At 38.2% G+C, this 230686-nt stretch carries 209 protein-coding genes and 1 riboswitch (1 of these 210 running past the window's edge); of the genes, 195 read left to right on the top strand and 14 right to left on the bottom strand.

What is annotated here, in order from left to right:
- Nucleotides 1-2546: the 3' portion of an isoleucine--tRNA ligase gene (gene ileS / locus ACIP9C_RS07845; protein WP_401009548.1), read on the top strand. 223 nt of this gene lie to the left of the window's left edge; 2546 of the gene's 2769 nt are visible here — the last part of the coding sequence; its start codon lies off the left edge, out of view; its stop codon occupies nucleotides 2544-2546.
- Nucleotides 2547-2725: 179 nt separating this feature from the next.
- On the opposite strand, the gene ACIP9C_RS07840 is transcribed toward ileS, so the two are convergent.
- Nucleotides 2726-3919 (bottom strand): AraC family transcriptional regulator, encoded by a 1194-nt coding sequence (locus ACIP9C_RS07840; RefSeq protein WP_401009547.1) that lies wholly within the window; start codon nucleotides 3917-3919, stop codon nucleotides 2726-2728.
- A gap of 230 nt (nucleotides 3920-4149) precedes the next feature.
- On the opposite strand from ACIP9C_RS07840, the gene ACIP9C_RS07835 reads away from it, so the two are divergent.
- The 25 genes from ACIP9C_RS07835 to ACIP9C_RS07715 all read left to right on the top strand — a co-directional run bounded on the left by ACIP9C_RS07835 (nucleotide 4150) and on the right by ACIP9C_RS07715 (nucleotide 35826).
- Nucleotides 4150-4479 carry a hypothetical protein gene (locus ACIP9C_RS07835; RefSeq protein ID WP_401009546.1) on the top strand — a complete coding sequence of 110 codons (330 nt, stop codon included), beginning with the start codon at nucleotides 4150-4152 and terminating at the stop codon, nucleotides 4477-4479.
- Nucleotides 4480-4501: 22 nt separating this feature from the next.
- Complete coding sequence (locus tag ACIP9C_RS07830; protein ID WP_401009545.1) at nucleotides 4502-6070, top strand: sodium/solute symporter; 1569 nt, start codon at nucleotides 4502-4504, stop codon at nucleotides 6068-6070.
- A gap of 737 nt (nucleotides 6071-6807) precedes the next feature.
- Nucleotides 6808-7287, top strand: coding sequence for a signal peptidase II (lspA, locus tag ACIP9C_RS07825; protein ID WP_340825968.1), 480 nt, complete (start codon nucleotides 6808-6810; stop codon nucleotides 7285-7287).
- Nucleotides 7284-8195, top strand: a complete 912-nt coding sequence (locus ACIP9C_RS07820) for an RluA family pseudouridine synthase (RefSeq protein WP_401009544.1) — start codon at nucleotides 7284-7286, stop codon at nucleotides 8193-8195. Before lspA ends, ACIP9C_RS07820 begins: the two co-directional genes overlap by 4 nt.
- 338 nt (nucleotides 8196-8533) lie before the next feature.
- Nucleotides 8534-9076 (top strand): bifunctional pyr operon transcriptional regulator/uracil phosphoribosyltransferase PyrR, encoded by a 543-nt coding sequence (gene pyrR, locus ACIP9C_RS07815; protein ID WP_340825966.1) that lies wholly within the window; start codon nucleotides 8534-8536, stop codon nucleotides 9074-9076.
- Between the two features lie 20 nt (nucleotides 9077-9096).
- A complete protein-coding gene (locus tag ACIP9C_RS07810) occupies nucleotides 9097-10407 on the top strand; it encodes a solute carrier family 23 protein (RefSeq protein ID WP_401009543.1) in 1311 nt (436 codons plus the stop codon).
- Between the two features lie 206 nt (nucleotides 10408-10613).
- Nucleotides 10614-11492, top strand: a complete 879-nt coding sequence (locus ACIP9C_RS07805; protein ID WP_401009542.1) for an aspartate carbamoyltransferase catalytic subunit — start codon at nucleotides 10614-10616, stop codon at nucleotides 11490-11492.
- Between the two features lies 1 nt (nucleotide 11493).
- Nucleotides 11494-12771 carry a dihydroorotase gene (locus tag ACIP9C_RS07800; RefSeq protein ID WP_401009541.1) on the top strand — a complete coding sequence of 426 codons (1278 nt, stop codon included), beginning with the start codon at nucleotides 11494-11496 and terminating at the stop codon, nucleotides 12769-12771.
- Nucleotides 12771-13871, top strand: a complete 1101-nt coding sequence (gene carA / locus ACIP9C_RS07795) for a glutamine-hydrolyzing carbamoyl-phosphate synthase small subunit (protein ID WP_401009540.1) — start codon at nucleotides 12771-12773, stop codon at nucleotides 13869-13871. Before ACIP9C_RS07800 ends, carA begins: the two co-directional genes overlap by 1 nt.
- Complete coding sequence (carB, locus tag ACIP9C_RS07790; RefSeq protein WP_401009539.1) at nucleotides 13864-17061, top strand: carbamoyl-phosphate synthase large subunit; 3198 nt, start codon at nucleotides 13864-13866, stop codon at nucleotides 17059-17061. The genes carA and carB overlap by 8 nt, the downstream gene beginning before the upstream one ends.
- Before the next feature lies 1 nt (nucleotide 17062).
- Nucleotides 17063-17836 (top strand): dihydroorotate dehydrogenase electron transfer subunit, encoded by a 774-nt coding sequence (locus ACIP9C_RS07785; RefSeq protein WP_401009538.1) that lies wholly within the window; start codon nucleotides 17063-17065, stop codon nucleotides 17834-17836.
- A complete protein-coding gene (locus ACIP9C_RS07780) occupies nucleotides 17833-18744 on the top strand; it encodes a dihydroorotate dehydrogenase (RefSeq protein ID WP_401009537.1) in 912 nt (303 codons plus the stop codon). Before ACIP9C_RS07785 ends, ACIP9C_RS07780 begins: the two co-directional genes overlap by 4 nt.
- The gene (pyrF, locus tag ACIP9C_RS07775) at nucleotides 18744-19454 is read left to right on the top strand and encodes an orotidine-5'-phosphate decarboxylase (protein ID WP_401009536.1); all 711 of its coding nucleotides are present in this window, start codon (nucleotides 18744-18746) and stop codon (nucleotides 19452-19454) included. Before ACIP9C_RS07780 ends, pyrF begins: the two co-directional genes overlap by 1 nt.
- A complete protein-coding gene (gene pyrE, locus ACIP9C_RS07770) occupies nucleotides 19451-20080 on the top strand; it encodes an orotate phosphoribosyltransferase (RefSeq protein ID WP_401009535.1) in 630 nt (209 codons plus the stop codon). Before pyrF ends, pyrE begins: the two co-directional genes overlap by 4 nt.
- 709 nt (nucleotides 20081-20789) lie before the next feature.
- Nucleotides 20790-21788, top strand: coding sequence for an ABC transporter ATP-binding protein (locus ACIP9C_RS07765; protein WP_401009534.1), 999 nt, complete (start codon nucleotides 20790-20792; stop codon nucleotides 21786-21788).
- A 9-nt stretch (nucleotides 21789-21797) separates the two neighbouring features.
- Nucleotides 21798-22787, top strand: a complete 990-nt coding sequence (locus ACIP9C_RS07760; RefSeq protein WP_401009533.1) for an ABC transporter ATP-binding protein — start codon at nucleotides 21798-21800, stop codon at nucleotides 22785-22787.
- A gap of 62 nt (nucleotides 22788-22849) precedes the next feature.
- The gene (opp4A, locus tag ACIP9C_RS07755) at nucleotides 22850-24580 is read left to right on the top strand and encodes an oligopeptide ABC transporter substrate-binding protein (RefSeq protein WP_401009532.1); all 1731 of its coding nucleotides are present in this window, start codon (nucleotides 22850-22852) and stop codon (nucleotides 24578-24580) included.
- Nucleotides 24581-24672: 92 nt separating this feature from the next.
- Nucleotides 24673-25638 (top strand): oligopeptide ABC transporter permease, encoded by a 966-nt coding sequence (gene opp4B, locus ACIP9C_RS07750; protein WP_401009531.1) that lies wholly within the window; start codon nucleotides 24673-24675, stop codon nucleotides 25636-25638.
- Nucleotides 25639-25651: 13 nt separating this feature from the next.
- Nucleotides 25652-26560 (top strand): oligopeptide ABC transporter permease, encoded by a 909-nt coding sequence (gene opp4C / locus ACIP9C_RS07745; RefSeq protein ID WP_401009530.1) that lies wholly within the window; start codon nucleotides 25652-25654, stop codon nucleotides 26558-26560.
- Between the two features lie 1707 nt (nucleotides 26561-28267).
- Nucleotides 28268-29293, top strand: a complete 1026-nt coding sequence (locus ACIP9C_RS07740; RefSeq protein ID WP_401009529.1) for an ABC transporter ATP-binding protein — start codon at nucleotides 28268-28270, stop codon at nucleotides 29291-29293.
- Nucleotides 29274-30221: an ATP-binding cassette domain-containing protein gene (locus ACIP9C_RS07735; RefSeq protein ID WP_401009528.1), complete on the top strand. Its 948-nt coding sequence runs from the start codon at nucleotides 29274-29276 to the stop codon at nucleotides 30219-30221. Before ACIP9C_RS07740 ends, ACIP9C_RS07735 begins: the two co-directional genes overlap by 20 nt.
- Before the next feature lies 1 nt (nucleotide 30222).
- Nucleotides 30223-31185 (top strand): oligopeptide ABC transporter permease, encoded by a 963-nt coding sequence (gene opp4B / locus ACIP9C_RS07730; RefSeq protein WP_401009527.1) that lies wholly within the window; start codon nucleotides 30223-30225, stop codon nucleotides 31183-31185.
- Nucleotides 31186-31221: 36 nt separating this feature from the next.
- A complete protein-coding gene (locus ACIP9C_RS07725) occupies nucleotides 31222-32124 on the top strand; it encodes an ABC transporter permease (protein WP_401009526.1) in 903 nt (300 codons plus the stop codon).
- 17 nt (nucleotides 32125-32141) lie between these two features.
- On the top strand, nucleotides 32142-33950 hold the full coding sequence (locus ACIP9C_RS07720) for an oligopeptide ABC transporter substrate-binding protein (RefSeq protein WP_401009525.1): 1809 nt from the start codon (nucleotides 32142-32144) through the stop codon (nucleotides 33948-33950).
- Nucleotides 33951-34020: 70 nt separating this feature from the next.
- Nucleotides 34021-35826 carry an oligopeptide ABC transporter substrate-binding protein gene (locus ACIP9C_RS07715; RefSeq protein ID WP_401009524.1) on the top strand — a complete coding sequence of 602 codons (1806 nt, stop codon included), beginning with the start codon at nucleotides 34021-34023 and terminating at the stop codon, nucleotides 35824-35826.
- A 114-nt stretch (nucleotides 35827-35940) separates the two neighbouring features.
- On the opposite strand, the gene ACIP9C_RS07710 is transcribed toward ACIP9C_RS07715, so the two are convergent.
- From ACIP9C_RS07710 to ACIP9C_RS07680, 7 genes are all read right to left on the bottom strand, one after another.
- The gene (locus ACIP9C_RS07710) at nucleotides 35941-36867 is read right to left on the bottom strand and encodes an ABC transporter ATP-binding protein (protein ID WP_401009523.1); all 927 of its coding nucleotides are present in this window, start codon (nucleotides 36865-36867) and stop codon (nucleotides 35941-35943) included.
- Entirely contained in the window at nucleotides 36860-37915 is a 1056-nt protein-coding gene (locus tag ACIP9C_RS07705) for an ABC transporter ATP-binding protein (RefSeq protein ID WP_401009522.1), read from the bottom strand. Before ACIP9C_RS07705 ends, ACIP9C_RS07710 begins: the two co-directional genes overlap by 8 nt.
- A 12-nt stretch (nucleotides 37916-37927) precedes the next feature.
- Nucleotides 37928-38848, bottom strand: coding sequence for an ABC transporter permease (locus tag ACIP9C_RS07700; RefSeq protein WP_401009521.1), 921 nt, complete (start codon nucleotides 38846-38848; stop codon nucleotides 37928-37930).
- Nucleotides 38848-39777 (bottom strand): ABC transporter permease, encoded by a 930-nt coding sequence (locus tag ACIP9C_RS07695; protein WP_401009520.1) that lies wholly within the window; start codon nucleotides 39775-39777, stop codon nucleotides 38848-38850. The genes ACIP9C_RS07700 and ACIP9C_RS07695 overlap by 1 nt, the downstream gene beginning before the upstream one ends.
- Before the next feature lie 129 nt (nucleotides 39778-39906).
- Nucleotides 39907-41568 (bottom strand): peptide ABC transporter substrate-binding protein, encoded by a 1662-nt coding sequence (locus ACIP9C_RS07690; RefSeq protein ID WP_401009519.1) that lies wholly within the window; start codon nucleotides 41566-41568, stop codon nucleotides 39907-39909.
- Nucleotides 41569-42409: 841 nt separating this feature from the next.
- Nucleotides 42410-44095 (bottom strand): methyl-accepting chemotaxis protein, encoded by a 1686-nt coding sequence (locus ACIP9C_RS07685; protein ID WP_401009518.1) that lies wholly within the window; start codon nucleotides 44093-44095, stop codon nucleotides 42410-42412.
- A gap of 250 nt (nucleotides 44096-44345) precedes the next feature.
- Nucleotides 44346-46040, bottom strand: coding sequence for an Rqc2 family fibronectin-binding protein (locus tag ACIP9C_RS07680; RefSeq protein WP_401009517.1), 1695 nt, complete (start codon nucleotides 46038-46040; stop codon nucleotides 44346-44348).
- 316 nt (nucleotides 46041-46356) lie between these two features.
- Between ACIP9C_RS07680 and ACIP9C_RS07675 the strand changes: the two genes are divergently transcribed.
- From ACIP9C_RS07675 to spoVM, 15 genes are all read left to right on the top strand, one after another.
- Nucleotides 46357-47232 carry a YicC/YloC family endoribonuclease gene (locus ACIP9C_RS07675; protein ID WP_401009516.1) on the top strand — a complete coding sequence of 292 codons (876 nt, stop codon included), beginning with the start codon at nucleotides 46357-46359 and terminating at the stop codon, nucleotides 47230-47232.
- A 43-nt stretch (nucleotides 47233-47275) separates the two neighbouring features.
- Complete coding sequence (gmk, locus tag ACIP9C_RS07670) at nucleotides 47276-47893, top strand: guanylate kinase (protein WP_173477812.1); 618 nt, start codon at nucleotides 47276-47278, stop codon at nucleotides 47891-47893.
- Between the two features lie 4 nt (nucleotides 47894-47897).
- Nucleotides 47898-48125, top strand: coding sequence for a DNA-directed RNA polymerase subunit omega (gene rpoZ / locus ACIP9C_RS07665; RefSeq protein ID WP_173477811.1), 228 nt, complete (start codon nucleotides 47898-47900; stop codon nucleotides 48123-48125).
- Nucleotides 48126-48255: 130 nt separating this feature from the next.
- Nucleotides 48256-49266, top strand: coding sequence for a bifunctional phosphopantothenoylcysteine decarboxylase/phosphopantothenate--cysteine ligase CoaBC (gene coaBC, locus ACIP9C_RS07660; protein WP_401009515.1), 1011 nt, complete (start codon nucleotides 48256-48258; stop codon nucleotides 49264-49266).
- Complete coding sequence (gene priA, locus ACIP9C_RS07655) at nucleotides 49263-51674, top strand: primosomal protein N' (RefSeq protein ID WP_401009514.1); 2412 nt, start codon at nucleotides 49263-49265, stop codon at nucleotides 51672-51674. The genes coaBC and priA overlap by 4 nt, the downstream gene beginning before the upstream one ends.
- Nucleotides 51675-51769: 95 nt before the next feature.
- Entirely contained in the window at nucleotides 51770-52264 is a 495-nt protein-coding gene (def, locus tag ACIP9C_RS07650; RefSeq protein WP_401009513.1) for a peptide deformylase, read from the top strand.
- Between the two features lies 1 nt (nucleotide 52265).
- Nucleotides 52266-53207, top strand: a complete 942-nt coding sequence (gene fmt, locus ACIP9C_RS07645) for a methionyl-tRNA formyltransferase (protein ID WP_401009512.1) — start codon at nucleotides 52266-52268, stop codon at nucleotides 53205-53207.
- On the top strand, nucleotides 53204-54565 hold the full coding sequence (gene rsmB / locus ACIP9C_RS07640) for a 16S rRNA (cytosine(967)-C(5))-methyltransferase RsmB (protein WP_401009511.1): 1362 nt from the start codon (nucleotides 53204-53206) through the stop codon (nucleotides 54563-54565). Before fmt ends, rsmB begins: the two co-directional genes overlap by 4 nt.
- Nucleotides 54565-55707 carry a dual-specificity RNA methyltransferase RlmN gene (rlmN, locus tag ACIP9C_RS07635; protein WP_401009510.1) on the top strand — a complete coding sequence of 381 codons (1143 nt, stop codon included), beginning with the start codon at nucleotides 54565-54567 and terminating at the stop codon, nucleotides 55705-55707. Before rsmB ends, rlmN begins: the two co-directional genes overlap by 1 nt.
- 6 nt (nucleotides 55708-55713) lie before the next feature.
- Nucleotides 55714-56463 carry a Stp1/IreP family PP2C-type Ser/Thr phosphatase gene (locus ACIP9C_RS07630; protein ID WP_401009509.1) on the top strand — a complete coding sequence of 250 codons (750 nt, stop codon included), beginning with the start codon at nucleotides 55714-55716 and terminating at the stop codon, nucleotides 56461-56463.
- Nucleotides 56464-56465: 2 nt separating this feature from the next.
- Nucleotides 56466-58442 (top strand): Stk1 family PASTA domain-containing Ser/Thr kinase, encoded by a 1977-nt coding sequence (gene pknB, locus ACIP9C_RS07625; protein WP_401009508.1) that lies wholly within the window; start codon nucleotides 56466-56468, stop codon nucleotides 58440-58442.
- A gap of 11 nt (nucleotides 58443-58453) precedes the next feature.
- On the top strand, nucleotides 58454-59338 hold the full coding sequence (rsgA, locus tag ACIP9C_RS07620; RefSeq protein ID WP_401009507.1) for a ribosome small subunit-dependent GTPase A: 885 nt from the start codon (nucleotides 58454-58456) through the stop codon (nucleotides 59336-59338).
- A gap of 2 nt (nucleotides 59339-59340) precedes the next feature.
- Nucleotides 59341-60009 (top strand): ribulose-phosphate 3-epimerase, encoded by a 669-nt coding sequence (rpe, locus tag ACIP9C_RS07615; protein WP_401009506.1) that lies wholly within the window; start codon nucleotides 59341-59343, stop codon nucleotides 60007-60009.
- A complete protein-coding gene (locus tag ACIP9C_RS07610; protein ID WP_401009505.1) occupies nucleotides 60006-60659 on the top strand; it encodes a thiamine diphosphokinase in 654 nt (217 codons plus the stop codon). Before rpe ends, ACIP9C_RS07610 begins: the two co-directional genes overlap by 4 nt.
- Before the next feature lie 18 nt (nucleotides 60660-60677).
- Nucleotides 60678-60782, top strand: a complete 105-nt coding sequence (gene spoVM / locus ACIP9C_RS07605; RefSeq protein WP_103977638.1) for a stage V sporulation protein SpoVM — start codon at nucleotides 60678-60680, stop codon at nucleotides 60780-60782.
- Nucleotides 60783-60901: 119 nt separating this feature from the next.
- Here spoVM and rpmB read toward each other — a convergent pair whose 3' ends face one another.
- Nucleotides 60902-61090 (bottom strand): 50S ribosomal protein L28, encoded by a 189-nt coding sequence (rpmB, locus tag ACIP9C_RS07600; RefSeq protein ID WP_340825892.1) that lies wholly within the window; start codon nucleotides 61088-61090, stop codon nucleotides 60902-60904.
- Between the two features lie 208 nt (nucleotides 61091-61298).
- The gene (locus ACIP9C_RS07595) at nucleotides 61299-62039 is read right to left on the bottom strand and encodes an IclR family transcriptional regulator (RefSeq protein WP_401009504.1); all 741 of its coding nucleotides are present in this window, start codon (nucleotides 62037-62039) and stop codon (nucleotides 61299-61301) included.
- A 204-nt stretch (nucleotides 62040-62243) separates the two neighbouring features.
- Here ACIP9C_RS07595 and ACIP9C_RS07590 point away from each other — a divergent pair, with 204 nt between their 5' ends.
- The 99 genes from ACIP9C_RS07590 to ACIP9C_RS07100 all read left to right on the top strand — a co-directional run bounded on the left by ACIP9C_RS07590 (nucleotide 62244) and on the right by ACIP9C_RS07100 (nucleotide 163774).
- Nucleotides 62244-63116: a dimethylarginine dimethylaminohydrolase family protein gene (locus ACIP9C_RS07590; protein WP_401009503.1), complete on the top strand. Its 873-nt coding sequence runs from the start codon at nucleotides 62244-62246 to the stop codon at nucleotides 63114-63116.
- Between the two features lie 18 nt (nucleotides 63117-63134).
- Entirely contained in the window at nucleotides 63135-63896 is a 762-nt protein-coding gene (locus ACIP9C_RS07585; RefSeq protein WP_401009502.1) for a dimethylarginine dimethylaminohydrolase family protein, read from the top strand.
- A gap of 158 nt (nucleotides 63897-64054) precedes the next feature.
- Nucleotides 64055-65431, top strand: a complete 1377-nt coding sequence (locus ACIP9C_RS07580) for an amino acid permease (protein ID WP_401009877.1) — start codon at nucleotides 64055-64057, stop codon at nucleotides 65429-65431.
- Between the two features lie 53 nt (nucleotides 65432-65484).
- On the top strand, nucleotides 65485-67089 hold the full coding sequence (locus ACIP9C_RS07575; protein ID WP_401009501.1) for a M20/M25/M40 family metallo-hydrolase: 1605 nt from the start codon (nucleotides 65485-65487) through the stop codon (nucleotides 67087-67089).
- Nucleotides 67090-67661: 572 nt separating this feature from the next.
- Complete coding sequence (locus ACIP9C_RS07570) at nucleotides 67662-68024, top strand: Asp23/Gls24 family envelope stress response protein (RefSeq protein WP_024362072.1); 363 nt, start codon at nucleotides 67662-67664, stop codon at nucleotides 68022-68024.
- A gap of 18 nt (nucleotides 68025-68042) precedes the next feature.
- On the top strand, nucleotides 68043-69692 hold the full coding sequence (locus ACIP9C_RS07565) for a DAK2 domain-containing protein (RefSeq protein WP_401009500.1): 1650 nt from the start codon (nucleotides 68043-68045) through the stop codon (nucleotides 69690-69692).
- Between the two features lie 350 nt (nucleotides 69693-70042).
- A complete protein-coding gene (sdaAB, locus tag ACIP9C_RS07560) occupies nucleotides 70043-70705 on the top strand; it encodes an L-serine ammonia-lyase, iron-sulfur-dependent subunit beta (protein WP_173477792.1) in 663 nt (220 codons plus the stop codon).
- An 11-nt stretch (nucleotides 70706-70716) separates the two neighbouring features.
- Nucleotides 70717-71637 carry an L-serine ammonia-lyase, iron-sulfur-dependent, subunit alpha gene (sdaAA, locus tag ACIP9C_RS07555; protein WP_401009499.1) on the top strand — a complete coding sequence of 307 codons (921 nt, stop codon included), beginning with the start codon at nucleotides 70717-70719 and terminating at the stop codon, nucleotides 71635-71637.
- Between the two features lie 378 nt (nucleotides 71638-72015).
- On the top strand, nucleotides 72016-74061 hold the full coding sequence (gene recG, locus ACIP9C_RS07550; RefSeq protein ID WP_401009498.1) for an ATP-dependent DNA helicase RecG: 2046 nt from the start codon (nucleotides 72016-72018) through the stop codon (nucleotides 74059-74061).
- 132 nt (nucleotides 74062-74193) lie between these two features.
- The gene (gene fapR / locus ACIP9C_RS07545; protein WP_340825879.1) at nucleotides 74194-74766 is read left to right on the top strand and encodes a transcription factor FapR; all 573 of its coding nucleotides are present in this window, start codon (nucleotides 74194-74196) and stop codon (nucleotides 74764-74766) included.
- A 2-nt stretch (nucleotides 74767-74768) separates the two neighbouring features.
- A complete protein-coding gene (gene plsX, locus ACIP9C_RS07540; protein WP_401009497.1) occupies nucleotides 74769-75761 on the top strand; it encodes a phosphate acyltransferase PlsX in 993 nt (330 codons plus the stop codon).
- 19 nt (nucleotides 75762-75780) lie between these two features.
- Nucleotides 75781-76734, top strand: a complete 954-nt coding sequence (gene fabD / locus ACIP9C_RS07535) for an ACP S-malonyltransferase (RefSeq protein ID WP_401009496.1) — start codon at nucleotides 75781-75783, stop codon at nucleotides 76732-76734.
- Nucleotides 76727-77473 (top strand): 3-oxoacyl-[acyl-carrier-protein] reductase, encoded by a 747-nt coding sequence (gene fabG, locus ACIP9C_RS07530; RefSeq protein WP_401009495.1) that lies wholly within the window; start codon nucleotides 76727-76729, stop codon nucleotides 77471-77473. Before fabD ends, fabG begins: the two co-directional genes overlap by 8 nt.
- A gap of 60 nt (nucleotides 77474-77533) precedes the next feature.
- Nucleotides 77534-77770, top strand: a complete 237-nt coding sequence (gene acpP / locus ACIP9C_RS07525; protein ID WP_024362063.1) for an acyl carrier protein — start codon at nucleotides 77534-77536, stop codon at nucleotides 77768-77770.
- Between the two features lie 298 nt (nucleotides 77771-78068).
- The gene (gene rnc, locus ACIP9C_RS07520) at nucleotides 78069-78833 is read left to right on the top strand and encodes a ribonuclease III (RefSeq protein ID WP_401009494.1); all 765 of its coding nucleotides are present in this window, start codon (nucleotides 78069-78071) and stop codon (nucleotides 78831-78833) included.
- A 3-nt stretch (nucleotides 78834-78836) separates the two neighbouring features.
- A complete protein-coding gene (gene smc / locus ACIP9C_RS07515) occupies nucleotides 78837-82418 on the top strand; it encodes a chromosome segregation protein SMC (RefSeq protein WP_401009493.1) in 3582 nt (1193 codons plus the stop codon).
- Nucleotides 82415-83674, top strand: a complete 1260-nt coding sequence (gene ftsY, locus ACIP9C_RS07510) for a signal recognition particle-docking protein FtsY (RefSeq protein ID WP_401009492.1) — start codon at nucleotides 82415-82417, stop codon at nucleotides 83672-83674. The genes smc and ftsY overlap by 4 nt, the downstream gene beginning before the upstream one ends.
- 201 nt (nucleotides 83675-83875) lie before the next feature.
- Nucleotides 83876-84211: a putative DNA-binding protein gene (locus ACIP9C_RS07505; protein WP_401009491.1), complete on the top strand. Its 336-nt coding sequence runs from the start codon at nucleotides 83876-83878 to the stop codon at nucleotides 84209-84211.
- A gap of 12 nt (nucleotides 84212-84223) precedes the next feature.
- Nucleotides 84224-85582 carry a signal recognition particle protein gene (ffh, locus tag ACIP9C_RS07500; protein ID WP_401009490.1) on the top strand — a complete coding sequence of 453 codons (1359 nt, stop codon included), beginning with the start codon at nucleotides 84224-84226 and terminating at the stop codon, nucleotides 85580-85582.
- A gap of 94 nt (nucleotides 85583-85676) precedes the next feature.
- Nucleotides 85677-85949 carry a 30S ribosomal protein S16 gene (rpsP, locus tag ACIP9C_RS07495; RefSeq protein ID WP_024362057.1) on the top strand — a complete coding sequence of 91 codons (273 nt, stop codon included), beginning with the start codon at nucleotides 85677-85679 and terminating at the stop codon, nucleotides 85947-85949.
- 15 nt (nucleotides 85950-85964) lie between these two features.
- Nucleotides 85965-86198, top strand: coding sequence for a KH domain-containing protein (locus ACIP9C_RS07490; RefSeq protein ID WP_004269410.1), 234 nt, complete (start codon nucleotides 85965-85967; stop codon nucleotides 86196-86198).
- A gap of 229 nt (nucleotides 86199-86427) precedes the next feature.
- Nucleotides 86428-86943, top strand: a complete 516-nt coding sequence (gene rimM, locus ACIP9C_RS07485; protein WP_401009489.1) for a ribosome maturation factor RimM — start codon at nucleotides 86428-86430, stop codon at nucleotides 86941-86943.
- Entirely contained in the window at nucleotides 86943-87671 is a 729-nt protein-coding gene (gene trmD, locus ACIP9C_RS07480) for a tRNA (guanosine(37)-N1)-methyltransferase TrmD (protein WP_401009875.1), read from the top strand. Before rimM ends, trmD begins: the two co-directional genes overlap by 1 nt.
- Nucleotides 87672-87797: 126 nt before the next feature.
- Nucleotides 87798-88142, top strand: a complete 345-nt coding sequence (gene rplS / locus ACIP9C_RS07475) for a 50S ribosomal protein L19 (protein WP_139860434.1) — start codon at nucleotides 87798-87800, stop codon at nucleotides 88140-88142.
- 112 nt (nucleotides 88143-88254) lie between these two features.
- A complete protein-coding gene (gene lepB, locus ACIP9C_RS07470) occupies nucleotides 88255-88821 on the top strand; it encodes a signal peptidase I (protein WP_173477780.1) in 567 nt (188 codons plus the stop codon).
- A 139-nt stretch (nucleotides 88822-88960) separates the two neighbouring features.
- Entirely contained in the window at nucleotides 88961-89836 is an 876-nt protein-coding gene (gene ylqF, locus ACIP9C_RS07465) for a ribosome biogenesis GTPase YlqF (RefSeq protein WP_401009488.1), read from the top strand.
- A gap of 114 nt (nucleotides 89837-89950) precedes the next feature.
- Nucleotides 89951-90706, top strand: coding sequence for a ribonuclease HII (locus ACIP9C_RS07460; protein ID WP_401009487.1), 756 nt, complete (start codon nucleotides 89951-89953; stop codon nucleotides 90704-90706).
- Nucleotides 90707-90721: 15 nt separating this feature from the next.
- Entirely contained in the window at nucleotides 90722-92617 is a 1896-nt protein-coding gene (locus ACIP9C_RS07455) for a hypothetical protein (RefSeq protein ID WP_401009486.1), read from the top strand.
- Nucleotides 92614-92922, top strand: coding sequence for an EscU/YscU/HrcU family type III secretion system export apparatus switch protein (locus ACIP9C_RS07450; RefSeq protein WP_340825865.1), 309 nt, complete (start codon nucleotides 92614-92616; stop codon nucleotides 92920-92922). The genes ACIP9C_RS07455 and ACIP9C_RS07450 overlap by 4 nt, the downstream gene beginning before the upstream one ends.
- Nucleotides 92923-93077: 155 nt before the next feature.
- The gene (sucC, locus tag ACIP9C_RS07445) at nucleotides 93078-94238 is read left to right on the top strand and encodes an ADP-forming succinate--CoA ligase subunit beta (protein ID WP_401009485.1); all 1161 of its coding nucleotides are present in this window, start codon (nucleotides 93078-93080) and stop codon (nucleotides 94236-94238) included.
- 17 nt (nucleotides 94239-94255) lie between these two features.
- Nucleotides 94256-95158: a succinate--CoA ligase subunit alpha gene (gene sucD, locus ACIP9C_RS07440; RefSeq protein WP_173477774.1), complete on the top strand. Its 903-nt coding sequence runs from the start codon at nucleotides 94256-94258 to the stop codon at nucleotides 95156-95158.
- Nucleotides 95159-95413: 255 nt separating this feature from the next.
- Nucleotides 95414-96310 carry a DNA-processing protein DprA gene (dprA, locus tag ACIP9C_RS07435; protein WP_401009484.1) on the top strand — a complete coding sequence of 299 codons (897 nt, stop codon included), beginning with the start codon at nucleotides 95414-95416 and terminating at the stop codon, nucleotides 96308-96310.
- A 91-nt stretch (nucleotides 96311-96401) separates the two neighbouring features.
- Nucleotides 96402-98480: a type I DNA topoisomerase gene (topA, locus tag ACIP9C_RS07430; protein WP_401009483.1), complete on the top strand. Its 2079-nt coding sequence runs from the start codon at nucleotides 96402-96404 to the stop codon at nucleotides 98478-98480.
- Between the two features lie 18 nt (nucleotides 98481-98498).
- Nucleotides 98499-99812 (top strand): FADH(2)-oxidizing methylenetetrahydrofolate--tRNA-(uracil(54)-C(5))-methyltransferase TrmFO, encoded by a 1314-nt coding sequence (trmFO, locus tag ACIP9C_RS07425; protein WP_337981913.1) that lies wholly within the window; start codon nucleotides 98499-98501, stop codon nucleotides 99810-99812.
- Between the two features lie 285 nt (nucleotides 99813-100097).
- On the top strand, nucleotides 100098-100997 hold the full coding sequence (gene xerC / locus ACIP9C_RS07420; protein WP_340825860.1) for a tyrosine recombinase XerC: 900 nt from the start codon (nucleotides 100098-100100) through the stop codon (nucleotides 100995-100997).
- 22 nt (nucleotides 100998-101019) lie between these two features.
- On the top strand, nucleotides 101020-101565 hold the full coding sequence (gene hslV, locus ACIP9C_RS07415) for an ATP-dependent protease subunit HslV (protein WP_024362042.1): 546 nt from the start codon (nucleotides 101020-101022) through the stop codon (nucleotides 101563-101565).
- Entirely contained in the window at nucleotides 101565-102965 is a 1401-nt protein-coding gene (gene hslU, locus ACIP9C_RS07410) for an ATP-dependent protease ATPase subunit HslU (protein WP_401009482.1), read from the top strand. The genes hslV and hslU overlap by 1 nt, the downstream gene beginning before the upstream one ends.
- 86 nt (nucleotides 102966-103051) lie before the next feature.
- Nucleotides 103052-103831, top strand: coding sequence for a GTP-sensing pleiotropic transcriptional regulator CodY (gene codY / locus ACIP9C_RS07405; protein WP_024362040.1), 780 nt, complete (start codon nucleotides 103052-103054; stop codon nucleotides 103829-103831).
- A 775-nt stretch (nucleotides 103832-104606) separates the two neighbouring features.
- Nucleotides 104607-104999, top strand: coding sequence for a flagellar basal body rod protein FlgB (gene flgB / locus ACIP9C_RS07400; protein ID WP_401009481.1), 393 nt, complete (start codon nucleotides 104607-104609; stop codon nucleotides 104997-104999).
- 3 nt (nucleotides 105000-105002) lie between these two features.
- Nucleotides 105003-105464, top strand: coding sequence for a flagellar basal body rod protein FlgC (gene flgC / locus ACIP9C_RS07395; protein WP_401009480.1), 462 nt, complete (start codon nucleotides 105003-105005; stop codon nucleotides 105462-105464).
- 24 nt (nucleotides 105465-105488) lie between these two features.
- Nucleotides 105489-105794: a flagellar hook-basal body complex protein FliE gene (gene fliE / locus ACIP9C_RS07390; protein ID WP_401009479.1), complete on the top strand. Its 306-nt coding sequence runs from the start codon at nucleotides 105489-105491 to the stop codon at nucleotides 105792-105794.
- Between the two features lie 144 nt (nucleotides 105795-105938).
- Nucleotides 105939-107531, top strand: a complete 1593-nt coding sequence (gene fliF, locus ACIP9C_RS07385) for a flagellar basal-body MS-ring/collar protein FliF (protein ID WP_401009478.1) — start codon at nucleotides 105939-105941, stop codon at nucleotides 107529-107531.
- A gap of 15 nt (nucleotides 107532-107546) precedes the next feature.
- Nucleotides 107547-108560 carry a flagellar motor switch protein FliG gene (fliG, locus tag ACIP9C_RS07380; protein ID WP_401009477.1) on the top strand — a complete coding sequence of 338 codons (1014 nt, stop codon included), beginning with the start codon at nucleotides 107547-107549 and terminating at the stop codon, nucleotides 108558-108560.
- Entirely contained in the window at nucleotides 108553-109338 is a 786-nt protein-coding gene (gene fliH / locus ACIP9C_RS07375) for a flagellar assembly protein FliH (protein WP_401009476.1), read from the top strand. Before fliG ends, fliH begins: the two co-directional genes overlap by 8 nt.
- 5 nt (nucleotides 109339-109343) lie before the next feature.
- A complete protein-coding gene (fliI, locus tag ACIP9C_RS07370; protein WP_340825853.1) occupies nucleotides 109344-110669 on the top strand; it encodes a flagellar protein export ATPase FliI in 1326 nt (441 codons plus the stop codon).
- 1 nt (nucleotide 110670) lies between these two features.
- The gene (gene fliJ, locus ACIP9C_RS07365) at nucleotides 110671-111120 is read left to right on the top strand and encodes a flagellar export protein FliJ (RefSeq protein ID WP_340825852.1); all 450 of its coding nucleotides are present in this window, start codon (nucleotides 110671-110673) and stop codon (nucleotides 111118-111120) included.
- 4 nt (nucleotides 111121-111124) lie between these two features.
- On the top strand, nucleotides 111125-111733 hold the full coding sequence (locus tag ACIP9C_RS07360) for a MotE family protein (RefSeq protein WP_483869669.1): 609 nt from the start codon (nucleotides 111125-111127) through the stop codon (nucleotides 111731-111733).
- A 28-nt stretch (nucleotides 111734-111761) separates the two neighbouring features.
- Nucleotides 111762-113054: a flagellar hook-length control protein FliK gene (locus ACIP9C_RS07355; protein WP_401009474.1), complete on the top strand. Its 1293-nt coding sequence runs from the start codon at nucleotides 111762-111764 to the stop codon at nucleotides 113052-113054.
- A gap of 2 nt (nucleotides 113055-113056) precedes the next feature.
- Nucleotides 113057-113722 (top strand): flagellar hook assembly protein FlgD, encoded by a 666-nt coding sequence (gene flgD, locus ACIP9C_RS07350; protein ID WP_401009473.1) that lies wholly within the window; start codon nucleotides 113057-113059, stop codon nucleotides 113720-113722.
- A gap of 15 nt (nucleotides 113723-113737) precedes the next feature.
- Nucleotides 113738-114109, top strand: a complete 372-nt coding sequence (locus ACIP9C_RS07345) for a TIGR02530 family flagellar biosynthesis protein (RefSeq protein ID WP_401009472.1) — start codon at nucleotides 113738-113740, stop codon at nucleotides 114107-114109.
- An 87-nt stretch (nucleotides 114110-114196) separates the two neighbouring features.
- Nucleotides 114197-115144 carry a flagellar basal body rod protein FlgG gene (gene flgG / locus ACIP9C_RS07340; protein ID WP_340825847.1) on the top strand — a complete coding sequence of 316 codons (948 nt, stop codon included), beginning with the start codon at nucleotides 114197-114199 and terminating at the stop codon, nucleotides 115142-115144.
- Between the two features lie 195 nt (nucleotides 115145-115339).
- Entirely contained in the window at nucleotides 115340-115561 is a 222-nt protein-coding gene (locus tag ACIP9C_RS07335) for a flagellar FlbD family protein (protein WP_173477756.1), read from the top strand.
- Nucleotides 115551-115979 (top strand): flagellar basal body-associated protein FliL, encoded by a 429-nt coding sequence (fliL, locus tag ACIP9C_RS07330; protein WP_401009471.1) that lies wholly within the window; start codon nucleotides 115551-115553, stop codon nucleotides 115977-115979. The genes ACIP9C_RS07335 and fliL overlap by 11 nt, the downstream gene beginning before the upstream one ends.
- A 33-nt stretch (nucleotides 115980-116012) precedes the next feature.
- The gene (fliM, locus tag ACIP9C_RS07325; protein ID WP_401009470.1) at nucleotides 116013-117008 is read left to right on the top strand and encodes a flagellar motor switch protein FliM; all 996 of its coding nucleotides are present in this window, start codon (nucleotides 116013-116015) and stop codon (nucleotides 117006-117008) included.
- Complete coding sequence (fliY, locus tag ACIP9C_RS07320; RefSeq protein WP_401009469.1) at nucleotides 117001-118233, top strand: flagellar motor switch phosphatase FliY; 1233 nt, start codon at nucleotides 117001-117003, stop codon at nucleotides 118231-118233. Before fliM ends, fliY begins: the two co-directional genes overlap by 8 nt.
- 21 nt (nucleotides 118234-118254) lie before the next feature.
- Nucleotides 118255-118617 carry a response regulator gene (locus ACIP9C_RS07315; RefSeq protein WP_004269288.1) on the top strand — a complete coding sequence of 121 codons (363 nt, stop codon included), beginning with the start codon at nucleotides 118255-118257 and terminating at the stop codon, nucleotides 118615-118617.
- Nucleotides 118618-118627: 10 nt separating this feature from the next.
- Entirely contained in the window at nucleotides 118628-119299 is a 672-nt protein-coding gene (locus ACIP9C_RS07310) for a flagellar biosynthetic protein FliO (protein WP_401009468.1), read from the top strand.
- Nucleotides 119296-119961 carry a flagellar type III secretion system pore protein FliP gene (gene fliP, locus ACIP9C_RS07305; protein WP_173477751.1) on the top strand — a complete coding sequence of 222 codons (666 nt, stop codon included), beginning with the start codon at nucleotides 119296-119298 and terminating at the stop codon, nucleotides 119959-119961. Before ACIP9C_RS07310 ends, fliP begins: the two co-directional genes overlap by 4 nt.
- Nucleotides 119962-119974: 13 nt before the next feature.
- Nucleotides 119975-120244, top strand: coding sequence for a flagellar biosynthesis protein FliQ (gene fliQ, locus ACIP9C_RS07300; RefSeq protein ID WP_173477750.1), 270 nt, complete (start codon nucleotides 119975-119977; stop codon nucleotides 120242-120244).
- Between the two features lie 4 nt (nucleotides 120245-120248).
- Nucleotides 120249-121025, top strand: coding sequence for a flagellar biosynthetic protein FliR (gene fliR, locus ACIP9C_RS07295; protein ID WP_401009467.1), 777 nt, complete (start codon nucleotides 120249-120251; stop codon nucleotides 121023-121025).
- 1 nt (nucleotide 121026) lies between these two features.
- Entirely contained in the window at nucleotides 121027-122115 is a 1089-nt protein-coding gene (flhB, locus tag ACIP9C_RS07290) for a flagellar biosynthesis protein FlhB (protein WP_401009466.1), read from the top strand.
- A gap of 24 nt (nucleotides 122116-122139) precedes the next feature.
- Entirely contained in the window at nucleotides 122140-124173 is a 2034-nt protein-coding gene (flhA, locus tag ACIP9C_RS07285) for a flagellar biosynthesis protein FlhA (RefSeq protein WP_401009465.1), read from the top strand.
- Entirely contained in the window at nucleotides 124170-125366 is a 1197-nt protein-coding gene (gene flhF, locus ACIP9C_RS07280; RefSeq protein WP_401009464.1) for a flagellar biosynthesis GTPase FlhF, read from the top strand. The genes flhA and flhF overlap by 4 nt, the downstream gene beginning before the upstream one ends.
- On the top strand, nucleotides 125363-126238 hold the full coding sequence (locus ACIP9C_RS07275; RefSeq protein ID WP_401009463.1) for a MinD/ParA family protein: 876 nt from the start codon (nucleotides 125363-125365) through the stop codon (nucleotides 126236-126238). The genes flhF and ACIP9C_RS07275 overlap by 4 nt, the downstream gene beginning before the upstream one ends.
- Nucleotides 126239-127393, top strand: coding sequence for a protein-glutamate methylesterase/protein-glutamine glutaminase (locus tag ACIP9C_RS07270; RefSeq protein ID WP_401009462.1), 1155 nt, complete (start codon nucleotides 126239-126241; stop codon nucleotides 127391-127393). It begins immediately after the preceding gene.
- 16 nt (nucleotides 127394-127409) lie between these two features.
- A complete protein-coding gene (locus ACIP9C_RS07265) occupies nucleotides 127410-129479 on the top strand; it encodes a chemotaxis protein CheW (RefSeq protein ID WP_401009461.1) in 2070 nt (689 codons plus the stop codon).
- Between the two features lie 27 nt (nucleotides 129480-129506).
- Complete coding sequence (locus tag ACIP9C_RS07260; protein WP_340825828.1) at nucleotides 129507-129953, top strand: chemotaxis protein CheW; 447 nt, start codon at nucleotides 129507-129509, stop codon at nucleotides 129951-129953.
- Between the two features lie 10 nt (nucleotides 129954-129963).
- A complete protein-coding gene (locus ACIP9C_RS07255; protein WP_401009460.1) occupies nucleotides 129964-130596 on the top strand; it encodes a chemotaxis protein CheC in 633 nt (210 codons plus the stop codon).
- A gap of 3 nt (nucleotides 130597-130599) precedes the next feature.
- Entirely contained in the window at nucleotides 130600-131106 is a 507-nt protein-coding gene (locus ACIP9C_RS07250) for a chemotaxis protein CheD (RefSeq protein WP_340825826.1), read from the top strand.
- Nucleotides 131106-131477: a hypothetical protein gene (locus ACIP9C_RS07245; protein ID WP_401009459.1), complete on the top strand. Its 372-nt coding sequence runs from the start codon at nucleotides 131106-131108 to the stop codon at nucleotides 131475-131477. The genes ACIP9C_RS07250 and ACIP9C_RS07245 overlap by 1 nt, the downstream gene beginning before the upstream one ends.
- Before the next feature lie 355 nt (nucleotides 131478-131832).
- The gene (locus tag ACIP9C_RS07240; RefSeq protein WP_401009458.1) at nucleotides 131833-132603 is read left to right on the top strand and encodes a FliA/WhiG family RNA polymerase sigma factor; all 771 of its coding nucleotides are present in this window, start codon (nucleotides 131833-131835) and stop codon (nucleotides 132601-132603) included.
- A 34-nt stretch (nucleotides 132604-132637) separates the two neighbouring features.
- Nucleotides 132638-132946, top strand: a complete 309-nt coding sequence (locus ACIP9C_RS07235) for an RNA polymerase subunit sigma (RefSeq protein ID WP_401009457.1) — start codon at nucleotides 132638-132640, stop codon at nucleotides 132944-132946.
- 9 nt (nucleotides 132947-132955) lie between these two features.
- Nucleotides 132956-133531 (top strand): hypothetical protein, encoded by a 576-nt coding sequence (locus ACIP9C_RS07230; protein ID WP_401009456.1) that lies wholly within the window; start codon nucleotides 132956-132958, stop codon nucleotides 133529-133531.
- Between the two features lie 157 nt (nucleotides 133532-133688).
- On the top strand, nucleotides 133689-134408 hold the full coding sequence (gene rpsB / locus ACIP9C_RS07225; protein ID WP_024362006.1) for a 30S ribosomal protein S2: 720 nt from the start codon (nucleotides 133689-133691) through the stop codon (nucleotides 134406-134408).
- 100 nt (nucleotides 134409-134508) lie between these two features.
- On the top strand, nucleotides 134509-135396 hold the full coding sequence (tsf, locus tag ACIP9C_RS07220) for a translation elongation factor Ts (RefSeq protein WP_401009455.1): 888 nt from the start codon (nucleotides 134509-134511) through the stop codon (nucleotides 135394-135396).
- Between the two features lie 237 nt (nucleotides 135397-135633).
- Nucleotides 135634-136359 carry a UMP kinase gene (gene pyrH, locus ACIP9C_RS07215; protein ID WP_340825818.1) on the top strand — a complete coding sequence of 242 codons (726 nt, stop codon included), beginning with the start codon at nucleotides 135634-135636 and terminating at the stop codon, nucleotides 136357-136359.
- Entirely contained in the window at nucleotides 136359-136916 is a 558-nt protein-coding gene (gene frr / locus ACIP9C_RS07210) for a ribosome recycling factor (protein ID WP_340825817.1), read from the top strand. Before pyrH ends, frr begins: the two co-directional genes overlap by 1 nt.
- 358 nt (nucleotides 136917-137274) lie before the next feature.
- Entirely contained in the window at nucleotides 137275-138069 is a 795-nt protein-coding gene (locus ACIP9C_RS07205; RefSeq protein ID WP_401009454.1) for an undecaprenyl pyrophosphate synthase, read from the top strand.
- Nucleotides 138066-138866 (top strand): phosphatidate cytidylyltransferase, encoded by an 801-nt coding sequence (locus ACIP9C_RS07200; protein ID WP_401009453.1) that lies wholly within the window; start codon nucleotides 138066-138068, stop codon nucleotides 138864-138866. The genes ACIP9C_RS07205 and ACIP9C_RS07200 overlap by 4 nt, the downstream gene beginning before the upstream one ends.
- Nucleotides 138867-139009: 143 nt before the next feature.
- Nucleotides 139010-140155, top strand: a complete 1146-nt coding sequence (gene dxr, locus ACIP9C_RS07195) for a 1-deoxy-D-xylulose-5-phosphate reductoisomerase (RefSeq protein WP_401009873.1) — start codon at nucleotides 139010-139012, stop codon at nucleotides 140153-140155.
- 48 nt (nucleotides 140156-140203) lie between these two features.
- Nucleotides 140204-141466: an RIP metalloprotease RseP gene (rseP, locus tag ACIP9C_RS07190; protein WP_401009452.1), complete on the top strand. Its 1263-nt coding sequence runs from the start codon at nucleotides 140204-140206 to the stop codon at nucleotides 141464-141466.
- A gap of 199 nt (nucleotides 141467-141665) precedes the next feature.
- Nucleotides 141666-143372: a proline--tRNA ligase gene (locus ACIP9C_RS07185; RefSeq protein ID WP_401009451.1), complete on the top strand. Its 1707-nt coding sequence runs from the start codon at nucleotides 141666-141668 to the stop codon at nucleotides 143370-143372.
- A gap of 274 nt (nucleotides 143373-143646) precedes the next feature.
- Nucleotides 143647-147978 carry a PolC-type DNA polymerase III gene (locus ACIP9C_RS07180; protein ID WP_401009450.1) on the top strand — a complete coding sequence of 1444 codons (4332 nt, stop codon included), beginning with the start codon at nucleotides 143647-143649 and terminating at the stop codon, nucleotides 147976-147978.
- Nucleotides 147979-148208: 230 nt separating this feature from the next.
- Nucleotides 148209-148685, top strand: a complete 477-nt coding sequence (gene rimP, locus ACIP9C_RS07175) for a ribosome maturation factor RimP (RefSeq protein WP_340825805.1) — start codon at nucleotides 148209-148211, stop codon at nucleotides 148683-148685.
- A 24-nt stretch (nucleotides 148686-148709) separates the two neighbouring features.
- Entirely contained in the window at nucleotides 148710-149843 is a 1134-nt protein-coding gene (nusA, locus tag ACIP9C_RS07170) for a transcription termination factor NusA (RefSeq protein WP_340825803.1), read from the top strand.
- 207 nt (nucleotides 149844-150050) lie between these two features.
- On the top strand, nucleotides 150051-150329 hold the full coding sequence (gene rnpM, locus ACIP9C_RS07165) for an RNase P modulator RnpM (protein WP_401009449.1): 279 nt from the start codon (nucleotides 150051-150053) through the stop codon (nucleotides 150327-150329).
- Nucleotides 150326-150634 (top strand): YlxQ family RNA-binding protein, encoded by a 309-nt coding sequence (locus tag ACIP9C_RS07160; RefSeq protein WP_401009448.1) that lies wholly within the window; start codon nucleotides 150326-150328, stop codon nucleotides 150632-150634. The genes rnpM and ACIP9C_RS07160 overlap by 4 nt, the downstream gene beginning before the upstream one ends.
- Before the next feature lie 14 nt (nucleotides 150635-150648).
- Entirely contained in the window at nucleotides 150649-152940 is a 2292-nt protein-coding gene (gene infB, locus ACIP9C_RS07155; protein ID WP_401009447.1) for a translation initiation factor IF-2, read from the top strand.
- A complete protein-coding gene (locus ACIP9C_RS07150; protein WP_401009446.1) occupies nucleotides 152940-153218 on the top strand; it encodes a DUF503 domain-containing protein in 279 nt (92 codons plus the stop codon). Before infB ends, ACIP9C_RS07150 begins: the two co-directional genes overlap by 1 nt.
- A gap of 113 nt (nucleotides 153219-153331) precedes the next feature.
- A complete protein-coding gene (rbfA, locus tag ACIP9C_RS07145) occupies nucleotides 153332-153673 on the top strand; it encodes a 30S ribosome-binding factor RbfA (RefSeq protein WP_024361990.1) in 342 nt (113 codons plus the stop codon).
- A 79-nt stretch (nucleotides 153674-153752) separates the two neighbouring features.
- Nucleotides 153753-154664 carry a tRNA pseudouridine(55) synthase TruB gene (truB, locus tag ACIP9C_RS07140; RefSeq protein WP_401009445.1) on the top strand — a complete coding sequence of 304 codons (912 nt, stop codon included), beginning with the start codon at nucleotides 153753-153755 and terminating at the stop codon, nucleotides 154662-154664.
- Nucleotides 154665-154677: 13 nt separating this feature from the next.
- Entirely contained in the window at nucleotides 154678-155628 is a 951-nt protein-coding gene (gene ribF / locus ACIP9C_RS07135; RefSeq protein WP_401009444.1) for a riboflavin biosynthesis protein RibF, read from the top strand.
- 268 nt (nucleotides 155629-155896) lie between these two features.
- Nucleotides 155897-156166, top strand: a complete 270-nt coding sequence (rpsO, locus tag ACIP9C_RS07130) for a 30S ribosomal protein S15 (RefSeq protein ID WP_008178982.1) — start codon at nucleotides 155897-155899, stop codon at nucleotides 156164-156166.
- 388 nt (nucleotides 156167-156554) lie between these two features.
- Complete coding sequence (pnp, locus tag ACIP9C_RS07125) at nucleotides 156555-158669, top strand: polyribonucleotide nucleotidyltransferase (RefSeq protein WP_173477719.1); 2115 nt, start codon at nucleotides 156555-156557, stop codon at nucleotides 158667-158669.
- A gap of 72 nt (nucleotides 158670-158741) precedes the next feature.
- On the top strand, nucleotides 158742-159965 hold the full coding sequence (locus tag ACIP9C_RS07120; protein ID WP_401009443.1) for a M16 family metallopeptidase: 1224 nt from the start codon (nucleotides 158742-158744) through the stop codon (nucleotides 159963-159965).
- A 519-nt stretch (nucleotides 159966-160484) separates the two neighbouring features.
- The gene (locus ACIP9C_RS07115; RefSeq protein WP_401009442.1) at nucleotides 160485-161477 is read left to right on the top strand and encodes an ABC transporter substrate-binding protein; all 993 of its coding nucleotides are present in this window, start codon (nucleotides 160485-160487) and stop codon (nucleotides 161475-161477) included.
- Nucleotides 161478-161492: 15 nt separating this feature from the next.
- Entirely contained in the window at nucleotides 161493-162485 is a 993-nt protein-coding gene (locus ACIP9C_RS07110; protein WP_401009441.1) for a FecCD family ABC transporter permease, read from the top strand.
- Nucleotides 162486-163268, top strand: coding sequence for an ABC transporter ATP-binding protein (locus ACIP9C_RS07105; protein ID WP_401009440.1), 783 nt, complete (start codon nucleotides 162486-162488; stop codon nucleotides 163266-163268).
- A gap of 11 nt (nucleotides 163269-163279) precedes the next feature.
- Complete coding sequence (locus ACIP9C_RS07100; RefSeq protein WP_401009439.1) at nucleotides 163280-163774, top strand: HugZ family pyridoxamine 5'-phosphate oxidase; 495 nt, start codon at nucleotides 163280-163282, stop codon at nucleotides 163772-163774.
- Nucleotides 163775-163957: 183 nt separating this feature from the next.
- Here ACIP9C_RS07100 and ACIP9C_RS07095 read toward each other — a convergent pair whose 3' ends face one another.
- From ACIP9C_RS07095 to ACIP9C_RS07080, 4 genes are read right to left on the bottom strand one after another with little or no spacing between them, the layout of a single operon-like run.
- A complete protein-coding gene (locus tag ACIP9C_RS07095) occupies nucleotides 163958-164572 on the bottom strand; it encodes an ABC-2 transporter permease (RefSeq protein WP_401009438.1) in 615 nt (204 codons plus the stop codon).
- Nucleotides 164573-164591: 19 nt separating this feature from the next.
- Nucleotides 164592-165218: an ABC-2 transporter permease gene (locus ACIP9C_RS07090; protein ID WP_401009437.1), complete on the bottom strand. Its 627-nt coding sequence runs from the start codon at nucleotides 165216-165218 to the stop codon at nucleotides 164592-164594.
- Entirely contained in the window at nucleotides 165215-166063 is an 849-nt protein-coding gene (locus tag ACIP9C_RS07085) for an ABC transporter ATP-binding protein (RefSeq protein WP_401009436.1), read from the bottom strand. The genes ACIP9C_RS07090 and ACIP9C_RS07085 overlap by 4 nt, the downstream gene beginning before the upstream one ends.
- Nucleotides 166064-166441, bottom strand: coding sequence for a GntR family transcriptional regulator (locus tag ACIP9C_RS07080; RefSeq protein WP_401009435.1), 378 nt, complete (start codon nucleotides 166439-166441; stop codon nucleotides 166064-166066). It lies immediately after the preceding gene.
- Nucleotides 166442-166592: 151 nt separating this feature from the next.
- Here ACIP9C_RS07080 and ACIP9C_RS07075 point away from each other — a divergent pair, with 151 nt between their 5' ends.
- The 55 genes from ACIP9C_RS07075 to cobT all read left to right on the top strand — a co-directional run bounded on the left by ACIP9C_RS07075 (nucleotide 166593) and on the right by cobT (nucleotide 230129).
- A complete protein-coding gene (locus tag ACIP9C_RS07075; RefSeq protein ID WP_173477709.1) occupies nucleotides 166593-166856 on the top strand; it encodes a YlmC/YmxH family sporulation protein in 264 nt (87 codons plus the stop codon).
- Nucleotides 166857-166865: 9 nt separating this feature from the next.
- On the top strand, nucleotides 166866-167645 hold the full coding sequence (locus tag ACIP9C_RS07070; RefSeq protein WP_401009434.1) for a dipicolinate synthase: 780 nt from the start codon (nucleotides 166866-166868) through the stop codon (nucleotides 167643-167645).
- Nucleotides 167639-168229: a dipicolinate synthase subunit B gene (locus ACIP9C_RS07065; RefSeq protein WP_401009433.1), complete on the top strand. Its 591-nt coding sequence runs from the start codon at nucleotides 167639-167641 to the stop codon at nucleotides 168227-168229. The genes ACIP9C_RS07070 and ACIP9C_RS07065 overlap by 7 nt, the downstream gene beginning before the upstream one ends.
- 82 nt (nucleotides 168230-168311) lie before the next feature.
- Nucleotides 168312-169349, top strand: coding sequence for an aspartate-semialdehyde dehydrogenase (locus ACIP9C_RS07060; RefSeq protein ID WP_401009432.1), 1038 nt, complete (start codon nucleotides 168312-168314; stop codon nucleotides 169347-169349).
- A gap of 13 nt (nucleotides 169350-169362) precedes the next feature.
- On the top strand, nucleotides 169363-170262 hold the full coding sequence (dapA, locus tag ACIP9C_RS07055) for a 4-hydroxy-tetrahydrodipicolinate synthase (RefSeq protein WP_401009431.1): 900 nt from the start codon (nucleotides 169363-169365) through the stop codon (nucleotides 170260-170262).
- Nucleotides 170263-170592: 330 nt separating this feature from the next.
- On the top strand, nucleotides 170593-172260 hold the full coding sequence (locus tag ACIP9C_RS07050) for a ribonuclease J (protein ID WP_401009430.1): 1668 nt from the start codon (nucleotides 170593-170595) through the stop codon (nucleotides 172258-172260).
- Nucleotides 172261-172571: 311 nt separating this feature from the next.
- Nucleotides 172572-174866 carry an FtsK/SpoIIIE family DNA translocase gene (locus tag ACIP9C_RS07045; RefSeq protein WP_401009429.1) on the top strand — a complete coding sequence of 765 codons (2295 nt, stop codon included), beginning with the start codon at nucleotides 172572-172574 and terminating at the stop codon, nucleotides 174864-174866.
- Nucleotides 174867-175064: 198 nt separating this feature from the next.
- On the top strand, nucleotides 175065-175793 hold the full coding sequence (locus ACIP9C_RS07040) for a GntR family transcriptional regulator (protein ID WP_139860220.1): 729 nt from the start codon (nucleotides 175065-175067) through the stop codon (nucleotides 175791-175793).
- A gap of 53 nt (nucleotides 175794-175846) precedes the next feature.
- Nucleotides 175847-176929: a BMP family lipoprotein gene (locus tag ACIP9C_RS07035; RefSeq protein ID WP_401009428.1), complete on the top strand. Its 1083-nt coding sequence runs from the start codon at nucleotides 175847-175849 to the stop codon at nucleotides 176927-176929.
- Between the two features lie 406 nt (nucleotides 176930-177335).
- Entirely contained in the window at nucleotides 177336-178883 is a 1548-nt protein-coding gene (locus ACIP9C_RS07030; protein ID WP_401009427.1) for an ABC transporter ATP-binding protein, read from the top strand.
- On the top strand, nucleotides 178883-179929 hold the full coding sequence (locus ACIP9C_RS07025; protein ID WP_340825769.1) for an ABC transporter permease: 1047 nt from the start codon (nucleotides 178883-178885) through the stop codon (nucleotides 179927-179929). Before ACIP9C_RS07030 ends, ACIP9C_RS07025 begins: the two co-directional genes overlap by 1 nt.
- A 1-nt stretch (nucleotide 179930) precedes the next feature.
- On the top strand, nucleotides 179931-180890 hold the full coding sequence (locus ACIP9C_RS07020; RefSeq protein WP_401009426.1) for an ABC transporter permease: 960 nt from the start codon (nucleotides 179931-179933) through the stop codon (nucleotides 180888-180890).
- A 233-nt stretch (nucleotides 180891-181123) separates the two neighbouring features.
- Entirely contained in the window at nucleotides 181124-182395 is a 1272-nt protein-coding gene (gene yfmF, locus ACIP9C_RS07015; RefSeq protein WP_401009425.1) for an EF-P 5-aminopentanol modification-associated protein YfmF, read from the top strand.
- A complete protein-coding gene (gene yfmH / locus ACIP9C_RS07010; RefSeq protein WP_401009424.1) occupies nucleotides 182392-183690 on the top strand; it encodes an EF-P 5-aminopentanol modification-associated protein YfmH in 1299 nt (432 codons plus the stop codon). The genes yfmF and yfmH overlap by 4 nt, the downstream gene beginning before the upstream one ends.
- Nucleotides 183690-184418: an elongation factor P 5-aminopentanone reductase gene (gene ymfI / locus ACIP9C_RS07005; protein ID WP_401009423.1), complete on the top strand. Its 729-nt coding sequence runs from the start codon at nucleotides 183690-183692 to the stop codon at nucleotides 184416-184418. The genes yfmH and ymfI overlap by 1 nt, the downstream gene beginning before the upstream one ends.
- Nucleotides 184419-184463: 45 nt before the next feature.
- Nucleotides 184464-184721, top strand: a complete 258-nt coding sequence (locus ACIP9C_RS07000) for a DUF3243 domain-containing protein (RefSeq protein ID WP_173477695.1) — start codon at nucleotides 184464-184466, stop codon at nucleotides 184719-184721.
- Between the two features lie 226 nt (nucleotides 184722-184947).
- The gene (locus tag ACIP9C_RS06995) at nucleotides 184948-185736 is read left to right on the top strand and encodes a DUF3388 domain-containing protein (protein WP_173477694.1); all 789 of its coding nucleotides are present in this window, start codon (nucleotides 184948-184950) and stop codon (nucleotides 185734-185736) included.
- A 16-nt stretch (nucleotides 185737-185752) separates the two neighbouring features.
- Nucleotides 185753-186664: a helix-turn-helix domain-containing protein gene (locus ACIP9C_RS06990; RefSeq protein WP_401009422.1), complete on the top strand. Its 912-nt coding sequence runs from the start codon at nucleotides 185753-185755 to the stop codon at nucleotides 186662-186664.
- 48 nt (nucleotides 186665-186712) lie between these two features.
- Nucleotides 186713-187291 carry a CDP-diacylglycerol--glycerol-3-phosphate 3-phosphatidyltransferase gene (gene pgsA / locus ACIP9C_RS06985; protein WP_173477692.1) on the top strand — a complete coding sequence of 193 codons (579 nt, stop codon included), beginning with the start codon at nucleotides 186713-186715 and terminating at the stop codon, nucleotides 187289-187291.
- A 17-nt stretch (nucleotides 187292-187308) separates the two neighbouring features.
- Nucleotides 187309-188568, top strand: a complete 1260-nt coding sequence (locus ACIP9C_RS06980) for a competence/damage-inducible protein A (protein WP_401009421.1) — start codon at nucleotides 187309-187311, stop codon at nucleotides 188566-188568.
- A gap of 251 nt (nucleotides 188569-188819) precedes the next feature.
- Nucleotides 188820-189884: a recombinase RecA gene (recA, locus tag ACIP9C_RS06975; protein ID WP_401009420.1), complete on the top strand. Its 1065-nt coding sequence runs from the start codon at nucleotides 188820-188822 to the stop codon at nucleotides 189882-189884.
- Nucleotides 189885-190631: 747 nt separating this feature from the next.
- The gene (gene rny, locus ACIP9C_RS06970) at nucleotides 190632-192191 is read left to right on the top strand and encodes a ribonuclease Y (RefSeq protein WP_173477689.1); all 1560 of its coding nucleotides are present in this window, start codon (nucleotides 190632-190634) and stop codon (nucleotides 192189-192191) included.
- A 407-nt stretch (nucleotides 192192-192598) separates the two neighbouring features.
- Nucleotides 192599-193294, top strand: coding sequence for a YveK family protein (locus tag ACIP9C_RS06965; RefSeq protein WP_401009419.1), 696 nt, complete (start codon nucleotides 192599-192601; stop codon nucleotides 193292-193294).
- Nucleotides 193295-193367: 73 nt separating this feature from the next.
- Nucleotides 193368-194030, top strand: coding sequence for a CpsD/CapB family tyrosine-protein kinase (locus ACIP9C_RS06960; RefSeq protein WP_401009871.1), 663 nt, complete (start codon nucleotides 193368-193370; stop codon nucleotides 194028-194030).
- A 40-nt stretch (nucleotides 194031-194070) separates the two neighbouring features.
- The gene (locus ACIP9C_RS06955; protein ID WP_401009869.1) at nucleotides 194071-194826 is read left to right on the top strand and encodes a tyrosine-protein phosphatase; all 756 of its coding nucleotides are present in this window, start codon (nucleotides 194071-194073) and stop codon (nucleotides 194824-194826) included.
- 94 nt (nucleotides 194827-194920) lie between these two features.
- The gene (locus ACIP9C_RS06950; protein ID WP_401009418.1) at nucleotides 194921-196039 is read left to right on the top strand and encodes a glycosyltransferase family 4 protein; all 1119 of its coding nucleotides are present in this window, start codon (nucleotides 194921-194923) and stop codon (nucleotides 196037-196039) included.
- 61 nt (nucleotides 196040-196100) lie between these two features.
- On the top strand, nucleotides 196101-197279 hold the full coding sequence (locus tag ACIP9C_RS06945; RefSeq protein ID WP_401009417.1) for a glycosyltransferase: 1179 nt from the start codon (nucleotides 196101-196103) through the stop codon (nucleotides 197277-197279).
- Nucleotides 197276-198622: a hypothetical protein gene (locus ACIP9C_RS06940; protein WP_401009416.1), complete on the top strand. Its 1347-nt coding sequence runs from the start codon at nucleotides 197276-197278 to the stop codon at nucleotides 198620-198622. Before ACIP9C_RS06945 ends, ACIP9C_RS06940 begins: the two co-directional genes overlap by 4 nt.
- Before the next feature lie 4 nt (nucleotides 198623-198626).
- Nucleotides 198627-199661 (top strand): glycosyltransferase family 2 protein, encoded by a 1035-nt coding sequence (locus ACIP9C_RS06935; protein ID WP_401009415.1) that lies wholly within the window; start codon nucleotides 198627-198629, stop codon nucleotides 199659-199661.
- On the top strand, nucleotides 199661-201172 hold the full coding sequence (locus tag ACIP9C_RS06930; protein ID WP_401009414.1) for a lipopolysaccharide biosynthesis protein: 1512 nt from the start codon (nucleotides 199661-199663) through the stop codon (nucleotides 201170-201172). The genes ACIP9C_RS06935 and ACIP9C_RS06930 overlap by 1 nt, the downstream gene beginning before the upstream one ends.
- 89 nt (nucleotides 201173-201261) lie before the next feature.
- A complete protein-coding gene (locus tag ACIP9C_RS06925) occupies nucleotides 201262-202383 on the top strand; it encodes an acyltransferase family protein (RefSeq protein WP_401009413.1) in 1122 nt (373 codons plus the stop codon).
- A gap of 159 nt (nucleotides 202384-202542) precedes the next feature.
- Complete coding sequence (locus ACIP9C_RS06920; protein WP_401009412.1) at nucleotides 202543-203340, top strand: TIGR00282 family metallophosphoesterase; 798 nt, start codon at nucleotides 202543-202545, stop codon at nucleotides 203338-203340.
- Nucleotides 203341-203618: 278 nt separating this feature from the next.
- Nucleotides 203619-203885, top strand: a complete 267-nt coding sequence (locus ACIP9C_RS06915) for a stage V sporulation protein S (RefSeq protein ID WP_010858535.1) — start codon at nucleotides 203619-203621, stop codon at nucleotides 203883-203885.
- A 932-nt stretch (nucleotides 203886-204817) separates the two neighbouring features.
- On the top strand, nucleotides 204818-206557 hold the full coding sequence (locus ACIP9C_RS06910) for a 2-oxoacid:acceptor oxidoreductase subunit alpha (protein ID WP_401009411.1): 1740 nt from the start codon (nucleotides 204818-204820) through the stop codon (nucleotides 206555-206557).
- Complete coding sequence (locus ACIP9C_RS06905) at nucleotides 206557-207423, top strand: 2-oxoacid:ferredoxin oxidoreductase subunit beta (RefSeq protein ID WP_401009410.1); 867 nt, start codon at nucleotides 206557-206559, stop codon at nucleotides 207421-207423. Before ACIP9C_RS06910 ends, ACIP9C_RS06905 begins: the two co-directional genes overlap by 1 nt.
- A 453-nt stretch (nucleotides 207424-207876) precedes the next feature.
- Nucleotides 207877-208251 (top strand): 2-oxoglutarate ferredoxin oxidoreductase subunit beta, encoded by a 375-nt coding sequence (locus ACIP9C_RS06900; protein ID WP_401009409.1) that lies wholly within the window; start codon nucleotides 207877-207879, stop codon nucleotides 208249-208251.
- Nucleotides 208252-208505: 254 nt separating this feature from the next.
- Nucleotides 208506-209594: an ABC transporter substrate-binding protein gene (locus ACIP9C_RS06895; RefSeq protein WP_401009408.1), complete on the top strand. Its 1089-nt coding sequence runs from the start codon at nucleotides 208506-208508 to the stop codon at nucleotides 209592-209594.
- Nucleotides 209584-210423, top strand: a complete 840-nt coding sequence (locus ACIP9C_RS06890) for an alkaline phosphatase family protein (protein WP_401009407.1) — start codon at nucleotides 209584-209586, stop codon at nucleotides 210421-210423. The genes ACIP9C_RS06895 and ACIP9C_RS06890 overlap by 11 nt, the downstream gene beginning before the upstream one ends.
- 55 nt (nucleotides 210424-210478) lie before the next feature.
- Entirely contained in the window at nucleotides 210479-211321 is an 843-nt protein-coding gene (locus tag ACIP9C_RS06885) for an ABC transporter permease (RefSeq protein WP_401009406.1), read from the top strand.
- The gene (locus ACIP9C_RS06880; protein WP_401009405.1) at nucleotides 211321-212106 is read left to right on the top strand and encodes an ABC transporter permease; all 786 of its coding nucleotides are present in this window, start codon (nucleotides 211321-211323) and stop codon (nucleotides 212104-212106) included. The genes ACIP9C_RS06885 and ACIP9C_RS06880 overlap by 1 nt, the downstream gene beginning before the upstream one ends.
- A complete protein-coding gene (locus ACIP9C_RS06875; RefSeq protein WP_401009404.1) occupies nucleotides 212103-213104 on the top strand; it encodes an ABC transporter ATP-binding protein in 1002 nt (333 codons plus the stop codon). Before ACIP9C_RS06880 ends, ACIP9C_RS06875 begins: the two co-directional genes overlap by 4 nt.
- Nucleotides 213101-213886, top strand: a complete 786-nt coding sequence (locus ACIP9C_RS06870) for a DeoR/GlpR family DNA-binding transcription regulator (protein ID WP_401009403.1) — start codon at nucleotides 213101-213103, stop codon at nucleotides 213884-213886. The genes ACIP9C_RS06875 and ACIP9C_RS06870 overlap by 4 nt, the downstream gene beginning before the upstream one ends.
- Nucleotides 213883-214896 (top strand): histidinol phosphate phosphatase domain-containing protein, encoded by a 1014-nt coding sequence (locus ACIP9C_RS06865; protein ID WP_401009402.1) that lies wholly within the window; start codon nucleotides 213883-213885, stop codon nucleotides 214894-214896. The genes ACIP9C_RS06870 and ACIP9C_RS06865 overlap by 4 nt, the downstream gene beginning before the upstream one ends.
- Nucleotides 214897-215300: 404 nt before the next feature.
- Nucleotides 215301-216845 carry a tRNA (N6-isopentenyl adenosine(37)-C2)-methylthiotransferase MiaB gene (gene miaB, locus ACIP9C_RS06860; RefSeq protein WP_401009401.1) on the top strand — a complete coding sequence of 515 codons (1545 nt, stop codon included), beginning with the start codon at nucleotides 215301-215303 and terminating at the stop codon, nucleotides 216843-216845.
- Nucleotides 216846-217283, top strand: a complete 438-nt coding sequence (locus ACIP9C_RS06855) for a YlbF/YmcA family competence regulator (RefSeq protein WP_401009400.1) — start codon at nucleotides 216846-216848, stop codon at nucleotides 217281-217283.
- A 147-nt stretch (nucleotides 217284-217430) separates the two neighbouring features.
- On the top strand, nucleotides 217431-218087 hold the full coding sequence (gene cotE, locus ACIP9C_RS06850; RefSeq protein ID WP_340825727.1) for an outer spore coat protein CotE: 657 nt from the start codon (nucleotides 217431-217433) through the stop codon (nucleotides 218085-218087).
- Between the two features lie 314 nt (nucleotides 218088-218401).
- Nucleotides 218402-220969: a DNA mismatch repair protein MutS gene (mutS, locus tag ACIP9C_RS06845; protein WP_401009399.1), complete on the top strand. Its 2568-nt coding sequence runs from the start codon at nucleotides 218402-218404 to the stop codon at nucleotides 220967-220969.
- 14 nt (nucleotides 220970-220983) lie between these two features.
- Nucleotides 220984-222876, top strand: coding sequence for a DNA mismatch repair endonuclease MutL (mutL, locus tag ACIP9C_RS06840; RefSeq protein ID WP_401009398.1), 1893 nt, complete (start codon nucleotides 220984-220986; stop codon nucleotides 222874-222876).
- An 87-nt stretch (nucleotides 222877-222963) separates the two neighbouring features.
- Nucleotides 222964-224457, top strand: coding sequence for a glycerol kinase GlpK (glpK, locus tag ACIP9C_RS06835; RefSeq protein ID WP_401009397.1), 1494 nt, complete (start codon nucleotides 222964-222966; stop codon nucleotides 224455-224457).
- A gap of 17 nt (nucleotides 224458-224474) precedes the next feature.
- Nucleotides 224475-226124 carry a glycerol-3-phosphate dehydrogenase/oxidase gene (locus tag ACIP9C_RS06830; protein ID WP_401009396.1) on the top strand — a complete coding sequence of 550 codons (1650 nt, stop codon included), beginning with the start codon at nucleotides 224475-224477 and terminating at the stop codon, nucleotides 226122-226124.
- Complete coding sequence (locus ACIP9C_RS06825) at nucleotides 226125-227045, top strand: alpha/beta fold hydrolase (RefSeq protein WP_401009395.1); 921 nt, start codon at nucleotides 226125-226127, stop codon at nucleotides 227043-227045.
- Nucleotides 227032-227925 (top strand): tRNA (adenosine(37)-N6)-dimethylallyltransferase MiaA, encoded by an 894-nt coding sequence (miaA, locus tag ACIP9C_RS06820; protein WP_401009394.1) that lies wholly within the window; start codon nucleotides 227032-227034, stop codon nucleotides 227923-227925. The genes ACIP9C_RS06825 and miaA overlap by 14 nt, the downstream gene beginning before the upstream one ends.
- Nucleotides 227926-228023: 98 nt before the next feature.
- On the top strand, nucleotides 228024-228254 hold the full coding sequence (gene hfq / locus ACIP9C_RS06815; RefSeq protein WP_228134406.1) for an RNA chaperone Hfq: 231 nt from the start codon (nucleotides 228024-228026) through the stop codon (nucleotides 228252-228254).
- A 94-nt stretch (nucleotides 228255-228348) separates the two neighbouring features.
- The gene (locus tag ACIP9C_RS06810; protein WP_340825719.1) at nucleotides 228349-228651 is read left to right on the top strand and encodes a rhodanese-like domain-containing protein; all 303 of its coding nucleotides are present in this window, start codon (nucleotides 228349-228351) and stop codon (nucleotides 228649-228651) included.
- 142 nt (nucleotides 228652-228793) lie between these two features.
- Nucleotides 228794-228969: riboswitch (cobalamin riboswitch) on the top strand.
- 104 nt (nucleotides 228970-229073) lie between these two features.
- The gene (gene cobT, locus ACIP9C_RS06805; RefSeq protein WP_401009393.1) at nucleotides 229074-230129 is read left to right on the top strand and encodes a nicotinate-nucleotide--dimethylbenzimidazole phosphoribosyltransferase; all 1056 of its coding nucleotides are present in this window, start codon (nucleotides 229074-229076) and stop codon (nucleotides 230127-230129) included.
- The last annotated feature ends 557 nt before the right edge of the window (nucleotides 230130-230686 follow it).

Genomic DNA, 230686 nt, shown 5'->3' with positions numbered 1-230686 from the left:
AAGATATGATCACACGTCATCGCTCAATGACAGGTTTCCATGTCAACTATATTCCTGGATGGGATACACATGGTTTACCAATCGAGCAAGCTTTAACGAACAAAGGTGTAAAACGTAAAGAAATGTCTATTGCTGACTTCCGCGAGCTGTGCGAAAAATATGCCTATGAACAAATCGACAATCAGCGTGAGCAATTCCGTCGTTTAGGTATTCGTGGTGATTGGGAAAACCCATATATTACGTTAAAACCAGAATTTGAAGCTCGACAAATTGAAGTGTTTGGTAAAATGGCTGAAAAAGGCTATATTTATAAAGGCTTAAAACCAGTATATTGGTCACCATCTTCAGAATCTGCATTAGCAGAGGCTGAAATTGAATATAAAGATGTAAAATCAGCTTCTATTTATGTTAGCTTTGCGATTAAAGATGCAAAAGGTGTTGTACCAGCTGATGCGAAATTTATTATTTGGACGACTACGCCTTGGACATTACCAGCGAACTTAGGGATTTCTCTAAATCCAGAATTCATCTATGTTGTTGTTGCAGTAGCGGATAAAAAGTTCATTATTGCGAAAGAATTGCTTGAAACAGTTGCAAAAGAGCTTGATTGGGAAACTTATGAAGTTATCCAAGAAGTAAAAGGGGAAGCTTTAGATCGCATCGTAGCACAACATCCATTCTACGACCGTGAATCACTTGTAATGGTCGGTGAGCACGTTACTGCTGAGGCTGGTACTGGTTGTGTTCATACTGCTCCAGGACACGGTGAAGATGACTATCAGATTGGTAAGTTATACGGTTTACCAATTCTAAGTCCAGTGGATAACAGTGGTTGTTATACTGACGAAGCACCAGGCTTTGAAGGTGTCTTTTACAATGATGCAAACAAAATGGTTACTGCCAAATTAGAAGAAGTTGGCGCATTAGAAAAACTGAACTTCTTTACGCACTCGTATCCACATGACTGGCGTACGAAAAAACCAGTGATTTATCGTGCTACACCACAATGGTTTGCGTCAATTGATGCTTTCCGTGATGAATTATTAGAAGCGGTTAAATCGACAGCATTTACACCTGCTTGGGGCGAAACACGTCTTTATAATATGATTCGTGATCGTGGAGACTGGGTTATTTCTCGTCAACGTGCATGGGGTGTACCAATTCCAATTTTCTATGCTGAAAACGGTGAGCCGATTATTACGCCAGAAACAATTGCACGTATTTCTACACTATTCCGTGAGCATGGATCAAATATTTGGTTCCAAATGACGGCTAAAGAATTATTACCAGAAGGCTTTACACATCCAGGTAGTCCAAATGGTGAATTTTCGAAAGAAAACGATATTATGGACGTATGGTTTGACTCAGGATCATCTCACCAAGGTGTGCTAGTTGAACGTGGTATTAAATATCCAGCTGATCTTTACTTAGAAGGGTCTGACCAACACCGTGGTTGGTTTAACTCGTCGTTAATTACGTCTGTGGCGATTAATGGCTATGCACCATATAAAGGTCTCTTAACACATGGCTTCGTTCTAGATGGCGATGGTCGCAAAATGAGTAAATCACTAGGGAACGTAATTATTCCACAAAAGGTAATGGATCAATACGGTGCTGATATTTTACGCCTATGGGTAGCTTCTGTAGATTATACTGCCGATGTTCGTATTTCAATGGATATGTTAAAGCAAGTATCTGAAGTTTACCGTAAAATCCGTAATACATTCCGTTTCTTACACGGCAATGTAGCTGATTTCAATCCATTGAAAGACCGTGTACCATATGCAGATTTACGTGAAATGGATCAATACATTTACATGCGTTTACAAGATGTATTGAAAACAGTACGTAGCGCTTATGATCGTTATGATTTTGCTGCTGTCTACCATGCGGTTAATAACTTTGTTGCTGTAGAACTATCTTCATTCTACTTAGACATCGCAAAAGATGTTGTTTATATTGAAGGTCATGACAATCACGATCGTCGTGCAATGCAAACAGTTATTTACGATACATTAATGACTTTAGTAAAAATCATGACACCTATTATTCCGCATACAACAGATGAAGTATGGTCTTATTTACACGCTCAAGGTGTTGTGGAAGAGGTATCAGTTCAATTAACAGACTTCCCATCAGTAGTTGAGCAAGCAAACTTCGATGAGCTACGTGAAAAATGGGAAACAATTATCGATGTACGTGATGATATTTTAAAAGCTTTAGAAGAAGCTCGAAATGCTAAAACAATCGGTAAATCTCTTGAAGCGAAAGTAACAGTTTATGCAAAACCAGAAGTATTAGCATTATTGAATGATGCAAACATTGATTTTGCTCAGCTTTCAATCGTTTCTGCTTTTGAGGTAGCACCAATTGAATCAGCTCCTGCTGAAGCGCTAGCATTAGAACATGTATCAATTGTTGTTGAAAAAGCAACAGGCGAGAAATGTGAGCGTTGTTGGTCAATTTCTGCAACAGTTGGAACAAATGAAGCGCAACCAACAGTATGTGCTCGTTGTGCAGAAGTTGTTGAAAAGTATTACGTATAAAATTTCATGAAATAAAAATGAGCAGTCGATGCTGAAATCGACTGCTCATTTTTTATATGAATGGATAGCTGTGAACATACCGATCTATAGTTAAGTACGATAGTGGAAAGTAACGTTGAATGGGACGTAAGCGAGGGTGTCTGTACGAAGTTGTTTTGAGAACCGGGCATTCAGTATATTTACTTAAACAATATTTCGATTGTATTGCGGTAGTCAGTTGGAGAAATTCCTACATATTTTTTAAATGTAAGACTGTAATAATTGGGTGTATTAAAGCCAGAACTTGCTGAGATTTTTTCAATGGTGTAGTCAAATTTCCGTAAATAGGGGAGTGTTTTAATTATGCGAGTATACGCTACATAATCAACAAAATTACGACCAGTCTCTTTTTTAAATAAGCGACTAAAGTGAGTAGGACTAAAATTAATTGATTTGGCGACATCACTAATAATTAGTTGCTCATCATAATGCTCCTCAATATATTGAATAGCCTTTTGTAGCTGTTCATGCTTCGTTAAGTCCTCGTAAAATCGTATATGAATATTATCTACAGGTGGCTTTCTACGTGCTTTTCTAGCCTGACTGTAGGATTCTTTAACTTGCATAGATTGCAAAAACACACCACCAATTCCTATAAAAAGGTGGATATTATAATCTCTTTTTAAAAGCTCGATAACAGTCAGTAAAGTAGTGACACCCTCTGTCCAATGTTTAAATGATGTATACGTATGAGGAATCCGCATCAGCAATAATAAGTAACGCTCGAAATTTAAAAAGGACAGCGGTGCTTTGTCCGAAAAATGCTGACGAAAGACATTGGTAATTACACTACTTGCATCGTACAGTATCGGTCGGTTTTGCTGAGCATCTACATAGCCTTGGATTAAAAAAACGATATTTGGAATACAGTCAGTTGATAAAAACGAAGAAGCTTGTACAATTTCCTGTTCGTTGCTAATTTCACCTCGTATTAGTCGTCTCAAAAAAGCTTCGCGAAATGGTGACGTATGATTGTGTGGGATTTGTTGTGATAGCTCAAGCATCGTAACGGTACTTGCTTGCTGATCTTTATAGGATGTATAAAGCTTTTTTACAATTCGTAAAAATTTTTGTTTTTGCAAAGGTTTAATAAGAAGTGCTAGTAAATTTAATTCAATGGCAATACCTACTGAATAGGTTAAGTGTACTGCAACAATAGGGACAATAATACTATTAGGATAATTTTTCTTTAATCGTTTGACCTTTACCCAATCAAATAAATGGTTAATTTCATAGACGAAAATTGCCACCTCTTGTGCACTCGGTTGTGTACATTCAGTAAATGTATATGGGAGGAATTCTTCTAGCCATCCTATCATTTGCTGTTTTTCCATTGAATTCTCAACGTACCAGACGACGCTTAAAATGCTAAACAGCCCCTTTCTAAAATCAAAAAATAAAAAGAAGATTGATAAAAGTATTTTAACTTAAAATAGCAATATTTTGTACTAATACAGCAAAATATTGTACCTATATTATTAGAAAAATAGAATAGAATAGTTGTAGTGAATAATAATTTGAAATTTCAGATAATTATTCACTTAGACAAAAGGGGGTTAGTAATATGGCGGGGAGTCATGATTATGAGTATGTGGAGGCTGGAACTGTGGATGTCAGAGATTTGCCACCGTTAGATCCGACGACACATAAAATTATGAAGGATGAGTTTACTACAGGCTTTAGCTTAACGGTATTTTATTTTATTTTAATTTTTAGTATCCCAGTAATGAATTGGTTTGCTCCTGAAATTGCATTTAAGAAAGTATGGGGAGGCATGACTGTAACGTGGTTTGTCACGACAGTTGTCATGATGGTGATGGCCTTTGTTATTGCATATGTCCATACGACTTTGTATGAAAAGCGCTTGAAAAAATATGAAATGTCAAATAAGTAGTTCACTAAAGGGGGTAGGTTGAATGATTGAGACGATTTTAGAACCAAAGATGTTGTTGACAATTGCACTAATGGGAACCATTGTGTACATTACGTATTTAACGAAAAAAAATACAACGGCATCTGATTTCTTCGTTGGGGGACGGAGCTTTGGATGGTTTACGAATGGATCAGCAATTGGAGGAGATTACTTAAGTGCAGCTACATTTTTAGGGATTGCTGGTTTAACATTTCAGCTAGGCTATGATGGTGCGTATTATGCATTTTGCTTCTCAATTGGCTTGACGCTACTAGCCATTTTTGTTGCAGGACCATTGAGACGTTTTGGGGCATTTACTGTGGCAGACTTTTTAGCCTATCGCTTTCATAGTAGACGAGCTCGTTTAGCTGCAGTAATTGTTGTTTTAGCGATTTCAGGCTTCTATGCGGCGCCGCAGCTGTTAGGAGCAGCACAAATATTAAGTATGTTTTTTGGTACATCCTATGAATTTGGTATTATCTTTACATGTGTAGTGATGATTTTCTACGTAGGAATAGGCGGAATGAAGGGGACGACAATCAACCAAGCATTAGAGCTTTGGATTCGTCTAGGTGCGTTCATTGTAATGCTGATTGCAGCAATGTATGGGGGCTTGCATTACGATAAAATTTTAGCAGCCATCAATTCCTTTAATGGTCCTATTACAGGAACATCACCTTATGCATTGGATGGTAGTGATATTAATTTTGATGGTGCGGCATGGACAGGGACAGGCTTTTATTTCCCAACGTTTTGGCAAACGATAAGTATGACAATCGGTTTAGCGCTAGGTACTATTGGATTACCGCATATTTTATTGCGTTTTTATACGAATCCAAGTGCTAAGGCTGCCCGTAAATCCGCTTTGATGGCCATTGGAATTGCCAGTACGTTCTTCTTGTTAGCGGTATTTTTAGGCGTTGTTGGCCGTGCTATTTTCATCTCAGGTAGTGCAAGTGAAGAAGTGATGAGAGATTTAGTACTCGGTGGCAATAACATGGTTATTCCAACGACTGCGCTTGCCTTGGGAGGCGATTGGCTTCTCGGTCTTGTTATTGCAGGGGCTTTCGCTGCAATCTTCTCTAATTTATCAGGACTATTCATTACTAGCTCAGGAGCATTAGCACATGATTTATATGCAAGCTTTATGAAAAAAGACATTACGCAAAAACAGCGAGTAGTTGCTGGAAAAGTAGCCATTGTTATTTTAGGTATTCTTTATGGCGGACTAGGTTTACTCGTTAAGGATGCATCTATCGGTCATTTAGTCGCTTTAGCATTTACGGTTGCTGCGAGTACGTTTACACCGATTTTTATATTAGGTATTTGGTGGAGAGGTATGACAGAAAAAGGGGCTATTGCTGGATTGGTGATAGGCCTTGTTGTGTCCATGTGGATGATTTTCTTACCAGGAACACTGCCAAGTTTCCTACAATTTAAAATCCCAGGTATTGTTACTGTACCAGTAGGTTTCCTTTCTGTAATTGTTGTGTCATTGTTAGATCGTAAAGTACCAGCTGATGTAAATGATTTTATGAAGCGCGTACACTCGAAAGAATCTGAAACTGCATAGGTTCTAATACTTTCACTCTATTACTTTTATTGTGAAGAAAGCATAGACGGTCAACCAACTCAAAGAAATTGGGGTTGGTCTACTGTCTATTTTATTTTTGGCCAATCATAGGCAAACGGTGATTTCGGTTACAGGCGCTCCCTTTCCGCAGGCAAGGCTTCAACTATTTTTTTCGGCAAAAGCCGAAAAAATGGATTTTCAGCTCGTGCTGTTCATGCAGGGTGTGACGCCTTCCACTCCAATCAACTAGTATAGACTACTCATATAATATTTCGCTCTAGCCCAATAAAATTATAAAGGTGAAGATATGATTGTCTCACTTTTCAATATATAGGTCTCGCAATGGTAGAATAATACAGCTTTAGAATTGAGTTAATAGAAGCCTTTGATTTTCGCAGAGAATGGCGACTTTAGCGGGATGAGCTTGAGCAGAAAGCCCCGTAGGAACGAAGTGACGAGGAGATGGAAGCCAAGCCCGTGGAACGTGTCACTCGTAGCGAAAGTCAAACGCAGTTTTTGTTTATTAATACTCAATAATTTAAATTCTCAGCTATACGGATTATTGTGCTTATTAGGGAACAGCATTTTTGCATGCAAAGTAGAATTGCGAAGAGGGCCGATTTCTACTTTTGGACTGCAGCCTTGTGTTTCCGTCATATTTTCATGTTATATTAGTTATTGCTATATAAGCTCTTATGGTAGAATAGGTTAGATGTTGAGTGAACGGAGGAATAGCTGTGTATAAATATTATGGATTGGCCGCTTTTGTGATTATTTTAGATCAATGGACAAAATGGCTAATTGTGAAAAATATGGAGTTTGGTGAGCGTATTTCCGTATGGGATCCATGGTTTGGCATTTTATCTCATCGTAATAGAGGTGCAGCATGGGGAATGCTTGAGGGGCAAATGTGGTTATTTTCTATTGTAACAATAGGGGTTATTTGTGCCATCATTTACTTTTATCACAAAGAAGCAAAGGGCAAGCCTCTTTTTCAAGTGGGTTTAATGCTTTTATTGGGCGGTGCCATTGGTAACTTTATTGACCGTTTATTTAGAGGAGAAGTAGTAGATTTTGTCGACGTATTAATCCCTATTATGAATTACGATTTCCCAATTTTTAATATTGCAGATGCAGCATTAACAATTGCCGTTGTCGTATTAATGATTGGTTTAATCGCCGAAGATAAAAAAGAAAAGAAACAGGTGAAACAATGACGCAAGTATCATATACAATCGAAGAACAACAGCAAGGAGAGCGCATTGACAAAGCGATTTCAAGTATACAGACAGAGTGGTCTCGTACACAAATTAGCAATTGGATTACTGAAGGAATTGTCAAAGTAAATGGTGAGACAGTAAAAGCGAAATATAAGGTAAAAGCAGGCGATGTTGTAGAAATCATCGTGCCAGAAGCAGAGCCATTAGATGTAATTGCTGAAAACCTAGCACTTGAAATTGTTTATGAGGACGCGGATGTGCTCGTTGTCAACAAACCAAAGGGGATGGTTGTCCATCCAGCACCTGGTCATATGGCAGGGACACTTGTAAATGGTTTAATGTATCACTGTAAAGATTTATCGGGCATTAATGGTATTTTACGTCCAGGTATTGTACACCGTATCGATAAAGATACATCAGGTTTACTTATGGTAGCGAAAAATGATGTTGCACACGAATCATTAGTCGATCAACTTGTTAATAAAACAGTAACGCGTAAATATACAGCTCTTGTTCATGGACATATCGCACATGATAAAGGGACAATTGACGCACCAATTGGTCGTGACCAAAAGGATCGTCAAAAACAAGCAGTTGTTGATAAAGGTAAACATGCGGTAACACACTTCCAAGTGATTGAACGCTTCGGTGAATACACACTAGTAGAGTGTCGTCTCGAAACGGGACGTACACACCAAATTCGCGTGCATATGAATTATATTGGATTCCCTCTTGTTGGTGATCCAAAATATGGACCGAGAAAGACAATTGATTTTGGTGGACAAGTATTACATGCAGGCGTTTTAGGATTCAATCATCCTACAACAGGCGAATATATGGAGTTTGAAGCACCACTTCCTGTTGATTATGTAGAATTATTAGATGAATTACGAAATAAGGATTGACGAATATTTAAAGAAGGTCTATACTAACGAAAGTGAATGAACGACTTTAACTTAATATTCACCTTTAATGGCAGTCCAGAGAGGCTGAGAAGGTACATGTGAACGTGTTGTGAAAATTTGTGCTGCAAATTTTTCCGACATGCTATTTAAACACGTACTCAACCCTCTCAGGCTATTCGCCTCGAGAGGTTTTTTTATGCCGTTGTAATGATGCTTTACGACTTAGGAAGCATCACGTAACAATTCGATTGTGCTACAGCTTTCCAGAGGTAATACTTTAATAAAAGTTGCGCATAATGGACAACACTGAAAATAGATTCAAGAGAGGAGGACAAAAGATGTCAAAAAATGAGCTATTAGATGGGCCATCGATGACAAGAGCATTAACACGTATTGCACATGAAATTATTGAACGTAATAAAGGTATTGATGAATGTATTTTAGTCGGTATAAAAACGCGCGGTGCCTTTCTAGCGAGACGCTTAGCGGAGCGTATCGAAAAAATAGAAGGAAAAGCCATTCGTACAGGGGAGCTAGACATTACTCTTTACCGAGATGATTTATCGACAAAGCATGAAAATGAGCAGGCACATGTCGAGCAAGTGGATATCAATTATGTTGTTGCCAATCAAAAAATTATTTTAGTCGATGATGTACTATATACAGGTCGTACAGTCCGTGCTGCATTAGATGCCATAATGGATTTAGGAAGACCAGCACAAATTCAACTGGCAGTGTTGATAGATCGAGGGCACCGAGAGCTACCAATTCGAGCTGACTACGTTGGAAAAAATGTACCGACATCTGGCACAGAGCGCATCGTTGTCAATTTAACTGAAGTCGATGGTGAAGATTGCGTCATTATTTATAAAGAAGACTAACTAAAAAGTGAGGAAACGTTATGTCAAAGGCAGTATTAGATATAAATGATAAACCGACCCCAGTCCAATTAGTGACATTAAGCTTTCAACACATGTTTGCCATGTTCGGGTCAACGATTTTAGTACCACAGCTAGTAGGCCTTAGTCCAGCAATCGCCCTTCTAACAAGCGGGATTGCCACATTGTTCTTCTTATTAATAACGAAGTTTCAAGTACCAGCATATTTAGGCTCATCGTTTGCCTTTATCGCACCAATTTTACTTGCCGCAGGCGGTTTAGATGACAATGGCTTAAGTGTCAACCCAGGTAACGCCATGATAGGGGCAATGGCCGTCGGTGTAACCTACGGCATTGTGTCACTCATCATTTGGAAGAGCGGCTATAAATGGATTATGAAGATCCTTCCGCCAATCGTAGTAGGCCCGGTTATTATGGTCATCGGCCTTGGCTTATCAGGAACAGCAGTAGGCATGGCGATGAATGTTGATGGAGAATATAACTTACTGCATTTCTCAGCAGCACTTGTCACACTATTTACGGCAATTATTTTTACAATCTTCTTTAAGGGGATTTTAAGTACGATGCCGATTTTAATCGGCCTAATCGTTGGCTATGTTTACTCGATTTTTATCGGTATCGTCAACTTCGAACCGATTAAAGAAGCAAAGATGTTTGCAGTACCACATTTCATCATTCCTGGTGTAGATTATGACTTTACAATTACATCTACGATTTTACTAGCGATGGTACCGATTGTTATTGTGACAATTTCAGAGCATATCGGTCACCAGCTCGTGCTTGGAAAAGTAGTGAATCGAGATTATATTAAAGAACCAGGCTTACATCGTTCATTACTAGGTGATGGCTTTGGGACATTAGTTAGTGCATTCATTGGTGGTCCACCAAAAACAACGTACGGTGAAAATATTGGTGTTCTTGCTATCACACGAGTTTACAGTGTGTATGTAATAGCAGGAGCAGCAGTAGTGGCGATTTTCCTGTCATTCTTCGGGAAAGCAATGGCAGTAATCGCAACAATTCCAACAGCTGTTCTTGGCGGAGTTTCCATTCTGCTGTTCGGTATTATCGCTTCAAGCGGTCTCCGTATGCTAGTAGATAATCATGTCGACTTTGGTAACAGCCGTAATCTAGTGATTGCCTCTGTTATTCTAGTAATAGGTATCGGCGGTGCGAAATTTATCGTCACAGAATCACTAAGTTTAGAAGGTATGGCGTTAGCAGCGATTATCGGAGTTGTGCTAAATGCGGTATTACCAGGTAAAAAAGAAGCCGATATACCAGTACCTTACAATCAAAATAATAATTCATAGTAGTACCTTTTAATGAATTGTCCAGAGAGGCAAAAAAAGGGAAGTTGTGGACAGGCAATAGGTAAGCATTCGGCTTACTATAGTTTGTCACGCCTCCTTATGCCTCGCTGATGACATCAGCGGGGCTTTTATATTATTTAGATACTTAAATAATGCAGAACGTCATACATAGACGTTCATGACACACAATCTAATGGAGGTACATGATGAAGAACTTATTATCAATGGAACATTTAACAACTGAAGAGATTAGCAGCATTTTACATCGTGCGCAGGCTTTTGAAAATGGCGAAACATCATCGTTATCTCGTGCTTACAACGTTGCAAACTTATTTTTTGAACCGAGTACTCGAACGAAAACAAGTTTTGAGATGGCAGAGCGGAAAGTTGGCTGCACTGTAATCCCGTTTGACGCAAGCTTTTCAAGTGTGACAAAGGGTGAAACAATGTACGATACGGTCAAAACATTAGAGATGATAGGCATAGATGCGGTCGTTATCCGAGCACAAGAAGATGAATATTATAACGAGCTACTAGAAGGCATTCATGTTGCAGTTATAAACGCAGGAGATGGCGCTGGTCAACATCCATCACAATCATTGCTGGATCTGTACACGATAAAAAAAGAGTTTGGTTCTTTTGAAGGGTTAAATATCACAATCGCTGGGGATATATCTCATAGTCGTGTTGCAAAATCAAATGCTTCGGCGTTACAACGACTAGGAGCAAATGTGCATTTTCTTTGCCCAGAAGAATGGGCAGGGGATTTTAAAGCACATCATTCCTGGGACGATTTAATTGAAATAAGCGATGTCATTATGTTACTTCGTGTACAACATGAACGTCATAAAGTAAATAAAAGCTTCTCAAAAGAAAGCTATCATGAAGAGTACGGATTGACAGTGGAACGTGAGAAGAAAATGAAGGAAAAAGCAATTATTATGCATCCAGCGCCAGTTAACCGTGATGTAGAAATTGCATCAGAGCTAGTCGAAAGCGAACGTTCTCGAATTTTTGAGCAAGTTCGCAATGGTGTGTATACGCGCATGGCAATTATTGAAACGATTTTACAAGGGAGAGAATAACATGACAAAAGTACTTCAAAATGTACAAATGTTAAATGAACAAGGTGAACTGCATACAGTGAATATCGCCATGGTAGATGGCAAAATTACTGCCATTGGACAAGAGGTCAATGTTGCTGGTGCAGAAATTATCGAAGGAAACGGTTTAGTTGTTGCTCCAGGCTTTGTAGATGTGCACACACATTTACGAGAGCCAGGTTTTGAACATAAAGAAACAATTGCCACAGGCTCTGCATCTGCAGCGAAAGGTGGTTTTACAACGATTTGTGCAATGCCGAATACGAAACCAGTGCCTGACACTGTAGAAAACATGCAACTAATTAACGGTCTTATTCAAGAAAGCGCAGTGATTCGTGTCTTGCCATATGGTTCATTAACGCAAGACATTTCAGGTGAAGTTCGTACGGATATCGCGGAATTAAAAGCACATGGCGCTGTAGCATTTTCAGACGATGGTGTAGGAATTCAATTAGCCTCCACGATGTATGAACAAATGCAGGATGCTGCAAAGCATAACATGGTTGTTGTAGCACACTGTGAAGATAATTCATTAATTTATGATGGTGTCATGCATGAAGGCAAGCGTAATAAAGAATTAGGACTACCGGGTATTCCATCTATTTGTGAATCTGTTCAAATTGCGCGCGATGTTCTTCTCGCAGAGGCTGCGGGCGCACGCTACCATGTGTGCCACGTATCAACAAAAGAATCGGTGCGTGCAGTACGTGACGCAAAAGCAGCAGGTATTCGCGTCACTGCAGAAGTTTGTCCACACCACTTATTACTTGAAGAGATGGATATTCCATCCGATGATGCTAACTGGAAAATGAACCCACCATTACGCGGTGCAGACGATAAAGATTCTCTACACGCAGCATTACTTGATGGCACAATCGACTGCATCGCAACAGATCATGCGCCACATACAATCGAAGAAAAATGTTGTGGTATGGTTGGCGCACCGTTCGGCATCGTCGGCTTTGAAACAGCATTCCCACTGATGTATACACAATTTGTTGAAACAGGGAAATGGACTTTAAAGCAATTGATTGATTGGATGACTGTGAAAGCAGCACAAATTTTCGACTTACCATATGGAACGCTACAAGTTGGTGCATCAGCTGACATGGTTTTAATTGATGTAAAGAAAGAACAAACAATTGATGCAGAAGGTTTTGTATCAAAAGGTCGCAATACACCTTTCAATGGTTGGATTGCAAAAGGTTGGCCAGTAGTAACAATTTTTGAAGGTAATATCGTATACCAGGAGGCAGAGTAATGAAAAAACGTTTACTTATTTTAGAAGATGGCACAGTATTTACAGGCACAGCGTTCGGTAGCGAGCGAGCTTCACAAGGCGAGGTCGTATTCACAACAGGGATGACAGGATATCAAGAAACGATTTCAGACCCTTCATTCTACGGACAAATCGTAACGTTAACATACCCACTTATCGGTAACTACGGTATTAACCGTGATGATTTCGAATCAATCACACCTGCAATTCGTGGATTTGTAGTTCGCGAACTAGCAAAAACACCGTCAAACTTCAGATGTGATTTAACAGTTGATGAATATTTAACATCAAAGGATATCCCAGGGATTGAAGGGATTGATACACGTAAATTAACACGCATTATTCGTAGCAAAGGATCTGTTAAAGCGATTTTAACAGCGGCTGACGAAGAAGTGAATGTAGAAGAAATCGTCGCAAAACTACAGGCTACACCAGCGATTACGCATCATGTTCGCGAAGTAACGCCAAAGGCTGCTTATCCATCACCAGGACGTGGCAAACGAGTAGTATTAATTGACTACGGTATGAAGCATGGTATTCTCCGTGAATTAAATAAACGTGATTGTGATGTACTAGTTGTACCTTACAACACACCAGCAGCAGAAATTTTAGCATGGCATCCTGATGGCATTATGCTGTCAAACGGTCCAGGGAATCCTGAAGACGTTGCAGAAGGTATCGAAACGGTACGCAATTTAATCGGAAAAGTGCCAATGTTCGGTATTTGCTTAGGCCACCAAATCTTCTCATTAGCGAGTGGCGCGAAGTCATTTAAATTACCATTCGGTCACCGCGGAGGTAACCACCCGGTTAAAGATTTACGCACAGGTCGTACAGACTTAACATCTCAAAATCATGGCTATGCAATCGATATTGAGTCTTTAAAAGATACAGATTTAGAATTAACACATGTCGCATTAAATGATGGTACTTGTGAAGGTGTACGTCATAAGAAATATCCGATTTTCACAGTACAATATCACCCAGAAGCATCACCGGGACCAGAGGATTCAAACCACTTATTTGATGAATTCATTGAAATGATGGAAGTAGAAGCAGGGAAGGGGAAACAACATGCCTAAACGTACAGATATAGAAACTATTTTAGTAATCGGGTCTGGCCCAATCGTCATCGGACAAGCAGCAGAATTTGACTATGCAGGAACACAAGCTTGTCTTTCATTAAAAGAAGAAGGCTACCGCGTTATTTTAATAAACTCAAACCCTGCAACAATTATGACAGATACTGAAATTGCAGACAAAGTTTACATTGAGCCAATCACACTAGAATTTGTATCACGCATTTTACGTAAAGAACGTCCAGATGCAATTCTACCAACACTAGGTGGTCAAACAGGTTTAAATATGGCAATCGAGTTAGACAACTCAGGTATTTTAAATGAACTAAATATCGAAATTCTTGGTACGAAACTAGATGCTATCCATAAAGCAGAAGACCGTGATTTATTCCGTAACTTAATGTACGAACTAGGTGCACCAGTACCGGAATCAGACATTATTCATAACTTAGATGAAGCGAAAAACTTTGTCGCAAAAATCGGTTATCCAGTAATCGTTCGTCCTGCATTCACACTTGGAGGTACAGGCGGCGGTATTTGCTATAACGACCAAGACCTAGAAGAAATCGTAACATCAGGTCTGAAATATTCGCCAGTTACACAATGTTTACTTGAAAAATCAATCGCTGGCTTGAAAGAGATTGAATATGAAGTAATGCGTGATGCAGCTGACAATGCGATCGTTGTTTGTAACATGGAAAATGTCGATCCAGTAGGTATTCATACAGGAGACTCAATCGTAGTAGCACCAACACAAACACTTTCTGACCGCGAAAACCAAATGTTACGTAATATCTCATTAGATATTATTCGCGCACTAAAAATTGAAGGTGGCTGTAACGTACAGTTAGCCCTTGATCCATATAGCTTCAACTACTATGTAATCGAAGTAAACCCACGTGTATCACGTTCATCTGCATTAGCATCAAAAGCAACGGGTTACCCAATCGCGAAGCTGGCAGCAAAAATTGCAGTAGGCTTAACGTTAGATGAAATTAAAAATCCAGTGACAGGTTCAACGTATGCTTGCTTCGAGCCAGCACTAGACTACATCGTAGCAAAAATTCCACGCTGGCCATTCGATAAATTCGAATCTGCAAAACGTAACCTAGGCACACAAATGAAGGCTACCGGGGAAGTAATGGCGCTTGGTCGTACGTTCGAGGAAGCAATGCTAAAAGCTGTACGTTCTCTTGAAACAGGTCAAGTTCATCTAGAGCTGAAACATGCTGAAGATAACTCTGATTCTTGGATTGAAAAGCGCATCCGTAAAGCAGGCGATGAACGCTTATTCTTCATCGGAGAAGCATTGCGCCGCGGTGTAACCATCGAACAAATTCATGAATGGTCTGCAATTGACTTATTCTTCTTAAATAAATTTAAAAACATTGTAGATATGGAGCAAACACTTGCTGACCATAAAAACGATAAAGAAGTATTACGTACTGCAAAACGTCTAGGCTTTGCGGATAAAAAAATTGCTGAGCTATGGGATACAACGCAAGAAGCAATCTATGCATACCGTAAAGAAAACGGCATTATCCCTGTCTATAAAATGGTGGACACATGTGCGGCAGAGTTCGAATCAGAAACACCTTATTTCTACGGCACTTATGAGGAAGAAAATGAATCAATCAAGTCTGAAAAACCATCTGTTATCGTATTAGGCTCAGGTCCAATCCGTATCGGTCAAGGAGTAGAGTTCGATTACGCTACAGTTCACTCAGTTTGGGCTATCCAAGAAGCAGGCTATGAAGCAATCATTATTAACTCAAACCCAGAAACAGTATCAACAGACTTCTCAATTTCAGATAAGTTATACTTCGAGCCATTAACGATCGAAGACGTAATGCACATTATCGATTTAGAACAACCAATTGGCGTAGTTGTCCAATTCGGTGGTCAAACAGCTATTAACCTAGCTGATAAATTAGCTGCAAATGGTGTGAAAATTTTAGGTACATCGTTAGAAGACATCGATCGTGCTGAAAACCGTGATAAATTTGAACAAGCTTTACATGCATTAGACATTCCACAGCCTCCAGGTGAAACTGCGGTATCAACAGAAGAAGCACTTGTGATTGGTAAACGTCTAGGTTTCCCAGTGTTAGTACGCCCTTCATATGTTCTTGGTGGACGAGCGATGGAAATTGTTTATAACGAGGAAGAATTACAACATTATATGGAGAACGCTGTTGAGGCTTCACCTGATCACCCAGTTTTAGTAGACCGTTACTTAACGGGTCAAGAAATTGAGGTAGATGCGATTTGTGACGGTGAAAATGTATTAATCCCAGGTATTATGGAACATATCGAACGTGCAGGGGTACACTCTGGTGACTCGATTTCTGTATACCCACCACAAAAATTAACACAAACGCAAAAAGATACTTTAGTCGATTACACGACTCGTCTAGCAAAAGGACTTGGCATCATCGGCTTAATGAATATCCAATATGTAATTTCGCAAGGTGAAGTGTATGTGATTGAGGTTAATCCTCGCTCATCTCGTACAGTACCGTTCTTAAGTAAAATTACGAACATTCCAATGGCAAACATTGCAACGAAAGCGATTCTTGGTAAATCAATCGTAGAGCAAGGCTATCCAACTGGCTTAGCGGCAGAGCAAAAAGGTGTGTTTGTTAAAGTACCAGTATTCTCATTCGCAAAATTACGCCGTGTGGACATCACATTAGGACCTGAAATGAAATCAACAGGGGAAGTAATGGGTAAGGATGCAACATTAGAAAAAGCCCTGTACAAAGGCTTAGTTGCAGCTGGTATGGAAATCCGTACAGAAGGCACAGTATTATTCACTGTATCTGATAAGGATAAAGAAGAAGCAATTGCACTTGCTAAACGTTTCTCAACAGTCGGCTATCGCATTGTAGCGACAGAAGGTACAGCACAAGCATTTGAGGCAGCTGGCGTTCGTACAGATGTAGTAGGGAAAATTGGTGCAAAAGGACAAACGTTACTAGACTTAATTCAAAATGGTGAAGCTCAGTTAGTAGTCAACACATTAACAAAAGGCAAGCAGCCAGCTCGTGATGGATTCCGAATTCGTCGTGAGTCTGTAGAAAATGGCGTACCTTGCTTAACGTCATTAGATACAGCAGAAGCAATGCTACGTGTAATTGAATCAATGACATTTACAGCAGAACAAATGCCGAAAGCGGAGGTAGTACATTAATATGATTCGTCAAGAGAAAATGACGGTCGTCTCTCAAAAGCAAATTGCGACAAACATTTTCGAATTGACACTACATGGTGAACTGGTTCAGGATATGACTCCTGGCCAGTTTGTCCATGTAAAGGTGTCAGATTCATTGGAGCCGCTTTTACGTCGACCTATTAGTATTGCAAACATAGATAAAGAAAATAGTGAATTTACAATGATTTATCGTGCGGAAGGTCGAGGAACGCAAGTGTTAGCGACAAATCGTGAAGGACAGTTAGTCAATGTCCTTGGCCCAATTGGTAATGGCTTCCCAGTCGATGCTGTAAAGACGGGTGGGACGGCATTGTTAGTTGGTGGCGGCATCGGTGTACCACCTTTACATGAACTATCAAAACAGCTTAATGCTCGTGGCGTGAAAACAATCCATGTATTAGGCTTCCAAACAGAAGATGTTTGCTTCTATGAGGAAGAGTTTAATGCACTTGGTGAAACACATTACGTAACTGTAGATGGATCGAAAGGAACGAAGGGCTTTGTAACAAACGTGTTAGAAACGCGTGCGCCGGAGTTTGATGTGTTCTATTCTTGTGGCCCTCTACCGATGCTAAAAGCGTTAGAAGGCTTCTACCCAGAAAAAGAAGGCTATTTATCGTTTGAAGAACGCATGGGCTGCGGCATTGGCGCTTGCTTTGCATGTGTGTGCAAGACAACCGATCAAATTGAAAAAGACTATGTCAAAGTATGCTCTGACGGTCCAGTATTTCCGAAAGGTACGGTGGCATTATGAGTCGTTTAAATATCCAAATACCTGGCTTAGATTTAAAAAATCCAATTATGCCAGCTTCAGGTTGCTTTGGCTTTGGTCGTGAATATGCTCAGCTGTACGATTTATCGAAGCTTGGCGCTATTATGATTAAAGCAACAACAGTGGAAACAAGACCTGGCAATCCAACACCACGTGTAGCGGAAACAGCAGCAGGGATGCTAAATGCCATTGGCTTACAAAATCCAGGTATTGAAAAAGTAATGAATGAAGAATTAAAGTTTTTAGAAGGCTATGATGTGCCAATTATCGCTAATGTAGCTGGTACTGAAACTGCAGATTACGTAGAAGTTGCACGTCGCATCTCTGCAGCACCAAATGTAAAAGCGCTAGAACTGAATATTTCTTGCCCGAACGTCAAATGTGGGGGCATTCAATTCGGTACAGACCCCGCAACAGCACGAGAGCTCGTTGCAGCAGTAAAAGCTGTTTCTGAAGTCCCTGTTTACGTGAAATTATCACCAAATGTAACGAATATCGTAGAAATCGCTCAAGCAGTTGAAGCTGGTGGAGCGGATGGAATTACGATGATTAACACATTAATTGGCATGCGTTTGCATGAACGTACAGGTAAACCAGTAATTGCAAATGGTACAGGGGGCTTATCTGGCCCTGCAGTAAAACCAGTTGCCATTCGTATGGTATATGAGGTATATAAAGCCGTCAATATTCCGATTATTGGAATGGGCGGAGTGAGCGAAGCGCAAGATGTCATTGACTTTATGTCAGCAGGTGCATCAGCAGTCGCAGTTGGGACAGCCAATTTTGTTGACCATTTCGTTTGTCCGAACATCATTGAGGAGTTACCAGCAAAGCTTGACGCATTAGGCGTAGAGCATATTACGGACATAATCGGAAGGAGCCATCGTTAATGAATACAAAACCAATACTAGCACTTGATTTCCCAGGTGAAGCGGAAGTTTTCAAGTTTTTAGCACATTTTCAAGAGCCTCTTTTCGTAAAAATTGGTATGGAGCTTTATATGCAGGAAGGTCCTGATATTGTACGTAAAGTGAAGGATTTAGGGCACGATATTTTCCTAGATTTAAAGCTACATGATATTCCAAATACTGTTGGTTCAGCGATGAAGGGCTTAGCAAAATTAGGAGTAGATTTAGTCAATGTACATGCTGCAGGTGGGCGTCCAATGATGGAAGCTGCACTCGAAGGACTAGAAGCGGGTACACCAGCAGGTCGAGAGCGTGCAGTATTGATTGCTGTGACACAACTAACATCTACTACGGAAACGCAAATGCAAGCGGAGCAAAAAATTGCGTTAACATTACAAGAATCTGTACTACATTATGCTAGCTTAACAAAACAAGCGGGCTTAAATGGTGTTGTCTGCTCAGTTCATGAAGCACAGGCAATCGCTGAAGTGTGCGGTGAGAACTTCTTACGTGTCACACCAGGTATCCGTTTAGCTGGTGGTGATGCACACGACCAAAAACGCATCGCTATGCCAGATGGTGCAAAACGTGATGGGTCTTCATTAATTGTAGTAGGGCGTGCCGTAACAGGTGCTCAAGATCCAGTAGTAGCATATAAAATCGTAAGTGAATTATGGGAGGCAACAAAATGACATTACAAAACGAAATCGCACACGCTATGCTTAAGGTTGGCGCAGTCGAATTAAACCCAACAGATCTTTTCACATGGGCATCGGGCATTCAATCACCGATTTACTGTGATACACGTTTAACTATTTCAGATCCAGTTATCCGTAAGCAATTGGCAAACGGCTTAGCAAAAATTATTAAAGAAAATTTTGAAGGTACAGAAATTGTAGCTGGTACTGCTACAGCAGGTATTCCACATGCTGCATGGGTAAGCGATATTTTAGACTTACCAATGGTGTACGTACGTTCAAAAGCAAAAGAGCATGGTCGTGGAAATCAAATTGAAGGAAAATACGCAGCGGGGCAAAAAGTCGTTGTAGTAGAAGATATTGTGTCAACAGGTGGTTCTTCGATTACAGCAGTAGAAGCTTTACGTGCAGCGGGGTGTGAGGTATTAGGTGTTGTTTGTGTCTACACATATAATTTACCACGTGCTGAGCAAGCATTCGAAGAAGCCGGCATTCAATATGTATCTTTAACTAACTTTGATTATCTAATTGAAGCAGCAAACGAATCAGGTGCTATTAAAGAAGAAGATATTCCATTTTTAAAAGACTGGCATGCAAAACTTAAAGCTGGAGCACTATAGGTTAAGAAAAATTAATAAAAAACGATCATGGTTAAATTAGCCAATGATCGTTTTTTTTTATGAAGATGTACGTTTAGAAAAATTTATAAAAAAATAGTTTTTTACTGTAGCAAAAAGTGCTTTTTGATGTTAATACTTTAAACCGAAAAATTATATAAATATAATTATTGAATATTTAAAATAAACAGAAATATCGAATTGTTCCTATAATCTTCAAGTTTACCAAATAAAAGAATGAATTAAGAGAGAAGAACATGAAATATAATGTAGATTATTAGTATATTTAAATAATAAATAAATGTTGGATAATAGAAAAAATAAGAATGTGAACAAATATATGTTTAAAAAGAATAGAAAAATTATATAATTTTTTGTAATAGTTGTATGGTTTTTTATGTATATAACATTATGAGAGTTGTAAAAAAACTCTTGATTAAATGCGTTATTTCTATATAAAATAGCAATATGAATAATTTTCAGATAATTCCATAAGTATATAGTTAGATGATTTTTTTATTTCTACTGTAAAAATTTTATTAATATGTTTTTAAATTGAACTATTTAAAAACTAATAAATATTTGAGTAGAAATGATATTGAAATAAGTTTAATCAATTTTGAATCCTTTTTTCTGAATATTGAATCAGAAAAGATTGTCATCGTAAGTTTTTACTACATATTTCTATTTAGAAAAAATACAAAAAGGTGTGATGATTGCAATGAATTTAATGCTTGAAGTGAAAAACCTTAAAACTGGTTTTGATATAGACGGAGATATATATCACGCGGTGGATAACGTTTCGTTTTCCGTTAAGCCCGGCCAAATTGTAGGTATTGTAGGGGAATCTGGTTGTGGAAAAAGTGTTATGTCACTGTCGATCATGCAGCTACTTCCTCAAGGGATTGGCAAAGTTACTGGCGGAGAAATAAAGTTCCAAGGCAAAAATATTGAGGGCTACAAAAGTGATGAGATGAATAAAATACGAGGAAAAGATATTAGTATGATCTTTCAAGAGCCTATGACATCTTTAAACCCTGTATTTACAATTGGCAATCAGATTGAAGAGATTTTATTAAACCATCTACCAATCTCGAAAACTGATGCAAGACAGCAGTCAATTGAATTATTAAAGAGTGTAGGCATACCAAGACCAGATAAAATTGTCGACGAATATCCACATCAACTATCAGGGGGGATGCGACAAAGGGTCATGATTGCGATTGCCATCGCTTGTCATCCAAAGCTTTTAATTGCTGATGAACCTACTACTGCACTAGATGTAACTGTACAAGCACAAATACTTGAATTGCTGAGAAAAATTCAGGCGGAAAATGATATGTCCATTATATTGATTACGCATGATTTAGGTGTAGTGGCAGAAATGTGTGATGAAGTCATCATTATGTATGCTGGGAAAATTGTAGAGCGCACGAATGTGGACAATCTATTCTATAATCCAAAGCATCCTTATACGAAGCAATTAATGGCATCCATTCCACGCATTGATATCGAAGTTAGTGAGCTAACTACAATTCAAGGCATTGTGCCATCTTTAAAAAATATGCCGACAGTCGGCTGTCGATTTGCAGATAGATGCCCGTCGGTGAAACCCGAGTGTAGTACGGTAACTCCTCAGCTTGTCCAAATCGGCGATGGCCATGAGGTTTCGTGCTTACTATATGAAGGTTCTATCCTAGAGAAGGTGTGAGGTAACAACATGACTGATACGACAATCAAACAACATAAAGAAACTTTGCTCGAAGTGAACAACTTAAAAACCTATTACCCTATTAAAGGCGGATTTCTTAAAAAAACAGTCGGACACGTTAAAGCTGTAGATAATATTTCATTTTCTATCAAAAATGGAGAAACATTGGGCTTAGTTGGTGAGTCAGGATGCGGAAAATCAACAACAGGCCGTACGATTATTAGATTGTTAGATTCTACAGAAGGACAAATCGTGTTTGATGGAAAGGATATTACAAAAATACAAGGCAAATCATTAAGAGAAATAAGAAAAGATATCCAGATGGTATTCCAAGATCCTTATGCATCATTAAATCCAATGCAGATGGTAGGCAGTATCGTAGCTGAGCCTATTATGAATTTTCATAATAAAACACTAAATTCTTTAAAAGAAGAAGTCATTGAATTATTAAGAAAAGTAGGGTTACCTAAGGATGCATATTATAAATATGCGCATGAATTTTCAGGTGGTCAACGTCAACGAATTGGTATTGCAAGAGCGCTAGCCCTTAAACCGAAGCTAATAATTGCCGATGAACCAGTTTCTGCCTTAGATGTTTCCGTGCAATCACAAGTTTTAAATCTACTAAAAGAATTGCAGGATGAGTTTGATTTAACCTTTTTATTTATTGCGCACGACTTAAGTGTTGTAAAACATATGAGTGACCGCATTGGCGTTATGTATTTAGGCAATATTGTTGAAATTGCAAACAAGGTAAGCATATATGATGAGCCATTGCATCCATATACACAAGCACTCATTTCAGCAATACCTGTGCCGGATCCTCGAAAAAAAAGCAATCGCATTGTTTTACAAGGCGATGTACCGAGCCCAGCTAATCCTCCGCAAGGATGCCCATTCCATCCAAGGTGCCCGAAGGCTATGATGGAATGTTCCTTAACTAAACCAGTATTAAAGGAGGTGAAGCCAGATCATAAAGTTGCTTGCCACTTATATTAAAAATGGCAAGAAAAAAAAGGAAAAAATGCTTTTCAAAATAAAAAATTAACGGGGGGAAAAAAATGAAAAAGACTAAAACATTATGGTCACTTTTACTAATGCTCGTCATGGCACTGTTCCTAGCAGCATGTAATAATGATTCATCGACAACGGACAAAGATGCAGAAAAGGATAAGGAAACACCAGTAGCTACAACAACAGATGCTAAAGCAGGTGGCGTTGCAACATTCGGTACAGACCAAGCGCCAGAGGGCGTATTTGACCCTGCCTTTGCAGGAAGTATTGTGGATGCATATATTCAAAACTTCTTAATGGATGGCGTTTATGATGTAAATGATGAGTTAGAATATATACCAAACCTTGCAAAATGGGATATTAGTGAAGATAAATTAACGTATACATTCAACTTTGAAAAAGGTGTGAAATGGCATAATGGTGAGGAATTAACAGGTGAAGACTGGGTATTTGCATTAGAAACTTTAGCAGATCCTGATTATGATGGTCCTCGTTTTAATTATGTTGAAGGTGTAAAAGGGGCAGAAGATAAAAAAGCAGGTAAAGCAGATAAAATTTCAGGTATTGAAGTTGTTGACCCTTACACAATTAAAGTTACATTTAAAGAAGTGAAAATTAATAATCTAGAAAGTATTTGGCAATACCCAATGCCGAAGAAACATTATGAAGGCATTGCAGTAAAAGATTTAAGTGAATCGAAGCAAGTGCGTGAAACGCCTGTAGGCAATGGACCGTTTAAGGTGAAAAAAGTTGTTGACGGCGAATATTCTGAATTAGAGCGTTTTGATGATTACTGGAAAGGGAAACCAGCGCTTGATGGTGTTATTGTAAAAGTAATTGACCCATCATTAGCTGCGGGTGCGTTCCAAAACGGAGAAATCGACATCATGGATATTAGACCACAATCTGTGAAAGAGCTTTCAGCATTAAGCAATGTACGTATCGAAGAAACGACTGGTGTAGGCTATTCTTATATCGGACTTCGTTTTGGTCATCGTGATAAAGCTACACTTAAAAATGTAGCAGATTTTGATAAATTCAATTCAAAAGAATTACGTCAGGCACTATTATATGCTCTTAACCGTCCAGCAATGATCGATGCTTTCTTAGAAGGAAAAGCTGAAGTTGCGAATACAGTTATTCCAGTTACTTTCTGGACTGCTGCAGATGCTTCAGATTTAAATGCATATGACTTTAATGTAGATAAAGCGAAAGAACTGTTAAAAACAGCAGGCTATGTTGATAAAGATGGCGATGGATTTGTTGAAGATCCACAAGGCCAACCATTTAAAATTTCATTTGGACACTATGCAGGACCAGCGGCATTTGAAGGTCGTTCACAAGCAATCATCCAATCTTGGAATGATATTGGTGTAAAAACTGAACTTGCAACAGGTAGTTTAGTAGAGTTTAACTTGTACAATGAGATGAAAGATAATGATGACGCTGCATTAGAGGCATTCTTCGGATCTTGGAGTATGGGTTCTGATCCAGATCCATCTGGCCTATGGGCAAATGATGCAGAATGGAACTACGGTCGTTATGTAGATGAAGATAACGACAAATTATTAAAAGAAGCGTTAAGCGAAGCTGCATTTGATAAAGACTACCGTAAAAAAGTTTATGTTGATTGGCAAAAATACTTCAACGAAGAATTACCAGCACTTCCTTTATGGGAAAACCTAGATCTATATGGTATTAACAACCGACTACAAGGTGTTCATATTAACGCTGTTGGTTTCCAAACAGACGTTTATAAATGGCATATTGTCGAGTAAGTTAATGCCTAAAAAAGGCTGAGAAACCTACTACTATCGGGCTCTTATAGGAGCCTGATAGTAGTAAATTATAATTGATAAGGGGACGTCACATGCTTCAATACACACTTCGAAGATTACTCGGCATGATTCCATTGTTACTCCTTATTTCGTTAGTTGTGTTCTTCTTAGCAAAAATGATGCCAGGAGATCCATTTGCGGGAGAAATTGATCCATCAAATACAAACCCACAATACATCGAGGAAATGAGAGAGAAGTTAGGCTATAATGATCCAATTATCGTGCAATATGGAAGATGGATGTCTAATTTTGTACAAGGGGATTTTGGCAAATCAACGGTTTATAAAAAACCTGCAGTAGAAGTAATTGCACAACGAATTCCGAATACATTATTTTTAGCAGTAACATCTTTAATTTTGACGTACATTTTTGCTTTTTTCATGGGCATGTATGCAGGGAGAAAACCATATACATTAGGCGATAATTTAATAGCTTCGTACAATTATTTGGCTTTAGCGATTCCATCATTTGTCGCTGGTATTGTAGCCATTTATGTGTTCTCTTTCCAACTAGGGTGGTTCCCATTCAATGGCTCAGTTGGCGTAGGGCTTCAAGAAGGAACGTTTGCTTACTACCTAAGTAGGGTTCATCATGTGTTATTGCCTTCACTTGTATTAGGATTAATGGGAACGGCTTCCTATACGCAATTTTTACGAAACGATATTATTGAAAACAGCAGAAAAGATTTCGTCCGTACAGCGAGAGCAAAAGGAACAAAGGAATCAAAAATTTACAACAAGCATATTTTAAGAAATTCGATTATTCCGATTATTACTTTTCTTGGTTTTGACATCGCTACATTAATTAGTGGTGCAGTAATAACAGAAACCATCTTTACTTATCCCGGAATAGGCGCGCTGTTCTTAGATTCCGTTGGTAGAAGAGATTATGCGGTCATGATGTCGATAACTATGTTACTTTCGTTCTTAACACTTTTTGGGAATTTAGTAGCCGATTTATTGTATGGTATAGTAGATCCGCGAATTAGACTAGATTAGGGAGGGGAAATATGTGGAGATTATAACAAAACAAGAAGCGTCTGCATCAAAAACACTGAATAAAAGCCCCTCTCCATGGGTGATAGCGAGAAGAAAGTTCGTTAAAAATAAATTAGCTATGATAAGCCTTATTTTTTTACTAATCGTTATTATTCTATCGTTTTTAGCGCCATATATTACGACAAAAGATATTGTGCGTGTAGACTTTATGAAAATTAGCCAACCACCTTCAAGTGAGAATTGGCTTGGAACTGATACAAATGGCCGTGATGTATTTACACGAATGCTTTATGCTGGTAAATCTTCTTTAACGGTTGGTATAGGATGTATGTTTTTCATTGTTTTAATTGGGACAACTATAGGATCAATTTCAGGTTATTTTGGTGGCAAGATCGATCAAATTTTAATGCGTTTCACTGACTTTGTACTAATGTTCCCATTATTAGTATTTGTTATCGTGCTAAATACGATTCTAGTTGGTAAAGTTTCGGGCTTATGGACGTTAATCATTGTCATTTCCGTATTAAGCTGGGGTAGTGTTGCCCGCGTTGTACGAAGTCGAATTCTTGCAGAAAAAGAAAATGAGTACATTTTAGCTGCACAGTCAATCGGCTGTAAATCATCGAAAATCATTATGAAACATTTATTACCGAACGTCGCTTCTACGATCATTGTACAAGCTACATTATTAATGGCGGTAACAATTGTAATAGAGTCGGCGTTAAGCTTCTTAAACTTCGGTGTGCCAGCAGATACGCCAAGTTGGGGAAACATGCTTGCAGAGGCTAGAAACTCAGATGTGCTAAGAGATAAAATATGGATATGGATTCCACCAGCAACAGCAATTACATTAGTAATTTTATCGATTAATTTTATCGGTGAAGGACTAAAAGATGCGATGAATCCAAAATCAAGAAGATAATGTTGCTAAATAAATGGCACCTATCAAAGTAAACTTTACTTTGATAGGTGCCATTTGCTATTGATGAGGAGCGAGCGTGGGGGGATTCCACCTAAGGGAGTGATTCCGCGGAGCAAGGGTGAGATTCCGCGGAGCAAGGGTGAGATTCCGCGGAGCAAGGAGATAATTCCGCGGAACGAGGAGATAATTCCGCGGAGCAAGGGTGAGATTCCGCGGAACAAGGAGAGAATTCCGCGAAGCGAGGGAGTAATTCCGCGGAGCGAGGAGATAATTCCGCGGATCAAGGGTATGATTCCACGGAGCAAGGGAGTGATTCCGCGGAGCAAGGGAGTGATTCCGCGGAGCAAGGGTATGATTCCGCGAAGCAAGGAGATAATTCCGCGGAGCAAGGGTTTAATTCCGCGGAGCAAGGGTGTAATTCCGCGAAGCGAGGGAGATAATTCCGCGAAGCAAAGGTGAGATTCCGCGGAGCAAGGGTGTAATTCCGCGGAGCAAAGGTGAGATTCCGCGAAGCGAGGGAGTAATTCCGCGGAGCAAGGGTATGATTCCGCGGAGCAAGGAGATAATTCCGCGAAGCAAGGGAGTAATTCCGCGGAGCAAGGGAGTAATTCCGCGGAGCGAGGGAGTAATTCCGCGGAGCGAGGGAGTGATTCCGCGGAGCGAGGGTGAGATTCCGCGGAACAAGGAGAGAATTCCGCGGAGCAAAGGTGAGATTCCGCGAAGCGAGGGAGTAATTCCGCGGAGCGAGGGAGTGATTCCGCGGAGCAAGGAGATAATTCCGCGGAGCAAGGGAGTGATTCCGCGGAGCAAGGGAGTAATTCCGCGGAGTGAGGGAGTGATTCCGCGGAGCAAGGGGTTGATTCCGCGGAGCAAGGGGTTGATTCCGCGGAGCGAGGGAGTGATTCCGCGGAGCAAGGGTGAGATTCCGCGAAGCAAGGGAGTAATTCCGCGGAACGAGGAGATAATTCCGCGGAGCAAGGGTATGATTCCACGGAGCGAGGAGATAATTCCGCGGAGCAAGGACCTAATCCTCCTCTTCCATCAATATGTAGAAAGGAATATCAAAATTGTACATGGATGCTGGATATGAAGCGTAGAAACTAACTATTTTTATGTAAAAGGTTGCTAAATTAAAATTCAATTATTGTGTGGAAAATAAAAAAAAATTATAAATTTATTGGAAAAAATAAAATTTTATTAATGTAATAAGGAATTAATAAAACAAAGCACTTAAAAACAAAATGCACTTGAATAAAAGCATTCGAATAAAATTTATTTATTAGCTTATTTTTTTAGTAATTATTGAAAAAATTGATTTGTAAAGTTGCATGCTCCACTAATTTATTATTCTAAAATATTTCATGACCATTTACTTATTTATTTTATTTATATAACAAATTATAAAAATCAATAGATGGAAAATGAGATTCATCTAGATAATTAGTAGGTGATATTACTTGTTTTTATGATAATAATTTGAAAAAAACGCTTGATTTTGCATATAAATACTAGATAGAATAGCATTATAATTAATTATCAGATAATTCTATCTATATAAAGACAGGTTGAATTACTGTGATTAACAAGATAAATGTGCTTGTCTATAGCAAAAATAATAGAATAGGGAGGTGTTAATTCAGGGTAATTATAATTTTAAAATAAAGATAAATGTATTTGTCAGAAAACTGAATGTTGGAGGGAGATTGTTTGTGTACAAATGACTTATTAACAATTAACAATTTAACAACGAGTTTTCGTATTAAAGACACATATTATGCAGCAATAGAAGATGTCTCGCTTTCACTAAGAAAAAATGAGATTTTAGCTATAGTTGGAGAGTCAGGCTGTGGGAAGAGTACGTTAGCCACAACAATTGTTGGCTTACATAATAATCGGAATACAAAAGTGACTGGAGAAATACTTTATAATCATCAAAATTTAGCAAAGTTAAGTGAAGAACAATTCAACCAATTAAGAGGCAATGATATTGGCTTTATATTTCAAGATCCTCTCTCAGCATTAAATCCGTTAATGCGCATTCATGAACAAATTGCCGAAGGCCTCATTTACCACACGACACTCACAAAACAGCAACGAGAAGAGCGTGTCTTAGAATTGCTTGAGCAAGTAGGGATTGCTCATCCTAAACGAGTTGCGAGACAATTCCCACATCAATTATCAGGTGGTATGCGCCAACGTGTCATGATTGCGATTGCGCTATCAAGCAAACCTGCCATCATTATTGCAGATGAACCAACAACAGCATTAGATGTAACAATTCAAGCACAGATTTTAGACCTTTTAAAGTCGCTTCAGGATGAGACACAAGCGGGCATTATTTTAATTACCCATGACTTAGGTGTTGTTGCAGAAATTGCAGACCGTGTAGCCGTTATGTATGCAGGACAAGTTATTGAAGAGGCTCCTGTTCAAGAACTGTTTAATAATGCCAAACATCCATATACACGTTCCTTATTAAATTCAATTCCGCAAACACATGAGGAAAACGAGCGGCTAGAGGTAATACGAGGTATGGTACCTTCGCTCATGAATTTGCCACGTGAAGGTTGTCGTTTTTCAGCACGGATACCGTGGATTGATGTATCAGCACATGAAAGTGACCCGCAATTACATGAAATAGCACCTGGGCATTTTGTTCGCTGCACCTGCTGGAAACACTTTTGCTTTGAAAGGGAACTAGGGGGTGGACAGTATGACATTTATGCTAATTAAAAATTTAAATGTCCATTATTCAATACGAGGTGGCTTTTTTAATACAGTAATTGATAAAGTGTACGCGGTTGATGGCGTTTCGATGGCGTTTGAAAAAGGAAAAACATATGGTTTAGTCGGTGAATCGGGTTCTGGTAAATCAACAACAGGTAAAGCAATCATTGGCCTCGAAAAGGTAACGTCTGGCCAAATCATTTATGAAGGGCACGATGTTACTAATAAACGACGTAAGCGTAATTCTGCGTATAACAGAGATATTCAAATGATTTTTCAAGACGCACACTCGAGTATGAACCCAAGAAAGCGAGTACTGGATATTCTAGCAGAGCCAATGCGCAATTTTTTGAAGCTCAGTGATCAGGAGGAACGCAAGCGTATTAAAGCGTTACTTGCCATTGTTGGTATGTCAGAGGACGTCTTGTTAAAGTATCCCCATGAATTTTCTGGAGGACAAAAGCAACGTCTTGGTATCGCGCGGGCAGTTGCTTGTAATCCAAAATTAATTATTGCGGATGAGCCTGTATCCTCACTTGATTTATCGGTTCAAGCACAAGTATTAAATTTTATGAAAGATATTCAGCAAGAATATGGGCTGAGTTACTTATTTATATCTCATGACCTCGGGGTCGTAAAACATATGTGTGATTACATTGCAATCATGTACAAGGGGCGCTTTGTTGAAACGGGTACCCGTCAGGATATATACAAAAATCCACAGCATATTTACACAAATCGCCTATTGTCAGCTATCCCACATATTGAGCCTGAAACGAGGATGGCGCGTAAAGCAGCTCGGCAAAAAGTCGAAGAGAAATATCGCAAAGATCATCATCACTATTATGATGAGAAAGGTAAAGTATACCCTTTAAAATCCATTTCAGAGACCCATAAAGTAGCGATGTCTGAAATTGAGCAAGGAGGGTTATAAAATGTGGAAAACTGTTATTAGACGCATTATTGTAATGATTCCCCAAATGTTTATATTGAGTTTAATTATTTTTATATTGGCAAAGCAAATGCCAGGTGACCCTTTTACAGGGTTAATTACACCAGAGACAGATCCTTCAAGGATTGAGGAGCTACGAATACAAGCAGGCTTCTATGATCCTTGGTATGTTCAATATTATCGCTGGATTACAAATGCCTTTCAAGGTGATTTTGGACAAAGCTATACATATAAAATTGCGGTGTCCACTCTTATTGGTGAGCGTGCACTCAATACATTTTGGCTTTCATTACTTAGTGTTATTCTTGTCTACTTGCTCGCCATACCATTGGGAATACTTGCAGGACGGAAGCAAGATACTTTTTTAGATAAATCGATTATCCTATACAGTTTTATTAGCTTCGCAATTCCCACTTTTGTATTATCTCTCGTTTTTTTATTCTTTTTTGGTTATCGCCTTATGTGGTTTCCAACAAGTGGCACCGTTGATGTTGGACTTGAACCAGGAACGTTGGCCTATTTTTGGAATAGATTTTATCACTTGCTATTACCTAGTATGACGGCAGCTATTTTAGGTACTACAGGGATTATCCAATATTTACGCTCGGAAATTATTGATGCTAAAACACAAGATTATGTAAAAACAGCTCGAAGTAAAGGTATTCCAATACGTAGAATATATGCGAGACATATTTTCCGCAATTCAGTACTTCCAATTGCAGCGTTTTTAGGGTTTTCAATAACAGGATTATTAGGTGGCTCGATTTTCATTGAAACGATTTACGGCTACCCTGGCATGGGTGAATTGTTTATTAGTTCGATTACGAGTCGCGACTATAGTGTCATTACTGCTCTTATCATGCTGTATGGGTTCTTAGCATTATTAGGTAGTCTGTTGTCGGACATTATTATGAGCATTGTTGATCCGCGTATCCGTATAGACTAACTACTAAACATAATGTTGAAGAAGAGGTGAATTGAGATGACACAACAAAACAATGAAACAGTAATGATGGAAAGCTCTCCACCGACGGGTATGCAAGTCGTTTTACGAGAGTTTAAGAAAGATAAAGTAGCGATGTTTTCCTTTATTGGGGTCACGATTATCATGTTATCTATTTTTATTGCAGCGTGGATGTTCGATCAAGAAGAAGTGCTGAAAATCAATCTCATTGAGCGCTATACAGAACCTGGGGTTAATAGCTACATACTTGGAGCGGATGAAGCAGGGCGTGATGTGCTCGGACAGCTAATTATTGGGGCAAAAAATTCGCTTCTGATTGCTATATGGGTGACGGTGATTGCCAATATTATTGGCATAGCTATGGGAATTATTATGGGATATTACAGCGGCATTGTAGATAATGTAATGATGCGAATAATTGATTTTATTATTACATTACCAACATTTATGATTTTTATTGTCCTTGTTTCTATCATCCCTGAATATGGCGTTCTTGAGCTCGTTATTATTATTAGTGCATTTCAATGGATAGGAATAGCACGGTTAATTCGAAGTAAAGCATTATCAGAAGGACGACGGGATTATGTGAGTGCATCCAAAACAATGGGGACAAGTGATATCGCGATTATGTTTAAAGAGGTATTACCGAATTTAAGTTCGATTTTAATTGTAGAGTTCACATTAAGTCTTGCGGGCAATATTGGGATTGAAACCGGGTTATCATTTTTAGGATTTGGGCTACCCCCTTCGACTCCAAGTTTAGGTACTTTAGTAAGCTATGCTAGAAATCCACTCGTCCTAGCTGACAAATGGTGGGTTTGGTTACCTGCATCATTATTAATTTTAATATTGATGCTCGGTATTAATTATATAGGACAAGCACTTCGTCGCGCCGCTGACGCTAAACAAAGATTAGGATAACAGAGGAGGCTATAACAATGAGGAAAAAGTGGTTGATGACTATCGTTACGTTGGCAATCTTATTGCTACTAGCTGCCTGCAATCGCAACGATAAAAAGCAAGCAATCGAAGGTGAAGGCAGTAACGATAAGCCAGCACAAACGGAAGATAACAAAGTAGATACAAGTATTCTCCCATCTGAAGTAACAAACGAAGGGGATACTATTCAAGGGGGCACATTACATGTAGGGCTTGTGACAGATTCGCCATTCAAAGGAGTTTTCTCCTGGGAGCTTTATGCAGATGTCTATGACGCAGAAATTATGGGCTACGCAACAAATAATTTATTTATAGTAGACGAAGATTTTTTAATAACTGATAAAGGCATCGCCAAGTTAGACGTCGATGCAGACAATAAAAAAGTAATTATTACGATTCAAGGGGATGTGAAGTGGTCGGATGGAATGCCATTAACCGCGGAGGATATAATCTATCCTTATGAAATAATCGCTCATCCCGATTATGAAGGTGTACGCTACGATGATGACTTCAAAAATATTGTAGGGGCAGAAGAATACCATGATGGCAAAGCAGAAACGATTGCTGGTATTAAAAAAATAGATGATAAAACAATTGAAATTACATTTAAGAAATTATCACCTGCAATTTATTCAGGTGGTGATGGTTTATGGAGCTATGCAGCAGCGAAACATCAACTTGCATCCATTGCCGTAAAAGATTTAATCTCATCTGATGCCGTTCGCAAAAATCCAATTACACTTGGGCCATTTAAATTTGACAATATAGTCAATGGTGAGTCCGTACAGTTTATAGCGAATGAACATTACTATAAAGGCAAACCAAAAATTGATAAAGTGGTTGTGCAAGTTGTACCAGCAACTTCCGTTGGGGAAGCATTGAAAACAGGGAAATTTGATATAACATCAGAATTCAGAGCCAATCAATATGATAGTATAAAAAATTTATCGAATATTTCGATAGTAGGGCGTCCTGAATTATCATACAGCTATCTCGGCTTTAAGTTAGGGAAATATGACAAAGAAAAAGGCGAAAATATTTATGATGAAAAGGCAAAAATGAATGATATTGATTTGCGTAAAGCGATTGCCTATGCAATGGATATTGAAACGGTAACAGATAAATTTTATCAAGGGTTACGTGTGCGTGCCAATTCCCTCATCCCACCAGCTTTTAAATCCTACTACGATGAAACGCTAGAGGGATATCACTACAATCCTGAAAAAGCAAAAGAAATACTAGATGCAGCAGGCTATAAAGATACAGATGGTGATGGTATTCGTGAAGATAAAAACGGCAATAAGTTTGCTATTCGTTTAGCGGCGATAGCGGGCTCTGATACGGATGAAGCGATCGTTGAGTACTATCGTCAAAATTGGAAAGATGTTGGTTTAGATGTGCAATTGACGACAGGGCGTCTTCTTGAATTCAACAACTTCTACGATAAAGTTGAAGCAGATGATCCAGAAATTGATATGTATATGGGGGCTTGGGGAACTGGAACAAACCCATCGCCAGCAGGGTTATATAGTAAAGGCGCAGCATTTAACTTCAGTCGCTATGTTTCGGAAGAGCTGACAAAACTATTAAACAATATTGATTCTGAGGAAGCGCTGGATGCAGAATATCGTGCACAGGCTTTCCGTGCATGGCAAGAATATATGCATGATAAGGCAACGATTATACCAATGTATTTCCGTACTGAAATTATTCCTGTCAATAAACGTATAAAAAATTACACTATTAAATATGGAAATGTAACAGAGCTACAAGATGTTGAATTTATAGCAGATACAGCAATTAAATAAGACCAATGTTTATGATGTAACTAATGAAAGAGAAGTGAGATTCACTGGGAGAAATAGGGAGGCGATATCGATGAGAAAAGCGTGGTCAATACTATCCGTAATGTTAGCGTTCCTGTTGCTATTAGTTGCCTGCAATCGCACCGAAAAGGAGCAGGCAAAAGAGTCTGAAGGCAGTAATGAAAAACCAGCACAAACAGAGGAGAACAAAATAGATACAAGTTTACTACCGACTGAAGTAATAAATGAGGGGGAAGCCATTCAAGGAGGAACATTACATGTTGGGCTTGTTGCAGATTCACCATTTAAAGGCATTTTTCTTGCTGAGCTTTATACCGATGCCACAGATAGTTCCATTATGGGCTATGCTTCAAATAGTCTTTTTGAGGTCGATGGCGACTTTTTAATAACAGATGAGGGAATCGCAAAATTAGATGTTGATACGAACAATAACAAAGTGACAATTACCATTCAAGAGGATGTGAAATGGTCGGATGGCACACCATTAACGGCAGAGGATTTAATCTATCCGTATGAAATTATTGGTCATCCCGATTATGAAGGTGTGCGTTATGATGATGACTTTAAAAACATTATAGGCGCAGAAGAATACCATGATGGCAAAGCAGATACGATATCAGGCATTAACAAGATTGACGATAAATCGATTGAAATTTCGTTAAAGAAAATATCACCTGCTACTTATTCGCTAGGGGATGGCTTATGGGGCTATGCAGCACCGAAGCATCAGCTCGAATCGATTGCTGTAAAAGATTTAATTTCTTCTGATGCTGTAAGAAAAAATCCAATTACACTCGGTCCATTTAAATATGACAATATCGTTAATGGCGAATCTGTGCAGTTGGTGGCTAATGAAAATTACTATAAAGGTAAACCAAAAGTTGATAAGGTAGTTATTCAAGTTGTTTCAACTTCTACTATTGCTGAGGCATTGAAAGCAGGACAATTTGACATCGCTTCATTCCCTGCTACTCAATATGATACTATAAAAAATTTATCGAATATTTCGATTTTGGGACGTCCTGACTTATCATACAGCTATCTAGGCTTTAAGTTAGGGAAATATGACCAAGAAAAAGGCGAGAATATTTATGATGAAAAGGCAAAAATGAATAATGTCCAGTTGCGGCAAGCAATTGCCTATGCGATGGATATTGAAACGGTATCAGATAGATTTTATCAAGGGTTACGTGTGCGTGCGAATTCCTTAATCCCACCCGCTTTTAAAACTTACTATGATGGAACGCTTGAGGGGTATCAATATGATCCTGACAAAGCGAAAGAATTACTGGATGAAGCAGGCTTTAAAGATGTAGATGGTGATGGTCTTCGTGAAGATAAAGATGGCAATAAGTTTACTATTCGTTTAGCAGCGATAGCAGGCTCTGATACGGCTGAAGCAATTGTTGAGTATTATCGTCAAAATTGGAAAGATGTTGGCTTAGATGTACAACTAACGACAGGTCGTTTAATCGAAGCTAATAGCTTCTACGATAAAGTACAAGCAGATGACCCAGAAATTGATATGTATCTTGCAGGTTGGGGTACAGGAACGAACCCATCACCAGCAGGATTATACAGTAAAGGAGCAGCATTTAACTTTAGTCGCTACGTATCGGATGATTTAACGAAGCTGTTAAATGATATTGATTCACAAGAGGCGTTAGATCCAACATATCGTGCACGGGCTTTCCGTAAATGGCAAGAATATATGGCAGACAAAGCAATGGTTGTCCCAACGTTATTCAGCACATCAACGATAGCAATTAATAAACGCATAAAAAGCTATAATATTGATCGGGAAACGGGTACAGAGATACAAGATCTAGAACTTATAGCTGATGCACCGATAAAATAAGTGTATAATGGTAAATATAGTATTTATTGCAATTTTAAGAAATAGAATAAACGGATAATAGAATCATCAAAAAAAGATCCATCCATTGCATAATTTCAATGGATGGATCATATATTATTTAGTGGCAACCCATGTTTTCACAAGGTCAGCAGTACCATAAACATAATGTTGTTCGCCAACTTCATGGTATGTTGCGCTTTCGTCAACTTCTGTATGTGTGTAAGGAATACGTTGACGACGCTTTTCTGACATTGGGTCTGGAAGCGGAATTGCTGATAATAATGATTTTGTATAAGGATGAACAGGATTATTATAAATATCATCGGCTTTACCAATTTCCATAATTTTACCACGGTACATAACAGCGATACGATCACTGATGTATTTAACCATTGAAAGGTCATGGGCAATGAAAAGGTATGTTAAGCCGCGTTCTTTTTGTAGTTGTTTTAATAAGTTAACAACTTGCGCTTGAATCGATACATCAAGTGCAGAGATTGGTTCATCGGCAATGATGAACTTTGGATCTAAGCTAAGGGCACGAGCGATACCGATACGTTGACGTTGACCACCTGAGAATTCATGTGCGTAACGATTGGCGTGCTCTTTGTTTAAACCTACCGCTTCAAGCAATTGGTTAATTTTTTCACGACGTTCTTTCTTATCCTTATATAAACCATGAATATCGAAAGCTTCTGCAATGATTTCCCCAGCTGTCATACGAGGGTTTAACGATGCATATGGATCTTGGAAAATCATTTGCATTTGACGATTAAAAGTCTTTAAATCACTTTTTGATTTTTTACCATGGACGTTTTGACCATCGAAAATAATTTCGCCACCTGTAATATCATATAGGCGAATGATTGAGCGACCAGTCGTCGATTTACCACAGCCTGATTCTCCAACAAGCCCAAGTGTTTCACCTTCATAAACATCAAAGCTAATACCATCAACAGCTTTAATAGGGTTGCTTGGTGAACCAAAGTGTTGCTTTAAGTTTTTAATTTCAAGAATTTTTTTTGCACCTGTTTTAGTCATTAAATTCTGCCTCCTTCGCTAAAAAGCCCTCAATACGTTTAGCAACCGCATCTGGAAGTGGAATTTTTGGCGCATCAGGATGTAACAACCAAGTTTTTGCAAAGTGAGTGTCGCTTACTTGGAACATTGGTGGCTCTTGCTCATAGTCAATCGCCATTGCAAATTCATTACGAGCAGCAAATGCATCTCCTTTTGGAGGGTTCGTAAGATCTGGTGGTGAACCAGGAATCGTGCGCAATAGCTCGTCCTCATTACTATCTAAATCAGGCATAGAACCAAGTAATCCCCATGTATAAGGATGTTTTGGATTATAGAATATATCATTTACTGTACCATACTCGACGATTTGACCAGCATACATAACGGCTACGCGGTCTGCCACGTTCGCTACAACGCCTAAGTCATGCGTAATGAAAATGATAGAAGTTTTAGAACTTTTTTGGATTTCTTTCATTAATTCTAAAATTTGCGCTTGGATTGTTACGTCCAATGCTGTTGTTGGCTCATCGGCAATTAACAGCTTAGGATCAGCAGCAAGTGCGATAGCGATAACAACACGTTGACGCATCCCGCCTGAAAATTCATGTGGATATTGATTGTAACGTTTTTCAGGGAATGGAATACCCACTTGCGTTAATAGTTCAATTGCACGTTTTTTAGCTACGTCTTTTGAAACTTTCTTATGTTGTAAAATTACTTCAGTTATTTGACGTCCGACCTTCATCGTTGGATTCAAACTTGTCATCGGATCTTGGAAGATCATAGCAATTTCATTTCCGCGAATTTTCGACATTTCTTTATCACTAAGTGGAATTAAATCACGGCCGTTAAATAAAATTTGTCCTGACTCATAAATACCAGGTGGCTGTGGAATTAATTTCATTAGGGCGTTACTCGTAACACTCTTACCAGAACCAGACTCACCAACGATCGCTAGTGTTTCACCTTCTTTTAAATCAAAGTTTACACCACGAACAGCATGGACAAGCCCTGCATATGTTTTAAAGTTAATTTTTAAATCTTTTACTTCTAAAATTGTTTTACTCATTTCGGCCACCTCCTATTTACGTAGTTTTGGATCTAGTGCATCACGTAAGCCATCACCAACAGCGTTAAATGCAAAGATTGTTAGCGAAATAAATACTGCTGGGAAAATCAAACGCCAAGGAGCATTTGCAATCGCTTTATTTCCGTCAGATGCCATTGTACCCCATGAAGCGTGCGGAGCAGGAACACCAAGTCCAAGGTAACTTAAGAAAGACTCTGTGAAAATAGCAGATGGAATTGTTAGTGTCATAGTAACTAAAATAGCACCAAGAGCATTTGGGATTAAATGTTTTAAGATTAAATGCATTGTGTTTGCACCTAACGTACGAGCAGCAAGTACATATTCTTGATTTTTAATAGATAATACTTCACCACGAACGATACGAGCCATGTTAATCCATCCTGTAATCGAAAGGGCAATAATCATAGGGAATAAACCTGGTTGTAAAACTACTAATAATACGATTACAACTAAAAGGTAAGGTACAGCTGTTAATACGTCGGCAATACGCATCATAATATTATCAACGCGGCCACCAGCTAAACCTGAAATACTTCCCCAAAGAACACCGATAATTAAGTCAATAATCGCTGCAGTAATCCCGATAAATAAGGAAATACGAGCACCTGCCCAAATACGAACGAAAATATCACGGCCTAAATCATCTGTCCCAAACCAGAAATCTGCAGATGGTGGGGAATTAAACACACCAAGTTGATCGCTATATTTATATTGTGAAAGCATTGGTGCAAAAATCGCCATCAGAATAATTATTATCAAAGTAATTAAACCAAAAATCGCCATTTTATTATGTGAGAAGCGAATAAATACTTCCTTCCAGAAGGAAACCGATTTATCAGCTAATTTATCAGTCGCTTCATGATTTCCACCGACAATTTTAAACATATCTTTGTTAATCGGTTGTTGCGTCATTACTTTTTCGCTCCCTTCAACTTAATTCGCGGATCAATAAAGCTATATAGAATATCGACAATTAATACCGCAAATAAAAGGATGATTGAATAGAACACTGTCGTTCCCATAATAACTGTGTAATCACGGTTTGTAATAGATTGTACAAAGTGTTTACCTAGACCAGGGATTGCGAATATATTTTCAACGATGAAACTACCTGTTACAACGCCAGCTGTTAATGGACCAAGGTAAGTGATAACTGGCATTAGGGCGTTACGTAAAGTGTGACGGAAAACGACTGTCCATTTCCCAATTCCTTTAGCACGTGCCATTTTTACATAATCACTGCTGTTTTGTTCAAGCATACTTGAACGAGTTAGTTTAGCAATATAGCCCATATGTGAGAGTGCGATAGCAAAGGCAGGTAAGATACTATAACCAAAGCCCTTCCATCCGCTAACAGGGAACCAGCCTAATTTATAGGCTAAGAAATACTGCATTAAGCCTGCCAAAATAAATGATGGTACTGAAATACCGAGCACCGCAAAGGACGTTGCCAAATAATCCGGCCACTTATTGTGATAAAGCGCTGAAACTACGCCTATTAATACACCGAATCCGACCGCCAATAGCATAGCTTCAATCCCAAGTGTTAACGAAACTGGGAAGCTCTCATTAATCATATCATTTGTAGAACGCGCTTTATACTTCATAGACTCACCGAAATTAAAAGAGGCCGTATCGATTAAATAATCTTTATATTGAATATACCAAGGGTTATTTAATCCATACGTTTCGTTTAACTTTTCCTCAATTTGAGGAGGGAAATTACGTTCACTTGCAAAAGGACTACCTGGAGCAAGACGCATTAAGAAAAACGTAGCCGTTACGATGACGAAAAGCGCGAGAAGTATATACATCAGCCTTTTCAAAATATATTTAATCACATAAAACTCCTCCTTCTATTTGTCAATTTTCTGACAAATAAATGCCTTCGTATTTTAAAAAGAGCTGACTCGCGCCGAAGTGGCCACGAGGCAGCTCTTCGCTGTAGAGCTTAAAAAATATTATTTAGATTATTTAGCGTCTAAATCAACGTTTTTAAGTTGGATGTTACCGATTCTGTCTGGTGCCATGTTTTTAACGTATTTTTGTTCTACTGAAAGGTTAGTGTAGTAGTAGATTGGAGCAACTGGGAATTCTGAAACTGCGATAGCTTCAGCTTCTTTTAATTGCTCTAGACGTTTAGCTGTATCTACTTCTGCAATTGATTGTTTTAACAATTCTTTGTATTTCGGATTTTCCCAACCAGTATCGTTGTTACCGTTTTTAGCAGTATCATACATTTCTAAGAATGTGTAAGGATCGTTGTAGTCTGCAATCCAGCCCATACGACCAACTTGATAGTCAAGAACGTTAAGTTTCTCTAAGTAAACTTGCCATTCAGAGTTATCAAGACTTACAGTAATACCAAGATTTTTTGCCCAGCCTTCTTGGATGAATTGAGCAATAGAAGCGTGTGCTTCACTTGTATTGAATGAAACATTTATTTTAATATCTTTTGGATCTTTAATACCAAGTTCTTTCATACCAGCTTCAAGTGCTGCTTTAGCACCTTCGATATCGTTATCTTTGTAGTAACCGCGGTCATCTTCAAAACCACTGATTGCAGATGGAACCATACCTAATGCAGGTTTTTGTTCACCTTTAGTAACGTTGTCAATTAAACCTTGACGGTCGATTGCTAATGTTAACGCTTTACGGATGTTAGCGTTTCCAGTGATTTCATCTGTTGTATTGAATTTGTACCAGTAGATCGCTGCATAGTCAGAAATTTTTAAAGTACCATCAGCTTTGAATCCATCAATAGCATCAAGTGCTACTGTTTGATATGGAGAACCTAGGTAATCGATTTCACCGTTTTTGAACATTGTTACAGCTGTTGCTTCGTTTTCAACCATACCGATGTTTACTGTGTTAAGAGCTACATTTGCAGCATCCCAGTAACCGTCGTTTTTCTTAAGAACGATAGAATCACTATGTTTCCAAGTGTCTAATGTGAATGGTCCGTTAGTTACGAAGTTTTCGCCTGCTTCAGCGTACCAATCATCTTTACCGTCAACAACTTTTTGGTTGATTGGAAGGTAAGTTTTGAATGCAGTTAACTCTAAGAAATAAGCAGTTGGGTTTGTTAAAGTAACAACTAAAGTTTTTTCATCTTCAGCTTTAACACCTACTTCATCAACTGTACCTTGTGCATTGTTGTATGCTTCAGCACCTTTGATTGGGTAGAATACAGAAGCGTATTCAGATAAGTTGTCTGGATTTAAAGCCCATTTCCAAGCATATTCGAAGTCGCCAGCTACTACTGGATCTCCGTTTGTCCATTTTGCATCACGTAAGTGGAACGTGTAAGTTAAACCATCTTCACTTACATCCCATTTCTCAGCCATAGCTGCTTGTGGTTGTCCATCAGCGTCTAAACGAGTTAGACCTTCAAATACGTTAATTAAGATTGCGCTAGATGTAGAATCTGTTGCAAGTTGTGGATGTAAAGATGGTGGTTCAGAAGGTATAACTAAGTTCAGCTCTTTTGAAGAAGCTGTTTCTGATGAACCAGAATCTTTTTTATCGTCTTTTGCTTTATCAGACGAATCTCCACCGAAGCCACATGCAGCAAGTACTAGTGAAAATACTGCAAGGACTGTTAGTAATAAAAACTTTTTGTTCTTATTCATGTGAATCCCCCTTATACAATTTTTAAGCCTTTTGTGAAGCTCCTATTTAATATACCAAAAAAGTCATTGTGCACAAAATAAAAAAGATTCAAATTTATATAGTATTATCTGACATTTACAAGAATAATAATTTTCTTCGGTCTATCACTTTAGTGTACAAAAGTGTTTAAATAATGAGAATTTGATTTAAAACAGCTAAAAATATCAAAAATAAAACAAAATCGAAAAAATGATTTACTATACCGAAAATTCCTATTTTTTTGATAATATTATGACGCAATAAAAAATGATTCAAAAGTCACGGATGTTATACCTTAAGAAATTTACATAGTTTTGTAGAAAATCATCGTAAAACTAAGTGAATATGATTTTTAATTAGGTAATTTCTTGTAATTTCTAATCTAAAAATATGAATAATACTATCTATAAATGATATATAAAAATTTTGTTTTGTATTTATCTAGTATTTAGCTTTAAGAGAGAAAAAAAGGGAAAAGGAGAGAAATTTGTATGAAATAGCATGCAGTTTAATAGATAGAATAGAACCTTTTAAGCACAAATTAGTAGTCTAATATTTTTTTAAAATAATACAATGGCGCTTCGGTAAGCTGTTGAATATATGAAAAAGCATAATTAATTAGCTTTCATCCCAAAATTCGAAGTTTGTTTTTCTCTTTTTCGGCATATATCTATATGGCGATATGTATTTTGTATAAAAATGATTTGTTATTAAAATTTTATCTGAAGTTCGTCAATTCATCCGATTTTTGATAAATAAGTTGCATAGAAAAACACTCTAGGCAAACGCGATGTGTCGTTTACCTAGAGTGTTTTTTGAGGTTTATAACTTAAATTGATGGATTTGATTTTGTAAATCTAAAGACTTTTCACTTAAATCTGTCGCTACTAAGTTTACTTGTTGGATTGTTGCGGCTTGTTCTTTCATTGCCTCGGCGATAATTTTCGTATTGTCAGCACTTGCTGAAGCCCCATAAGCAATTTCAGCAACAGATGCTGCTACTTGCTCAGCACTGGCGGATATTTCTTCAGAAGTTGCAGAAATATCTTCAATTTGATCTGACATTGTATTAATTGCTTTAACGATAGATTCAAAAGCCATGCCTGCATTTCCTATCATTTTAACACCGTCTGTTACAGAATGAAGGCCATCAAATACTGCCTTTTCTACATTTTTTGTATCTTGTTGTATGTCTTGCGTTAAAGCAACAATTTGATTGGCAGATTGTTTTGATTCTTCCGCTAGCTTGCGGACCTCATCTGCTACTACAGCGAAGCCTTTACCGTGTTCACCTGCACGTGCTGCTTCGATTGCGGCATTGAGTGCAAGTAAATTTGTTTGATCTGTAATTGTTGTTATAACTTCTGTAATATTGCTAATTTCTACTGATTGTTTACTAAGTTTTTGAACGAGCGTGTTAATCAGTTGAGTTGAATCATTGATGACGTTCATTTGTTGCTGTGCTTCTTCAATGATGCTGTTACCAGTGTTGGCTGTTTCAGATGTAGCAATAGCACTATGGTGAAGCTGTTGTGTTGCTTCGGCAATACGCTGTACGCCTGTTGCAGTTTCATCCATAGCAGCAGCACTTTCCTTTGCAGCGACTGTTGCGCCTACGGCTGCCGCAGCGGTGTCATTAATACGAGACGTTACCTCGTCTGTTGTAGCAGAAACTTCTTCGGTAGAGGCAGTTAACTCTTCGGCTGCGCCTGTTAAATGTTCGGAGTTTTCTTGTATATGTGTCATTAAACTACGGACGTTACTTTTCATCGTGTTAAAGGAAACTGCTAGCTGCCCAATTTCATCTTTAGATTGATTTGCAATATCTTGATGATATAATTCACCATTTGCAATATTGTTAGCAGCAGCTACAACTGATTTTAAAGGGCGAGTAATTTTACGTTGTACATAGAACATAAGGAATAAGCCGAGTGTTACACCAATAATAAGCGCTATAACAGAAATAATTTGAGAGTTTTTTACTGCCTGTTTAGATTCCTTCGTAATAATTTCTAGTTGATTCTTTTGATAGTCTACAATTTTATCAGAGACTTCTGATAACCCTATGTTAGCTTGTTGGGCTTCACCATTTACTTTTTGTAAAGCTTCTTCTATATTACCTTCATCATGTAAAGCTAAAACAGTATCAGCTGCTTTGTTAAAAGCATTGTTATATGTATTAAGCTCTTTAGTAAATTCAATCATTTCAGGTGAATCTGCTTTTTCTGTAATTTCGTCAACGTGTTCATCTAGCATTAATGAATATTTTTCAAAACTCTCCTTATTATATGGAGTATCTTCAATAAACATTGCGCGAATAAAAAGGCCTTGCATCGCTAATTCAATTTTAATATTATCCGATAGTTCTACTAAGGAGACGCGATTTTCTAATGCATCTTCGACTTTACTTTCAATTTTAGAAAATTGTATAAACAGAATAAGCAGAGAAATGAATAAGGTAAAGATTATCGAGAAAAAACCGAAGCTTAACTTTTTGCCAACAGACATAGTGAATACGCCCTTTCTGAAATGATAAAATTTTTATAGTTAAATTAAGACATCGTGGAGGCTAGAAGTCAATAACAGAAGGTAGAAACAGTTCAGAATATTCATTGTGGAAATCTTAAAATATTTTAATAGGGAACATAGACTGTAAAAATCACAAAAGTCATTGATTATTATCTATATATAGTCCACATTGCGGAGAATGCACTTTGTAAAAGAAAAATACGATGCAATTTGCATCGTATTCCTATCTTTAAGACTGCTTTTTTAACTGTAAAATGACAGTTTCATCTGGATCGATAAACAATGTTTTTTGTTCGAAATAGATAACAAATCCAGGTTTAGCACCATTTGGTTTTTTAACTTGTCGTATTTCTGTATAATCTACCGGAACAGAGGAAGAGTCACGCGCTTTTGAGAAATAAGCGGCAAGTGTTGCAGCTTCTCGCAATGTCGTATCATCTGGCTCATTAGTATGAATGACTACATGTGAACCCGGTATGTCCTTTGTATGTAGCCATACATCTGTACGCTTAGCAATTTTAAATGTTAGCATATCATTTTGTTTATTGTTTTTGCCTACAGAAATAGGTGTCCCTGTAGATGATATATAATGTTCTGGTTCAGGTTTTAGTTGTTTTTTCTTTTTCTTAGCGTGACGTAGTTTTAAATAGCCTTGTTCCGCTAATTCTTCACGTATTTCTTCTATATCACCTGGAGATGCCTGTTGAACCTGTTGAGCTAGCATCTCAAAATAAGTTATTTCTTCTTTTGTTTTTTCAAGTTGCTCCTGTACCATAATAAGGGCATTTTTAGCTTTTGTGTACTTTGTATAATAACTTTGCGCATTTTCAATGGGTGTTTTACGCTCGCTTACAGGAATCGTAATTTCTTCAGCGGACTCACTATAATAGTTAGTTACTGTTACTTCCTTCACACCTTTTTCGAAAGCGTATATATTGGCCATAAGCAGTTCCCCAAATAATTGGAATTGATCTAGCTTGGAAGCACGCTCATAGTCTTTCGTCAGCTTTTTTATTTTTAATGACAACTTATCGATTTCGTTTTGTAGCCAACGTTCTAAATCTCCAGCTTGTTGTTTCACACGATCTCGCTCTGCACGCGCAAAAAATACGCGGTCAAGCAGTTCATGTACATTTGGATAAACGGTTTTTTCTCCTTGTAAATGGGTTAAAGCGATAGGAGAGAAATAGGTTTTGTTATTGGCGAATACATACATCGGTTCTGTGCCGCCATTACGAAAGGCTGCCATAAAGTCTCTGAAACATTCTACTTTACTAGCCGCAGTTGTTAAGCGGAATAATAACTCCTCGGCATGTAATGGAGAAAAGCCGACAAATTGCGAAACAACTTCTTTTGCTGTTTTCGGCTCAGTGAAAAATGCAGTTAACTGCTCATCTGAGACCGATAGGGGTTGCCATTTATTTTGTGCAGGTGGTGCAATATAGGGCTGTCCTGGTAATATTGTACGGAAACTATTCATCGATGGTGATAAATGCTTTAAACTATCGATAATTTTATTTTGTTCCTTATCAATTAATAGCAGGTTACTATGGCGACCCATAATTTCTGCGTGTAATTCCCGTACAATCGGATCGCCAATTTCATTTTTACTATGGATTTCTACTATAATAATGCGATCCAGGTCGTGCTGTTTAATAGAAGAAATAAAACCACCTTCTAAATGTTTACGTAATAACATACAAAACATAGGAGGTTCCGCGGGATTTTCTATCGTTTGCTCAGTAAGATGTACACGTGCATAAGAAGGGTGGATAGAAAACAATAATTTGTGGTTGCCACCATTTGCACGGACTTGTAAAACAACTTCCTGAGCATTAGGTTGATGTATTTTCGTAATACGACCTGTTACTAATTGTTGCAGGTCTGTTGTCATTGAATAAGTAAATAAGCCATCGAATGCCATTTTAATTCCTCTTTCCAACGATATATTGCATCATTGTGTATTCGTATATAATAGTAATTTTTGCGCCTGATTTATCTGTGTATATGAACAGATAGGATGGAATTCTTCCTATTATAAATAGTGTTCAAACAGTCATCTCACGCATGAATGCATTTTTTGTATGTTTATCATAGCATTTTTTAGGTGAATATTAAAATATAGCTTCAGATGTGGTAGAATTAATTTTTGCACTAGCGAATTTTTTGTGGAGAGACGTCATAAATGACAGAGCTTATGTTATAATAATCCCAGTATGCAAAGAAAGGTGTGACGAACCTTGGTGCGTAGTATGACTGGTTTTGGCAGAGGTGTCACAACAACAAGAGACTTTCAGTTAACCGTAGAAATACGCTCGGTCAACCATCGTTTTTTAGAAATTCATGCAAAGTTCCCGAAAGAATGGCTTGAAGCAGAAATTTTTGCTAAGAAATTGATTTCACAAGCTTTATCACGTGGAAAAGTTGATGTGATGGTAGATGTGAAGGATTTAGAAAACGTCGAGCAATCTATTGAAATTAATTGGTCATTAATTGAAGCGTATCGTAAGGCAAAAGAGCAATTAGCAAGTAAAGTACCACTAGAAGAAAAATGGACAATGCAGGAGCTACTAGCGCTAGAGCAAGCATTAGTACAGAAAAAGCCGCAACTAACGCCAGAGGATTTATTGGGGGCAGTGGAGAATGCGGTGACAGAAGCTACTGGACAGTTGATCCAAATGCGTGAGCGTGAAGGGCAAGAATTGCAAGATGTTGTTGTACAATATAAGGAACAGTTAATGGATCAAGTGAATCAAATTCGCTCGTATTCATCACTTGCTGTTGAGAAATATCGTACGCGATTATTAGAACGAATTGCTGAAATAGCAGATGGAGCGCTCTTAGAAGATCGTTTGCTCGCAGAAGTAGCAATATTTGCTGAGCGAGTGGACATAACAGAAGAGTTAGATCGTTTAGATAGTCATTTTAACCAACTGGAAGAAACGTTACTAGAAACAGTTTCAATCGGACGTAAATTAGACTTTTTAATGCAGGAGATTCATCGCGAAATTAATACAATAGGTTCAAAAAATCAATCGACAGAAGCAGCCGTTGCAGTAGTTCAGGCAAAAACAATTTTAGAAAAGATGCGAGAGCAAGTTCAAAATATCGAATAACATGCTTGCATCTGTTATAAATTAAGGGAGATATAGAGAATAAATGATAAAAGAACGTGGATTATTAATTGTTCTGTCTGGCCCATCTGGTGTAGGAAAAGGGACAGTGCGAAAAGAATTATTTTCTCAACCGAATACGAATTATGAGTATTCCATCTCAATGACAACACGAAATCCTCGCGAAGGTGAAGTAGATGGTGTAGACTATTTTTTTAAGTCGCGTGAAGAGTTTGAAACGTTAATTGAACAAGGTGGCTTATTAGAACACGCTGAATTTGTAGGGAATTACTACGGCACTCCGATAACGTATGTAAATGAAACACTTGATGCTGGTCGTGATGTGTTTTTGGAGATTGAAGTACAAGGAGCAGCGCAAATTCGTAAAAAAGCACCGGATGCCTTATTTATTTTCTTAGCCCCTCCAAGTTTAACGGAATTAAAAGATCGTTTAGTTGGGCGTGGGACAGAGACAGCGGATGTTATTGCGAAGCGCATCGCAACTGCAAGTGAAGAGCTTGAAATGATGAGCTTATATGATTATGTAGTTGAAAATGATGAAGTGACAAATGCCTGTGATCGTATAAATGCGATTATTAAAGCCGAGCATTGTCGAAGAGAACGTGTTGAAAAAAGATATTTGTCAATGTTGAGAGGAGAATAAACCAATGTTATACCCATCAGTAGATGCCTTAAAAAAAGAGATCGATTCAAAATATTCTTTAGTAAGCTTAGCGTCAAAACGTGCTCGTCAAATGCAAGAAATTGAAGGTACTGAGCGCTTGCACAAATATGTTTCCTATAAATATGTAGGAAAAGCACTTGAAGAGGTAGCAGCAGGTGTACTTACAAAAGTATCTCAAGATGAGTCAGCTGTGTACGAAGACGAAATCTAACATTGATGTAACAAAGCTTTTGCCAAGTTAATGTTAAAATCTGCAGTGATTTTTTGATTATACAAGAATGCCGAGAGCTCCCGAGGAATTGTCCTTTGGGAGCTTATCGTTTGAAAGGACGACATTGTAGATGAACAAAAATATTTTACTTTGTGTATCAGGTGGTATTGCTGTTTATAAAGCTGTAGCATTAGTGAGTAAGCTATCTCAGGCAGGTGCCAACGTAAAGGTCATTATGACAGCATCGGCTCGACAGTTTGTCAATCCGTTAAGCTTTCAAGTCATGTCAAAAAATGATGTCTATTTCGATACATTTGATGAAAAGGATTCAAATGTGATTGCCCATATAGATTTAGCAGATTGGGCAGATTTAATATTAGTTGCACCAGCAACTGCAAATGTCATTGGTAAACTTGCAAACGGCATTGCTGATGATATGGTCACGACGACTTTACTTGCCACAACTGCTCCCGTCTGGATTGCGCCAGCAATGAATGTTCATATGTATGATCATCCAGCAGTAAAGCGCAACTTGGCACAGCTAGCGGCAGATGGCTATCAATTTATTGAACCGTCAGAAGGCTTTTTAGCGTGTGGCTATGTTGGCAAAGGTCGTTTAGAGGAACCAGAAAAAATTACAGCTCTTGTGCAAGATTATTTTTCATCAAAGGTTAAGCCATTAGCAGGTAAAAAGGTGCTTGTAACAGCGGGGTCATGGTATGTCCCTTTGGATGATCAACATGTAATTAGTTCAAAGGCGAATGGTCGTATTGGACAGGCGTTAGTGAACGAAGCACAAGCACTCGGAGCACATGCGATTTTAATTGGTGGAGAAGCTTCAAATGCCGATGATCTTATTGCGGAAGTTGAGCGCTTAAAAAAACAATATCCACAGGCCTTTTTGCTTCATGCGGCCCATATTCCAACTATTGAAAGAGCTCCTATCCTGTCTGTCGAAGGTACGACTGCAGTAACATTTGGACAAAAAGTTCAGGGTGAACCGATGTTACAAGTTTTATCTGACGGGTGGATTGATTTTAGTCATACAGCGAAAGTAAATGGTGAAGTATTGGATGTCTCGGATGCGACACAGTTTGCGAAAGCTTTATGGCAGTATGTATTACAAGGTGAGGCGCAATGAGTTTATATGCTGAGATTATAGTGGATGTTTCGACATACCATGTAGATCGCACATTTGACTATGCTGTTCCTACAGAATGGGTAGCTGTTATAGAAAAAGGTTGTCGTGTGAAAGTACCTTTTGGACCAAGAAATGTACTAGGATTTGTTGTAGGTTTAAAAAGTGACACAGATGTCCCTGAAAACAAAATAAAGCCAATTGCACAAATTTTAGATATAGAGCCCGTTTTCACAGAAGAAATGCTGTTGATGGCAAAGTGGTTAAAAAACGAAACGATTTGTTATGAAATTGATGCTTTGCAAGTAATGCTACCTTCAGCGCTTCGGGCAAAGTATGAAAAAATTGTTAAATTACAAGTAGAGCAAGATACATTACCAATAGAAGTTCAGCAAATTTTTGGAAAACGTCAAAAGGCAAACTTTAAGGAATTTGAACGTGTAGGCTTATTGCCGTTATTAAAACAACTGATTGCAGATAAAATTGTAAAGATAGAAAATGTTGTGAAGCAACAGGGTAATGTTAAAGAAGTACGTATGGTCAAAATAGCAGAAGACGAACAAGCGCTAAGAAATGCAATGTTAGAGGCATCGAGAGCTGCAAAGCAACGATCTTTAATTGAATGGATGTCTACGCACCTTGGAGAAATTTTTACGCCCCAGCAGATTTATGATGAAACAGATGTATCTGCTGCTGTATTACAAGCGGTCATTGATAAAGGAGCTGCGCGTTTTATACAAGAAGAAGTGTATCGAGATCCTTTTACAAACGAAGTTACGCGTACGCAATCTTTACAATTAACGGACGAGCAGGCAGTTGCATTAAATGCCATTGCACACTCACTTGATACACATTCCGCTTCAACCTTTTTATTGCAAGGTGTAACAGGTAGTGGTAAAACGGAAGTCTACTTACAGGCGATTCAAAAGGTTTTAAATGAGGGTAAGGAAGCGATTATGCTAGTGCCTGAAATTTCTTTAACACCACAAATGACAGAACGTTTCCGTAGTCGCTTTGGTGAAATGGTTGCGGTTATGCATAGTGGGTTATCTGTAGGTGAGAAGTATGATGAATGGCGGAAAATTCAACAGGGTAAAGTAAGGGTAGTAGTTGGTGCTCGTTCAGCAATTTTCGCACCTTTTACAAATTTAGGGCTCATTATTTTAGATGAGGAGCATGAATCTACTTACAAGCAGGAGGATTCCCCACGCTATCATGCGAGAGATGTGGCAATTTGGCGTAGCCAATATTACCAATGTCCTGTCATTTTAGGTAGCGCGACACCTGCCCTTGAGTCGTATGCACGTGCAAAAAAAGGTGTTTATACACTACTTACTTTAAAACAACGTGCACTGCACCAGGCGATGCCAACTGTATTTGTTGCAGATATGCGAGAGGAACTTCAAAAAGGAAACCGCTCTATGTTTTCTGAACTGCTTATTGAAGGGATACGTACTCGACTCGAACGGCAAGAACAGATGGTATTATTTTTAAACCGAAGAGGGTATTCGTCATTTGTGCTATGTCGTGATTGTGGTACTGTCGTACAATGTCCGAACTGTGATATTTCGTTAACCTATCACCGTACAACTGAAAAACTTAAGTGTCATTACTGCGGTTATGAAGAACATGTGCCACAAATTTGTCCACAATGTCAAAGTGAGCATATACGGTATTTTGGTACAGGGACGCAAAAAGTGGAAGAAGAAATTTATAAGCTATTCCCAGAGGCAAGGGTACTAAGAATGGATGTTGACACAACAAAGCACAAGGGGGCGCATGAAGAGATTTTGCAAGCATTTGGTGAGGGGCAAGCCGATATTTTACTCGGTACGCAAATGATTGCAAAGGGACTTGATTTTCCTAATATTACACTTGTTGGTGTGCTTAGTGCCGATACATCATTGCATTTACCAGATTACCGTGCAGCAGAGCGGACTTTCCAGTTGCTCACACAGGTAAGTGGTAGGGCAGGACGACATGATAAACCAGGTGAGGTCGTCATTCAAACTTATACTCCAGAGCATTATGCAATTGAATTAGCTAAAGTACAAGATTACGAGCCATTTTATGAACGCGAAATGTTTTTACGCCGTCGTTCAGGCTATCCACCTTACTATTTCGTAGCGCTTATACAAGTATCTCATGAAGATGTGATGATGGCAGCGGAGTATGCGGGGCGAGCTGCGGATTGGCTTCGAGGAAATTTATCAAAACAAGTGTCTATTATAGGCCCAACAGTTGCAAGTATTAGCCGTCTCCAAAATAGATATCGCTATCAATGTTTGATAAAATATAAAATTGAACCAAATCTGATACCTGTATTGCAACGATTGCTTGCAATGTATCGAGCAGAATGGATAAAACAGGGCATATTAATGACGGTAGATTTAGACCCGTCTACTATATAGAGATGCTATAAGATACAAGTTCAGTTTATTAGCTATTTGCCTGATATAAAAATAAAGGCGGAGAAGTCTTAAATATTAGAAATGAGGAACGAGAAATGGCGATTAAAAAAGTGATCGAACATCCAGCAAAAATTTTATCAACACCTTGTGCTGAAGTAACAGAAATTAATGAAGATATTATTACTTTACTAGATGATTTATATGACACGATGGTGGAATATGACGGTGTTGGTATTGCAGCACCACAAATAGATGTAGGTTTACGTGTGGCAATTGTCGAGCTTGGCGAGGAAAGAGATATTTTAGAAATGATTAATCCTACTGTTATTAAAACAGACGGTGCAGAAGTTGACATCGAAGGTTGCTTAAGTTTTCCTGGTCTTTATGGAGAAGTTGAACGTCCTGACTATGTAAAAATTGAAGCGTGTGACCGTGAAGGGCGTGTGTATGAGCTTGAGGCAGGAGGCTTTGAAGCGCGAGCAATTTTACATGAAATTGATCATTTAGATGGTATATTGTTTGATTCTAAAATTAAACGTATTCTTACAGAAGAAGAGCTAGAAGAATTGTACGCAGAAGAGGAGGAATAATATGACGTCGATTATTTTTATGGGAACACCTGATTTCTCAGCGCCAATTTTGCGTATGCTACACAAAGAGGGCTATGATATTAAAGCAGTTGTTACACAACCTGATCGACCTGTAGGACGTAAGCGAGTGCTAACACCGCCACCTGTAAAGGCAGCGGCATTGGAATTAGGCTTGCCTGTTATTCAACCTGAAAAACTACGTGGCTCTGAAGAATTACAGCAAATACTTGAACTACAGCCAGATATCGTCATTACAGCTGCATTTGGACAAATTTTACCGAAAGAATTGCTCGATGCGCCACCACTAGGCTGTATTAATGTGCATGCATCACTTTTACCGAAATACCGCGGAGGAGCTCCTATTCACCAAGCAATTATTGATGGTGAAAAAGAGACGGGTGTAACAATTATGTATATGGCTGAAAAATTAGATGCAGGCGATATCATATCTCAAAAGGCAATAGCTATCGAAGAAGATGACCATACAGGTGGCCTATTTGATAAACTAAGTGTTGTAGGCTGTGACCTATTAAAAGAAACACTTCCTTCTATTATAAACAGAACAAATAGCCGTACAGTACAAGATGAAACGCAAGTGACATTTGCGAGCAATATATCTCGTGAACAAGAACGAATTGATTGGACAAAGGATGCAACGACTTTATACAATCAAGTGCGAGGACTTCATCCTTGGCCAGTAGCTTATACAACTTTTGAAGAAGGAAATTTTAAAATTTGGTGGGCGCAGGTAGGACAAGCAAAACATAATGCTACACCTGGTACAGTCGTAGCAATTGAAAAGGACCATTTTGAGGTTGCGGCTGGAAATGGAACAGCACTTGCATTATATGACATTCAGCCAGCTGGTAAAAAACGTATGACGGCAGAGGATTATTTGCGAGGTACAGGTTCAAAATTACAGATCGGGGACCAGTTTAAATGAGTAAAAAAAGCGTAGTAATTTGGGATGGTAATGTACGGGATGCCGCACTTTCTATCCTATTAGCAGTAGATAAAAACCAAGCGTATAGTAATTTACTTTTACACGAAACGATTAAACGCCATAAAATTGAATCAAAGGATCGTGCACTGTTAACAGAAATTACGTATGGTACGCTTCAATATAAAATGACCCTCGACTATTATTTAGAGCCATTTGTTCGTGGTAAACTAGATCATTGGGTGCGCTGGCTATTGCGTTTGTCGCTATATCAAATGCATTATTTAACGCGAATTCCGCCTCACGCAGCAGTGAACGAAGCTGTAGAAATTGCAAAACGCCGTGGACACCAAGGAATTGCATCTACGGTCAATGGTATTTTACGTTCTATATTGCGTCAAGGTGTACCATCTATAGAGGATATAAAAAATCCTATAGAACGTCTTGCTATTGAAACAAGTCATCCACAATGGTTGGTAGAACGCTTTGTAAACAATTATGGCGTAGAAATAGCTACAGCAATGCTTCATGAAAATAACGTACCGCCCGTGCAAACGGTTCGTGTCAATACGACGGTGGCGACTACTGAACAAGCGATTGCAAGCTTACAAGCTGAGGGCTTAACTGCACAGCTAAGTGGTCTAATGCCGGAATGTCTACATGTGACAAATGGCCAACCCGCTCGTACAAAAGCATTTCAGGAAGGACTTATCACTATTCAGGATGAAAGCTCAATGATTCCTGCAAATGTTTTGAATCCTTCTCCAGGAATGCGCGTCTTAGATATGTGTGCAGCACCAGGTGGTAAAACGACACATTTGGCAGAAAAAATGGACAATCAAGGTTCTATTTTGGCAACGGATTTGCACCCACATAAATTAGATTTAATCGACCATAATACAGAACGTCTAGGACTTAATATTGTAGAAACAGCTCCAATTGATGGACGTAAGGCTCCAGATTTTTTACAACCAGAATCGTTCGACGCGGTGTTAGTCGATGCTCCATGTAGTGGTTTAGGTGTTATGCGCCGTAAGCCGGATATTAAATATACGAAGCGTGAAGAAGATTTAGAAAACCTTCAGAAAATCCAGTTGGCACTACTTGATGCAGCTACTAAAGTACTAAAAAACGAAGGCAAGCTTGTGTACAGTACTTGTACAGTCGATAAACAAGAAAACGAAGGCACTGTTGATGCCTTTTTAAGAGAGCATCCAGAAATGGAAGCTATACAACTAGAATCTTTACCAACAAAATTAGCGGAAAAGCAAGCAAATGGCATGCTTCAAGTCTTCCCACAAGACTTCGGCAGTGATGGTTTCTTCGTCGCAGCCTTTCGTAAAAAAGGAGAATCCAACTAATGGTGGAGCAAGAGCAATTTAATGAACGTATTAACGACTTAGTCGAGGAAGCTGAAGAAAAGCCAGTTCGACGTGCGAAAAAAGAAAAGCCGAATTTAAAAGAATCAATTTATTCATTACAACCACATCAATTAGAAGAATGGCTAAAAGAAAATGGGGAAAAACCATTCCGAGCTGCACAAATTTTTGACTGGTTATACAATAAGCGTGTTAAAACATTTGAAGAAATGTCTAACCTATCCAAAACATTACGAGACAAGTTAGAGGCAAGCTTTGCTTTAACAACATTGTCAACGATCATTAAACAGGAATCAAAAGATGGTACGATTAAATTTTTATTTCAGTTACAAGATGGATATTCTATTGAAACAGTTTTAATGCGCCATGAATACGGCAACTCAGTATGTGTAACTACGCAAGTAGGCTGTCGAATTGGTTGTACGTTTTGTGCATCAACTTTAGGTGGCTTGAAGCGCCATTTATTAGCAGGTGAAATCGTAGAACAAGTTGTAAAAGTACAGCAAGCTTTAGATGAGGTAAATGAACGTGTGTCACATATCGTTATTATGGGCATAGGTGAGCCTTTCGATAACTATGAGGCCATGATGAGCTTCTTAAAAGTCATTAATCATGAAAAAGGTTTAAATATTGGGGCACGTCACATTACTGTATCAACATCTGGTATTGTACCTAAAATTTACGAATTCGCTGATGAACAGCTTCAAATTAACTTTGCTGTATCATTGCACGCACCAAACCAGGAGGCACGTCAAAAACTTATGCCTATTGCACGTGCGTACAAATTGGATGAATTAATGGAAGCTGTTCGTTACTATACGAAAAAAACGGGCCGACGTGTAAGTTTTGAGTATGGTTTAATGTCAGGTGAAAATGATTCAGTTGAAGTTGCCGAAGAACTTTCTGCATTAATAAAAGGAATTAAATGCCATGTGAACTTAATTCCTGTAAACTACGTACCAGAACGTGATTATATCCGTACATCTCGTAGTAAAATTTTTGCTTTTGAAAAAACATTAAAGAAAAATGGTATAAACGTAACAATCCGCAGAGAGCAAGGGTCTGATATTGATGCGGCATGCGGACAATTACGTGCGAAAGAGAGATCTGAAGAAACGAGGTGACCAGTGATGGAATACACAGTCGAAAGTGATATTGGTTTAAAACGAGCAATTAATGAAGATCGAGCTGCATTTTTTAAACGACCAGATGGGCTTGCACTAGCACTTGTAGCGGATGGCATGGGTGGACATAATGCTGGCGATGTGGCGAGTGATATGGCAATGAAACAAATGGAGACCGTTTTTTTACAAGCAGAGACACATCATTTTGCAACTATGACATCAAAAAAAGAATGGTTACTACAATCAGTTAAGCAATTGAATAAAAATATATTCGACTATTCTTTATCACACGAAGACTGTAAAGGAATGGGTACAACGTTTATTGCCGTGTTAATTGAAGGGAATTATTGCTTCATTGCGCATGTTGGTGATAGTCGCGTGTATTATTTCTTTGATGATGGCGCACAACAAATAACAAGAGATCATTCTTACGTTAATGTTCTACTTGAAAATGGTGAAATTAGCGAAGAGGAAGCGTTGACGCATCCGAAGAAAAATTTCATTTTAAAAGCTGTTGGAACAGAGGAAACTATTGAGCCAGACTTTTATGAAGTAGAGCTAGCGCCAGACTCGTATTTACTAATTTGCTCTGACGGTTTAAGCAATAAACTGTCAGTGTATGAAATGGCATCTATCATTACCTATCCAGATTTAATTGAAGAAAAAGGACGAAAACTTGTGGAATTAGCCAATGCAAGCGGGGGAGAAGATAATATCTCCCTCGTGTTACTCACAAGGCAAGATGAGGAGGTGTAAGTATGCTTGTAGGAAAACGAATTAGTGACCGCTATAAAATTTTAGATCTCATTGGTGGCGGAGGCATGTCCAACGTATACTTGGCGCATGATATGATATTAAATAGGGATGTAGCGATAAAAATATTACGCTATGATTTTACCAATGAGGATGAATTACATCGACGTTTTCAACGTGAGGCACTTTCAGTTACAAGCCTTACACATCCGAATATTGTAAGTATTTATGATGTAGGTGATGATGGAGATCTGCATTATATAGTGATGGAATATGTTCAAGGAAAGACGTTAAAGCAGTACATACAGGAATTTGCACCAATTTCTCCTGCTAGAAGTGTGCATATTATGAAGCAGTTAACGTCAGCGATTGCCAATGCCCATGAAAATCATATTATTCACCGTGATATTAAGCCACAAAATATTTTAATGGATGCGGATGGTAATGTGAAAATTACGGATTTTGGAATAGCTATGACGCTAAGTGCGACATCATTTACCCAAACAAATTCTGTGCTAGGAACTGTGCATTATTTATCACCAGAACAAGCGCGTGGTGGAACAGCAACAAATAAATCAGATATTTATGCGCTTGGCATAGTGTTGTATGAATTACTAACAGGGGAATTGCCGTTTTCTGGTGAATCTGCTGTTTCCATTGCACTTAAGCATTTGCAATCAGAGACACCATCAGTTCGAGCATTTGATGGTACAATTCCGCAAAGTTTAGAAAATGTTGTGTTAAAGGCTACTGCTAAAGATGCCTCCCATCGTTATGCGACCGTAGAAGAAATGCAAGAGGATTTAGATACGGTGTTATCATCAACACGTATCAATGAACCAAAGTTTACGATTCCTATCGATAATGACGCTACAAGAGCCATTCCAATCATAAGGGAACAGCCAATACGCAAAGGTGAGGATTTAACCCAAACAAGGGCAATGGAAACTATCACCCAAGCGAAAATTGAAGCAAAGAATAAGAAACCTGTTGAAAAAGTGGCGCCTGTTAAACAAAAGAAAAAATGGCCAATATATGTGACGGGCCTATTAGTAGTCGTTATTGCTATGTTCCTATTCTTTTTATTTGCAACAGATTTATTTAGCCCGAAAAAAATTGAGGTGCCTAGTGTTGCTAATTTAACGGTGGAAGAAGCTACAAAAAAATTACAAGATGAAGGCTTTGTTGTAGCAGAACAAAAACAAGAGCGTAATTCTGAGGAAGTTGAAAAAGACAAAGTTATTGAAACAGACCCTGCAGAAGGTGCAAAGCGAGTAAAGGGAACTGAAGTAGAGTTAATTGTCAGCTTAGGTGTAGAAACGATTAAAATCGAAGACTACACGGGGCAGCAAATTAGTCAAGTTGAGTCTTTGTTAAAAGATAAACTGTTAATCCAAAAAAATTATGTGCATTCCAAACAGCCTGAAGGACAAATTATTGAACAAGATCCGGCAGAGGGTGCTGAGATTATCGCTAAAGATGCAACGATAACATTTACGATAAGCCAAGGCGTAAAAATGATTACGGTAGATAGTGTTGCAAATTACACGAAAGCTCAAATGGATGATTACGTAAATCGAGTAGGGTTGAAATGGCGTACTGTTCGAGAAGATTACAATGATACAGTCGCAGCGGGCAGTGTCATTTCACAAACGCCGAAACCGGGTACTAGTTTAATGGAAGGCGATACAATTGCAGTTGTTTTAAGTAAAGGACCGGCTGAGAAACCTGTGAAAACATTTATTAAAAATGTTTTAATTCCATATGAGCCGGCTGAAGAAGGCGCCGAACAAGTTATTCGTATCGAAATTCAAGATAAAACTCATACAATGGTAAAAACCTTTGATGAATTTACCATTACTAGTGACCGACAATACAAAATACAACTCGTCATCGTAGAAGGTGAAGAAGCGGCTTATAAAATAATCCGTGACTCGGAAATTATCGAGTCAGAAAGCTTTAATTATGATGACGTTAAATAAGGGGGAATTGGATGGCGCAAGGCCAAATTCGTAAAGCATTAAGTGGCTATTATTATGTTTATAATGGCGAAGAGCTCATACAATGTCGAGGACGTGGGGTATTTCGCAATCGCGGAGAATCCCCGCTAGTCGGTGACTTTGTTGAGTATACACTTGAAACAGAAGGCTCAGATGGTACAATTCAAAAAATACTTGATCGTCAAAATGAACTTGTACGTCCACCGATTGCTAATATCGATCAAGGCATTTTAGTGTTTTCTGTAAAAGAGCCAAACTTCAATACAATTTTACTGGATCGTTTCCTAGTCGTTTTAGAGTCATTTCATGTACATCCAATCATCTGCCTTACAAAGATGGATTTATTAAAAGACGATGAGCGTGAGGAATTACAGAGCTATATAGAAGATTATGAAAACATGGGATATACAGTGCTTCAAACCTATAAGGATGAAGAAGAATTAGTTGATCGACTTCAGCCAATTTTAAAGGGAAAAACTTCGGTGCTTGCTGGACAATCTGGTGTTGGGAAATCGACATTACTTAACACGTTAATCCCTGATTTAAATTTAAAAACAGGCATTATTTCGCAAAGCTTAGGACGTGGCAAACATACGACTCGTCATGTTGAGTTAATAGAAGTTTGTGACGGTTTATTAGCAGATACACCAGGATTTAGCTCATTTGATTTTGATGAAATTGAAAAAGAAGAGCTAGGTGCATGTTTTCCAGAAATAACACGAATTGCTGAGGATTGTAAATTCAGAGCTTGCTTGCATTTAAAGGAACCAAAATGCGCGGTTAAGGCAGCAGTTGAAACTGGAGAAATTCGTGAGTACCGCTACAAGCATTACGAACAATTTATGCAAGAAATTATGGATCGAAAGCCGAGGTATTAATCATGATACAAATAGCACCATCAATTTTAGCAGCAAACTTTGCAAAACTAGGAGAAGAAGTTAAAGACGTAGAACGAGCAGGTGCAAAGCTTATTCATATCGACGTGATGGACGGTCATTTTGTACCGAATATTTCATTTGGCTCCATTGTGTTGGATGCCATTCGTCCACTAACTGATTTACCGTTAGATGTTCATCTAATGATTGAAAACCCAGATCAATATATTGAACAATTTGCTAAAGCGGGAGCAGACTATATTACAGTACATGTAGAAGCTTGCCGCCATTTACATCGTACAATACAATTGATTCGTTCTTATGGAGTAAAGCCAGGTGTGGTTTTAAATCCACATACACCAATTGAATCTATTCAACACATTTTAGAGGATATTGATATGGTGTTATTTATGACAGTGAATCCTGGATTTGGTGGTCAAAAGTTCATTCATTCTGTTGTGCCAAAAATTGAAGCGTTATCAACAATTATTAAAGAGCGTAACCTAGACGTGGCGATTGAAATCGATGGTGGTATTAATGCGGAAACGATTGTTCCTTGTGCAAAAGCAGGAGCAACAATTTTTGTAGCAGGCTCAGCGATATACAGTAAAGAAGACCGCACAGCGGCACTGCAAGAGATTTTAGCTGCTGGTGAGGCTGCGATTAAAGGATGACCACTGTTGTCGTTTGTGCGGGCGGTCCGAAAGAGGAGCTTTGTTCCTTTGAGCCGTATATTAAGCGAAATGATGTCATATTTATCGGTGCGGACCGGGGATCGTTGTATTTAATTGAGCAAGGAATTAAACCACATGCCATTGTTGGCGATTTTGACTCATTATCACAAGAGGAATATCAATATGTTATGGAGCATGCAAATGATGCTCAGCGTTTCCGAGAAGAAAAGAATGAAACGGATACGGATTTAGCGTTATTAAAGGCATTAACCTATGACCCTAGCGATATTGTGTTAACAGGTGTTACAGGTGGTCGTTTAGATCACTATGAGGCAGCTGTTCGTTCGATATATCGTTTACAGATAGAATATCCCTTACTTGTGTTGAAAATTATTAATCATGCTAATATGTTGCAGTTTTTGGTGCCAGGCACTCACACAATTCAAGCGGATGATCGCTATCGCTATTTGTCTTTTTTTGCGCATGAGCAACCCATTCAAGGGGTTACATTAAGGCATGTTAAATACGAAACGACGAATGAAGAAATTTCATTAGGTTCAAGCCGATTTACAAGTAATGAAATAATAGGCACTTTAGGGTCTATATCCTTCACGCAAGGCATATGTTTAATGATAAGAAGCATAGATTAGCGTAAGGGGGAGAGAGTCCTGAAAGTATATACGTTCCAACTGCCGAAATTTGTTAGTAGCATTACGCGTACGTGTATCAACCTATTTAAAAAAGATAAGAAAGAAGCTAAAAAATCCGACTGATGCCAGTCGGATTTTTCCTTTTTCATAGCTATATAAAGGCGGTTGGTAGTTTGCCTTAAATAATGAAAGAAAAAAATCGATTTACGCTATATGCGAAATCGATTTTTTAGAAGCGGCTATTAAACGCGCTCGATTTTACCTGATTTTAAAGCACGAGTAGAAACCCATACACGTTTTGGTGTACCGTTAACTAGGATACGAACTTTTTGAAGGTTAGCGCCCCAAGTACGTTTACTAGCGTTCATAGCGTGGGAACGGTTGTTACCAGTACGAGCTTTACGTCCAGTGATTACACATTGTTTTGGCATGTTGTATTCCCTCCTTACAGTTGATGCTGAAAGATTATTATTTCAGTTCGGTATTTCACATACCATAATAATTTAACATACGAAGTCATTCAGTGCAACAGTTTTCACATAACCTTTCAAGAAAAAAACCTTTACAGACAAAAATCTGCTATGAAAAAAACACTGTACAATGGTCACTAGATTCATTGTACAGTGTATATTTAATAAATTACTTCCCACGGTAGCCAAGCTTCGTTGAAACACGTTTTCCTGTTTCTTTTAGGCTTTCTATTAGGAAGTTGATATGTTCGTCGCTAACGTTAAAGCTAACAAAGCCTATACTAACAGCACCTATAATTTCTCCGAACCCATTAAAAACAGCTACAGCGACTGAGGAAGTACCAGCCGTTCGTTCACCGTGGCTTATAGCATAGCCTTGTGACCGTATTTGATCTAATTGTTCTTCTAAATCAGCCATTTCTTCGATAGGGACTAGTTGATTTATAATTTCCTTAGCTTGTACAGTGGGTATTGAGGCTAACAATGCTTTATTGGCTGCTCCTATATGCATTGGGATGCGAATACCGAGTTGATCATAAATTCGAATCGGATTGGCTGCACTATCAATCCTTTCGATAATAATAGTATCTAACCCCGCTGGCTTGCTTAAATAAACACTTTCCTCAACTTCTCTTGCTAGGCGCTCTAATTCAGGTCTAATTTTGCTAATATAATCCATCGTATCATACACTTGTAAGCCTAATTCCATCCATATCGTTCCAAGGCGGTAGTGTTTCGTTTGCTCGTCTTGTTCAATCATTCCTTGTGCTATCATCGCTTTTAAAATTCTATGTAATGTACTTAGTGGTAAATCGCATTTGGTGGATAGCTCTGAAATAGACAAACTGCCTTCTGCTGCTTCTGAAGCTAACACTTTAGCAATTGTCATTGCTCGTTCTAATAACTGCATTTTGTCCCACCTCCTCTAATCATATTGTATTTTTATTCTCTGTTTACGTCTAGTTCATTCCGAATAAGTAAGCATTTTTGAAATTGTTTAATATTAAAATTTTTCTAAATATATTGACAGTATAACATAAAACGCATATATTTTTTATATAAACTTTCCTCTTAACGGAAACGTTTTCCACTACACGGAAAAGGGGTGAAAGGTATGCATTATTGTTCATCCATGTATGCACCTTTAAAACACGTAATTGTCAAACATCCAAAAGAAGCTTTTAAAAGCCAAGAGCATCTTACGGATGAATGGAAAACTTTCAACTATTTATCGGAACCTAACTATAATGAGGCTCTTACAGAATATGCTGAATTTATAGCAATTCTAGAGAAGTATGTTGAACAAATTGATTATTTACCAGCTTCAGATCATGTAGGGTTAGATTCCCTTTATGCACATGATCCTGTTAAATTCACGCCACATGGTGCGATCATTTTGAAATCTGGAAAGAATTTGAGACAACCTGAAGCAACTGTGTACAAAGAATTTTTACAAAGCAAAGGCATTTCTATCATAGGGGAATTGTCTGGCGATGCTGTTTCAGATGGTGGGGATATTGTTTGGCTTGATGACCGTACACTTGTTGTTGGCCGAGGATATCGCACGAATGATGAAGCCATTCGTCAAATTAAGGAAATTACGGCGGATGTTGTTGATGAATTTATCGTTGTACAGCTTCCTCATGATTTAGGTGAAGCGGAATGCTTACACCTAATGTCCTTTATTAGTATGGTGGACAAGGATTTGGCAGTAGTACATTCTCGTTTAATGCCCGTATTTTTCCGTCAGCTTCTTATTGAACGAGGGATTCAGTTAGTTGAAGTACCTAAAGATGAATATGACACGCTAGGCTGTAATGTCTTGGCACTTGCGCCGAGAGTATGCGTTATTCCTGAAGGTAACCCATCTACAAAACAGCAGTTATTGGATGCAGGGGCTACAGTTTATGAATATAAAGGTGAAGAAATCACAGTAAAAGGAACAGGTGGACCAACATGTCTAACTTGTCCAGTAATCAGAGGATAAAAAAGGAGACGAATAAAAATGTTTAAAAATGTCATTGTAAAAAATCCAGGTAACAGCTTTGTAAACGGTTTAACAACGAGTGATCTAGGAAAACCTATTTTAGAAAAGTTATTCGAGCAGCACGTACAGTATGTAGAAGCTTTAAAAAAATGTGGCGTAGAGGTTACACAACTAGCGGCAGATGAAGCTTTCCCTGATGCTACTTTTGTAGAAGATACAGCAGTACTAACTTCTGAGTTTGCTATTATATCAAACCCAGGAGCGGAAGCGCGTAATCGAGAAATTGAAGATATCGAACCAGCAGTTAAAAAATTCTATGACAAACTATATTACATCGAAGCGCCAGGTACACTTGATGGTGGTGATGTTTTACAAGCAGAAAAGAAATTTTATGTAGGTATTTCTGATCGTACAAACGAAGAAGGCGCTCGACAATTTAAAGAAATTGTTGAAAAAGAAGGCTATGAAGCTACGATTATTCCATTAAAAGAATTCTTCCATTTAAAGACGGGAATTGCTTACGTTGGACAAAATCGTATGGTCGTTGCTGGAGAGTTTATCGATCACCCTGCTTTTGCAACATATGAAAAAATTGTTATTCCACAAGAAGACGAGTATTCAGCGAACTGCATTCAAGTAAATGACTATGTCATTATTCCAGCTGGCTACCCTGACACAAATCGTAAATTAAATGACTTAGGCTATAAAACAATTGAACTTGAAATGTCTGAGTTTAGAAAACATGACGGCGGCTTAAGCTGCTTATCCCTTCGTTTTTAATTAAATGTATATATGCCCAATCAATTTGTAGGGGAAAAATTGATTGGGTGTTTTAGTCCTCTAAATAACTGAATATTTAATAATTTGACAACATATGGAAATGGGGAAACACTTTGAGCAAAGGGGAACAACAGCATAATAATGTATTGAAACGCTCTATGAAGAGTCGACATTTGTTGATGCTATCACTTGGTGGAGTGATTGGGACAGGGTTATTTTTAAATGTAGGTTATACAATCAATCAAGCAGGCCCTGGTGGAGCATTAATTGGCTATTTATTTGGAGGCTTTATTTTATATATGGTTATGAACTGCCTTGGAGAATTGGCAGTGTACATGCCAGTAACAGGCTCTTTCCAAACATATGCAACACGTTTTATAAGCCCATCAGCAGGTTTTTCTTTAGGGTGGATGTACTTTGTCGGATCTGCCGCCACCGCAGGAGTGGAGTTTACCGCAGCGGGAATATTAATGCAACATTGGTTCCCAAATGTACCTATTTGGATTTGGTGTGCGGTCTTCATGGTGCTTTTGTTTACATTAAATGCCTTAACAACGAAAGGTTTTGCAGAGGCAGAGTTCTGGTTTGCGAGCATTAAGGTAGTTGCCGTTATTGCCTTTATTATTATTGGTGCGGCAGCAATATTTGGCTGGATTCCTCTGGCAGATCGACCAGCACCGCATTTAACAAATTTAGCACCGACAGGATTATTCCCTGCGGGTATTACAATTATTTTTGTAACAATGATGAATGTTATATTCTCTTATCAAGGCTCCGAGCTAGTAGGTATTGCTGCCGGTGAAACAGAAAATCCAGAAAAAAACATTCCAAGGGCCATACGTACAATCCTTTTTAGAATTATTGTATTTTATATAGCTTCAATTATTGTATTGTCTGCGATTTTCCCATCATCTGAGCTAGGGCTTCTTGAAAGTCCTTTCGTAACATTGATGAAAATTGCTGGTGTACCTTATGCAGCTGGCATTATGAATTTTGTTATTTTGACAGCGATATTATCTGTAGGTAACTCATGTCTTTATGCTTCAACACGATTACTATGGTCGATGTCAAAAGAGGGAATGGCTCCAAAGTACTTTGGACGTTTAACAAAAAATAAAGTGCCGTTAAATGCGCTTATTTTCACTATGTTATTTTCACTTTTATCTTTGCTAACAAGTGTGATGGAAGCCGACGCTGTATTTGTATTGCTTATGTCCATTGCGGGAATTGCAGTGACAATTTCTTGGATGGGTATTGCAATGTCTCAATTAATGTTCCGTTACCGTTATGTTAAAGGGGGAGGCAATGTGGCAGATTTGAAATTTAAAACGCCACTATATCCTTTAATACCACTATTTTGTATTGTTTTTTGTATAGTCATTCTTGTATTTTTAGCATTCGATCCAACACAACGAATCGGCTTATTATACGGTATAGGGTTCTTTGTTGCTTGTATGCTATTTTATAAGCTGAAATTGAGTAAAGTAAGTACAGTTTCTTCAGATATTGATGAGACAGCGAAAATAAATTCATAATGAAATGCTCCTGATATAGGAAAAGCATTTATCGAATAAAGGAGATTTTAAATATGAGCAAATATTTATGGAATACATCGGAAAACCTTCGGGCATTATTATGTGAAATTGTAAGTTGGGAAAGCAGAACATTAACACCAGGTGAAAATGAATTTGCTTATAAATTAAGAGATACACTGCAAACGCTTACTTATTTTCAAGACAACCCTAACTATATAGAATTACATGATGCAGGACTAGGTCGCCATGCGGTAACAGCGTTATACAAGCATCCAACGGCAACGGAAACAGTAGTGCTGATTAGTCACTTTGATACCGTTCATACGGAGGAATATGGAGAGCTTGAGCCATTTGCTTGTCGCCCAGAAGAATTAACGAGCAAGCTGATGGAGCCAAAATATAAAAAAGATTTACCGGAAGCGGCAAGAATTGATTTAGAATCAGGCAATTATTTGTTTGGTCGTGGAACGATGGATATGAAAATGGGGCTTGCTTTGCATATGCAATTGATTGAGAAAGCTAGTATCGAACAATGGCCAATCAATCTTATTTTAACAGCGGTACCAGATGAAGAAGTGAACTCGGCTGGTATGCGTGCAGCAGTAGTTGAGTTAGTAAGACTTCGTGAACAATATGGTTTAACATATAAGTTATTTTTAAATAGTGAGCCATCGTTCTCGCAAGGACCTTCTGATATAAATGAATATATTTATTCAGGTACGATAGGAAAAATTATGCCTGCTGCTTTATTTTATGGGAAAGAGACACATGTAGGTGAACCTTTAAAAGGCATGACAGCAAACTATATTGCGTCTTATATGACGCAGCATATGGAGTGGAATCCGGTGTTCAGTGAAACGGATTTAGGCGAAAGTACACCATTGCCGGTATCCTTACAATTAAAAGATTTAAAAATGGAGTATTCGACACAAACACCATATCGTGCAGCTGCGCTCTACAATGTATTTTTGTTGAAGCGGACAGCGACAGAGGTAATGGAAATCTTTGAACAAGTCGCTTTGGAGGCAATGGCTGCTTGTAACACGCAATACAATAAAATTTGTGAGCGTGAAAAAGTACAAGGTGTTGGTGAAGTAAGAGTGCTTCGTTACGAAACAGTTTTAGAGCATGCTATTAATAAACTTGGCGCTGAAGAAGTGAAGCACATTAAAAAACAAGTTCTAGAAAATACATCGTGGGATGACCGTGAGAAATCGATTCGTATTGTAGATCAATTAATGATTCGTTGTCAGGAGCTAACACCAGCAACAGTGCTGTTGTATGCACCACCATATTATCCTGCAATCAATTCATCAGAGCATCCGTTAGTGAAGCAATCAATTGAATTAATGAAGAAAACAGCTAAAACGTTTGATATTGAAATTGAGCAAATTCACTATTTCAATGGCATTTGTGATTTAAGTTATGTCAATTATACAGATGACTCAAATGGCTGGACTGCATTCGAGCGAAACACGCCTGTTTATGGTGATACGTATAGTATTCCTTTTGAAGCGATGGCTGATTTGAAAGGACCAGTGCTAAATGTTGGACCTTTCGGCAAAGACGCACATCAAAAGACGGAACGGTTACATGTTGATAGCGCATTTAAAGAAATGCCTGTTATGATTGAAACACTTATTAAAAGCTTATATTAATAATTTTATAGAATAAGTATATTTTACAAATCGCTCACTTTACGCAGAACAAAGTGAAATATGTGGTGGGGTGCCAGGCACTCAAACAATTTTCATGCTAATCATGTATTTTATGACTGACCAAGTAAGAATCCATGTAGACTCCTGTGGGAAAGCACGTAATGTAAGATGCAACAAACCGCGCGTGGCGAGGGTTGCGGCTTACGTCGTGCCCGCGGAAAACGAAGTGGGTTTTTACGATGTAGGACACGGTAATATGCTAGGTACCTATCCGAAGTGCCAGGCACTTAAACAATTAATTCCTGAAGCTGATGTTTAAATACATCAGCTTTTTATGCGTGAAAGGAAGTTTGATTTATAAAAATAAAAATAGGTTTTGTTAGTATAACTTCAGGCAAAGCTATTACTAGTTCGATAAAGATTTGTTCGCAATAAATAGCGTAGATTGTGAAGATTGAAATGAAACGCTAAAAACGTTGACACAAGGCGCTTTCAAGGGAACTTAGGTTGCTTAATGTATACCCAAAGTGGTACAATATAATTTAGTCAAAAAGAGCCAAGGGGGCATTTCTATGTCAATTGAATTAAATAACGAATTCGGCCAAATTGATATTTCAACTGATGTACTTGCACAAATTGCTGGTGGCGCTGCTATAGAATGCTACGGTATTGTTGGCATGGCATCAAAACATCAGATTCGTGATGGTCTAACTGATATTTTACGTAAAGAGAACTTTGCAAAAGGTGTTGTAATTCGACAACAAGAAGAAGATTTACATATTGATATGTATATTATTGTTAGTTACGGGACTAAAATTTCGGAAGTTGCTTATCAAGTACAATCGAAAGTGAAATATACAGTAGATAAAACATTAGGTATGAGCGTAAAATCTGTCAATATCTTTGTGCAGGGCGTTCGTGTAGCGAATGAGTAAGAGGAGGAACAAAATCGAATGCGGTCTTTAGACGGATTAAAATTTGCTGAAATGGTACAAATGGGTGCCCATCACCTATATCAAAATGCAAATTATGTGGATTCTTTAAATGTATTTCCAGTACCAGATGGGGATACAGGGACAAACATGAACTTATCGATGACATCTGGTGCCAAAGAAACAGAATTACAAGCATCAGAACATATTGGGAAAACGGCGCAAGCTTTATCAAAAGGTTTACTAATGGGCGCTCGTGGGAATTCGGGTGTTATCTTATCACAACTTTTCCGTGGTTTTGGAAAATTTGTAGAAAAAGATACAACGATTGATGCAAAAGCTTTCGCGGGTGCATTCCAAGCAGGTGTAGATACTGCTTATAAAGCGGTGATGAAGCCAGTTGAAGGAACAATCTTAACGGTTGCGCGTGAAGCGGCGAAAAAAGGTGTTGAAGTTGCTGAAAGTGAAAACGATATCATCGCTGTGATGGAAGCATTCACTGAAGAAGCAAAGGCTTCGCTACAGCGTACACCTGAACTTTTACCTGTCTTAAAAGAAGTTGGCGTTGTGGATAGTGGCGGTCAAGGATTGCTATTTGTCTATGAAGGTTTTTTAGCTTCTTTAAAGGGTGAGCCTTTACCGAAAAAAAATGATGCAACATTAGACGATTTAATTAATGCAGAACATCACAGAGCACAAGATTTTATGAATACTGCGGATATTGAATTTGGTTATTGTACTGAAATTATGGTTCGTTTGGAAGAAGGAAAAGAGCCATTTAGCGAGGAGCAATTCCGCAATGAATTAAATCCATTAGGTGATTCTTTACTTGTTATCTCAGATGAAGAAATTGCCAAAGTGCATATTCATTCAGAGCAACCAGGCGCGGTTTTAGCGATGGGTCAAAAATACGGTAGCCTTATTAAAATAAAAGTTGATAATATGCGTGAGCAACATTCGGCTATTGTTGGTGAAGATCACAAAGCATCAACTCCAGCGAAAAAAGCTGAAAAGCACCCATATGCCATTGTAACGATTGCAATGGGAGAAGGTGTAGCTGGCTTATTACGCTCAATCGGTGCTTCTTATGTTATTGAAGGCGGACAAACGATGAATCCTTCAACTGAAGACATTGTTAAAGCTGTTCAGGAAATAGGCGCAGAAAAAGTACTCATTTTACCGAATAACAAAAATATAGTAATGGCAGCTGAGCAAGCTGTAGAGCTATTGGATATTGAAGCGGCAGTTGTAGCGACAAAAACTATTCCTCAAGGGATGGCTGCCATTCTTTCATTCAATCCAGAAGCGACGGTTAAGACGAACCAAGCAACGATGACAGAAGCATTTGCACATGTAAAAACAGGTCAAGTAACTTATGCGGTGCGTGATACGTCTATTGATGGCGTAGAAATTCATAAAGACGATTTTATGGCACTTGCTGAAGGAAAAATTGTGCTATCTACACCAGCATTAAAAGATGCTGCTGAGAAAGTAATTACAGATTTAGTAGATGCAAATACTGAAATCGTTACGGTTATTTATGGAGAAGATACTTCTGAAGAAAATGCCTCTGAATTAATCCAATTTATCGAAGAGAACTATCCAGATGTAGAAGTGGAGTTATTTAACGGTAAACAAGGATTATATCCATATATTATTTCGGTAGAATAATATAAGGTTACTGAGTAAACGAGTAGGCGAAGCAGTGCACAAGTTGTGTACTGCTTTTGTTTATGGTAAAAGGAATACAATATGTAGGGAATAACGTGAAATGAACAAAATAGATAGTTTTATGTATTTCTACAGAGGACATTAATTTTGAAAATACTGGGATATCAACTTGTTGGAAAGTGTGTATTTATAGAGTGGACAAAAAAGAAATAATATAAATACGTAATAAATTATAGTCGTGTTAATTTTCTGAAAGTTGATAAATGTAGTGCTTTACTTTTATAGTAACTATCAAGCATGATATAACTAAATGTAAAATTATTATACGAATAGAATAGAGGGGTGCTTGTATGAAGTTTACATCAGTTTTTGATATTATTGGACCTGTTATGATTGGTCCATCTTCTTCTCATACAGCAGGTGCAGCGCGTATAGGACGTGTAGCAAGAGATTTATTTGGCAGACAACCGAAATGGGTGAAAATTCATCTCTATGGATCATTTGCTGAAACGTATAGAGGGCATGGAACAGATGTAGCAATAATTGGTGGTTTATTAGATTTTGATACATTTGATGAACGGATTAAAACGGCTTTTGAACATGCTGAAAAGGCCGGATTAGAATACGAGTTTATTCCGGAAACTGCAAATACAGAGCATCCGAACACAGCTAGACTAGTGTTCGGTGATGATGAAGGAGAAATGTCTATTGTCGGCATTTCAATTGGTGGCGGAAAAATTGAAGTGAGCGAGGTCAATGGCTTCAAACTTCGTCTAACAGGTGGGATGCCAGCCATTCTTGTTGTTCACGATGATCGTGCTGGCTGTATTGCAAATGTTGCGAATTGCTTAGCGATGCACAATGTTAATATTGGGCATATGGAAGTTTCACGTATTGAACGTGGTTTAACGGCGCTAATGGTCATTGAAATTGATCAAAATATTGAGGAAAAAGTACTTCAACAAATTTCATTAATACCACATATTACGAAAGTGTCGAGAATTAATAACTAGGGGGTGTCTCTATGGAAGTGTTATTTCATAACGTACGTGAGCTTGTAGAACGTGCAGAACAGGAAGAAAAGCTAATTTCTGAGCTAATGATTGAGCAGGAAATGTTAATAAGCGGACGCACGCGAGAAGAAATTATGCAACAGATGGACCAAAACTTAACGGTGATGGAAGAAGCGGTAGAACGAGGCTTACAAGGAGTACAGTCTGTAACAGGCTTAACGGGTGGAGACGCCGTTCTACTTCAAAATTATATTGCACAAGGAAAATCGCTATCAGGCGATTTATTATTAGACGCTGTTAGTAAAGCAGTTGCGACGAACGAAGTGAACGCTGCAATGGGTACAATTTGTGCAACACCTACAGCGGGTTCAGCGGGAGTTGTGCCAGGTACTTTATTTGCTGTGAAAAATAAGCTAAATCCAACGCGTGAACAAATGCTTCGCTATTTATTTACTTCAGGTGCATTTGGCTTTGTTGTAGCAAATAATGCTTCCATTTCAGGTGCTGCTGGCGGCTGTCAGGCTGAAGTCGGTTCAGCTGCTGGTATGGCTGCGGCGGCAATCGTGGAGATGGCAGGTGGAACGCCACAGCAATGTTCAGAAGCATTCGCTATTACATTAAAGAATATGCTTGGACTTGTTTGTGATCCAGTAGCTGGATTAGTTGAGGTGCCTTGCGTTAAACGTAATGCAATGGGTGCAGCGAATTCTCTTGTTGCAGCAGATATGGCGCTAGCGGGTGTAACAAGTCGTATTCCGTGCGATGAAGTCATTGGTGCGATGTATCGTATCGGCCAGTCGATGAGCCCGAACTTGAAAGAAACAGCACGTGGTGGCTTAGCTGCGACGCCAACAGGAAAAGCAATCAGCAATGCTATTCTTAATAATGGTGATTTACAAAGTATACTAAAAGCAGGTATGGCAGTAGAGTAAAGCATGAATAAGTGGCTGGGTAAAAAAGGAAAGTGTTAGATTGACTACATTCAATCTAACACTTTTTTGCTATGCATTATAAAGAAGAAGTTAGATTATCTTTCTTTTGCAATAGATGAAATTTAGCAGAATTTTCAACACAATGAGTGTGCTTCGACATTTCATAGTTACTGTGACGACACGAAATAAAAGTTTTATGATAAAGTTGACAAGAGAAGTGCTGTATATAGGCAATATAAAATGCTAACAATCTATGAAAGAGAACAAGGATTTAAATAGAAGGGAGGTAGGCTCCTTTTATTAACAAAAGTTTAAATTTGTACACAGCGACAAATACAGTATTCGAATTGGCGTTATTTAAAGGGGCTGAAGTGAAAGGTGACTGAATTAACCAGTCCTGTCTCCGAATTAAAAGGAGTTGGGAAAGAAACCGCAGCACACTTAGAAACATTAGGGATTGAAACGATAAATGATTTTTTGTGGACATTTCCGCATCGACATGAGGATTTTCGCTTAAAGGACTTAGCACAAACACCTCATAATGAACGTGTTACTGTTGAATGTAAAGTAGAGCGTGAGCCGACTGTGTTGTTTTTAGGGCGCAATAAATCTCGCTTGCAGGTCACAGTGCTCGCTGGCCGTCATTTAGTAAAGGTAGTATTTTTCAATCAAAACTATTTAAAGCAAAAGCTTGTACCAGGTACTATTGTGACTATAACAGGGAAATGGGATAGAGGCAGACAAGTGATTAACGGTACAACAGTCACGTTTGGCCCGAAAATAGACCAAGTAGATTTTGAACCTGTTTATAGTCTCAAAGGTTTGATACCGCAAAAACGTTTTCGCAAATATATGCGGCAAGTGTTAGATGATTTTGGTGGAGAGCTACCAGATGCGATTCCACAACATTTGCAGGATGCCTACAAACTTGTCTCGATTCGTGATGGCCTTGAAGGCATTCATTTTCCACTAGATGCTGAACACGCTAAACAAGCAAGAAGGCGATTTGCTTATGAGGAATTATTAAACTTTCAGCTTCGTATTCAAGCGTTGCGAAAAATTCGTAAGGATAATGAACGTGGGACAATTATACAATTTGACTTGCAAAAGGTACGTGCATTTATCGCTTCTTTACCATACGAATTAACAGGAGCACAAAAGCGAGTAGTTAATGAAATTTGCAAGGATTTAAAAGAACCACATCGTATGAATCGTTTACTACAAGGGGATGTTGGTTCGGGAAAAACGGTAGTTGCCGCAATTTGTTTATATGCGGCTGTGACGGCCGGATTTCAAGGAGCGCTAATGGCACCAACGGAAATTTTAGCTGAGCAACATGCTGAAAACTTATTAGAATGGTTTGAGCCATTTGGTGTACGTGTAGCGTTATTATCGGGCTCAACGAAAACGAAGGAGCGACGTCTATTATTAGCTGCACTTGCGGATGGGGAAATAGATATTGTGATAGGAACGCATGCACTCATACAGCCAGATGTAATATTTAATAGACTAGGCTTTGTGATAACAGACGAACAGCATCGCTTTGGCGTAGAACAACGGAGAATTTTACGTGATAAAGGGGAAAATCCTGATGTGCTCTTTATGACTGCAACGCCTATTCCGCGAACACTTTCGATTACAGCCTTTGGCGAAATGGACGTTTCGTTGATTGATGAAATGCCAGCGGGGCGTAAAGAAATTGAAACACATTGGATGAAAAAAGAACAGCTTGGTTCAGTACTGTCCAAACTAGAGCTAGAGCTTCAAGCAGGTAGACAGGCATATGCTATTTGTCCGTTAATTGAAGAATCGGATAAATTGGATGTCCAAAATGCAGTGGAAATTTATGAGCAGCTCGCCTCGTATTTTCATGGGCGCTATAAAGTTGGCTTAATGCATGGCCGCCTACCAGCGGATGAAAAAGATGCTGTGATGCGTGATTTTAGTGAAGGTGACATACAAGTATTAGTATCTACGACAGTTGTTGAAGTCGGCGTAAATGTGCCGAATGCAACGTTTATGGTTGTATACGATGCAGAACGTTTTGGTTTAGCGCAGCTACATCAGCTTCGCGGTCGTGTAGGGCGGGGTGAACATCAATCCTACTGTGTATTAATCGCTGATCCAAAATCTGATGAAGGTAAAGAACGAATGCAATCTATGACTGAAACAAATGATGGTTTCCGACTTGCAGAAAAAGATTTGGAGCTACGTGGACCAGGTGATTTCTTTGGACGTAAGCAAAGTGGCTTGCCTGATTTTAAAGTTGCGGATTTAGTACATGACTATAGAACGCTTGAGACAGCGCGAAAAGACGCTACTGAAATGATTGAAACAGAGGCATTTTGGCATGATGAAACGTATCAATATTTACGTGAGATGCTTGAAAAGTCGGGTGTTCTTCAAGGTGATCGATTTGATTAGTAAAATTTAATGTTGTACTACAAGGAATGCGAGTGCTTGTTTTTGAAAACAAGTCTTGCATTCTTTTTTTATACTCTATATACTGATATTAGTACCAAGTGCTAATAACAACTCAAAAGGTGGCGAATGACGTTGAGACGAACGAAAAAAGAGCGACAGCGATTATTATCTGAAACGATTGCGGAAAATCCATTCGTCACAGATGAACAACTAGCATCGGAGTTTCAGGTAAGTGTTCAAACAATTCGTTTAGATCGTATGGAATTAGCAATTCCAGAATTGCGGGAACGAATTAAAGATGTGGCTTCGAAAACATATGAAAATGAAGTGAAATCCTTACCGATTGATGAAGTAATCGGTGAAATTATTGATATAGAACTAGATAATCGTGCATTATCTATATTTGATGTAAAAGAAGAGCATGTTTTTCAGCGCAATGGCATCGCGCGTGGACATCATTTATTTGCACAGGCAAACTCATTAGCTGTAGCGGTTATTGATGATGAGCTGGCCTTAACAGTGCACTCCAATATTACATTTGTGAAACCTGTAAGAGCCGGAAATCGTGTTATAACTAAGGCGGTCGTTGTTGGAAGAGATGATGAACGCCATCGTACGAAAGTAGAGATTATATCTACTGTGAACGGTGAAACTGTTTTTGTTGGTGAATTTGATATGTACCGCACGAAAGGTAAAGGTGAATAATAATGAAATTAGCACTTGATGGAATGGGTGGCGACAATGCACCGAAATCAGTAGTGGAAGGTGCATTATTAGCATTAGAACAAATTCCGAATTTGGAAATTCAATTATATGGACAGCAAGAAAAGCTCGACCCATTTTTAAAAATGCACGATCGCTTAACAGTTATCCACTGCGAAGAAGTGGTCGAAGGGACAGATGATCCTGCACGTGCTGTACGACGTAAAAAGGATTCATCAATGGCAAAAATGATGGATGCGGTTGAAGAAGGAACAGCTGATGCATGTCTTTCAGCCGGTAATACAGGCGCACTAATGGCAGGTGGTTTGTTTAAGGTAGGCCGTATAGAAGGAATTTCACGACCTGCTTTAGCAACGACATTGCCGACGCTTGATGGTAAAGGCTTTTTAATGCTCGATCTAGGGGCAAATGCTGACGCACGACCAGAGCATCTACTGCAATATGCGATTATGGGTGATATTTACGCTAAAAAAGTAGGCGGTCTACAAAAGCCACGTATTGGATTGTTAAATATCGGAACAGAAGATAAAAAAGGAAATGACTTAACAAAAGCAGCTTTTGAATTACTAAAAGAAGCGGACTTGAATTTTGTCGGCAATGTCGAGGCGCGTGATTTACTCGATGGCGTTGCTGATGTTGTTGTAACAGATGGATTTACAGGCAATATGGTGCTGAAGTCGATAGAGGGAACAGCGGGGGCATTGTTTACAATGTTAAAAGAGGCCTTTATGTCTTCTACAAAAACAAAAATTTCAGCAGTACTTATGAAAAGTAATTTACGTGACTTAAAAAATAAAATGGACTACACAGAGTATGGCGGTGCAGGTTTGTTTGGTTTACAAGCGCCTGTTATTAAAGCACATGGATCATCGAATGCAAAAGCAATCTTCAGTGCTATACGTCAGGCAAATACGATGGTAGAGCATACAGTTATTTCAACGATAACAGATACAGTACGTCACTTAGAAATTGACTAACAAAGGGGATTAATAAGAAATGACGAAAATCGCATTTATATTTCCAGGCCAAGGCTCTCAAGCGGTTGGTATGGGCCAAGAATTTGTAAGCAACTCGCAAGAAAGTAAAGCCTTTTACGAAAATGCGGACAAGACACTTGGGTTTGACTTGTCTAAATTAATGCTAGAGGGACCTGCTGAAGAGTTAACGCTAACATATCATGCACAGCCAGCGTTATTAACGACAGGCGTTATGGTCGCTGAGAAATTACGTGCTGCAGGCATTACACCGAATTATGCAGCTGGTCACTCACTTGGAGAATATGGTGCATTAGTTATCGCAGGCGTGTTATCGTTTGAAGATGCTGTCGCTATAGTGCATAAACGTGGTTTATTTATGAACGAAGCAGTGCCAGCAGGGCAAGGTGCAATGGCTGCTATTCTTGGAATGGAGCTTGATGCATTGCATGAAGTGACTGCAAAAGTAACCGCTGCTGGCGATGTAGTACAAGTGGCAAACGTTAACTGTCCAGGACAAATCGTTATTTCTGGAACAAAAGAAGGCGTTGAAAAAGCCTCTGTCGCTGCTAAAGAAGCAGGTGCTAAACGTGCCATTCCATTAGTAGTAAGTGGACCTTTCCATTCAGAATTAATGCGACCATCGTCTAATCAATTACAAGCAACATTAGCAGATATTACATTATCAGCACCGCAAATTCCGGTTATCGGCAACGTTAAAGCAAAAGAATTGCTAGATGTGCCAGCTATTCAACAGGAATTAGTAGAACAGGTTTATAGCGCTGTTCAATGGGAAGCATCAGTTCGAGAAATGATTGCGCAAGGCGTCGATGTTTTCATCGAGTGTGGACCTGGTAAAGTTTTAAGTGGCTTAGTAAAGAAAATAGATCGTTCAGTGGCAACGTATTGTGTTTATGATGAAGCTTCATTAGAAGCAGTATTAGAAGCGTCGAAGGAGTGGTCAATCAATGCGTAAATTAGAAGGTAAAGTTGCAGTTGTAACAGGCGCTTCACGAGGGATCGGACGTGCGATTGCGTTAAAGCTCGCAGATGAAGGTGCAAAGGTTATCGTAAACTATAGTGGCTCACAAGCAAAAGCAGAAGAAGTTGTTGCGACAATTCAAGCAAACGGTGGCGAAGCGCTTGCTGTACAGGCGAGTGTTTCAAAAACAGAGGAAGTAACTGCTTTGATGGAAGCAGCAGTCAAAACATTTGGTTCACTTGATATTTTAGTTAATAATGCAGGTATTACACGCGATAATTTATTAATGCGAATGAAGGAAGACGAATGGGACGATGTTCTTAATACAAACTTAAAAGGTGTATTCCTTTGTACAAAAGCTGTAACTCGTCAAATGATGAAGCAACGTGCAGGACGTATTATCAATATTTCTTCTATCGTTGGTGTAGCAGGCAATGCTGGGCAAGCTAACTATGTAGCGGCAAAAGCGGGCGTAATTGGCTTAACAAAAACAACTGCTAAGGAACTTGCATCACGAAATATTTTAGTTAATGCGATTGCACCAGGCTTTATTGAAACAGAAATGACTGAACAGCTTCCAGAAGATTTAAAACAAGGTATGCTTACGCAAATTCCACTTGCTAAACTAGGGCAGCCAGAGGATATTGCGAAAGCTGTTGTATTTTTAGCTTCGGATGATGCGAACTATATGACAGGCCAAACGCTACATATTGACGGCGGCATGGTGATGTAATATTATGCTATAGCATAAATATAAATTTTTTATATAATCATTTGAGGGGAGGTGAAAGTTTTGACTACAGTATTAGAACGCGTAACAAAAGTAATCGTGGACCGTTTAGGTGTTGAAGAAAGTGAAGTAACATTAGAAGCTTCTTTCCGTGATGATTTAGGTGCTGACTCATTAGACGTTGTTGAGCTTGTTATGGAGCTTGAAGACGAATTCGATATGGAAATTTCTGATGAAGATGCTGAAAAAATCTCAACAGTAGGTTCTGCTATTTCATACATCGAAGGTAAAATTAACTAATCGCCTCTGGCAGATGTTACAGATTTCGAACACAGCCTTTTGAGGTTGTATATTAAAAATCTGATTTCATTGTAATACTTACATCAAAGCATAATCGCAAAAGCATTTTATGCTTTGATGTATTTTAAAGGTACGAAATGGTTCGTTTTTCGAACGATTTGCGTGCCTTTTTTTATTTTTGTTAAAAAATTACGTTAAAACTTCCAAAACATTGTATTTCAGCCGAAATACTTTTGCATAAATGCCTTGAAAAAGGTACACTAAGACGGTAGAAACTATTAGGAAGGCAGATTGTTCAATGGCTATGAGAAGAAAAGGAACTATGCAGAAATCAGGCGTACTTCCTGAAAAGGTACGCAATCAATTCGAGCTGTTACAGCATGAATTAAATATCACATTTATTAATAAAAATTTATTGTATCAAGCATTCACGCATTCATCTTATGTGAATGAGCATCGCCGTAAATTGTTTACGGATAATGAGCGTCTCGAATTTTTAGGCGACGCAGTACTTGAACTATCTGTTTCTAAATACCTTTTTGAGAAATACCCGCATATGAGCGAGGGCGAATTAACAAAACTGCGCGCATCAATTGTTTGTGAGCCATCACTTGTTATTTTTGCAAATGAATTAGGCTTTGGTCGCTTTGTATTGCTTGGAAAAGGTGAGGAATTAACAGGAGGACGGGAACGCCCAGCGCTACTTGCAGATGTATTTGAATCATTTGTGGGTGCTCTTTATTTAGATCAGGATTTGCAAACGGTCGTGACGTTTTTAGAACGAATCGTGTTCCCAAAAGTAGAAGTCGGTGCTTTTTCGCATGTGATGGATTTTAAAAGCCAGTTACAAGAAATGGTACAGCAAACAAACAACGGTCTTCTTCATTATGAGATTATCGATGAAAAGGGCCCAGCGCATAACCGTACCTTTGTATCGAGCGTGCTATTAAATGGACAAGAGCTTGGAATCGGTAGAGGAAAATCGAAAAAAGAAGCTGAACAACAAGCAGCACAATGCGCTATGCGTATGATGCGTGAGCATTCTGCTAAAGAGGAGGCTTAATAGATGTTCCTAAAACGACTCGAAGTGATTGGCTTTAAATCTTTTGCGGAGCGCATTGGTATTGATTTTGTACCAGGAGTTACAGCTGTTGTTGGACCTAATGGCAGTGGAAAAAGTAATGTAACTGATGCTATTCGTTGGGTACTCGGGGAGCAATCGGCAAAGTCGTTGCGTGGGGCAAAAATGGAAGATGTTATTTTTGCTGGGAGTGACTCTCGAAAGCCACTAAACTTTGCAGAGGTAACATTAATTTTAGATAATACTGATGAGCAGCTTGCTTTTTCGTATACAGAGGTAAGCGTAACAAGACGCGTATACCGTTCAGGTGATAGTGAATATTTATTAAATAACCAGCAGTGTCGCCTGAAGGATATTACGGACTTGTTTATGGACTCAGGACTTGGGAAAGAGGCTTTTTCGATTATTTCACAAGGCCGTGTCGATGAAATTTTAAATAGCCGCCCTGACGACCGCCGCTCGATATTTGAAGAGGCGGCTGGTGTATTAAAATACAAGCTTCGAAAGAAAAAAGCTGAGCATAAACTAGTAGAAACAGATGAAAACTTATACCGTGTTTTAGATATTCTGCACGAGTTAGATAGCCGTTTGGAGCCTTTGCAAATACAAGCTTCTAGCGCAAGAGATTATGTGCAAATGTCCACGGAGCTTAAGGATTTTGATATTGCGATTCTTGTGCACGATTTAAAAAATTGTGCACAATCTTTGCATGCATTGAAAGAAGAGTATACGCAACTATCTGAAACAGAGCAAAAACATGCTATTAATATTCAAGCTTTAGAAACACAATCTACAGCAATTCGTAAACATTTAAAAGAGCTTGATGTGGAACTGGATGCTGCTCAATCGGAACTTGTTGATGCAACAATGGAAATGGAGCGTTGGGATGGTCGTAAAGCTTTAATGGCTGAAAAGCGTCAAAATGCAACGAACCAATTACAGCAGTTAAATGCATCTTTACAAGAAGCGAAAAATGAAGTAGAGGACTTAACCGCACAAGAGCTTGAGAAAAAACAGTTGTTTACTGAAAAGCAACAAGAAGTTTTAACTTTAAAGCAAATTATTAAGCAGTTAGAGCAATCATTAAATCGTTCTGTGACAGAGATCGAACAAGAAATTGAAGAGCATAAAAACCGTTATATCGATTCGTTAAATGAAGAAGCAACAGTAAAAAATGAATTGAAAAATATCGATCAACAACTATCGCAACAAAAAGCGATGGCTGCGCGAATGACCGACCAAACAGATGAAATTGGGCAAGAGCTTATTGAAGTTGTGACTGAGAAAGAATCGCTTGTTGGCACGCATACGGCAATAACGACTGAACTGCAACAAAAGCAAGAGCAATATGAAGCATTGCAAATTCAGTTTAAAAAAGTGAATAGTTCCTTTAACGATAAACAGGAAATGCTATACAAGGCCTATCAGCATCAGCAACAATTAAAAGCTAGAAAAGACACATTAGCAGAATTAGAAGCAGACTTCTCAGGCTTCTTCCACGGAGTTAAGGAAGTATTATTGGCCCGTGACAAAGGTGAATTATTTGGCATTGAAGGTGCTGTTGCAGAATTAATTCAGGTTAATGGTAAGTATTCACAAGCGATTGAAACAGCTTTAGGTGCTGCATCACAGCATATTGTGACGTCGAATGAACAGAATGCTCAACAGGCAATCAAGTGGTTAAAACAAAAAAGAGCAGGTCGAGCGACATTTTTACCGAAAACGGTCATGAAATCACGCAAAATTAATTTATCATCGATACAGCTTGCTACTGAGCATCCTGCATTCGTGCAAATGGCAGATGCACTTGTGACGTTCGATGAAGATAATCGCTCCATTGTAGAAAATTTGCTTGGCAATGTAATCGTGGCAGCGAATTTAGAAGGTGCTAGCCAAATTGCACGCTTATGTGGTTTCCGCTATCGTGTAGTAACGCTCGAAGGAGATATTGTCAATGCTGGGGGTTCTTTAACGGGTGGTGCTGCCAAACAACAGTCTTCACTATTTACGAGAAAAGCGGAGCTAGATGGTCTAATTGCAAAACTAGAAGCGCTAGAATCAACCATTTATAGTGCAGAACAATCTGTAGCAACAGAAAAGGAAACATTGTCTTCATTGCGTGACGCAGTGGAACAATTAAAACTAGAAGGCGATCAGCTACGTAAAGAAGAGATGCAACAGGCAAGTCGTATTCGGGAATTAGAAGTTGTTGAAAAAAGCTTGTCAGCACGAGTGTCATATGCTTCCAATGAAACGCAAGATGTGAAGACCCGTGAAGAAGCACTGCTTGCTCAAAAGGAAGCAGCAACGACGCGTTTAGCAGCTCTAGCAATAGAATTAGTAGCGATTAATGAAACGGTAGAGCAGCTAGGTAAAGTTAAATTACAAAGTGAAACGGAAAAGGATGTTCTTCGTGAGCAGACTGCTGAAAAACGTTCACAATTAGCGGTTATGCAGGAGCAAATGTCACAAGTACAAATTGCAACGGCAGAACTTGCTCTACAATTAAACAAAGCTCGACAAAAAGTCGACAATATTTCTCAGGAAATAATATGGCTTCAATCCGATGAATCGACAAAACTGTTAAGTGATGAGGAAGTAGAGGAGCAAGTTACTACTTGGAAAGCTAGAAGAGAAACGTTACAAGTTACAATTTCACAGAAAAAAGATAAAAAAGCAGCCCAACAACTAGAGCTAACAACGTTAGAAGAGCAGCTAAAGGAATTGCAACGTATACATAAAGGCTTCATTGAAGCAATACGTGCGAATGAATTAAAGCGAAGCCGCGTAGAATTTGAGATGAATAATTATAATAATCAGCTCGAAGAAAACTATCAACTAACGTTTGAAGAAGCAATGGAAGTATCCTTATCAATTGAAGATGAAGATCATATGCGACGTCGTGTCAAGCTATTGAAAAAGTCCATTGAAGAATTAGGTCCTGTGAATTTAAGTGCAATTGATGAATTTGAGCGTGTCCAAGAGCGTCATTCTTTTTTAACAGAGCAGCGTGAGGATTTACTTGCAGCGCAAGATACTTTACACGAAGCAATTAAAGAAATGGATGAAGAAATGACACTGCGCTTTAGTGAGACGTTTTTTGCCATTCGTGAGCAATTCAAACATGTATTCCGCGAATTATTTGGTGGGGGTCAAGCAGATTTAGTATTACTAGACCCAGACAATATGCTTGAAACAGGCATTGAAATTGTTGCACAACCACCTGGTAAAAAGCTGCAAAATTTAAGTTTGCTTTCTGGTGGAGAACGTGCACTTACTGCGATTGCTTTACTATTCTCCATTTTAAACATTAGACCTGTGCCGTTCTGTATTCTCGATGAAGTAGAAGCAGCATTAGATGAGGCAAATGTTGTTCGATACAGCGAATACTTGAAGAAGTTTAGTCGCAATACTCAATTTATTGTCATTACACATCGTAAAGGTACAATGGAGGGAGCTGACGTACTGTATGGTATTACGATGCAGGAATCAGGTGTATCAAAACTTGTATCAGTAAAATTAGAAGATGAACCCGTACTTGCGGAGCAAAGGAGCGAACAAGCATGAGTTTTTTTAAACGTTTAAAAGATAAGTTGATTGGAAATCCAACAGAAGAAGAAAAAGTAGAGACTACAGGTGACGAGCAGTCAGCCGATTTACAGCTTGAAGACACAGCGGAACCTGCCCTGCTTGAAACAACTAACGTAGAAGTAAAAGTAGAAGTAGAAGAAAAGGTAGAGGAATCACCAAGTGAGGACATTACTGTTATAGAGACTCCCGATATAGCGGAGGAAGAAAAACCGGAAGAAGTATTGGAAATGGCCGTTGTAGAGCAAGAGGTACCAGAAAAAAAACCTTCTGCTTGGTCCATTACACAAAAGTTTAAAGCTGGTCTTGAAAAAACACGAAATTCATTTACTTCAAAGGTCAATGATTTAGTTGCACGTTACCGCAAAGTAGACGAAGATTTCTTTGAAGAACTAGAAGATTTATTATTACAAGCAGACGTTGGCTTTGAAACAGTGATGGAGCTGATGGATAAACTACGCTACGAGGTTCAGCGTAAAAATATTAAAGATACTAACGGTATCCAAACAATTATTTCTGAAAAACTTGTAGAAATTTATGAGCAAGGTGAAGAAGATTTAATTGACCTAAACATGCAACCTAATGGTGAGCTAACTGTTATTTTATTTGTTGGCGTAAACGGTGTTGGGAAAACAACAACAATTGGCAAATTGGCACGTCGTTTAAAATCAGAAGGTAAAACGGTTGTATTAGCAGCTGGGGATACGTTCCGTGCAGGTGCGATTGATCAATTACAAGTTTGGGGAGACCGTGTAGGTTGTGAGGTTATTAAGCAGTCTGAAGGCTCGGATCCAGCAGCGGTCATGTATGATGCGATACGTGCCGCGAAAAACCGTAAAGCGGACGTATTGATTTGTGATACTGCGGGTCGCTTACAAAACAAAGTGAACTTAATGAATGAGCTTGAAAAAGTACATCGTGTTATTTCGCGGGAAATACCAAATGCACCTCATGAGGTATTGTTAGCACTAGATGCGACTACTGGTCAAAATGCGCTTGTGCAAGCTCAAACGTTTAAAGAAGTAACAAACGTAACGGGTATTGTCTTGACGAAACTTGATGGTACTGCAAAGGGTGGTATTGTGCTAGCCATTCGAAATAAATTGCACATTCCTGTAAAATTCGTTGGTCTTGGTGAAAAGATGGACGATTTACAGCCATTTGATGCAGAACGTTATGTATATGGCTTGTTTGCAGAAGGTTTAGATAAAGAGCTACAAAATAGCGAAGATTAACAATAGCGATTTTGTAGTGGATAGAATGAGTGCTCGACTGTGTAAAAAGGTGAAATGTGTTGTTTAAAAGAGAAATACTAGCTAATGATGGAAGATTACTTAAATCAGCTAATAGAAGGCTTTTAGACAAGGAGATTACCTTGACACAGACGGGCGCTTTTCGTTATGATACAAATGACAAACAACGGGGGGAGAAACTCGATGCTACTTGAAAAAACAACACGCATGAACTTTCTCTTCGACTTTTATCAAGCATTATTAACAGATAAGCAAAGAAGTTATATGGAACTCTATTATTTAGACGATAACTCACTTGGAGAAATCGCTGAATCGTATGGGATTTCACGTCAAGCTGTTTATGATAATATTCGTCGAACTGAAGCGATGCTTGAAGAATATGAAGAAAAACTATGTTTACTGGAAAAATTTCAACAACGCACGCAAATGCTTGCGCGACTTACAGCTGGGATTACGGAAAAAAGTATGGCGGTTGAGGAGCAGTTGGCGCTTATTGAGCAGTTGAAAGAATGGGATTAGGAGGCGAAAGCAGTGGCTTTTGAAGGATTAGCGGAACGACTCCAAGGAACGATCCAAAAGATTAAAGGTAAAGGAAAAGTATCGGAACAAGACGTAAAAGAAATGATGCGTGAAGTCCGATTTGCTTTAATCGAGGCGGATGTTAACTTAAAAGTAGTCAAAGAATTCGTTAAAAAGGTAAGTGAACGTGCTGTTGGTGTAGAGGTTATGCAAAGCTTAACACCAGGTCAACAAGTAATTAAAATCGTTCAAGACGAATTAACGGAGCTGATGGGCGGCGAACAAAGCCCGATTAAATTTAATACGAAGCCACCAACTGTCATAATGATGGTCGGTTTGCAAGGTGCGGGTAAAACAACAACTACTGGGAAATTAGCAAATGTTTTACGTAAAAAATATAATCGTAAACCATTATTAGTTGCTGCTGACGTTTATCGCCCTGCTGCGGTTCAGCAATTACAAACATTAGGAAAGCAGTTATCTTTACCTGTTTTTGCTTTAGGCACAGATGTATCACCGGTTGAAATCGCTCGCCAGGCAATTGAACTAGCAAAAGAAGAGCATCATGATGTAGTAATTATTGATACTGCGGGTCGCTTGCATATCGATGAGGATTTAATGCAAGAATTAAAGGATATTCGTGCGCTTAAAGAGCCGGATGAAGTATTCCTAGTAGTAGATGCTATGACAGGTCAGGACGCTGTAAACGTTGCGGAGAGCTTTAATGAGGCTGTCGGCATTACAGGTGTAGTATTGACTAAGCTTGATGGGGATACACGTGGTGGTGCGGCATTATCTATCCGTTCTGTGACACAGAAGCCGATTAAATTTGTCGGTATGGGTGAAAAAATGGACGCGCTTGAACCGTTCCATCCAGAGCGTATGGCATCTCGTATTTTAGGTATGGGTGACGTTTTATCACTAATTGAGAAGGCCCAGGCAAACGTCGATGAAGCAAAAGCGAAAGAACTTGAAGAAAAGTTCAAAACGCAAAGCTTTACACTCGATGATTTTGTTGAGCAATTACAACAAGTGAAGAAAATGGGCCCTCTCGATGAAATATTGAAAATGCTACCAGGCGCAGGCAAAATTAAAGGGTTAGATAATGTCAAAGTGGATGATAAGCAAATGGGCCGTGTTGAAGCCATTATTTACTCTATGACAAAGGCTGAAAAGACAAATCCTGAAATTATTAACGGCAACCGTAAAAAACGTATTGCAAAAGGTTCAGGTACGTCTATTCAAGAGGTAAATCGTTTGTTAAAACAATTTGACGAAATGAAAAAAATGATGAAACAAATGACAGGTATGGCTACAGGTAAAGGCAAGAAAAAGATGAAATTACCAGGCTTTGATTCATTGTTTAAATAATATTTTATAGGTGTTAAGAAAAAACACTTTACAAACAACATAAACATTGATAATATACTATCTTGTGTGAAACTTATTCGGAGGTGCTATTAAAATGGCAGTTAAAATTCGCTTAAAACGTATGGGAGCTAAAAAATCTCCTTTCTATCGTATCGTAGTTGCAGACGCTCGTTCACCACGTGACGGTCGTTCAATCGAAACAGTTGGTACTTACAACCCACTAACTCAACCAGCTACAGTAAACATTGATGAAGAGAAAGCTCTTAAATGGTTAGCTGACGGTGCAAAACCATCAGATACAGTACGTAACTTGTTCTCAGAACAAGGTATCATGGAAAAATTCCATAACCAAAAATTCAGTAAATAATCGGGGGAGACGTCTTTGAAGCAGCTGATTGAAGCAATCGTTTTACCGTTAGTCGATTATCCAGAAGAAGTTCGTATTGAGACGGACGAAAATGCAAATCGAATTGTTTATAAACTTTTTGTTCATCCAGAGGATCGAGGGAAAGTCATAGGCAAACAAGGGCGAGTGGCGAAAGCGATTCGTACAATTGTTTATTCAGCGGCAGGTAGTCACCATCAAAAAAAGACTTACGTCGATATATTGGATTGATAAAAAGATTTTCACGCTCGTTTACACGCGAGAAGGTAACAATGTAGCAACTATGCAACCTGTCGCCATTTTGCACTGAAGAATTCTAACAAGTATGCTAACATACGTTGCTAGAATTCGACGGGACAGTAAATGTGTAGCGTAAAATCTGGATAGAAGAGGGGGGAGCTTGCTGGTTCCTTCCTTTTTTTATATAGTACGGATATATAACGTTATAGAGGTGAAATGGATGGAATGGTTTAATGTAGGTCGTATTGTCAACACGCACGGTATCCGTGGTGAAGTACGTATATTATCGACTACAGATTTTGAAGAAGAGCGCTTTGCGGTGGGAAATAAGATTGCAGCGTTTAAAAAAGACGATAAAAAGCCAACGTGGGTAACAATTCAATCGGTACGCCGCCATAAAAACTTTATTTTATTAACATTTGAAGGCATGGATAATATCAACCTTGTCGAACCGTTCAAAGAAGGAATGCTGAAAATCACGAAAGATCAAATGACCGATGATTTATTACAAGAAAATGAATTTTTCTTCCATGAAATTATTGGCTGTACAGTTGTATCTGAAGAAGGCGAAACAATTGGTGAAGTGAAAGATATTCTGCAAACAGGTGCCAATGATGTATGGGTAGTGAAAGGTGCAAAAAAAGAACACTACATTCCATATATTGAAGACATCGTAAAAAATATTGATGTGGAAGAAAAGAAAATTGTCATTCATGTGATGGAAGGCTTGCTATGATGAATATTCACGTGTTAAGCCTGTTTCCTGATATGTTCTCAGGCGTGTTTGGCGCATCAATACTAAAAAAAGCGCAGGAAAAAGGTGCTGTAAAGCTAGAAGTTTCCGATATTCGTGCATTTTCAGGTAACAAGCATAAACAAGTAGATGATTATCCGTATGGTGGCGGTGCAGGGATGGTATTGAAGCCAGAACCGATGTTTAGCGCTGTAGAGGCAATTACAGCAGGTAGAAAGCCACGCATCATTTTAATGTGTCCACAAGGTGAACGATTCACCCAAAAAAAAGCTGAGGAGCTAGCGCAAGAAAGCGAATTAGTGTTTTTATGTGGCCACTATGAAGGCTATGATGAACGCATTCGTCAACACCTAGTAACCGATGAAATTTCAATTGGAGATTTTGTGTTAACAGGTGGAGAGTTAGGCGCAATGACGGTGATTGATAGTGTAGTACGGCTTTTACCTGGTGTTTTAGGACAAGAAGATTCTCATATTCAAGATTCCTTTTCAACGGGTCTGCTAGAACACCCACATTATACGCGACCTGCTGAATTTCGAGGCATGCAAGTACCAGAAGTATTATTATCAGGCAATCATGCGAAAATCGAGCAATGGCGCGAAGAACAATCGTTAAAAAGAACATTCGAGCGTCGCCCAGATCTACTCGAGCAATATCCATTAACAGACAAGCAAAAATTGTTTTTAGAAAAACTTAAAAAAGAACTATAAAGATACTTGCTTGCATGCAGTATATGTGATAACATCTATTCTGTGCTTCTATGTGAAGTGCTGAATTACGGTGTTCCGCTGTGGCATAGATTGCGTGCAAGAGCATCTGTCTAAGGAGAGAAAACAATGTCAAACATTATTACAGAAATTACCAAAGCTCAGCTTCGTACTGATCTACCTGCTTTCCGTCCTGGTGATACTGTTAAGGTACACGTGAAAGTAGTAGAGGGTACACGTGAACGTGTCCAAGTATACGAAGGTGTAGTTATCAAACGTCGTGGTGGCGGTATTAGCGAAACTTTCACAGTTCGTAAAATTTCTTACGGTGTTGGTGTTGAGCGTACATTCCCTGTACACACACCAAAAATCGCTAACTTAGAAGTTGTACGTCGTGGTAAAGTACGTCGTGCTAAACTTTACTACCTACGTAACCTACGTGGTAAAGCTGCTCGTATTAAAGAAATTCGATAATTATGACTTAAAAGTGAGGGGCTTGTATTGCAAGCTCCTTTTCTTTTTGCTTGTCATCTTAAATAATAATCATCTAAAATGAGGATGAGGATAGACAAGGGGGCAATTCATAATGGAAAAACAAGTGAAAGAAAAGAATGAATTATGGGAATGGACAAAGGCGCTTTTAATTGCATTTGCGATTGCAGCAGTTATTCGTTATTTTTTATTTACACCAATTGCAGTTGATGGTGAGTCCATGATGCCAACCCTTGAAGATGGCGACCGAATGATTGTTAATAAAATCGGTTATAAAATTGGCGAACCAAAGCGCTTTGATATTGTTGTGTTCCATGCACCAGAACAAAAAAACTACATTAAACGTGTAATTGGATTACCAGGTGAAACGTTAGAATATAAAGACGATCAGCTATACATTAACGGTGAACCGATAGACGAGCCTTATCTGGATGCCTACAAAGCTAAAATTACAGAGGGTACATTAACGGAAGATTTTACGTTAAATGACATTGATGTATCACTTAATGATGTAATTCCAGAGGGCTATGTTTTTGTCATGGGGGATAATCGTCGTTATAGTAAGGATAGCCGTCATATTGGAATTGTCGATCAAAAAGAAATCATAGGTAATACGAGCCTTATTTTCTGGCCGTATAGCGATATTAAAATTGTGAAGTAATGTTTGAAAGGGAGGCGAACCCTCCTTTTCTTAACGTCTAAGAGCATAAGTTTTCTTATTCGATTTTAAGGCATTTGCACTGCACGTTTATTACGTGTAAATTGGGCGAATGCGCTTTTCTTATTTAGGAGGTATAGAAATGACTATACAATGGTTTCCAGGGCATATGGCGAAGGCCCGCCGTGAAGTAACGGAAAAATTAAAGCTAGTAGATATTATTTTTGAATTAATTGATGCACGTTTGCCGCTTTCTTCTAGAAATCCAATGATTGATGAGGTTATTAATCAAAAGCCACGTCTTCTCATTTTAAATAAATCAGATATGGCAGATGAACATGAAACACGCAAATGGGTAGAGTACTTTGCACAGCATGGTCATAAAGCGGTGGCGATCAATTCTCTTGAAGGAAAAGGGTTGCAACTCGTTACAAAGGCAGCTCAGGAAATTTTAAAAGAAAAATTTGATCGAATGAAGTCTCGCGGAATGAAGCCAAGAGCAATTCGTGCAATGATAGTTGGTATTCCGAACGTTGGGAAATCAACACTTATTAATCGATTAGCAAAGAAAAATATTGCGAAAACAGGCAATATGCCAGGTGTGACGAAGGCTCAACAGTGGATCAAGGTCGGCAAGGAGCTTGAATTGCTTGATACACCAGGAATTTTATGGCCAAAGTTTGAAGATCAAGAAGTAGGCTATAAGCTGGCATTAACAGGCGCTATTAAAGATACCATTACAAATATGGAAGATTTAGCTGTTTACGGGTTGCGATTTTTATCGACGCATTATCCAACTCGCATGGAGGAACGGTATGGTTTCAAATTTATGCATGAGGATTTAGTAGAAACTTTTGACCATATTGGCAAGCTTCGTCGTGTTTTTGGCGCAGGCGGAGAAATCGATTATGATCAAGTAGCACAGCTTATCGTTCGAGATATTCGTGGGTTACTTTTAGGAAAGCTTACATTTGACTTTGTTGATGAACAGCTTGAAAAAGAAGCTACACAGCAATAATGTGCGAAAAAACTGCCATGCTCACGCAATAAAACGTGAGCATGGCAGTTTTTCTTTTAGGAATAGTAGTTGTTGCCGATAAATGATATAGAGTGAGAAAAAGGGAGTAAAATGATGAAAACGATTAAAGAAATTACAGCAGCATTAAAAGTGGCTGAGGATTGGCAAGAATGGATGACAGCAGTTGCAGTCGATGAACGTGCAGGTGTGCAGAAAGCATGGCTCAGTTGGAATAAACGCCAGGACAGAAAACAACAACTAATTGATGAACATCAAGCAAAAATTGACTTCGATCATCTCTATGGTGGAAAAGACGCATTAATTGCAGGGGTTGATGAAGCTGGACGTGGCCCGTTAGCTGGACCAGTTGTAACGGCGGCTGTTATTTTGCCAAAAAACTGTGAAGCTCTTGTTGGATTAAATGATTCGAAGCAATTAACAAAGGAAAAGCGTAACGCCTTTGCAACGTTGGTAAAAGAGCATGCTATAAGTTATTTTATTCATTTTCAATCAGAAAAAAATATTGATGAATTGAACATTTACGAAGCGACAAAGCAATCGATGAAAACAAGTGTGGAATCATTGTCTATTAAGCCTGATTTCGTATTAGTTGATGCAATGACACTACCAATAGCTATTCCTCAGGAATCTATTATTAAGGGAGATGCTAAAAGCTTAGCGATTGCAGCGGCTTCTATTTTAGCAAAAACTGCTAGGGATGATTATATGGAACAATTGGATAAAGATTTCCCTATGTATGGCTTTGCGCAGCATGCTGGCTACGGTACGAAACAACATTTAGAGGCACTTGAAACATTTGGACCTACAATACATCATCGAAAGTCATTTGAACCTATAAAATCCATGTAAGAAAGGAGTATTTAGATGACAGCTACATCGTTTAATCCGATACAAACACAACCAACTGCCCAAATGCAAGCCAATCAACCGCTTGCATTAAAGCAAGGACAAGTATTTCATGGCACGATTAAACAACTATATCCAGATCAAACGGCAGAAATTCAGGTTGGTAATCAAAAACTCATTGCTAAACTTGAAGTACCGCTTAAAGCAGGGGATGCACATTTCTTTCAAGTAACAGGTACAAGTCCGCAAACTGAGTTAAAGGTAGTTACAGGACCAATGGGACAAGGGGTTTCCTCGAGCCAGCAAATAAATCAGCTATTAGATTCGATGAATTTGCCAAAATCGACGGAAATGCAGCAGGTGTTAGCGCATTTTATAAAGGCACAGATACCGATTTCTAAGGAGCAGCTTCTCCAGGCGGAGATGTGGATGAAGGCATTACCCGAAGGTGTGACAAAAATGGATGCCTTGCAAGCCCTACAAAAAATGGTCGAACTGAAAATGCCGATGCTTCAAGATGTATTCCAAGCGCTTGTTAGTGGGCAAAAAACATCCGGTATGACGGCTATAATGGATACCTTTACACAGCTATTAGCAAAGGATACCGTACTGCAAGAAAATATGAAGCAAAATTTAATGCAACAAGTAACAGCAATTGCAAAGCCATTCGAAGCAGAAACGGGGGCATTAGTGCTCGCAAAATCTATTCAACTTTTAACGAATAATGCTACATCTGTGAGCGAGCGACTACAAGCTTTAAATTTGTTAAAGGAAGCAGGCATTTTGCCGCAACAGGCAACTTTACAAAATTGGACGTCTTTAAATGATGCAAAGTCTGTGCAACAAGGTCAACTTCAGCAGGCTGGCCAAGTAATCCAGACTATTTTAGCGGCAAAACCAGAAAATAAAGCTCAGCTTATTGACCAGCTAAAATCTTGGGCAGCAAGTCAAAGTTTATTGACGAATGAACAAAAGCTACAACTTAACCAAATGATTGATAGATTTAACCAATTACCAACTAATAAACAAACGTTAGAGATTTTTGCAAAGCAAATGCAGGAGCAACTAATCAAGGCTTTTGCACAAAATACACCTGATCGATTATTTACGCAAGATGCTAATGGGCTTTCTGTAAAAGAACATTTATTATCGTTGTTTAAGCAACAAACAACTTTGCCAGCACAAAATGAAGCGCTAATGCGAAATCTTATGAAGACGAGTATTGAAGCACCACAGCCAGGGATTCAGCGAATGCTGACAGAAGCTGATGCACATGTACGAAATTCAATGGATAGTAAGGCAATGGAACATGCGCTTAAAACGGTATTAAAAAGTCTAGGTATTAGCTATGAGGCCACCCTTAGTAGTAAATCAGCCGATTTACAAACGATTGCACACCAATTAAAGCCCCAGCTCCATACGTTGCTTCAAGAAGCGCAGATTACACCTCAGCTAAAGGAAGCGGCTGAAATGTTAATGACACGTATGAATGGCATGCAACTCGTGTCAGGAGAAAATGGTCATCAACACCAACTTGTGATGCAAGTACCACTCGAGTTTTTCGGTAAGAAAATGGACGCGACACTACAGTGGAATGGTCGTATGAAGGATGATGGAAAAATTGATGCTAACTATGCGCGGATATTATTTTATTTACAGATGGAATCAATGAAGGAAACCGTTATTGATATGCAAGTTCAAAATCGTGTCGTAACTGTCACTGTATTTAATGAGCAATCCAATATTATTCCACTGGCAGATTCACTAAAGGAAGCATTAAAAATAGGTCTAGCAAAAAAAAATTATCAGCTTTCGGGAGTCTTTATTAAACAATTTGAAAAAGCACAACTAGAAAAAACACCCCCTGTAGTACAACAGCAGGAGGAAAATAGTGGGGTGGATTTCCGTATATGAGTGAAGAAAAAAAGACGCGTAAAGAAGCAATTGCCCTTACTTATAAGCTAGGACAATTTGATAGCCCCTCTGTCGTCGCAAAAGGTAAAGGGAAGGTGGCAGAAAACATATTGGCACGTGCAAATGAGCATAATGTGCCTATTTATGAGGATCCGAACCTTGTCCAATTGCTTGGACAATTAGATTTAAATGAGTCAATTCCTGAAGAATTATATCAAGCTGTGGCAGAAGTATTTGCATTTATATATCATTTAGACCAAGAACATAGCAAAAATATAGAAAAAATAAAGTATTCTGATTTTTAGAATTCTCTGTTTTAGTACACAAAGTAGAAGAAAACGTCATAATTTTAGAGAATTTTTGAACGAAAGACAAAGTGTAGACTTTATCAGAATGTTTCGTTAGAATAGATTATGTTAGTAAAACAATTTTATGCAAATGTTTGATGGGAGGATGTATTATGAATATCCATGAATATCAAGGGAAAGAAATTCTGAGAAAATATGGTGTTGCAGTACCTAATGGAAAAGTTGCTTTTTCCCCTGATGAAGCAGTGAAGGTAGCGAAGGAACTTGGCTCAAATGTTACTGTAGTCAAGGCGCAAATTCATGCAGGTGGACGCGGTAAAGCTGGTGGTGTCAAAATCGCAAAAAACCTTGATGAGGTGCGTACGTACGCAAAAGAGTTATTAGGTAAAATTTTAGTAACTCATCAAACAGGTCCAGAAGGAAAAGAAGTAAAGCGCTTGTATATTGAAGAGGGCTCCGATATTCAAAAAGAGTATTATTTAAGTTTAGTATTAGACCGCGCTACATCTCGTGTAACTGTAATGGGATCAGAAGAAGGCGGCATGGATATTGAGGAAGTAGCAGAAACAAATCCTGAAAAAATCTTCAAAGAAGTTGTTGATCCAGTAATCGGACTTACAAGCTTCCAAGCACGTCGTATGGCGTTTAATATGAATATTCCAGCAAACCTAGTAGGTAAAGCTGTTAAATTAATGTTAGGTTTATATCAAGCATTTATCGACAAAGATGCTTCTATCGTAGAAATTAATCCACTTGTTGTTACTGGACAAGGGGACGTTGTAGCACTAGATGCTAAATTCAATTTTGATGCAAATGCATTGTATCGTCATAAAGATATTGTCGAATTACGCGATTTTGATGAAGAAGATCCAAAAGAAATCGAAGCGTCAAAATATGACCTTAGCTATATTTCTCTAGATGGCAACATTGGCTGTATGGTAAATGGTGCAGGTCTAGCGATGGCAACGATGGATACAATTAGTTACTACGGCGGCAGTCCCGCTAACTTCCTTGATGTTGGGGGCGGCGCAACAGCTGAAAAAGTAACAGAAGCATTCAAAATTATCCTTTCAGATCCACATGTAAAAGGTATTTTCGTTAATATTTTTGGTGGAATTATGAAATGTAACATTATCGCTGATGGTGTAGTAACTGCAGCCAAAGAAATCGGTTTATCTGTACCGTTAGTAGTACGCTTAGAAGGTACGAACGTAGAGCTTGGTAAAGAAATTTTAAATGCATCTGGTTTAAACATCGTAGCAGCAGATTCAATGGCTGACGGTGCACAAAAAATTGTGGAACTAGTGGGCTAAGGAAGGCAGGGAGAACAATGGCTGTATTTATTAATAAAGATACAAAGGTAATTGTACAAGGGATTACAGGCGAAACAGCGCTATTTCATACGAAGCAAATGCTTGATTATGGTACAAAAATCGTAGCAGGCGTAACACCTGGAAAGGGAGGTCTTGAAATTGAAGGCGTACCTGTATTCAATACTGTAGCTGAAGCAGTAGCAGCAACAGGTGCGACGACATCAGTTATTTATGTACCTGCACCTTTTGCAGCAGATGCAATATTAGAAGCTGTTGATGCTGAACTAGAATTAACAATTTGTATTACAGAGCATATTCCTGTCCTTGATATGGTAAAGGTTAAACGCTTTATGGAAGGCAAAAAAACACGCCTAGTTGGTCCGAACTGTCCAGGCGTTATTACAGCAGATGAATGTAAGATTGGTATTATGCCTGGCTATATTCATACAAAAGGACATGTTGGGGTTGTTTCTCGTTCTGGAACATTAACGTATGAAGCAGTTCACCAATTGACACAAGCTGGTATCGGTCAAACAACTGCTGTAGGTATCGGAGGAGACCCTGTAAATGGGACTAACTTTATCGACGCACTTGAAGCATTCAACAATGACCCTGACACATATGCAGTTGTAATGATTGGGGAAATTGGCGGTACTGCTGAAGAAGAAGCAGCAGAATGGATTAAAGCAAATATGACAAAACCAGTCGTTGGCTTTATCGGTGGACAAACTGCACCTCCAGGAAAACGTATGGGACACGCAGGTGCCATTATTTCTGGTGGTAAAGGAACAGCTGCTGAAAAAATTAAGGCTATGAACGAAGCGGGTATTGAAGTAGCTGAAACACCATCTGTTATCGGTGAAACACTAATTAAAGTAATTAAAGAAAAAGGGCTATACGAAAAATGTAAAACCCATTAAAATGGAAGATGTAGCACATTGCGGCTACATCTTTTCTCTTTTTCTCTGTCTAAATGGTAGTGTTTGTACTATTCCTTCCCTATAGGAATGTTCAACACTAGAAACTCGATGATAAAAGTCGAGTAGGTGAAGCGGCAAGACAGGGCGTACTCTCTAGTGTGCATATGAGTGTATACACACATCGTTTTCTACTTTTTTGTGATGAAATGAAAATTGCGGTCATTTAATTTCTTCTATTATAAAGGAGGTTTTTAAATGATTTTCTCAGTAGATACTCAGAGACTGCTAGCTATGCATTATGTATATCCATTACCACTCCAAAAACTTCAACAGTTATTGTCCCCGGTGGATGTATTAAGTTATTTTGAAGAAGCACACCCTAACGAGATTGCAAGCTCACTGCAAATAACGAGGCAAAAGGCTATGCGAATTTCTCAAAATTTCCAGCGCGTTATGAACTTGCCAGTTCAAGAGGTTTACGCACAAGCAAATATTTTCCCCATACCTTTTAATCACCCATATTTCCCGGCGCAATTATTTGAAATACCTAGTCCACCTACTGTATTGTATGTGAAAGGTCAGCGCGACCTGCTGGAAAGAGATAAACGGATAGCTATAATAGGCTCTAGAAAGGCTACAGCATATACTAGAGTTGCAATAGACTTAATCGTCCCACCGCTCATTGAACACGAATACACGGTCGTGAGTGGGCTTGCGCGAGGTGCAGATACAATGGCGCATGAGGCAACAATTAAGTTTGGAGGCAGCACAATCGCAGTGCTTGGACATGGTTTTAATTTTCTATACCCAAAAGAAAACCGAGCGCTCGCTTGTAAAATGGCTGAGAACCATTTACTTATTACAGAGTACCCACCTTATATTAAACCGGCAAAATGGCAATTTCCTATGCGTAACCGATTAATAAGTGGTTTGTCTCAAGCATTAGTTGTAACGGAAGCGGCACTAAAGAGCGGGACGTTAATTACTACAGAATGTGCATTAGAGCAAGGAAAAGATGTATTTGTTGTACCAGGACCGATTAATGCAGAGCAATCAAAAGGGACGAATAAATTACTATTAGAAGGAGCAATTCCCGTATGCGATGGTCACCAAATCGTTGAAACACTTTCGCTCTTTTCTAGCAAAAATTGAAAAAAAGTTGCATTATCTTAAAATCTGTTATACATTTTGCAACAGGTAACTTAAAAAATTAGCAATAGACCTCGCTAAGGGGGAGACATAGATGGCGGATTATTTAGTGATTGTAGAATCACCAGCAAAAGCAAAAACAATTGAACGTTATTTAGGAAAAAAATACAAAGTAAAAGCATCGGTCGGGCATGTGCGTGACTTACCACGTAGCCAGATGGGCGTTGATACTGAAAATAATTACGAACCTAAATATATTACAATTCGTGGTAAAGGGCCTGTTTTACAGGAACTTAAGTCTGCGGCTAAAAAAGTGAAGAAAGTCTATCTAGCGGCCGATCCAGACCGCGAGGGAGAAGCAATTGCTTGGCACCTTGCGACTGCATTAAATATTGATATTAACTCAGACTGTCGAGTTGTTTTCAATGAAATTACAAAGGATGCAATTTTAGATTCTTTTAAAAATCCTCGTGCCATAAATATGGACTTAGTGGATGCACAGCAAACACGTCGTATGCTTGATCGACTTGTAGGCTATAATATAAGCCCAATTCTTTGGAAAAAAGTTAAAAAGGGCTTATCAGCAGGGCGTGTGCAATCCGTAGCACTACGTATGATCATCGATCGTGAAAACGAAATAAAGAACTTCCAACCGGAAGAGTATTGGACGATTGAAGGCTCCTTTGAAAAAGGTAAAAAGACATTTGATGCACTGTACTATGGTAACGGCAAAGATAAAATAAAATTATCAAATGAAGAGCAAGTAAAGTCCATTTTAAAAAATGTTAAAGGTACAGCATTTGAAGTCGTAAATGTGACGAAAAAAGAACGTAAACGAAATGCCGCACCTGCTTTTACTACATCTTCTTTACAACAGGAAGCAGCGCGGAAGCTAAATTTCCGTGCGAAGAAAACGATGATGCTTGCACAGCAATTATATGAAGGTATTGATATTGGTAAAAAAGAAGGTACAGTCGGTTTAATCACGTATATGCGTACAGATTCAACACGTATATCTGAAACTGCAAAGACAGAAGCGGTTTCTTATATTGAGACGAAGTACGGAAAAGAATATATCTCGACAGAAACGAAGCAGGTTAAAAAGGCATCGAATGCACAAGATGCCCATGAAGCAATTCGTCCGACAAGTACGATGAGAACACCAGATGAGTTAAAAACAGTACTTAGTCGTGATCAACTACGTTTATATCGTTTGATTTGGGAGCGCTTTATTGCAAGCCAAATGGCGCCTGCTGTATTAGATACAGTTGCTGTAGACCTTCAACATGGTGATGTTTTATTCCGAGCAAATGGCTCACAAGTCAAATTTGCTGGATTTATGAAACTATATATAGAAGGTACAGATGATCAAACAGAAGAAACGACGAAACTTCTACCTGAAATGGAAATTGGCGATCAGGTGAAATCACTTGAAATCGAGCCGAAGCAACATTTTACACAACCACCACCACGTTACTCAGAGGCTCGTCTTGTGAAAACAATGGAAGAGCTAGGAATAGGGCGACCATCGACATATGCACCGACCCTTGATACAATTCAACGCCGTGGCTATGTTGTGCTAGATACAAAGAGATTTATGCCAACAGAGCTTGGTGAAATCGTCCATCAACAAATGCTGGAATTTTTCCCTGATATCATAAATATCGAATTTACAGCAAAAATGGAACAAGATCTCGATGAAGTTGAAGAAGGTATTCGTAAGTGGGTTGAAGTTATCGATGATTTTTATAAAGACTTCGAGGTTCATGTAAAGCATGCAGATGCTGAAATGGAGAAAGTAGTCATTAAAGATGAACCAGCTGGTGAGGATTGCGAGAAGTGTGGTTCACCAATGGTATTTAAGCTTGGTCGCTATGGGAAATTTATGGCTTGCTCGAACTTCCCAGACTGCCGTAACACAAAAGCTATTATGAAGCCAATTGGGGTTAAATGTCCTTCTTGCGAAACTGGCGAAATTGTGGAACGCAAAAGTAAAACAAAGCGCTTATTTTATGGATGTAATCAATATCCAGAGTGCGAATTTGTTTCATGGGACAAGCCAATTAGTAGACCGTGTCCGAAATGTAGTGCATTATTAGTAGAGAAAAAATTAAAAAAAGGTGTGCAAATTCAGTGTACGAAATGTGACTATGAAGAGACACCAACTCAATGATAGGAAGATGGTAAGAAAATGACTGAACAAGTTGTAAATGTAATTGGAGCAGGCCTTGCAGGTAGTGAGGCGGCTTGGCAAATTGCTAAGCGTGGTGTAAAAGTTAAACTTTATGAAATGCGTCCAGTAAAGCAAACACCTGCCCACCATACTGATAAATTTGCAGAGCTTGTTTGCTCAAACTCGCTACGTGCAAATACGCTAACAAATGCTGTTGGTGTTATTAAAGAAGAAATGCGATTATTAGATTCTGTTATTTTAAAAGCGGCCGATGCATGCTCCGTACCAGCAGGTGGGGCACTAGCAGTAGATCGCCATGAGTTTGCAGGCTATGTAACAGAAGCGGTAAAAAATCATCCGTTAGTGGAAGTAATTCATGAAGAAGTAACTGAAATTCCAGAAGGTATTACGGTTATTGCCACTGGTCCACTAACTTCAAAAGCATTAGCTGAAAAAATTCAAGGTTTAACAGGTCTAGACTATCTGTATTTCTACGATGCAGCAGCACCGATTATTGAAAAAGATAGTATCGATATGGATAAAGTTTATTTAAAATCTCGTTATGACAAAGGTGAAGCGGCTTATCTAAACTGTCCTATGACAAAGGAAGAATTTGATCGTTTCCGCCAAGCGTTAATCGAGGCAGAGGTTGTCCCATTAAAAGAATTTGAAAAAGAAATTTATTTCGAAGGCTGTATGCCAATTGAAGTAATGGCAGCGCGCGGTGAAAAAACGATGTTGTTTGGACCGATGAAGCCAGTAGGACTTGAAGATCCGAAAACAGGTAAACGACCATATGCTGTTGTACAACTGCGCCAAGATGACGCTGCAGGTACACTTTATAATATTGTGGGCTTCCAAACACATTTAAAGTGGGGACCACAAAAAGAAGTGCTGCAACTAATACCTGGCCTAGAAAATGTTGAAATCGTAAGATATGGCGTAATGCATCGAAATACTTTCATTAATTCACCGAAAGTGCTAGAAAAAACATATCAGTTACGTGAACAAAAAAATGTTTTCTTTGCTGGTCAAATGACAGGTGTAGAAGGTTATGTCGAATCGGCAGGTAGTGGGTTAATTGCTGGCATTAATGCGGCACGTTTGGCATTAGGACAAGAGCCAATTATTTTCCCATTCGAAACTGCATTAGGTAGCATGGCGCGTTATATAACAGAAGCACAATCGAAAAATTTCCAACCGATGAACGTTAACTTTGGTATATTCCCTGAATTACCACCTGGACGTCGTTCAAAACCAGAGCGCGCGGAAATGCATGCAAACCGCGCAATGAGCACAATTCGAAATTTTGTGAATTCACAAACAATTTAATTGCCAAAAGCCTCTAAAAGTTGATATACTCTTAGAGGCTTTTTCTTTTGTGTAGACAAAATGCTTAATTACACGTATTTTATTATTTTGTATAATGATTTTCTCATAATATAACCATTTTCACTTGCTATATTACGAAGATAGGTATAGTGTCAATATGTATGTTTTTTAAGGATTACTTTAACGACAAATTTATTTAAATGGCAACGTTTGTTTTACCATTTGAATTTGTTGGTAATAGTAATGAGAGAAGGTTACGAATAATTCATTGGTGGTGAATCTTTCATGTTAGTTTCGTCCCAAGAAGCACTTGAACAGTTTATGCTTTACATCCAGGTAGAAAAAAACTTCTCTGTTCATACTGTGCGAGAATATGAATCAGACCTACTAGATTTTTTAGCGTTTTTACAGGCAGAAGGCGTTAATGATTTAGCCAGTGTTGAGTATATACATGCACGACTATATGTAACGAAGTTGTATGATGAAAAGAAAGCAAGAACTTCTGTATCAAGAAAAATTTCATCAATCCGCTCCTTTTTTCGCTTTCTAAATAAACAGCACGGCATGGATGATAGTGCTTTTCGATCGCTATATCATCCGAAAAAAGAATCACGTTTACCAAGCTTTTTCTATGAAGAAGAATTGATGAAGCTTTTTGATGCGAATGTAGGAGATGATTTGAAATCGTTGCGTAATATGGCTATTTTAGAGTTATTATATGCAACGGGCATTCGGGTGAGTGAGCTTACATCCATTATGGTAGCGGATATCGATTTCCGTTATTCTATTGTTCGAGTAATGGGTAAAGGAAGAAAAGAACGCATTATACCATTTGGTCAATTTGCGAGTGTGGCTATACAGCACTACATAGAGCAGGCTCGTCCACGTTTGATGAAACAAACAAATCATCAGCAACTATTTGTCAATATGCGCGGAGGGGAACTTACGCCACGTGGGGTACGTCATATTTTAAATGAAATGATTGATAAGACCTCACTCCATACGAAAATATACCCACATATGCTTCGCCATACTTTTGCTACACACTTACTGAATCATGGCGCAGATTTACGGACTGTACAGGAGTTACTGGGCCACGCGCATTTAACTTCAACACAGGTTTATACGCATGTAACAAATGAGCATCTTCGTCAAACATATATGAATGCCCATCCAAGGGCATAATAGAGGCTAAGGAGGAAGGCAAATGGGACAAATCCATGCGACTACGATATTTGCGGTACATCATAATGGCGGGTGCGCTATGGCTGGTGATGGCCAAGTGACACTTGGGAATGCGGTTGTCATGAAAGGCACTGCAAGGAAGGTCAGACGTCTGTTTAATGGGCAGGTGCTAGCTGGCTTTGCGGGCTCTGTAGCCGATGCTTTTACACTTTTCGAAATGTTTGAAGCGAAATTAAACGAATATAATGGGAATTTACAGCGAGCTGCTGTAGAAGTAGCAAAACAATGGCGTGGTGATAAAATGCTACGTCAATTAGAGGCGATGTTACTTGTGATGGATAAAAGTACACTACTCCTTGTGTCTGGTACGGGAGAAGTTATAGAACCTGATGACGGTATATTAGCGATTGGTTCTGGTGGGAATTATGCATTATCAGCAGGTCGTGCTCTAAAAAAATATGCAGGTGAGACAATGACTGCCCGTGAGATTGCTGAGGCAGCATTAGAAACTGCCGCTGAAATTTGTGTATTTACAAACCATAATATTATCGTGGAGGCACTTAACTAATGACACCACAAAACTTAACCCCAAGACAAATTACTGAGCATTTGGATCGTTTTATCGTAGGGCAAAATGAGGCGAAAAGAGCGGTAGCTATTGCACTACGGAATCGCTATCGTCGTTCTCTACTAGCGGATGATATGAAGGCTGAAGTTATTCCTAAAAATATTTTAATGATTGGACCAACGGGAGTTGGGAAAACTGAAATTGCAAGGAGAATTGCAAAACTAACGAATGCGCCGTTCGTAAAGGTTGAAGCAACGAAATTTACAGAAGTGGGCTATGTTGGACGTGATGTTGAGTCAATGGTCCGCGATGTTGTAGAAGCTTCTCATCGTCTTGTGAAGGAAGAAATGATGGAGTCTGTGAAGGAGCAAGCGGAAGAGTTGGCAAATGAAGCCATTGTAAAATTACTTGTCCCTTCTTTACGTAAAAAACAAGCTATGCAAAATCCGTTTGAAATGTTATTTGGTGGCAAAGAACAACAAACACATGATGATACATCTTCTGAGGAAACGGAAGTACGCTCAAAACGTGCGCAAATCGCTATTGATTTACGCAATGGCAAATTAGAAAATGAATGGGTTACTGTTGAAGTTACTGAACAAAGTCCTTCGATTTTTGATGCATTACAAGGTACAGGAATGGATATGTCTGCCAATAGCGGTATGCAAGATATGTTATCGAGCTTAATGCCTAAAAAACAGAAAAAGCGCCGTGTGCAAGTAAAAGATGCACGTCGTATTTTAATAATTGAAGAAGCAAATAAGCTAATTGACGCAGATGAGGTGTCACAGGAAGCTATTACTAGAGCAGAACAATCTGGGATTATTTTCATTGATGAAATTGATAAAATCGCAAGCAAAGATACGAACTCTTCTGCTAGTGTTTCACGTGAGGGTGTCCAGCGCGATATTTTACCAATCGTTGAGGGTTCAACTGTCACTACGAAATATGGGGCTGTTAAAACAGACTATATGCTTTTTGTTGCTGCAGGAGCTTTCCACATGTCTAAACCGTCAGATTTGATTCCAGAATTACAAGGACGATTCCCGATTCGTGTAGAACTTGAAAAATTAACGAAGCAAGATTTTGTTCGTATTTTAAAAGAACCAGATCAATCGCTTATTTTGCAATATAAAGCGTTATTAGAAACAGAAGGTGTAGCAATCAATTTTGCAGAAGATGCAATTGAACGAATTGCAGAAATCGCAACAGAGGTCAACCAAGAAACAGATAATATCGGGGCACGTCGATTACACACAATTTTAGAACGCTTGCTAGAAGAATTATCGTTTGAAGCGTCTGAAATTGCTCCAGCTCAAATTGAAATAACAGCTGCTTATGTTGATCAAAAATTGGCTGGAATTGTAAAAAACAAAGATTTGTCACAGTTTATATTGTAAGCAAGGCTTGATAGTACCATTCAATTGCGAAAAACTTTAGAATATTAACTAAATACGGTATGGATAATTTATAGGAGGAACATATAATGAATTTATTAGAAAAAACAAGAAAAATTAACTCAATGCTCCAGGCATCTGCGGGTAAACCAGTAAACTTTAAAGAGATGGCTGACACTTTAGGGGACATTATTGATAGCAACGTATATATTGTAAGCCGTAAAGGGAAGCTTTTAGGTATTTCAATTCACCAACAAATTGAAAACGAACGTATGAAAAAAATGTTCGAAGAGCGTCAATTCCCAGAAGAATATACACATAGCTTGTTTACAATTTCTGAAACGTCTTCAAATTTAGATATTAACAATGAACATACTGCGTTCCCAGTTGAAAATAAAGATTTATTCCAAAGCGCTCTAACAACTATCGTCCCAATCGTTGGTGGTGGTGAACGTTTAGGTACATTAATTTTAGCTCGTTTATCAGCTCAATTTGAAGATGATGATTTAATTTTAGCTGAGTATGGTGCTACAGTAGTTGGTATGGAAATTTTACGTGAAAAATCTGAAGAAATTGAAGAAGAAGCACGTAGCAAAGCTGTTGTACAAATGGCAATTAACTCACTTTCATATAGTGAATTAGAAGCGATTGAACATATCTTTGAAGAACTAGATGGTAACGAAGGTTTATTAGTTGCTTCGAAAATTGCAGACCGCGTAGGAATTACACGTTCAGTGATTGTAAATGCATTACGTAAACTTGAATCTGCAGGCGTAATTGAATCACGTTCTCTAGGTATGAAGGGAACTTACATTAAAGTATTAAACGATAAATTCTTAAACGCACTAGCTGAAATTAAAATGAAATAATGAACAAAAGCTCCCTAGTTGAGGGAGCTTTTTCTGTTTGCGTAAGCTATACAAATAGTTAATATAGCAAGCCCTACCACTCTGCTTTGTGTGAGCGAGCGTCGGTTGTTCATAACTGGCACATGTGTCATTTTTGTGAATATCCGATATGTTGTTTCTGCAAAATACTAGGTGGTAGGGCTTGCTTTGTAACAAAAATGATACATAATTAATCTTTAAAAAGTACTTCTTATGTCTTGTAGTCTTTTAACTTTAAAAAATGGAGGCTAACAATAAAAAGGCATTTGTTGTGAAAAGATTGAAACTAAACCTGCCTAAAAGCGTCCACTTGGAGTGAAAATCACTGCCATAGATGGACATATCTTGACCTTTAGTCCTTTTTGTCGAAACGTATAGACGTCCTCAACGGAATTAGAAGGAGTTTTTTTATATTGTCACGTCTAAAATAGTAAAAAGGGACTTTTTTTTACCGAAAAATCCCTTTTTGGTATTTAAATCCAACCCTCTCTAGTAATAAAAAGGGATATAAATGATACTAATACAGTAAACACTGTCGAAATAGTGTAAAATAACTAGAAAAAAGTCGACGCGCTCTGATGCTTAGAGCCAGTAGGTATGGGGCATATTTGTCCTGGTTACCAAACTTAAAAAATAGGGCGTATATACTATTAAAAAATGACAAAAGACAATAGACACTACGTATCATCTTAATTACAATTGTATTATTGGATAAATTAAGAAGTACATAGATTGAAATTAAATGAGGTGAATGGTTTTGAACTTATTTGGAGGAACTATTAGTAGCCTGGAAAACGGACTTTCCTATGCAACTTTGAATCATAAAACAATCGCAAATAACATTGCGAATGTCGATACACCAAATTATAAGGCGAAAAATGTAAGTTTTAAAAATATGTTGGAGAATGAGAAGCAAATTTCTATATCGGCATATCGAACAGATAGTAGACATTATGATTTCGAAATTAAACAATCGACACCAGGTGTCAACAATGTTACTAACTTACGATATCGAAATAACGGTAATGCTGTAGATATGGATGCGGAACAAACGAAATTGGCGGAAAATCAAATCTACTACAATGCTTTGATTGACCGTGTAAATGGGAAGTTAAATACGCTAAATACTGTTATTAAAGGAGGTAAGTAATAAATGTCTATTTTTCATGGAATGAATACTACTGCCTCTGCATTAACGGCACAGCGTTTGCGAATGGATGTTATTTCTTCGAATATGGCAAACGTAGACACTACCCGCGCTAAACAAGTTAATGGGGAGTGGGAGCCATACCGACGGAAGTCTGTTACTTTTTCATCGCAAGAAGGGCGATTTTCGAATTTTTTAAATGTGGCAATTGGTAAAAATGCAAAAAGCGGTGTTGGGAATGGTGTGAAAGTCACGCAAATTAAAGAAGATACTGAAACACCTTTCAAGTTAGTGTATGATCCGACACATCCAGATGCAGATGCAGATGGCTATGTCAGCATGCCAAATGTTGACCCATTAAAAGAAATGGTAGATTTAATGTCTGCTACTCGTTCGTATGAGGCGAACATAACTGTTTTAAATGCAAATAAGTCTATGCTAACAAAAGCGTTAGAAATCGGTAAATAATAAAAAAGAAAGGATGGATACATAATGGCAATTTCGTCCGTTTCACTAATGACACCTACCCAGGTTGTAAATCAAACAAACAAATTAAATACAACACCTTACGAAGCTCAGCAAAGCTTTGCGAATTCGTTAAAAGAGGCAATAGCGAAAGTGAATGATCAGCAAATCACTTCTGATAATCTTACACAAAAGCTAATAACTGGTGAAGATGTGGAGTTGCACGAAGTAATGATTGCATCTCAAAAGGCGAGCATTACATTAAACGCAACAATTGAAGTTCGCAATAAGGTGATTGAAGCTTACCAAGAAATAATGCGAATGAGTGTCTAATTAGAATGAATTGGTGAAGTAAGACGCCAATTCATTTCGTTAGGCTTCCTGTGGAAAAAATTTAGAATATTAATTTTCATGGGATTCCACTATTATCGCGAATTATTGATTGCTAGGTTATTCACTATAACCGGAGGATTCATAATGAATGAACGATTGACGAAAATAAAAAACGACACCAGCCAATTTTGGACAAGTCGGAGTAAAACACAAAAAATAGTAATGATTAGTTCTTTAGTAGGTGTAATATTACTTGCAGCTATCATTACATTTTTTGCAACAAAAACTACATATGTTCCGCTTTATAAAGATTTATCGACAAGAGAAATCGGCCAAGTAAAAGAAGCTTTGGATTCTCAAGGCGTAAAATATGAGATCGCTCCAGGAGGAACGTCCATCTTAGTACCCGAAGAACAAGTCGATTCATTATTGGTGCAACTAGCATCCGATGGTTATCCTCAAACTGGAACGATCGATTACTCATTTGCTAATAGCTCTGGTTTCGGTATGACAGACAACGAGTTTAATTTATTGAAAAAAGCTGCGACTGAAACAGAAATTGCTAAGCTAATAAAAAATCTAGAAGGCGTTAAAGATGCAAAAGTTATGATTACGCTTCCTGAAGAAGGAGTCTTCATAAAAGATGTAAAAGAAGATGCAACTGCTTCCATTGTATTGAACACAGATCCTGGCTATAAATTTACAGAGCAACAAATTGCCACTATGTACAACTTAGTAGCAAAAAGTATCCCGAACTTAAATACGGATAATATTGTTATCTCTAACCAATATTCAGAGTACTTTGATTTGAATGCTACAACGACAGATGGCACTTCTACAACAACAGCTGAAGGCCAATTGCAAATGAAGAAATTGGTAGAACGTGACTTGCAACGTCAAGTGCAAAATATGCTAGGTACTTTGATGGGACAAGATAAAGTCATCGTTTCTGTTACGACAGATATTGACTTTAAAAAGGAAAATCGTGAAGAAAATTTAGTGACGCCAGTTGATGAAGAGAATATGGAAGGGATTGCGATTAGCGCCCAACGTATTACAGAACAATATTCTGGTACTGGCAACCCAGCAACAGGTACACCTGAAGCTGAAACAACAACAGATAATTTTACTACTTACAATGAAGGTACATCGGGAGATGGAGATTACGAACGTACGGAAGAAACAATCAATAATGACGTCAACCGTATTCGTAAAGATATTCAAGAGGCACCTTATAAAGTTCAAGATATCGGTATCCAAGTAATTGTTGAGCCACCAACAGCTACTGATGCAGCATCTCTACCAGATGGCGTTCGACAAGACATTGAGAAAATTTTAAGTACCATTGTTCGTACAACTATCTCAAAAGATGTAGCTGCGGAACTCACACAAGATCAAATTGATGAAAAAGTGGCTGTTTCAGTCCAACCTTTAAATGGTAAAGTGGCAGATACTGCTCCTGAGACACCTGTTATTCCATGGTGGGTTTGGGTAGTTGGAGGCATTTTACTGGCTGTGATTCTATTACTTGCATTCTTCATCATCCGTTCACGTAAACGTGCAAAAGAAGAAGAAGAGCTTAGTATCCTAGAAGAACAAGAAGAATTGATAATCGATGATATAAATGAAGAAATTGAAACGGAAGCTACAATGCGTCGTAAGCAACTTGAGAAGATGGCAAAAGATAAGCCTGATGATTTTGCAAAGTTACTGCGTAGTTGGATTGCGGAAGACTAACTAGGAGGTTCTGCTGTGTCCAAGAAAGATAAGGAATTAACCGGAAAACAAAAGGCCGCACTCTTGTTAATTTCACTAGGGCCTGAGGTTTCAGCTTCTGTCTATAAACATTTAACCGAGGAAGAAATCGAACGTTTAACGTTAGAAATATCAAGTGTTAAAAAAGTAGAAGCAAATGTCAAAGAAGAAATTATTGAAGAATTTCACAATATAGCCCTCGCGCAAGATTATATTACACAAGGTGGTATTGGTTACGCGAAGACGGTATTAGAAAAAGCATTAGGTGTGGAGCAAGCACAAACGATTATTAATCGTTTGACGTCCTCATTACAAGTGAGACCGTTCGACTTTGCACGTAGAGCAGATCCTGCTCAAATATTTAACTTTATTCAAAATGAACATCCACAAACAATTGCCCTTATTCTATCTTATTTAGAAGCAGGGCAAGCGGGTGTTATATTATCTTCATTACCGCAAGAAGTACAAGCAGATATTGCTAAACGTATTGCAATGATGGAATCAACTTCACCAGAAGTAATTAGTGAAATTGAATCTGTATTGGAACGTAAACTATCATCAACTGTTACGCAAGATTACACAGAAACTGGTGGTATTGATGCAGTCGTTGAAGTATTAAATGGTGTTGACAGACAAACAGAAAAAACGATTCTCGATGCACTCGAAATTCAAGATCCAGAGCTTGCAGAAGAAATCAAAAAACGCATGTTTGTATTCGAAGATATCGTGACGCTCGACAATCGTTCAATTCAGCGTGTTATTCGTGATTGTGAGAACGAAGATTTACTCCTTTCAATGAAAGTTTCAAGCGAAGAAGTAAAAGATATTATCTTCCGAAATATGTCACAACGTATGGCCGATACTTTCAAAGAAGAAATGGAAATTATGGGACCGGTTCGCTTGCGTGACGTAGAAGAAGCTCAATCACGTATTGTCGCTGTTATTCGCCGCTTAGAAGATGCTGGTGAGATTATTATTGCACGTGGTGGAGGAGATGACGTCATTGTCTAGAATCATCCGTTCTGTATATACACAGTCCAATGGCGATAATGTAAAGAAGATACAAATTCGTGATATGTTTGATTTACCCGAAATGGAGACAGATGAAACATCCCATAATCATATGACAATGGAAGATGTATTTGCAGAACGAGAACGATTACTTGAAGAGGCTAGAGCTAAGATTCAAGTAGAACGAGAAGCTTTTGAACAAGAGAAGCAAATGCACTTCCAAGAAATTGAGCATATGAAACAAAGCTGGGAAGAAGAACGCCCTAATCGCGTACAAGAAGCGTATGATGAAGGATATGGTCAAGGTTATGAGGATGGTACAAATAGAGCCACTGAAGCAATGGCGCATTCCCTTCAAACAGCGAATGAGATTATTGCTCAAGCGGGGGAAAATGCAAAAAAATATATCGATGACCAAGAAGCGATTATTTTGGAACTAGGCTTAACTGCTGCACAACGTATTATTGGGGTTTCTTTAGAGCAAAACGATGAACTGTTTCTATCAATAGTTCAAAGAGGGCTTAAAGAAGCGAGAGAGATGAAAGAAATAAAAATCTACGTTTCTCCTAGATATTATGGTTTAATTACATCGAATCGCGATGAATTGGCAGAAATGTTCCCAACAGATGTACCATTTATGATTTTTGTAGATGAAGATTTCGAAAACGAAACAGATTGTTATATAGAAACAAATCACGGTCGAATTGTTGTTAGTATTGACGAGCAATTAAATGAATTAAGATTAAAGCTACATGAAATATTAGAAAGTAAGGAATGATCTAGATGAAAACGGCTCAATTAATCGAACAAATTCCTAATATACCGACTTTTAAAAAGTTTGGTAGAGTAACGAGAGTTGTCGGCTTAATGATTGAGTCGCAAGGTCCTGATAGTTCCATCGGTGATGTATGTAAAATTCATGTTGAAACGTCGAAAAACGGACATCAAATCATTTTAGCAGAGGTCGTTGGGTTTAAGGATGAAATTGTAGTCTTAATGCCCTTCACCTCGCTCCGTGAAATATCAATTGGTTGCTTAGTAGAAGGAACAGGAGCACCTCTTGAAATCAAAGTTGGACCAGAGCTAATTGGTAAAGTACTAGACTCAATGGGGAATCCGATAGATGGTACATTGTTACCGAAAGGTTTAATGTCAGTACCTACTGAGCAAGATCCGCCTAATCCACTGACACGTCCACCGATAAATGAAAGACTTGAGGTTGGTGTAAAAGCGATTGATGGTATGCTAACTGTCGGTAATGGACAACGTGTAGGTATTTTCGCCGGCTCTGGTGTCGGTAAAAGTACACTACTAGGTATGATTGCGCGTAATACGCAAGCTGACTTAAATGTCATTGCATTGGTTGGGGAGCGTGGTCGTGAGGTACGTGAATTTATTGAACGAGATCTAGGACCTGAAGGTTTAAGCCGTTCAATTGTGGTTGCAGCTACCTCAGATCAACCTGCACTTATGCGTATTAAAGGAGCATTTACAGCAACAGCGATTGCAGAATACTTTAGAAATCGTGGCTTAAATGTGATGTTAATGATGGACTCCGTAACGAGGGTTGCAATGGCTCAACGTGAAATTGGACTTGCGACTGGAGAACCACCTGCTCAGAAGGGTTATACACCTTCTGTATTTGCGATTTTACCAAAGTTATTAGAACGGACTGGAACAAATGAAAAAGGCTCTATTACAGCCTTTTATACGGTATTAGTAGATGGCGACGATATGAACGAGCCAATTGCTGATACTGTTCGTGGTATTTTAGATGGTCATATTGTACTTGATCGAAACCTTGCAAATAAAGGTCAATATCCAGCTATTAATGTGTTAAAAAGTGTCAGTCGTTTGATGAATCATGTGGCAGAGCCGGAGCATAAAAAGGCGGCAGAGCGTTTACGGGAACTCTATTATACATATGACAAATCAGAGGATTTAATAAATATCGGTGCATATAAACGTGGGACTTCTAAAGAAATAGATGAAGCAATTTATTATGAACCGCTCATTACAGCTTATTTAAAGCAAGGGTATTTAGATAAGGTGACACTTGAGGAAAGTAAGAATGAGTTAATTACATTATCGAACGGTGGTGGCAGGTAGGATGGTCAGTTATATGTATCGTTTTGAAAAAGTGTTAACCATTCGAGAGCAAGAAAAAAACGAGACTGAAATTGCCTACAAGGAATCTGTTCGTTCTTTTGAAGAGGTTGCAACAAAGCTCTATGACTTGCTGAAAAAGAAAGAGGACTTAATAGAATTTCAGCAGAAACGTTTAGTTGTAGGGTCATCAATTGAGGAAATTCATCACTATGCTCGTTTTATTGATAGCCTTGAAAAGACAATTGCAGATGTGCAGCAAAAAGTTGTGCAGGCACGTTCAAAAATGAATTGGCACGAAGAAAAACTATTAGAAAAAAACTTGGAAGTACGTAAATTTGAAAAAATGCGCGAAAAAGATTTTAAGTCTTTTCAGCAAGAACAAGATCGCATTGAGAGCATATTTTTAGATGAAATATCTTCACTTACGTATTTCAAGAAAGAAATCAGGTGATTTCATGGCGAAAAGAGATAGCCGTATTAAAACTGAATTAGAAGTACAACAGCCAACACGTAAATCAGGAGGTTTCCAAAAGTTTTTCATATGGATATTAATACCTGTTATGTTCGTGGTAGCGGTGTTACTGGTTGTGGCAACGTTAATGGATACGAACGTCTTTGATTTAGGAAAAAAGGCAGTAAGTAACTTACCTTTTGTTGAATCGGAAGAGCAACAAGCAAAAGATGCCCTTGTTATTGATGACTCCAAGGTTGTAGGCTTACAGGCAGAAATACAAGAAAAAGAAGCAGAAATTGCACAATTGCAAAGTAAATTAGATTCAACTACAAATGAAAAAGAAAAGTTACTGACAGAGCAGGAGCGATTACTCTTTGAAATTGAAAAATTAAAAAGAGAGCAAGATGATGTGAAACGTGACTTTAATGATATTTTGTCTACTTTTGATAAGATGTCGCCTAAAGCAGCAGCGCCTGTTCTTATAAAAATGAGTGATGCACAGGCACTTCGTATTTTATCTAGCTTAAAACCAGATAAGTTAGCAGCGATTCTAGAAAAAATGGATCCGCAAGATGCTGCAAAGTATACAGAAATGATGGCTAAACAATAAAAAATATTTTTGAAAAGGAGGTGAAAACATGAATATTGCAATGATGAACATAAGTGCTCCAAATACTACGAAGCCAAGTACTGCTACTTCGAAAGCTATGTCAACTGACAGTGCAGAGATGAAAACAAACACTGGAGCAGCAAAAGATAAAATATCTAAATTCGGTTCTGTATTTGGACAAGCTGTTGCTTTATCAAATCAACAAAATAAAACATCTCAAAGTAATAATACTCAAGGTGACAATAAGCTAGCTGAGCTAGAGAATGTATTAAATAGTCAATCTGTTAAAGAATTACTAGATTTATTAGAAATTCCACATGATGAAGGCTTGTTAATGCTTCAAATTGGGGAAGATGGCAAGGCAGTAGCTATGGATGAAATGTTAAATTTAGATAATTTAATGGCTGCATTGAATGTCGATAAAGAGCAAATACAAAAATTGGTCCAACAATTACTAGATGAAGATCAGCAAGCAAGCGATGTATGGGAGCTTTTAGCTTTAGTAGACGCTCAAGCACCATTGTTACAGACACAGCTAGTATCTGCGTTACAAGGTGAAGGGCAAGTACCTTCAGAAGATGCTACGAAGCTACTTCAAGTATTAAAACTAGCACAGTTAGTTGGCCAAAAATCGGATTTAACGATGTCTCAAGAAAATGTACTGTCAAACGTTAATAATTTTTTGACAGCGTTACAAACACAAGTTGAAACTATTCAAACTGCGCAGCAAGTTACAACAAAAACAACCGTTACATTACCGTTGCAAGGCTTCCAGCAAGTTATTCAGCAGGTGCAAGTGACAAAACAATCTGATACAAGTGCTAATGAAATGGTGACGGCTAATACAGTACAAACAAAAGCTGATACATTCCAAGTTACTTTACCAGCAGCTAAACCAGCGCAGTCGGAAGCGTTACTGAAAGAAATGCAGGCAATCATCAATAAGGCTCAAATTTCAAATGCACAAGGCATTACGCGTTTAACGTTAAAATTGTATCCTGAAAATCTAGGTACCATTCGAATTGAACTTGTACAAAATGACGGTGTTTTAACAGCTCGTTTACTTGCTTCCACTGCACATGGGCGTGAGCTTCTTGACAGTCAAGCGCATCAATTAAAACAAGCCTTTGTCCAGCAAAACATCCAAGTGGATCGACTAGATATTGCGCAATCGTTGCAGGATGCTGATAGACAACAGCGTGATCAAAACTTCTTTAATAACTTCTTTAGGCAACAACAGCAAGAAGAGCAAGAGCAGCAAAAAGAGGACAGCGAAGATGGTATGTCCTTTAATGATTATTTAGAAAATGAGGAGGTGTAGACGTGGCAGATAAAATTACTAATGACCTTTACTATTCCAACTATACTGCACCAACAAAACAGACTGGTAATAGTGAACTTGGTAAAGATGCATTTTTAAAACTATTGATTACACAATTACAACATCAGGATCCAACAAATCCTATGGATGACCGTGATTTCATTGCACAAATGGCGCAGTTCTCATCTTTAGAGCAAATGCAAAATATGACAAAGGCAATGGAGTCATTACTGATGTCGCAACAACAAACACAGCTTATGAACTATACTTCATTTGTAGGAAAAGAAGTAAAATGGCATGAAATTACAGAAGAAGTAGATCAAGATAATAAGCCTGTTATAAATGAAGGTACGGGTGTTATCCAATCATTAAAATTTGTTGATGGAGAAGCAGTATTCATTTTAGCTGATGGCAAGGAAATCTATCCTGGAAACATTTCAGCGATTTTAGGTAATAAAGAAACAAGTACAGGTGAAAGCAATACATCAACTGAATCACCACTTGTACAAGCAAGTAAGCTAATAGGCAAAAATGTCACTTACAATGATGGAGAGCAAGATGTGCAAGGGCGAATCGTTTCTGTATCAAACAAAGATGGCGTTATTTATTACGAATTAGATAATGGTAAAAAACTAGCAGGGAAAGAATTTACAGTAATAAGCGAATAAAGGTGGTGGAGAAAGATGGATAAATTTTCAATTCATCGTGTCCCATTGTATCCAACTATTCGCCAAACGCAACCTACACCTACCAATACACAGCAATCGTTTAGTGCTCATTTACAGGAGGCAACGAATCAACAGGAGCTAAAAGTAAGTAAGCATGCAAATGAACGCATCAAAGAGCGTAATATTGCGATTACTGAACAGGAATGGCGGGTTGTATCTGACAAGGTATTTGAGGCACATTCAAAAGGTGTCAAACAACCATTAGTCTTGATGGATCAAGCGGCTCTAATTGTCAGTGCTAAAAATGCTACTGTCATTACAGCAATGGATCGCACGGAAGCAAAGCAACAACTGTTTACTAATATTGATGGCACAATTGTGCTTTAAGGCTGGACCTTCTTAATGTAAGGAAGCCTATGTGTTGCTGACTGATAGAGGCACACAATTCAAAAAATGAAGGGAGAACGACAACTTATGTTACGTTCTATGTATTCAGGTATTTCAGGTCTTAAAAACTTCCAAACAAAGCTAGATGTTATCGGGAATAATATTGCCAATGTTAACACGTATGGATTTAAAAAAGGACGCGTTATTTTCAAAGACATCCTATCTCAAACAAGCGCAGGTGCTTCAGCTGCAACTACTACTCGTGGTGGTACAAACCCATTACAAGTAGGTCTTGGTTCAACACTTGCGGCAATTGATACGGTTCACGGTTCTGGCTCACGCCAAACGACAGATCGACCATTGGACCTTGCAGTTCAAGGTGAAGGCTTCTTTATGGTAGCTGACTCTGTATCAAATACTGATGGCGTTGCAGAAGGCTATACAAATGTTGTTTATACTCGCGCAGGTAATTTCTACATGGATAACGCAGGTTATTTAGTCAATGCTGAAGGGAAATATTTAGTTGGTCATGCAAATGATACATTGTATGAAACAGACTCTACTGAAAGTAATGCCGAGGCAGATAAAGAAGCAAGCCCGCTAAACGGTGAAACTGAGGATTTATTAGGAGAAAATGATACATTTACTTTTGAAGATAATAACCCAATTAAAATCCCAACAACAGCTAAATCTATAAGTATCGGCCAAGACGGAACGGTTGAATATGTGGATGCAAATGGATATAGACAATATGCGGGTCAAATTGTTATGGTTAAATTCCCAAATGCTGGTGGTCTTGAAAAAGTAGGAAGTAACTATTTCCAAGCAACAGCTAACTCAGGTGAAGCTTATGGCCAAGTAGCAACAGTTGCTGGTATGGGTTCAATTACGGCAGGGGCGCTTGAGATGTCCAATGTCGATCTTTCAGAAGAATTTACGGAGATGATTGTAGCACAACGTGGATTCCAAGCGAATACGCGTATTATCACTACATCAGATGAAGTTCTACAAGAATTAGTAAACTTAAAACGATAGTAATTAGTTATTTCTAGTCTTGAACGCAGCAATCTATAAGTTTTAAGCGTTAAAATATTCAACTACTAAAAGTATGCTAGTGTAATATTAGCGAATCCATAAAGGGTTATTTGTAGATGCGTTTAAGCTCTAAAACATAATTTTCAATATGAGGGAGGGTCGGGCCGGCTCTCGTGCTAGACCGGCCCTATTTCAATGATTGAACTAACACGACTAAATGGCAAAGCATTTACACTGAATGCTTTATACATAGAAACAGTCGAATCTTTTCCAGATACGACTATTACATTAACAACTGGAACAAAAATTATTGTGTTACAGAGTGAAGATGAGGTGCGACAAAAGGTAACAGCCTTTTATAACAATATACAAGTACTATCAAACCCGCATCTACGAGGTGAAGAAGATGAAGAATAATAAAGTGTTAACGATGATCATCATTTTACTAGTGGCAATTATACTTATTGGAGTTATTGCGTTTGTATTATTTACTCAATTCAATAAGCCCGCAGCATCTCTTGAACCATCAATAGACGATATTGTAGAAGCATCTGTTGATGTTCCTGAAATTATGACAAACCTTGCTGATAAAAGGGTAGTGCGCATGACGCTAAAAATCCAAACTTCTAGCAAGGACGCTGCTGAAGAGTTAAAGAAGCGTGATTTCCAAACGAATAATTTAATTATTCAAGAGCTTTCAGAAATGGAGCAAAAAGATTTGGATGGCAAGGCAGGAAAAATAATGTTTGAAAAGGCATTAAAAACACAGTTAAATGAATTGATGCAAGAGGGAGAAATTCAACAAGTATATATTACCTCCTACATCTTTCAATAAAAATTAGAAACTGCTTGAAATGGAGGTGGGCAAATGGCAGGAGATGTGTTATCCCAATCGGAGATAGATGCGCTACTTTCCGCAATCTCGACCGGAGAAATGTCAGCGGATGACATGAAAAAAGAGGACGAGGTACGAAAGGTTAAAGTTTATGACTTTAAACGAGCGTTGCGCTTCTCTAAAGATCAAATCCGAAGTTTGACCCGAATACATGAGAATTTTGCACGATTACTAACTACCTTCTTTTCTGCACAGTTAAGAAGCTACGTGCAAATTACAGTAGCATCAGTAGACCAAATACCCTTTGAAGAGTTTGTTCGATCAATTCCGAATATGACGCTCATTAATGTGTTTGAAGTGCCACCACTTGATGGTAATATATTGATGGAAATAAACCCAAACATTGCCTATTCGATGTTGGATCGTTTAATGGGTGGTAGTGGAGCGAGTCATAGTAATGTTGATAACTTAACTGAAATTGAAACAAAAATTATGACAAATCTCTTCGAACGTTCATTCGACAATTTGCGCGAAGCATGGGAAAATGTTGCTGAAATCGACCCGATTCTAGTAGAACTTGAGGTAAATCCTCAATTTTTACAAATGATTTCACCAAATGAAACGGTAGTCGTCATTTCATTGAATACAATTATTGGTGAGACAAGCGGTATGATTAATATTTGTATCCCGCATGTTGTATTGGAGCCAATCGTACCGAATCTATCTGTACGTTATTGGATGCAAACAAATACAAAAGAGATGTCACCTGAGCAAACAAAAATGCTTGAAACACGTGTGAAACAAGCTAGATTACCTCTTTCTGTAGAGTTAGGTATTACGGACATTACCATTGAAGACTTCCTGATGATGCAAATCGGTGATGTTATTCAATTAGAGCAAAAAATTGAAGATCCACTACTGCTGAAGGTAGGTACATTGCCTAAGTTCACAGTACAACCCGGAAAACAGGGTAAAAAATTAGCAATCCAGATTATCGACCCTTTGAAAGGAGGAGACGAAGATGAGTGATGAAATGCTCTCCCAAGAAGAAATTGAAGCGTTATTAAGGGGCGAAACGTTGGAGGATAGAATAAACGACAGCGAAGCTTCTACAAAAGAAGAAACAAGTGAAATACGAGTAGAGGATTACCTTGATTCGTTTGCTCAAGATGCACTAGGTGAAGTAGGTAATATATCTTTTGGTAGTTCAGCTACTGCTCTTTCAGCGTTATTAGGTCAAAAAGTAGATATTACTACACCTAGTATTTCAATGATTAACCGCAATAAATTAGAAGAGGAATTTCCTCATCCGTATGTAGCGGTACAAGTTGAATATACAATCGGTTTAACAGGTATGAATTTACTTGTTATTAAACAATCAGATGCTGCTATTATTGCAGATTTAATGTTAGGTGGGGACGGCTTAAATCCTAAGCCTGACTTAGGTGAAATTCAGCTAAGCGCAGTGCAAGAAGCAATGAATCAAATGATGGGTTCAGCTGCCACATCGATGTCGACGGTATTCAACAAAAAAGTGGATATTTCGCCACCAACAATCGACTTAATGAATATTTCTCAAAATGAAGGTCGAGATAATATTCCTGAAGATGATTTACTTGTAAAAGTTTCATTCCGACTTCGAATTGGTAATTTAATCGATTCAAACTTAATGCAATTATTACCGCTTAAGTTTAGTCAAAACATTGTAAAGTCATTATTAGGAGAAACAGAGGCGATTGAAGAGCCAGTAGCAGCAACAATTGCTCCAGAAGCGCCTATCGCACCACCACCTGTTCAACATACACCGCCACCAGCACAGCAACCTGTATATCAACAACCAGCAGCGCCAGTGCAACAGCCGATGTATCAAGAGCAACAACCAATGTATCAAGAGCAGCAACAAATTCATACGCAACAAAGACCAGTACAACCTGTAAATGTTCAACAGGCACAGTTTGCTAGCTTTGATCCAAATGTAATCTCTCAATCTGAGGCTAGAAATTTAAATATGCTACTTGATATTCCATTGCAAGTTACTGTAGAGTTAGGACGTACGAAACGTTCTGTTAAAGAGATTTTAGAACTAGCTAGTGGATCGATTATTGAATTAGATAAATTAGCAGGGGAACCGGTTGATATTCTAGTAAATAGTCGTTTAATTGCAAAGGGCGAAGTTGTTGTTATTGATGAAAACTTCGGCGTACGCATTACAGATGTTTTAAGTCAAGCAGAGCGTTTAAATAATTTAAGATAGTTTCAATTGGAGGAGTTAACCATGTCTAAAAGAATTTTGATTGTAGACGATGCTGCATTTATGCGCATGATGATCAAGGATATTTTGTCGAAAAACGGATTTGAAGTTGTAGGGGAAGCTGCCGATGGTCTACAGGCTGTTGAAAAATACAACGAGTTAAAGCCAGATTTAGTAACAATGGATATTACAATGCCTGAAATGGATGGTATTGCAGCTCTTAAAGCTATTAAAGGTACTGATCCGAGTGCAACTGTAATCATGTGTTCAGCAATGGGACAACAAGCTATGGTGATCGATGCAATTCAAGCTGGTGCGAAAGACTTCATTGTTAAGCCTTTCCAAGCTGATCGTGTAATTGAAGCGATTCAAAAAGCACTAGGATGATTTCATGCAAATGTTAAAATCATTTCGTATAACGATGATTTTCGCATTTCTTTTAACCTTCCTATTTGTGTACCCACCAACAGTTTCTGTTTATGCTGACTCTGATACAAATAGTATTGAGTATTGTATGAAAAAACCAGAGGAATGTAAGGATAATACAGATCCAGCTGCGAAGGAAGATACGGTTGTTTCAGCAGCTGGAGATGTTTCTGCATGGGAATACATAAAAATGGTTTTGGCGCTTATTTTTGTTGTAGCTTTATTTTATGGGTTGATGAAGTTTCTGAATAAAAGAAATTTAACTTTTCAACGAAATCAAATGGTACAAAATTTAGGCGGTTTATCGTTAGGTGCACAAAAGTCTGTTCAACTTTTGCAAATAGGAAAATCACTATATTTAGTTGGTGTCGGTGATGATGTCCAACTTTTACGTGAGATTACCGATCCGCAGGAAGTTGAAGCACTGCTTTCACTTTATAACGAAAAACAGGAATATGCGGCAACATCACCTTATATAGCAGAAGTATTTTCAAAGCTTAAGAGAAAAAATAACCAAAATTCATCAACACTTCAAAAGCAAGATTCGTTTGGTGAACTTTTTGAAAAGAAGATTTCCGAAATTAAACAGGAGCGTAGTGAAGAACTAGAGAGATGGAAGCAAAAGGAGAATGATGATAAATGAATGATATAGTCAATTATTTTTCCAACAGCGATCCGACAAATGTCTCAACCTCTGTTAAGCTCCTATTATTACTAACTGTATTGTCACTTGCACCGAGTATTTTAATTTTGATGACGTCCTTTGCGAGAATTGTCATTGTGCTGTCGTTTGTACGTACAGCATTAGCGACACAACAAATGCCACCAAATCAGGTGATTGTTGGTCTTGCTTTGTTTTTAACATTTTTTATCATGGCCCCTACTTTTCAAGAGGTCAATAAAGAAGCATTACAGCCATTATTTGCTGAAGAAATAGGGCTAGAAGAAGCATACGAGAAAGCTAGTGTGCCTTTTAAAGAATTTATGAGTAAACAAACGAGGCAAAAAGATTTAGATTTGTTTTTACAATACAATCAAGCAGAAAAACCAGCATCGGTGGAGGAAATTCCTCTAACTATGCTTGTACCTGCCTTCGCATTAAGCGAAATTAAAACAGCATTCCAAATTGGTTTTATGATTTTTATCCCATTCCTAGTAATCGATATGATTGTAGCAAGTACATTAATGTCGATGGGGATGATGATGTTACCACCGGTTATGATCTCATTACCGTTTAAGATTTTATTATTTGTACTCGTCGATGGCTGGTACCTCGTAATGAAATCATTACTACAAAGTTTTTAGGGGATGATACAGTATGACAGGTGAAATGGTTATTTCAATTGCAGAGCGTGCCATTATGATTATCCTTCTAACAAGCGGACCGCTATTATTAATTGCTTTAATCTCAGGTTTAGCGGTAAGTATATTTCAAGCAACAACATCAATTCAAGAGCAAACATTAGCATTCGTTCCAAAAATCGTCGCAGTATTAGTGGGCATCGTTTTCTTTGGTCCATGGATGTTATCTCAAGTAACAAGCTATGCGAGAGATATTTTTGAGAATTTAACGCGTTATATAGGGTGAGTACATGAATGAACTAGTCCCCCAAATAACGGTATTCTTATTAGTACTTGTGCGTGTAACGGCTTTTTTTGTTACAGTACCTTTCTTTTCATATAAAACGATTCCGCAGCAAGTACGTATTGCCCTCGCATTCGTTTTAGCTTGGATGATGTATTATACAATCGACGTAGAGCCATTTCTTTTTAATGGTGATTACATACTTTTAGTGATGAAAGAAGCCCTTATTGGATTGTTACTTGGTCTAGTAGGCTATATTATCATGTCGGCGATTCAAATTGCCGGAAGCTTTATTGATTTCCAAATGGGATTTGCCATCGCCAATATTATTGATCCACAAACTGGGGCACAAAGTCCTCTAATTGGTCAATTTTTTAATACATTGGCATTACTATTTCTATTAGCAATAGATGGCCATCATATGATTCTAGATGGAATTTACTATAGTTATCAGTTTTTACCTATAGATCAGGGATTTCCAGATTTCGCGAAAGATGACTATATCCAGTTTGTTATGACAACATTTACTGCAGTCTTCGCCATAGCTTTTCAGATGGCAGCACCTGTTGTAGCAACGTTGTTTTTAGTTGATTTAGCGCTAGGAATCACGGCGAAAACTGTCCCGCAATTAAATATCTTTGTTGTCGGTTTTCCCATTAAGATTGGTGTCAGTTTTTTAGTGCTATTCACGATGATGGCGGTTATGGTACAAGTCATACAAAAGTTGATTACAATTATGATTTACGGTATGCGCGATTTAATGGCAATTTTAGGTGGTGGATAACATGTTGCTACTACTGGACTTAGATTTACAGTTTTTTGCAGGTGAAAAAACGGAAAAAGCGACACCTAAAAAACGACAAGATGCTAGAAAAAAAGGGCAGGTCGTCAAGAGTCAGGACATATCTAGTGCGATTGTTATGCTCATGGTGTTTATCTTTCTTTTTTTCTTCGCAGGATCTTTGCGAGACGAGCTTTTATCTTTTTTTAGGCAAACATTTATCCATAACATACGTGTAGAAACACTTACAATAGATAGTGTAATGCATCTATTTACCGAAACATTAGTAGAAATGGCATATGTTATCGTACCGATAATGGCGATTGCTTTAGTAGGAGCATTAGCGGGTAATTTTCTACAATTTGGTTTTTTATTCACATTAGAGCCGATGAAATTCGATTTAAAAAAGATGGATCCTATTAAAGGATTAAAGAAAATTTTTTCAGTAAAAGCCATTGTTGAGCTTTTAAAATCAGTATTAAAAATCACCTTTATCGGTGGGGTAACAACAATTATCGTATGGTCAAATTTACATGAAGTATTAGCTTTATCTTTTAAAAGTCCGTGGATGACCCTTATTACCGTTGGCAAACTAGTTGGCATTATGGGTATCGCGGCTTCTCTTGTGTTACTATGTGTATCCTTATTGGACTGGATGTATCAAAAACATGAGTATGAAAAAAATCTTAAAATGTCTAAGCAAGACATAAAAGATGAATATAAAAATAGTGAGGGTGATCCGCTCATTAAATCAAAAATCAAACAACGTCAACGCGAAATGGCGATGCGTCGAATGATGTCAGAGGTTCCGAACGCAGATGTGGTAATCACCAACCCAACTCACTATGCGATCGCTCTGAAGTATGATGAGGATAGTATGGATGCCCCACGTATAGTGGCAAAGGGAACAGACTTTGTGGCTCAAAAAATTAAACTGATTGCTAAAGAACATGATGTCGTAATGGTAGAAAATAGACCATTAGCACGCGCCATGTATGATCAGGTAGAAATAGGCGATCAAGTACCAGAAGAGTTTTTCAAAGCAATAGCAGAAGTACTCGCTTATGTATATCGTATTAAGCGGAAAATTTAAAGCTTTTTTGTAGGAGGGACACAAATGAAGGTTCGCGATATAGGGGTTTTAGGTGCGGTTATTTTAATCGTTGCGATGCTCATCATCCCTCTTCCTCCGTGGATGCTAAGTTTCTTAATCGTCATTAATATTACGTTAGGATTAATAGTACTTTTAACAGCAATGAGTATGAAGGAAGCGTTAGATTTCTCTATATTCCCTTCCGTTATCTTACTGTTGACCCTGTTTCGACTTGGATTGAGTGTTTCCACAACGCGTGCAATATTAGCGAATGGAGACGCTGGTTCGGTTGTTGAAACCTTCGGGGATTTCGTAGTAGGCGGGAATATTCTCGTAGGTTTAGTAGTGTTTTTAATTCTGGTGTTAATTCAGTTTATCGTTATTACAAAAGGGGCGGAACGTGTTGCAGAGGTAGCTGCTCGATTCACTCTGGATGCGATGCCGGGTAAACAAATGAGTATTGATGCGGATTTAAATGCAGGTGTTATTTCTGAACGAGAAGCACGTGAACGACGTGATAAAGTTGCGGGTGAAGCGGATTTCTATGGAGCGATGGATGGTGCTACGAAATTCGTAAAAGGGGATGCAATCGCCTCAATGGTGATGGTTATCATCAACTTATTATTTGGTATTATCATTGGTGTTGTACAAATGGGCTTACCATTTGCGGAAGCAGCAACCCATTTCTCAAAGCTAACAGTTGGTGATGGTATTGTGTCGCAAATCCCTGCACTTCTTATTTCAACAGCAACAGGGATTGTTGTAACGCGCGCATCCTCTAAAGGAAGTCTAGGAGAAGATATTACAGGACAATTATTTGCTCAAGCAAAGCTTCTATATGTTGCTGGAGGTACTATTGTTTTACTAGGTTTATTCACGCCAATTCCTAACTGGGTAACGTTACCGATCGGTGTTTCACTAATTGTAGGTGCATACATGATGGATCGTAAAAAACCAGAGGATGAGGAAGAGTTACTTGAAATTGAGGAAGAAGTGGCAACAGACGGCATGAAGAGCCCTGAAAATGTTGTGAATTTATTAAATGTGGACCCAATTGAATTTGAATTTGGCTACGGCTTAATTCCTTTAGTAGATGCTGCTCAAGGCGGAGACTTATTGGATCGTGTCATCATGATCCGTCGTCAGCTAGCATTGGAACTAGGGATTGTCATTCCGGTTGTTCGTATTCGCGATAATATTCAATTACAACCAAATGAATATCGAATTAAAATTAAAGGCAATGAAATGGCTCGGGGAGAGCTTTTACTCGATCATTATTTAGCAATGAGCCCTGGAGATGATGATTCAATAGAAGGTATTGATACCGTTGAACCATCATTTGGTCTACCTGCAAAATGGATTACTGAGCAAGTAAAAGAGGACGCTGAAATGTCTGGCTATACAGTTGTTGATCCACCGAGTGTTGTATCAACTCATTTAACCGAAATTATTCGAGCGAATGCACATGAGCTTTTAGGTCGTCAAGAAACGAAACAATTAATCGATCATTTACGAGAAACACATCCAATATTAGTCGAAGAGTTGACTCCTGCTCCTTTGTCTACAGGCGAAATCCAAAAAGTATTGGGCAAACTTCTTCGAGAAAATGTTTCAGTACGTAATTTACCAATTATTTTTGAAACATTGGCTGACTATGCAAAATTAACAAGTGATACCGATATATTAACAGAGTATGTTCGTCAATCATTAGCTCGCCAAATTACATCACAATATGTAGGTGGCAGCCCGTCATTGAAAGTCATTACTGTATCGGGTAAAGTAGAGAAAATGATTGCTGATAGCATTCAGCAAACGGATCACGGCAATTATTTAGCGATGGATCCACAAGATTCTCAAACGGTCTTAGAGACCATTGCATCAGAGGTTGAACGCGTGTCCTTTATGGAACAATCTGCTATTATACTATGCTCTCCAGCAGTTCGTATGTATTTACGTCAGCTGACAGAACGTTATTTCCCGCAGATTCCGGTACTATCTTATAATGAACTAGATGCTTCTATTGAAATTCAAAGTGTTGGGGTGGTGAATGTTGAGTGAAAATGAAAAAATATTATGCATCTTCCATACCAGAGGCAATGAAGCTAGTACGTGCTGATTTAGGCGAGGACGCTGTCATTTTGAATTCAAAAGTAGTAGTAACAAAGAAACTTTTTGGGCTTGTGAAAAAGAAAAATTTTGAAGTTGTTGCAGGGATCGACTCAATGGAGCCGAGTTATACGGCTCCCGCACCTGCTAATGTGCCTTCAATACCTGCTAAAAAAGAAAATGCTAGTTTACAAGAGATTACAAATGCTGTGCAAGCTAAAATTCAGCATGCTCAGCCTAAGTACGAACCATCTTCCCAAGATGAGACAGGTATGTCTGAAGAACTGCGAAAGGAAATTGCAGATTTAAAATCGTTAATGCAATCTATGCACAAGAAGGCTAGCCAAGCTCAATATCCGGATGAACTCTTACCCTTCATTGAATACTTAAGACAGCAAGAGCTAAATGAGGAGCTCATCACAACGATTGGTGATGAGCTTTTTACGCATTTTAAAGAAGCCTCAGATATTAATTTTTCCCAATGCAAGTTAATTACAAAAAACTTGTTGCGGAAACAACTAGAGGGATTGCCGATGGGTGGACTATCGTATGAACGTAAATTTATTAACGTTCTTGGTCCTACTGGTGTCGGCAAGACAACGACAATTGCTAAAATGGCAGCAAGAGCGGTTTTAGAGAAAAAGAAAAAAATAGGCTTTATTACAACAGATACTTACAGAATAGCTGCCATTGAGCAGTTAAAAACGTATGCTGGACTTTTGCAAGCACCTGTCGAAATTGCCTATAACTCGACAGATTTTGAACAAGCTGTGCAACGATTGTCCCATCTAGATTTAGTCTTTATTGATACAGCTGGACGAAATTATAAAGAAGTAAAATATGTAGATGATTTACAGCGTCTTATTAAGTTTGATGATCAGGCTGAATCCTTCCTAGTGCTTGCTATGACAGCGAAAGAAAAGGATATGACCAAAATTATTGACCAATTTAACGGCGTACCAATCGAAAAAATCATTTTTACGAAGATTGATGAAACAAATTCTATTGGCACAATGATTAATTTAATGATTAAATATAATAAAGGACTTGCTTACTATACGAATGGTCAAGAAGTACCAGAAGATATTGAAGAAGCTGATTTAGAAGCAGTGCTTAATTTGTTTTTCCAAGGTGAAGAAAAATGAGGGATCAAGCAGAAACATTACGCTTGAAAATGCTTAAGCGGCAAGGTGAATTGGGCAAAACTATTGCTGTAGTGAGCGGTAAGGGTGGAGTTGGTAAAAGTAACTTTTCAATGAACTTTGCAATTAATTTAGCGAGTAAGGACAAAAAAGTAGCAATTGTAGATATGGATATTGGTATGGGAAATATTAATATTTTAATTGGAAAAAATGTTTCTTATAGTTTGAAAGATTACTTAGAAGGAAACAAATTACTAGATGAGGTAATTTTTGAGGGTCCACATGGTTTACAATGTATTTCAGGAGGCTCTGGCATGTCGAGCGTACTGGAGTGGTCAGAGGCGATGTTTGAAAGGTTAATTCATGCATTTGAACAACTCCAAAAAAACTTCGACTATATTTTATTTGATATGGGCGCGGGTGCGACTAATTGGTCATTAGAATTACTAACATCCATCGATGAAATTATTGTAATTACCACAGCTGAGCCAACCTCTATTACAGACGCCTATTCGATGATGAAATATATTCACGTACGAGATATGGATAAGCAATTCTATATACTTTGTAATCGTGCTTTTTCTAAAGAAGAAGGGGTCGAGACACTTGAACGTTTAAAACTTACGATGAAACGTTTTCTAGACAAAGAGGTTACAGTATTGGGCTCATTACCTGAGGATCCTGTTGTGCGTAAAGCTGTGCGCGAGCAAGTGCCTTTTTCAATCGCATATCCAGAAGCACTTATTTCTAAGACACTTCAACTGATAGTGGCTCGGTTTATGGAACAACGTATGGAGGAAGTGCATGCACATGAACAGTCAGCAAGTAAATTCTTATCTAAACTTAGAAATATTTTTTCGAAAGGGCGTGATTAATTGGACTTTTTACATAAAAGCAAGCTTTTAGTTGTCGATGATTCTGCTTTTATGAGAAAGCTAATTAGTGACTTTTTTGTTGGTAGCTCGAAGGTTGAAGTAGTTGGAACAGCACGAAACGGAAAAGATGCGATAAAGAAAATCCAAACATTAAAACCAACAGTCGTGACAATGGATATTGAAATGCCTGAAATGAATGGACTCGATGCATTAAATGAAATTATGACAATTTGTCCAGTGCCTGTCGTCATGCTTTCAAGTACAACCCAAAGAGGTGCTGAAAATGCACTAACTGCAATTGAATATGGAGCAGTTGATTTTGTTGCGAAACCTAGCGGAACAATTTCACTTGATTTACATAAAATCCAATCTGAACTTGTCCATAAAGTGGAACAAGCCTCGTTGGTACCTATTACAAAACTAAAAAAACATTCGAGTAGCAAAAGACAACATGAACCAAATGTATCACCGTCTACTATAAGAAAAGAATTAACGAATGAACGAAAAGTATCACCAACATCCAATGTGACTTCGACAGTAGCAAATGTTACGAAGCCACATAGTGAATGGAGTAAAGTAAGCAGAAAAATAGTGTTAATTGGTACATCTACGGGAGGACCGCGTGCGCTACAGGAAGTTATTACAAAAATTCCGAAATCAATTCAAGCGCCGATTCTAATTGTCCAACATATGCCTGCTGGGTTTACAAAATCATTAGCTTCTCGCCTCGACCAATTAAGCGAGATAACAGTGAAGGAAGCAGAGCAAGGCGATATTTTACAAAATGGCGTGGCATATATCGCACCTGGAGGATACCATTTAAGGTTAAGAAAAGTAGGTATCTCATATGGCATCGTTCTAGATAATCAAGAACCACCACGTTCTGGCCATCGCCCATCTGTAGATGTGATGTTTGAAGATGTAAGTCAATTTAAAGATTTTGATAAGGTAGCAGTCATTATGACGGGTATGGGCTATGATGGTTCAAACGGTCTAAAAGCATTAAAAAATACCGGCAATGTGATTGCTATTGCAGAGTCAGCTGAAACTTGCATAGTGTATGGTATGCCGAAAGCTGCGGTGGAAACGCAGCTTGTCGATGAAGTCGCTGATGTAGATGATATTGCACAAATAATTATGAAATATTTGCCTTAAAAGGGGTGTCCTCTTAATGGAAGTCAATCAATATTTAGAGATGTTTATCGAAGAAAGTAAAGAGCATTTACAAGCATGTAGTGAGCATTTATTAGAACTAGAAAAAAACCCTGATGATTTGGCAATCGTTGGAGAAATTTTCCGTTCAGCGCATACATTAAAAGGTATGTCAGCGACTATGGGCTTCGAAGACTTAGCAGATTTAACACATAAAATGGAAAATGTGCTAGATGCAATTCGAAATGAAAAAATTCATGTTTCACCAGAAATTTTAGATATCGTATTTGAATCTGTGGACCATTTAGAAGAAATGGTGATGGATATTGCGAATGGTGGAGATGGTAAACGTGATGTGTCCTCCACAGTAGCGCAATTAAAGCGTATTGAATCTGGAGAGGAAGCCGCTCGTGAAGTTGTAGCAACTGTAGCAACTGAAGAAAAACCACAAGTGTCTAGTGTATTAGAATACGACAGCTTTGAGCAAACGGTTATTACACAATCTGCTGAACAAGGATTTAATGCATTTGAAATTTCAGTAACTCTTCGTGAAGATTGTCTATTAAAAGCAGCGCGTGTATTCATGGTGTTTGAGATTCTTGAAAAGGATGGGGATGTTATTAAATCAACACCCTCTGTTGAGAAGCTTGAAGATGAACAATTCGATCAGCAATTTTATGTAGCATTCGTAACGAAAGAAACAGCGGAAGATATGCAGAAGAAGTTAATGAAGGTTTCTGAGGTTGAGGAAGTAAAAGTTGCTGCAATTAATCAAAAACAATTCAGTGAAAAACAACAATACGAGGCAAGTCAGGAAGCTGCGGCTACTGCAACTGCGACAGTTGAAGCTGTAGAAACAACAGATGCAACAACGGCTAAACCTGCACCAGCAAAATCTACAGCGCCTGCCAAAGCTGATAAAAGTCATGCGCCTGTAGGAAACAAAACAATCCGTGTAAATATCGAACGTCTTGATATTTTAATGAATTTATTTGAGGAGCTCGTAATTGATCGAGGACGCCTACAATCAATTTCGACAGAAGTTAATCACGGTGAGCTAAACGAAACCGTAGAACGAATGAGTCGAGTAATGGGTGACTTACAAACAATCATTTTAACTATGCGCATGGTACCTGTTGAAACGGTATTCAATCGCTTCCCTAAAATGATTCGTCAGCTATCTCGTGACCTTAATAAGAAAATTAATCTTGAAATTATTGGTGCGGAAACAGAGCTTGATCGCACAGTAATCGACGAAATCGGAGATCCACTTGTTCACTTAATCCGTAACTCTGTCGATCACGGTATTGAAAACCCTACTGCTCGCCGTGCGAAAGGAAAACCAGAAGAAGGCACAGTAGTATTACGTGCTTATCATAGCGGTAACTATGTCTTTATCGAAATTGAAGATGACGGTGCGGGCATTAATCGTGATAAAGTGTTGTCCAAAGCGATTTCAAAAGGAATCGTTACGCATGAGCAATCACTTGCAATGACAGATAATCAAATCAATGAGCTAATTTTAGCCTCTGGTTTCTCAACAGCAGATGTTATTTCTGATGTATCTGGTCGTGGTGTAGGATTGGACGTTGTAAAAACAACGATTGAATCTTTAGGTGGAAATATTTCGATTGAATCTACACAAGATGTAGGCTCTATTTTCTCTATTCAATTGCCGCTAACATTATCGATTATTTCAGTAATGCTTGTGGAAATAGAAAAAGAGATTTATGCGATACCACTTTCATCAATTATTGAAACTTCGATTATCCGTTCATCAGACATTATGAATGCTCATAACCAGAAGGTAATCGACTTCCGTGGCAAAGTGGTTCCACTTGTATTCTTAGAGGAAATCTTTGAGGTTCCTCGTAAAGAGTTACAAGATGATGAATTCCATTCAGTAGTAATTGTTCGTAAAGGCGAGAAACTTGCTGGTTTAGTTGTAGATTCATTCATTGGCCAACAAGAAATTGTACTGAAATCATTAGGAAACTACTTAACGAATATCTTTGCAATTTCAGGTGCAACAATTTTAGGTAACGGTAAAGTAGCCTTAATTGTAGATTGCAATGCACTTATTAAATAAGGTGAATGAATAAGAGAGGTGTTAACCATGACAAATGCAGTTGAACAAGAAAATATAAAAGTGATTGTTTTCCAATTAGCAGATAAGGAATATGCCATTCCAGTATCACATGTTCAAGGGATCGAAAAACTCATGCATATTACACGGGTACCTAAAACAGAGAAATATGTAAAAGGCGTTATTAATTTACGAGGAGTCGTAACACCGATTATTGATTTACGGGAGCGTTTTGAGTTACCAATTTCTGAACATGAAGAAACTACTCGTATTATTATTATTTCATTAGAAGACATGGAAGTAGGCTTTGTTGTAGATTCAGCTAATGATGTGTTGGATATTCCAGCGAGCTCGATTGAACCACAACCAGAAGTAGTAGGTTCGCTTGAAGAAGAGTTTATTTCTGGCGTAGCGAAAATCGATAAACGATTATTAATTTTATTGCATTTAGAGAAAGTATTAAATCCACTAAAGTAGGGATACGATTATGACATTTAATCAAAAGATTACATCACTACATTTAGACGTATTAAAGGAAATTGGAAATATAGGTGCTGCACATGCTGCGACGGCACTTTCCAATTTGCTTGGTAAAAAAATCGATATGCGTGTACCGAAAGTTGAAATGGTGTCATTTAATGACATGATGGAACTGGCTGGTGGCTCTGAAAACGTCGTTGTTGGGATTTTTTTACGCATCGAAGGTGATGCTGAAGGGAGCATGTTCTTCATTCTTCCTATCGAACAAGCTAATCGCTTTATCCGTCGTCTAATACAGGATGAATCATTCGACTTTAAAAAACCACCTGTTTCTGAATTAGGTTTATCTGCTATGCAGGAAATGGGGAATATTTTATCTGGTTCTTATTTATCAGCGTTATCAGACTTTACAAGTTTAAAAATTTATCCCACTGTGCCAGGTCTAAGTGTAGATATGTTTGGGGCTATTATCAGTATTGGCTTAATTGAATTATCACATGTGAGTGATAATGTTATCGTAATAAATACATCCATTTTTGAAGACGGTGTGGAGGATCATGAAACAGTAAGGGGACATTTCTTCTTACTTCCTGATCCAGATTCTTTTGATGCTATTTTTAAAGCATTAGGAGTTTCATAACCTATGCTAAACACTAACACGAATGGTCAAGTTATAAAAGTTGGAATTGCTCAAATGGATGTAGCGAAATTGCCAAACACAATTAGAACCTCAGGGCTTGGTTCTTGTGTAGGCGTTATTTTATACGATGAGTCAAAGAAAATAGCTGGTTTAATTCATGTAATGCTACCTGACTCTAGTCTTGGGAGATCAGAGTCAATAAATGTAGCGAAATTTGCAGATACAGGCATTTCAGCTATGATAGATTTATTAAAACTAGAGGGTGTTCAAAAATTTAAACTTAAGGCTAAAATTGCTGGGGGCGCGCAGATGTTTCAATTTACATCAGACAAAGATTCAATGCGCATCGGCCCTCGAAATGTAGAAGCTGTAAAGTTTGAATTAAAGCGTCATGGAATTCCTTTAATTGCCGAAAATACAGGCGGTAATAGCGGTCGAACTATTGAATTTAATCCTGCTACGTCGATATTACATATTCGAACGGTAAACCAAGGAGTGAGTGAAATATAATGTTTGGTTCTATTTTTTATAACCTGTGGGGGGCGTTAATTGCCTTTTCTATTTATTTCTTTTTGACGCTGCAACAGCCATTAACGCCATTACGTATCATCATAGGTTCATTTGTAGTAGCAATTATCGTATTTTTTGTTATGTACATTGTTAGGTTTATAATTGCGTATGTGCTATTTACGCCAAATGCTGATCAATCACTAGCTGATAGCGGTCTTGAAGAAAACAGTTCTACTCACATTGACGAGGAAAGTGTAGAAACATCTTCTACAAGCTCGACGGTTGAGTTTCAAGATGAAAGCACGGAAGATATTGCACAAGTTGTCCGAACGATGATGAATCGTGAAGATGAACAACAAGTAAATGCATAAAGCCACAACACTTTAAACTGCCTCTAATGTTAGCTATCGACTAATGATTGGGAGGCAGTTTTCTTATGCCCAAAATGTAAAAGCTGTTAGTAATAGAATAGTGTTAGAGAATCATATGAAATTATAGTCGAATCTTGTTATAATAAAAGGAAAGAATGGTATAGGTTTGTATCTAAGTTTGTCAGTCATTGTAATCAGGATACTCAAAGTGATAAGTAGGATTCTTTTATATACATTCAGTTTTTTTTTAAATGTTACCTACTTCGACTGGAACAAATACGCCTTGGAGCATTCAAGAGGTAACAATAGTCCGGGCTAACAGGTGCAAAGAGCTTTTAAAAGAGAGGTGGATTTTATGACACAACCAATTCTAAACGATGAACAAAAGCTGTGGAATCGATGGATTAATGAACGTGATCCAGATGCGGGTGATTTACTAATAAAAAAATATACATCTCTTGTGACTTACCATGTACAGCGAATCGGTGCAGGTGTACCTAAGAGTGTATCTCGGGACGATTTAACAAGCTTAGGCATGTTAGGTCTATTTGATGCGTTAAATAAATTTGATATAAATCGAGACTTAAAATTTGATACATATGCTTCTTTTAGAGTGAGGGGCGCAATAATTGATGGCTTGCGTAAAGAAGATTGGTTACCACGCTCTGCGCGAGAAAAGGCGAAAAAGTTGGATGCTAAAATTGAACAATTAGAACAACAGTTTATGCGTCATGTGACGCCTGAGGAGCTTGCAGAACAGATGGAGTTACCTGTAGAGGATATTTACCAAACTGTACAGGAGCACTTCTTCTCTAATGTACTATCCATAAATGAGCAACAAGACCAAGAGGAGGCTGAGGGAAAGTCGTTTGTAATCCGTGACGATACGACAAAGACCCCTGAGCAGGTTGTAATAAAATCAGAATTACTTGATGATTTAGCAGTAAATATACAAAAGCTAAACGATAAAGAGCAGCTCGTACTGAGTTTATTTTATACAGAGGAATTGACCTTAACTGAAATTGGAGAAATGCTCGAATTGTCAACATCGCGTATTTCACAAATTCACTCAAAGGCATTATTTAAGTTACGTAAGCTATTATCTAGTGAAATTATTAATGCGTAAGTATTCGAGAAAGTATTGTTGAGGGGGAAATATTATGAGTTTAAAAGGTGTCGAATTACAAATAGCTCTTCCAAAAACGTTTGAAGCAGGTAAAATGGCAGATCAGGCACAACAACAAACTTTAGCTCAACAAGCACACGCAAATGAAGCGCTAAAAAAGGAAATAGAGCGTAAGCAAAAAGCTGTGAATACTTCAGAAGGTATGGCTGAGATTAGTGAAGAGGAAGAAGCGGGTGGCGAATATATAAAAGGCACTCTTAAAAAGAAAAAACAGCATAACGAAAAACCAGAAAAACAGGCTCAGCATCCTTTTAAAGGTAATTTCGTAGACTTTAGTGGATAGGAGTTTACTATGACAACCATATTAATAGCCGTTCTCTTTGTATTGCAGCTACTCTCATTTTATTTCATTATTATATTAAATACGAAATTAGCGAAATTCAAAGATTTAGAAAAAAAGCAGGAACGTTTAATGCGGGAAATGGATGATTCCATTAGTCTGTATTTAGCTGAAATGAAAGATGAAAATAATCGTCTTATTCAAGCGTTACAAGTCGTACAAAAGCCTGAAAAGACAACTGACACAGGACAACATTCAAAGCCGATTAATGTGCAAAAAGATCAGAGACAGCCTTTGTCACAGGCTGAAAATGAGCAAAAGGATGTGAGCCGAGATAACGAGCCACGTATTTTAATGCCCAAAAATATTGTAGCAAACGCTTACTCTCGTCAACAACAAGTAGCAGCGTCACCAGTGCAAACTACTGTATCGAAGCCAGTTGCGGTACAAAAGGAAGAACAAAAACCGATAACATTGGAACAACAAATTGTTCAAATGGCAAAGCAAGGAAAAACAGCGGAAGAAATTGCAAAACAACTTCAAAAAGGGAAGACAGAAATCGAGCTTTTATTGAAATTTCATAGCTAAAACAGTTGCGAATGCTATGAAGCTGTGATATAGTTGCAAATGGTGTTATTACTACACACGCATTTTGATGTAGTAAGTGGTGCTCTAAGATTAGGGTAGCTTGTTGCAAACGATAAATGCGGAGGAAAAAAACCAAACATTCTAGGAGGAAATTCACATGTCAGTAATTTCTATGAAACAATTACTTGAAGCTGGTGTACATTTCGGTCACCAAACTCGTCGTTGGAACCCAAAAATGAAGAAATTTATCTTCGTTGAGCGTAACGGGATCTACATCATCGACTTACAAAAAACTGTTAAAAAATTAGAGGAAGCTTATGACTTCATGCGTCAAGTTGGTCAAGACGGTGGTAAAGTTCTTTTCGTTGGTACGAAAAAACAAGCACAAGAAGCGATCAAAGACGAAGCTGAACGTTCAGGCAACTACTACATCAACCAACGTTGGTTAGGTGGTACTCTTACTAACTTCGGTACAATTCAAAAACGTGTTGCACGTATGAAAGCTATCGAAAAAATGGAAGAAGAAGGAACTTTCGAAGTTCTACCTAAAAAAGAAGTAATCCAACTTAAAAAAGAACACGAACGTCTAGTTAAATTCTTAGGCGGTATCCGTGATATGCACGATCTTCCAGACGTTATGTTCGTGGTTGACCCACGCAAAGAACGTATCGCTGTTGCAGAAGCTCGTAAATTAAACATCCCTCTAGTAGGTATTGTTGATACTAACTGTGATCCAGATGAAATCGACTATGTTATCCCTGCTAATGACGATGCTATTCGCGCTGTTAAACTTTTAACTGCTAAAATGGCTGACGCTTTAATCGAGTCAAAACAAGGTGAAGAAGAAGCTCCAGCTACAGAAGCTGCTGCTGAGTAATTCACGTTTACAAAAAGGTGATAAGTGGCTCAGAACCCTTATCACCTTTTTTAGAACCTATCACTAAAATAGTTTAACCAATTTGAGGAGGCAACACTAAATGGCAAACATTACTGCACAATTAGTAAAAGAATTACGCGAAAAAACTGGCGCTGGTATGATGGACTGTAAAAAAGCGTTAGTACAAACTGACGGTGACCTAGAAGCTGCAATCGATTTCCTACGTGAAAAAGGTCTTTCTTCAGCTGCTAAAAAAGCTGACCGTATCGCTGCAGAAGGTACTACTTATATTCTAGAAAAAGGTAACGAGGCAATTATCCTTGAAGTAAACGCTGAAACTGACTTCGTTGCGAAAAACGACAAATTCCAAGTGTTAGTTTCTTCTTTAGCTGAGCAATTACTTGCTGCTAAACCAGCATCAGTAGAAGCAGCATTAGAGCTTGAAAATGCAGAAGGTGTAAAAATCTCTGATCAAATTTCAACAGCAGTTGCTACTATCGGTGAAAAAATTACTCTTCGTCGTTTCGAAGTGAAAACTAAAACTGATGCAGATTCATTTGGTTCTTACCTACACATGGGTGGACGTATTGGTGTATTAGTATCTTTAGAAGGTTCTACAGATGCTTCAGCTGCAAAAGATATTGCTATGCATATCGCAGCTATTAACCCAACTTACGTTTCTCGTGAAGAAGTTTCTGCAGAAGAAGTTGACCGCGAACGTAAAGTGTTAACTGAACAAGCACTTAACGAAGGTAAACCAGAAAACATCGTTGCAAAAATGGTTGAAGGTCGTCTTGGTAAATACTTCGAAGATGTTTGCTTACTTGACCAATCATTCGTTAAAAACTCAGACCAAAAAGTTCGTGACTTCGTTGCTACAACTGGTGGTACTGTAACTGGCTTCGTACGTTATGCTGTTGGTGAAGGTATCGAAAAACGTGAAGATAACTTCGCAGAAGAAGTAATGAACCAAGTTAAAGGTAACTAATTCGTAGACTAGTTCACTTGATGGATTGGCTTACATTTGATCCTAATCAAATAATAACTAGATTTTCTAGACAAAAATGGGGAACACAACATAACGTGTTCCCTATTTTTCCGAAAAGAGCGAAAAAAACGATAGAATTTTCTATTACCATTTTTCACAACTAGCAATTATTGTTAGATATACTATAATGGAAAAGGAATAGAAATGTTTTAAATAAATGTCTGACGGAGGTTTACAATGAGTGTGCCACAATATAAACGAGTAGTTATTAAACTAAGTGGTGAAGCGTTAGCAGGAGAGGCTGGCTTCGGATTATCACCAAAAATTATCAAGTCTGTTGCAGAAGAAGTAAAAGAAGTAGTAGATCTTGATGTAGAAGTTGCTGTTGTTGTAGGTGGCGGTAATATATGGCGTGGGAAAATTGGTAGTGAAATGGGAATGGATCGTGCGGCAGCTGACTATATGGGGATGCTAGCAACGGTTATGAACTCATTAGCATTACAAGATGCTCTTGAAAAATTAGGTATCGAAACACGCGTGCAATCTTCTATTGTGATGACACAAGTAGCAGAGCCATATATTCGTCGTAAAGCAGTTCGTCATTTAGAGAAAAAACGTGTAGTTATTTTTGCTGCAGGTACAGGTAACCCGTTCTTCTCTACAGATACAACAGCTGCATTAAGAGCAGCTGAAATTGACGCAGATGCTATTTTAATGGCGAAAAATAATGTAGATGGTGTCTATTCTGCAGATCCTAAAGTCGATACTACTGCCATCAAATATGATACACTCACATACTTAGACGTTATTCAGCAAGGGTTACAAGTAATGGATTCAACAGCTTCGACACTATGTATGGATAACGATATTCCGCTAATTGTCTTCTCAATTACGGAGCAGGGTAATATTAAACGTGCCGTACTGGGCGAGAAAATTGGAACAGTTGTTAGGAGGAATGCATAATGACTAAACAAGTCTTAGAACAAGCTAAAGAAAAAATGAATAAATCAATTGCTGCTTTTTCACGTGAATTAGCATCAATCCGAGCAGGTCGTGCAAACGCATCTCTACTAGATCGTATTTCTGTAGAGTATTATGGAGCGCCAACACCAATCAATCAACTTGCTGGTGTTGCTGTACCTGAAGCGCGTTTACTAGTTATTACACCTTACGATAAAACAATTTTAGGTGAAATCGAAAAAGCAATTATGAAATCAGATATTGGTATTACACCAACTAATGATGGTTCTGTTATTCGTTTAATGATTCCTGCATTAACTGAAGAACGTCGTAAAGATCTTGTAAAACAAGTGAAAAAAGAAGCAGAAGATGCAAAAATCGCAGTACGTAACGTTCGTCGCGATGCTAATGATGATCTTAAAAAACTTGAAAAAGCTGGCGAAATCACAGAAGACGATTTACGTGGATATGGTGATGATATCCAAAAATTAACAGATGAGTTCATCGTGAAAGTAGATCAAGTAGCGAAAGACAAAGAAAAAGAAATTCTAGAAGTGTAAGCAGGCGCTTTATATTTCTAAGATGGAACTTTTTGATGAGATGAAGGCGTCCTATATATAACAGGACGTCTTTTCTCTTTTATTGAAAAGTATTCATTCTTATCGATGCTATAATTCTCACATGTAATGTATGAGCTGTAAGGTTTACTGAAGTAAAACTAGTAAACTAGTTACGGTTTTGTTCAGACTTACTAGTAGCTGCTGAATGTAGAAAGACAAGATTTTCTTTGAGATATATGTTGTTCTAAAATAAGGTAGTTCATACATAGTCAATTAGAGGGAAAAAAAAGACAAAAAGCACTTTTGTTTGTTATGATAGGTTAGTATACGTCCGATTAGTTGTAGTGGGGGAGTTAGCATGTTTAAGAAGCTATTAGGTAAACAAGTAAATATGGATATACTATCATTGGAGGAACGTGTTGCCCTTTCGAAAAGCGAGCCGATTCCTGCCCATGTAGCGATTATTATGGACGGAAATGGACGTTGGGCTAAAAAACGTGCCATGCCACGTGTTGCTGGGCACCATGAAGGTATGAAGACGGTACGGAAGGTAACTAGATTTGCATCTGATCTTGGAATAAAAGTATTAACAGTGTATGCGTTCTCTACTGAAAATTGGAAACGACCAAAACCAGAAGTCGATTTTCTTATGCGTTTACCTGTTGAATTTTTGGGTTCTTTTTTACCGGAAATGATGGAGCGCAATGTGCGTGTTGAAATGATTGGTGATCCGACGCTCTTGCCCGCACATACACAAAAAGCATTGTATGATGCAATGGAGGAGACGAAGCATAATACAGGGTTAATTTTAAATTTTGCTTTGAATTATGGCAGTCGTTCAGAAATGGTTAGTGCCATGAAAGCGATGCTTCAAAAAGTTCAGGACGGTCAATTAACATTACAAGACTTAAATGAGGAATGTATGACATCTCATTTAATGACAGCTCATCTACCAGAGCCTGACTTACTCATTCGTACAAGTGGTGAAGTACGATTAAGTAACTTTATGTTATGGCAACTCGCCTATACGGAATTTTGGTTTACAGATACATTATGGCCAGATTTTAGCGAGGAAAACTTTCTGGAAGCGGTGGAAAACTATCAAAAACGTAATCGCCGTTACGGTGGGTTGAAGGGAGAAGAAACATCTTGAAACAGCGAATTATTACAGCAATCATTGCAGCGGCACTGTTTATTCCGTTTGTTATTTACGGAAAAGTGCCATTTACACTACTTGTGCTTGCAATGGCTGTTGTAGGCTTTTATGAAATACTTAAGATGAAAAGTATTTCGATTTTTTCAGTACCAGGGTTGGTTGGCTTATTAACCCTTATTATGCTCGTAATACCAAAAAATTGGGCAAATGAGGTAGTGCATGCAATTGGCTACTCATCTGTATTAATGGTTATTTATGGACTCGTAATGCTCTTACTTATATATGTTGTCCTAGTGAAAAATAAAATTACATTTGACGAAATCGGCTTTATTTTGCTTGGTGCGTTTTATGTAGGTTTAGGCTTTCATTATTTAATTGAAACGAGAAGCTACGGTCTTGAGTTTGTTGTATATTGTTTACTTGTTGTGTGGACAACAGATTCCGGCGCATATTTTGTAGGTAGAAAATTGGGCAAAAATAAGCTTTGGCCAGAAATTTCACCGAAGAAAACGATTGAGGGCTTTGTTGGTGGGATTGTAATTGCAGTCATTTTTGCTATCGCTATGCAAGCAATTTATCCGTTTGCGAATGGTTATGTTTCACTAATATTTATTACGATTTTTGCTTCCATCATTGGACAGATGGGTGATTTAGTGGAGTCAGCGATAAAGCGACATTTTGACGTGAAAGATTCGGGCAATATTTTACCAGGGCATGGCGGGATTTTAGACCGCTTTGATAGTTTATTATTCGTAGTGCCTTTACTCCATTTTTTACATCTCTTCGGTAGCTAAATAAGCAAGAAATTAACTTTTAGTAGTTGAATACGAAATGTTTATTTGGTTGAGTTAATTTCATGAAAATGATTTCAATGCGAATGATGAATACGCGAATGATGACATTGATTCGCTTAGATAGAAAAAGGGGACGTTTTGTCGTGAAAAAAATTAGTTTATTGGGTGCAACTGGTTCTATCGGTTGGCAAACCTATGATATTTTAAAAGAACAACGTGATGCATTTCATCTTGTAGCGTTTTCTTCAGGAAAAAACATAGAAAAAACACGTGAAATGATTGAAACCTTACAGCCTGAACTTGTATCTGTTCAACTTGAGGAAGATGCACGTATGCTTGCAAAAGACTACCCGCAAGTACACTTTACATTTGGTGCAAAGGGACTTGTAGAGGTTGCTACACATCCTGATTCGACAGTACTTGTAAATGCAGTGCTTGGTAGCGTTGGTCTTGAATCCACACTAGCTGCAATTCGCATGGGCAAAACAATTGCCATTGCCAATAAGGAAACGCTTGTAACAGCTGGGCACTTAGTGATGGCGGAAGCGAAAAAATACAATGCTCCAATATTACCGGTTGATAGTGAGCATTCTGCTATCTTCCAATCAATGAATGGTGAAAATCCAAAAAATATTGAGCGATTAATTATTACAGCTTCTGGTGGTAGTTTCCGCGACAAAACACGGGAAGAGTTAAAACATGTTACGGTTGCAGATGCACTTAATCATCCAAACTGGTCGATGGGCGCAAAAATTACGATAGATTCCGCTACTATGATGAATAAAGGGCTTGAAGTCATAGAAGCACATGTGTTATTTGATATGCCTTATGATAAAATTGATGTTCTTTTACACAGAGAAAGTATTATTCACTCTCTAGTTGAGTATCATGATACTAGTGTTATTGCTCAGCTTGGTACTCCGGATATGCGTGTCCCTATCCAGTACGCTTTAAGCTATCCAGACCGTATACCGCTTCATAATGGTCAACGACTTAATTTAGCGCAAATTGGTCAGCTACATTTTAAAGAAATGGATTTTGAACGCTATCCAGCATTGCGATTAGCATTTGAGGCAGGGCGTACAGGTGGTACAATTTTAACTGCAATGAATGCGGCAAATGAAGCAGCAGTCGCAGCATTTTTACAAGGGAAAATAACTTTCCTTGAAATTGATGAAACAATTGAACGTGTAATGCAGGGACACAATAATATTTTAGTACCAGATTTACAAACAATTTTACATGTGGACAGAGAAACAAGAAAAATAGTGTTAGACATGGTAAAATAACGACAGGAAGCTATCGTTAACTATTCGCTTTTAAAGAGGTGGGGTATTATGCAAACAGCCGTTGCGTTTATTTTAATATTTGGCTTGCTCGTGTTCTTCCATGAACTTGGTCACTTCCTTTTTGCGAAACGTGCAGGAATTATGGTTCGTGAATTCGCAATCGGTATGGGTCCGAAAATCTATGGTAAGATGCATGGTGAAACAATTTATACAATCCGTTTATTGCCAATCGGTGGATATGTCCGCATGGCAGGGGAGGACATGGATGGTGTTGAATTACAGCCAGGTTACCGTGTAGGGATAATTGTCAATGAAGATAATATCGTAAATAAAATCATTTTTAATCAAAATAATAAGCAATTACCTGATTTATTATTTTTAGAAGTGGAACGTGCTGACTTAGAACGAGAGTTATTTATTGAAGGCTATGATGACGAAGAAAAATTAGTTCGTTATAGTGTTGCAAGAGATTGTGTTGTTGTAGAAAATGGTAGAGAAACAGTTATTGCACCATATGATCGTCAATTTAACGCAAAAACGGTTGGTCAACGTGCAATGACAATTTTCGCTGGACCATTATTTAACTTTATTTTAGCCTTTTTCATCTATATGTTAATCGGCTTGTTAAATGGTGTACCAACATATGAGCCTATTATTACTGAAGTAGTTGCAAACGATCCAGCTGCACAGGCAGGTATGCTTGCAGGGGATAAGGTTACATCTATCGATGGACAAGCTGTAGAAAAGTGGCAAGATTTAGCTGCCATTGTACAAAATCGCCCTGATCAAAATATTAATGTAACTGTTGAGCGTGGTGGGCAAGTAGAAAACCTTAATATGACAGTAAAGGCCGTTGAAAGTAATGGCGAAACCTTAGGTCAAATAGGCGTCAAGTATGAAAGTCCTCGTGTTTTTAATCCTATAAAGGCTGTAGTTTACGGAGCGCAGGAAACGTATAATATGACGGTGCGTATCTTTGAATTATTAGGAATGCTTATTACAGGGAAGTTTACAATTGATGCACTATCAGGGCCTGTAGGTATTTATAAAACAACTGAGGAAGTTGCAGCTTGGGGAATTTTCGCATTAATGAATTTTGCGGCTATGCTAAGTATCAACCTTGGTATTATGAACCTATTGCCACTTCCAGCGTTAGATGGCGGACGATTATTGTTCTTTGGCTTTGAAGCTGTAAGAGGTAAACCGATTGATCGTCAAAAAGAAGGTATGGTTCACTTCGTAGGCATCGTGTTGCTTATGATATTAATGGTCGTTGTTACGTGGAACGATATACAACGATTCTTCTTCTAGCAAATTTAACGACAGTATGCTTTCGCGTTTTCCAATGTCTAAAGCTTATACAAAGTAAACTTTAGATAAGGTTATGCCAAAGTAAAATTAAATTGTAAAATAGCTTTGAGCGCAATTATTTTGAAACATTGCGTTCAAAGCTAAATTTGTTTATGCTAATTAGAGTATAAATTTATTTATTAAAAAGGTGGAACACTGAATGAAGCAAAGTAAAACATTTATCCCAACGCTACGTGAAGTACCTGCTGATGCAGATGTAAAATCACATAAGCAATTATTACGTGCAGGGTTTATTCGTCAAAATACAAGTGGGGTATATTCGTATTTACCGCTTGCAAAACGTGTGTTAACGAAAATTGAAAATATTATTCGTGAAGAGATGGAAGCTATCAACTCAATCGAATTATTAATGCCTGCATTGCAATCTGCTGAGCTGTGGCAAGAATCAGGCCGTTGGGAAAAATACGGTCCAGAACTTATGCGATTGAAAGATCGTCATGATCGTGACTTTGCCTTAGGACCAACACATGAAGAAGTGATTACTACTTTAGTGCGTGATGAAATTAAATCATATAAAAAGTTGCCATTAACACTCTATCAAATTCAAACAAAGTTCCGTGATGAAAAACGTCCTCGTTTCGGCTTATTACGAGGAAGAGAGTTTATTATGAAGGATGCTTATTCTTTCCACGCTTCACGTGAAAGCTTAGATGAAACATATGAAGATATGTATCGTGCTTACTCTAATATTTTCTCACGTTTAGGCTTAAACTATCGTGCAGTTATTGCAGATGCGGGCTCAATTGGTGGTAAAGGGACGCATGAATTTATGGTGCTTTCTGAAATTGGGGAAGATACAATTGCATACTCTGATACTTCAGATTATGCTGCAAATATCGAGATGGCAGAAGTGACTGTAGAGTATCAACCAGCCAACGACGAATTAAAGGATCTTGAAAAAGTAGCAACGCCAGATCAAAAAACAATTGAAGAAGTATCTGCATTTTTACAAGTAGCACCGTCTAATGTTATCAAGTCATTAGTATTTAATATAGATGATGAGTTAGTTGTTGTTCTTGCTCGTGGTGATCACGAAATAAATGATATTAAATTAAAAAATGCGCTAAATGCTGGTTCTGTAGAACTTGCAGATGAAGCAGCGATTCGTCAGTTATTAGGCTGTGGAGTTGGGTCAATCGGACCTGTAAAATTACCAGTAGACGTAAAAGTTGTTGCTGATCATGCCATTAAATCAATTCGTAACGGTGTAGCTGGTGCAAATGAGGACGGCTTCCACCTTGTTAATGTCAACCCTGAGCGAGATTTTGCAATCAATGAATACTTAGATATCCGCTTCATCCAAGAAGGAGACCCATCTCCTGATGGACAAGGTATCATTAAATTTGCTGAAGGTATTGAGGTTGGCCATATTTTCAAATTAGGTACAACGTATTCTGAAAAAATGAATGGTACATTTTTAGATGAGCAAGGGAAGGCACAGCCATTTATTATGGGGTGCTATGGTATTGGCGTATCCCGTATTTTAGCTGCTGTAGCTGAACATTTCCAAGATGAAAATGGTTTCACTTGGCCTACACAATTAGCTCCATATGATATACATGTAGTGCCTGTTAATACGAAAGATGAAACACAAGTTTCGTTAGCAAATGAGTTATATGGCTTATTAAAATCATATCGCTATGATGTACTTTTAGATGATCGTGCTGAACGTGCAGGCGTGAAGTTTGCAGATGCAGATTTAATTGGCTTACCTGTGCGTGTAACAGTTGGTAAAAAGGCAACTGAAGGTGTTGTCGAAGTGAAATTCCGTCAAACAGGCGAAACTTTTGAGTGGAAAAAAGAAGAGGTCATTGATCGCTTAAATGAATTTTTCCGTAAAAATTAATATCCTTTGGGAAGATTAAGCTCAATAGATATAGATGCTCATACGAATAGCATCTTTTAATGAAGAATGAGGATTAAGCAAACGAATTCGCGACACTCCTACGGGAAGCCAAGCAAATCTCACAGTACAAAACAATGTGAGGTTTGCGGATTTGCCCGTGGAAAGGGAGCGAATTTTTTTGCTTCAAATTTGAATAGTATTCGCTAGATAAAAATAGAACAAGAGGCTATTAAGACTGCCTCCTTCTCTTTAAATGAAAGTAGGTGTCGACCGATTGGAACAGCAACAAGAAGCAAGACAGAGATTTCGAATGCTCTTGCAACAACTAGAGTTAACAGATGATGTATACATGTCTTTTTTTGAAGAAGGCGAGTTATCACGTCTAACGGTGCATAAAAAGAATAGACTCTGGCATTTTAATATTAAATTACGTGGCATACTTCCATTTCCGTTATATCAACTATTTCGTACACATCTAGCTGAAAAATTCGCTGCTATTGCGCAAATTGAAACAACCTTTGAAACAGTTGAAAAAGATGTGACGGAAGAACTTATACAAACGTATTGGTTAACAATTATTGAGCAAATCGACGATATGGCGCCACCGTTAAAAAACTGCCTTGTATCGCAAATCCCGATGTGGAATGGGCAAAAAGTTACGGTGTCCTGCATGCAAGACATGGAACTAATGATGCTGAAAACAAAATATGCCGAAAAGCTTGCAATGAGTTACAGTCAATTTGGTTTTCCGCACATTGCGTTTGATTTTATGCTCCAAGAGGAAACAGATGAGATGCGTGAGGCGCAGCAAGCCTTTATCGAGCAAAAACGTTTAGAGGAAGCAGCGATGGCACAGCAAGCGATGCAAGACTTCCAAAAACGTGAACAGGATAAAAAGGACAATCCAGCATTGGCAGCGCTTGGCGATCGCCCATTCCAGCTTGGCATGCAAATTAAAGACGATGAAATTATGGAAATTAAGCGCATAGTAGAAGAAGAACGACGCGTCATTATTGAAGGCTTTGTTTTTGATACAGAAATCAGAGAGTTAAAGAGTGGACGCTCACTTCTACAAATTAAAATTACCGACTATACAGATTCAATCGTTGTCAAAATGTTCTCCCGTGATAATGACGATGCAGAACTGATGCAACATTTGAAAAAAGGTATGTGGGTCAAAGTACGTGGCTCAGTTCAAACCGATACTTTTATTCGTGATTTAATTGTGATGGCAAATGATATCAATGAAATCAAAAAAGAAACACGTCAAGATAAGGCACCAGAAGGTGAAAAGCGAGTAGAGTTACATTTGCATACACCGATGAGTCAAATGGATGCAGTAACGCCAGTAGATAGATTAGTGGCACAGGCTGCTAAATGGGGCCATCCAGCCATTGCGATAACAGACCATGCTGTTGTGCAATCTTTCCCTGATGCATACGGAGCAGGGAAAAAACATGGCATTAAAGTTATTTACGGTTTGGAAGCAAATTTAGTGGATGACGGTGTACCTATCGCTTATGCTTCTGAGCATCGTGCATTAGACGAAGCAACATATGTTGTCTTTGACGTCGAAACGACAGGTCTTTCTACTGCCTACGATACAATTATTGAGCTCGCAGCAGTAAAAATTAAAGGTGGACATGTCATCGATAAATACGAAAGTTTTGCAAATCCGCATCATGCACTGTCAGCAACAACTATTGAACTGACTGGCATTACTGATGATATGGTACGCAATGCGCCTGAAGTGGAACAAGTTATCCATGAGTTCCATTCCTTTATAGGGGACGCTATCGTAGTGGCACACAATGCATCTTTCGATATGGGCTTCTTATATACTGGCTACAAAAAATACGGACTTGAAGAAACGATTCATCCAGTTATCGATACACTAGAACTTGCACGTTTGCTTCATCCAACAATGAAAAATCATCGATTAAATACACTTTGTAAAAAATTCGGTATTGAATTAACACAGCATCACCGTGCGATTTATGATACGGAAGCAACAGGCTATTTATTGTTGCATTTGTTAAAAGAAGCCGATGAGCTAGGCATTAAATATCACGATGATTTCAATAAGCATGTTGGTGGTGGAGATGCATATAAAAAAGCGCGACCGATGCATTGTACAATTTTAGCAGTCAATAATGATGGTTTGAAAAATTTATTTAAAATCGTTTCCCATTCTCACACAAAAACGTTCTACCGTGTTCCTCGGGTAACACGCTCTACACTGGAACAGTATAGAGAGGGGCTATTAATTGGCTCAGGCTGTAGTAACGGTGAAGTGTTTGAGACAATGATGAATAAATCCCCAGAAGAAGCGGAACAAGTTGCGAGATTTTACGATTATATCGAAGTGCAACCAAAGGCTGTTTATGCACCTTTAATTGAACGAAATGTCGTTCGTGATGAATGGACAATTGAAGATATTATACGCAAACTTGTAAAGCTCGGGAAAAAGATGAATAAACCTGTAGCTGCTACTGGAAATGTTCATTATTTAGATCCAAACGATGGAATGTTTAGACAAATATTGATTGGTTCCCAAGGAGGCGCCAATATTTTAAATAAATCCAAGCTTCCAGAAGTACATTTTAGAACGACTGATGAGATGCTTAAGGACTTTGACTTTTTAGGACCTGATCTTGCGAAAGAAATAGTTGTCACAAATACTCAAAAAATCGCTGATATGATTGGCGATGTGAAGCCTATTAAGGACGATTTATATACGCCAAAAATTGAAGGCTCCGATGATGAAGTAACAAATTTAACGTATGAAATGGCACATCGTATATATGGTGAAGAATTACCTGAAATCGTAAAAGCGCGTATTGAAAAAGAATTAAAATCGATTTTAGGCCATGGATTTGGTGTTATCTACTTAATTTCCGCAAAGCTCGTGAAAAAATCACTTGCTGACGGTTATTTAGTAGGCTCTCGTGGTTCGGTAGGTTCTTCATTAGTTGCAACCTTTATGGAGATTACGGAGGTAAACCCATTACCACCTCATTATATTTGTCCAAATTGTAAGCATTCCGAGTTTTTCAACGATGGTTCGGTTAGCTCAGGCTATGACTTACCAAACAAAGATTGTCCTGAGTGTGGCACACCCTATAAAAAAGATGGGCAAGATATTCCGTTTGAAACGTTCCTTGGCTTTAAAGGGGATAAAGTACCTGATATCGATTTGAACTTCTCGGGTGAATATCAACCGCAGGCCCACAACTATACAAAAGTACTGTTTGGTGAAGATTATGTATTCCGAGCTGGAACAATAGGTACTGTTGCGGAAAAAACAGCATATGGCTACGTTAAAGGTTATGCAAGCGACAACAATCTTCATTTCCGCGGCGCTGAAGTAGACCGTTTAGTACAGGGCTGTACAGGCGTTAAACGGACAACAGGTCAACATCCAGGTGGGATTATTGTTGTACCGGATTATATGGATATTTATGATTTCTCACCAGTGCAGTTCCCAGCGGATGCACAGGATTCAGAATGGAAAACAACACACTTTGATTTCCACTCAATTCATGACAATATTTTGAAGCTCGATATTCTTGGGCACGATGATCCGACCGTAATTCGGATGTTACAGGACTTATCTGGAATTGATCCGAAAACAATACCAACAGATGATCCGTTCGTTATGAAAATTTTTAGTTCGCCTGAATCTCTAGGCGTGACAGAAAAGCAAATTGGTTGTAAGACGGGAACATTAGGTATTCCGGAATTTGGTACACGATTTGTCCGTCAAATGCTAGAAGATACAAAACCATCTACATTCTCAGAGCTTGTCCAAATTTCAGGACTTTCACATGGAACGGATGTATGGCTAGGTAATGCGCAAGAACTTATCCAAAATGGTACATGCGTATTAAAAGAAGTAATCGGCTGTCGTGATGACATTATGGTGTATTTAATATACCAAGGACTTGAACCGTCTTTAGCGTTTAAAATTATGGAGTCTGTTCGTAAAGGGAAAGGTTTATCAGAAGAATTTGAAGCAGAAATGCTAGCAAATAAAGTACCTGGGTGGTATATCGAATCATGTAAAAAGATAAAATATATGTTCCCTAAAGCCCATGCTGCTGCCTATGTTTTAATGGCAGTACGTATTGCTTGGTTTAAAGTGCATTTTCCAATCTTATACTACGCTGCCTACTTCACAGTAAGAGCAGATGATTTTGATTTAATTTCCATGACGCAAGGTTCTCAAATGATTCGTGCGAAAATAGATGAAATCAATATCAAGGGGTTAGATGCTTCTACAAAAGAGAAAAACTTATTGACTGTAATGGAACTTGCACTTGAAATGTGTGAGCGTGGTATGAACTTCCAAAAGGTTGATTTATATCGTTCACAAGCTAGTGAGTTCATTATTGATGGAAATTCCTTAATTCCACCTTTTGATGCGATTCCAGGCCTCGGAACGAACGTTGCCAAAACAATCGTAGCTGCACGTGAGAATGGCGAATTTTTATCGAAAGAAGATTTACAGCAACGAGGTCGTGTGTCGAAAACATTAATTGAGTACATGGATCAATTAGGTTGTTTGGAAGGTATGCCTGATGCAAATCAGTTATCGCTTTTCTAGCCTAAAATAAGGTCGTTTGCATTGTAGCGTAAATTGTGCTATTCTTATGGTAATAATTTGTTGATAGTTTTCCAGCAAAAGAGTGGGGCATTCCCGCTCTTTTCTGTTGTTATACCGAAGCAAAGCAAATTTTTTAGACTAACAGCAGGTAAGACCGTCAAATTTCACCAACATCACTGGTGGAATTTCTGTTTTATTACGCCTGAAATTGAAAAACGCAGGAGGAAACAATGAGCAAAGTACCATCTTTAATTGAAGAACTTGCTACACCGATTGTCGAAGAGTTAAATCTTGAATTGGTGGATGTTGAGTTTGTGAAAGAAGGACGTAACTGGTTTTTACGTGTTTATGTAGATACACCTGAGGGTGGGATTGACATTGGCCAATGTGCTCAAGTTAGTGAACGACTATGTTTACTGTTGGATGAAAAAGATCCTATTACACAAAATTATTATTTAGAGGTATCTTCACCAGGTGCAGAACGTCCATTAAAAAAAGATACTGATTTTAAAAAAGCCGTTGGCAAGTTTATCTATGTGAAAACTTATGAGCCTATTAAGGACATGAAGGAATTCCAAGGCTACTTAACATCTTATGATGAACATACATTAGTGATGGAAGTACCCGTTAAAACCCGAAAAATTACAGTAACTATTGAACAAGAAAAAATCGCCTTGGCACGTCTTGCCATCGATTTTTCAGCATAATGCATATTTAGGAGTGAAAATAAAATGAGTAGTGATTTGTTAGATGCGCTAACGGCGCTGGAAGAACAAAAAGGAATTTCAAGAGATGTGTTAATCGAAGCGATTGAGGCTGCATTAGTAACAGCTTACAAGCGCAACTTTAACCAAGCTCAGAATGTTCGTGTAGACTTAAATTTAGACAAAGGCTCAATTCGTGTGTTTTCACGTAAAGATGTAGTTGAAGAAGTTGACGATGATCGTTTACAAATTGCAATAGAAGATGCAAAGGCTATCAATCCTGCTTATCAACTAGAAGATATTGTTGAGCAAGAAGTAACACCTCGTAATTTTGGACGTATTGCTGCCCAAACAGCGAAGCAAGTCGTTACACAACGTGTACGTGAAGCAGAACGCGGTTTAATTTATGAGCAATACGTAGATCGAGAAGATGATATTGTAACTGGTGTTGTTGAGCGTTTAGATGCACGTAACATTTACGTAGGTCTTGGGAAAGTAGAAGCTGCATTACCACAAAACGAACAAATCCAAGGCGAAACATACAATCCACATGATCGTATTAAAGTCTATATTACAAAAGTTGAACGTACGACACGTGGTCCACAAGTAATCGTATCACGCACACACCCAGGCTTATTACGTCGTTTGTTTGAAATGGAAGTGCCTGAAATTTATGAGGGCATTGTAGAAATCAAATCAATTGCTCGTGAAGCAGGGGACCGTTCTAAAATTTCTGTCCATGCACATAACGAAGAAGTTGATCCTGTTGGCTCATGTGTAGGTGCAAAAGGTGCTCGTGTACAAACAATTGTTAATGAATTAAACGGTGAGAAAATTGATATCGTTGAATGGTCAGAAGACCCTGTTGTATTCGTAGCAAATGCACTAAGCCCATCAAAAGTATTAGATGTGCAAGTAAATGAAGAAGAAAAATCAACAACTGTTGTAGTTCCAGACTACCAATTATCCTTAGCAATAGGTAAACGTGGTCAAAATGCTCGTTTAGCTGCGAAATTAACTGGCTGGAAAATTGATATTAAAAGTGAAACAGATGCACGTGAGTTAGGTATTTATCCATCTGCAACAAGCACTTTCGTACCTGCTGAAGATAGCGACTTCGAAGCAGCTGCAGTTGACTTATATCAAGACGACGAAGAATAAGTAAGAAAGCCCGTGTGACTGGTCACCTGGCTTTATTCAGTGGGCGTTCCCAGGCCGACTGAATAAAGCCAGAAACTGTGGCAAAGGTTCTGAATTTTGAGAGGCGTGATTGTACTCCACAATGTTCAAATCACAAAATTCCACCTTGCCGTATTGGTTATGGCTAGTCCACCTCTTACGAAGCTTCAGAGAGGAAAGGTGATTCTTATGGCGATTAATAAAAAAGTACCACTTCGAAAATGTGTAGCTACTGGAGAAATGCTACCAAAAAAAGCAATGATTCGTGTTGTTCGCTCAAAAGAGGGCGAGGTAAGCGTTGATGTTTCAGGGAAAAAACCTGGACGTGGCGCCTATGTTTCAAAGTCTGAACAGGCGGTTGACATCGCGCGTAAGAAAAATGTATTAGGGCACCAACTTGAAGCGAAAATTCCTGAAGAGATATATGAAGAGCTACTATTGCTCATTCGTCGGGAGGCTATTTTATGACCAATCAAGCAGTGTTTAATTTGCTTGGTATAGCGGCTAGAGCCCGAAAAGTTATTTCAGGTGAAGAGTTAGTAGTAAAGGAAGTCCGCAATGGTAATGCTAAGCTTGTATTGCTAGCAAGCGATGCTTCTAAAAACTCTAATAAAAAAATTCAAGATAAATGCACTTATTACAACGTTGAGTATCATGTAATTGGCGATCGTTATGATCTAGGACATGCTACAGGTAAGGAGGCCCGAGTGGCTTTAGCTATTACCGATAAAGGTTTTGCAAGTAAATTGTCTAGTCTACTCAACGAAAAATAATCGGGGGTGAGCAGATGACCAAAATCAGAGTTCATGAATATGCCAAACAAGTGAATAAATCGAGTAAAGAGGTTATTGAAGCGCTAAGTAAATTAAATGTGAGTGTAACAAACCATATGTCCATGTTGGAGAAAGATACAGTGGTAAAGTTAAATCAATCATTTAAAGCACCAACAGATAAAAGAGACGCAAAACAGCCTACTCAAAATGTAACACAACGATCTCAAGCGAATGGACAACAAAAACCACAGCAATCGGTGAAAAAGCAAGATGGACAAAAGCAGCAGTCTGCTACTTCTAAGCCGAAAGCGAATAATTACAATCAACAAACGCAACAAAACTCAAATTCGTCTAACGAAAAATCTAAGAATACTAAAGGTAATCAAAATCGAAATATGACACAAAATAATAATAACAACAATAATAATAATAATCGTAGAGGCGGCGGTGGATACAACCAACGTCCAAAACCAGGAATTCACGGCGGTAAACGCCGTCATCCAAAAACGCATCAACCATCAATACCAATGAAACAAAAAGAATTACCAGAAAAAATTACATTTGTTGAATCACTTTCTGTAGCTGAATTAGCTAAAAAATTATACCGTGAGCCATCTGAAATCATTAAAAAATTATTTATGCTTGGTGTTATGGCTACAATTAACCAAGAATTAGATAAGGATGCAATCGAGTTAATTTGTGCAGACTACGGTGTAGAAGTTGAAGAAGAAATCCGCGTTGATATTACGGATTTAGAAACGCACTTCGAACAAACAGAGGAAGTTAATGATGCTGAATTATCAGAACGACCTCCTGTAGTAACAATTATGGGTCACGTTGACCATGGTAAAACAACGTTACTAGACTCAATCCGCCATACAAAAGTAACGGCTGGAGAAGCTGGTGGTATTACACAACATATCGGTGCATACCAAGTAACTGAAGGCGACAAAAAGATTACGTTCCTTGATACACCTGGACACGCGGCATTCACAACAATGCGTGCGCGCGGTGCGAAAGTAACAGACTTAACAATTTTAGTAGTAGCGGCAGACGATGGTGTAATGCCTCAAACAGTTGAAGCGATTAACCATGCTAAAGCTGCAGAAGTGCCAATTATTGTTGCTGTCAACAAAATGGATAAACCATCAGCAAACCCTGATCGTGTAATGCAAGAATTAACTGAGCATGGTCTTGTACCTGAAGCTTGGGGTGGCGAAACGATTTTCGTCCCTATTTCAGCATTAAAAGGTGAAGGTATTGACACATTGTTAGAAATGGTCTTACTTGTTGCCGAAGTTGGAGAGTTAAAAGCAAATCCAGATCGTTTAGCACTTGGTACTGTAATTGAAGCACAACTTGATAAAGGTCGTGGTTCTGTTGCAACACTATTAGTACAAGACGGTACATTAAAAGTCGGCGATCCTATCGTAGTTGGTCACGCTTACGGTCGCGTACGTGCTATGGTCAACGATAAAGGTCGTCGTGTGAAAGAAGCTGGCCCATCAACGCCAGTAGAAATTACTGGATTAAACGATGTGCCACAAGCTGGTGACCGCTTCGTTGTATTCGAAGACGAAAAAACAGCTCGTCAAGTTGGGGAAACACGTGCAATGACAGCTATTCAAGCACAACGTTCTGAAAAACAACGTGTAACGCTTGATAACTTATTCGAACAAATGAGCCAAGGCGAAATGAAAGAGTTAAACTTAATCGTTAAAGCTGACGTTCAAGGTACTGTAGAAGCTATGGCTGCTTCACTAATGAAAATTGATGTCGAAGGCGTAAATGTGAAAATTATTCACACAGGCGCTGGCGCAATCACAGAATCAGATATTTCTCTTGCAGCAGCATCGAATGCAATCGTTATCGGTTTCAACGTACGACCTGATACTAATGCAAAACGTGCAGCGGAAGAAGAAGGCGTAGATATTCGTCTACACCGTGTTATTTATAAAGTAATCGAAGAAATCGAGCAAGCGATGAAAGGTATGCTAGACCCAGAATTTGAAGAAAAAATTATTGGTCAAGCGGAAGTTCGTCAAACAATTAAAGTATCAAAAGTAGGTACGATTGCTGGTTCTTACGTTACAGAAGGTAAAGTAACACGTGACTCAGGCGTACGTGTCATCCGTGACAACGTCGTGATTTTCGAAGGCGAATTAGATACATTAAAACGTTTCAAAGACGAAGTAAAAGAAGTTGCAAGAGGATACGAATGTGGTATAACGATTACAAACTTCAATGACATTAAAGAAGGCGACATCATTGAAGCCTACATTATGGAAGAAATTAAACGTGCATAATGATTGTATACGTTGAGGTAGAATTTATCGTTCAAACTGCCCATTCGTTAAAGGAAAAGCGCGCTGTTTTACAGCGTATGATTACTCGCACAAAACAGAAGTTTAATGTATCCATTGCGGAAATTGACCATCAAAATGTATGGCAACGTACGAAATTAGCGCTTGTTGCTGTTTCTTCCTCGAAAGAAGCAGCGGAGCGTGAAATCAATCATGCTCTTCATTATTTAGAGTCAAATCCGTCCTGGGAACAGCTTAATGTGTGGCGAGACTATTTATAAGTAGTAAGGATATTTGCGATAGTTGCAGGAAGCCTGATGAGGCGTATGAACATGCGCCATCATCATTTGCCTGTAGCGCAAATATTTGAACATCGAAATTGAGGTGACTAATTATGTCTCTACGCTCAAACCGTGTTGCTGAGCAAATGAAAAAAGAGCTTGGTGATATTATTGGCCGTAAAATTAAAGATCCACGTGTTGGCTTCGTAACTGTTACTGGTGTTGATGTAACAGGTGATTTACAACAAGCAACAATTTATATTACATCTTTAGGAAATGAACGTGAACGTGAAGAAACGCTAAAAGCTTTAGTTAAAGCTGCTGGCTTTATCCGTTCAGAAATCGGTTCTCGTATCCGTTTACGTCGAACACCAGAGTTAATCTTTGAATTCGATTCATCGATTGAATATGGGAACCGTATTGATTCGTTACTACGTGGTTTACACAAAGAATAAGCACAACAGTAAAAGTCTGCCACATGCATCTTCATGCAGGCAGACTTTTTTTATGCAATTTTGTTAAAGGGGGATTTTTATGAATGGTATTTTACCACTGTGGAAAGAACGAGGCATGACAAGTCATGATTGCGTCTTTAAATTACGAAAAATATTGCGTACAAAAAAAGTAGGCCATACGGGTACATTAGATCCAGGAGTGGAAGGTGTTCTTCCAATTTGTATCGGACAGGCAACCCGCATTGCAGAATATTTAACAGATGCAGGTAAGACTTATGAGGCAGTGATTTCAATTGGACGCACAACGACAACTGAAGATGCCGAAGGAGAAACAGTTGCAGAAGATAACACAAATAAGACATTTACACGTGCTGAGCTGCTCGATGTATTAGCTTCCTTAACTGGTATTATTAATCAAACCCCACCGATGTTTTCAGCTGTAAAAGTAAATGGCAAACGTTTATATGAATATGCTCGTAAAGGTGAGACTGTTGAAAGACCAACAAGACAGGTTACAATATATGCATTAGAGCTACTTGATGAGAAGGAAATTTACGAAGGGCATGAAATTACATTCCCTGTACGGATTTCATGTAGCAAAGGTACGTATATTCGAACACTTGCTGTACAAATTGGCGAAGCACTTGGATATCCTGCACATATGCATGAGCTTGTGCGAACAGCATCAGGTACATTTACGCAAGACAATTGCTTTACACTGGCACAAGTTGCAGAATTAATGGAAAATGAACAAGTCAATACATGCATACTTCCTGTAGAATACGCACTATCAGACTATCCATATATTGAAATAACTTCCGCTAATGAAAAAGAAATTTTCAATGGACAAGTGCTTCCAGCAGATGCATTATTAAAGGTGCATGATAAAATTGTGTTTGGAATCAAAGGAAAAGCATTTGCGGTTTATCAAGCCCATCCGACTAAGGAAGGGTACATGAAACCACATAAAATGTTTCCGACGATAGAGTAGGAGGATTTTTTGTATGGAGGTTATTCATTTAAAATACCCACACCAATTACAGCAACGAGAAAGCATACAGCCTTACTCATTGGCAATTGGCTTTTTTGATGGTGTACATATTGGACATCAGGCGGTTATTGATGCTGCTAAGCAAGAGGCGGACAAGCGACAAATCTCAACAGCCGTAATGACATTTGATCCGCATCCATCTTTAGTGCTAGGCGGACGAAATGAAAAAGTATTCTATATTACATTATTACAGCAGAAATTGCAGTTGTTTGAAGAACAAGGTGTAGATACTGTATTTGTTGTACATTTTACATCGGACTTTGCAAAGCTGTCACCTGCTGCTTTTATTGATACATTTATTCGAGGATTAAACATTCAACACGTTACTGCAGGCTTTGATTTTTCGTTTGGTGCATTTGGTAAAGGCACAATGGAAGATATGCGTGCATTAAGTAATGGGGAGTATGGTGTAACAGTTGTCGATAAGAAAACCGATGCGCTTGAGAAAATTAGCTCAACGCGTATTCGTAAGTTATTGCAGGAGGGGGATATGGAGGCAGCAAGAATGCTTCTAGGGCGACCTTTTGACATAAAAGGTATTGTCGTGCATGGCGATAAACGTGGACGTACGATAGGCTTCCCTACTGCCAATGTTCAAGCATTAGAAGGTACATACATTCCAGCAAGTGGTGTGTATGCTGTTCGTCTACTTGTGCAAAATAATTGGTATGATGGTGTATGTAATGTAGGCTATAAACCAACATTTAAAGATCCCAATGACAAGCAACTGTCTATCGAGGTTCATATTTTAAACTTCGAGAAAAACATCTATGGTGAGGAAGTGCAGGTTGCTTGGTATAAACGTATTCGAAGCGAGCGTAAATTCGACGGAATCGAAGCGTTAAAAACACAAATAGAAAAAGATAAGCAAGAGGCTATTCACTTTTTTAACGTAATTAAATAGACTGTGTCAAAATGAATGCAGAGTGAAATGGTATTAAATAGGCTGGAATCACTATCTTTTACAGCACTGTTCAGCTTACTCAGTACTATTTGCTTGAGGTCGGTAATGCTTAGACGTTTGGCAGAACAACGTTATTACTTGCTTGCCCTTTTATTTTATGGTAACATTCATAAGTGCATAAAGTGCTTAACCTTAGCTCGGTATACCGATGACTCCAACGTTTACTGTGCTAATGGGGATTAAACAATTATTTAGGAGGTCAATACAAATGGCTATTACAAAAGAACGTAAAAACGAAATTATCGCTGAGTACCGTACTCACGAAAGTGACACTGGTTCTCCAGAAGTACAAGTTGCAGTTTTAACAGCTGAAATCAACGCTTTAAACACTCACTTACGTACACACAAAAAAGATTTCCACTCTGAGCGTGGTCTTCTAAAAATGGTAGGTCGTCGTCGTCACTTACTTAAATATCTTCGTGAAACTGACGTTCAACGTTACCGTGAACTAATCAATCGTTTAGGCTTACGTCGCTAATTGACAATCGAAAAGCGGGATTATTCCCGCTTTTTCTTTATGTTTTTAAAACTTTCTAGCTATTCTTAAGTATTTACCAAGAGATTGATACTTACAAATGGAAAGCGAATGACTAAGTGCAAATTAAACGAAATAATCTTTATATGTAGGCTACTATAAACATGAATTGCAAAAAATAGCCAAATTAAATCAAAATATAAGCACAAAAGCAAGTAAAACCGCCATTAAAACCAAATTAAGAAATAAATCCTAAATAAATTGGCAATAACTGAATTTAAATGTATGATTATTTCATGAAATATTTAGCATAGAACAAGCATTTTTGGTACACTTACTATTAGTACATACAGACGAGTAAGTGTTTTTATAATAGAGAGGGGTTCATTGAATGAACGAAAAGAAAGTCTATTCCTACGAATGGGCTGGCCGTCCACTTGTAATAGAAGTAGGACAGTTAGCAAAACAAGCAAATGGAGCAGCATTAGTACGCTATGGTGATACTTCTGTACTTGCAACAGCAACAATGTCAAAATCACCAAAACCACTAGATTTCTTCCCATTAACAGTAAACTACGAAGAACGTTTATATGCAGCGGGTAAAATTCCTGGCGGCTTTATTAAACGTGAAGGACGTCCATCGGAAAAAGCGATTTTAGCAAGCCGCTTAATTGACCGTCCAATTCGCCCAATGTTCCCAGATGGTTTCCGTAATGAAGTACAAGTAATTTCAATGGTTATGTCTAATGATCCTGATTGCACGTCTGAAATGGCAGCTATGGTCGGTTCATCATTAGCATTAGCAATTTCTGATATTCCATTCGGTGGCCCAATTGCTGGTGTACAAGTTGGATATATTGATGGTGAATTCATCGTGAACCCAACAGTGGAGCAGTCTAAAATTTCAACAGTTCATTTATCTGTCGCTGGAAACAAAGATGCTATTAACATGGTTGAAGCAGGCGCTTTAGAAGTACCAGAAGAAGTAATGTTAGAAGCTATTATGTTCGGTCATGAAGAAATTAAAAAAATTATTGCTTTCCAAGAGCAAATTATTGCTGAAGTAGGGAAAGAAAAAATACCTGTCACATTGTTTGAAATTGATGAAGCGATTCAAGCTGATATTAAAGCAGCGTGTGAAACGGAAATGCATGATGCGATTCAAACTGCTGAAAAACATGCACGTGATGAAGCTATCAAAGCGGTGAAAGACCGTATTATCGCTTCTTATGAAGAACAAGAAGCTGATGACACAACAATGAAACAAGTGCATACAATTTTAGATAAAATGGTGAAAGACGAAGTTCGTCGCCAAATTACAGAAGATAAAATCCGTCCAGATGGTCGTAAACTCGATGAAATTCGCCCACTTTCTTCAGAAACAGGGCTATTACAACGTACGCACGGTTCGGCATTATTTACACGTGGACAAACTCAAGCTCTTTCAATTTGTACTTTAGGTGCACTTGGCGATGTACAAATTATTGACGGCTTAGGTGTAGAAGAATCTAAACGCTTTATGCATCACTACAATTTCCCTCAATTCTCTGTAGGGGAAACTGGTCCAATTCGTGGTCCAGGTCGTCGTGAAATCGGTCACGGTGCTTTAGGTGAGCGTGCACTTGAAGCAGTAATTCCTGATGAATCTGTATTCCCATATACAATCCGTTGTGTATCAGAAGTACTTGAATCAAACGGCTCAACATCACAAGCTTCAATCTGTGCTTCTACTTTAGCTATGATGGATGCTGGTGTTCCGTTAAAAGCACCTGTTGCTGGTATTGCGATGGGACTTATTAAAAAAGGTGAGCATTACTCAATTTTAACGGATATCCAAGGTATGGAAGATCATCTTGGCGATATGGACTTTAAAGTAGCTGGTACAGCTAAAGGTGTAACAGCGCTTCAAATGGATATTAAAATTGATGGTTTATCACGCAATATATTAGAAGAAGCATTAACACAAGCAAAAATTGGTCGTATGCATATTTTAGAATCAATGCTTGCAACACTTGCGCAGCCACGTGAGAAATTATCTGCTTATGCACCGAAAATTGTTATCGTGCGTATTAATCCAGATAAAATCCGCGATGTAATTGGACCAGGTGGTAAACAAATCAACAAAATTATTGAAGAAACAGGCGTAAAAATTGATACAGAGCAAGATGGTACAATTTACATCTCTTCAGCAGATGAAGAAATGAACGCACGTGCAAAACAAATTATTGAAGATATCGTACGTGAAGCCAAAGTTGGCGAATACTACTTATCAACAGTAAAACGTATCGAGAAATTCGGTGCTTTCTGTGAAATCTTCCCAGGCAAAGATGGCTTATTACACATTTCTGAAATTCAAGAAGAACGTACAAAGCAAGTAGAAGATGTGTTAAAACTAGGCGATCAATTACTTGTGAAAGTTATTGAAATCGACAAACAAGGTCGTGTAAACTTATCTCGTAAAGTAGTTATTCAAGAGGAAAAAGAACGCGCAGAACAAGGTAAATAATTTTATAAAAAAAAGGCTGCGTATGATGCGCAGCCTTTTTCAAATAAAACGGTTGTAAAAGGAGGAAATTATTTGGTACAAGTACATACATGTCAAAACGGTGTGCGTATTGTGTCCGAGCAAATTGATCATGTAAGATCCGTTGCTCTTGGCATATTTGTCAATGCTGGTTCCCGCTATGAACTCCCAGAGGAAAATGGGATTACACACTTTATCGAACATATGCTTTTTAAAGGGACAAAAACGCGAACTGCTCGCCAAATTGCAGAGGAGTTTGACCGTATTGGTGGAGAACTAAATGCCTTTACTTCAAAAGAAAACACATGCTATTATGCAAAAGTCTTGGATCATCATGCGGAGCTTGCCTTAACAATACTTGCAGATATGTTCTTTAATTCGACATTTTCAGAAGAAGAATTAGAGAAGGAACGTCAAGTAGTACTTGAAGAAATATTAATGAGTGAAGATGCTCCTGATGACGATGTTCATGAAAAGCTTTGGGAAGTAATGTATCCAAATGATGCACTAGGACGACCAATTTTAGGGACGGCTGCTACATTAAAAACATTTACTGCAGATGTGATTCGACAATATATGGCTAAACATTATGGACCAGAATCAATTGTGATTTCTGTGGCAGGAAATATATCTTCATCACTATTAACAACGATTGAAAACTTGTTCGGACATTACAAGGCTTCACCTCTTGCTGTTGTACCGGTCCTGACAAATCCACAGTTCCATCCAGGAGAAATTACGAAAACGCGTGATACGGAACAGGCGCATTTAGCACTTTCTTATCCAGCAATCGGTGTCAAAGACCCAGATATGTATAGCTTTATTGCTTTAAATAATATTATTGGTGGAAACATGAGCTCCCGTCTATTCCAAGAGGTACGAGAAGAGCGCGGCTTAGCTTATTCAATTTTCTCTTATCAATCTTGCTATGCGGATGTTGGGGCATTTACGATTTACGGCAGTGCAAGTCGCCAGCAGCTATCGCAATTACAACATACAATTGATGCTACATTGCTTGATATTGTAGCGGGAGGCGTTACTGAGGAAGAACTAGATAATGCGAAGGAACAGCTAAAAGGAAGCTTTGTGCTTGGTCTTGAAGGTACGGGTGCTCGTATGAATCGTAATGGTACAAGTGAATTAGTTCATCGAAGACATCGTTCAGTAGATGAAGTATTAGCGTCAATTGATGCTGTAACAATGGAATCAGTTGATCGACTCATTGCTAAAATATTAAAAGCAGAGCCGGCGATTTCAATTATCGGACCTGAAGCTTAAAAAACCCTAGGTCACAAAAAATTCATATTTTATTATGAGGTACGGGGCATCCAACGATTTGATTGTTGGATGCCTCGCTTTAGCTTATAGACAAAGTTAACGAATTAAACTACTGCAGTTCATTTCCACTCGTGCTGTTTCTGCAAGAGTGTCGTGTCGCCTACTCCAATAAATAAGTAACGCCTACTGTTTTTGAGGTGAACATAATAAGTGCCAGGCACCCAAACAATTTTTAGGCTGGTCAGACTCCTGTGGAAAAGCGTCTACTCGGAGCGAATCACCTTAATTTCATTCTTTGTCTACATTCTCTAGAGAGGTATTCCACAATTCAATTGTTGGATACCTCTCTTTTTCATTTAGTTATTGGTTTTCACATGCTACTACTGGGGGACGCCCTTTAAGCTATGCATATTTTCCAATTGGAAAATATATTATCAATTAGACGTTGCTATTATCAATGAAGTCTGATATTATGAATGACATTGAATATCATTATCAATTAGTAGGGAGATAGAAAATATGAAAAAGTGGGTTTGGATTAGTCTTTTAGTAATAGTATGTGCATTAGCTGGATGTGCGAAGCAAGAAGAAAAAGGTGTAGAAAAAGAAGCAGATAAACCAGAACAACAAGAAGTAGCAACAGATGTAAAAGAAGATGCATCAGAAGCATTTGAAGACGGCGTAGATGAAGAAGCATTTCAAAAGGCTTTAGCAAGTTTCCCGGCAGAGGTGCCTGATAAGATTGTCACTACATCAGTTCCATTAACAGAGATGCTTAACCTATTAGGTATTACACCAGTGGGAGTTCCAACATCGACAAATCCACTTCCTAAAGATTTTGAGGCAATTACGAAAATTGGTTCACCAATGGCACCAGATTTAGAAGTAATTTCAAGCTTACAAACAGGTTTAATTATTGGGGCATCAGCTCTTCAAAGCTCATTGGATCAAGCACTAACAGGAATGAATATTCCAACAGCATATTTACCGACAGAGTCATATGACGATTTAAAATTAAGTTTCAAAGTGCTTGGTACATACTTTGGAAAAGAAGATCAAATGAATGAAGTGCTACAAAGTATTGTAGCGAAGGAAAATGAACTAGAAACACAGGGGAAAGGCAAGGAGCTTCCATCTGTAATGCTAGTGATTGGTACATCTGATTCATTCATGGTTATGAACGAAAAATCATATTTAGGTAGTTTAGTTGAACGTTTAGGTGCAGATAATATTGCACAATCAGTGTTAAAAGCAGACTCAACATATTCACCAATGAACTTAGAAGATATTGTAGTAGCTGATCCGGATATGATTTTCGTATTAGCATCAGGTGATCATGGCGCGAATGAAGATAAATTTAAGCAAGAAATTGAAAAAAATAGTGCATGGACGCAATTGTCAGCTTATAAAAATGACAAAATATATATGCTTGATTATAGTACGTTTGGTGTGACTTCCATTGCCAATGTAGAAACAGCACTTACAACAATTGCAGATTATTTCTACAAGTAAGAATGAGGTTTAACTATGATTAGTACAACGAGAAGTCGCATAATTGTAATCGTTACCTTTGTGCTGACATTAATAGCAGCGATTGTTGCCATTGGACTTGGAAGTGTCCATATTACAATTCCAGAAATACTATCAACGATATTAAATGGCCGGACAAATGAAGGTGTGTATACAACGATAATTTGGGATATTCGACTGCCGCGTGTATTACTAGCATTAATTATTGGCGCAAATATTGCAATTTCAGGTGCGCTATTGCAGGCGGTGATGGGGAATCCATTAGCTGATCCAGGATTGACAGGTGTAACAAGTGGTGCTGCTGCCTTTGTGTTACTTATTATGTTAGCGAATCCGGAATTCACAAATTACATTCCGATTGCAGCATTTGTTGGGGGCTTACTTGCGGCAACAATCGTCTACGCATTAGCTTGGCGTCGTTCCGGTATTTCACCAATTACAATTATTTTGTCAGGTGTTGCTGTCAATGCACTAGGTGGCGGAATAATTGGTTTCCTATCCATCATGTATAGTGATCGTCTTCCAGCTGCTGTGCAATGGCTAAATGGTAGCCTTGCCGCGAAGGGAAATGCTTCGCTACATATGATTTATCCTTACGCGATTATCGGATGGATTATATCAATCTTTGCTATCCGAAAGGCGAATATAATTCGCTTAGGAGACCAAGTTGCAGTGAACCTCGGCGAAAATGTAACACGTATTCGTATTATGTTATCAATTTTAGCTGTATTTTTAGCGGCTATCTCAGTAGCGGCAATTGGTATGATTGGTTTTGTCGGCTTAATCGTTCCACATATGGCGCGCATGCTTGTAGGCTCAGACTATAAGTACATGCTACCGATGAGTATGGCGATGGGCGCTATAGTATTACTTATTGCAGATACAGGTGGTCGGACATTATTCGCGCCACTAGATATTCCAGCAGGGATTATTATGGCTGTTATTGGTGGACCCTATTTCTTATATTTAATGCGAAAGAAGGCGTTTTAATTGTTAAAAATTGAACAGCTATCTGTCCGTTATGAGCAAAAAGAAGTTGTCCATAATTTTTCATTTGATGTCAACAAAGGCGAGGTACTATCCATTATCGGGCCGAATGGCTCTGGAAAGTCTACTATACTAAAGGCAATTGCACGTCTGCAGCCATACAGTGGTGGGACAATTACCTTCGATGGCGAAAATATACGTCGACTTTCGTCTAAGGAAATTGCACAGAAAATGTGCATACTTAGTCAGCGAAATCAAGCACCAGCAGATATTTCAGTTCGAAATTTAGTCGCTTATGGTCGCTATCCACATAAAAAATGGTTTGAACGTTTAAATGCTGAAGATGAAGAAATCATTGATTGGGCATTAGAGAGAACGCAGTTAATGCATTATCGAGATCAACCAATTGCGGCGTTATCTGGTGGAGAATCGCAACGCGCATGGATTGCGATGGCATTGACGCAACGACCACAAATTTTATTATTGGATGAGCCTACGACTTATTTAGATATTGCCCATCAACATGAAGTACTGGAATTAGTACGAGAGCTTAATCGTGAAATGGGGATGACGGTTGTTATGGTACTCCATGATCTAAATCAAGCATCTAGTTATAGCGACCAAATTGTCGTTGTAAAGGATGGATACCGAGCACAAATTGGTACGCCAGAAGATGTAATGACAGAAGAAATGATTCAGCAAATTTATCGGATGGAAGCGGAAATTCAATATGTATCATGGGATTCCGCTCCACGAATTCAATTAAAAAGTACTGTGAAGGCATAGGAGGAATTAGGATGCAAAAAGAAATTAACATGGACCAAATTAAACAAGATTATGAAGCGTTTATACAAGGTAAAAAAAGTTGTGTGCTTAGTCTTGTAGATGCAGAAGGTAAGCCGTTCAGCAGTACTACACCATTTGTGCGACTAAACGGGAAATTTTATGTTTATATTAGTCGAATTGCTGAACATTTTAAACTAATGGAGCAGTCTCAATTTGTAGATTTATTATGTGTAGCAGACGAGGCGGTGACAGCTAACCCGTTTGCGACAGAGCGTGCACGTTGGCAATGTACACCAACTTTATTAGGTAATGAAGGCTATGAGGAAGTGTTTACATTATTCGATGAAGTGCATAATGCGAAAATGATGCAATTATTACGCACACTTGATTTTTCACTATTTGAGCTAACACCTTTAGAAGGTCGTTACGTTGTCGGCTTCGGTAAAGCGTTTGATATTGATGTAACTACTGATACATTAAAACATGTCGTAATTGATAAAAAATAGCATAAACGTGTGCGTTTGATTTTCCCTCCGAGTGGACGCTTAAGCAACGCCCCGCGGAAAGCGAACAACCGGCAACAGAGATTAGTCTTCACCGTGTATTTACAAAGCAAGCCCCGCCATATATTTCATGGTGGGGCTCGTCCTATTTAAGAATATTATTAATCAGTAGAATTGTTGTTAGCATTAATATATCTCTTTTGCTCTATACAGCACATGGCATTTTTGAAAAACGAAAATACTGATGATGACGCTAATGACTGTTGGTATTAAAATGACTGACAAATTGACAGCTACCATTGATAAATAATAATGGATCGGAAAATTGATGAAAAAAATAAGTAATATATAAACTATCATTCTAAAGGAACGCATCCCTTTAGTCTCCTCTATATGGTGTGTATAAAATTGCGTACACACAAGCAAAATGGCGCAGCTAATATTTGCGAAATAAATAGCGAAATGCTCGAAGCTATTGCTATGTTCGTAAAACGGTGAAAAATAAATAGGAGCAGATGTGATAAACAGTAGTGCAATTAAGCCGTAGCAATAAAGATAATCCGCTTGTAACTGTGTCTTTTTTGTTAAAGGAAGACTATTAACAAACAGTTCCCACTTCGCTTTATGATCTTGCGTATACATGCTTTCGACTATCGTCGCAGAAAAAATTAACGCAAATATGATGATAGAAGAGTCACTGAAAAAATGTAAGTTTATGAAAGTAATGGACAAACTAATTATAAGTACTAAAAGTATATACCATTTTTGCATGGACAATCTATGCCATAATAAAGCTTTCATAGTGCATGTAACCTCCCTCCTAAAATTCCTTACGTTTATAGATTGCTATTGAAATAAGAGAAGATAACCATAAAATAAAAAGTCCGATAAAAGGTGCGAGATAGCTCAAATGTTGTAGTTTAGAAGCAACTAGCAAAATATTCGCAAAGTACTCATCTAACAAACCGATAATCAAGCCTGGAATAAAGCATAGGAAAATAAGAACGAATCTCCCTTTTATAGAGCCGAATTTTATATAGATTGGTAATAATAAAGCAAGCATACATAATGCTGCTGCAATAATAAGGTTAAATGTAAGGAAATAGTTAGCTGTTTCCCAATTGTTGGTGAAGTGATTAATTATAAAAACAATAGGTAACGCAATAATTAATGCGATAAACATTAGAAAAAGGCTGAGCATGTATTTACTAAGGACAATTTCGCTCTTTGGAATGGGTAAAGTATTGGCATATTTATCAAAATCACATAGTTCATCATAAGTAAGAGCAGTGACTACTTGAATAATTAGGATAAATAAAATAAAGGGATAAATAAAATATCCTTGCCCAAACACAATGGATATAAAAAGAATGGGTAAAAGAAAAAGGACTTTTGTCTTTAATTGCCGTTGAATGGTCATTAAATCTTTTACTAGAAGAGCAGTCATAATTGAACACTACCTTTCACGTAAAATAACATGATATCCTCAATCGTAGGCCTTTCAACAGTAAATGCTTCACTTATTTCATTTTTTAGAACAAGTACCTCAAGCCCGAAAGCGCCATTACGTTTGCGAATAATGGCTTGCTCTGGTAAATCGCTTACTTCCTCTTTGTTCCCATTGAAAATACCGTAGTCATAAAGCAAGACATCCTTGCTTTCACTAAATAAAATTTCACCATTATGAATAAATGTAATATAGTCGGCTATTTTTTCTAAATCACTCGTTATATGTGAAGAAAATAAAATGCTATGTGTCTCGTCCTGCATAAAATCTAAAAACAAGTCGAGAATTTCATCACGTATAATTGGATCTAGTCCACTTGTCGGTTCATCTAAAATCAATAATTTTGGATGATGCGACAACGCTAATGCAATTGACAGCTTCATCCTCATTCCTCGAGATAACTCTTTTACCTTTTTTCGCTCAGGTACTTTAAATTGTGCCAATCGCTCAAAATAATAGGTAGAATCCCATGTCTTAAATACCTTTTTCATAAATTTGTCGAGTTGCGTCGCATTAAGCGTTTCGGGAACATGTAACTCGTCGAAAACGACACCGATGTCGTTTTTTATCGCAAGCTCGTGTTCGACAATATCTTTGCCGAATAGTAAAATTTCGCCATATTCTTTTTTTAATAAATTGAGCATGCATTTAATAGTAGTTGATTTCCCTGCACCGTTCTCACCAACAAAACCCATAACAGTTCCTTGTGGGACTGAAAAACTAATATCTTTTAATGAAAAGCCTTCAAAGACTTTGTGTAAATCATGAATTTCTATGGAATTCATTTAGTTGTCCTCCTCTACAATTAACGAAAGTAAGTCTCCTAAATCCTCTTTTGTAAGACCTGCAGTTTTGGCTGTCCTTACTGCTTTTTGCAGATGCTCCTCTACTTGACGCAATAATTCCTCACGGAGAAAGTCTTGGTTGCGTTCAGTGACAAAGCTACCTTTTCCAGCCACGGTTTCAATAAAGCCATCCCGCTCCAAGTCTGCATAAGCCCGTTTTGTTGTCATTACGCTAATTTTGAGATCCTTTGCGAGTGCACGAATAGAGGGGAGTGCATCGCCAGCCTGTAATTTATTTGCTAAAATTGCCTCTTTTAGCTGTACAGTAATTTGCTCGTAAATGGGTTTATCACTCGCATTGCTTAAATGGATATGCACAAATTTTCACCTCGCATTTTTAAAAAAACTGTATATATACACTATATACAGTTCAGCCTAAAGTTGCAACATTGAAGTACTTTCAATATCGGGCACGATTTGCAAAAACTCGGCATATATTGGGTTAACGGCTCAAGGAGGGAGATGAGGCATGCTATTATCTGAAATGGTGGATAAAGAGTTAATTCAGGTTGAAGGTGGTGTGCATTTTGGCATACTGGCACACACAGAATGCCTATTAGATGTGCAGACAGGAAAGATACATGGATTTGAGATTATTAAAGAAAAGTTACCATTCCAAAAGAAGAAAGTGAAAGTTAGTGAAATGATTCCATGGCATGAAATTATCTTAATTGGGGAAGATCGTATTTTATTTAACAAAACAACGACGGTACAGTCCGAATTTTTACAGTGAGGTGAGCTTTTGGAAAACGAAAAATGGCTGGTGATCGGCGAGGACTCAAGGTTAAAAGAATTAGCAACAATGCTGCGAAGCCCTTCACGTACAGTATTCTATAAAAGAACTTCAGTTTGGAATGAGGAGTTAAATAAACTTGTTTTAGAGTTCCAGCCCAATAAAATTATTCTACCTATACTTCCATTGAAAATAGAAGTGGAACAATTATATGGCATATCACAAGTTAAGTTTTATACTGGGCGATTAACAATGCATTGGAAGCAGTTGCTTGAAAAAAATGAAACAAATTGTTATTTACAGCAAGAGTCTTTTATTTGGCAAAATGCGAGGTTGACAGCGGAGGGATTTATCGCCACGTTCTACGGACTCGAGCAGAAATGTATTTACGGACAAAACTTCACAATCGCAGGCTTTGGACGCATCGCCAAAATGCTCGCTTCTTTACTCGTAAAGATGGGTGCTAACGTGCATATTGTTGCGCGTTCAGTGGTACAAGTGAGTGAAGCGAAAGCATACGGCTATAAAGCGTCTGATTTAGATGATCGAAAATGGTCGATACATGATGGTATTTTCATCAATACGATTCCTGCCAAATGGATTACAGAATCGTTTCAGGACCATGTGCCTGCTGTGCTATATGATTTAGCTTCAGAGCCAGGCTGTTTAGATATTGATGCTGACCAGTTGCAGACATATGTACTATTGCCATCATTACCTGGGAAATACTTTGCACATGATGCGGCAGAAATTTTGTGCAAGGCAATAGAGGAGGAAGAAAATTGCTGACGGGTAAACGAATTGGTTTAGGCATTACGGCTTCACATTGCACGTATGAGGATGTTGTACCCAAAATTCAAAACTTTATCAATGCAGGGGCTACAGTTATCCCGATTATTACCCACTCTGTATTACACGCCGCTACACGTTTCGGTACAGGAGAAGAATGGATTGCAAAAATAGAGGAATTGACAGGACAAAAAGTTATTTCTTCTATAAAAGAAGCAGAACCATTTGGACCTTCCAATCCATTGGATGCAATGGTTATAGCTCCAATGACCGGTAATAGTATTAGTAAATTTGCCAATGCAGCTACAGATAGCCCTGTGCTGATGGCGGCAAAGGCAACATTGCGAAACGGTTCGCCTGTCGTGCTAGGCATTTCCACAAATGATGCTCTTGGCTTGAACGGCATGAATATTATGAAACTGCTCAATTCAAAAAACATTTACTTTATTCCATTTGGTCAAGATTCACCCCATGGAAAACCGAATTCATTAATTGCTGATTTTAATCAAATGGTCGAGACGGTTGATGCAGCAATTACGCACAAAACGCAATTACAACCACTGTTGATACAATATTTCAAATAAATCATTAATTGCACACAATTTTCAGTATTTTTATGATACAATAGCACACATTATGGAACTTGTATTCAAGGAGAGATGACAGATGACTAAGCAGTTAACAGTTGCAGTTGTAGGGGCAACAGGAGCAGTAGGTTCAAAAATGATGGAGCAACTAATTAAACGAAAATTTCCAATCGGACATATTAAATTTTTAGCTTCTGCACGTTCTGCAGGAAAACCAATCGAATTTAATGGTAAGACATATACAATTGAAGAAGCGACACCAGAAGCTTTTGAAGGCGTCAATGTCGCTTTATTCTCTGCGGGTGGTTCTGTATCGGCAGTGCTTGCGCCTGAAGCGGCAAAACGCGGGGCGGTAGTTATTGACAATACGAGCCATTTCCGTATGGATCCAGAGGTACCGCTAGTTGTACCTGAAGTAAATCGCGGCGATCTTGCTAAACATAATGGGATTATCGCAAATCCAAACTGCTCTACAATTCAAATGGTTGCAGCACTTGAACCAATCCGTGCGACATTCGGCTTAACGAAGGTATTAGTATCAACATACCAAGCAGTTTCTGGTGCAGGTATTTCAGCAATTGAAGAATTAAAAGCACAAAGCGCAAACTGGGATGCAGGTAAAGATGTAGAAGCGAATATTTTACCAAGTGGTGGCGACAAACGTCATTTCCCAATTGCTCGTAATGTCATTCCACAAATCGATAAATTTACAGATAATGGCTTTACATACGAAGAAATGAAAATGATTAATGAAACGAAGAAAATTATGCATGCACCAGAGCTAAAAGTAGCTGCTACTTGCGTACGTGTACCTGTCGTTTCAGGACATTCTGAATCTGTTTATATAGAAGTAGAAAAAGATACGACAGTTGAAGGTATTTTCGAAGTATTACGTCATGCACCTGGAATTGTATTACAAGATGAAATTGCAACACAAACTTACCCAATGCCAATTTACGCAGAAGGGGAAGACGCTACTTTTGTAGGACGTATCCGTCAAGACTTAGACAATAAAAAGGGATTCCATCTCTGGATCGTATCAGATAATTTATTAAAAGGCGCTGCATTGAACTCTATCCAAATTGCAGAAGCAATGCTTGAGGATAACTTACTATAAGAGGGGTGTAAGGATGAATTTAGGTCGAATTGGAACGGCAATGATAACGCCGTTTAAGGAAGATGGTACGATTAATTATTCGGAATTAGAACGTATTATAAATTACTTAATAGATAATGGCACGGATTGCATTGTTGCATGTGGCACAACCTCTGAAAACCCAACTATGACCACAGAAGAAAAAATTGAAGTAGTAAGATTTACAGTAGAGAAAGTCGCAGGCCGCGTACCAGTTATTGCGGGTACAGGGGATAATGAAACGGCTTATTCTATCGCCATGACGCATAAGGCTGAAGAAAATGGTGCAGATGGTATTATGTTAGTAGCACCTTATTATAATAAGCCAAACCAACGAGGTATTTACGCGCACTTTGAAACTATTGCAAAAGAAACTAGGCTGCCTGTAATGCTTTATAATGTACCGGGACGTACAGGTGTGAACGTTGCATATGAGACGTCTGTTGATTTAAGTAAAATTCCTAATATCTCTTGGATTAAAGAGGCGAGCGGGAATTTAGATCAAATGGGCGATATTATTGAAAACGTTGAAGCTGTTAATAATTTCTTTGTATATAGTGGAGATGACGGATTGACTTTACCGTTGCTGGCAATAGGTGGCGCAGGAGTAATTTCAGTTGCGTCGCATGTCGTTGGAAATGATATGCAGTTAATGATCCGAATGTTTGAAGAAGGAAATCATAAGCAAGCTGCGAAAATTCATAGAGCATTATTACCATTAGTACGTGCATTGTTTGCCCAACCGAATCCTTCACCAGTAAAATACGCGATGACTAAATTAGGCTTTGATACATTAAATGTTCGTCTACCAATGGTAGAAATGACGGATGAAGAGAAAGCAAACTTTGATTTAGTATGGGAAACCTACCAAGAAAAAGCGAAAAGCTTTAGATAGTGATAGATGATACTATAGACAAACTCAGCCATAAGAGTTTGTCTATAGTTTTTTTATCATTGCGGTGCCAGGCACTCAAACAATTTAATGACAAGCTAAGTAAAAATCCACTTAGACTCCTGTGGGAACGAACAGAGCGTAAGACGCAATAATCCGCGCGCACGCAAGGGTTGTGACTGACACTGTGCCCGTGGAAAGCGGAGTGGATTTTTACGCCATAGGGGTTAAAATAATCGTATTAGCTATATTTTTAATTTGTGCAAAAGCTTTGCAAACCGTATAATGAAAATAAGTGGTTGCTGTTCGGGATATTTTTTAGGAGGAAACAAATTGACAAAAAAGAAAAATGAACTAATTCGCATCATTCCACTAGGTGGCGTGGGCGAAATCGGAAAAGCAATGTGCGTAGTAGAAATTGACGAAGAGCTATTTGTAGTAGATAGTGGTTTAATGTTCCCAGAAGACGAGATGCTGGGCATTGACATCGTAATTCCTGATATTACGTATTTAGAAGAAAACAAAGAGCGTGTTAAGGGAATTTTCTTAACACATGGTCACGAGGATGCTATTGGTTCAATCGCTTATATTTTACAAAAAGTGAAGGCACCAGTGTACGGATCAAAATTAACTATTGCGCTCGCTAAAGAACATTTAAAGGAATTACCTGCACCACATCAGGTGAAATTCTTTGAAGTAACAAATCGAAGCCGTATGAATTTCAACTCTACGTATGTGACATTCTTCCATACAACACATAGTATTCCCGATTCATTAGGGGTTGTGTTCCATACTTCTGAAGGGGCGATTGTTCATACAGGGGAGTTTAAATTCGATCAGTCTGCGACAGGTAAGTTCAAGCCAGATTTAGCAAAAATGGCGCAATTAGGTGAAGAAGGCGTATTTATTTTACTTTCTGAGTCTTGTGAAGCAGAGCGACCAGGCTATACGACATCTGAAATTGTGATTGAGGAACAACTATCAAAAACTTTCCATTCAGCACCAGGTCGTATTTTAGTAGCTGTATACGCATCTAACTTCATTCGTATTCAACAAGTATTAACGCAAGCTCAAAAATCATTCCGTAAAGTGGCGATTGTAGGGAAACCTTTAGAAAAAGCTGTTGATCTAGGTGTACAGTTAGGTTATTTAACGGTTGACGAAGATACTATTATTCCTATCTCTGAGATGCAAAAATATCAAGAAGAAGAAATTATTATTATCGCAACAGGTAATAGAGGCGAACCGCTAGACGCGCTGGAAAAAATCGTTCGTAAGCATCACCGAGATATTAAAATTAAACAAAATGATACAGTACTCATTACGTTTACTCCGTCTCCAGGTATGGAAGTACAAATGGCTAACACGATGAACTCCATTGCAAAAGCAGGCGCTGAAATTTTGACATCGAGCAAAAATGTCCATGTTTCAGGGCACGGTAGCCAAGAAGATTTAAAGCTAATGCTGAATTTAATGCAGCCGAAATACTTTATCCCTGTTCAAGGTGAATATCGTATGCTTATTGCGCACTCTAAACTAGCTCAACAGTTGGGTATGCAAAAATCACAAATTTTCATCGCTGATAAAGGTGATATAGTAGAATATAAAAACGGCAAAATGCGTATGAGCGGTCGAGTACAAGCCGGCAATGTATTAATTGACGGGATTGGTGTAGGCGATGTTGGAAACATTGTTTTACGTGATCGTAAATTATTATCCCAGGATGGTATATTCATTGTTGTTGTCACATTAAACCGAGCACAAAAGAAAATCGCATCAGGTCCCGAAATCTTATCGCGTGGTTTTGTCTATGTACGTGAATCAGAGCAACTGATGGTGGAAGCATCTGAAATTGCGAAAAACGTCATTGAAAAATACGTTGGAAAAGATACATTTGAATGGACAAACATTAAACAAGAGATTCGAGATACATTGAATACTTATTTATTCCAAAAAACGAAGCGCCGCCCAATGATTATCCCAATCATTATGGAATATTAAAATTTTAACCGACTATTTTACGCACGTTGCTAATAACGTGACATTTACGTAGCGTTGCCTATTGAATTTTCAAAAGGTTTGCTGAATGTCTTATATGAAAATGCAACATTGCTTAAGCAAGCAACCTTTGAAAAATGGACTTGCCCTCTAGCGAAAGTTGTATTTTAGAGCAAGGTAAGGGAAAGTAGCGAAGAAGAAAGGATTTTCTAGCCGATTAAAAACGGTGGAAAATCCTTTTTTTGAAATAATCGGGTTCTACATGATATTATTCGCTACATATATAGAATGGATTGCAAAAGAAGGTGAAAAAGATGGCAAGTAGTAAAAGAAGAAAAACAACAAAAGCAAAACCAACATCTGACAAAAAAGAAATGCATCCACTCATGTACGAAATTTTAGGGCTCATCTTAATCGCAATTGCGGTCATTATGATTTTTGAATATGGCATGATTGGTCGTATTTTACAAACAATTGCCATGTTTCTTTTAGGGAATTTACATTTTGCAGTGCCATTTATGCTGATATTTGTTGCATTGCTACTAATGATTGGGCAGAAAAAAGTAAGTATGAAAGATAGACTTATTTTAGGGATGCTTTTAATTGTGATGAGCTTGACTATTTTTAGTCATGGAATTTTATTTGAGCAATTATCAAACTCTGGTGGATTATTATCTGAGTCGGTTCTGAGAGAGTCGTGGCGAATATTAATTAATTCAGAAGGTGTGGTTCATCGAAGTGATGCACTTGGCGGCGGAATGGTAGGCGCATTATTATTTAGTGGTCTCCATGTATTATTTGAAGCGACGGGTGCAAAAGTGGTTGCTTGGGTTATTTTCTTTATCGGTTTAATTTTAGTGACGGGTAAGGCACTCGTTCCGTATTTAGCTGAAAAAATGCCTGTACTTTTTGGCAAATGGCAAAAAAAACAGCGAGAAAAGAAAAAAAATGCACCAAAAAAAGCAAAAAGTCGTCGTTCAAGAGCAGAAAGTACGGCGGACGAAGTTGCAGCTGTTAATCATGCCCATGAAGTACATGAGGAAGAGGAAGTTTCTCATGAGCCAATTATCTCAGCCTTTACACAAAATGTTTCACATGAACGAGAAGAGACATCACCAATTGCTGAGCACGTAGAAATTGAAGAAGGAGAGCTTATTGATGACGTCCACATTGGAAGTGCAGATGCTGTAGAAAATGCAGATTATCAGCTTCCCTCATTCAATCTTTTGCAAATGCCTCCACAGCATGACCAAAGCGGTGAATATTCCGTAATTCAGGCAAATGCGAAAAAGTTAGAGCAAACTTTGCAAAGTTTCGGGGTAAAGGCTAAAGTGACGCAAGTCCATTTAGGGCCTGCTGTTACGAAATATGAAATATTGCCAGATATCGGCGTAAAAGTAAGTAAAATTGTTAACCTTCAGGATGACCTCGCTTTAGCACTAGCAGCGAAGGATATTCGTATGGAGGCACCGATTCCTGGTAAATCGGCAATTGGTATTGAAGTTCCTAATAGTGAGGTAGCAATCGTGACATTGAGAGAAGTGCTGGAATCAAAAGATGGAGCGAAGCCAGATTCTTTGTTACAAGTAGCGCTAGGCCGTGATATTACTGGACAAGCTGTGTTAGCAGAGCTTAATAAAATGCCGCACTTACTTGTAGCGGGTTCAACGGGTAGCGGGAAAAGTGTGTGTATAAACGGCATTGTGGTATCCATACTAATGCGAACAAAGCCACATGAAGTCAAGCTTATGATGATTGACCCAAAAATGGTGGAATTGAATGTTTATAATGGAATTCCTCATTTGTTAGCACCGGTTGTAACTGATGCTCGAAAGGCGTCACAAGCACTTAAAAAGGTAGTATCAGAAATGGAACGACGCTATGATTTATTTTCACATACGGGCACTCGAAATATCGAAGGCTATAATGGTCATGTACAAAAAGTAAATGAGCAAACAGAGGAAAAGCATCCGAAGTTGCCGTATATTGTAGTGATTGTTGATGAGTTAGCAGATTTAATGATGGTAGCCTCAAATGACGTTGAGGATTCCATTACGCGTTTGGCGCAGATGGCTCGTGCGGCGGGTATTCATTTAATTTTAGCAACTCAAAGACCGAGTGTAGATGTTTTAACGGGTGTTATTAAGGCGAATATCCCTTCACGAATAGCATTTGCAGTGTCATCAGCTATTGATTCCAGAACGATTTTAGATATGGGCGGGGCAGAGCGTTTGCTAGGTCGAGGCGATATGTTATTTTTACCTGCAGGTGCATCTAAACCTAAACGAGTGCAAGGTGCTTTTTTATCTGATCAGGAAGTTGAAGCGGTTGTGAATTTTGTTATAGAACAACAAAAAGCACAGTACCAAGAAGAGATGATTCCGAGTGAAGAAGAGACAGTTTTAGAAGAAACGGATGAATTATTTGACGAGGCAGTCCAATTAGTTGTCAATATGCAAACAGCTTCGGTGTCCATGTTACAACGTCGTTTCCGTATCGGCTATTCTCGTGCTGCTCGCATAGTAGATCAGATGGAACAACGCGGTATTGTCGGGCCTCCAGAGGGCAGTAAGCCTCGACAAGTGCTTATTCATCAGTATGATAATTGATTCCTTAAAAAGGAAAAACAATCATTTTTTTCAGAATTTATGTCCAAATGTTTGCGAGTAAAAGAAGGAAAAAATGATTTCTATAATTGATTTTGCTTAAAATAGTTTATTTCATTCTGCAAAAATGTTATATTTATGAACGATTAGTAGGAATGTTGTACATCAGATGTCTGATCTCTGATTTTGGTGGTGATTTATGTGACTATAAAAGCAGATCATCGTCATCTCTATCTTCAAGTAATTGATCGTTTAAAGTCTGACATTGAGACGGGCGTTTTTAAAGAAAATGAAAAACTTCCTTCAGAATTTGAATTATCGAAATCACTAGGGGTAAGTCGAGCAACACTTAGGGAAGCGCTTCGACTGTTGGAAGAGGAAAATGTGATTGTGCGTCGACATGGGGTTGGCACTTTTGTAAATCCTAAGCCGTTGTTTACTTCAGGCATCGAGCATTTATCCAGTATTTCTTCTATGATTGAAACAGCAGGTATGGAACCAGGGTCTCGTTTTTTAAAGGCAACGGAGAATATCCCTTCTGATGAAGATTTAAAACGCTTCCAATGTGATGGCGAAGATAAAATACTCACGATTGAACGCGTCAGAACAGCAGATGGTGAGCCAGTAGTTTATTGTATAGACAAATTACCAGCAAGCTTCCTGCCTACTGACTTTGTTGACAAAAAAGAAGTTTCACTTTTCTCTGCACTTGAACAATCGGGAAAAATTCATGTTGCCTATGCTGTAACTTATATTGATCCAGTAGGGTATCATGAACAAGCATCACCGATACTAAATTGTGGTCGTGAAACTGCTCTTTTAGTATTGAAACAGCTCCATTATGATGATAATGATCAAGTAGTGCTGTATTCAAAAAATTATTTCCGAGCTGATAAATTCAGCTTCCATGTAGTACGTAAACGGGTGTAGAACATTTCTAAATTATTTTCCTGCTAATTACAATACCTCGGGGGGTTAACAAAATGAAAAAACGTAAATTTGGTTTAGTATTATCTTCAGTTTTAGCTGCAAGTGCAATTCTAGGTGCATGTGGTGCGAAGGACGAAGAAAAACCTGCAAAAGACAATGCTACATCAGGAGACAAAAACACTGAGGAAACTTTCTCAGTAGCGATGGTTACTGACGTAGGTGGCGTGGACGACAAATCATTTAACCAATCTGCATGGGAAGGTGTTCAAGCTTATGGTAAAGAACACAACCTATCAAAAGGTACTGGTGGTTTCGACTATTTACAATCAGCATCTGACGCTGACTATGAAACAAACTTAAACAGCTTAATCCGTCGTGACTTTAACCTAGTATTCGGTATTGGTTTCATGATGGCAGATGCTGTAGAAGCGATTGCTGCTGACAATCCAGATAACCACTTTGCATTAATCGATGCTGAAGTAAAAGCTGATAATGTTGTAAATGTTCTTTTCAAAGAGCAAGAAGGCGCATTCTTAGCGGGTGTAGCTGCTGCTAAAATGTCTAAATCAGGTAAAATCGGATTTGTAGGTGGCGTAGATATTCCAGTTATCAATCGTTTTGAAGCTGGTTTCGTTGAAGGCGCTAAAGCTGTTAACCCTGATATCGAAATTCAACGCAACTATACTGGTGCATTTGACAAAGCGGATCTTGGTAAAATCGCTGCAAACAGCATGTACTCTTCAGGCGTAGATATTATCTTCCACGCTGCTGGTGCAACTGGTAACGGTGTATTCTCTGAAGCAAAAGAACGTAAAGCAAAAGATCCTAACGCGAACGTATGGGTAATCGGTGTAGATGCTGACCAATACGATGAAGGTAAAGTAGATGATAAAACAAACATTACTTTAACTTCTATGTTAAAAGGTGTTAACTCAGCAGTAGTAGACCTTTCAAACAAAGCGAAAAATGGTGATTTCCCAGGTGGTACAACAGTTGTCTACGGTCTAGCAGAAGATGGTGTTAAACTTGCTGATTCTCGTGGTGCAATTCCAGCAGACGTACAAGCTGTTATTGACGAATATAAAGAAAAAATTTCTAGCGGTGAAATCGTAGTTCCAGAAAAAGTGGAAAAATAATTCATCTCTTAATCATCATAAGGGCTTTACAACTGCCCTTATGATGATTTTTCAATCTATCGTTATATTTTGACTATTTGTAATACTCTGTTTGGATATATTTTATTTTTATATTATTTTTCCATATTGAAATAAGATTATTATATTATCGTAAACTTAAGATAATGATGGTGCCAAGTTAATAGAAGAAAGGTTTCTAACGATGACCTTTCCTGTATTAATTTATTTTTCTGTTAGAAAATGCCTTACCTTTAGGTGAGGTTCAATACAGGTGTTTTTTTATTTAAAGAAATTGCAACGCTTTAGAATAAAGTTAAACCTTAGGCTGTATTGCAATAGAGGCAGGTAGAAATACACTAGAGTACAATTGTTTTAGAGAAAATTGCCTAATAAGGGAGTGACAATATTGGAATACGTGATTGAAATGCTTGGAATCCGCAAAGAATTTGGTGATTTCGTAGCAAATAATAACATCACCCTCCAACTAAAAAAAGGCGAAATCCATGCACTACTAGGAGAAAATGGTGCTGGTAAATCGACTTTAATGAACGTCCTTTTTGGTCTGTATCAGCCAGAGGGTGGAGAAATTCGTGTTCGTGGGAAAGCTGTTAAAATTACAAACCCAAACGTTGCCAATGACTTGGGGATTGGCATGGTGCATCAGCACTTTATGTTGGTGGAAAACTTTACAGTGACAGAAAACATTATTTTAGGCTCTGAACCTACTAAGATGGGCGTAGTCAATATTAAAGACGCAGCGAAAAAGGTGCAAGCGCTTTCTGAGAAATATGGTCTAGATGTAGATCCATATGCAAAAATTGAAGACATCACTGTTGGAATGCAACAACGTGTCGAAATTTTAAAAACACTTTATCGCGGTGCTGAAATACTAATTTTCGATGAACCGACTGCTTCTTTAACGCCACAAGAAATCACTGAACTGATTCAAATTATGCGTCGATTAATCGCTGAAGGTAAATCGATTATATTAATTACGCATAAGCTTAAAGAAATTATGGATGTTTCAGACCGAGTAACAATTATTCGTAAAGGTGAAGGGATAGGGACGGTTGTTACGACTGAGACAAACCCTAACCATTTAGCAGAATTAATGGTTGGTCGTCAAGTAGAGTTTAAAACAGAAAAAATTGATGCAAATCCAACTGATGAAGTACTTTCAATTGAGAATTTAGTCGTAACTGACTATCGTAATATCGATAAAGTAAAAGGTCTTAACCTCAATGTACGTAAGGGTGAAATTGTTGGTATCGCTGGTATCGATGGCAATGGACAATCTGAGTTAATCGAGGCAATTACAGGTTTGCGTAAAGTAAAAGGCGGAACAGTGAAGTTTAACGGCAAAGATGTTACGAACATGAAACCGCGTAAAATTACTGAAGAGGGTGTTGGACATATTCCGCAAGATCGTCATAAGCATGGTTTAGTTCTAGACTTCCCAATCGGTCATAATATTGCACTCCAAACATATTACCAATCGCCAATTGCAAAAGGCATTGTAATGGACTATAAAAAAGTATCAGAAAAAGCGAAGCAAATTATTAAAGAATACGATGTACGTACAGGTAATGGCGAAATGACGCCTGCACGAGCTTTATCTGGTGGTAACCAGCAAAAAGCGATTATTGGTCGTGAAATTGACCGAGATCCAGATCTATTAATTGCAGCACTACCGACACGTGGACTTGACGTAGGAGCAATTGAATTTATTCACTCTCGACTTATCGAGCAACGTGATAAAGGAAAAGCCGTATTATTAATTTCTTTTGAATTAGATGAAGTAATGAATGTGTCAGACCGTATCGCCGTTATTTATGATGGTCAGATAGTGGATGAGTTAAATCCAAAAGAAACAACAGAGCAAGAGCTTGGTCTATTAATGGCGGGACAAAGTAAAAAAAATAGCACAAATATAGCGAAGGAGGGGAACGACTAATGTCAAATCGTGTCATTAATATACTCGTTCCTATCATCTCGATTATTATCGGTTTAATTGTAGGTGCTATCGTAATGGTAGTCAGTGGCTATGATCCAATACAAGGTTATAGTGCTCTTTGGACAGGTATTTTTGGAGATTCATATTCAATAGGGAACACAATTCGTCAAATCACACCATATATTTTGGCGGGTCTAGCGGTAGCATTTGCCTTCCGTACAGGTTTATTCAACATCGGTGTTGAAGGTCAGTTAATTTTAGGTTGGCTTGCAGCAGCATGGGTAGGTTATGCTTTTGAACTACCAAAAATCATTCACTTACCTTTAGCATTGCTAGCGGCAGCAGTGGCTGGTGCATTTTGGGCCTTTATTGCAGGTTTCTTAAAAGCGAAATTTAAAGTCCATGAAGTAATCGCGACAATTATGTTAAACTATACAGCACTTTATATTGCGAACGCTGTTATTAAAAAATTGTCAGATGGTAGCTTTAAAACAGAACGTGTTCTTGAATCGGCTTCATTACGTTCTCCGTTTTTAAGAGAGCTTACAGACAATTCAAGTCTTCACTATGGGATCCTAATTGCACTTCTTATGGTAGTTGTAATGTGGTTCATTTTAGAAAAAACAACTCGTGGTTATGAGCTAAAAGCAGTTGGTTTTAATCATAATGCAGCAGAATATGCTGGTATGAGTGTCAATAAAAATGTCATTTTAGCCATGACGATTTCAGGTATGTTTGCAGGTCTTGGTGGTGCGATGGAGGCGCTTGGTACATTCCAAAACGCATCGATTAAAGCTGGCTTCACAGGTATTGGTTTTGACGGTATTGCCGTTGCCTTACTTGGTGCCAATACACCACTTGGCGTAGTGTTTGGGGCTTCATTATTTGGCTCGTTAAAATACGGTGCTCTTAACATGCCAAATGCTGCAGGGATTCCTGAGGAAATCGTGTCTATCATTATTGCCTTAATTATCTTCTTTGTAGCATCAGGTTACGTTATTCGAGTAGGTTTACAAAAGTTAAGTAAGAAAAAGGAGGGACAATAACATGACCTTTTTAGAAATGTTATATTTCATCATCCCTTCTGCAATCCTATATGCGACACCCTTAATTTTCACTGCAATCGGTGGTGTATTCTCTGAGCGTTCAGGTGTTGTTAACATCGGGCTAGAAGGTTTAATGATTGTCGGCGCATTTGTTGGTATTTTTGTCAATTTAGAGTTTGCAACACAGTTGGGTTCTGCAACAGTCTGGGTAGCAATGCTTGCAGCGGTTATTGTAGGGGGGATTTTCGCCTTACTACACGCGGTAGCATCTATCACATTCCGTGCCGATCAAACGGTATCAGGGGTAGCTATTAACTTACTTGGTTTAGCGGTCACTGTATTCTTAGTGAAATTGATTTATGATAAAGGTCAAACAGATATGATTGACCAACCAATTCGTCGTTTTGCTATTCCATACTTACAGGATATTCCGTTCTTTGGACGTTTATTATTCCATGACGTATATAGCACATCGATTTTAGCCTTTGCTGTAGCAATTGGTGCTTGGTTTATTATTTATAAAACACCATTTGGATTACGCTTACGTGCAGTAGGGGAACATCCAATGGCTGCAGATACAATGGGTGTGAAAGTTAATAAAATGCGTTATATTGCCGTTGTTATTTCAGGAGCACTTGGTGGTCTTGGTGGTGCGGTTTATGCGCAAACAATTACACATGACTTTTCACACGCAACGATTGCTGGTCAAGGTTTCATGTCACTTGCAGCGATGATCTTTGGGAAATGGCATCCAATCGGAGCACTTGGAGCAGCATTGTTCTTTGGTTTAGCGCAAACATTAAGTATTGCAGGGAACCAAATTCCATATGTGCAAGAAATCCCAGCAGTATATTTACAAATATTACCTTACGTGTTAACGATTTTTGCGTTAGCAGGATTTATTGGTAAAGCAAATGCACCAAAAGCAAGTGGTCAACCATATATTAAAGGCAAACGATAAGTCTAAGACAGCATGTTTATTCGTTGAACTACTAGACAGAGTCGAAAGAAATGAAGCGAGTAAACAAAAGACTGGGCAATCAAGCCCAGTCTTTTGCCTTATACAAATAACAATTGACAAGCTTATTTTCACTTTCCGTATACATACTTTGGATTCTTTTTGCAATTATAGACAATAGACATGTATAGTATTTGTAGTACATTGTTATATTAAGAAAGATAGGAGGGTTTCATATGTTTAAAACAATACCTTTTGCAAAAGGTGTCAATTTGCATATCCGACAAACGACCCAATTTAAAACAGTAAATTTCTCGATTAAATGGAGAAGAGCATTAACGGCCAAATGTGCGTCTGAACGTACGGTGTTAACAAATGTATTGCAACACAGCAATGCAAAATATACAACAACTGCCGCATTTCGTAGTTTTTTAGATGACCTATACGGGACAGTATTGTATTTTGATACATCGAAGCGTGGTAATGAACATACGGTATTGATGAATATGGAAACCGTAAACGATCAATATTTGGCTAATACAAGTGTATTAAATGACGTGCTAGGTGTAATGCATGCGGCAATTTTTGAGCCGAATTTAGAAAATGGTGTATTTAAAGAATCAATTGTAGAACGTGAAAAGAAAATGGTAATCCAACGTATTGAATCCATTTTTGACGACAAATCTCGTTTTGCACAAATGCGTCTGCAAGAAATATTACGTCCAAATGAGCCTGCCTCTATTTCGGCGAATGGTACAGTAGAAGACATTAAAAATATCACACCGTCCTCTCTGTTGGCAGCGTACGAATCAATGCTAACGACGGACAAAATTGATATTTATGTTGCAGGAGATATCAATGAAGAGGAGCTTGTCGCAAAATTAAAAGAGGCTCTACCATTTAAGGACCGTATTCCTGAGGAAATTCCAACTGTATCGCCACAAAAACACCCACAAAATGATTATGTCCGTGAACAGCAAGAAATGAAGCAAGGTAAGCTGCATATAGGTTTTAGTACTCCTGTTCGATTTGGTGATGCTGATTTTGCAAAAATGCAGATTTTTAACGGTATTTTCGGTGGTTATCCGCATGCCAAGTTATTTATGAATGTTCGAGAAAAAGAAAGCCTGGCTTACTATGCTTCTAGCTCATATGCATCACACTATGGTTTACTATTCGTTGTGTCAGGTATTGAGTCGAAAAATGAAGAAAAGGCACTAAATCTCATTAAAGAGCAACTTGCTGTTATGCAAGCAGGGGAAATCACTGATTTAGAATTAGAACAAACGAAGGCGATGTTAACAAATCAGTTAAAAGAATCCCTTGATTCAGCGCGTGGTCAAATCGAAATTTTTGACCAATATAAAGATTTGCCTGAGGAGTTCTCTGTTGAAGCATGGGCAAATAAATGGCGAGCTGTAACGAAAGAAGATGTAATCGAAATGGCGAAGCAAGTGCAGTTAGAAGCGGTCTATTTCTTATCAGGAAAGGAGCAAGCTGCACAATGAAAACAATTGAATTCAAACAATTAGATGAAACACTTTACTATGAAAAATTAGAAAACGGCTTAGATGTCTATATCTTGCCGAAAAAAGGCTTTTCAAAAACTTTTGTCACGTTCACAACGAAGTACGGCTCAGTAGACCGTACATTTGTACCACTCGGTGAATCGGAAAGTATTACAGTGCCAGATGGAATCGCTCACTTTTTAGAGCATAAAATGTTTGAAAAAGAAGACGGAGATGTTTTCCAGAAATTTAGTGAATATGGCGCTTCAGCCAATGCATTTACTTCCTTCACTCGAACTGCATATTTATTTTCATCAACAGATAATATTTATAAAAGCACAGAAACATTATTAAATTTCGTCCAAGAACCTTACTTTACAGAAGCTACTGTTAACAAGGAAAAGGGCATTATTGGCCAAGAAATTACAATGTATGATGACCAACCAGATTGGCGTCTATACTTTGGTACGATTGAAAATATGTATCATAATCACCCTGTGAAAATTGATATTGCGGGAACAATCGAATCAATTGACGGCATTACGGCTGACCATTTATACACGTGCTACAATACGTTTTATCACCCTTCTAATATGTTGTTATTTGCGATAGGTGCTGTCGAGCCAGAAGAAATGATGGCGTTCATTCGCGAAAACCAAGGTAAAAAAGAGTTTCCAGAGCCTACGCCAATACAACGCTTCTTTGATGAAGAGCCAACAGATGTTGCCATTAAAGATCGTACATTACACATGGATGTTCAAAAGCCTAAGGTCTATATTGGTTTAAAAGCGAAAGAAACGAATTTGTCTGGTCGTGAAATGTTAAAACATGAGCTATCAGTACAAATTGCTTTAGAACTTATTTTTGGTCGAACTTCTAATTTTTATGAACGTGTGTATGAGGAAGGTTTGATTGATGAATCGTACGCATTTGACTTTACTTTAGAAAATGGTTTTGGTTTTGCGTTAATTGGTTCGGATTCAACAGAACCAGATGCTTTGGAACAAGCTATTAAAGCTGAATTGGAAAAATACGAAAAAAGCGCGCAATTTGTAAGTGAGGATTTAGATCGCATTAAGCGTAAAAAAATTGGCTTTTTCTTACGTGCATTAAATTCAATTGAATTTATCGCAAACCAATTCACGCGTTATTCGTTTAATGATATGAATTTGTTTGATGTAGTGCCTGTCTTAGAAGAATTAACAATTGAAGATTTAACGAAAGCGTTCGCTTCTATTCAAGGTGAGTCTCAACAAACTGTGTTTAAAGTTTTACCAACAGAGAAGGGCGCCTAGTGAAAAAGTTTGCCCTTATATTAGGTGCATCGGGTGAGATCGGTCGTGCTATTTGCCACAGTTTGGCAGAGGACGGCTGGTCTCTCTATGTGCATTATTCAAACAATGAGCAAACGGCTCAAACATTATGTGAAACGCTTGTTAGTCGTTTTCCTGCTCAGGAATTTATGCTTGTACAAGGTGATTTTACAAAAATAACAGCGGCGCAAGCGTTAGCTTCCCAAATATTTAGTGTACAAGCAATTGTTTTTGCTAATGGTCAGGCGCATTATTCCTTGCTGGAAGACACTACGGTAGAAGATATGGATGCATTATGGCGTGTTCATGTTCAAAATCCAATGCATTTAACGGCTTTATTATCCTCAAAACTCCGTACCCATAATGTGAGCTATGTGCTTTTTATAGGCTCTATTTGGGGCGAGGCAGGTTCTGCAGGTGAGGCACTTTATGCAACGGTGAAAGGCGCACAGCATGCTTTTGTGAAGTCTTACGCAAAAGAGGCTGCATTGTCTCGTATTCGTGTGAATGCTATTGCGCCAGGCTTTATTAATACAACGATGAATAGCCATTTAAGTGAAGAGGAATTGCAATATATTTTAGACGATATTCCTTTAGGAGCGGTCGGTCAAACATCGGATGTAGCTGAAATGGTTCGTTTCTACCTATCCGGCAAAGCAGACTATGTGACAGGACAAATAATTCGATTAAATGGTGGTTGGTACATATAATAATTCTTTTTGCACATACTACATGTGTAAAGGAGGAGGAAACATATGACCATTTTAGAAAACTGGCAAAAATGGACATCTTTTTTAGGACAAAACGTAATGCAAGCTGAATCAAGCGGTATGCCAAAGAAAATGATTCAACAGGCTGCTGTCCAAATTGGTGAGTATTTAGCGACTAATGTCGATCCTAAAAATGAACAAGAGCGAGTGCTGTCGGATTTATGGGGCGTTGCCTCTGATGATGAAAAACATGCATTGGCGAATTGTGTCGTAAAACTTGTGCAAAATAAACATGTGCAATAAAAAAAGAGGAGAGCTAATCTCCTCTTTTTTCTATTAAAAATCGATAATAGTGCGGAAAAGGGAACGTATGTAAGTCTATTTCCAATACTACCAAAAAAAATTAGTAAGAAATTAAAAATAACGCTATAATTCCATGTATTCTAACTTTCCATTACATAAAAAATCAGCTATGATGGAACTTATAAAAGATTTTTTACGTTAACTAATAGGAAGGGAACGAGTGTGTTTGAGCGATTGGTACTTTGAATATGAAATTCAGGTGAATCGCCCTGGATTATTAGGAGATATTGCTTCACTTTTAGGGATGCTTCGAGTCAATATTATATCAATTAATGGTGTCGATGAAGATCGACGTGGGATGTTAGTGCATACAGACAATGATGAAGCAATTGAGCGTTTTCGTACAATTGTTTCGACAATGGAACATATCCACGTTACTAAATTTCGACAACCTAAACTCCGTGATCGTTTAGCTATCAGGCATGGTCATTATATTCCACGAGATGCAGACGAAAAAAATACCTTCCGCTTTGTACGAGATGAACTAGGTATTTTAGTGGACTTTATGGCAGAACTCTTTAAAAAAGAAGGTCATAAGCTCATTGGAATACGCGGGATGCCTCGGGTTGGTAAAACAGAATCTATTGTGGCGGCAAGTGTTTGTGCCAATAAAAAATGGATTTTCTTATCGTCTACAATGATTAAGCAAACTATTCGTAATAAGCTCGCCGGCGATGAATTCAGTGACAATAATATTTTTATATTGGATGGTATTGTTACAAGGCGTTCTGAGGACGAGCGACATTTGCAACTAGTACGTGAAATGATGAATATGCCTTCTATTAAAGTAGTAGAGCATCCTGATATGTTTGTTCAGCATTCTGAATATAAGATTGAGGATTTTGATTATATCATTGAACTACGTCATCACCCTGATGAAGAAATTACTTATGAAATAATGGAAAAAAATCATATGATGTCCGAATCCGATTCATTTGGAGGATTTAATTTTTAATTTGATATTAAAGTAGGTGTTATTAGTGGCAGAATTAGGTACTCGACTGAAAGAGGCGAGACTGTCTAAAGGCTACAGCTTAGACGATTTACAAGAAATAACGAAAATTCAAAAACGTTATTTAGTAGGTATTGAAGAAGGCAATTATTCAATTATGCCAGGTTCGTTTTATGTACGAGCGTTTATTAAACAATATGCTGAGGCTGTAGGGTTAAATCCAGAGGATATTTTAGAGACGTATAAAGGCGAATTGCCAGGCACAAAGAACGACCAAGTTAGCCAATCGATGACTCAAACTTCAACGAGAAGAAAAGTTTCAAAAAGCCCTTCAAATAAAATGATGGAGGCTATGCCAAAAGTCATTGTCGCTTTATTTATTATCGTTATTATTGTAGCAATTTGGGTCCTTTTACAATCAAAAAGCAAAACAGGAACAAATGAATATGATGATTCAACACCAGTGGTGGAGTACGATAAAAAACCAAAACCAATAGATAGTGAAAAAGAAAAAGCGGAAGAAGATAAAAAAGCACAAGCTGATGCGACTAAAGAATCGACAAATGAAACACCAGATGAAAGTAAAACTGAAGAAGATGTGAAGCAAACGATTTCAGCAGGCACAATCGAAGCAGATGGCGCTACAACATCTTACACGTTAACAGGTGCTGATACATTTAAAATACGTATTGAAGTTTCGGGTCCTACATTTATTGGTATTCGCGACCAACAGCAACAAGAATTACTAGCAGATACGCGTGTTTATAACGCAGGTGAAGTTGTTGAGTTTGATGCAACAGCGCAAAACTATGCTCGTATTCGTTTAGGCAATTCAACTCAAGCTAAGGTTTATATTAATGACGAACTTATAACGTACGCACAGCAAATCGTTACGCAAAATATTGTCGTCAATTTCAATAAAGAACAGTAGTCATCCTAATGATGACTACTTTCTTTCATCATGAAAGGTGTTAGAAAAATGAACATTCCAAATAAAATTACCATTTCACGTATCTTGCTTATTCCGTTCTTTGTAATTGTTATGATGTTTGATTTCGGCTGGGGAACAATGAACTTATTTAGTGCAGAAATGCCAGTCCATCATTTTGTGGGAGCTCTTATTTTTATCATTGCATCGACGACGGATTGGGTAGATGGTTACTATGCGAGAAAGTATAATCTTGTAACGACGTTTGGTAAATTTTTAGATCCTTTAGCGGATAAATTACTTGTCTCTGCAGCGTTTATTTTAATGGTAGAGCTTGGTATGGCACCGGCTTGGGTGATTATTGTTATTATAAGCCGTGAATTTGCGGTAACAGGTTTACGTTTAATTCTTGCAGGTGGTGGAGAAGTCGTAGCGGCGAATCAGCTTGGTAAGATTAAAACATGGGCACAAATTGTAGCTATTGCCGCTGCACTTTTACACAATACAATTTTTGTGATTTTCGGTATCCCATTTGATACAATAATGCTATATATTGCATTGTTCTTTACACTTTGGTCTGGATGGGATTATTTCTATCTAAATCGACGTGTATTACTTGAGTCTAAATAAGAAAGGTCTTGTGAATCATGAATGCTGAAATCCTTGCAGTTGGCTCAGAGTTATTACTTGGACAGATTTCAAACACAAATGCAAAGTTTATTTCTAATCAGCTTTCTGAGTTAGGAATTAATGTGTTTTATCATACCGTTGTTGGCGATAATTCAAAACGGTTAGAGGAAGCAGTAAGCATAGCGGAATCGCGCGCTGATCTTATCATTTTTTCAGGTGGTTTAGGCCCTACAAAGGATGATTTGACGAAGGAGACAATTGCTCGTCATCTTGGGCTAGATCTTGTAATTGATCAAGTTGCATTGTCCTACATTGAGCAATTTTTTGCTAAACGAGGCATCTCAATGACGGAAAATAACCGCAAGCAGGCGCTTGTATTAGCAGGCAGTGAGGTGCTAGCTAATCATCATGGTATGGCACCAGGGATGATTTTGACAAAGGATAAGCGTACCTACATTTTACTTCCTGGACCTCCAAAAGAACTGGAGCCGATGTTCCAATTTGAAGCGAAGCCAAAGCTTGGTACAATGCTAAATGACGGCGGAGTCATCGTGTCTCATGTAATGCGCTTTTATGGCATTGGAGAAGCTGAGTTAGAAGTGCGTGTACAAGATATTTTAGATACACAAACAAATCCGACAGTTGCCCCACTAGCTGCTGATGGCGAAGTCACTTTACGTGTAACAGCAAAGGCGCAATCAGAGCAGGAAGCCCAACAGCTTATTGCTGATAAAGTAGCGGAGATTCGCGCTATTGTAGGAGACTTCCAATATGGCATAAATGATGATTCACTTGCCTCGAAAACAGTAGAGATGTTGCAAGATAATAAATTAACGATTTCTGCTGCAGAAAGCTTAACAGCAGGTTTATTTCAATCAGAGCTTGCTGAGATACCAGGCGTAGGCAATGTGCTTATAGGAGGCGTAGTGACCTATACAGAAGATGCCAAGGTAAAGCAGCTAGGTATCGATCAACAATTACTAGATACTTATGGTATTGTGAGCAGTGAATGTGCTGCAGCAATGGCTAGCGCAGTGCGTGATAAATTTGGCACGGATATTGGTATTGGATTAACAGGAGCGGCTGGCCCTACTGCACATGACCATCAGCCAGTTGGAACGGTATGGATTGGAATTGCTATAGATGACGAAGAGCCAATAACATATTTACTGCATTTATCAGGTATGCGCAATACAAATCGTTTACGTGCGGTTAAATTTACATTTCATTATTTAATGCAACAATTAGAAGAACGAGGATATATGAAACGATTTTAATTTGCTAGTAGGTTCAGTAGGGATTAGCCCTAGCTGAAGCAATGCATAGGCTCGAAAAAATTTGGGTGCAATTACGACTGGAGCGTAATTGCTTATAGTTGAAAATGGGAATTTGGGTAGGAAAAACTTATCCAAATTTTTATTTTGGATTAAAATCGAATAAATGTTCGCTTTTTTCTTGCGTGTTCTCAAAAAAACAAGTATAGTAGAGATAGACAATAACAGTGAACAGTTTTGAAGGAGGAAAAATAATGAGTGATCGTAAAGCAGCCTTAGAACAGGCGTTAAAACAAATTGAGAAGAATTTCGGTAAAGGCTCTATTATGAAGCTAGGCGAAAAAACAGATTTAGAAATTGCTACATCTTCTAGTGGTTCATTAGCACTTGATGCAGCATTAGGCATAGGTGGATACCCACGTGGACGTATTATTGAAGTATATGGTCCAGAATCATCAGGTAAAACAACAGTTGCACTACATGCCATTGCGGAAGTACAAGCAAAGGGTGGACAAGCAGCATTTATTGACGCTGAGCATGCGTTAGATCCGATTTATGCTCAAAAATTAGGCGTAAATATCGATGAACTTTTATTATCACAACCAGATACTGGTGAGCAAGCGCTTGAAATTGCAGAAGCGTTAGTGCGTAGTGGTGCTATTGATATTATCGTTATTGACTCTGTTGCAGCGCTAGTACCGAAAGCTGAAATTGAAGGCGATATGGGTGACTCTCACGTTGGTTTACAAGCTCGTTTAATGTCACAAGCATTACGTAAGCTTTCAGGCGCTATCAATAAATCAAAAACTATCGCTATTTTCATTAACCAAATTCGTGAAAAAATTGGTGTTATGTTCGGTAATCCAGAAACGACACCTGGTGGTCGTGCGCTTAAATTTTATAGCTCAGTACGTTTAGAAGTACGTCGTGCAGAAGCAATAAAACAAGGTAATGACATCATGGGTAATCGTACGAAAATTAAAATTGTGAAAAATAAAGTGGCACCACCATTCCGTACAGCTGAGGTTGATATTATGTATGGTGAAGGGATCTCAAAAGAGGGCGAAACAGTCGATTTAGGTGTAGAATTAGACATCGTTCAAAAAAGTGGATCTTGGTACGCTTATGGCGATGAGCGTCTAGGCCAAGGACGTGAAAACGCAAAACAATATTTAAAAGAGAATCCTGCTGTTTTAGAAGAAATTGCAAATAAAATTCGTTCTTCTTACGGAATTGCCGCAACACAGTATACAATTGCTGCACATGATGACGAGGAAATGGATGAAGAGCTAATGCTTCTTCTTGAAGATGAAAAATAATAAATATCGTTCTCACTTCTAAAGGAATGAGAATGCTTAGGATGCGACAAAATGCATTAAGAAGTTCACTCTATTTGCATTTTAATAAGTTGGTTAGAGCACACGTCGGCGACTTCTGCTGTAACGCATAGTGCGTAAGACAAACAATCCACGCTAGCGAGGGTTGGGGCTTACAGAAACGCTGTGCAGAAAGCGTGCGCTTATAGAGGAAATCAATCAACATAGCAGTCTACTTCAATCTAAATCGTTCTTACTCATAAGAAGTAAGAACGATTTTTTTGTTTTTATTGTTAGTTTAATAGAATGAAGGGGTACTGGAATTGATAGATAGCTAACGTAAATTATAGATATACTTATGCGTGAAATAGGGTATGAAATTTTTGATTGGCCAGCTGAAAAATAGACGATATGTTCATTTGTCAAAGAAAGTTAAAATAATTGTATTAAGATGACGGTAATTGTGGTAATAATTGTATTGTAACCTTCGTCCTGATAAAAAGAATATTCATCGAAGAAGGCATTTTCTCTAGCTCAAAAGTAATAGTTAATATATCCATCTAATGGATATGACTTACTTTTTTTGCTGCTGATAGGCGAACAGATGCCCGTCTATCCTTGACAGAGCCTGAGCCTAGCTATACAATTAAATATGTATAATTTCTGAATTATGACTTTAAAATAGGCAGTACAATTTTTGTATGCGCCGACTGAAACTGTATTACCCAAATAGCAAGAGGAGGTGTTCATATGGATGGAATTACTATCATCTCCGCTTTGCTTGGACTCATCGTTGGTGCCGCTGTTAGCTATATCTACATGAAAAAAGTGAATGACTCAAAAATCACTGGTGCTAAACATGTCGCTGAAACAATCGTTGAAGAAGGAAAACGAGAGGCGGAGGCATTAAAGAAAGAAGCACTACTTGAAGCCAAAGATGAAACTCACAAATTTCGCACTGAAGCAGAAAATGACATTCGTGATCGTCGTTTAGAACTTCAAAAACAAGAGAACCGTTTATTGCAAAGAGAAGAGAATCTTGATCGCAAGGATGATGCTCTGAATAAGAGAGAAGCCGGCTTAGAGCGTAAGGAACAAGCTCTAGCTGAAAGACAACAGCATATTGAACAGATGGAAAGCAAAGTGGACGAGCTTGTTGCAGCGCAAAAAACAGAACTAGAGCGCATTTCTGCATTAACAAGAGATGAAGCTAAGACTATTATCTTAAGTGAAGTAGAAAAAGAGCTAGCAACTGATATTGCTGTAATGACGAAGGAATCTGAAATGCGTGTGAAAGAGGAATCTGATAAAAAAGCACGTGAAATTTTATCATTGGCACTGCAACGCTTTGCTGCAGACCACGTTGCAGAAACAACAGTCTCTGTTGTGAACTTGCCAAATGATGAAATGAAAGGTCGTATTATTGGTAGAGAGGGTCGTAATATCCGTACACTCGAAACATTAACAGGAATTGATTTAATTATTGATGATACACCAGAAGCAGTAATTTTATCTGGTTTTGATCCAATTCGTCGTGAAACGGCTCGACTTGCACTTGAAAAACTGGTACAGGATGGTCGTATTCACCCTGCACGCATCGAAGAAATGGTTGAGAAATCTCGTCGAGAGGTGGATGAACAAATTCGTGAAACAGGGGAACAAACGACATTTGAAATCGGTATTCACAATCTACATCCCGACTTAATGAAGATTTTGGGTCGCATGAAATACCGTACAAGTTACGGGCAAAACGTTCTAAAACATTCAGTGGAGGTTGCACATTTGGCAGGCTTACTAGCTGCTGAGCTTGGTGAAGATGTAGCGTTAGCTCGTCGTGCAGGCCTATTGCATGATATAGGTAAAGCAATCGACCATGAAGTTGAAGGAAGCCATGTTGAAATCGGCGTGGAATTAGCTACGAAATATAAAGAACATCCTGTTGTTATTAATAGTATTGCTTCACACCATGGTGATACGGAAGCGACATCTGTTATTGCAGTATTAGTTGCTGCAGCAGACGCATTATCAGCAGCGCGTCCAGGTGCTCGTAGTGAGACACTGGAAAACTATATTCGCAGACTAGAAAAATTAGAAGAGATTTCTGAAAGCTATGATGGTGTTGAAAAATCATATGCTATCCAAGCAGGTCGTGAAATCCGAATTATTGTTCAACCAGAAAAAATTGACGATTTAGCATCTCATCGTCTTGCACGTGATATTCGTAAGCGTATTGAAGAAGAACTAGATTATCCAGGTCATATTAAAGTAACTGTTATCCGCGAAACTCGTGCAGTGGAGTATGCAAAATAATAAATAGGAGGCTCCTCTTGATATTAATCAAGGGGAGCCTCTTTTTATTTGGTTAGTAATTACAAGATTGCACTTAGCACGTATTTGAATGAAAAACACTTAGATTAGATGATTGTGGCCTTATGCAAATCGTCATGATGAGAAATGAATATATCAGTTCTATTAACAAGCGTTTCCTGAAAAACGGAAGCGCTTTTTGTTTTTGCAAATCCTCTAACAAGTTAGAGAAAGCCCATAATAATAATAGAAGATTTAAGCTTATGTAACATCTATGCCTCTTTATTGACCATGAATAAAAGGGAGATACCGATAATATAATAGGCCATAAAACTTTTTGAATAAAACTTTTTATTGTAACTAGTGGATATAGATTAGCTAGCATATGTTAGGTCAAGGGGTGAAGGTCGTTGCAAGAAACTATCACATTACAAGATGTATTGAAAATAGTGCGAAAGCAATTGCTCTATATTATCAGTTTTGCGCTGTTCTTAGCATTAGTCACTGCGTTTCTTAGTTACTTTATAATAAAGCCAACCTATGAGGCGCAGACCCAGCTTTTAGTAAATCAAAAAAATACCGATCAAGCGCTGCTAGGGGTACAGCAAGTAGAAACAAATCTACGCTTAATTAATACGTATAATGTTATTATTCAAAGCCCTGCTATTTTATCTAAAGTGATTAGCCAACTTAATTTAAATAGTACACCTGAAAAATTAAAAGAACAGATTACTGTATCCAACGCTAGTAATTCTCAAGTTGTTAATATTGCTGTCCGCGATAAAAAGCCAGAAATGGCAGTCGATATTGCCAATACTGTAGCAGGAGTATTTCAAGAGGAAATTCAAGTGTTAATGACAATCGACAATATTAATATTTTGTCAGTAGCGAAATTAGATGACAAGCCTGAACCTGTAGCACCAAACAAAAATTTATATATTGTGGCGGCTGCAATGATTGGATTCATAATAAGCGCTGGCATTGCGTTATTGATAGAGTGCTTGGATACAACAGTTAAGACAGAGCAAGATATTGAAGAAACAATCGGTTTACCAATTATTGGAATAATAAGTAAAATAACTAGTGCGAGCTATAAAAACATATGATTGAATCCCGTTACATAAGGAGGGAGTAACAGTGTTTCTTCAAAAAAGAGCCAATAAAAAAAAACTAGTAAAAATGGGCAGGAAGCTTGTGACCGTCGGCAATAGTAATTCCATCGTTTCTGAGCAATTTCGTACAATACGGACAAATATTACCTTCGCATTGCCGGATCAAGAAATAAAAACAATTTTAGTAACTTCAGCGACGCCAGGTGAAGGAAAATCAACAAATGTGGCCAATTTAGGCGTTGTATTTGCACAAGAAGGGAAAAAAATATTAATTGTAGATGCTGATTTACGTAAGCCTACAATGCATTACACGTTTCGATTACAAAATATAAGGGGTCTTTCAAATTTACTGACAAGACAATATGAAATGTCAGAAGTTTTAAATAGTACAGATATTCCTAATCTTTTTGTAATGACGAGTGGACCAATTCCACCTAACCCGGCTGAGTTACTTTCTTCTAAAACAATGGATAGTGTCTTGACGCAACTGATGGGAGAATTTGACATCATTATTTTTGATGCACCACCACTATTATCTGTAACCGATGCACAAGTTTTATCTAATAAATGCCAAGGAACACTATTAATTGTGAATAGTGGTGTAGTGGAAAATGCAAGTGTACTTAAAGCGAAATTAAGTCTTGAAGCATCAAAGGCGAATATTTTAGGTGTAGTTTTAAACAATTACAAATTACCTCTTGGCGAATACTATGATCAATATTACCGATAGTGATTGGGCGCAGATAGGGAAGTGAAACGTAGTGATAGATATGCACAGTCATATTTTAGTGAATGCCGATGACGGGCCCGAAACAGTAGAGGAGACATTCAGATTATTTGAACAGGCTATTATGGAAGGTATTACAGCAATTATTTCTACTTCACATGCGCTACACCCTAAACATAATGTTCATGTTCATGTAGTGCATGAACAACTTGCACAATTACAACAGGAAATTGACAGACGTAACATGCCACTAACACTTTATCCAGGACATGAGGTGAGATTAGCAGGGAATATTTTGGAGCTTTATAAGAAAGATCAGCTTCTCACATTAGCACATTCAAATTACTTGTTACTGGAGCTTCCATCGGGTTTTATTCCGACATATACACGAACAATCATTTACAACTTGTTGACAGCAGGTATAACGCCAATCATTGCCCATCCGGAACGAAATAAAGCGATAGCAGAAAATCCAAGTCGCTTAGAGAACCTCATACGGGAGGGTGCACTTGCACAAATAACTGCAGGAAGTTTAGCTGGATTGTTTGGCAAGTCCATTCAACAGCTTTCCTTGAAATTAGTTCGATCGAACCTTGTCCATACATATGGTTCGGATGTGCATAATTTAAAAACACGCCCATTCTTATTTGAAAAAGGTCTTAGATTTTTGGAAAAGCAAAAAGAATTGAATGCGGTGGATGACTTTTTAGAAAATAATATGCGAATCATCAATAATCAGCCTTTTATCGTATACGAGCCAGAAAATAACTTCACAAAAAGACGTTGGAAGTTAATTTGAATGGAGCTATATATAAGCTGAATGAAAAGAGCAAGTTGTAGGTAAAGATGCTAGCACGATAGTAGGTATTAAATATATAAGGGGACAGTTTGGGATGAGAGTCGTTTTTATGAGAAGTAATCCAATTTCTCCAGATCCGAGAGTTGAAAAAGAAGTGGACAGCCTTAGAAAAAATGACTGGCATGTTCAAATTTTAGCATGGGATAGAGATAGCAAGTATAACGCAAAAGTGGAATTTTTGAAGCGAGCTCACACAATTAAAATTACAAGGTTTGGCATCCCTGCTATATTTGGTGGAGGATTTAAAAAAAACTTCTTTCCACTATTGCGCTTTCAGCTAAAACTATTCCAATGGCTACTTCAAAATAAAAATACGTATGATATTATTCATGCTTGTGATTTTGATACAGCATTTGTAGGTACAGTATGTGCGAAAATACTCCGTAAAAAGGTCATTTATGATATGTTTGATTCCGTTACTGCCCCCTTCCATGGACCTGCAATGATTGGGAAAATAGTTGAAAAAGTAGATGTAGCACTATTAAATAGTGTGGATGCTGTCATTATTTGTACAGAAAAGCGAAGAGGGCAAATAGCTAAAGCATCACCGAAAAAAATTGAGGTTATTTATAATACTCCACTGCATGTGGATTTAAAATATGATTTAAATTTGAATCAAGATAAAGTAAAAATCGTCTATGTCGGCATACTGGCAAATGAAAGGCTCATTAAGGAACTAGTTGATATTGTAAAAGATAATCCGCGCTACGAATTGCATATTGGTGGATTTGGCGAGTATGCAGACGAATTAGCACAAATGGCACTGCAATATGACAACATACTTTTTTACGGAAAAATCCCATATGAAAAAACATTAGCATTAGAAAAAAGTTGTGATATTATGACCGCCATTTATGATCCTGAAGTTTCCAACCATTATTATGCAGCCCCAAATAAATTTTATGAGGCACTAATGCTTGGCAAGCCTTTAATTATGGTGAAAAACACAGGCATGTCTGAAGTAGTGGCAGATAATGATTTAGGTGAGCTAATTGATTTTAATCAGGAAAGTCTACAAAAAGGTATTGAAAAGCTAATAGAGCGCAAAAAAGAATGGCCAGAAATTTCACGAAAAATGAAGTTGTTATATGAGGAACATTATAGCTGGAGTGAGATGGAGAAACGCATTATTACATTATATAGCAATTTATAGCAGTAGAAGCTATTTGAAAATTTCACAATAATATTTGGTTTCTAGGGGGTCTTGGGACGAGATGAAGATATTATTTGTTGCGCAAAATTTTCAGATGGGCGGTATTCAAAAAGCTTTAATTAATACATTGAAAGAAGTTTGTGTCGATCAGCAATATGAAATAGATGTGTTTACATTCGGTAAAGGCGAACTCATAAAGGACATTCCCTCTAATGTGCATGTCAATATTGGAGGTTTACTATTACAGCTAATTGCTACCCCGTTTTATGTAGTGAAACAGAGAAAAAATTTGTGGCATATCATCTTACGAATACTATGTATGTTAATCGTACGAGTGATTGGTTCAAATAATTTTTATACATTACTTTTTAAAAAGCATCGCCCTCAAAAACAATATCATATTGCCATTTCTTATTTTAATGATGCACCAAACAGTTACTTTAACCAAGGCACAAATTTGTTTGTAGATAAATTTGTAAGAGCGGATAAAAAGTTTGCGTGGATACATACAGATCCATTAAGGGCGAGCTTTAATTACGAAGTATGTGTTAAAACCTATCAGAATTTCGACCGATTAATATGTGTTTCTGAAGCATGTAAGCAAAATTTGCTTAATTTTCTCCCCCAATATCGACATAAAATACAAGTAGTCTATAATTTTTTCCCAATAGCAGAAATAAAAGAACTAGCAACGCAATATCCACCATTTGAAAAAGGAACATTGGATTTATTATCTGTTGGGCGAATGGATAATGCTACTAAAAGGTTTGATCTCATTCCACACATATGTAAGCTTCTAAAGGAATCTAACAATCATTTTCATTGGCGAATTATAGGCGATGGGCCCGATTTACTTTTTAATAAACGATTAGCGCTTGAATTAGGTGTAGAAGATGTAGTTGAATTTGTCGGTGAATGTAATAATCCGTATCCGTTTATTAAACAGAGCGATGTTTTAATATTAACCTCAGCGTATGAAGGATATCCGATGGTAGTAGGGGAGGCATTAATATTAGAGACACCGGTTATAACCACAAATTTTGCCGCAGCGTGTGAACAAATACGCGATGGTTGCAACGGTTTGATAGCAAATGGACATGTAGAAGATCTGTATGCAGTCATTGTCAATGCAATCAACAATGGCGATTGTCTCCAGAAGATGAAAAAATATATTGAAGAAAATCGCTATACAAATCGAAAAGCTCAAGAGCAATTAGTATCGGAGTTTGATCGAAAATGAAATTAAAAAATAAAAATTTCAGTATTTGGATCTGTATTATTTCCAGTATATTTGTCGTGTTAAAAATGTATACAGGTAGTAATCTATTTCTTTTTATCTTTATTAGTTTAGTAATTACGGCGATGTTGTTGGATAAACAACAATATAGAATTGATTATTTACTGTTTTTTATTTCATGGGTGTATGTTATTAAGTTCGATTTAACGAGCTATTCACTTTTTGTTGTACTTAGTTTTGTTTATATTGTTTTAAGTGTCATGACATTGTTTATGCAAAACAAAGGGATTTCGACACAGCTTGTCATCACCTATGTTCTTTTTGTATGTTTTGCTGTCGCGGCAACGCTGTTTAATAGCGGTAATCTTATCGAAGTGTTGGGCTTTGTATTAAATTATAGTGTTATTTTTTTTGCTGTTCTGTTCATTGATTCAAATACTTATTTTAGAAGATATACGTATGTCTATGCAATAGGCTTACTAACTGCTGCAATCGTTCGTTGGATAAGTTTCTCTGTTCAAGCGATTGACAGCTTTATTGAGTCAATGACAATTGTCAACACAGTTAAGACGACAAGTGCCATTAATACAAGGTTCACGGGTTTAGATTTAGATCCGAATTATTTCAGTTTGCAAATTCTTATAGCGATTGCTTGTTTATTAGTTCTTTTTTATTACGATAGAAAAATGGCAATTAAGCCGATTCTGTTCATCATTGTATTAGCGATATTCGGGGTATTTACTTATTCTAAAATGTTTATCATCACTTTTATAGCATTTATTTTATTGACGTTCATCATGTTCGTTAAAAACAATGTAAAAACAGCATTCAAGTTCGCTTCGTTTATGCTAGCAATTTGTGGTGTTCTACTATTTTTTTTTTACGAGAAGTTATTCGAGATTTATTGGATTCGATTTTTTGGAGCAGGAACATCAACAGATGCTATTACGACTGGGCGATTAAGTAGCTGGAATATGTTTGCGGAAGAAATTTTACAAAGTACGAAAATATTCGTTATTGGAGCTGGTTTTGGCACGAGTTTCTCCAATGCAAAAATGGCTCATACGATGTACTTATCAACTCCTTATTATCTTGGGTTAGTAGGGATCGTTCTTGCACTACTATATATTGTGAGCTTAAATAAAGTTCTCCGTCAAAACATTGGTAACAGCGGAAAAACAAACTTTCAACTATTAGCGGTCAACGCTATACCTCTCTATATTATGTTAATTGCCAATGCGGTACTTGATTCTTTCGTAATGGATTATTTCCCTTTTCATATTATGTTAATAATGTTTGCGTTAACGCTTCAGAAAAATCAGGAGATAAGTATGGCAGGGAGGTGAGACAATGCCATTTTTAAGTATTATTATTCCAATCTATAATGTTGAGCACTATTTAAAAGAATGTATAGATAGCATATTGAATCAAAAATTTGAGGATTTTGAGCTAATATTGGTGAATGATGGATCAACGGATAATAGTTCCGAAATATGTGATAACTATGCCAAGCACGATGCAAGAATTATTGTTATTCACAAAGAAAACGGTGGGCTTGTCAGTGCACGAAAAGCGGGTCTCCTTGCCGCTCAAGGCAACTATATTGGCTATGTAGATAGTGATGATTGGATTGAAGCAGACATGTACCAATCATTATGTGTTGCCGCAAATGTATACGATGTAGACATCGTCATTTGCGATATCGTAGAAAATTATCCAAATCAAGAAGTAAGACGAACACAAATGGTTGCACCTGGATTGTATAAAAAAGAAAGGATGGAAAAAGAAGTCTATCCAATTATGCTGTATGCGGGTGAATATTATAAGTTCGGATTATTTCCTTCTGTCTCCAACAAAATCTTCAAAAAAACGCTTATCAAAAAATTTCAATTGAATGTTGATGATACAATCCGCATGGGGGAAGATGTAGCTTGTACATATCCTTGCTTACTAGATGCGGACAGTATTTATATATTAGACAAACAATATTTATATCATTATCGCCAAAGTCCCTCTTCTATGACAGCTAGCTATGATCAAACATTTTTTGAGAAAATCCTCATTTTATATGGGCATTTGAAATATTTTACACGTAGTAATGAAAAAACAGCACCTAATTTTACAAATCAACTACAGTATTATTTTATCTATTTAATTATTGCAGGGGTTAATAATGAATTTAATCGACAAAATGATAAGAGCCTGCGTGAGAAAAGGGCCTTTATCAAAAAAATGATGAAACAGAGAGATATCAACGAGGTGTTACAGGTAATTTGTACAAAGGATTTACCGTATAAAACGAAAATTTACATTTGGTTATTGAAGAAACAGCACATTCTATTACTATATGCATTGATTGAGATGAAACGAAGTAGAAGTGACTAATGAGAACAAAAAAAATCATATTAAATTTATTTTCCAATGTTATGTTGCAAATTGTTTCGGCGGTCATTAATTTTATTTTACCTCGGTTATTTATGACGACATATGGCTCCGCTACGAATGGTCTAGTTACGTCAATTAAACAATTTTTAAGTTATTTAAAAATTGTAGAAGCGGGAGTTGGCAGTGCATCCATTGCAGCGCTGTATAAACCGTTGGCCGTGAATGATAAAGAACAGATAAATGGCATTCTTTCAGCAACACATTATTTTTACAGACGTTCAGGCACTATTTTTGTTGTATTAGTAGCCCTATTAGCTATTTTCTATCCGCTAATAGTAGGTAAAGAAGTGAGTCCACTTACAGCTTTTTATATGGTGCTTATTTTAGGAGTTAGTGGCGTATGGGAGTATTTTTTAATCGGAAAATATTTAGTGCTACTAACAGCAGATCAAAAAAGCTACATTATTTTCCGTATACAAACATGTTTATTGATTGCTAGTACCATTTTATCCTTATTTTTATTAACTCTTGGCTTTTCAATCGTTATTGTTGTTGGTAGTTCTAGTATGCTGTTATTACTAGATATTCTTTTTTTAAAAGTATATGTCCAAAAAAAATATCCGTATTTCAATAGTAACGTAAAGCCAAATACATCAGCAATTAAAAAAAAGTGGGATGCATTAATCCATCAAATTGCCTCATTAGTTGTATTTAATACACCGTTTATTTTAATTACTATTTTTCTTGGTCTTGCAGAAGTTAGTGTATTTACAGTGTACAATATGGTATTTAATGCTGTTACATTGTTTATTTCAGCTTTTTCTAGTGCGATGTTAGCAGCCTTTGGAGACATACTTGTAAAAGAAGATCGAGACACACTTCAAAAACATTTTCATCATTTCGAATACGTTTTTTTTGCAGTTGTAGCTTTCGGTTATACATGTACAGCCATTTTAATTTTGCCTTTTATAACTATCTATACAGCGGGTATTGAGGATGCAAACTATATAAGACCGTGGTTAGGGGCACTCTTTGTAGTTGTAGGCATTGCCAATGCTATTCGAATTCCTGCAAATACATTAGTCAATTCAGCTGGACATTTTAAAGAGACAAAAATTCGTGCGATTATTGAAGCGGTCATAAACTTTAGTTTCTCCTTTGTTTTAGTACAATTTCTAGGTGTTGAAGGCATTTTGATTGGAGCACTTTGTTCTTATGCATATCGTACATGTGATTTAATACTTTATACGTCTAAAGAGATACTAAAAATTTCAGTTTACATTACCGTTAAAAAAATTTTACTAAATAGTATTTTGGCATTTATCGCAGCATCACCATTTCTATTTTTTATCGAATTACATATTGCAACTGTCATTACTTGGTTTGTTGCAGCTGTATGTATTTCTGTATGGACTATGACTGTTATTTTTGTTGGGAATTTTATTTTCCAACCTACTACAATGCGAGATATTTTGCGGCACTTAAAGCGTGTTGTCATTTCCAACGACTAGAAAGCTTTCCCTACGTTTTTAAGTAAGTTAGATTTGCTAGATTACTCATTAAAAATAAGTTTAATTGCTTAGAAATGGCAGGTGGGAAAATGAAGCCAGTTGTTAAGGAAATATTTTTACTAAGGTTTGTAGCCTGTTTGGGAATTGTTTTAATGCATAGTGTCACTTTAGTGTTGGACATATACGATATAGAAGAAAATACGGTGTTTTTTGTACTAACATCTCTTCAATTAGCATTAATGTTCGGGACACCTGTCTTTATTTTTATTTCGGAATTTGTGATTGCGTATTCCTATTCAGATGAATTGCCAAAAAGATTTTATAGAAAACGTTTTTCTTATATTTTTTTACCTTTTATTTTTATAGGGATTGTAGATGCAGCCCTTCATTCCATTAACATAAATAGTATGGATTTTGAAAAAAAGGTTTTATTAAATTTTTTCGAAGGTGATTTTCACGGCTATTTTATTATCATCATTTTTCAGTTTTACTTGTTGCATCCGTTATTTGTAAAATATATTGTTTCAAAATATCCAGCCTATCAAGTCATCCTTACAGCATGTCTCATTAATTTTGCTTATCTAGCCTTTTTCAATTTTTTCGACCCATTTAAGTATTTGTATTTTCTTCCTTATTTAGAAGTGGAATGGACTGTATTAAATAAGATGCCATTTCCTGCATGGATCGCCTATTTTGTAGTGGCCTATTATTGTGGTAAAAATTACGAGCAGTTTATTTCGTTGCTCCATCGTTTTCGTAATGTATTACCAAGTATTTGTTTACTCATGCTAGGTATTTTACTTACTAGTCAATGGTCTGGATTGATTACTGAAGTTCACTCAAAGAGAATTGATGTTATATTTTACACATTGAGTGTAGCTTTTCTATTGTTTTTTATCGCTAGTAAAATAAGGAACATGCCTAAATTAATTATTTTCATAAGTCGTTACTCTTTTGGCATTTATTTGCTACATCCACTTTTTAATATCATGCTAAAAAGTTTTTTTACGAAATATGTAGATATATTAAGTGCTTCTTCTGTTATCGTTAGCACGTTTTTAATCAGCACGGTATGCTCCATCTGTGTTACATATTTACTGAACAAATGGAAGTTCGGACCTTATTTAGTAGGCCAAGTGCATGCCAAAGAAAAAGCAACTAGTAACAAAATTAGAGCGAGCAAAACAAAGCAATTAGTCAATCATCGCTAATGAGGTGATTGCTCTTTTAGTGAAAACGAATAAATATTAAATTTATATGCAAGCCAGCAACGTAATCTGACGCGAATTTTTCCTTTTATTTTTGCGATTGATGAAGAAAAAATGGTAAACTCTAATGAGTGTTATTGATAGAAAGAGTGGTTTTGTAAAATGAAAGTACTATTTATTGGAGATATCGTCGGTTCAATTGGACGAGATGCGGTTGAAAAATATTTACCACGATTAAAAAAGAAATATAGTCCAGATGTAGTTATTGCAAATGGTGAAAATGCTGCAGCGGGTCGTGGGATTACACGTAATATTTATAATGATTTATTACAAATGGGTGTAGATGTTATTACAATGGGTAACCACACTTGGGATAATAAAGATATTTTTGATTTTATTGATGATGCTGATTATTTAATTCGACCAGCAAACTTTTCGGCTGATGCACCAGGTAAGGGTATGGTGCAAATTTCGAAAAATGGTGTTACGTTATCTGTTATCAATTTACACGGTCGTGTATTTTTGCCACCGCATGAAGATCCGTTTGCAATGGCAGAGAAATTAATCGAAGAAGCGCGCAAAACGTCGCCACTAGTGTTTGTGGATTTCCACGCAGAAGCGACAAGTGAAAAAATAGCGCTTGGTTGGCACCTGGATGGCAAGGCATCGGCAGTTGTTGGAACACATACGCATGTGCAAACAGCAGATGCGCGTATTTATCCTAAAGGTACTGCTTATATTACGGACGTCGGCATGACAGGACCGTATGATGAAATTTTAGGGATGACAAAGGAAAGTGTTATTTACAAATTTCAAACTAATATGCCGTCACGTTTTGAAGTACCAAAAAAGGGTCGCGAAGTATTAAGTGGCTTTTATGTTGATATTGATGACAAGACAGGGAAAGCTGTTAATTGTGAAAGAATATATATTAATGAGGACTATCCGTTTCAAGCTTAATGAAAACTACTGTGCATACTTCATGCATAGTAGTTTTTTTTTTACCTGCAGTTTTGGTGGATAAACCATTCTAAATAGGAGGTTTATTAGTATTAAAAATGAATATATACCAATAAAAACATCATGGAATTAATCAGTTTACAATATATCAGAAATGAAAATAGTCTATTTTCATTTTGCTGAGCATAAAATGACCTACGGACAATAACTTGAGGTCCAAAAAGGGGGACATAAGTTATTGAGCGTAAACACTATTCGCGAAACGGGGAGGAATAATTGTGGATTCATTAAAAGTATCATCACGCTCTAATCCAAATTCAGTTGCAGGTGCATTAGTCGCGGTAATCAGAGAAAAAGGGCAAGCAGAAATGCAGGCAGTTGGGGCAGGTGCACTTAACCAAGCCGTGAAAGCAGTGGCCATCGCACGCGGATTTGTAGCGCCAAGTGGCACAGATTTAATTTGCGCACCGGCGTTTGCCGATATTTTAATTGCTGGTGAAGAACGTACAGCCTTAAAGCTGCTAGTAGAAAAACGTGTTCGATAATTAAAGTAGAACTTTAATTGGTGGGGGTGACCCCACCAATTATTAGTAAAACAGTGGAGATGTTCATTCCACTATAAAGAATTATAAAATGTACAAGCCCTATCACTAAACTTCTTTTATGAACGAGCGTCTAACAGATGTGAACGGTATTATCTATTCGCATCTAGTGCTCCTTCCTCTAGAAGTCAAAGTGATAGGGCTTCCTTTGTGCCTATTTTTGTGCCAGACACCAAAACAATTCTGAATTTTTTAGATGAGTGCCAGGCACCGAAACAATTCTGAATTTTTTAGATGAGTGTCAGGCACCGAAACAATTTTGAATGTTCATGACCTAGCCAGTAGGGTTAACTAAGTAAAAATCCACGCAGACTCCTGCGGGAACGCACGCAACGTAAGACGTAACAGACGACGCGAAAGCGACGGTTGCGGCTTACGTCGTGCCCGCGGAAAGCGAAGTGGATTATTACGCTTTAGAAGTCGTTATGGTGCTAAGAGATTAAGCGAAGTGTCAGGCACCGAAACAATTTTGAATGTTCATGACCTAGCCAGTAGGGTTAACTAAGTAAAAATCCACACAGACTCCTGCGGGAACGCACATAACGTAAGACGCAACAGACGACGCGAAAGCGACGGTTGCGGCTTACGTCGTGCCCGCGGAAAGCGAAGTGGATTTTTACGTTATAAGAAGCCGTTATTGTGCAATTAGCATTGCCTAAAATTCAAAAATAAATGTCCAATCATGCACTTGAAATCAGCAAGTTAATTTTTTATACTTAATTGATTTGAAAATTACAACTTTTTGAACAACATTTTCAGTCAAAGGTCTGAATTTAGCCCAATTCATTGAATAACAATAGTGCAGACCGTTTCTTCGTGTTAAACTTATGAAGGAAAAAAATAATAGTATACATTGGATTTAAGGAGTTGTTGAGATGTTACATCAGCTTTCGTGGAAAGTCGGTGGGCAGCAAGGTGAAGGGATTGAGAGTACAGGTGAGATTTTCTCGATGGCAATGAATCGTTTAGGTTATTTCCTTTACGGTTATCGTCACTTCTCTTCTCGTATAAAAGGTGGCCACACTAATAATAAAATTACAGTTCGTCCAACAGAAGTACGTTCCATTGCGGATGATTTAGATATTTTAGTGGCGTTCGATCAAGAAACAATCGACGTCAATTATAAAGAACTAACAGAAAAAGGCATTATTTTAGCCGATGCAAAATTTGATCCTGTAAAACCAGAGGATTCAAAAGCACCATTATTTGCTGTACCTTTTACAGAGGTGGCGGCAGAGCTTGGTACAACGCTAATGAAAAACATGGTAGCAATCGGAGCGACTGCATCTCTTCTAAACTTAGAAGATGCTGTATTCCAAAATGTTGTTGATGACATCTTCGGCAAAAAAGGTGAGGAAGTTGTTCAGAAAAACATGGAAGCAATCGCGCGTGGTCATGAAATGATGAATGAACTATTAGGCGATCGTATCGGTGAGTGGGCATTAGCTCCAGCTGATGGTAAACGCCGGATGTTCATGATTGGGAATGATGCAGTAGCACTTGGTGCACTAGCTGCTGGGACACGCTTTATGGCGGCATACCCGATTACACCTGCATCAGAAATTATGGAATATCTTATTAAGAAATTACCTAAGTTTGGTGGGGCAGTTATTCAAACGGAAGATGAAATCGCGGCGGCAACGATGGCGATTGGTGCTAACTTCGGTGGTGTACGTTCATTTACAGCTTCAGCAGGCCCTGGTCTATCATTAATGATGGAAGCAATCGGGCTTTCAGGTATGACTGAGCAACCTCTAGTTGTTATCGATACACAACGTGGCGGTCCATCTACTGGTTTACCAACGAAGCAAGAACAATCAGATTTAATGGCGATGCTTTATGGTACGCATGGTGAAATTCCGAAAGTGGTCATCGCGCCGTCAACAATGCAAGAAGCGTTCTTTGACACAATTCAAGCGTTTAATATTGCAGAGGAATTACAATTGCCTGTAATTTTAATGACGGACTTACAGTTATCGCTTGGTAAACAAACTGTTGAACCATTCGATTACAAAAAAATTGAAATTCGTCGTGGGAAAATTGTTACAGATGATATTGAAGTTTCAGCAGATAAAGCTTACTTCAAGCGTTATGAAGATACAGAAGACGGTGTATCGCCTCGCGTATTACCTGGTCACTTAAACGGTATCCATCATGTAACAGGTGTTGAGCATGATGAAACAGGGAAGCCATCTGAAGCAACTGGCAACCGTCGTACACAAATGGATAAACGCTTCCGTAAGCTAGAAGCATTGAATTTTGATACACCTGTTTATAAAAATGCACCACATGAAGAAGCGGATGTATTATTAGTAGGCTTTAATTCAACACGTGGAGCGATTGAAGAAGTACAAGAGCGTTTAAACGCACAAGGTATGAAGGTAAATCATGCGCATATTCGCTTAATTCACCCATTCCCATCTGCTGAAATGGCACCTCTTGTGGCGAAAGCGAAAAAAGTAATCGTTGTAGAAAATAACTACACAGGTCAATTAGCGAATATCATGAAAATGAATATTGGTGGACACGATAAAATTGAAAACATTACAAAATATAACGGTACACCATTCTTACCAGGTGAACTAGAAAATAGAGTGAAGGAGTTGACTCGCTAATGGCAACATTTAAGGATTTTCGTAATACAGTGAAACCAAACTGGTGCCCAGGTTGTGGCGACTTCTCAGTACAGGCTGCGATTCAACGTGCAGCAGCAAACGTAGGCATCGAACCAAATGAACTAGCAGTTATTTCTGGGATCGGCTGTTCAGGTCGTATTTCAGGTTATATTAATTCATACGGTTTCCATGGCATTCATGGTCGTGCATTACCGATTGCACAAGGATTAAAAATGGCTAACCGTGATTTAAATGTTATCGCCTCTGGTGGTGACGGAGATGGCTTTGCGATTGGTATGGGGCATACGATTCATGCCATCCGTCGTAATATCGATATCACATATGTTGTAATGGATAACCAAATTTACGGTTTAACAAAAGGCCAAACATCTCCACGTTCGGCTGCTGGATTTATTACAAAATCTACGCCAGGTGGTGCTATTGAGCCATCGTTAAAACCATTGGAAGTAGCATTAACAAGCGGTGCTACATTTGTGGCACAAGGCTTCTCAACTGACATTAAAGAATTAACAGCTTTAATTGAAGCAGGCATTAACCATAAAGGCTTCTCATTTATCAATGTATTTTCACCATGTGTTACGTACAACAAAGTAAATACGTACGATTGGTTTAAAGAAAACTTAACAAAGCTTGCTGATATTGAAGGTTACGATAATGCTGACCGTGGTATGGCAATGCGTACTGTAATGGAGAATGAAGGCTTAGTTACAGGGATTATTTATCAGGATAAAGAAACAGCTTCTTATCAAGAAAAAGTTCCTGGTTACGCTGAGCTACCATTAACGGATATCGATATTCAAATGAGCGAAAATCAATTCAATGCACTTGTGCAGGAATTTATGTAAATAAGATTGCTAAAAGCCACAATTTTAAAATTGTGGCTTTTAGTATGTCAATAAAAGGAAGCAAGGTGTGGCACCAAGGTGTCAGGCACACAAACAATTCCTAGCTTTGCATTCTAATACTAACTAAGTAAAAATCCACGAAATCCTGCTCAGAACGAAGGGAATGTAAGACGCAACAAACCGCGCTAAAGCGGGGTACGGCTTACAACATGCCCGCGGAATTGAAACCGTTACTATGCTAGGTATCTATGCTCAGTGCCAGGCACACAAACAATTATTCTAGTTGAATGGAGCAGAGAGAGTGATACACAGCGGAAATCAACTGTTACTTACATGTTCCATCAAGTATCTGTAACACAATTTTTAATAGTAGAACTTCATCAATGATTAATAGGGGGCGTGCGCGGGTAAAATTATATGAAAGAATGATACAATAAAAGAAAAAAAGAGGCGATGTTCGTGAATAATATCATTGATTTTATTGCGAAAAAAAAGGAACGTGAAGAACGGCAACGTGCTCTAGATTTAGAACAGTATGTTGCGACTCAATGTAAATTCCATCAGCCAGAAAATATAGATGCTCTTGTTGATGGTAAAGTAATTGAAGTAAAAGATCATACACTTTTTTTAGGTTTCTTATCAATTTTAAAAGATGAACAAATCGAGCCACTTCATATCTTTCAGGACGTTTTTTCATTAGAGCCAAGTCGATTTGAAATAGCCTATAACATGAAATGGTGGTCGGTTGTTCAGCTTGCTTTTACATTTTTAACGATTTTAAAGGAAAATGAACCGCATACATATGCAGATTTTCTAGGACTAACTTGATTTATCTGGGGTATGTGCACGTCTGATAAACTAAACAAACGTGTGCATACACAACTGGATGCCTCTTTTTACCTCAAAGAATACAACCATCTTTACAATTCCTCTAATACTTAAAAAACTTCACATATATTTATAAATTCTCAATAATGTTTACGAAATATTTTTAAGCCATCCATACTTACTTAATGTTTGTTTTATAAGATTACTGTTGTAAGCAAATAAAAATAAACATAAACAAATGGAGGGTCCAACTCATGACAATTCAAAAGTTATGGAAGAAAGGTTTAATCGGTGCATTAGCAATTTCAATGTTGGCAGCTTGCTCGGACAGTTCTTCTAATTCAAATGGGGTCAATAGTAATGCGTCACTTGATGAAATTACTGAAAAAGCGAAACAAGAAGGAACGGTTAATTCAGTCGGTATGCCAGATACATGGGCAAACTGGGTAGAGACTTGGCAAGAGCTTGATAGTGAATATGCCATCAAGCATCAAGATACAGATATGTCGAGTGCAGAGGAACTAGCAAAATTTGAAGCAGAAAAAGATGATGCTACAGCTGATATTGGGGATGTAGGGATTGCCTTTGGACCAATTGCCAAGGATAAAGGCCTAACATTACCATACAAAACCTCGTATTGGGATGATATTCCGGACTGGGCCAAAGATGATGAAGGTCATTGGATTGTTGGCTATACAGGCACCATTTCATTTTTAACAGATACAAACAATGTGAAAAATGCACCAACCTCTTGGGAAGATCTTAAAAATGGAGATTATCATGTCAGCATAGGTGATGCTTTAACAGCAAACCAAGCACAATTTGCGATATTAGCAGCCGCAATGGCTTTCGGAGGCGATGAATCGAATATTCAACCAGGTATTGATTTCTTTGCGGAATTAGCGCAACAAGGGCGTTTACAAGGCGATCCATCCGTCGCTAATTTAGAAAAAGGGGAAATTGATGTAGCAATCTTATGGGACTTTAATGCATTAGGCTATCGTCATCAAATTGATGAACAACGCTTTGATGTAGTAATTCCATCAGAAGGCTCTGTAACATCAGGCTATGCAACGGTAATAAATAAGTATGCGAAAAACCCTTATGCTGCCATGTTAACTCGAGAATATATTTTATCGGATGCAGGCCAAGAAAACTTAGCAAAAGGTTACGCACGACCAATTCGTGAAAATGTGAAGTTATCTCAGGAAGTAAAGGATCTATTACTACCAGCAGAAATGTATAAAAACGCACAACCAGTTAATGATCAAAAACAGTGGGAAGAAACGACAAAGCAAATTCCACAAATGTATCAAGAGCAGGTATTAATTCATGCCAAATAAAAAAGTCGCTCTTGTTGTCATCGATGCACTTCGTTTTGATACGGCATGTACACACATGGGATTTATGCAACATTTAGTAGAGCGTAATATAGCTTCACGTTTCGAGGTTCGTTCTGAAGTACCGTCTTTATCGAGACCCTTATATGAAACTATTTTAACGGGAACACCACCAATCGTTCATGGTGTAACAAGTAATATGACGATGCGCTTATCGACACAAAGTAGTTTATTTCATTTAGCGAAGTCCAATGGTCTTTCTACAGCAGCAGCAGCTTATTATTGGGTAAGTGAGCTTTACAATCGAGCACCATTTCAGCATATGGAGGACCGTTTACAATTCGATACAAAGCTTCCGATTGAAAATGGCTTGTTCTATTTTGAAGATCATTATCCTGACAGTCATTTATTTGCAGATGCAGCTTGGTTAATGGATCAAAAACAACCGGATTTCTTATATATTCACTCGATGAATGTAGATGATGATGGGCATAAGTTTACAGCAAACTCAGCGCAATATCGTAATCGCGTATTAGCTGTGGATGCACTATTGTCGCTGTTTATTCCAAAATGTATGGCACAAGGATACGAAGTGATTGTGACGGCAGATCATGGGATGACAAGTGATGGCAATCATGGCGGGTCAACGACTGAGGATCGGCATGTACCTATGTTTGTAATGTCCCAAGCTGTTAAAGCAGGTATAAAAGATGGCGTGGTGTCTCAGCTACAAGTAGCACCACTCTGTTGTCATTTAATGAATATAGAGCCTTCTGAGGAGATGGTTCCACTATTATTAGAGGGAGTACAAACATTACAACAAACTAATTAAAAAAACATTCGTGTATGTCAGATTTAACGTTTATACATTTTTAAGTTAGAAAGAAGTGGTAGTTTTGATATCTAAGAGGCAATCTTTTGCCTGGCTTACACCTTTCCTGTTACTTGTATTGTTATTTTTTCTAGTGCCATTACTGTACATGCTTGTAACAAGCTTTAGTAATAGTGAAGGATTTACGTTAGCGCAATATAAATCCGTATTAACGAATAATTATATTTTACAAGGATTTAAAAATAGTGTGACGTTATCCGTCATTTCCGCAGTAGTTGCGCTAATGGTTACGTTGTTTGCAGTTTATGCGATTATGCACTTTTCGCAGCCGGTACGGGAGAAAATTTTAATAGTAACAAATTTAACTTCAAATTTTTCAGGTATTCCTTTAGCTTTTGCGTTTATTGTCTTGCTTGGTAATAGTGGGCTATTTACGTTGCTATTTGAAAAATGGGAAATAGGTGCTTTATCATCCTTTTCCCTTTATAGCTGGAGTGGTTTATTGCTCATTTATATTTATTTTCAATTGCCATTAGCGTTAATGCTGCTGTATCCGATTTATGATGGCATACAGCAGCAATGGAAGGAAGCGGCTGCGCTTTTAGGTGCATCGACTTTTCAGTTTTGGATAAAAATTGGTATTCCCGTTATGTTACCAGGTATTGTTGGAACCTTTAGCGTGTTATTTGCCAATGCAATGGGTGCCTATGCTTCTGCATACGCCTTAACTAGTAGTAATTATAATTTAGTTGCTATACGAATTGGAGCACTGATTAAGGGAGATATATTTGCTCAACCCGAGTTGGCAAGTGCTATTGCAGTATTACTGGCGGTAACGATGGTGACCGCAATGCTAATAAGTGAATGGAGCATAAAGAAAACAAGGGGGAAATTGTAATGAAAAAAAGAAATTTTGCTAATATCGTTTTCCTCCTTTTAATGTTGTATTTGCTATTGCCGATAGTAGCGACAATGCTTTATGCATTTTCATCAAAGTGGCATAAAACGATTCTTCCAGAGGGACTGACATTCAAGTGGCTTGCTACACTGTTTCAGGATGCAGCATTTATGCAGGCATTTGGACGTTCTGTCTTCCTTTCTGGAGGTGCAGTCGTCATAGCATTATTAGTCATTGTACCTGCGATATTTGTCATTGTTTTATATTTTCCTAAGTATGAGAAATGGATTCAAGTGGCAGTCGTTATGGTGTATTCTTTTCCGGGTATTATTTTAGCCGTTGGATTGATCCGCGTGTATTCAACAGTAGGTGTACCGATGATTTTGGTCGTATTGGGCGCCTACGTGATTGGTATTTTGCCATATATATATCAAGGGACGCGCAATAGCTTGCGTAATGTAGATGCAAGGCAACTGTTGGACGCCGCGCAATTATTAGGAGCAACTAAAACGCAAGCATTTACGAAAATACTGTTGCCTACCGTTTATCCGGGCTTGTTTGCTGGCGCATTATTATCGTTTTCAGTGCTTTTTGGAGAATTTGTACTAATTAATTTAGTAGTCGGCTCGCGCTTTGAAACGGTACAAATTTATTTAATGAAAAAGCTAAGTACGAGTGGCCATATTGCCAGTGCGGTCGTCTTTATTTATATCATTCTTATGGGCTTATTAACGTTCGCTATTGCGATACTAACGAATCGTTCGAAAGGTGCGACAAATGTATGAGCTATATTGTAATTGAAGGTCTTCATAAAAAATATGAACAAACAACTGTCTTATCAAATATCGAAATGACAATTGAAAAAGGTCAATTTATTACACTTTTAGGGCCAAGTGGCTGTGGGAAAAGTACCATTTTAAGAATTGTTGCGGGCCTAACGGATGCAACAGCAGGGAAAATACAAATTGAAGGAAAAAATATGGGTGGCATCCAGCCAAAAGAGCGCCAGGTCGGGATGGTATTTCAATCCTACGCACTATTTCCGAACATGACCGTCAAAGAAAATATTGCATTTGGCTTGCGAATGCAAAAAATAAATAATACAGAAGTGGAGCAACGTGTGCAGGAAATTCTAGCCATCGTGCATTTGACAGAAAAGGCGAATGCATATCCAAAGGAATTGTCTGGGGGTCAACAGCAACGAGTAGCGCTTGCACGAGCGCTCGTTGTACGACCTAAAGTGTTGCTTTTAGATGAGCCACTAAGTGCACTTGATGCGCAAATACGCAAAAAATTACAGAGCGATTTACGAGCGATACAACGGCAGCTTGGAATGACAATGATTTTAGTAACCCATGATCAAGATGAGGCTATGGCTGTATCAGACAAAATATTTGTGATGAGCAATGGGGAAATTGCGCAAAGCGGCACACCGACAGAAATTTATACGAATCCGAAAAATGAATTTGTTGCGAATTTCATTGGTCATTATAATGTTTTTCCACGACATGTGCTAGAGACGATGATAGGAACGAAATTGCCTGGAGATAGTGGGAAGTTTGCCATTCGACCAGAAGCTATTCATGTCGAGAAGAAGGATGGAGACTTTTGTCTTTTAGGTGTAGCGACACAGTCGTTAATGAGTGGTAATATCATTCGTACGACTTTAGAAGGCGACTGTGTATTTACAATGGAACAGTTACATCAGCGTGGGCAAACGCTTGAACTAGGTAAAAACTATAAGTGTTACGTAGCGAAGGAAGATGTGATTGCACTATCATGACGTATGCTAAAATTGAACGGTTTGAATTTATATTAAAGCAATTAGAGCTTGATGGAAAAATCATTGTGACAAATATCGCAGAGGCATTATTCGTAGCACCTGAAACTGTTCGTCGGGATTTGGATGAGCTAGAGCAGCAACATCTATTGACGAGAGTGCATGGAGGAGCAATTAAGTATACAAATGTTCGAACGGAACCTGCATTTTTGCGGAAATTGCAAATGCAAAAAGAAGCAAAGTGTACCATTGCCCGGCAGGCTGCAATGCGAATATGTGATGGGGATACGATTGCAGTTGATACAGGGACGACGACAGTGCACATTGCAGATTACTTAATGGCGGTTGAGGATATTACTGTTGTTACTCACTCCATTGCCGCTGCTGCACAATTTAATCTCGCCATTGAAGAAAGACGGATGACAGGGAAAGTTATTTTACTAGGTGGAACAACAAACCCTAGACAAGCTTCGGTTGCTGGTGCAATGACATTAGAATGGTTAGGCAATATGAATTTCGACAAAGCGTTTTTATCTTGCGGTGGCATGAAGGATGGCATGGTGTATGACTATGATTTAGATGAATCACTGATTTCCCAAAAGATGCTACAGCAAAGTAAAAAGACAATACTATTAGCAGATGCATCAAAAATTAATGGCCATTCATTTTATCAAATCTGTCATTTAGCACAATGTACGGAAATAATGTGTGATATTGCTTGCCCAGAAGACTGGCAAGTATACGAAGAACAGTGGACAATATGTAGTGGAGGGAAAAGTGGATGACAATTGATTACCATGTACATTTAGAGGAGGGGCCTTATTCTTTCCGTTGGTTGGAGCGAACATCTCGGGCGATCTCGCACTTTCATGAGCCTAGAAGTACTACTAAAGGTTCCAAAGCGTTAGTCGAATGGCAAGTGTCAGCATTGGCTAGTCGATTACACAATGGTTGCTATAGTGAAGAATGGCTTGACCTATATTTACATCAGGCAAAACAACTTGGCTTACGAGAGGTTGGTATTGTCGATCATTTGTATCGCTTTCATGAGGCTCGCTCCTATTTTGAACAATATATGCATTTAGATGATTCACAAGAAATCGGTCGACTGCAACGATACTGGCTAGATAGTGTGATGACTGAAAATATGGACGATTTCGTATTAGCGATAGCAAAGGCAAAGAAAAGATGGCGTCAGCATGGTGTCGAGTTAAAGCTAGGCATTGAAGCGGATTACTTTATAGGTGGCGAGGAGGAATTGGCGTCGCTACTAGAAGGACACCCTTGGGATTATGTAATTGGCTCTGTTCATTTTGTTGATGGTTGGGGCTTTGATAATCCACAAACGGAGCATTTATTTGCTAATATGGATCAAATAACATTGCAGAAGAACTATACGCAGTTTTTTTCAACGGTCGTGCAAATGATACAGTCTAACATGTTTGATTTTGTGGCTCATCTGGATAATTTTAAAGTCTTTCATTATCATGTTGAGGATGAGGCGTTTAATCTTTCGTGGTATGAACAAATTGCGCAAGCGCTTGTCAACACACAAACAGCGACGGAAATTAATGCAGGGTTATATTATCGCTACCCCGTGCAAGAAATGTGCCCCGGTCCTATGTTTTTGAAAGTTTTAGTACAACGGGGTGTAGAGTTTACCGTTTCTTCAGACGCCCACTTCCCTGATGATTTAGGAAAATATACATTTGCCAACACTGATTTGTTAAAGAGCTTAGGCGTTCAACACCTTGTAGGGTTCAATCAACGCACAAAAAAATATATAGAGTTATAACAACAATCACCGTTGATAATGTCATCGGTGATTTTTTCTAGGACTTGTTGTTGGTAGCGAAGGCGGTGACTCCTGCGGGAATGCACGCAGCGTAAGCCGCAACAGACCACGCGATAGCGGGGGGTGCGGCTTACGTGTGTGCCCGCGGAAAGCACCGCCGTAGTGGACAATAACGACATTGCAATTACTGTCAATCTAACACTTTTTCTCTTTTGTCCCAGCCTCCTTGTTTATTATGAAGCAATAGACAAGAACGACGGAATATTTTTAATAAGAAGTGTATTTAAGTCGAAACCACGACATTTAGTACACAAACCTTGTAGGAAGTAGTAATCATTCAGTATAATAGTAAAATGGGAATTCGAATGCACGGATTTCGTTTGAAAGGAGTTACCTGACCTGCAATGAATGAGGAACAACGATTAACCAGTCAACAAGTCAATCAACCAAAAAAAGAAGACAAGCCTGAAAAGGATTATAGTAAATATTTTGAGAAGGTCTTTACTGCACCTTCATTAAAAGATGCAAAAAAACGTGGCAAAGAAGAAGTGAAATACCATAAAGACTTCCAAATAGCAGAACAATTTGCTGGCATGGGCGAGGGACGGACTTTCTATATCCGTACATATGGCTGCCAAATGAATGAACACGATACAGAAGTGATGGCTGGAATATTTATGCAGCTTGGTTATACTTCAACAGAGATTATCGAGGAAGCAGATGTGGTGCTACTCAATACATGTGCAATCCGTGAAAATGCAGAGAACAAAGTATTTGGAGAGCTTGGTTTCCTGCTAAAATATAAACGCAAAAATCCAGAAATGCTAATTGGTGTATGTGGCTGTATGTCGCAAGAAGAATCTGTAGTTAATAAAATTTTAAAAACGTATCCACACGTCGATATGGTATTTGGAACACACAATATACACCGTTTGCCAAATATTTTAAAAGAAGCATACATGTCGAAGGAAATGGTTGTAGAGGTTTGGTCTAAAGAGGGCGACGTTATTGAAAACTTGCCAAAAAAACGTTTAGGTTCCATTAAAGCCTGGGTTAATATTATGTACGGCTGTGACAAGTTTTGTACGTATTGTATCGTGCCATATACGCGTGGGAAAGAACGTAGTCGACGTCCAGAGGAAATCATTGCTGAAGTTCGTGAGCTAGCAGCTGCGGGCTATAAAGAAATTATGCTCCTTGGTCAAAATGTCAACGCTTACGGGAAAGACTTTGAGGACCTTGATTACCGTCTTGGTGATTTAATGGATGAATTGCGAAAAATTGATATCCCGCGTATTCGCTTTACAACAAGTCACCCTCGTGATTTCGATGATTATTTAATTGAAGTGCTCGCAAAAGGCGGTAACTTAGTTGAACATATTCATTTACCAGTACAATCGGGCTCAAATGATGTGTTAAAAATTATGGCTCGTAAATATAGTCGTGAGCATTTCCTTAGCCTAGTAGATAAGATTAAAGCTGCAATCCCTGGTGTGACGTTAACCACTGATATTATTGTCGGTTATCCAAACGAAACAGAGGAGCAATTCGCAGAGACGATATCTCTATACCGTGAAGTAGGCTTTGAAATGGCCTTTACGTATATTTACTCTCCTCGAGAAGGGACGCCAGCTGCGAAGATGGTTGACAATGTACCAGAAGATGTGAAAAAAGAGCGTCTACATCGTTTAAATGCGGTCGTACAAGAATATTCAAGAAAAGCGCTTGAAGGCTTGAAAGGCGAAATTGTAGAAGTGTTAGTGGAAGGAACAAGTAAACGTCGTGATGACGTACTTGCAGGCTATACGCGGAAAAATCGCCTAGTGAATTTTAAAGCACCAACAGAGTTGATTGGACAGTTAGTGAAAGTGAAAATAACGGAGGCTACTTCTTATTCATTAACTGGAGAATTTGTGGAAGTAGTAAAAAATGAAAAGGTGGAAGCGTAAATGACACAAGTATTGTATACAAAAGAAGATTTAATTAAAAAATCCCATGAAATTGCGCATATGATTGCGAATACACCGGAAGTTGATTTTTTTAAAAAAGCTGAAGCACAAATTAATGAAAATCAACTTGTTCGTGAACGTATTGCTAGTTTAAAAAGCTTGCAAAAACAAGCAGTAAACTTCCAACACTTAGGTAAAGAAAAAGCATTAAAAATGATCGAAGACAAAATTGAAAAAATTGAAGAAGAAATTAATGCGATTCCTGTCGTACAGCAATTTAAAGAATCACAAGGTGATGTGAATGACTTATTACAATTAGTGTCGAACACAATTGCCAATAATGTTACGAACGAAATTGTGCGATCAACAGGTGGCGATGTGTTACGCGGTGAAACTGGCTCTTATGTAGAAAATTCTCAACCGGGTAGCTGTTCATAAATAAATAATAGAAGAAACAGCCCGAATGACTGCATTCGGGCTATTTTTATGGCGAAATTTAGCAAGGGGTATACACATAATGAAAGCCTCTCCTAAAGCTGTTGAATGTAAAAATGTATAAAGTAAGTCAATTCGATTCTATGAAATATGTTCACCCAATGGGCGCTACCTGCATATGATGGAGTGAAAAGAGTCGAAGGAGGAATTGCGCTGAAACGTTTACGACAAATCGTGACGAAAGCAGTAGTTGCCAAAGGGAAGAAGAGAACGGAAGAACGTGTAACATTATGTCCAACAAATAAACCGACGAGTATTCTCGGTTGCTGGGTAATCAACCATACTTGTTCAGCAAAGAAAGTCGGTAAATTTGTAGAAGTGTCAGGAAAGTTTGATGTTAATGTATGGTATGCTTATAGTAATCATTCGAAAACAGCAGTGTTTTCAGAAACGGTTCACTATAAAGATAAGGTAAAGCTTAATTTTAGAGATGGCGAAGTAACAGTTGGTGATGATGTGCGTGTACGTGTAATACAAGAACCAAATTGCATGGAAGCGGTAATTTCTCCATGTGGAACAAAATTTGAAATTGTAGTAGAACGTGAGACTGTCGTTGAGGTAATGGGTGAAATGACAATTTGTATTAGTGTACATCCGCTAGATTTCGAAGAGGAATGGAATTTTAATGATGAAAGTTCATCTTCATCATCTTCATCATCAAGTTCTAGTTCCAGTTCTTCTAGCTCAAGTAGTGAAGGAAGATTTGTTTTAGAGTCCTCATCGTTTCCTGACGAACGCCCAAGATAATATACAAGATAATATTTTTTGATACATGCGAAATGCTAGCATCTTTACAAAGGTGAAATAAGCGTTTCGCATGTATCTTTTGTTATAATAAATATAACAATCAGGGGATGAAGACTTGTGTAGCAAAAAATAAGAAAAGGCTAGCTTTTTGTTTAATGAAAATAAAGCACTCAATAGCCTAGATTTATCGCTCTAAGTAGCAATTGCTAACGTAACTACAAGTGTGCATGCCCCAAGCACAATTCAAAATTTATCTAAACGCAAATATGCCAATGCGTATTTGATTTAAATGGCAAGAGCGAGGGAATTTTTAAATGACAACTTATACACCAATGATGCAACAATATTTGCAAGTAAAAGAAGATTATAAGGATGCCTTTTTATTTTTTAGATTAGGTGACTTTTACGAGATGTTTTTTGAAGATGCAATTAATGCATCACAAATTTTAGAAATTACATTAACGAGCCGAGATGCAGGTGCTAAGGAGCGTATTCCGATGTGTGGGGTACCACATCACTCGGCAAAAAATTATATTGAAACACTTGTGCAAAAGGGCTATAAGGTTGCAATTTGTGAGCAAACGGAAGATCCAAAGCAAGCAAAAGGTGTAGTCAAACGTGAAGTAGTCCAACTTATTACGCCAGGTACTATTATGGAAGGTAAGGCGCTAGATGGTAAAACCAATCATTTTATTGGCGCAGCAGAACAGTTGGATGCTACGACATTTGGCTATGCCTACTTAGATCTATCGACAGGGGAAGCAATAGCGTCAACAATTAAAGGGGATGGCAAGGCACTTCTAATGCAGATGCAGGCTTATGGTATTCGAGAATTAATCGTAACAGAGAGCCTACAGCTTTTGTTAGCAGAACATGCAATGAATGTTGGCATTGTCCTATCCGTTGAAGAAGATGAAATGGCGATGGACAAAGCAGTGAACTATTTAGAAGCGGTACCAGCAACTATACAGTTGGCTTGCCTTCGTTTGCTTCATTATATTGATAAGACGCAAATGCGTTCACTTTCTCATATTCAAGCGTTTACCTTTAATGAAATGAAAAACTATTTACGTATCGATTCTAGCTCAAAGCGTAACTTAGAACTGATTCAGTCAATTCGTGGCGGAGACCAAAAGGGTACATTGTTATGGCTATTAGATGACACAGTTACAGCAATGGGTGGGCGAAAGCTGAAGCAGTGGTTACATCAACCGTTAGCATCACGCTCAGCTATTGAGAATAGACTTGCGATGGTTAGTGATTTGTTAGAAGAATATTTTGTACGATCGGAATTACAAATCTCTCTAAAACAAGTATATGATTTAGAACGTTTAGCTGGTCGTGTGGCGTTTGGCAATGTAGGCGGGCGCGATTTAGCACAGCTTCGCGATTCATTACGACAAGTTCCAGTTATTCAACAACAGCTAATTGGAGCCAATAAAGAAACATTGCATAAGTTAGGTGCAGCACTCGATACATGTGCTGACGTTGAGGCTTTATTGGCACTTGCTATTACAGATAACCCACCAATCACTATTAAAGAAGGTGATGTTATCCGAGATGGCTATAATGAACGATTAGATGAACTGCGCTATGCGTCTCGCAATGGCAAGGACTGGATAGCCCAGCTAGAACAAGCAGAACGTACGAAAACGGGCATTAAAAACTTGAAAATAGGCTATAACCGTATTTTTGGCTATTATATCGAAATTACAAAATCTAATATTCATTTGGCAGATTTAACACGCTATGAACGTAAGCAAACACTCGCAAATGCAGAACGTTATATTACACAGGAACTGAAAGAAAAAGAGTCGCTTATTTTGAATGCTGAGGAAGAGAGCTTGGCATTGGAGTACAATCTATTCGTTGAAATACGTGAACAATTAAAATCATTCATTCCACGTGTACAAGCATTAGCAGCGAGCATTAGTGAATTAGATGTATTGCTTAGCTTTGCAAGCGTTTCTGAAAAATATCGTTTTACGAAGCCAGAATTTCATGCGGGACGTGCGCTTGAAATTATTGAAGGACGACACCCAGTTGTTGAGAAAATGCTCAATAAGCAAATGTATGTACCGAATGATTGTGTGCTCGAAGAAAATCACAACATGATGCTCATTACAGGGCCCAATATGTCTGGTAAAAGTACGTATATGCGCCAAGTTGCACTAATTGTTGTGATGGCACAAATGGGATGCTATGTGCCGGCGGAAAAGGCAAGATTACCAATTACAGATCAAATCTTTACACGAATTGGAGCAGCGGATGATTTAGCTGCAGGACAATCAACATTTATGGTGGAAATGCTAGAATCACAGCATGCGATTATGCATGCAACTCAAAATAGCTTAATGCTGTTTGATGAAATTGGTCGTGGAACTTCCACATATGACGGTATGAGTCTTGCGCAATCTATGATGGAATATATTCATGACAAAATAGGTGCAAATACACTTTTCTCTACACATTATCATGAATTGACAGCTTTAGAAAAAGAGTTAACTCGCTTACAAAATGTTCATGTATCTGCCACTGAAAAGAATGGTACAGTTGTCTTTTTACACAAGGTGAAAAAGGGAGCGGCAGATAAATCATATGGTATTCATGTAGCGCAGCTAGCACAATTACCAGAGGAAATTTTAGAGAGAGCACGTATATTGCTCGAAAACTTTGAGGCAGGTAAAGAACTTCCTATGTCCCAAGAAGTGGTTGAACAACCTGTACAAATGTCGCTCTTTACAGAAGAAGCGGCGTTGCCTTCAGCTGAGGCAGATGTCTTGAAAAGCTTGGAGAAGGTGAATATTCTAGGCACATCACCAATGCAGGCCATAAATATTTTATATGAATTACAACAGCAATTAGTTAACGCTAAAAAATAAAGGAGTGAAGCGCCATGGGGAAAATTCAAATTATGGACGCGTGGCTATCCAATAGAATTGCCGCGGGGGAAGTAGTAGAACGACCAGCGTCTGTAGTTAAAGAACTAGTCGAAAATGCGATTGATGCTGGTAGTACGTCCATTGATGTCTTTTTGCTAGAAGCGGGTCTCACTTCAATTCAAGTTATTGATAATGGTAGTGGGATGGATGAGGAGGACGCACTGATCTCTTTCTCCCGCCATGCAACAAGTAAGATTCATAAGGAGCATGACTTATTTCGTATTCGTACTTTAGGATTTCGTGGTGAAGCATTAGCATCAATCGCATCGGTATCCAAAATGACGATGATTACTTCGACTGGTGAATCAGGGACGTATGTGGAACTAGAGGGCGGCCATGTGACAATGCAAAAGCCTGGGCCATTGCGTAAAGGAACAGATATTACAGTGGCACAGCTATTTTTCAATACGCCTGCGCGTTTAAAATATATGAAAACGATACAAACCGAGCTTGGGCATACGATTGATCTTATGAACCGTCTAGCGCTTGGTAATCCACAAATTGCCTTTCGATTGCTACATAACGGTCAGCAGTTATTACAGACAAATGGACGAGGCGATGTACAGCAAGTACTTGCTGCGATCTATGGCATGCATAATGCGAAAAAAATGGTGCCGTTTCAAGGGGAGTCTCATGACTATAAGGTGTCGGGCTTTGTTTCTTTACCAGAGGTGACGCGTGCTTCTAAAAATTATATGTCGCTGTTTGTCAATGGGCGTTGGGTGAAACATTATTTGGTGCAAAAGGCTATTATCGATGCATACCATACGTATTTACCGATTGAGCGTTTTCCAATTGTAGCGCTTTATATCGAAGGTGATCCGTATTTAACAGACGTGAATGTTCATCCAGCCAAACATCAAATACGTTTAAGTAAAGAACTAGAGCTACTGAAATTGATTGAAGAAACAATTCGTGGCAAAATTCGAGAAGTTATGCGTGTACCACTAATGGAAAAGAAAGAAAAAATTCCGAAACCTGCAACAGAACAGTTGAATATTTGGAAGCCTACACCGAAGCTGGATGTTGAAAAAATGAATGCTATCGTTGAAAAGCTTTATGATGCGCAAACTGTTCAGGAGTCCAGCATATTACCAGTTGAGGAGCCAGCACCTACAGCTACAGTTATAGAAGAGAGCTGGCAACCAATTCAACATTTAGAAACAAATCAGGTTGAAGTAGAGTCACCAATAGAGCACATGGAATTTCTAAATGAGGAGCCTCAAATAGAAGAATCTCAAATAGAAGAGCCTAAAAAAGAGCCATTCCCTGCTCTTGAAGTAGTAGGACAAATTCACGGGACATATATCGTTGCACAAATGGAAGATGGCTTTTATTTAATCGACCAACATGCGGCACAGGAACGTATTAAATACGAGTTTTTCCGTGAAAAGGTAGGGCAAGTAAATCCGAACGAACGACAGACATTATTACTTCCCTTAACCTTCCATTACGCAGCGGATGAGGCGCTTATACTGCGTGAAAATAGACAGCAGCTAGAGGCTGTTGGTGTATTTTTAGAGGATTTTGGACAGTCATCATTTGTTATTCGTGAGCACCCTAGCTGGTTTCCAAATGGCGAGGAGCAGGACATTATTGAGGATTTAATTGAGCAAGTATTGACGACGAAAAAGGCAGATGTAAAAAAAATGCGTGAGGCAGCAGCCATTATGATGAGCTGTAAAAAGTCTATTAAGGCGAATCATTATTTAACGAAAGAGCAAATGGTTGCGTTGCTAGACGATTTACGTAAGGCAGACAATCCATTTACCTGTCCACATGGTCGGCCAGTGCTAATTCATTTTACAACCTATGAAGTGGAAAAAATGTTCAAACGGGTAATGTAGTGGTAACTGAGCATCGCGGTCGCAGTAAATTAAAGAAAAGCTTACAGCGATCTCGAGCGTGGTGTGAAAACCTAAGGGGGAGAATGAATGGGTGAATTTATTTTAGCAATTGATCAAGGTACGACAAGTTCAAGAGCGATTTTATTCGATCATAAAGGTGAAATTGTCCATGTTGCACAAAAGGAATTTCAGCAGTATTTTCCGAAGGCAGGCTGGGTAGAGCATAACGCCAATGAGATTTGGGGATCAGTGCTCGCAGTTATCGCAGCTGTTTTAACTGAAAGTGGTCATGAAGCAAGTGAGGTACATGCAATTGGCATTACTAATCAGCGGGAAACTACGGTAGTTTGGGATAAACATACGGGTCAGCCTGTCTATAATGCTATCGTTTGGCAATCAAGGCAAACTCAGGACATTGTTAAAGAGTTGAAGGAACATGGCCATGAAAAAATGTTTCAGCAAAAGACAGGGTTACGTCTGGATTCCTACTTTTCTGCAACAAAAATTAAATGGATTTTAGACAATGTTGAAGGTGCTCGTGACAAGGCAGAAAATGGTGATTTACTATTTGGCACGATTGATTGTTGGATTGTTTGGCGATTATCAAAAGGGAAGGCACATATTACGGATTACTCCAATGCGGCGCGGACATTACTTTATAATATCCATGAACTACAATGGGACGAAGAACTTTGCAAACTACTAAATATCCCTATGACAATGTTACCAGAAGTAAGAAATTCCTCAGAAATCTATACGAAAACAGCACCAAGCATATTTTTTGGGGAAGAAACGCCAATTGCAGGTATTGCTGGCGACCAGCAAGCAGCGCTCTTTGGGCAAACATGCTTTGCGAAGGGGATGGCTAAAAATACGTACGGTACTGGCTGTTTTATGTTGTTAAATACGGGTGAACAGGCTATACATTCTGAAAATGGCTTGCTTACAACGATTGCATGGGGTATTGATGGCACTGTAACATACGCATTAGAAGGCAGTGTCTTTGTAGCAGGTTCTGCAATTCAGTGGTTACGTGATGGTCTTCGAATGATTCGAACTGCTAAGGAATCTGAAAAATATGCAACAAAGGTTGCTGATACCGATGGTGTATACATTGTACCTGCATTTGTAGGATTAGGAACACCATACTGGGATACCGATGCCCGTGGCGCTATTTTTGGCTTGACACGGGGTACTTCAAAAGAACATTTTATTCGCGCAACACTTGAATCATTGGCTTACCAGACGAAAGATGTACTGGATGCAATGGAGGAAGCGGCAGGTACGCCAATTGAAGTATTGCGGGTAGATGGAGGAGCTGTAAGTAATGGCTTCTTAATGCAATTCCAAAGTGATATTTTACAGTTAGAGGTGGAGTTAGCAAAGCTAAATGAATCGACTGCACTCGGGGCAGCCTATTTAGCAGGGCTGGCAACTGGATTTTGGGATAATAAAGAGGCGTTAGCTGCATTATGGGCAAATGGGCAAACCTATCAACCCAAAATGACCACAGAGCAAAGCGCGATATTATACGCGGGCTGGCAAAGAGCTGTAGAGGCTACACGTTTATTCAAATCATAGCTAATGGGGGAGAAAGTATGTTTTCATTTGAGCATCGTCCTAAAATTATGGATTATTTAGAGCAATATAGCTTTGACGTATTAGTAATTGGAGGTGGCATTACGGGTGCTGGAATTGCACTCGATGCCGCATCAAGAGGATTATCTGTCGCATTGATTGAGATGCAGGACTTTGCGGCTGGTACATCTAGCCGTTCAACAAAGCTTATTCACGGAGGCCTTCGATATTTAAAACAATTTGATATGGGTGTAGTGGCTGAAGTTGGGCGTGAACGCGAAATCGTTTATGATAATGGTGTTCATGTAACGACGCCTGAAAAGATGCTGTTGCCTTTATATAAGCATGGTACACTTGGTCCGTTTACGACTTCAATAGCATTGAAGGTCTATGACCGATTAGCAGGTGTGAAAAAGAAAGAACGTCGTACAATGCTGAGTGCACAAGAAACAGCAGCGCTTGAGCCATTATTAAAGCGCGATGAGCTCGTTGGCGGCGGCTACTATGTAGAGTATCGTACCGATGATGCACGTTTAACAATTGAAGTGCTAAAAAAAGCGGTTGAATATGGCGCACTTTGTGTAAACTATGCTGAAATGACAGGATTTTTATATAACAAGAAAAAACTAATTGGGGCAAAAGTAAAAGATCATGTAACAGGAAAAGTAGTGGAAGTTCATGCGGCACAAATCGTCAATGCTACTGGCCCTTGGGTAGATGAAGTCCGACAAAAGGATAAAAGTACGGACAAAAAACAATTACGTCTAACAAAAGGTGTCCATATTGTCCTCGATCAAAAGCACTTCCCATTGCAACAGGCAGTCTATTTTGATATTCCAGATGGACGAATGGCTTTTGCAATTCCACGAGATGGTAAAACTTATTTAGGGACAACGGATACAGTTTATGAAGGAAATCCTATACACCCTACCGCAACACAACAAGATGTAGATTATTTAATTGAGGCAGCTAAAAATGTTTTTCCTACAGCCGAAATTACAAGAGAAACAGTTGAATCTTCTTGGGCAGGTGTACGTCCACTTATTTTCGAAAAAGGTAAAGACCCTTCTGAAATTTCGCGTAAAGATGAGATTTGGACTGCATCCAGTGGTTTGATGACAATTGCAGGAGGCAAGCTAACAGGCTACCGCCAAATGGCTGAAACAATCGTTGATAAAATTGTCAAAACACATAAATTTAAGCATGCAAGTCCATGTATGACACGTGAGTTGTCGCTTTCTGGTGCAAAGGGCATTAATGCTATTAATTTCCCTGATTATACTGCATATAAAGCAAGAGAGGGCGTTCAGTATGGCTTGAATTATGATGAAGCCAAGCATCTTGTGCAAAAGTATGGTACAAATGTAGATGCTTTATTTGATCAGGTGAAGTATTTGCATGAGCATGGCAGTGCGATGCCTCTTGTGTTACATGCGATGCTGCTTTATGGTATAGAAGCGGAAATGGTTTATACACCTTGTGATTTCTTTATTCGTCGTACGGGATTATTATACTTTGATATTGATGCAGTGAAACGATATAAGGAGCAAGTAATTCAAGTAATGCAACAGCGTTTTCACTACTCAGATTCCCAAAGAAATACCTATGTTGCTCAATTAGAACAAGCCATAATCGATGCGACAAGTTTTGCGGATGTGGAGGTGAAGTAAATGGAAGAGCGTTATATGAAAATGTCGGATGGACATTTTGTGTTTACGCGCACATTGACTCCGGCAATTCCATGCATAGGTCATTTTCATATTTTACATGGCATGGCAGAGCATAGTGGCCGTTATCTAAAATTTGCTCGAATACTATGTGCAGCAGGCTATGCAGTTACGATGCATGATCATCGTGGACATGGAGAAACAGCATCTTATAACGGCACATTAGGCTTTTTCGCTGAAAAAAATGGTTTTGACCGTGTTGTAGAAGATGCCCATGAAGTGATCATAACTATGCATGCCCACTTTGCCGATGTGCCTTTAATTGTGTTTGGTCATAGTATGGGTTCTTTTATTGCTAGAAGATATATTCAGCTTTACAGCAATGACGTGGATAACGTTATACTTTGTGGAACCGGAAACGTCTCGACATTGCATAAGATTGGGCATTATGTTGCACAAGTATTGGCAATGCAACGGGGCAAAGAGTTGGAGAGCCCTTTATTAAATAAATTGAGTTTTGGGAGCTTCAATAAACAAGTTCCAAATGCTAAAACAGCATATGATTGGTTATGTTCGGTAGAGCATGAGGTGCAAAAATATATCGATGATCCATATTGTGGCTTTATACCAACCAATCAATTTTTTGTTGACTTAACGGCTGGCCTTATGGTGCTAAATCGAAAAAAAGAGATTGAAAAAATAAATAAAAACTTACCGATCCTTTTGATAAGTGGTAGCAAGGACCCTGTTGGTGACGGTGGTCAAGGGGTGTATACTGTGGCAGAGCGTTTTGTAGCGGCAGGTATACAGGATGTTACAGTCTATTTATTTGAAGATAAGCGACACGAAATTTTAAATGAAGACAATCATCAGGCGGTTCATCAAGTTTTATTACGGTGGTTAGAAAAGTATGATACAAAATAAAATCCAGCAAGCAGAGGTCGTAGCAATAGTTGGACCAACGGCCTCTGGTAAAACAGCACTGAGCATTGAGCTAGCAAAAAAGTATAATGGTGAAATTATTAATGGCGATTCGATGCAAATTTATAAAGACTTAAATATTGGTACAGCGAAAATTACCGAGGAAGAAATGCAAGGTGTACCACATCATTTATTAAGCTTCAAAGAGCCAACAGAATCATTTTCAGTAGCAGATTATCAAAAACTAGTGCGTGCCAAAATTAGTGAAATACAGGAACGTGGGAAGTTGCCAATTATTGTTGGAGGCTCTGGGTTATATGTACAAGCAGTGCTTTATGATTTCCAATTTACGGAGGAGCAGGTAGATGAGGTAGCACGTAAGGCTTATTATGAGGAGCTAGAAAAATTAGGTCCTGAAGCCATGCATGCAAAACTATTAGCATTGGATCCGAAAACGGCAGAAACAATTCATCCGAATAATACGAGACGTGTCATTCGAGCATTAGAAATGATTGAATTAAGTGGTGTTTCAAAGGCTTCAGAGGAACATAATCGTGGAGAAATTCCACTTTACCGCCATTTGATTTTAGGGCTTGGTGAAAATATGTCACGCGATGAGCTTTATGATCGCATTAATCGTCGAGTAGATTTGATGATGGACAAAGGGCTGTTACAAGAAGTAAAAGGGTTATGGCAGCAAAATATTCGAGATGTACAGTCAATACAAGCGATTGGCTATAAGGAATTGTATGATTACTTAGATGGTCGATGCACATTAGAAGAAGCAATTGAAAGTTTAAAACAAAATTCTCGTCGCTACGCGAAAAGACAACTTACTTATTTCCGCAATAAGATGGACATTCATTTTATTGAAAAAGACTAAAAACTTTAATAATTTCTAAAAATTACTAATTGATAAATTGGTATAACATGCTACTATAGGAATGAAGAGGTAGAAAGAGAGTAGGGGAGGCGCAATCTATGAAATCAATCAATTTGCAAGATACGTTTTTGAACCATCTACGTAAAAACAGTGTTTTTGTAACTGTGTTTCTGTTAAACGGGTTCCAGTTAAAAGGAACAGTGAAATCCTATGACAACTTTACAGTATTATTAGTTGATGCTGAAAGCAAACAGCATCTCATTTACAAACACGCAATTTCTACTTTCGTTCCAGCAAAGCAAGTCGAATTTTTAGAGACAGAAGAATAGAGTCATTTTAAGCAGCTAGTGTTACATCACTAGCTGTTTTTTTTCGTTCACGCTATAATGTAATAGGAAATTGATATATTGGAGGACTATAAAGATGAAATCAATGGATACAACGCAATTATTAGAACAACTAGATGCTAACGAAGACCTATACATTATTGATGTGCGAGAAGATGATGAGGTAGCACAAGGTGTTATTCCTGGTGCTAAGCATATAGCGCTTGGAACAATTCCAGAGCGTTTAGATGAAATAGATCGATCTAAGCCTTATATTATCGTATGTAAAGCTGGCGGACGCTCGGCAAATGCATGTGCTTATTTAGAAGCACAAGGTTTTGATGTAACAAATCTTGAAGGCGGCATGCTTGCATATGATGGGGAATTAGAATTTAAATAATGTAAGATGAAGGTATTTAACAAGTCAGTTGTTAAATACCTTATTTTTTTAGCTTATATTAAAAGATGGCAATGCAAAAAGTGCTGTTACCAAAACTTTTAACAATATTGACACTCAAAAAACTTTGTCGTAAATTTAAAGTAATTACATAAAAGCATTAGGTGCCCACTTTGGGAGAATAGGGAATAAAGTGAAATGCTTTAGCGGTCCCACCACTGTAAAATGGAGTTTTATAGAGAATACCACTAGCGATGGCTGGGAAGGTTCTATAAAATGTTGAGATTGAGCCAGGAGACCTGCCTAATTGCTTCGGATGATATGGACGATGGAAAAGTCTGTAGTTTATTTGTTATGAAATAAACTACAGGCTTTTCTATTTTTTCATTCTTTTATGTAAAAGGTTAAAAAAAGGAGAGATGATGATGCAATTGCTACAACAAACGATTCAACAAATTCAACGTACTAACAACAAAATGATGGAAAAAGCGAAGGAACGTATAGATTCTCTTAGCAAGCCACCAAGCAGTTTAGGGAAGCTGGAGTCACTTGCTATACAACTAACTGGGATTACGGGAGAACTATATCCGAAACTCGATAACAAAGTGATCATCGTTTGTGCGGCAGATCACGGTGTTTGTGACGAAGCGGTAACATCGAATCCACAAAACGTAACATTTTTTCAAACATTGAATTTTCCTAAAGGGGTAACAGGTGTTTGTGCTATTGCTAAAATAACAAATGCAAAAATTGTAACAGTGGACGTCGGTGTCAAAGAGGATATTCCGCTTGATGCTGGTGTTTTAATTAAAAAAATTAAATACGGTACGGATAATATGGCGAAAGGTCCGGCGATGACGAGGGAAGAAGCAGTCCAATCAATTGAAGTAGGCATAGAAATAGCGACATCAGAAATAGCAAAAGGGGCAAATGTTCTTGCTACTGGTGAAATGGGGATTGGCAATACAACACCTAGTGCAGCTATATTATCAGTACTTCATGCTTGTCACCCGCTTGAAGTGACGGGATTCGGTGCAGGGCTAGGGTCAGGTGGAATTGAACATAAAGTAGCTGTTATTCAAAAGGCTATCGAAATAAACAAACCTAATCGTCATGATGCAATCGATATACTTGCAAAAGTTGGTGGGTTAGAAATAGGGGCTATGGCTGGAGTGATCCTTGCGGCTGCCGCAAATCGCAAACCAGTTGTAATTGATGGCTTTATTTCTACAGTAGCTGCACTAATTGCATATGAGCTTGAACCAAAAGTACAAGACTATATCATACCTTCTCATGCATCAGAAGAACCTGGGGCAAAAATAGCAGCCGAATTGCTAGGAGTAGAGCCGATGCTTCATATGAATATGCGATTGGGAGAGGGCTCTGGCGCAGCATTAGCGTTTCCAATTCTAGACGCAGCTTGTTCGATGATGAGCAATATGGCTACATTAGCAGAATCTATGGCGCTAATAGAAAATTAATAATTGACGGTAATAAGGTTAGTTTTTAGAGCGAAGGAAATAGTATATGCAATCTAGTTGATGGTACCGAAGGCGGGCGACTCCAGCGGGAACGCACGCAGCGTAAGTCGCAACAAACCGCGCGTTAGCGAGGGTTGCGGCTTACGTCGTGCCCGCGGAAAGCGCACGCCGTAGCGGACATCAACGATATAGCAGAAAGAGTTCGACTAATGTGATGGTATTTTTACGCTATGTAAAATGAATGAAACTATAGTTGTCCCTTCTTTTGCAGTAAATAAAAAATTAGAAGAGAACACGAGTTGATGGTAGCGAAGGTGGGCGACTCCAGCGGGAACGCACGCAGCGTAAGACGCAACAAACCGCGCGTTAGCGAGGGTTGCGGCTTACGTCGTGCCCGCGGAAAGCGCACACCGAAGCGGACATCAACGATATAGCAGAAATAGTTCGACTAATGTGATGGCATTTTTACGCTATGTAAAATGAATGAAACTATAGTTGTCCCTTCTTTTGCAGTAAATAAAAAATTAGAAGAGAACACGAGTTGATGGTAGCGAAGG

Origin of the sequence: Lysinibacillus sp. NPDC093210, assembly GCF_044753985.1 — a bacterium.
Lineage (GTDB): Bacteria > Bacillota > Bacilli > Bacillales_A > Planococcaceae > Lysinibacillus.
This window is presented reverse-complemented; position numbering and strand designations above follow the sequence as displayed.

Excerpts from the sequence above, each read along its gene's own strand:
- ACIP9C_RS06865 (WP_401009402.1), top strand. The coding sequence starts at position 213,883 with ATGACAATTGATTACCATGTACATTTAGAGGAGGGGCCTTATTCTTTC.
- frr (WP_340825817.1), top strand. The coding sequence starts at position 136,359 with ATGACTAAACAAGTCTTAGAACAAGCTAAAGAAAAAATGAATAAATCA.
- ACIP9C_RS06880 (WP_401009405.1), top strand. The coding sequence starts at position 211,321 with ATGAAAAAAAGAAATTTTGCTAATATCGTTTTCCTCCTTTTAATGTTG.
- trmFO (WP_337981913.1), top strand. The coding sequence starts at position 98,499 with ATGACTGAACAAGTTGTAAATGTAATTGGAGCAGGCCTTGCAGGTAGT.
- ACIP9C_RS07680 (WP_401009517.1), bottom strand. The coding sequence starts at position 46,040 with ATGGCATTCGATGGCTTATTTACTTATTCAATGACAACAGACCTGCAA.
- ACIP9C_RS06950 (WP_401009418.1), top strand. The coding sequence starts at position 194,921 with ATGAGAGTCGTTTTTATGAGAAGTAATCCAATTTCTCCAGATCCGAGA.
- miaB (WP_401009401.1), top strand. The coding sequence starts at position 215,301 with ATGAATGAGGAACAACGATTAACCAGTCAACAAGTCAATCAACCAAAA.
- ACIP9C_RS07700 (WP_401009521.1), bottom strand. The coding sequence starts at position 38,848 with ATGACGCAACAACCGATTAACAAAGATATGTTTAAAATTGTCGGTGGA.
- rimM (WP_401009489.1), top strand. The coding sequence starts at position 86,428 with ATGGAATGGTTTAATGTAGGTCGTATTGTCAACACGCACGGTATCCGT.
- rpsB (WP_024362006.1), top strand. The coding sequence starts at position 133,689 with ATGTCAGTAATTTCTATGAAACAATTACTTGAAGCTGGTGTACATTTC.
- ACIP9C_RS06870 (WP_401009403.1), top strand. The coding sequence starts at position 213,101 with ATGACGTATGCTAAAATTGAACGGTTTGAATTTATATTAAAGCAATTA.
- ACIP9C_RS07830 (WP_401009545.1), top strand. The coding sequence starts at position 4,502 with ATGATTGAGACGATTTTAGAACCAAAGATGTTGTTGACAATTGCACTA.
- ftsY (WP_401009492.1), top strand. The coding sequence starts at position 82,415 with ATGAGTTTTTTTAAACGTTTAAAAGATAAGTTGATTGGAAATCCAACA.
- ACIP9C_RS07610 (WP_401009505.1), top strand. The coding sequence starts at position 60,006 with ATGACCACTGTTGTCGTTTGTGCGGGCGGTCCGAAAGAGGAGCTTTGT.
- ACIP9C_RS07345 (WP_401009472.1), top strand. The coding sequence starts at position 113,738 with ATGGATAAATTTTCAATTCATCGTGTCCCATTGTATCCAACTATTCGC.
- carA (WP_401009540.1), top strand. The coding sequence starts at position 12,771 with ATGAAAAAACGTTTACTTATTTTAGAAGATGGCACAGTATTTACAGGC.
- ylqF (WP_401009488.1), top strand. The coding sequence starts at position 88,961 with ATGACTATACAATGGTTTCCAGGGCATATGGCGAAGGCCCGCCGTGAA.
- ACIP9C_RS07265 (WP_401009461.1), top strand. The coding sequence starts at position 127,410 with ATGGAAGTCAATCAATATTTAGAGATGTTTATCGAAGAAAGTAAAGAG.
- ACIP9C_RS07115 (WP_401009442.1), top strand. The coding sequence starts at position 160,485 with ATGAAAAAGTGGGTTTGGATTAGTCTTTTAGTAATAGTATGTGCATTA.
- rplS (WP_139860434.1), top strand. The coding sequence starts at position 87,798 with ATGTCAAACATTATTACAGAAATTACCAAAGCTCAGCTTCGTACTGAT.
- dapA (WP_401009431.1), top strand. The coding sequence starts at position 169,363 with ATGAATTTAGGTCGAATTGGAACGGCAATGATAACGCCGTTTAAGGAA.
- mutS (WP_401009399.1), top strand. The coding sequence starts at position 218,402 with ATGACAACTTATACACCAATGATGCAACAATATTTGCAAGTAAAAGAA.
- ACIP9C_RS07160 (WP_401009448.1), top strand. The coding sequence starts at position 150,326 with ATGACCAATCAAGCAGTGTTTAATTTGCTTGGTATAGCGGCTAGAGCC.
- ACIP9C_RS07725 (WP_401009526.1), top strand. The coding sequence starts at position 31,222 with ATGACACAACAAAACAATGAAACAGTAATGATGGAAAGCTCTCCACCG.
- ACIP9C_RS06810 (WP_340825719.1), top strand. The coding sequence starts at position 228,349 with ATGAAATCAATGGATACAACGCAATTATTAGAACAACTAGATGCTAAC.
- ACIP9C_RS07235 (WP_401009457.1), top strand. The coding sequence starts at position 132,638 with ATGAGTTTAAAAGGTGTCGAATTACAAATAGCTCTTCCAAAAACGTTT.
- rlmN (WP_401009510.1), top strand. The coding sequence starts at position 54,565 with ATGGTGGAGCAAGAGCAATTTAATGAACGTATTAACGACTTAGTCGAG.
- ACIP9C_RS07585 (WP_401009502.1), top strand. The coding sequence starts at position 63,135 with ATGTTTAAAAATGTCATTGTAAAAAATCCAGGTAACAGCTTTGTAAAC.
- ACIP9C_RS07800 (WP_401009541.1), top strand. The coding sequence starts at position 11,494 with ATGACAAAAGTACTTCAAAATGTACAAATGTTAAATGAACAAGGTGAA.
- ACIP9C_RS07360 (WP_483869669.1), top strand. The coding sequence starts at position 111,125 with ATGGCGAAAAGAGATAGCCGTATTAAAACTGAATTAGAAGTACAACAG.
- ACIP9C_RS07595 (WP_401009504.1), bottom strand. The coding sequence starts at position 62,039 with ATGCAGTTATTAGAACGAGCAATGACAATTGCTAAAGTGTTAGCTTCA.
- ACIP9C_RS06830 (WP_401009396.1), top strand. The coding sequence starts at position 224,475 with ATGTTTTCATTTGAGCATCGTCCTAAAATTATGGATTATTTAGAGCAA.
- infB (WP_401009447.1), top strand. The coding sequence starts at position 150,649 with ATGACCAAAATCAGAGTTCATGAATATGCCAAACAAGTGAATAAATCG.
- ACIP9C_RS06910 (WP_401009411.1), top strand. The coding sequence starts at position 204,818 with ATGTTACATCAGCTTTCGTGGAAAGTCGGTGGGCAGCAAGGTGAAGGG.
- nusA (WP_340825803.1), top strand. The coding sequence starts at position 148,710 with ATGAGTAGTGATTTGTTAGATGCGCTAACGGCGCTGGAAGAACAAAAA.
- ACIP9C_RS07230 (WP_401009456.1), top strand. The coding sequence starts at position 132,956 with ATGACAACCATATTAATAGCCGTTCTCTTTGTATTGCAGCTACTCTCA.
- dprA (WP_401009484.1), top strand. The coding sequence starts at position 95,414 with ATGATTTTCTCAGTAGATACTCAGAGACTGCTAGCTATGCATTATGTA.
- ACIP9C_RS07580 (WP_401009877.1), top strand. The coding sequence starts at position 64,055 with ATGAAGAGTCGACATTTGTTGATGCTATCACTTGGTGGAGTGATTGGG.
- glpK (WP_401009397.1), top strand. The coding sequence starts at position 222,964 with ATGGGTGAATTTATTTTAGCAATTGATCAAGGTACGACAAGTTCAAGA.
- ACIP9C_RS06920 (WP_401009412.1), top strand. The coding sequence starts at position 202,543 with ATGAAAGTACTATTTATTGGAGATATCGTCGGTTCAATTGGACGAGAT.
- fliJ (WP_340825852.1), top strand. The coding sequence starts at position 110,671 with ATGGTCAGTTATATGTATCGTTTTGAAAAAGTGTTAACCATTCGAGAG.
- opp4B (WP_401009531.1), top strand. The coding sequence starts at position 24,673 with ATGCTTCAATACACACTTCGAAGATTACTCGGCATGATTCCATTGTTA.
- flgC (WP_401009480.1), top strand. The coding sequence starts at position 105,003 with ATGTCTATTTTTCATGGAATGAATACTACTGCCTCTGCATTAACGGCA.
- ACIP9C_RS07565 (WP_401009500.1), top strand. The coding sequence starts at position 68,043 with ATGCGGTCTTTAGACGGATTAAAATTTGCTGAAATGGTACAAATGGGT.
- ACIP9C_RS07150 (WP_401009446.1), top strand. The coding sequence starts at position 152,940 with ATGATTGTATACGTTGAGGTAGAATTTATCGTTCAAACTGCCCATTCG.
- ACIP9C_RS07570 (WP_024362072.1), top strand. The coding sequence starts at position 67,662 with ATGTCAATTGAATTAAATAACGAATTCGGCCAAATTGATATTTCAACT.
- ACIP9C_RS07810 (WP_401009543.1), top strand. The coding sequence starts at position 9,097 with ATGTCAAAGGCAGTATTAGATATAAATGATAAACCGACCCCAGTCCAA.
- ACIP9C_RS07335 (WP_173477756.1), top strand. The coding sequence starts at position 115,340 with ATGATTGAACTAACACGACTAAATGGCAAAGCATTTACACTGAATGCT.
- fliE (WP_401009479.1), top strand. The coding sequence starts at position 105,489 with ATGGCAATTTCGTCCGTTTCACTAATGACACCTACCCAGGTTGTAAAT.
- ACIP9C_RS07835 (WP_401009546.1), top strand. The coding sequence starts at position 4,150 with ATGGCGGGGAGTCATGATTATGAGTATGTGGAGGCTGGAACTGTGGAT.
- coaBC (WP_401009515.1), top strand. The coding sequence starts at position 48,256 with ATGAACAAAAATATTTTACTTTGTGTATCAGGTGGTATTGCTGTTTAT.
- opp4A (WP_401009532.1), top strand. The coding sequence starts at position 22,850 with ATGAAAAAGACTAAAACATTATGGTCACTTTTACTAATGCTCGTCATG.
- ACIP9C_RS07765 (WP_401009534.1), top strand. The coding sequence starts at position 20,790 with ATGATTGCAATGAATTTAATGCTTGAAGTGAAAAACCTTAAAACTGGT.
- priA (WP_401009514.1), top strand. The coding sequence starts at position 49,263 with ATGAGTTTATATGCTGAGATTATAGTGGATGTTTCGACATACCATGTA.
- ACIP9C_RS07110 (WP_401009441.1), top strand. The coding sequence starts at position 161,493 with ATGATTAGTACAACGAGAAGTCGCATAATTGTAATCGTTACCTTTGTG.
- opp4B (WP_401009527.1), top strand. The coding sequence starts at position 30,223 with ATGTGGAAAACTGTTATTAGACGCATTATTGTAATGATTCCCCAAATG.
- lepB (WP_173477780.1), top strand. The coding sequence starts at position 88,255 with ATGGAAAAACAAGTGAAAGAAAAGAATGAATTATGGGAATGGACAAAG.
- hslU (WP_401009482.1), top strand. The coding sequence starts at position 101,565 with ATGACACCACAAAACTTAACCCCAAGACAAATTACTGAGCATTTGGAT.
- trmD (WP_401009875.1), top strand. The coding sequence starts at position 86,943 with ATGAATATTCACGTGTTAAGCCTGTTTCCTGATATGTTCTCAGGCGTG.
- ACIP9C_RS07710 (WP_401009523.1), bottom strand. The coding sequence starts at position 36,867 with ATGACTAAAACAGGTGCAAAAAAAATTCTTGAAATTAAAAACTTAAAG.
- hfq (WP_228134406.1), top strand. The coding sequence starts at position 228,024 with ATGAAATCAATCAATTTGCAAGATACGTTTTTGAACCATCTACGTAAA.
- ACIP9C_RS07735 (WP_401009528.1), top strand. The coding sequence starts at position 29,274 with ATGACATTTATGCTAATTAAAAATTTAAATGTCCATTATTCAATACGA.
- pyrE (WP_401009535.1), top strand. The coding sequence starts at position 19,451 with ATGACATTACAAAACGAAATCGCACACGCTATGCTTAAGGTTGGCGCA.
- fliY (WP_401009469.1), top strand. The coding sequence starts at position 117,001 with ATGAGTGATGAAATGCTCTCCCAAGAAGAAATTGAAGCGTTATTAAGG.
- ACIP9C_RS07715 (WP_401009524.1), top strand. The coding sequence starts at position 34,021 with ATGAGAAAAGCGTGGTCAATACTATCCGTAATGTTAGCGTTCCTGTTG.
- gmk (WP_173477812.1), top strand. The coding sequence starts at position 47,276 with ATGATAAAAGAACGTGGATTATTAATTGTTCTGTCTGGCCCATCTGGT.
- codY (WP_024362040.1), top strand. The coding sequence starts at position 103,052 with ATGAATTTATTAGAAAAAACAAGAAAAATTAACTCAATGCTCCAGGCA.
- fliI (WP_340825853.1), top strand. The coding sequence starts at position 109,344 with ATGAAAACGGCTCAATTAATCGAACAAATTCCTAATATACCGACTTTT.
- ACIP9C_RS06960 (WP_401009871.1), top strand. The coding sequence starts at position 193,368 with ATGGGCAGGAAGCTTGTGACCGTCGGCAATAGTAATTCCATCGTTTCT.
- ACIP9C_RS07240 (WP_401009458.1), top strand. The coding sequence starts at position 131,833 with ATGACACAACCAATTCTAAACGATGAACAAAAGCTGTGGAATCGATGG.
- rpmB (WP_340825892.1), bottom strand. The coding sequence starts at position 61,090 with ATGCCAAAACAATGTGTAATCACTGGACGTAAAGCTCGTACTGGTAAC.
- pnp (WP_173477719.1), top strand. The coding sequence starts at position 156,555 with ATGAACGAAAAGAAAGTCTATTCCTACGAATGGGCTGGCCGTCCACTT.
- ACIP9C_RS07075 (WP_173477709.1), top strand. The coding sequence starts at position 166,593 with ATGCTATTATCTGAAATGGTGGATAAAGAGTTAATTCAGGTTGAAGGT.
- smc (WP_401009493.1), top strand. The coding sequence starts at position 78,837 with ATGTTCCTAAAACGACTCGAAGTGATTGGCTTTAAATCTTTTGCGGAG.
- rny (WP_173477689.1), top strand. The coding sequence starts at position 190,632 with ATGGATGGAATTACTATCATCTCCGCTTTGCTTGGACTCATCGTTGGT.
- def (WP_401009513.1), top strand. The coding sequence starts at position 51,770 with ATGGCGATTAAAAAAGTGATCGAACATCCAGCAAAAATTTTATCAACA.
- ACIP9C_RS07310 (WP_401009468.1), top strand. The coding sequence starts at position 118,628 with ATGTTAAAATCATTTCGTATAACGATGATTTTCGCATTTCTTTTAACC.
- ACIP9C_RS07355 (WP_401009474.1), top strand. The coding sequence starts at position 111,762 with ATGAATATTGCAATGATGAACATAAGTGCTCCAAATACTACGAAGCCA.
- ACIP9C_RS07000 (WP_173477695.1), top strand. The coding sequence starts at position 184,464 with ATGACCATTTTAGAAAACTGGCAAAAATGGACATCTTTTTTAGGACAA.
- rpoZ (WP_173477811.1), top strand. The coding sequence starts at position 47,898 with ATGTTATACCCATCAGTAGATGCCTTAAAAAAAGAGATCGATTCAAAA.
- hslV (WP_024362042.1), top strand. The coding sequence starts at position 101,020 with ATGGGACAAATCCATGCGACTACGATATTTGCGGTACATCATAATGGC.
- mutL (WP_401009398.1), top strand. The coding sequence starts at position 220,984 with ATGGGGAAAATTCAAATTATGGACGCGTGGCTATCCAATAGAATTGCC.
- ACIP9C_RS07025 (WP_340825769.1), top strand. The coding sequence starts at position 178,883 with ATGTCAAATCGTGTCATTAATATACTCGTTCCTATCATCTCGATTATT.
- ACIP9C_RS07460 (WP_401009487.1), top strand. The coding sequence starts at position 89,951 with ATGAAAACGATTAAAGAAATTACAGCAGCATTAAAAGTGGCTGAGGAT.
- ACIP9C_RS06945 (WP_401009417.1), top strand. The coding sequence starts at position 196,101 with ATGAAGATATTATTTGTTGCGCAAAATTTTCAGATGGGCGGTATTCAA.
- sdaAA (WP_401009499.1), top strand. The coding sequence starts at position 70,717 with ATGGAAGTGTTATTTCATAACGTACGTGAGCTTGTAGAACGTGCAGAA.
- ACIP9C_RS06935 (WP_401009415.1), top strand. The coding sequence starts at position 198,627 with ATGCCATTTTTAAGTATTATTATTCCAATCTATAATGTTGAGCACTAT.
- sucD (WP_173477774.1), top strand. The coding sequence starts at position 94,256 with ATGGCTGTATTTATTAATAAAGATACAAAGGTAATTGTACAAGGGATT.
- ACIP9C_RS07260 (WP_340825828.1), top strand. The coding sequence starts at position 129,507 with ATGACAAATGCAGTTGAACAAGAAAATATAAAAGTGATTGTTTTCCAA.
- yfmH (WP_401009424.1), top strand. The coding sequence starts at position 182,392 with ATGAAAACAATTGAATTCAAACAATTAGATGAAACACTTTACTATGAA.
- ACIP9C_RS06825 (WP_401009395.1), top strand. The coding sequence starts at position 226,125 with ATGGAAGAGCGTTATATGAAAATGTCGGATGGACATTTTGTGTTTACG.
- fmt (WP_401009512.1), top strand. The coding sequence starts at position 52,266 with ATGACGTCGATTATTTTTATGGGAACACCTGATTTCTCAGCGCCAATT.
- pknB (WP_401009508.1), top strand. The coding sequence starts at position 56,466 with ATGCTTGTAGGAAAACGAATTAGTGACCGCTATAAAATTTTAGATCTC.
- ACIP9C_RS07100 (WP_401009439.1), top strand. The coding sequence starts at position 163,280 with ATGCAAAAAGAAATTAACATGGACCAAATTAAACAAGATTATGAAGCG.
- rimP (WP_340825805.1), top strand. The coding sequence starts at position 148,209 with ATGAGCAAAGTACCATCTTTAATTGAAGAACTTGCTACACCGATTGTC.
- ribF (WP_401009444.1), top strand. The coding sequence starts at position 154,678 with ATGGAGGTTATTCATTTAAAATACCCACACCAATTACAGCAACGAGAA.
- ACIP9C_RS06905 (WP_401009410.1), top strand. The coding sequence starts at position 206,557 with ATGGCAACATTTAAGGATTTTCGTAATACAGTGAAACCAAACTGGTGC.
- ACIP9C_RS07805 (WP_401009542.1), top strand. The coding sequence starts at position 10,614 with ATGAAGAACTTATTATCAATGGAACATTTAACAACTGAAGAGATTAGC.
- ACIP9C_RS07085 (WP_401009436.1), bottom strand. The coding sequence starts at position 166,063 with ATGAATTCCATAGAAATTCATGATTTACACAAAGTCTTTGAAGGCTTT.
- ACIP9C_RS07205 (WP_401009454.1), top strand. The coding sequence starts at position 137,275 with ATGTTTAAGAAGCTATTAGGTAAACAAGTAAATATGGATATACTATCA.
- cotE (WP_340825727.1), top strand. The coding sequence starts at position 217,431 with ATGTTCACCCAATGGGCGCTACCTGCATATGATGGAGTGAAAAGAGTC.
- tsf (WP_401009455.1), top strand. The coding sequence starts at position 134,509 with ATGGCAAACATTACTGCACAATTAGTAAAAGAATTACGCGAAAAAACT.
- rnc (WP_401009494.1), top strand. The coding sequence starts at position 78,069 with ATGGCTATGAGAAGAAAAGGAACTATGCAGAAATCAGGCGTACTTCCT.
- fliP (WP_173477751.1), top strand. The coding sequence starts at position 119,296 with ATGAATGATATAGTCAATTATTTTTCCAACAGCGATCCGACAAATGTC.
- miaA (WP_401009394.1), top strand. The coding sequence starts at position 227,032 with ATGATACAAAATAAAATCCAGCAAGCAGAGGTCGTAGCAATAGTTGGA.
- ACIP9C_RS07035 (WP_401009428.1), top strand. The coding sequence starts at position 175,847 with ATGAAAAAACGTAAATTTGGTTTAGTATTATCTTCAGTTTTAGCTGCA.
- ACIP9C_RS06855 (WP_401009400.1), top strand. The coding sequence starts at position 216,846 with ATGACACAAGTATTGTATACAAAAGAAGATTTAATTAAAAAATCCCAT.
- rpsP (WP_024362057.1), top strand. The coding sequence starts at position 85,677 with ATGGCAGTTAAAATTCGCTTAAAACGTATGGGAGCTAAAAAATCTCCT.
- fliL (WP_401009471.1), top strand. The coding sequence starts at position 115,551 with ATGAAGAATAATAAAGTGTTAACGATGATCATCATTTTACTAGTGGCA.
- fliR (WP_401009467.1), top strand. The coding sequence starts at position 120,249 with ATGAATGAACTAGTCCCCCAAATAACGGTATTCTTATTAGTACTTGTG.
- rseP (WP_401009452.1), top strand. The coding sequence starts at position 140,204 with ATGCAAACAGCCGTTGCGTTTATTTTAATATTTGGCTTGCTCGTGTTC.
- ACIP9C_RS07590 (WP_401009503.1), top strand. The coding sequence starts at position 62,244 with ATGCATTATTGTTCATCCATGTATGCACCTTTAAAACACGTAATTGTC.
- ACIP9C_RS07685 (WP_401009518.1), bottom strand. The coding sequence starts at position 44,095 with ATGTCTGTTGGCAAAAAGTTAAGCTTCGGTTTTTTCTCGATAATCTTT.
- flgG (WP_340825847.1), top strand. The coding sequence starts at position 114,197 with ATGTTACGTTCTATGTATTCAGGTATTTCAGGTCTTAAAAACTTCCAA.
- rpsO (WP_008178982.1), top strand. The coding sequence starts at position 155,897 with ATGGCTATTACAAAAGAACGTAAAAACGAAATTATCGCTGAGTACCGT.
- ACIP9C_RS07095 (WP_401009438.1), bottom strand. The coding sequence starts at position 164,572 with ATGAAAGCTTTATTATGGCATAGATTGTCCATGCAAAAATGGTATATA.
- ACIP9C_RS07060 (WP_401009432.1), top strand. The coding sequence starts at position 168,312 with ATGACTAAGCAGTTAACAGTTGCAGTTGTAGGGGCAACAGGAGCAGTA.
- ACIP9C_RS07630 (WP_401009509.1), top strand. The coding sequence starts at position 55,714 with ATGGAATACACAGTCGAAAGTGATATTGGTTTAAAACGAGCAATTAAT.
- sdaAB (WP_173477792.1), top strand. The coding sequence starts at position 70,043 with ATGAAGTTTACATCAGTTTTTGATATTATTGGACCTGTTATGATTGGT.
- fabG (WP_401009495.1), top strand. The coding sequence starts at position 76,727 with ATGCGTAAATTAGAAGGTAAAGTTGCAGTTGTAACAGGCGCTTCACGA.
- rsgA (WP_401009507.1), top strand. The coding sequence starts at position 58,454 with ATGGCGCAAGGCCAAATTCGTAAAGCATTAAGTGGCTATTATTATGTT.
- ACIP9C_RS07760 (WP_401009533.1), top strand. The coding sequence starts at position 21,798 with ATGACTGATACGACAATCAAACAACATAAAGAAACTTTGCTCGAAGTG.
- ACIP9C_RS07315 (WP_004269288.1), top strand. The coding sequence starts at position 118,255 with ATGTCTAAAAGAATTTTGATTGTAGACGATGCTGCATTTATGCGCATG.
- topA (WP_401009483.1), top strand. The coding sequence starts at position 96,402 with ATGGCGGATTATTTAGTGATTGTAGAATCACCAGCAAAAGCAAAAACA.
- ACIP9C_RS06890 (WP_401009407.1), top strand. The coding sequence starts at position 209,584 with ATGCCAAATAAAAAAGTCGCTCTTGTTGTCATCGATGCACTTCGTTTT.
- ACIP9C_RS06875 (WP_401009404.1), top strand. The coding sequence starts at position 212,103 with ATGAGCTATATTGTAATTGAAGGTCTTCATAAAAAATATGAACAAACA.
- ACIP9C_RS06900 (WP_401009409.1), top strand. The coding sequence starts at position 207,877 with ATGTTCGTGAATAATATCATTGATTTTATTGCGAAAAAAAAGGAACGT.
- ACIP9C_RS07090 (WP_401009437.1), bottom strand. The coding sequence starts at position 165,218 with ATGACTGCTCTTCTAGTAAAAGATTTAATGACCATTCAACGGCAATTA.
- ACIP9C_RS07690 (WP_401009519.1), bottom strand. The coding sequence starts at position 41,568 with ATGAATAAGAACAAAAAGTTTTTATTACTAACAGTCCTTGCAGTATTT.
- truB (WP_401009445.1), top strand. The coding sequence starts at position 153,753 with ATGAATGGTATTTTACCACTGTGGAAAGAACGAGGCATGACAAGTCAT.
- ACIP9C_RS07450 (WP_340825865.1), top strand. The coding sequence starts at position 92,614 with ATGAGTGAAGAAAAAAAGACGCGTAAAGAAGCAATTGCCCTTACTTAT.
- ACIP9C_RS07020 (WP_401009426.1), top strand. The coding sequence starts at position 179,931 with ATGACCTTTTTAGAAATGTTATATTTCATCATCCCTTCTGCAATCCTA.
- fliM (WP_401009470.1), top strand. The coding sequence starts at position 116,013 with ATGGCAGGAGATGTGTTATCCCAATCGGAGATAGATGCGCTACTTTCC.
- ACIP9C_RS07045 (WP_401009429.1), top strand. The coding sequence starts at position 172,572 with ATGGCAAGTAGTAAAAGAAGAAAAACAACAAAAGCAAAACCAACATCT.
- ACIP9C_RS07245 (WP_401009459.1), top strand. The coding sequence starts at position 131,106 with ATGTTTGGTTCTATTTTTTATAACCTGTGGGGGGCGTTAATTGCCTTT.
- ACIP9C_RS06980 (WP_401009421.1), top strand. The coding sequence starts at position 187,309 with ATGAATGCTGAAATCCTTGCAGTTGGCTCAGAGTTATTACTTGGACAG.
- pyrR (WP_340825966.1), top strand. The coding sequence starts at position 8,534 with ATGTCAAAAAATGAGCTATTAGATGGGCCATCGATGACAAGAGCATTA.
- pyrH (WP_340825818.1), top strand. The coding sequence starts at position 135,634 with ATGAGTGTGCCACAATATAAACGAGTAGTTATTAAACTAAGTGGTGAA.
- ACIP9C_RS07705 (WP_401009522.1), bottom strand. The coding sequence starts at position 37,915 with ATGAGTAAAACAATTTTAGAAGTAAAAGATTTAAAAATTAACTTTAAA.
- flhB (WP_401009466.1), top strand. The coding sequence starts at position 121,027 with ATGTTGCTACTACTGGACTTAGATTTACAGTTTTTTGCAGGTGAAAAA.
- ACIP9C_RS07505 (WP_401009491.1), top strand. The coding sequence starts at position 83,876 with ATGCTACTTGAAAAAACAACACGCATGAACTTTCTCTTCGACTTTTAT.
- rpe (WP_401009506.1), top strand. The coding sequence starts at position 59,341 with ATGATACAAATAGCACCATCAATTTTAGCAGCAAACTTTGCAAAACTA.
- recA (WP_401009420.1), top strand. The coding sequence starts at position 188,820 with ATGAGTGATCGTAAAGCAGCCTTAGAACAGGCGTTAAAACAAATTGAG.
- rsmB (WP_401009511.1), top strand. The coding sequence starts at position 53,204 with ATGAGTAAAAAAAGCGTAGTAATTTGGGATGGTAATGTACGGGATGCC.
- ACIP9C_RS06955 (WP_401009869.1), top strand. The coding sequence starts at position 194,071 with ATGCACAGTCATATTTTAGTGAATGCCGATGACGGGCCCGAAACAGTA.
- flhA (WP_401009465.1), top strand. The coding sequence starts at position 122,140 with ATGAAGGTTCGCGATATAGGGGTTTTAGGTGCGGTTATTTTAATCGTT.
- xerC (WP_340825860.1), top strand. The coding sequence starts at position 100,098 with ATGTTAGTTTCGTCCCAAGAAGCACTTGAACAGTTTATGCTTTACATC.
- ACIP9C_RS07575 (WP_401009501.1), top strand. The coding sequence starts at position 65,485 with ATGAGCAAATATTTATGGAATACATCGGAAAACCTTCGGGCATTATTA.
- rbfA (WP_024361990.1), top strand. The coding sequence starts at position 153,332 with ATGTCTCTACGCTCAAACCGTGTTGCTGAGCAAATGAAAAAAGAGCTT.
- cobT (WP_401009393.1), top strand. The coding sequence starts at position 229,074 with ATGCAATTGCTACAACAAACGATTCAACAAATTCAACGTACTAACAAC.
- ACIP9C_RS07785 (WP_401009538.1), top strand. The coding sequence starts at position 17,063 with ATGATTCGTCAAGAGAAAATGACGGTCGTCTCTCAAAAGCAAATTGCG.
- ACIP9C_RS07275 (WP_401009463.1), top strand. The coding sequence starts at position 125,363 with ATGAGGGATCAAGCAGAAACATTACGCTTGAAAATGCTTAAGCGGCAA.
- pyrF (WP_401009536.1), top strand. The coding sequence starts at position 18,744 with ATGAATACAAAACCAATACTAGCACTTGATTTCCCAGGTGAAGCGGAA.
- ACIP9C_RS07780 (WP_401009537.1), top strand. The coding sequence starts at position 17,833 with ATGAGTCGTTTAAATATCCAAATACCTGGCTTAGATTTAAAAAATCCA.
- ACIP9C_RS06930 (WP_401009414.1), top strand. The coding sequence starts at position 199,661 with ATGAGAACAAAAAAAATCATATTAAATTTATTTTCCAATGTTATGTTG.
- ACIP9C_RS07820 (WP_401009544.1), top strand. The coding sequence starts at position 7,284 with ATGACGCAAGTATCATATACAATCGAAGAACAACAGCAAGGAGAGCGC.
- fabD (WP_401009496.1), top strand. The coding sequence starts at position 75,781 with ATGACGAAAATCGCATTTATATTTCCAGGCCAAGGCTCTCAAGCGGTT.
- ACIP9C_RS06895 (WP_401009408.1), top strand. The coding sequence starts at position 208,506 with ATGACAATTCAAAAGTTATGGAAGAAAGGTTTAATCGGTGCATTAGCA.
- ACIP9C_RS07455 (WP_401009486.1), top strand. The coding sequence starts at position 90,722 with ATGACAGCTACATCGTTTAATCCGATACAAACACAACCAACTGCCCAA.
- yfmF (WP_401009425.1), top strand. The coding sequence starts at position 181,124 with ATGTTTAAAACAATACCTTTTGCAAAAGGTGTCAATTTGCATATCCGA.
- fliQ (WP_173477750.1), top strand. The coding sequence starts at position 119,975 with ATGACAGGTGAAATGGTTATTTCAATTGCAGAGCGTGCCATTATGATT.
- sucC (WP_401009485.1), top strand. The coding sequence starts at position 93,078 with ATGAATATCCATGAATATCAAGGGAAAGAAATTCTGAGAAAATATGGT.
- pgsA (WP_173477692.1), top strand. The coding sequence starts at position 186,713 with ATGAACATTCCAAATAAAATTACCATTTCACGTATCTTGCTTATTCCG.
- ACIP9C_RS07250 (WP_340825826.1), top strand. The coding sequence starts at position 130,600 with ATGCTAAACACTAACACGAATGGTCAAGTTATAAAAGTTGGAATTGCT.
- fliF (WP_401009478.1), top strand. The coding sequence starts at position 105,939 with ATGAATGAACGATTGACGAAAATAAAAAACGACACCAGCCAATTTTGG.
- ACIP9C_RS06925 (WP_401009413.1), top strand. The coding sequence starts at position 201,262 with ATGAAGCCAGTTGTTAAGGAAATATTTTTACTAAGGTTTGTAGCCTGT.
- ACIP9C_RS07255 (WP_401009460.1), top strand. The coding sequence starts at position 129,964 with ATGACATTTAATCAAAAGATTACATCACTACATTTAGACGTATTAAAG.
- ACIP9C_RS06940 (WP_401009416.1), top strand. The coding sequence starts at position 197,276 with ATGAAATTAAAAAATAAAAATTTCAGTATTTGGATCTGTATTATTTCC.
- rnpM (WP_401009449.1), top strand. The coding sequence starts at position 150,051 with ATGGCGATTAATAAAAAAGTACCACTTCGAAAATGTGTAGCTACTGGA.
- ACIP9C_RS07185 (WP_401009451.1), top strand. The coding sequence starts at position 141,666 with ATGAAGCAAAGTAAAACATTTATCCCAACGCTACGTGAAGTACCTGCT.
- carB (WP_401009539.1), top strand. The coding sequence starts at position 13,864 with ATGCCTAAACGTACAGATATAGAAACTATTTTAGTAATCGGGTCTGGC.
- ACIP9C_RS07840 (WP_401009547.1), bottom strand. The coding sequence starts at position 3,919 with ATGGAAAAACAGCAAATGATAGGATGGCTAGAAGAATTCCTCCCATAT.
- ACIP9C_RS07720 (WP_401009525.1), top strand. The coding sequence starts at position 32,142 with ATGAGGAAAAAGTGGTTGATGACTATCGTTACGTTGGCAATCTTATTG.
- plsX (WP_401009497.1), top strand. The coding sequence starts at position 74,769 with ATGAAATTAGCACTTGATGGAATGGGTGGCGACAATGCACCGAAATCA.